This is a genomic window from Synechococcus sp. CCAP 1479/10 (genome assembly GCF_019038515.1).
Classification (GTDB): domain Bacteria; phylum Cyanobacteriota; class Cyanobacteriia; order PCC-6307; family Cyanobiaceae; genus Cyanobium.
This window is the reverse complement of the sequence record NZ_JAFKRJ010000008.1, coordinates 1-219,202: the sequence shown is the minus strand read 5'-3', so window position 1 is coordinate 219,202 and position 219,202 is coordinate 1. Positions and strand designations below refer to the sequence as shown.

226 protein-coding genes, 2 tRNA genes and 1 pseudogene (1 of these 229 cut by a window edge) are annotated in these 219,202 nt (G+C 70.6%); 109 read left to right on the top strand and 120 right to left on the bottom strand.

The genetic code is table 11. From position 1 onward, the window contains the following. From KUG39_RS04950 to ychF, 4 genes are all read right to left on the bottom strand, one after another. Positions 1-1,187: the start of an ABC transporter permease gene (locus KUG39_RS04950; protein WP_216915870.1), read on the bottom strand. The gene continues 1,450 nt to the left of window position 1, outside the view; the window shows 1,187 of its 2,637 coding nt (coding positions 1-1,187); the start codon lies at positions 1,185-1,187; its stop codon lies beyond the left edge, outside the window. Then, positions 1,184-1,903: an ABC transporter ATP-binding protein gene (locus KUG39_RS04945; RefSeq protein ID WP_216915872.1), complete on the bottom strand. Its 720-nt coding sequence runs from the start codon at positions 1,901-1,903 to the stop codon at positions 1,184-1,186. Before KUG39_RS04945 ends, KUG39_RS04950 begins: the two co-directional genes overlap by 4 nt. A gap of 62 nt (positions 1,904-1,965) precedes the next feature. Further along, a complete protein-coding gene (locus KUG39_RS04940; protein ID WP_216915874.1) occupies positions 1,966-2,856 on the bottom strand; it encodes an NAD(P)-dependent oxidoreductase in 891 nt (296 codons plus the stop codon). Between the two features lie 9 nt (positions 2,857-2,865). After that, on the bottom strand, positions 2,866-3,957 hold the full coding sequence (gene ychF / locus KUG39_RS04935; RefSeq protein WP_094584850.1) for a redox-regulated ATPase YchF: 1,092 nt from the start codon (positions 3,955-3,957) through the stop codon (positions 2,866-2,868). 172 nt (positions 3,958-4,129) lie between these two features. On the opposite strand from ychF, the gene KUG39_RS04930 reads away from it, so the two are divergent. Beyond that, positions 4,130-5,239 (top strand): efflux RND transporter periplasmic adaptor subunit, encoded by a 1,110-nt coding sequence (locus KUG39_RS04930; RefSeq protein WP_353617398.1) that lies wholly within the window; start codon positions 4,130-4,132, stop codon positions 5,237-5,239. Here the strand turns inward: KUG39_RS04930 and wecB are convergent. Continuing rightward, positions 5,236-6,354, bottom strand: coding sequence for a non-hydrolyzing UDP-N-acetylglucosamine 2-epimerase (gene wecB, locus KUG39_RS04925; RefSeq protein WP_190610591.1), 1,119 nt, complete (start codon positions 6,352-6,354; stop codon positions 5,236-5,238). The two genes, KUG39_RS04930 and wecB, sit on opposite strands and share 4 nt — an antisense overlap. Positions 6,355-6,636: 282 nt before the next feature. On the opposite strand from wecB, the gene KUG39_RS04920 reads away from it, so the two are divergent. Continuing rightward, positions 6,637-7,716, top strand: a complete 1,080-nt coding sequence (locus tag KUG39_RS04920) for a type IV pilus twitching motility protein PilT (RefSeq protein ID WP_216915876.1) — start codon at positions 6,637-6,639, stop codon at positions 7,714-7,716. Between the two features lie 56 nt (positions 7,717-7,772). Here KUG39_RS04920 and KUG39_RS04915 read toward each other — a convergent pair whose 3' ends face one another. Together KUG39_RS04915 and tsaD are read right to left on the bottom strand one after the other, a co-directional pair. Then, positions 7,773-7,970 (bottom strand): high light inducible protein, encoded by a 198-nt coding sequence (locus tag KUG39_RS04915; protein WP_216915878.1) that lies wholly within the window; start codon positions 7,968-7,970, stop codon positions 7,773-7,775. A gap of 39 nt (positions 7,971-8,009) precedes the next feature. Continuing rightward, positions 8,010-9,065 carry a tRNA (adenosine(37)-N6)-threonylcarbamoyltransferase complex transferase subunit TsaD gene (gene tsaD, locus KUG39_RS04910; protein WP_216915880.1) on the bottom strand — a complete coding sequence of 352 codons (1,056 nt, stop codon included), beginning with the start codon at positions 9,063-9,065 and terminating at the stop codon, positions 8,010-8,012. Between the two features lie 73 nt (positions 9,066-9,138). Here tsaD and KUG39_RS04905 point away from each other — a divergent pair, with 73 nt between their 5' ends. Then, entirely contained in the window at positions 9,139-9,648 is a 510-nt protein-coding gene (locus tag KUG39_RS04905; RefSeq protein WP_190610593.1) for a Photosystem I reaction center subunit III, read from the top strand. An 11-nt stretch (positions 9,649-9,659) separates the two neighbouring features. Further along, positions 9,660-9,770 (top strand): Photosystem I reaction center subunit IX, encoded by a 111-nt coding sequence (locus tag KUG39_RS04900; protein ID WP_094584856.1) that lies wholly within the window; start codon positions 9,660-9,662, stop codon positions 9,768-9,770. A 106-nt stretch (positions 9,771-9,876) separates the two neighbouring features. On the opposite strand, the gene gmk is transcribed toward KUG39_RS04900, so the two are convergent. Beyond that, a complete protein-coding gene (gmk, locus tag KUG39_RS04895; RefSeq protein WP_216915882.1) occupies positions 9,877-10,452 on the bottom strand; it encodes a guanylate kinase in 576 nt (191 codons plus the stop codon). Between the two features lie 60 nt (positions 10,453-10,512). On the opposite strand from gmk, the gene KUG39_RS04890 reads away from it, so the two are divergent. Together KUG39_RS04890 and tatC are read left to right on the top strand one after the other, a co-directional pair. Beyond that, positions 10,513-12,228, top strand: coding sequence for an Rqc2 family fibronectin-binding protein (locus KUG39_RS04890; protein ID WP_216915884.1), 1,716 nt, complete (start codon positions 10,513-10,515; stop codon positions 12,226-12,228). After that, positions 12,225-12,995: a twin-arginine translocase subunit TatC gene (gene tatC, locus KUG39_RS04885; RefSeq protein ID WP_094584858.1), complete on the top strand. Its 771-nt coding sequence runs from the start codon at positions 12,225-12,227 to the stop codon at positions 12,993-12,995. The genes KUG39_RS04890 and tatC overlap by 4 nt, the downstream gene beginning before the upstream one ends. Before the next feature lie 22 nt (positions 12,996-13,017). Here tatC and KUG39_RS04880 read toward each other — a convergent pair whose 3' ends face one another. Next, positions 13,018-13,347 (bottom strand): DUF3067 family protein, encoded by a 330-nt coding sequence (locus tag KUG39_RS04880; protein ID WP_286191037.1) that lies wholly within the window; start codon positions 13,345-13,347, stop codon positions 13,018-13,020. A gap of 126 nt (positions 13,348-13,473) precedes the next feature. Between KUG39_RS04880 and petC the strand changes: the two genes are divergently transcribed. The 8 genes from petC to KUG39_RS04840 all read left to right on the top strand — a co-directional run bounded on the left by petC (position 13,474) and on the right by KUG39_RS04840 (position 19,091). After that, a complete protein-coding gene (petC, locus tag KUG39_RS04875) occupies positions 13,474-14,034 on the top strand; it encodes a cytochrome b6-f complex iron-sulfur subunit (protein ID WP_094584860.1) in 561 nt (186 codons plus the stop codon). A gap of 56 nt (positions 14,035-14,090) precedes the next feature. Further along, on the top strand, positions 14,091-15,032 hold the full coding sequence (petA, locus tag KUG39_RS04870) for a cytochrome f (RefSeq protein WP_216915886.1): 942 nt from the start codon (positions 14,091-14,093) through the stop codon (positions 15,030-15,032). Continuing rightward, on the top strand, positions 15,029-15,889 hold the full coding sequence (gene lgt, locus KUG39_RS04865) for a prolipoprotein diacylglyceryl transferase (RefSeq protein ID WP_094584862.1): 861 nt from the start codon (positions 15,029-15,031) through the stop codon (positions 15,887-15,889). The genes petA and lgt overlap by 4 nt, the downstream gene beginning before the upstream one ends. Further along, positions 15,886-16,650, top strand: coding sequence for a precorrin-4 C(11)-methyltransferase (gene cobM, locus KUG39_RS04860; protein ID WP_094584863.1), 765 nt, complete (start codon positions 15,886-15,888; stop codon positions 16,648-16,650). Before lgt ends, cobM begins: the two co-directional genes overlap by 4 nt. After that, the gene (locus tag KUG39_RS04855; RefSeq protein WP_190610601.1) at positions 16,647-17,228 is read left to right on the top strand and encodes an alpha-ketoglutarate-dependent dioxygenase AlkB family protein; all 582 of its coding nucleotides are present in this window, start codon (positions 16,647-16,649) and stop codon (positions 17,226-17,228) included. Before cobM ends, KUG39_RS04855 begins: the two co-directional genes overlap by 4 nt. 82 nt (positions 17,229-17,310) lie before the next feature. Next, a complete protein-coding gene (locus KUG39_RS04850; protein WP_143594037.1) occupies positions 17,311-17,964 on the top strand; it encodes a hypothetical protein in 654 nt (217 codons plus the stop codon). Between the two features lie 120 nt (positions 17,965-18,084). After that, a tRNA-Val gene (locus KUG39_RS04845) sits at positions 18,085-18,156 on the top strand. Between the two features lie 134 nt (positions 18,157-18,290). Further along, positions 18,291-19,091, top strand: coding sequence for a helix-turn-helix domain-containing protein (locus KUG39_RS04840; protein ID WP_216915888.1), 801 nt, complete (start codon positions 18,291-18,293; stop codon positions 19,089-19,091). Here the strand turns inward: KUG39_RS04840 and KUG39_RS04835 are convergent. Then, positions 19,066-20,700 carry a Ppx/GppA phosphatase family protein gene (locus KUG39_RS04835; protein ID WP_094584867.1) on the bottom strand — a complete coding sequence of 545 codons (1,635 nt, stop codon included), beginning with the start codon at positions 20,698-20,700 and terminating at the stop codon, positions 19,066-19,068. The genes KUG39_RS04840 and KUG39_RS04835 overlap by 26 nt on opposite strands. Before the next feature lie 129 nt (positions 20,701-20,829). On the opposite strand from KUG39_RS04835, the gene KUG39_RS04830 reads away from it, so the two are divergent. Together KUG39_RS04830 and KUG39_RS04825 are read left to right on the top strand one after the other, a co-directional pair. Next, the gene (locus KUG39_RS04830; protein WP_190610822.1) at positions 20,830-21,723 is read left to right on the top strand and encodes a 4-hydroxybenzoate polyprenyltransferase; all 894 of its coding nucleotides are present in this window, start codon (positions 20,830-20,832) and stop codon (positions 21,721-21,723) included. A gap of 6 nt (positions 21,724-21,729) precedes the next feature. Then, on the top strand, positions 21,730-22,686 hold the full coding sequence (locus KUG39_RS04825; protein ID WP_216915890.1) for a S66 peptidase family protein: 957 nt from the start codon (positions 21,730-21,732) through the stop codon (positions 22,684-22,686). Here the strand turns inward: KUG39_RS04825 and KUG39_RS04820 are convergent. Then, positions 22,673-23,755, bottom strand: a complete 1,083-nt coding sequence (locus KUG39_RS04820; RefSeq protein ID WP_216915892.1) for a CpcT/CpeT family chromophore lyase — start codon at positions 23,753-23,755, stop codon at positions 22,673-22,675. The two genes, KUG39_RS04825 and KUG39_RS04820, sit on opposite strands and share 14 nt — an antisense overlap. Before the next feature lie 8 nt (positions 23,756-23,763). Then, complete coding sequence (gene ispD / locus KUG39_RS04815) at positions 23,764-24,471, bottom strand: 2-C-methyl-D-erythritol 4-phosphate cytidylyltransferase (RefSeq protein ID WP_094584871.1); 708 nt, start codon at positions 24,469-24,471, stop codon at positions 23,764-23,766. Between the two features lie 79 nt (positions 24,472-24,550). Between ispD and KUG39_RS04810 the strand changes: the two genes are divergently transcribed. The 3 genes from KUG39_RS04810 (at position 24,551) to fabG (ending at position 27,361) form a co-directional block, all read left to right on the top strand. Further along, a complete protein-coding gene (locus KUG39_RS04810; RefSeq protein WP_216915894.1) occupies positions 24,551-25,393 on the top strand; it encodes a glycosyltransferase family 9 protein in 843 nt (280 codons plus the stop codon). Positions 25,394-25,402: 9 nt separating this feature from the next. Then, complete coding sequence (locus KUG39_RS04805; protein WP_216915896.1) at positions 25,403-26,527, top strand: potassium channel family protein; 1,125 nt, start codon at positions 25,403-25,405, stop codon at positions 26,525-26,527. Between the two features lie 81 nt (positions 26,528-26,608). After that, complete coding sequence (gene fabG, locus KUG39_RS04800; protein ID WP_216915898.1) at positions 26,609-27,361, top strand: 3-oxoacyl-[acyl-carrier-protein] reductase; 753 nt, start codon at positions 26,609-26,611, stop codon at positions 27,359-27,361. Between the two features lie 7 nt (positions 27,362-27,368). Here fabG and KUG39_RS04795 read toward each other — a convergent pair whose 3' ends face one another. Continuing rightward, complete coding sequence (locus KUG39_RS04795; protein WP_094584875.1) at positions 27,369-27,611, bottom strand: hypothetical protein; 243 nt, start codon at positions 27,609-27,611, stop codon at positions 27,369-27,371. A 138-nt stretch (positions 27,612-27,749) separates the two neighbouring features. On the opposite strand from KUG39_RS04795, the gene groL (KUG39_RS04790) reads away from it, so the two are divergent. Continuing rightward, on the top strand, positions 27,750-29,417 hold the full coding sequence (gene groL, locus KUG39_RS04790; RefSeq protein WP_216915900.1) for a chaperonin GroEL: 1,668 nt from the start codon (positions 27,750-27,752) through the stop codon (positions 29,415-29,417). Positions 29,418-29,454: 37 nt separating this feature from the next. Here groL (KUG39_RS04790) and KUG39_RS04785 read toward each other — a convergent pair whose 3' ends face one another. The 7 genes from KUG39_RS04785 to KUG39_RS04755 form a co-directional block, all read right to left on the bottom strand. Then, complete coding sequence (locus KUG39_RS04785; RefSeq protein WP_216915902.1) at positions 29,455-30,159, bottom strand: N-acetylmannosamine-6-phosphate 2-epimerase; 705 nt, start codon at positions 30,157-30,159, stop codon at positions 29,455-29,457. Between the two features lie 22 nt (positions 30,160-30,181). Further along, a complete protein-coding gene (locus KUG39_RS04780; RefSeq protein ID WP_216915904.1) occupies positions 30,182-30,706 on the bottom strand; it encodes a hypothetical protein in 525 nt (174 codons plus the stop codon). Positions 30,707-30,717: 11 nt separating this feature from the next. Continuing rightward, positions 30,718-31,581 (bottom strand): ABC transporter permease, encoded by an 864-nt coding sequence (locus KUG39_RS04775; RefSeq protein ID WP_094584879.1) that lies wholly within the window; start codon positions 31,579-31,581, stop codon positions 30,718-30,720. A 19-nt stretch (positions 31,582-31,600) separates the two neighbouring features. Continuing rightward, positions 31,601-32,623: an ABC transporter ATP-binding protein gene (locus KUG39_RS04770; RefSeq protein ID WP_216915906.1), complete on the bottom strand. Its 1,023-nt coding sequence runs from the start codon at positions 32,621-32,623 to the stop codon at positions 31,601-31,603. A 38-nt stretch (positions 32,624-32,661) separates the two neighbouring features. Further along, positions 32,662-33,657: a heme o synthase gene (locus KUG39_RS04765; protein WP_094584881.1), complete on the bottom strand. Its 996-nt coding sequence runs from the start codon at positions 33,655-33,657 to the stop codon at positions 32,662-32,664. Beyond that, positions 33,650-34,603 carry a COX15/CtaA family protein gene (locus KUG39_RS04760; RefSeq protein ID WP_216915908.1) on the bottom strand — a complete coding sequence of 318 codons (954 nt, stop codon included), beginning with the start codon at positions 34,601-34,603 and terminating at the stop codon, positions 33,650-33,652. The genes KUG39_RS04765 and KUG39_RS04760 overlap by 8 nt, the downstream gene beginning before the upstream one ends. A 229-nt stretch (positions 34,604-34,832) precedes the next feature. Next, on the bottom strand, positions 34,833-35,606 hold the full coding sequence (locus tag KUG39_RS04755; protein WP_216915910.1) for a hypothetical protein: 774 nt from the start codon (positions 35,604-35,606) through the stop codon (positions 34,833-34,835). Between the two features lie 339 nt (positions 35,607-35,945). Between KUG39_RS04755 and KUG39_RS04750 the strand changes: the two genes are divergently transcribed. The 4 genes from KUG39_RS04750 (at position 35,946) to KUG39_RS04735 (ending at position 39,701) form a co-directional block, all read left to right on the top strand. Continuing rightward, positions 35,946-36,839, top strand: a complete 894-nt coding sequence (locus tag KUG39_RS04750) for a cytochrome c oxidase subunit II (RefSeq protein ID WP_094584884.1) — start codon at positions 35,946-35,948, stop codon at positions 36,837-36,839. A gap of 43 nt (positions 36,840-36,882) precedes the next feature. Continuing rightward, positions 36,883-38,550: a cytochrome c oxidase subunit I gene (ctaD, locus tag KUG39_RS04745; protein ID WP_094584885.1), complete on the top strand. Its 1,668-nt coding sequence runs from the start codon at positions 36,883-36,885 to the stop codon at positions 38,548-38,550. Positions 38,551-38,596: 46 nt separating this feature from the next. Then, positions 38,597-39,205 carry a cytochrome c oxidase subunit 3 gene (locus KUG39_RS04740; protein WP_094584886.1) on the top strand — a complete coding sequence of 203 codons (609 nt, stop codon included), beginning with the start codon at positions 38,597-38,599 and terminating at the stop codon, positions 39,203-39,205. A 121-nt stretch (positions 39,206-39,326) separates the two neighbouring features. Then, positions 39,327-39,701 (top strand): AbrB family transcriptional regulator, encoded by a 375-nt coding sequence (locus tag KUG39_RS04735; protein ID WP_216915928.1) that lies wholly within the window; start codon positions 39,327-39,329, stop codon positions 39,699-39,701. 9 nt (positions 39,702-39,710) lie between these two features. On the opposite strand, the gene KUG39_RS04730 is transcribed toward KUG39_RS04735, so the two are convergent. Further along, entirely contained in the window at positions 39,711-40,301 is a 591-nt protein-coding gene (locus tag KUG39_RS04730) for an HdeD family acid-resistance protein (protein ID WP_233133853.1), read from the bottom strand. 91 nt (positions 40,302-40,392) lie between these two features. Then, the gene (locus KUG39_RS04725; RefSeq protein ID WP_216915912.1) at positions 40,393-41,031 is read right to left on the bottom strand and encodes a riboflavin synthase; all 639 of its coding nucleotides are present in this window, start codon (positions 41,029-41,031) and stop codon (positions 40,393-40,395) included. 69 nt (positions 41,032-41,100) lie between these two features. Here KUG39_RS04725 and KUG39_RS04720 point away from each other — a divergent pair, with 69 nt between their 5' ends. Both KUG39_RS04720 and KUG39_RS04715 read left to right on the top strand, forming a co-directional pair. Beyond that, positions 41,101-41,652 carry a bifunctional nuclease family protein gene (locus KUG39_RS04720; RefSeq protein WP_216915913.1) on the top strand — a complete coding sequence of 184 codons (552 nt, stop codon included), beginning with the start codon at positions 41,101-41,103 and terminating at the stop codon, positions 41,650-41,652. A 16-nt stretch (positions 41,653-41,668) separates the two neighbouring features. Continuing rightward, positions 41,669-42,808, top strand: a complete 1,140-nt coding sequence (locus tag KUG39_RS04715) for an aldo/keto reductase (RefSeq protein ID WP_216915930.1) — start codon at positions 41,669-41,671, stop codon at positions 42,806-42,808. Positions 42,809-42,823: 15 nt separating this feature from the next. Here the strand turns inward: KUG39_RS04715 and KUG39_RS04710 are convergent, their stop codons facing one another. The 5 genes from KUG39_RS04710 to topA are packed head-to-tail and all read right to left on the bottom strand — an operon-like array spanning position 42,824 to position 48,981. Then, positions 42,824-43,846 carry a type 2 periplasmic-binding domain-containing protein gene (locus tag KUG39_RS04710; RefSeq protein WP_216915915.1) on the bottom strand — a complete coding sequence of 341 codons (1,023 nt, stop codon included), beginning with the start codon at positions 43,844-43,846 and terminating at the stop codon, positions 42,824-42,826. Then, positions 43,847-45,007: a nicotinate-nucleotide--dimethylbenzimidazole phosphoribosyltransferase family protein gene (locus KUG39_RS04705; RefSeq protein ID WP_216918238.1), complete on the bottom strand. Its 1,161-nt coding sequence runs from the start codon at positions 45,005-45,007 to the stop codon at positions 43,847-43,849. Continuing rightward, a complete protein-coding gene (locus tag KUG39_RS04700) occupies positions 45,004-45,660 on the bottom strand; it encodes a DUF2232 domain-containing protein (RefSeq protein WP_159818450.1) in 657 nt (218 codons plus the stop codon). Before KUG39_RS04700 ends, KUG39_RS04705 begins: the two co-directional genes overlap by 4 nt. A 4-nt stretch (positions 45,661-45,664) precedes the next feature. Beyond that, the gene (locus tag KUG39_RS04695) at positions 45,665-46,189 is read right to left on the bottom strand and encodes a hypothetical protein (protein WP_216913332.1); all 525 of its coding nucleotides are present in this window, start codon (positions 46,187-46,189) and stop codon (positions 45,665-45,667) included. Continuing rightward, positions 46,189-48,981 carry a type I DNA topoisomerase gene (gene topA, locus KUG39_RS04690; RefSeq protein WP_216913331.1) on the bottom strand — a complete coding sequence of 931 codons (2,793 nt, stop codon included), beginning with the start codon at positions 48,979-48,981 and terminating at the stop codon, positions 46,189-46,191. The genes KUG39_RS04695 and topA overlap by 1 nt, the downstream gene beginning before the upstream one ends. A 196-nt stretch (positions 48,982-49,177) precedes the next feature. Between topA and KUG39_RS04685 the strand changes: the two genes are divergently transcribed. Next, a complete protein-coding gene (locus tag KUG39_RS04685) occupies positions 49,178-50,719 on the top strand; it encodes an NAD(P)H-quinone oxidoreductase subunit N (protein WP_216913349.1) in 1,542 nt (513 codons plus the stop codon). 31 nt (positions 50,720-50,750) lie between these two features. Beyond that, positions 50,751-51,434, top strand: a complete 684-nt coding sequence (locus KUG39_RS04680) for an ABC transporter ATP-binding protein (protein ID WP_094587460.1) — start codon at positions 50,751-50,753, stop codon at positions 51,432-51,434. Positions 51,435-51,441: 7 nt separating this feature from the next. On the opposite strand, the gene KUG39_RS04675 is transcribed toward KUG39_RS04680, so the two are convergent. From KUG39_RS04675 to KUG39_RS04650, 6 genes are all read right to left on the bottom strand, one after another. Continuing rightward, positions 51,442-52,707 carry a M23 family metallopeptidase gene (locus tag KUG39_RS04675; protein WP_216913328.1) on the bottom strand — a complete coding sequence of 422 codons (1,266 nt, stop codon included), beginning with the start codon at positions 52,705-52,707 and terminating at the stop codon, positions 51,442-51,444. A 78-nt stretch (positions 52,708-52,785) separates the two neighbouring features. Next, positions 52,786-53,598 carry a biotin--[acetyl-CoA-carboxylase] ligase gene (locus KUG39_RS04670; protein ID WP_216913326.1) on the bottom strand — a complete coding sequence of 271 codons (813 nt, stop codon included), beginning with the start codon at positions 53,596-53,598 and terminating at the stop codon, positions 52,786-52,788. Next, positions 53,595-54,806, bottom strand: a complete 1,212-nt coding sequence (locus tag KUG39_RS04665) for an aminotransferase class I/II-fold pyridoxal phosphate-dependent enzyme (protein ID WP_216913323.1) — start codon at positions 54,804-54,806, stop codon at positions 53,595-53,597. The genes KUG39_RS04670 and KUG39_RS04665 overlap by 4 nt, the downstream gene beginning before the upstream one ends. After that, the gene (locus KUG39_RS04660; protein ID WP_094587306.1) at positions 54,793-55,143 is read right to left on the bottom strand and encodes a thioredoxin family protein; all 351 of its coding nucleotides are present in this window, start codon (positions 55,141-55,143) and stop codon (positions 54,793-54,795) included. Before KUG39_RS04660 ends, KUG39_RS04665 begins: the two co-directional genes overlap by 14 nt. Positions 55,144-55,178: 35 nt before the next feature. Continuing rightward, positions 55,179-55,952 (bottom strand): PspA/IM30 family protein, encoded by a 774-nt coding sequence (locus KUG39_RS04655; RefSeq protein ID WP_094587305.1) that lies wholly within the window; start codon positions 55,950-55,952, stop codon positions 55,179-55,181. A 101-nt stretch (positions 55,953-56,053) separates the two neighbouring features. Then, the gene (locus tag KUG39_RS04650; RefSeq protein WP_216913321.1) at positions 56,054-57,115 is read right to left on the bottom strand and encodes a lipase family protein; all 1,062 of its coding nucleotides are present in this window, start codon (positions 57,113-57,115) and stop codon (positions 56,054-56,056) included. Between the two features lie 114 nt (positions 57,116-57,229). Between KUG39_RS04650 and KUG39_RS04645 the strand changes: the two genes are divergently transcribed. Next, complete coding sequence (locus tag KUG39_RS04645) at positions 57,230-57,817, top strand: DciA family protein (protein ID WP_094587303.1); 588 nt, start codon at positions 57,230-57,232, stop codon at positions 57,815-57,817. A gap of 24 nt (positions 57,818-57,841) precedes the next feature. On the opposite strand, the gene KUG39_RS04640 is transcribed toward KUG39_RS04645, so the two are convergent. Then, positions 57,842-58,378, bottom strand: a complete 537-nt coding sequence (locus tag KUG39_RS04640) for a WbuC family cupin fold metalloprotein (RefSeq protein ID WP_216913319.1) — start codon at positions 58,376-58,378, stop codon at positions 57,842-57,844. 51 nt (positions 58,379-58,429) lie between these two features. Between KUG39_RS04640 and KUG39_RS04635 the strand changes: the two genes are divergently transcribed. Beyond that, positions 58,430-59,605, top strand: coding sequence for a hypothetical protein (locus KUG39_RS04635; RefSeq protein ID WP_216913316.1), 1,176 nt, complete (start codon positions 58,430-58,432; stop codon positions 59,603-59,605). Between the two features lie 5 nt (positions 59,606-59,610). Here KUG39_RS04635 and KUG39_RS04630 read toward each other — a convergent pair whose 3' ends face one another. Then, positions 59,611-59,991: a hypothetical protein gene (locus KUG39_RS04630; RefSeq protein ID WP_216913313.1), complete on the bottom strand. Its 381-nt coding sequence runs from the start codon at positions 59,989-59,991 to the stop codon at positions 59,611-59,613. A 98-nt stretch (positions 59,992-60,089) separates the two neighbouring features. Here KUG39_RS04630 and KUG39_RS04625 point away from each other — a divergent pair, with 98 nt between their 5' ends. From KUG39_RS04625 to KUG39_RS04615, 3 genes are read left to right on the top strand one after another with little or no spacing between them, the layout of a single operon-like run. After that, the gene (locus KUG39_RS04625; RefSeq protein ID WP_216913311.1) at positions 60,090-61,085 is read left to right on the top strand and encodes an SDR family NAD(P)-dependent oxidoreductase; all 996 of its coding nucleotides are present in this window, start codon (positions 60,090-60,092) and stop codon (positions 61,083-61,085) included. Continuing rightward, positions 61,082-61,714 carry an alpha/beta fold hydrolase gene (locus KUG39_RS04620; RefSeq protein ID WP_190610651.1) on the top strand — a complete coding sequence of 211 codons (633 nt, stop codon included), beginning with the start codon at positions 61,082-61,084 and terminating at the stop codon, positions 61,712-61,714. Before KUG39_RS04625 ends, KUG39_RS04620 begins: the two co-directional genes overlap by 4 nt. Further along, a complete protein-coding gene (locus KUG39_RS04615; protein ID WP_190610652.1) occupies positions 61,711-62,091 on the top strand; it encodes a cupin domain-containing protein in 381 nt (126 codons plus the stop codon). The genes KUG39_RS04620 and KUG39_RS04615 overlap by 4 nt, the downstream gene beginning before the upstream one ends. Here KUG39_RS04615 and KUG39_RS04610 read toward each other — a convergent pair. Beyond that, positions 62,086-62,691 (bottom strand): pyridoxamine 5'-phosphate oxidase family protein, encoded by a 606-nt coding sequence (locus tag KUG39_RS04610; protein WP_216913309.1) that lies wholly within the window; start codon positions 62,689-62,691, stop codon positions 62,086-62,088. The two genes, KUG39_RS04615 and KUG39_RS04610, sit on opposite strands and share 6 nt — an antisense overlap. 15 nt (positions 62,692-62,706) lie before the next feature. Continuing rightward, on the bottom strand, positions 62,707-63,312 hold the full coding sequence (locus KUG39_RS04605) for a glutathione S-transferase family protein (RefSeq protein WP_216913307.1): 606 nt from the start codon (positions 63,310-63,312) through the stop codon (positions 62,707-62,709). A gap of 120 nt (positions 63,313-63,432) precedes the next feature. Between KUG39_RS04605 and KUG39_RS04600 the strand changes: the two genes are divergently transcribed. The 11 genes from KUG39_RS04600 (at position 63,433) to KUG39_RS04550 (ending at position 73,621) form a co-directional block, all read left to right on the top strand. Then, complete coding sequence (locus tag KUG39_RS04600; protein ID WP_216913305.1) at positions 63,433-64,047, top strand: TetR/AcrR family transcriptional regulator; 615 nt, start codon at positions 63,433-63,435, stop codon at positions 64,045-64,047. Between the two features lie 180 nt (positions 64,048-64,227). Then, complete coding sequence (locus KUG39_RS04595) at positions 64,228-64,371, top strand: hypothetical protein (protein ID WP_216913303.1); 144 nt, start codon at positions 64,228-64,230, stop codon at positions 64,369-64,371. 97 nt (positions 64,372-64,468) lie between these two features. After that, positions 64,469-66,139, top strand: coding sequence for a potassium-transporting ATPase subunit KdpA (gene kdpA, locus KUG39_RS04590; RefSeq protein WP_216913301.1), 1,671 nt, complete (start codon positions 64,469-64,471; stop codon positions 66,137-66,139). 11 nt (positions 66,140-66,150) lie between these two features. Further along, complete coding sequence (gene kdpB, locus KUG39_RS04585; RefSeq protein ID WP_216913299.1) at positions 66,151-68,250, top strand: potassium-transporting ATPase subunit KdpB; 2,100 nt, start codon at positions 66,151-66,153, stop codon at positions 68,248-68,250. 68 nt (positions 68,251-68,318) lie between these two features. Then, entirely contained in the window at positions 68,319-68,507 is a 189-nt protein-coding gene (locus tag KUG39_RS04580) for a potassium-transporting ATPase subunit F (RefSeq protein ID WP_216913297.1), read from the top strand. Continuing rightward, the gene (gene kdpC, locus KUG39_RS04575) at positions 68,507-69,079 is read left to right on the top strand and encodes a K(+)-transporting ATPase subunit C (RefSeq protein WP_216913295.1); all 573 of its coding nucleotides are present in this window, start codon (positions 68,507-68,509) and stop codon (positions 69,077-69,079) included. Before KUG39_RS04580 ends, kdpC begins: the two co-directional genes overlap by 1 nt. Continuing rightward, on the top strand, positions 69,076-70,170 hold the full coding sequence (locus tag KUG39_RS04570; protein WP_216913293.1) for a sensor histidine kinase KdpD: 1,095 nt from the start codon (positions 69,076-69,078) through the stop codon (positions 70,168-70,170). The genes kdpC and KUG39_RS04570 overlap by 4 nt, the downstream gene beginning before the upstream one ends. After that, positions 70,167-71,240, top strand: a complete 1,074-nt coding sequence (locus KUG39_RS04565; protein WP_216913291.1) for a sensor histidine kinase — start codon at positions 70,167-70,169, stop codon at positions 71,238-71,240. The genes KUG39_RS04570 and KUG39_RS04565 overlap by 4 nt, the downstream gene beginning before the upstream one ends. Then, complete coding sequence (locus KUG39_RS04560; RefSeq protein WP_094587281.1) at positions 71,240-71,866, top strand: response regulator transcription factor; 627 nt, start codon at positions 71,240-71,242, stop codon at positions 71,864-71,866. The genes KUG39_RS04565 and KUG39_RS04560 overlap by 1 nt, the downstream gene beginning before the upstream one ends. A gap of 99 nt (positions 71,867-71,965) precedes the next feature. After that, the gene (locus KUG39_RS04555; protein WP_216913289.1) at positions 71,966-72,739 is read left to right on the top strand and encodes a DUF7544 domain-containing protein; all 774 of its coding nucleotides are present in this window, start codon (positions 71,966-71,968) and stop codon (positions 72,737-72,739) included. Positions 72,740-72,892: 153 nt separating this feature from the next. Then, the gene (locus KUG39_RS04550) at positions 72,893-73,621 is read left to right on the top strand and encodes a class I SAM-dependent methyltransferase (protein ID WP_216913287.1); all 729 of its coding nucleotides are present in this window, start codon (positions 72,893-72,895) and stop codon (positions 73,619-73,621) included. A gap of 6 nt (positions 73,622-73,627) precedes the next feature. Here the strand turns inward: KUG39_RS04550 and ald are convergent, their stop codons facing one another. Genes ald through KUG39_RS04525 form a run of 5 tightly spaced genes read right to left on the bottom strand, consistent with a single transcriptional unit; the run spans position 73,628 to position 79,457 of the window. Further along, a complete protein-coding gene (ald, locus tag KUG39_RS04545) occupies positions 73,628-74,776 on the bottom strand; it encodes an alanine dehydrogenase (RefSeq protein WP_286191041.1) in 1,149 nt (382 codons plus the stop codon). Positions 74,777-74,819: 43 nt separating this feature from the next. Beyond that, the gene (locus KUG39_RS04540; RefSeq protein WP_216913285.1) at positions 74,820-76,514 is read right to left on the bottom strand and encodes an NAD+ synthase; all 1,695 of its coding nucleotides are present in this window, start codon (positions 76,512-76,514) and stop codon (positions 74,820-74,822) included. Then, positions 76,514-77,083: a nicotinate-nucleotide adenylyltransferase gene (locus KUG39_RS04535; RefSeq protein ID WP_286192938.1), complete on the bottom strand. Its 570-nt coding sequence runs from the start codon at positions 77,081-77,083 to the stop codon at positions 76,514-76,516. The genes KUG39_RS04540 and KUG39_RS04535 overlap by 1 nt, the downstream gene beginning before the upstream one ends. A gap of 23 nt (positions 77,084-77,106) precedes the next feature. Continuing rightward, positions 77,107-78,447, bottom strand: a complete 1,341-nt coding sequence (locus KUG39_RS04530) for a DUF697 domain-containing protein (RefSeq protein WP_216913281.1) — start codon at positions 78,445-78,447, stop codon at positions 77,107-77,109. After that, the gene (locus tag KUG39_RS04525; protein WP_190610670.1) at positions 78,444-79,457 is read right to left on the bottom strand and encodes a CNNM domain-containing protein; all 1,014 of its coding nucleotides are present in this window, start codon (positions 79,455-79,457) and stop codon (positions 78,444-78,446) included. The genes KUG39_RS04530 and KUG39_RS04525 overlap by 4 nt, the downstream gene beginning before the upstream one ends. Before the next feature lie 103 nt (positions 79,458-79,560). Here KUG39_RS04525 and KUG39_RS04520 point away from each other — a divergent pair, with 103 nt between their 5' ends. Continuing rightward, a complete protein-coding gene (locus tag KUG39_RS04520; RefSeq protein ID WP_216913279.1) occupies positions 79,561-80,892 on the top strand; it encodes an aminopeptidase P N-terminal domain-containing protein in 1,332 nt (443 codons plus the stop codon). Here the strand turns inward: KUG39_RS04520 and KUG39_RS04515 are convergent. Then, the gene (locus KUG39_RS04515; RefSeq protein ID WP_216913346.1) at positions 80,864-81,661 is read right to left on the bottom strand and encodes a TIGR01548 family HAD-type hydrolase; all 798 of its coding nucleotides are present in this window, start codon (positions 81,659-81,661) and stop codon (positions 80,864-80,866) included. The genes KUG39_RS04520 and KUG39_RS04515 overlap by 29 nt on opposite strands. 48 nt (positions 81,662-81,709) lie before the next feature. Here KUG39_RS04515 and KUG39_RS04510 point away from each other — a divergent pair, with 48 nt between their 5' ends. Next, entirely contained in the window at positions 81,710-82,192 is a 483-nt protein-coding gene (locus KUG39_RS04510) for a 30S ribosomal protein PSRP-3 (protein ID WP_015110678.1), read from the top strand. A 10-nt stretch (positions 82,193-82,202) separates the two neighbouring features. On the opposite strand, the gene KUG39_RS04505 is transcribed toward KUG39_RS04510, so the two are convergent. The 6 genes from KUG39_RS04505 to KUG39_RS04480 are packed head-to-tail and all read right to left on the bottom strand — an operon-like array spanning position 82,203 to position 87,346. Then, a complete protein-coding gene (locus tag KUG39_RS04505) occupies positions 82,203-82,865 on the bottom strand; it encodes a transaldolase family protein (RefSeq protein WP_216913277.1) in 663 nt (220 codons plus the stop codon). 5 nt (positions 82,866-82,870) lie between these two features. Continuing rightward, positions 82,871-84,235, bottom strand: coding sequence for a protein phosphatase 2C domain-containing protein (locus KUG39_RS04500; RefSeq protein WP_216918234.1), 1,365 nt, complete (start codon positions 84,233-84,235; stop codon positions 82,871-82,873). Positions 84,236-84,243: 8 nt separating this feature from the next. Next, the gene (locus KUG39_RS04495) at positions 84,244-84,981 is read right to left on the bottom strand and encodes a vWA domain-containing protein (protein ID WP_216913273.1); all 738 of its coding nucleotides are present in this window, start codon (positions 84,979-84,981) and stop codon (positions 84,244-84,246) included. Between the two features lie 3 nt (positions 84,982-84,984). Next, on the bottom strand, positions 84,985-86,340 hold the full coding sequence (locus KUG39_RS04490) for a protein kinase domain-containing protein (RefSeq protein WP_216913271.1): 1,356 nt from the start codon (positions 86,338-86,340) through the stop codon (positions 84,985-84,987). After that, on the bottom strand, positions 86,337-87,065 hold the full coding sequence (locus KUG39_RS04485; RefSeq protein WP_216913269.1) for an FHA domain-containing protein: 729 nt from the start codon (positions 87,063-87,065) through the stop codon (positions 86,337-86,339). Before KUG39_RS04485 ends, KUG39_RS04490 begins: the two co-directional genes overlap by 4 nt. Then, a complete protein-coding gene (locus KUG39_RS04480; protein WP_094585633.1) occupies positions 87,065-87,346 on the bottom strand; it encodes a hypothetical protein in 282 nt (93 codons plus the stop codon). The genes KUG39_RS04485 and KUG39_RS04480 overlap by 1 nt, the downstream gene beginning before the upstream one ends. Positions 87,347-87,405: 59 nt before the next feature. On the opposite strand from KUG39_RS04480, the gene KUG39_RS04475 reads away from it, so the two are divergent. Beyond that, entirely contained in the window at positions 87,406-89,724 is a 2,319-nt protein-coding gene (locus KUG39_RS04475) for a transglycosylase domain-containing protein (protein WP_216913267.1), read from the top strand. A 9-nt stretch (positions 89,725-89,733) separates the two neighbouring features. On the opposite strand, the gene KUG39_RS04470 is transcribed toward KUG39_RS04475, so the two are convergent. The 3 genes from KUG39_RS04470 to atpD are packed head-to-tail and all read right to left on the bottom strand — an operon-like array spanning position 89,734 to position 92,756. After that, positions 89,734-90,837: a rhomboid family intramembrane serine protease gene (locus tag KUG39_RS04470; RefSeq protein ID WP_216913265.1), complete on the bottom strand. Its 1,104-nt coding sequence runs from the start codon at positions 90,835-90,837 to the stop codon at positions 89,734-89,736. 31 nt (positions 90,838-90,868) lie between these two features. Further along, a complete protein-coding gene (gene atpC, locus KUG39_RS04465) occupies positions 90,869-91,276 on the bottom strand; it encodes an ATP synthase F1 subunit epsilon (RefSeq protein WP_094585630.1) in 408 nt (135 codons plus the stop codon). A 13-nt stretch (positions 91,277-91,289) separates the two neighbouring features. Next, entirely contained in the window at positions 91,290-92,756 is a 1,467-nt protein-coding gene (gene atpD, locus KUG39_RS04460) for a F0F1 ATP synthase subunit beta (RefSeq protein WP_094585629.1), read from the bottom strand. A gap of 248 nt (positions 92,757-93,004) precedes the next feature. On the opposite strand from atpD, the gene groES reads away from it, so the two are divergent. The 3 genes from groES (at position 93,005) to KUG39_RS04445 (ending at position 96,950) form a co-directional block, all read left to right on the top strand. Continuing rightward, the gene (gene groES / locus KUG39_RS04455; protein ID WP_015110667.1) at positions 93,005-93,316 is read left to right on the top strand and encodes a co-chaperone GroES; all 312 of its coding nucleotides are present in this window, start codon (positions 93,005-93,007) and stop codon (positions 93,314-93,316) included. Positions 93,317-93,369: 53 nt separating this feature from the next. Next, a complete protein-coding gene (gene groL / locus KUG39_RS04450) occupies positions 93,370-95,007 on the top strand; it encodes a chaperonin GroEL (protein ID WP_094585628.1) in 1,638 nt (545 codons plus the stop codon). Positions 95,008-95,351: 344 nt separating this feature from the next. Next, positions 95,352-96,950 (top strand): B12-binding domain-containing radical SAM protein, encoded by a 1,599-nt coding sequence (locus tag KUG39_RS04445; protein WP_216913263.1) that lies wholly within the window; start codon positions 95,352-95,354, stop codon positions 96,948-96,950. Between the two features lie 21 nt (positions 96,951-96,971). Here KUG39_RS04445 and msrB read toward each other — a convergent pair whose 3' ends face one another. Genes msrB through gpmI form a run of 3 tightly spaced genes read right to left on the bottom strand, consistent with a single transcriptional unit; the run spans position 96,972 to position 99,312 of the window. Next, complete coding sequence (msrB, locus tag KUG39_RS04440; RefSeq protein ID WP_190610686.1) at positions 96,972-97,475, bottom strand: peptide-methionine (R)-S-oxide reductase MsrB; 504 nt, start codon at positions 97,473-97,475, stop codon at positions 96,972-96,974. A gap of 5 nt (positions 97,476-97,480) precedes the next feature. Continuing rightward, on the bottom strand, positions 97,481-97,711 hold the full coding sequence (gene secG / locus KUG39_RS04435) for a preprotein translocase subunit SecG (RefSeq protein WP_015110663.1): 231 nt from the start codon (positions 97,709-97,711) through the stop codon (positions 97,481-97,483). Positions 97,712-97,743: 32 nt separating this feature from the next. Then, positions 97,744-99,312 carry a 2,3-bisphosphoglycerate-independent phosphoglycerate mutase gene (gpmI, locus tag KUG39_RS04430; RefSeq protein WP_216913345.1) on the bottom strand — a complete coding sequence of 523 codons (1,569 nt, stop codon included), beginning with the start codon at positions 99,310-99,312 and terminating at the stop codon, positions 97,744-97,746. Positions 99,313-99,505: 193 nt separating this feature from the next. Between gpmI and pyrR the strand changes: the two genes are divergently transcribed. Then, complete coding sequence (pyrR, locus tag KUG39_RS04425) at positions 99,506-100,066, top strand: bifunctional pyr operon transcriptional regulator/uracil phosphoribosyltransferase PyrR (protein ID WP_216913261.1); 561 nt, start codon at positions 99,506-99,508, stop codon at positions 100,064-100,066. 6 nt (positions 100,067-100,072) lie between these two features. Here the strand turns inward: pyrR and KUG39_RS04420 are convergent, their stop codons facing one another. The 3 genes from KUG39_RS04420 to KUG39_RS04410 all read right to left on the bottom strand — a co-directional run bounded on the left by KUG39_RS04420 (position 100,073) and on the right by KUG39_RS04410 (position 102,859). Beyond that, positions 100,073-100,291 carry a ferredoxin-thioredoxin reductase variable chain gene (locus KUG39_RS04420; RefSeq protein ID WP_106220503.1) on the bottom strand — a complete coding sequence of 73 codons (219 nt, stop codon included), beginning with the start codon at positions 100,289-100,291 and terminating at the stop codon, positions 100,073-100,075. 40 nt (positions 100,292-100,331) lie between these two features. Beyond that, the gene (locus KUG39_RS04415) at positions 100,332-101,159 is read right to left on the bottom strand and encodes a hypothetical protein (protein ID WP_094585622.1); all 828 of its coding nucleotides are present in this window, start codon (positions 101,157-101,159) and stop codon (positions 100,332-100,334) included. Positions 101,160-101,305: 146 nt separating this feature from the next. Next, positions 101,306-102,859 carry an Hsp70 family protein gene (locus tag KUG39_RS04410; RefSeq protein WP_216913259.1) on the bottom strand — a complete coding sequence of 518 codons (1,554 nt, stop codon included), beginning with the start codon at positions 102,857-102,859 and terminating at the stop codon, positions 101,306-101,308. A 95-nt stretch (positions 102,860-102,954) separates the two neighbouring features. Between KUG39_RS04410 and KUG39_RS04405 the strand changes: the two genes are divergently transcribed. The 3 genes from KUG39_RS04405 to KUG39_RS04395 all read left to right on the top strand — a co-directional run bounded on the left by KUG39_RS04405 (position 102,955) and on the right by KUG39_RS04395 (position 104,179). Further along, positions 102,955-103,182 carry a DNA-directed RNA polymerase subunit omega gene (locus KUG39_RS04405; RefSeq protein ID WP_015110657.1) on the top strand — a complete coding sequence of 76 codons (228 nt, stop codon included), beginning with the start codon at positions 102,955-102,957 and terminating at the stop codon, positions 103,180-103,182. A gap of 22 nt (positions 103,183-103,204) precedes the next feature. Next, on the top strand, positions 103,205-103,630 hold the full coding sequence (locus KUG39_RS04400) for a DUF1818 family protein (protein ID WP_094585620.1): 426 nt from the start codon (positions 103,205-103,207) through the stop codon (positions 103,628-103,630). Between the two features lie 294 nt (positions 103,631-103,924). After that, positions 103,925-104,179 carry a DUF2811 domain-containing protein gene (locus KUG39_RS04395; protein ID WP_094585619.1) on the top strand — a complete coding sequence of 85 codons (255 nt, stop codon included), beginning with the start codon at positions 103,925-103,927 and terminating at the stop codon, positions 104,177-104,179. An 11-nt stretch (positions 104,180-104,190) separates the two neighbouring features. Here KUG39_RS04395 and KUG39_RS04390 read toward each other — a convergent pair whose 3' ends face one another. The 5 genes from KUG39_RS04390 to KUG39_RS04370 all read right to left on the bottom strand — a co-directional run bounded on the left by KUG39_RS04390 (position 104,191) and on the right by KUG39_RS04370 (position 107,775). Next, on the bottom strand, positions 104,191-104,658 hold the full coding sequence (locus tag KUG39_RS04390) for an EVE domain-containing protein (protein WP_190610689.1): 468 nt from the start codon (positions 104,656-104,658) through the stop codon (positions 104,191-104,193). 12 nt (positions 104,659-104,670) lie between these two features. Further along, positions 104,671-106,089, bottom strand: coding sequence for a UDP-N-acetylmuramoyl-L-alanine--D-glutamate ligase (murD, locus tag KUG39_RS04385; RefSeq protein ID WP_216913257.1), 1,419 nt, complete (start codon positions 106,087-106,089; stop codon positions 104,671-104,673). A 94-nt stretch (positions 106,090-106,183) separates the two neighbouring features. Next, positions 106,184-106,255: transfer RNA gene (locus KUG39_RS04380), tRNA-Val, on the bottom strand. Positions 106,256-106,485: 230 nt separating this feature from the next. Continuing rightward, positions 106,486-107,259 (bottom strand): photosystem II electron transport protein, Sll1252 family, encoded by a 774-nt coding sequence (locus tag KUG39_RS04375; protein WP_216913255.1) that lies wholly within the window; start codon positions 107,257-107,259, stop codon positions 106,486-106,488. 12 nt (positions 107,260-107,271) lie between these two features. Further along, a complete protein-coding gene (locus KUG39_RS04370) occupies positions 107,272-107,775 on the bottom strand; it encodes a hypothetical protein (RefSeq protein WP_094585615.1) in 504 nt (167 codons plus the stop codon). A gap of 87 nt (positions 107,776-107,862) precedes the next feature. Between KUG39_RS04370 and serA the strand changes: the two genes are divergently transcribed. The 4 genes from serA (at position 107,863) to KUG39_RS04350 (ending at position 111,331) form a co-directional block, all read left to right on the top strand. Next, positions 107,863-109,449, top strand: coding sequence for a phosphoglycerate dehydrogenase (gene serA, locus KUG39_RS04365; protein ID WP_094585614.1), 1,587 nt, complete (start codon positions 107,863-107,865; stop codon positions 109,447-109,449). Beyond that, the gene (locus tag KUG39_RS04360; protein ID WP_216913253.1) at positions 109,449-110,414 is read left to right on the top strand and encodes a 50S ribosomal protein L11 methyltransferase; all 966 of its coding nucleotides are present in this window, start codon (positions 109,449-109,451) and stop codon (positions 110,412-110,414) included. The genes serA and KUG39_RS04360 overlap by 1 nt, the downstream gene beginning before the upstream one ends. A 142-nt stretch (positions 110,415-110,556) precedes the next feature. Beyond that, positions 110,557-110,856, top strand: a complete 300-nt coding sequence (locus KUG39_RS04355) for a ferredoxin (RefSeq protein WP_094585612.1) — start codon at positions 110,557-110,559, stop codon at positions 110,854-110,856. A 79-nt stretch (positions 110,857-110,935) separates the two neighbouring features. Then, positions 110,936-111,331, top strand: coding sequence for a DUF8632 family protein (locus KUG39_RS04350; protein WP_094585652.1), 396 nt, complete (start codon positions 110,936-110,938; stop codon positions 111,329-111,331). Positions 111,332-111,398: 67 nt separating this feature from the next. Here the strand turns inward: KUG39_RS04350 and psbV are convergent, their stop codons facing one another. Then, the gene (psbV, locus tag KUG39_RS04345; protein ID WP_286191042.1) at positions 111,399-111,971 is read right to left on the bottom strand and encodes a photosystem II cytochrome c-550; all 573 of its coding nucleotides are present in this window, start codon (positions 111,969-111,971) and stop codon (positions 111,399-111,401) included. Positions 111,972-112,067: 96 nt separating this feature from the next. Beyond that, positions 112,068-113,015 (bottom strand): ribonuclease Z, encoded by a 948-nt coding sequence (rnz, locus tag KUG39_RS04340; RefSeq protein ID WP_216913251.1) that lies wholly within the window; start codon positions 113,013-113,015, stop codon positions 112,068-112,070. Between the two features lie 87 nt (positions 113,016-113,102). Between rnz and KUG39_RS04335 the strand changes: the two genes are divergently transcribed. Both KUG39_RS04335 and KUG39_RS04330 read left to right on the top strand, forming a co-directional pair. Then, on the top strand, positions 113,103-114,428 hold the full coding sequence (locus tag KUG39_RS04335; RefSeq protein WP_216913249.1) for a SpoIID/LytB domain-containing protein: 1,326 nt from the start codon (positions 113,103-113,105) through the stop codon (positions 114,426-114,428). An 8-nt stretch (positions 114,429-114,436) separates the two neighbouring features. Further along, positions 114,437-115,222 (top strand): glucosamine-6-phosphate deaminase, encoded by a 786-nt coding sequence (locus KUG39_RS04330; protein WP_286192935.1) that lies wholly within the window; start codon positions 114,437-114,439, stop codon positions 115,220-115,222. A gap of 45 nt (positions 115,223-115,267) precedes the next feature. Here KUG39_RS04330 and KUG39_RS04325 read toward each other — a convergent pair whose 3' ends face one another. After that, a complete protein-coding gene (locus tag KUG39_RS04325) occupies positions 115,268-116,044 on the bottom strand; it encodes a YebC/PmpR family DNA-binding transcriptional regulator (RefSeq protein ID WP_216913247.1) in 777 nt (258 codons plus the stop codon). A gap of 18 nt (positions 116,045-116,062) precedes the next feature. After that, entirely contained in the window at positions 116,063-116,986 is a 924-nt protein-coding gene (truB, locus tag KUG39_RS04320; protein ID WP_216913245.1) for a tRNA pseudouridine(55) synthase TruB, read from the bottom strand. Positions 116,987-116,998: 12 nt separating this feature from the next. On the opposite strand from truB, the gene KUG39_RS04315 reads away from it, so the two are divergent. Next, positions 116,999-117,760, top strand: a complete 762-nt coding sequence (locus KUG39_RS04315) for a queuosine precursor transporter (protein WP_216913243.1) — start codon at positions 116,999-117,001, stop codon at positions 117,758-117,760. Here KUG39_RS04315 and rpmA read toward each other — a convergent pair. Together rpmA and rplU are read right to left on the bottom strand one after the other, a co-directional pair. Then, the gene (gene rpmA / locus KUG39_RS04310; RefSeq protein WP_094585604.1) at positions 117,757-118,023 is read right to left on the bottom strand and encodes a 50S ribosomal protein L27; all 267 of its coding nucleotides are present in this window, start codon (positions 118,021-118,023) and stop codon (positions 117,757-117,759) included. The genes KUG39_RS04315 and rpmA overlap by 4 nt on opposite strands. Before the next feature lie 55 nt (positions 118,024-118,078). Further along, complete coding sequence (gene rplU / locus KUG39_RS04305) at positions 118,079-118,477, bottom strand: 50S ribosomal protein L21 (RefSeq protein ID WP_216913241.1); 399 nt, start codon at positions 118,475-118,477, stop codon at positions 118,079-118,081. Positions 118,478-118,626: 149 nt separating this feature from the next. On the opposite strand from rplU, the gene KUG39_RS04300 reads away from it, so the two are divergent. The 3 genes from KUG39_RS04300 (at position 118,627) to kaiC (ending at position 121,481) form a co-directional block, all read left to right on the top strand. Then, positions 118,627-119,475 carry a circadian clock protein KaiA gene (locus tag KUG39_RS04300; protein ID WP_216913230.1) on the top strand — a complete coding sequence of 283 codons (849 nt, stop codon included), beginning with the start codon at positions 118,627-118,629 and terminating at the stop codon, positions 119,473-119,475. A 9-nt stretch (positions 119,476-119,484) separates the two neighbouring features. Continuing rightward, positions 119,485-119,844, top strand: a complete 360-nt coding sequence (gene kaiB, locus KUG39_RS04295) for a circadian clock protein KaiB (protein WP_094585601.1) — start codon at positions 119,485-119,487, stop codon at positions 119,842-119,844. A gap of 92 nt (positions 119,845-119,936) precedes the next feature. Next, entirely contained in the window at positions 119,937-121,481 is a 1,545-nt protein-coding gene (gene kaiC, locus KUG39_RS04290; RefSeq protein WP_094585600.1) for a circadian clock protein KaiC, read from the top strand. A 16-nt stretch (positions 121,482-121,497) separates the two neighbouring features. Here kaiC and KUG39_RS04285 read toward each other — a convergent pair whose 3' ends face one another. Both KUG39_RS04285 and purD read right to left on the bottom strand, forming a co-directional pair. Then, a complete protein-coding gene (locus tag KUG39_RS04285; RefSeq protein ID WP_286192934.1) occupies positions 121,498-123,549 on the bottom strand; it encodes a HAMP domain-containing sensor histidine kinase in 2,052 nt (683 codons plus the stop codon). Then, positions 123,546-124,904, bottom strand: a complete 1,359-nt coding sequence (purD, locus tag KUG39_RS04280) for a phosphoribosylamine--glycine ligase (protein WP_190610706.1) — start codon at positions 124,902-124,904, stop codon at positions 123,546-123,548. The genes KUG39_RS04285 and purD overlap by 4 nt, the downstream gene beginning before the upstream one ends. Positions 124,905-125,210: 306 nt before the next feature. Between purD and KUG39_RS04275 the strand changes: the two genes are divergently transcribed. The 9 genes from KUG39_RS04275 to KUG39_RS04235 all read left to right on the top strand — a co-directional run bounded on the left by KUG39_RS04275 (position 125,211) and on the right by KUG39_RS04235 (position 133,768). Continuing rightward, entirely contained in the window at positions 125,211-126,215 is a 1,005-nt protein-coding gene (locus tag KUG39_RS04275; protein WP_216913228.1) for a hypothetical protein, read from the top strand. Then, entirely contained in the window at positions 126,212-126,970 is a 759-nt protein-coding gene (gene purC / locus KUG39_RS04270) for a phosphoribosylaminoimidazolesuccinocarboxamide synthase (RefSeq protein ID WP_094585596.1), read from the top strand. Before KUG39_RS04275 ends, purC begins: the two co-directional genes overlap by 4 nt. A gap of 43 nt (positions 126,971-127,013) precedes the next feature. Further along, a complete protein-coding gene (locus KUG39_RS04265) occupies positions 127,014-129,419 on the top strand; it encodes a BamA/TamA family outer membrane protein (protein WP_216918231.1) in 2,406 nt (801 codons plus the stop codon). Beyond that, on the top strand, positions 129,419-130,291 hold the full coding sequence (lpxC, locus tag KUG39_RS04260) for a UDP-3-O-acyl-N-acetylglucosamine deacetylase (RefSeq protein WP_216913210.1): 873 nt from the start codon (positions 129,419-129,421) through the stop codon (positions 130,289-130,291). The genes KUG39_RS04265 and lpxC overlap by 1 nt, the downstream gene beginning before the upstream one ends. 97 nt (positions 130,292-130,388) lie before the next feature. Beyond that, complete coding sequence (fabZ, locus tag KUG39_RS04255) at positions 130,389-130,817, top strand: 3-hydroxyacyl-ACP dehydratase FabZ (protein ID WP_094585651.1); 429 nt, start codon at positions 130,389-130,391, stop codon at positions 130,815-130,817. A gap of 19 nt (positions 130,818-130,836) precedes the next feature. Further along, entirely contained in the window at positions 130,837-131,643 is an 807-nt protein-coding gene (lpxA, locus tag KUG39_RS04250; RefSeq protein ID WP_190610711.1) for an acyl-ACP--UDP-N-acetylglucosamine O-acyltransferase, read from the top strand. Beyond that, positions 131,643-132,842, top strand: a complete 1,200-nt coding sequence (lpxB, locus tag KUG39_RS04245; RefSeq protein WP_216913208.1) for a lipid-A-disaccharide synthase — start codon at positions 131,643-131,645, stop codon at positions 132,840-132,842. The genes lpxA and lpxB overlap by 1 nt, the downstream gene beginning before the upstream one ends. Continuing rightward, the gene (gene msrA, locus KUG39_RS04240) at positions 132,833-133,456 is read left to right on the top strand and encodes a peptide-methionine (S)-S-oxide reductase MsrA (protein WP_216913206.1); all 624 of its coding nucleotides are present in this window, start codon (positions 132,833-132,835) and stop codon (positions 133,454-133,456) included. The genes lpxB and msrA overlap by 10 nt, the downstream gene beginning before the upstream one ends. A 108-nt stretch (positions 133,457-133,564) precedes the next feature. Continuing rightward, the gene (locus tag KUG39_RS04235; RefSeq protein WP_094585590.1) at positions 133,565-133,768 is read left to right on the top strand and encodes a hypothetical protein; all 204 of its coding nucleotides are present in this window, start codon (positions 133,565-133,567) and stop codon (positions 133,766-133,768) included. Between the two features lie 8 nt (positions 133,769-133,776). On the opposite strand, the gene KUG39_RS04230 is transcribed toward KUG39_RS04235, so the two are convergent. From KUG39_RS04230 to KUG39_RS04210, 5 genes are all read right to left on the bottom strand, one after another. Continuing rightward, positions 133,777-134,052 (bottom strand): hypothetical protein, encoded by a 276-nt coding sequence (locus tag KUG39_RS04230; RefSeq protein WP_094585589.1) that lies wholly within the window; start codon positions 134,050-134,052, stop codon positions 133,777-133,779. An 84-nt stretch (positions 134,053-134,136) separates the two neighbouring features. After that, positions 134,137-135,642, bottom strand: coding sequence for a leucyl aminopeptidase (locus KUG39_RS04225; protein ID WP_094585588.1), 1,506 nt, complete (start codon positions 135,640-135,642; stop codon positions 134,137-134,139). Between the two features lie 48 nt (positions 135,643-135,690). Continuing rightward, positions 135,691-136,305, bottom strand: coding sequence for a GIY-YIG nuclease family protein (locus tag KUG39_RS04220; RefSeq protein ID WP_216913202.1), 615 nt, complete (start codon positions 136,303-136,305; stop codon positions 135,691-135,693). Then, positions 136,302-136,994, bottom strand: a complete 693-nt coding sequence (locus tag KUG39_RS04215; protein WP_216913200.1) for a ComEA family DNA-binding protein — start codon at positions 136,992-136,994, stop codon at positions 136,302-136,304. Before KUG39_RS04215 ends, KUG39_RS04220 begins: the two co-directional genes overlap by 4 nt. A gap of 33 nt (positions 136,995-137,027) precedes the next feature. Beyond that, a complete protein-coding gene (locus KUG39_RS04210; RefSeq protein ID WP_143594110.1) occupies positions 137,028-137,774 on the bottom strand; it encodes a response regulator transcription factor in 747 nt (248 codons plus the stop codon). Between the two features lie 134 nt (positions 137,775-137,908). Here KUG39_RS04210 and KUG39_RS04205 point away from each other — a divergent pair, with 134 nt between their 5' ends. The 4 genes from KUG39_RS04205 to pyrF all read left to right on the top strand — a co-directional run bounded on the left by KUG39_RS04205 (position 137,909) and on the right by pyrF (position 141,760). Next, a complete protein-coding gene (locus KUG39_RS04205) occupies positions 137,909-138,232 on the top strand; it encodes a DUF1825 family protein (protein ID WP_094585584.1) in 324 nt (107 codons plus the stop codon). Positions 138,233-138,238: 6 nt separating this feature from the next. Beyond that, a complete protein-coding gene (locus tag KUG39_RS04200; RefSeq protein WP_216913198.1) occupies positions 138,239-139,648 on the top strand; it encodes a flavin monoamine oxidase family protein in 1,410 nt (469 codons plus the stop codon). A 130-nt stretch (positions 139,649-139,778) separates the two neighbouring features. Further along, positions 139,779-141,008, top strand: coding sequence for a tyrosine--tRNA ligase (tyrS, locus tag KUG39_RS04195; RefSeq protein ID WP_216913226.1), 1,230 nt, complete (start codon positions 139,779-139,781; stop codon positions 141,006-141,008). Next, on the top strand, positions 141,008-141,760 hold the full coding sequence (gene pyrF, locus KUG39_RS04190; RefSeq protein ID WP_286192932.1) for an orotidine-5'-phosphate decarboxylase: 753 nt from the start codon (positions 141,008-141,010) through the stop codon (positions 141,758-141,760). Before tyrS ends, pyrF begins: the two co-directional genes overlap by 1 nt. Before the next feature lie 22 nt (positions 141,761-141,782). Here the strand turns inward: pyrF and KUG39_RS04185 are convergent, their stop codons facing one another. The 3 genes from KUG39_RS04185 to KUG39_RS04175 form a co-directional block, all read right to left on the bottom strand. Next, entirely contained in the window at positions 141,783-143,480 is a 1,698-nt protein-coding gene (locus KUG39_RS04185; protein ID WP_216913196.1) for a sensor domain-containing protein, read from the bottom strand. Positions 143,481-143,823: 343 nt separating this feature from the next. After that, on the bottom strand, positions 143,824-145,056 hold the full coding sequence (locus tag KUG39_RS04180) for a hypothetical protein (protein WP_216913194.1): 1,233 nt from the start codon (positions 145,054-145,056) through the stop codon (positions 143,824-143,826). 129 nt (positions 145,057-145,185) lie between these two features. After that, positions 145,186-145,758, bottom strand: coding sequence for a peroxiredoxin (locus tag KUG39_RS04175; protein ID WP_094585579.1), 573 nt, complete (start codon positions 145,756-145,758; stop codon positions 145,186-145,188). 183 nt (positions 145,759-145,941) lie between these two features. Here KUG39_RS04175 and KUG39_RS04170 point away from each other — a divergent pair, with 183 nt between their 5' ends. Further along, on the top strand, positions 145,942-146,448 hold the full coding sequence (locus tag KUG39_RS04170; protein WP_216913192.1) for a DUF1993 domain-containing protein: 507 nt from the start codon (positions 145,942-145,944) through the stop codon (positions 146,446-146,448). 6 nt (positions 146,449-146,454) lie between these two features. Here the strand turns inward: KUG39_RS04170 and KUG39_RS04165 are convergent, their stop codons facing one another. Genes KUG39_RS04165 through KUG39_RS04150 form a run of 4 tightly spaced genes read right to left on the bottom strand, consistent with a single transcriptional unit; the run spans position 146,455 to position 148,872 of the window. Continuing rightward, positions 146,455-147,513: a DUF3326 domain-containing protein gene (locus tag KUG39_RS04165; RefSeq protein ID WP_216913190.1), complete on the bottom strand. Its 1,059-nt coding sequence runs from the start codon at positions 147,511-147,513 to the stop codon at positions 146,455-146,457. Further along, complete coding sequence (locus tag KUG39_RS04160; RefSeq protein WP_216913188.1) at positions 147,510-147,719, bottom strand: DUF8621 family protein; 210 nt, start codon at positions 147,717-147,719, stop codon at positions 147,510-147,512. Before KUG39_RS04160 ends, KUG39_RS04165 begins: the two co-directional genes overlap by 4 nt. After that, positions 147,716-148,081: a 2Fe-2S iron-sulfur cluster-binding protein gene (locus KUG39_RS04155; protein WP_353617328.1), complete on the bottom strand. Its 366-nt coding sequence runs from the start codon at positions 148,079-148,081 to the stop codon at positions 147,716-147,718. Before KUG39_RS04155 ends, KUG39_RS04160 begins: the two co-directional genes overlap by 4 nt. Positions 148,082-148,122: 41 nt before the next feature. After that, entirely contained in the window at positions 148,123-148,872 is a 750-nt protein-coding gene (locus tag KUG39_RS04150) for a TIGR02466 family protein (RefSeq protein WP_216913186.1), read from the bottom strand. 63 nt (positions 148,873-148,935) lie between these two features. Between KUG39_RS04150 and KUG39_RS04145 the strand changes: the two genes are divergently transcribed. The 6 genes from KUG39_RS04145 to KUG39_RS04120 all read left to right on the top strand — a co-directional run bounded on the left by KUG39_RS04145 (position 148,936) and on the right by KUG39_RS04120 (position 153,381). Continuing rightward, positions 148,936-149,622 carry a malonyl-ACP O-methyltransferase BioC gene (locus KUG39_RS04145; RefSeq protein ID WP_216913184.1) on the top strand — a complete coding sequence of 229 codons (687 nt, stop codon included), beginning with the start codon at positions 148,936-148,938 and terminating at the stop codon, positions 149,620-149,622. A 56-nt stretch (positions 149,623-149,678) separates the two neighbouring features. Continuing rightward, positions 149,679-150,395, top strand: coding sequence for a DUF4336 domain-containing protein (locus tag KUG39_RS04140; RefSeq protein ID WP_216913182.1), 717 nt, complete (start codon positions 149,679-149,681; stop codon positions 150,393-150,395). Continuing rightward, positions 150,392-151,372 (top strand): NAD(P)-dependent alcohol dehydrogenase, encoded by a 981-nt coding sequence (locus tag KUG39_RS04135; protein ID WP_216913180.1) that lies wholly within the window; start codon positions 150,392-150,394, stop codon positions 151,370-151,372. Before KUG39_RS04140 ends, KUG39_RS04135 begins: the two co-directional genes overlap by 4 nt. Positions 151,373-151,378: 6 nt before the next feature. Next, entirely contained in the window at positions 151,379-151,750 is a 372-nt protein-coding gene (locus KUG39_RS04130; protein ID WP_216913178.1) for an MGMT family protein, read from the top strand. Positions 151,751-151,892: 142 nt separating this feature from the next. After that, complete coding sequence (locus KUG39_RS17540) at positions 151,893-152,930, top strand: HD-GYP domain-containing protein (protein WP_199297028.1); 1,038 nt, start codon at positions 151,893-151,895, stop codon at positions 152,928-152,930. A gap of 19 nt (positions 152,931-152,949) precedes the next feature. Then, positions 152,950-153,381, top strand: coding sequence for a PPC domain-containing DNA-binding protein (locus KUG39_RS04120; RefSeq protein WP_216913174.1), 432 nt, complete (start codon positions 152,950-152,952; stop codon positions 153,379-153,381). On the opposite strand, the gene KUG39_RS04115 is transcribed toward KUG39_RS04120, so the two are convergent. The 9 genes from KUG39_RS04115 to KUG39_RS04075 form a co-directional block, all read right to left on the bottom strand. Beyond that, positions 153,332-154,282 (bottom strand): F0F1 ATP synthase subunit gamma, encoded by a 951-nt coding sequence (locus KUG39_RS04115; RefSeq protein WP_094585570.1) that lies wholly within the window; start codon positions 154,280-154,282, stop codon positions 153,332-153,334. The two genes, KUG39_RS04120 and KUG39_RS04115, sit on opposite strands and share 50 nt — an antisense overlap. A gap of 13 nt (positions 154,283-154,295) precedes the next feature. Next, a complete protein-coding gene (gene atpA, locus KUG39_RS04110) occupies positions 154,296-155,813 on the bottom strand; it encodes a F0F1 ATP synthase subunit alpha (RefSeq protein ID WP_094585569.1) in 1,518 nt (505 codons plus the stop codon). 62 nt (positions 155,814-155,875) lie between these two features. After that, positions 155,876-156,424, bottom strand: a complete 549-nt coding sequence (atpH, locus tag KUG39_RS04105; RefSeq protein WP_216913172.1) for an ATP synthase F1 subunit delta — start codon at positions 156,422-156,424, stop codon at positions 155,876-155,878. Next, positions 156,424-156,951 (bottom strand): F0F1 ATP synthase subunit B, encoded by a 528-nt coding sequence (locus KUG39_RS04100; protein WP_190610737.1) that lies wholly within the window; start codon positions 156,949-156,951, stop codon positions 156,424-156,426. The genes atpH and KUG39_RS04100 overlap by 1 nt, the downstream gene beginning before the upstream one ends. After that, on the bottom strand, positions 156,948-157,430 hold the full coding sequence (locus tag KUG39_RS04095; RefSeq protein ID WP_190610738.1) for a F0F1 ATP synthase subunit B': 483 nt from the start codon (positions 157,428-157,430) through the stop codon (positions 156,948-156,950). Before KUG39_RS04095 ends, KUG39_RS04100 begins: the two co-directional genes overlap by 4 nt. Positions 157,431-157,530: 100 nt before the next feature. Then, positions 157,531-157,776, bottom strand: a complete 246-nt coding sequence (gene atpE, locus KUG39_RS04090; RefSeq protein WP_015110594.1) for an ATP synthase F0 subunit C — start codon at positions 157,774-157,776, stop codon at positions 157,531-157,533. Between the two features lie 154 nt (positions 157,777-157,930). Next, positions 157,931-158,659, bottom strand: a complete 729-nt coding sequence (gene atpB / locus KUG39_RS04085) for a F0F1 ATP synthase subunit A (RefSeq protein ID WP_094585565.1) — start codon at positions 158,657-158,659, stop codon at positions 157,931-157,933. Between the two features lie 54 nt (positions 158,660-158,713). Next, positions 158,714-159,187 (bottom strand): ATP synthase subunit I, encoded by a 474-nt coding sequence (locus tag KUG39_RS04080; RefSeq protein WP_216913170.1) that lies wholly within the window; start codon positions 159,185-159,187, stop codon positions 158,714-158,716. A gap of 46 nt (positions 159,188-159,233) precedes the next feature. Next, positions 159,234-160,469, bottom strand: a complete 1,236-nt coding sequence (locus KUG39_RS04075) for a class I SAM-dependent methyltransferase (protein ID WP_216913168.1) — start codon at positions 160,467-160,469, stop codon at positions 159,234-159,236. Between the two features lie 149 nt (positions 160,470-160,618). Between KUG39_RS04075 and KUG39_RS04070 the strand changes: the two genes are divergently transcribed. The 7 genes from KUG39_RS04070 to KUG39_RS04040 all read left to right on the top strand — a co-directional run bounded on the left by KUG39_RS04070 (position 160,619) and on the right by KUG39_RS04040 (position 168,722). Then, a complete protein-coding gene (locus KUG39_RS04070) occupies positions 160,619-163,645 on the top strand; it encodes a phycobilisome rod-core linker polypeptide (RefSeq protein WP_216913166.1) in 3,027 nt (1,008 codons plus the stop codon). A gap of 384 nt (positions 163,646-164,029) precedes the next feature. Continuing rightward, positions 164,030-164,515 carry an allophycocyanin subunit alpha gene (apcA, locus tag KUG39_RS04065; protein ID WP_015110589.1) on the top strand — a complete coding sequence of 162 codons (486 nt, stop codon included), beginning with the start codon at positions 164,030-164,032 and terminating at the stop codon, positions 164,513-164,515. Positions 164,516-164,558: 43 nt separating this feature from the next. Continuing rightward, positions 164,559-165,047 (top strand): allophycocyanin subunit beta, encoded by a 489-nt coding sequence (gene apcB, locus KUG39_RS04060; RefSeq protein ID WP_094585562.1) that lies wholly within the window; start codon positions 164,559-164,561, stop codon positions 165,045-165,047. A gap of 46 nt (positions 165,048-165,093) precedes the next feature. Further along, positions 165,094-165,294, top strand: coding sequence for a rod-capping linker protein CpcD domain-containing protein (locus tag KUG39_RS04055; protein ID WP_015110587.1), 201 nt, complete (start codon positions 165,094-165,096; stop codon positions 165,292-165,294). A 131-nt stretch (positions 165,295-165,425) separates the two neighbouring features. Further along, entirely contained in the window at positions 165,426-166,652 is a 1,227-nt protein-coding gene (locus KUG39_RS04050) for an FtsW/RodA/SpoVE family cell cycle protein (RefSeq protein ID WP_216913164.1), read from the top strand. A 25-nt stretch (positions 166,653-166,677) separates the two neighbouring features. Continuing rightward, positions 166,678-167,406 carry a cytochrome c biogenesis CcdA family protein gene (locus KUG39_RS04045; protein ID WP_216913162.1) on the top strand — a complete coding sequence of 243 codons (729 nt, stop codon included), beginning with the start codon at positions 166,678-166,680 and terminating at the stop codon, positions 167,404-167,406. Continuing rightward, on the top strand, positions 167,403-168,722 hold the full coding sequence (locus tag KUG39_RS04040; RefSeq protein ID WP_216913159.1) for a cytochrome c biogenesis ResB family protein: 1,320 nt from the start codon (positions 167,403-167,405) through the stop codon (positions 168,720-168,722). Before KUG39_RS04045 ends, KUG39_RS04040 begins: the two co-directional genes overlap by 4 nt. Before the next feature lies 1 nt (position 168,723). Here the strand turns inward: KUG39_RS04040 and queF are convergent, their stop codons facing one another. Beyond that, a complete protein-coding gene (queF, locus tag KUG39_RS04035) occupies positions 168,724-169,140 on the bottom strand; it encodes a preQ(1) synthase (protein ID WP_216913157.1) in 417 nt (138 codons plus the stop codon). A 215-nt stretch (positions 169,141-169,355) separates the two neighbouring features. Between queF and KUG39_RS04030 the strand changes: the two genes are divergently transcribed. Continuing rightward, positions 169,356-169,694 carry a P-II family nitrogen regulator gene (locus KUG39_RS04030; protein WP_015110582.1) on the top strand — a complete coding sequence of 113 codons (339 nt, stop codon included), beginning with the start codon at positions 169,356-169,358 and terminating at the stop codon, positions 169,692-169,694. 41 nt (positions 169,695-169,735) lie between these two features. Here KUG39_RS04030 and KUG39_RS04025 read toward each other — a convergent pair whose 3' ends face one another. Next, entirely contained in the window at positions 169,736-170,566 is an 831-nt protein-coding gene (locus tag KUG39_RS04025) for a TlyA family RNA methyltransferase (protein WP_216913156.1), read from the bottom strand. Between the two features lie 141 nt (positions 170,567-170,707). Between KUG39_RS04025 and KUG39_RS04020 the strand changes: the two genes are divergently transcribed. Further along, positions 170,708-170,920: a hypothetical protein gene (locus KUG39_RS04020; protein ID WP_190610747.1), complete on the top strand. Its 213-nt coding sequence runs from the start codon at positions 170,708-170,710 to the stop codon at positions 170,918-170,920. Between the two features lie 52 nt (positions 170,921-170,972). Continuing rightward, positions 170,973-172,268 carry an adenylosuccinate lyase gene (purB, locus tag KUG39_RS04015; RefSeq protein WP_216913154.1) on the top strand — a complete coding sequence of 432 codons (1,296 nt, stop codon included), beginning with the start codon at positions 170,973-170,975 and terminating at the stop codon, positions 172,266-172,268. A 104-nt stretch (positions 172,269-172,372) separates the two neighbouring features. On the opposite strand, the gene KUG39_RS04010 is transcribed toward purB, so the two are convergent. Continuing rightward, positions 172,373-173,641 carry an ATP-binding protein gene (locus KUG39_RS04010; protein ID WP_216913145.1) on the bottom strand — a complete coding sequence of 423 codons (1,269 nt, stop codon included), beginning with the start codon at positions 173,639-173,641 and terminating at the stop codon, positions 172,373-172,375. 86 nt (positions 173,642-173,727) lie between these two features. Next, positions 173,728-176,517 (bottom strand): DEAD/DEAH box helicase, encoded by a 2,790-nt coding sequence (locus tag KUG39_RS04005; protein ID WP_286192931.1) that lies wholly within the window; start codon positions 176,515-176,517, stop codon positions 173,728-173,730. A gap of 443 nt (positions 176,518-176,960) precedes the next feature. Between KUG39_RS04005 and KUG39_RS17245 the strand changes: the two genes are divergently transcribed. Continuing rightward, on the top strand, positions 176,961-177,095 hold the full coding sequence (locus KUG39_RS17245) for a hypothetical protein (protein ID WP_286192930.1): 135 nt from the start codon (positions 176,961-176,963) through the stop codon (positions 177,093-177,095). Positions 177,096-177,567: 472 nt separating this feature from the next. Here KUG39_RS17245 and KUG39_RS04000 read toward each other — a convergent pair whose 3' ends face one another. From KUG39_RS04000 to KUG39_RS03985, 4 genes are all read right to left on the bottom strand, one after another. Next, positions 177,568-178,200 (bottom strand): hypothetical protein, encoded by a 633-nt coding sequence (locus tag KUG39_RS04000; protein WP_216918228.1) that lies wholly within the window; start codon positions 178,198-178,200, stop codon positions 177,568-177,570. 198 nt (positions 178,201-178,398) lie between these two features. After that, on the bottom strand, positions 178,399-179,946 hold the full coding sequence (locus KUG39_RS03995; protein WP_216913141.1) for an LA2681 family HEPN domain-containing protein: 1,548 nt from the start codon (positions 179,944-179,946) through the stop codon (positions 178,399-178,401). Positions 179,947-180,839: 893 nt separating this feature from the next. Then, entirely contained in the window at positions 180,840-183,272 is a 2,433-nt protein-coding gene (locus KUG39_RS03990) for a tetratricopeptide repeat protein (RefSeq protein ID WP_216918224.1), read from the bottom strand. 836 nt (positions 183,273-184,108) lie between these two features. Then, positions 184,109-185,278 (bottom strand): AlbA family DNA-binding domain-containing protein, encoded by a 1,170-nt coding sequence (locus tag KUG39_RS03985; protein WP_216913126.1) that lies wholly within the window; start codon positions 185,276-185,278, stop codon positions 184,109-184,111. A 368-nt stretch (positions 185,279-185,646) separates the two neighbouring features. On the opposite strand from KUG39_RS03985, the gene KUG39_RS03980 reads away from it, so the two are divergent. The 6 genes from KUG39_RS03980 to bioA are packed head-to-tail and all read left to right on the top strand — an operon-like array spanning position 185,647 to position 190,446. Continuing rightward, complete coding sequence (locus KUG39_RS03980) at positions 185,647-186,891, top strand: aminotransferase class I/II-fold pyridoxal phosphate-dependent enzyme (RefSeq protein ID WP_286192928.1); 1,245 nt, start codon at positions 185,647-185,649, stop codon at positions 186,889-186,891. Then, positions 186,875-187,621, top strand: coding sequence for an alpha/beta fold hydrolase (locus KUG39_RS03975; protein ID WP_216913124.1), 747 nt, complete (start codon positions 186,875-186,877; stop codon positions 187,619-187,621). The genes KUG39_RS03980 and KUG39_RS03975 overlap by 17 nt, the downstream gene beginning before the upstream one ends. After that, positions 187,618-188,391 carry a methyltransferase domain-containing protein gene (locus KUG39_RS03970; protein ID WP_216913122.1) on the top strand — a complete coding sequence of 258 codons (774 nt, stop codon included), beginning with the start codon at positions 187,618-187,620 and terminating at the stop codon, positions 188,389-188,391. Before KUG39_RS03975 ends, KUG39_RS03970 begins: the two co-directional genes overlap by 4 nt. After that, positions 188,388-189,011, top strand: coding sequence for a dethiobiotin synthase (gene bioD, locus KUG39_RS03965; protein WP_216913120.1), 624 nt, complete (start codon positions 188,388-188,390; stop codon positions 189,009-189,011). Before KUG39_RS03970 ends, bioD begins: the two co-directional genes overlap by 4 nt. Further along, complete coding sequence (locus KUG39_RS03960; protein ID WP_181280039.1) at positions 189,008-189,163, top strand: hypothetical protein; 156 nt, start codon at positions 189,008-189,010, stop codon at positions 189,161-189,163. Before bioD ends, KUG39_RS03960 begins: the two co-directional genes overlap by 4 nt. Positions 189,164-189,171: 8 nt before the next feature. Beyond that, complete coding sequence (gene bioA / locus KUG39_RS03955; protein ID WP_216913118.1) at positions 189,172-190,446, top strand: adenosylmethionine--8-amino-7-oxononanoate transaminase; 1,275 nt, start codon at positions 189,172-189,174, stop codon at positions 190,444-190,446. A gap of 15 nt (positions 190,447-190,461) precedes the next feature. On the opposite strand, the gene KUG39_RS03950 is transcribed toward bioA, so the two are convergent. Together KUG39_RS03950 and KUG39_RS03945 are read right to left on the bottom strand one after the other, a co-directional pair. Then, positions 190,462-190,731 (bottom strand): DUF3143 domain-containing protein, encoded by a 270-nt coding sequence (locus KUG39_RS03950; protein ID WP_216918221.1) that lies wholly within the window; start codon positions 190,729-190,731, stop codon positions 190,462-190,464. Positions 190,732-190,754: 23 nt separating this feature from the next. Next, positions 190,755-191,270 (bottom strand): J domain-containing protein, encoded by a 516-nt coding sequence (locus tag KUG39_RS03945; RefSeq protein ID WP_216913116.1) that lies wholly within the window; start codon positions 191,268-191,270, stop codon positions 190,755-190,757. Positions 191,271-191,341: 71 nt separating this feature from the next. Here KUG39_RS03945 and KUG39_RS03940 point away from each other — a divergent pair, with 71 nt between their 5' ends. Beyond that, the gene (locus KUG39_RS03940; protein ID WP_216913114.1) at positions 191,342-192,118 is read left to right on the top strand and encodes a 16S rRNA (guanine(527)-N(7))-methyltransferase RsmG; all 777 of its coding nucleotides are present in this window, start codon (positions 191,342-191,344) and stop codon (positions 192,116-192,118) included. Here the strand turns inward: KUG39_RS03940 and KUG39_RS03935 are convergent. The 6 genes from KUG39_RS03935 to KUG39_RS17240 form a co-directional block, all read right to left on the bottom strand. Then, positions 192,115-193,302, bottom strand: a complete 1,188-nt coding sequence (locus KUG39_RS03935; protein ID WP_216913135.1) for an aldo/keto reductase — start codon at positions 193,300-193,302, stop codon at positions 192,115-192,117. The genes KUG39_RS03940 and KUG39_RS03935 overlap by 4 nt on opposite strands. Before the next feature lie 38 nt (positions 193,303-193,340). After that, positions 193,341-193,763 carry a ferredoxin gene (locus KUG39_RS03930; RefSeq protein ID WP_094585538.1) on the bottom strand — a complete coding sequence of 141 codons (423 nt, stop codon included), beginning with the start codon at positions 193,761-193,763 and terminating at the stop codon, positions 193,341-193,343. A gap of 4 nt (positions 193,764-193,767) precedes the next feature. Continuing rightward, complete coding sequence (locus KUG39_RS03925; RefSeq protein ID WP_094585537.1) at positions 193,768-194,160, bottom strand: DUF1257 domain-containing protein; 393 nt, start codon at positions 194,158-194,160, stop codon at positions 193,768-193,770. A 28-nt stretch (positions 194,161-194,188) separates the two neighbouring features. After that, entirely contained in the window at positions 194,189-194,404 is a 216-nt protein-coding gene (locus tag KUG39_RS03920; RefSeq protein ID WP_015110555.1) for a DUF2997 domain-containing protein, read from the bottom strand. A gap of 85 nt (positions 194,405-194,489) precedes the next feature. Further along, positions 194,490-195,290: a HEAT repeat domain-containing protein gene (locus KUG39_RS03915; RefSeq protein ID WP_094585536.1), complete on the bottom strand. Its 801-nt coding sequence runs from the start codon at positions 195,288-195,290 to the stop codon at positions 194,490-194,492. Positions 195,291-195,354: 64 nt separating this feature from the next. Beyond that, the gene (locus KUG39_RS17240; protein ID WP_015110553.1) at positions 195,355-195,480 is read right to left on the bottom strand and encodes a DUF8624 family small hydrophobic protein; all 126 of its coding nucleotides are present in this window, start codon (positions 195,478-195,480) and stop codon (positions 195,355-195,357) included. A 77-nt stretch (positions 195,481-195,557) separates the two neighbouring features. Between KUG39_RS17240 and KUG39_RS03910 the strand changes: the two genes are divergently transcribed. After that, complete coding sequence (locus tag KUG39_RS03910; protein ID WP_216913112.1) at positions 195,558-196,853, top strand: AmpG family muropeptide MFS transporter; 1,296 nt, start codon at positions 195,558-195,560, stop codon at positions 196,851-196,853. On the opposite strand, the gene KUG39_RS03905 is transcribed toward KUG39_RS03910, so the two are convergent. From KUG39_RS03905 to rpsT, 8 genes are all read right to left on the bottom strand, one after another. Next, positions 196,811-197,623: an alpha/beta hydrolase gene (locus KUG39_RS03905; protein WP_286192927.1), complete on the bottom strand. Its 813-nt coding sequence runs from the start codon at positions 197,621-197,623 to the stop codon at positions 196,811-196,813. The two genes, KUG39_RS03910 and KUG39_RS03905, sit on opposite strands and share 43 nt — an antisense overlap. Before the next feature lie 11 nt (positions 197,624-197,634). Beyond that, the gene (gene rlmN, locus KUG39_RS03900; protein ID WP_216913110.1) at positions 197,635-198,693 is read right to left on the bottom strand and encodes a dual-specificity RNA methyltransferase RlmN; all 1,059 of its coding nucleotides are present in this window, start codon (positions 198,691-198,693) and stop codon (positions 197,635-197,637) included. Further along, positions 198,693-198,881 carry a CAB/ELIP/HLIP family chlorophyll-binding protein gene (locus tag KUG39_RS03895; RefSeq protein ID WP_216913102.1) on the bottom strand — a complete coding sequence of 63 codons (189 nt, stop codon included), beginning with the start codon at positions 198,879-198,881 and terminating at the stop codon, positions 198,693-198,695. Before KUG39_RS03895 ends, rlmN begins: the two co-directional genes overlap by 1 nt. Next, positions 198,874-202,989, bottom strand: a complete 4,116-nt coding sequence (locus KUG39_RS03890; RefSeq protein WP_216913100.1) for a DNA-directed RNA polymerase subunit beta' — start codon at positions 202,987-202,989, stop codon at positions 198,874-198,876. Before KUG39_RS03890 ends, KUG39_RS03895 begins: the two co-directional genes overlap by 8 nt. 73 nt (positions 202,990-203,062) lie before the next feature. Then, positions 203,063-204,967, bottom strand: coding sequence for a DNA-directed RNA polymerase subunit gamma (locus tag KUG39_RS03885; RefSeq protein ID WP_190610779.1), 1,905 nt, complete (start codon positions 204,965-204,967; stop codon positions 203,063-203,065). 58 nt (positions 204,968-205,025) lie between these two features. Beyond that, positions 205,026-208,316: a DNA-directed RNA polymerase subunit beta gene (gene rpoB / locus KUG39_RS03880; protein ID WP_015110546.1), complete on the bottom strand. Its 3,291-nt coding sequence runs from the start codon at positions 208,314-208,316 to the stop codon at positions 205,026-205,028. A gap of 216 nt (positions 208,317-208,532) precedes the next feature. After that, positions 208,533-209,348, bottom strand: coding sequence for a TatD family hydrolase (locus tag KUG39_RS03875; protein ID WP_094585528.1), 816 nt, complete (start codon positions 209,346-209,348; stop codon positions 208,533-208,535). 10 nt (positions 209,349-209,358) lie between these two features. Then, on the bottom strand, positions 209,359-209,670 hold the full coding sequence (rpsT, locus tag KUG39_RS03870) for a 30S ribosomal protein S20 (RefSeq protein WP_094585527.1): 312 nt from the start codon (positions 209,668-209,670) through the stop codon (positions 209,359-209,361). 204 nt (positions 209,671-209,874) lie between these two features. On the opposite strand from rpsT, the gene hisD reads away from it, so the two are divergent. After that, positions 209,875-211,176 carry a histidinol dehydrogenase gene (gene hisD / locus KUG39_RS03865; RefSeq protein WP_216913130.1) on the top strand — a complete coding sequence of 434 codons (1,302 nt, stop codon included), beginning with the start codon at positions 209,875-209,877 and terminating at the stop codon, positions 211,174-211,176. A gap of 12 nt (positions 211,177-211,188) precedes the next feature. Here hisD and KUG39_RS03860 read toward each other — a convergent pair whose 3' ends face one another. The 4 genes from KUG39_RS03860 to KUG39_RS03845 form a co-directional block, all read right to left on the bottom strand. After that, positions 211,189-213,036 carry a putative bifunctional diguanylate cyclase/phosphodiesterase gene (locus tag KUG39_RS03860; protein WP_216913091.1) on the bottom strand — a complete coding sequence of 616 codons (1,848 nt, stop codon included), beginning with the start codon at positions 213,034-213,036 and terminating at the stop codon, positions 211,189-211,191. 71 nt (positions 213,037-213,107) lie between these two features. Continuing rightward, the gene (gene rpiA, locus KUG39_RS03855; protein ID WP_094585525.1) at positions 213,108-213,821 is read right to left on the bottom strand and encodes a ribose-5-phosphate isomerase RpiA; all 714 of its coding nucleotides are present in this window, start codon (positions 213,819-213,821) and stop codon (positions 213,108-213,110) included. A gap of 61 nt (positions 213,822-213,882) precedes the next feature. Then, positions 213,883-215,031, bottom strand: coding sequence for a trypsin-like peptidase domain-containing protein (locus tag KUG39_RS03850; protein WP_216913089.1), 1,149 nt, complete (start codon positions 215,029-215,031; stop codon positions 213,883-213,885). Beyond that, entirely contained in the window at positions 215,031-215,828 is a 798-nt protein-coding gene (locus tag KUG39_RS03845) for a metallophosphoesterase (RefSeq protein WP_216913087.1), read from the bottom strand. Before KUG39_RS03845 ends, KUG39_RS03850 begins: the two co-directional genes overlap by 1 nt. A gap of 80 nt (positions 215,829-215,908) precedes the next feature. On the opposite strand from KUG39_RS03845, the gene nblD reads away from it, so the two are divergent. The 5 genes and pseudogenes from nblD to KUG39_RS03820 all read left to right on the top strand — a co-directional run. Beyond that, positions 215,909-216,193, top strand: a complete 285-nt coding sequence (nblD, locus tag KUG39_RS03840; RefSeq protein ID WP_094585522.1) for an NblD family protein — start codon at positions 215,909-215,911, stop codon at positions 216,191-216,193. A 141-nt stretch (positions 216,194-216,334) separates the two neighbouring features. Next, on the top strand, positions 216,335-216,808 hold the full coding sequence (locus KUG39_RS03835; protein ID WP_216913085.1) for an LSm family protein: 474 nt from the start codon (positions 216,335-216,337) through the stop codon (positions 216,806-216,808). A 51-nt stretch (positions 216,809-216,859) separates the two neighbouring features. Continuing rightward, positions 216,860-218,299: a transcription termination factor NusA gene (gene nusA, locus KUG39_RS03830; RefSeq protein ID WP_216913083.1), complete on the top strand. Its 1,440-nt coding sequence runs from the start codon at positions 216,860-216,862 to the stop codon at positions 218,297-218,299. Then, positions 218,296-218,547 (top strand): annotated as a pseudogene (locus KUG39_RS17235) (YlxR family protein); the annotation flags it as partial. The gene nusA and the pseudogene KUG39_RS17235, both read left to right, overlap by 4 nt. Before the next feature lie 101 nt (positions 218,548-218,648). Next, a partial coding sequence (locus KUG39_RS03820; RefSeq protein WP_216918219.1) for a translation initiation factor IF-2 N-terminal domain-containing protein occupies positions 218,649-219,202 on the top strand: 554 nt, incomplete at its 3' end.

Genomic DNA, 219,202 nt, shown 5'->3' with positions numbered 1-219,202 from the left:
GCCGAAGCCACCCCCACGAGCATTCCCTTCGCCAGGGTGAATCCCGAGAGGCTGATCTGCCGCACCGAGACCACGAAGTAGAAGTCGTTGATCGTCTGGGTGATCAGGCCGACGACGGTGCGCCCCAGCACCACCCCCAGCACCAGGCCCAGCAGGGAGCCCACCAGGCTGAACAGGGCCGCCTCCCCCAGGATCAGGGTGAACAGCTGGCCCCGGGTCACCCCCAGGCAGCGCAGCACCCCGAAGAGGCTGCGGCGCTGCACCACGCTGAAGGTGACCGTGTTGTAGATGAGAAAGATGCCCACCACCATGGCCAGCAGGCTCATGGCGGTGAGGTTGAGCTCGAAGGCGGCCGTCATCTGCTGCACGGCATTGCCGCGCGCCGCCGCCGTCTCCAGCTTCAGCCCGGCGGGCAACCAGGTGCGGATGGCCTGCTCCTGGGCGGGGCCCTCGAGGATCAGATCGATGTGGCCCAGGGCCGGGGCCGCAGCGGCCCCGGCGGGGGCGAGCAGGTCCTGGGCGGTGGCGATGTCGACCAGCAGCAGGGTCTCCAGCCCGCGGCGCTCCAGGGCCGAATCACTGCTGACGCTGCCCACCAGCCGCAGGGCCGTCGTCCGCCCGGCCAGATCGAGATGCAGAGTTCCGGAGGCGTCGGCGGCGCCGGGGTGGAGGCCGTAGCGCGCGGCGGTGTCGGCAGCGATCACGGCCGTGCCGGGCTCGGTGAGGAAGGGAACGAAGCCCCTGCCGCCGGGTTTCCCGCGGACCCCTTGGCCATCGCCGTCGCCGCCCAGCAGGCCGCGGAACGGACCTTCGCTGAACAGATCGACCCCCACCAGCCGCAGCAGTTCCCCGTCCAGCTCCTCGGCCCGGCCGTAGGCCTCGATCACAGGTGCGGCGGGGATCTGCGGAAAGCGGCGGCGCAGCTCCACGAAGGTGGCATCGGGGACGCCACCGGGCCCGATCGCCACCAGGCGATGGCTGGTGCGGCCCGTGATGGCGTCGGTGGAGAGGGAGAAGGCCCGCTGGGCCGAGCCGCTGGCCAGATCGATCGACACCAGCATCGCCACCCCCAGGGCGATGCCCAGGATGCAGAGCAGGTACTGGAGCGGGCGGCGACGCCAGCGCCGGGCCGCCAGGCGCCACAGGGGCCCGTTGCGGACCACGGGCGGTGCATCCCCCTGGCTCATGCCGGCACCGCAGCCGCAGGGGCGGACGCTTCGAGCAGGTGGCCGTCCTGCACCCGCAGCACCCGGTCGGCCCGATCGGCGATGGCCCCGTTGTGGGTGGCCATGATCAGGGTGCGTCCCTGCTGGCGCGTGAGATCGATCAGCAACTGCAGCACCTGCTCACCGGTGTGTTCGTCGAGGTTGCCGGTGGGCTCGTCGGCCAGGATCAGCAGGGGCTGGTGCAGCAGGGCGCGGGCGATGGCCACACGCTGCTGCTGGCCGCCGGAGAGCTTGTCGGGCCTGGTGGAGGCGCGGTCGGCCAGCCCCACCCTGGCGAGCAGGTCGCGGGCGGCCGACTCCAGGGCCGGCCGGGGCCGCCCCGCCAGCTCACCGGGCAGGGTGACGTTCTCCAGCACCGACAGGGTGGGGATGAGATTGAAGAACTGGAAGATGAAGCCGATGTGGTCGCGGCGGAACAGGGTGCGGTTGCGCTCGTCGAGGGCCGTGAGGTCCACCCCGCCGATCCCCACGCTGCCGGAGGAGGGGGTGTCGATGCCGCCGATCAGGTGCAGCAGGGTGCTCTTGCCGCTGCCGCTCTGACCGAGGAGGACCACGAACTGGCCGGGGGCGATGGTCAGGTCGACGGCCTGCAGCACCGTCCGCTCGCTCTCCCCCTCCTGGAACCGCTTGCTGAGCCCCCGCAGTTCGATCGCGGAGGCCGGGGGCGCTTCAAGCATTCAGCCAACGGCCTGGCGGCCACCACCACAGGAGCGGCACCAAGGTAGGGAGCCAGGACTGCTCACCGGGAGCCGGCGTTGAACCAGCGGGCCAGGGCCGACACGTCCTCGTCGCCATGGCCCGCCGCGATCAGGTCGTCCTCCATCGCCGCCACCAGCTCGGCCACCGGCAGCCCCAGGCCCCCGGCGGCGGCGGCCTCCAGGGCGATCGCCAGATCCTTGCGATGCAGCCGCAGGCGGAACCCGAGCGGGAACTCGCCCCGCAGCATGGCGCCGCCGCGGTGCTCCAGGGCCCAGGAGCCGGCGGCCCCGCCGAGCAGCGCCTGCCGCACCTCCTCCATCGGCAGGCCAAGCCGCTGCCCCAGGGCCAGGGCCTCGGCCACCGCCGCGTAGCTGCCTGCGACCAGCACCTGGTTGACGGCCTTCGCCGCCTGGCCCGCCCCGACTGGACCGATCGCCGTGATCGTGCGGCCCACGGCCTCCAGCAGCGGCCGGGCCCGCTCCAGGTCGGCGGCCGCTCCCCCCACCAGCACCGAGAGGGTGCCGGCTCTGGCGCCCTCGGTACCGCCGGTCACCGGCGCATCCAGATAGGCCACACCGCGCTCGGCCAGGGCGGCGGCCATGGCCCGGGAGGTCTGCGGCGCGATGGTGGAGAAATCGACCACCAGGGCCCCGGGCGCCAGACCGGCCACGGCAGCGCCGTCACCGTCGCCCCCCTCACCCAGCAGCACCGCCGCCACCGCCGCGTCGTCGCTCAGGCAGAGGGCGAGCACCGCGGCGCCCCGGGCCGCCGCCGCCGGCGTGGCCGCCCGTGTGGCCCCGGCGACGGCCAGGGGCAGCTCGCGGTCACGGTGGCGGTTGTGGACCGTGAGCGGGAAGCCCTGGGCCAGCAGGTTGGCGGCCATCGGCGCGCCCAGGGCCCCGAGGCCGATGAAACCGACAGGGATGGCCACGGGGCGTCGTCAGACGTTGAACAGGAACTCCATCACATCGCCCTCGGCCACCACATACTCCTTGCCCTCGCTGCGCAGCCAGCCCCGGTTGCGGGCCTCGGCCAGGGTGCCTGCCTCCAGCAGCTGGGCGTAGGCGATGGTCTGGGCACGGATGAAGCCGCGCTCGAAATCGGTATGGATCACACCGGCCGCCTGGGGGGCGGTCATGCCGGCGGTGATCGTCCAGGCCCGGGTCTCCTTCTCGCCGGTGGTGAAGTAGGTGCGCAGACCCAGCAGGCGATAGGTGGCGCGGATCAGGCTCTGCAGACCGCCCTCGCTCACCCCCAGCCCGGCCAGGTAGTCGGAGCGCTCCTCGGCGGCCAGATCCACCAGCTCGGCCTCCACCTGGGCGGAGATGCGCACCGCTTCGGCCCCCTCCCGGGCGGCCAGGGCCTCGACGGCGGCCACCCAGGCGTTGCCCTCCGCCAGGTCGTCCTCGCTGACGTTGGTGGCATAGATGATCGGCTTGCCGGTCAGCAGGCCCAGGTTGCGCACCAGGGCCTGCTCCTCCTCGGTCAGGGTCACCCGCCGCACGGCGCCGCCCTGCTCCAGTTCCGCCTGCAGCCGGGCCAGGGCGCCGTCCTCCGCGGCGGCCTCCTTGCTGGTGCGCATCTGTTTCTTGAGCCGCTCGCGCCGCTTCTCGATCTGGGCCAGATCCGCCAGCCCCAGTTCCAGGTTGATGATCTCGGCGTCCCGCACCGGGTCGACGCTGCCGGAGACGTGGATCACATCGTCGTCCTCGAAGCAGCGCACCACGTGGACGATTGCATCGACTTCGCGGATGTTGGCCAGGAACTTGTTGCCGAGTCCCTCCCCCTGGCTCGCCCCCTGCACCAGCCCGGCGATGTCCACGAATTCGACGCGGGTCGGCACGATCTCCTTGGAACTGGAGAGATCGGAGAGCTTCTGCAGGCGCTCATCGGGAACAGCCACCACCCCCACATTGGGCTCGATGGTGCAGAAGGGGAAGTTGGCCGCCTGGGCCTGGGCGTTGGCCACCAGGGCGTTGAAGAGGGTCGACTTGCCCACATTGGGCAGCCCGACGATTCCGGCTTTGAGCATGGGGGAAATGTAGGGGGCGCCCGGACGGGGGCCTTCGGTCTCCCGCCATTCACAACCACCGCGCGGGCGCGCGAAACTGTCCCAAGCGATCCGCCGGCCCATTCCCGCCATCACCCCCCTGCCGCCGGCCCCCGCTCCGACCCGGGAGGCTCCCTCGCCAGCCACTCCCGCGGTGAAGGGCCGGCGCCGCGGCCGCCGCCGCCGCCTCTGGATCGGCCTGGCCGTGGGCCTGGCCCTGCTCGCCACGGCCGGGCTCTGGCAGCGGCAGCGCCTGCAGGCCGGCCGCGACCTGGCCCCCTTCACCGTGGTGGCCCGCGAGGGCTCCCTGCCCGGGGTGATCACCGCCAGCGGCGAGCTCGATGCCGTCAAGCGGGTGAATGTCAGCCCCAAGCGGCAGGGGGTGCTGCTGGAGCTGATGGTCGACGAGGGCGACAGCGTGCGCCGGGGCCAGCCCCTGGCCCTGATGGATGACGGCGACCTGCGCGACCGGCTGATGGAACTGCAGGCCAACGTGCAGTCGGCGGAGTCGGAGCAGCGCCGCAGCGACAGCGAGCTGCGCCGCAACGAACCCCTGTTCCGCCAGGGGGCGATCAGCCTCGACACCATGAATCGCTTCCGTTCCGAGGCGGAGGTGCGGCGGCTGGCCACCGCCGCTGCCCGGCAACGGCTCCGCCAGCGCATGGTGGAGAAGGACGAGCTGATCGTGCGGGCCCCCTTCGACGGGGTGATCAGCCAGCGCTACGCCGAACCGGGGGCCTTCGTCACCCCGACCACCACCGCTTCGGCCACCGCCGGCGCCACCAGCTCCTCGATCGTGGAGCTCTCCGAAGGGCTGGAGGTGGTCGCCAAGGTGCCGGAAAGCGACATCGGCCGGCTGCGGGTGGGCCTGCCCGCCAGCGTGCGCGTCGATGCCTTCCCCGACCGTCGCTTCCAGGCCATCGTGCGCCAGATCGCCCCGAGGGCGGTGAAGACCAACAACGTCACCTCCTTCGAGGTGAAGCTCCAGCTCACCGATCCGGCCCCGGAACTGCGGATCGGCATGACCGCCGACATCGACTTCCAGACCGGCACCCTTCAGGCCAGGACCGTGGTGCCCACCGTCGCCATCGTCACCGAGGACGGCCGGCCGGGGGTGCTGCTGGTGGGCAAGGGCCAGGAACCCACCTTCCAGCCCGTGGAGCTGGGGGCCAGCAGCGGCAAGGACACCCAGATCCTTTCGGGCCTGGAGAGCGGCACCCGGGTGTTCATCGACCTGCCCCCCTGGGCCAAGAAGCGCCCCTAGGTGGCGAGGCCCAGGTAGCGGCGCGCCGCCTCGACGATCCGGCCACTGGCCGCCCCGTCGCCGAAGGGGTTGTGGGCGTGGGCCATGGCCCCGTAGGCCTCCGGGTCCTCCAGGAGCCGGCTGCCCTCCGCCAGGATCGCCTCGCTGTCGGTGCCGATCAGCTTCGCCGTGCCCGCCGCCACCGCCTCCGGCCGCTCGGTGGTGCGGCGCAACACCAGCACGGGCTTGCCCAGGGCTGGGGCCTCCTCCTGCAGGCCACCCGAATCGGTGAGCAGCAGCGTGCAGCCGCGCATCGCCGCCACCAGGCGGTCGTAGTCGAGCGGCTCGATGAGGAAGGCGCGGGGGTGGGAGCCGAGCAGGGCCTGCAGGGGCTCCCGCACCGTGGGATTGCGGTGCAGCGGCAGCAGCAGGGCGGTGTCGGGGAAGCGTTCGAGCAGGGCGAGGAAGCCACGGCCGATGTCCTGGAGGCGCTCGCCCCAGTTCTCGCGGCGGTGCACGGTGGCCAGCAGCACCCGCTGGTTCTGCCAGTCGAGGCCGGGCAGGTCCCAGTCGGGGGCCGTGCTGGCCATCAGCAGCAGGGCATCAATGACCGTGTTGCCCGTGGTGAGGATCTCGCCCACCACCCCCGAGGCCCTCAGGTTCGCCGCCGACTGGGCCGTGGGGGCGAAGTGGAGGCGGGCCAGCTGGGAGATCAGGCGGCGGTTGGCTTCCTCGGGGAAGGGGTCGAGCAGGTCGTCGGTGCGCAGGCCAGCCTCCACATGGCCGACGGGGATCTGTTCGTAGAAGGCGGCCAGGGCGCTGGCGAAGGCGGTGGTGGTGTCGCCCTGGACGAGCACGAGGTCGGGGCGGTGCTCCTCGAACTCCTGCTTCAGTCCCTGCAGGGCGGCGCAGGTGACGTGGGTGAGGGTCTGCTTCGGGGCCATCAGGGCCAGGTCATGGTCGGCGGTGAGGCCGAACAGATGCATCACCTGGGTGACCATCTCGCGATGCTGTCCGGTGAGGACGACGCGGGTGCGGAAGTCCTGCGACCGCTGGAAGGCCAGGATCACCGGAGCCAGCTTGATGGCCTCGGGGCGCGTGCCCAGAACGATGCTGACCAGAGGCTGTAGGGACACGGGCCGACGCGGATTGGACGATCCTAGGCAGCCTGGGTTCACCACTCCCCCGCCAGGCGGGGCGCCGGTCGTCGCCTTGGTCCACAGATGCGAATCCGCCCCTAGGATCCCCTCGGAGCGTCACATTCGTGTCGGCGAATTCGCCCGCCTCATTCGACCAACGCCATCGACCAGCGGGACCGCCCCGCGCTCCAGCCGCGTTCCTCCATGCCCCAGGCCCCACCACCACCGCCCCCCGTGAGCCTGCAGGCAGGGGCTGCCCTTTCTGTCCAGGGCACGCCGATGTCTGACGATGGTGGAGCCCCGCCGACGCTCGAGCAGATCGTTCGGGTGGCCTTCGAACGGAATTTCTCCGACATCCACCTCGGCGTCGGTGAGCAGCCCAGGTTCCGCAGCCGCGGCGACATGATCCTGGCCGGTCTGGGCATGACCGATGGCAACACCTTCCGCGACTGGCTGCGGGAGATCCTGGAGCCGGCCCAGATCGATCGTTTCTTCCAGCAGAAGGAATACGACGGCTCCTACGCCTTCGGTTTCGTGCGGGTGCGGATCAACCTGCTCGAATCCCTGCAGGGTCCGGCGATGGTCCTGCGGCTGATTCCCCAGGCCATTCCCACCATCGACGAGCTCAACCTGCCGCCGGTGCTCAAGGATCTGGCCCAGCGTCCCAAGGGCATGCTTCTGGTCACCGGCCCGACGGGCTCAGGCAAGAGCACCACCCTGGCCGCGGTGATCGACCACATCAACCGCACGATGAAGCGCCACATCCTCACCATCGAGGATCCGGTCGAATTCGTGCACCAGAGCCGCCAGTCTCTGATCCGCCAGCGGGAACTGGGCAGCCACACCCGCCACTTCAAGACGGCGCTCCGCGCCGCACTCCGGGAGGATCCGGACGTGATCCTGGTGGGGGAGATCCGCGACCAGGACACCCTCACCACGGCGATCGAAGCGTCCCAGGCCGGACACCTGCTGCTGGGCACCCTGCACACCAACTCGGCCGTGCGCTCCGTCGAGCGGATGCTGGGTATGTATCCCCCCGACGAACAGGAGATCATCCGGCGATCGGTGGCCGATTCGCTGCTGGGGGTGATCTCCCAGGGCCTGATCAAGACGGTGGATGGCAAACGGGCGTCGTACCACGACGTCTTCATCAACACTGATGCCTGCAAGGACTACATCATGCGGGCCAATCTCGATGAGATCGAATCGATCATGGCCCGCAGCGGTTTCGACGGCATGATCACCTCCAATCAGTATCTCGCCAATCTGGTGTCCGCCGGCAGGGTCCACGCGGAAGATGCTCTCGCCGCCAGCCTCAGGCCCAGCGAACTGGCCCAGACGATGCGCGGGCGGACCTGAACAGCAGGTTTTCGGAAGACTGAGGACTGTGGGAGGGCGGAGAAACGGGCCGGAGCTCAGCCGCCGGCCAGCCGCACCAGCAGCAGAACTCCGAGGCCCACGGAAAGGCCGAGCATCGCCAGACGGCCGTTCCAGATCTCGGCCTGGGGGGTGAAACCACGGCGCCAGGCGTTGAGTTCCTGCTGGGACACGGGTTCCGTGTCGATGAGGGAGGTTTCGCCCTGCTCAAGGGGCAGGGGGTTCGCGGGGGCCATGGGGCCAGACGGTAAGGCTATCCACCCACCTTAAGGGCATCAAAAGGGTGGCTGTGGCGCATAGAGGGCGCCCGCCTGCTCCAGGGGGAGCCGGGCCGCCACCCCCAGGCTGATCCCGCTGCGCCCCCCCGCCTCGAGCCGCTCGACCGCCGCCAGGCCCACCATGGCGGCGTTGTCGGTGCAGTAGGCCAGGGGCGCGACGCGCCAGGAGAGGCTGCGGGCGGCGGTCGCCTCCGCCATCAGGCGGCGCAGGCGCCGGTTGGCGGCCACGCCCCCCACCAGCACCACCGTCTCCAGGCCCGCCTCGACGGCACAGCGGCAGCTGCGCTCCACCAGCACCTCGGCCACCCCCTGCTCGAAGCTCGCCGCCAGGTCGGCCACGGGCAGGGGAACGCCCTCGCCAGCGAGCCGCTGCACCTGGCGCAGCACCGCCGTCTTGAGGCCGCTGAAGCTGAAGTCGTAGGGATGGAAGCCCCCTTCGGGAAGGGAGACCCTCCCCTTGGGGAAGCGGAAACGACCAGGGTCGCCACCGGCCGCCGCCGCCTCGATGGCGGGCCCACCCGGGTAGCCCAGCCCGAGCAGCCGGGCCACCTTGTCGAAGCATTCGCCGGCCGCATCGTCGCGGCTGCGGCCCAGGCGGGTGTAGGCCCCGGGACCATCGACGCGGATCAGCTCGGTGTGGCCGCCGCTGACCAGCAGCACGAGGTACGGACCCGCCGGGAGGGGGTCGCCCAGGTGCACCGAGCACAGATGCCCCTCCAGGTGATGCACCCCCAGGAAGGGCTTGCCATGCAGCCGCGCCAGGGTGCGCGCCGTGACCGACCCCACCAGCAGGGCCCCGGCCAGGCCGGGGGCGACCGTGGCGGCGACGGCATCGAGATCGGCCATGGCCAGACCGCTCTCCTCCAGCACCCGGGCGATCAGGGCCGGCAGCGCCTCCACGTGGCGGCGCGAGGCGATCTCCGGCACCACCCCGCCCCAGCGGGCGTGCTCCTCCATCTGGGAGGCCACGGCCCCCGCCAGCACCCGCCGCCCGGCCACGATCGCCGCCGCTGACTCGTCACAACTTGTTTCGAGGGCCAGAACCGTGCGCATGCTCCCTGGGGAGCTCCCCTACTGTCCGCACGAGCCATCCTGCCCCGCGGCAGTTCCCCCGCGGCCCCTCTCCATGCGCCGTCTTCTCTCCAGTCGTTCCTTCGCCATCCGGGCCTTCGCCCTGGTGGCGTCCGTGTTCCTGCTCTTCGGCTTCGCCCCCTCGGCCCGGGCCGACATCGGCGGACTCACCCCCTGCAGCGAGACCCCCCGCTTCCAGCAGCGCGCCGCCGCTGCGAAAACGGATCAGGCCAAGGCCCGCTTCGCGTATTACGGGGACGCCCTGTGTGGCACCGATGGCCTGCCCCACCTGATCACGGATGGCCGCTGGAGCCACGCCGGTGACTTCACGATCCCCGGCCTCCTCTTTCTGTACATCGCCGGCACGATCGGCTGGGCCGGCCGTGGCTACCTGATCGCCATCCGCGGCAGCAAGGACGCCACCATGCGTGAAATCCAGATCGATCTGCCCCTGGCCTTCAAGACCACCCTGGCCGCCGCCGTCTGGCCCCTGGCGGCCCTCAAGGAGTTCACCAGCGGAGCCCTGGTGGAATCCGACTCCAAAGTCACCGTTTCCCCCCGCTGATTCCAAGAGCCATGAAGAAATTCCTCACCACCGCTCCCGTCGTGGCCGCCGTCTGGTTCACCCTCACCGCCGGCATCACGATCGAGGTCTTCCGCTTCTTCCCGGATCTGATCATCCACTGACCCTGAAGCCAGCGACGGGGCTGCCCCCAAGCTTGCGGCAGCCCAACCAACCTTGCGGCCCCTTGAAGGGCCGCTTTTTCATGGCGGCACGTCCCTGGCGGTGCTGTCAGACGACGTCGTGAAATCCCAGCAGCCCCTCCAGTTCCTGCAGGGCCAGGTCAAGGTCGCCGTTGACCAGCACGGCATCGAACTCCGCCTCGGCCGTGAGCTCCTGGCGTGCCCGCGCCAGCCGCCGCGTGATCGCCTCGTCGCTGTCGGTGCCGCGGCCCCGGATGCGGCGCTCCAGTTCCTCGAAGCTGGGCGGCTTGATCAGCAGCTGAAAGGCCGCCGGGAAGGTGCGCCGCACCTGGCGGGCACCCTCCAGCTCGATCTCCAGCAGCACCGGCCGCCCCTGGGCGAGCTGGGCCTCCACCGGGGGCCGGGGGGTGCCGTAGAGGTGGCCCGCGAACTCGGCCCACTCCAGGAAGCCCCCGCCGGCCACCTGGGCCTCGAAGGCGGGGCGCGTCAGGAAGAAGTAGTGCTGCCCGTCGATCTCACCGGGCCGGGGCGAGCGGGTGGTGGCCGAGACGGACAGCCACAGGGCGGGGTGCCGCTGCAGCAGCCGGGCCACCAGGGTCCCCTTGCCCACCCCGCTGGGGCCGGTGATCACCGTGAGCCGGCCGCTGGAGGGGGGGGAGTCCATGGATGACTGGCGCTGGGGCGCACAGTAGGGGTGGACCGCTCTGAGGCGACAGAGGAGGCGATGGCCCCATCCCCGTCCATCCAGGCCATGGATGTGACCAGCCTGCGCGCCGTGCTGGCCGAGATGCGCCGCGGCCTGCTGCCCAGCCGTTTCGAGAAGGCCCAGCAGCCCGATGCCCACCGCCTGCAGCTGGGCCTGCGCAGCCTGCGGGGCACCCTCTGGCTGGAGCTCAGCTGGCTGGCGGAGGCCCCGCGCCTGCTGGTGGTCGAACCGCCGATGAAGCAGGGGGAGGGCAGCACCCTGGCCCAGCAGCTGCAGCACGGCCTGCGGGGCCTGGCCCTGGTGAGCCTGGAGCAGCAGGGCTGGGAGCGGGTGGTGAGCCTGGGCTTCGCCCCCAGACCCGGTGAGCCGATCCGGAGGCAGCTGGTGCTGGAGCTGATGGGGCGCCACAGCAACCTGTTCCTGCTCGACGAAGACCAGCGGGTGATCGCCCTGGCCCGCCAGGTGCGCCAGGACCGGTCGCGACTGCGGCCGATCGGCACCGGCGATCCCTACCAGCCGCCACCGCCCATGGCCGGCGAACCGCCCCGGCTGGAGGAGGAGGTCGCCTCCTGGCGGCGGCGCCTCGGCCTCCTGCCCCAGACCGTCGGCGAGGCCCTGATGGGCGCCTACCAGGGGGTCGGCCCGGCCCTGGCCCGCCAGCTGGCGCAGGACGGGCTGGCCCGGCCCGTGCAGAGCCTGGAGGAGGAAGCCTGGCAGCGGCTCTGGCACCGCTGGCGGCTCTGGCTGGAGACGGTGGCCGAGGAGCACTTCCAGCTGGGCTGGGGCGGCCCCAGCGACTACCGCTGCTGGGACCCTGAAGGGCCGCCGGCCGCCGACAACGACGACGACGACGACTGGGCGATCAACCGGGGGCTGGCGGGCTACTACGCCGATCGCCTCGGGAGCCGGGAGCTGGAGCAGCGGCGGGCGAGCCTGCGGCAGCGGCTGCTGAACGCACTGGCCAAGGAGCGCCGCAACGCCGACCAGCAGCAGAGCCTGCTGGCGGCCGTGCCCGGCAGTGACGCGATGCAGCGCCAGGCGGACGGCCTGCTCAGCCGACCGTCGCCGTCGCGGGAGGAGATCGACGAAGCCCAGCGGCTGTACCGCCGGGCCCGCAAGCTGCGCCGTTCCGTGGCCGCGATCACCCCGCGGCTAGAGCTGCACCAGCAGCGGCTGGCCGCCATCGAAGCCAGCCTCACCTTCCTCGAACAGGCGGAAAACGGGGCCCAGCTGGCCGCCGTGGAGGAGGACCTCCCCGTCCTGCTGCCCGCCCGGGAGGGCCAGGGGCCCGGGCCGTCCCGGCGGGTCCGGCGCGGGGCGGCCGGCAGCGCTCCGGCCCCGCTGGAACTGCGCAGCAGCGGTGGCCTGCGGCTGCAGGTGGGCCGCAACCATCGCCAGAACGAATGGATCAGCCTGCAGCAGGCCCGGCGCGGCGACCTCTGGTTCCATGCCCAGGAGTGTCCTGGCAGCCACGTGGTGCTCAAGGGCTCGGAGGGCACCCCCAGCGACGCGGACCTGCGGGAGGCGGCCGACCTGGCGGCCCACTTCAGCCGCGGCCGGGCCAACGGCCGGGTGCCGGTGGTGATGGTGCCGACCACGGATCTGCAGCGCATCGCCGGCGCCGGCCCCGGAACGGTGCGTCACCGGGGGGGCGAGGTGCTGTGGGCGGTGCCCGAACGGGCCGCAGGTCTGCTGGCCGCGCCCCCTAGGCTGCCGGGAACGGAACAGCCATGAGCGACCCCATCCCCGAGGACACCTTCCCCGGCGAGTTCCCCGGCGAGGTTCACATGAGCCTGGTGGAGCACCTCGAGGAGCTCCGCCGGCGGGTGCTTCGCAGCCTGCTGGCGGTGGTGGTCGGCGCCGCCGCCTGCCTGCTGGCGGTGCGGCCCCTGGTGCGGCTGCTGGAGGTGCCGGCCGAGGGGATCCGCTTCCTGCAGCTGGCCCCGGGCGAATTCCTGTTCGTGTCGCTGAAGGTGGCCGGCTATGCGGGGCTCACCCTGGCCCTGCCCTACGTGATCTTCGAGGTCCTGGCCTTCGTGCTGCCGGGGCTTACCCGGCGGGAGCGGCGGCTGGTGGCCCCCGCCGTCGCCGGCTCGACGGTGCTGTTCGCGGCCGGTCTGGCCTTCGCCTGGTGGGCCCTGGTGCCGGCCGCCCTGCGCTTCCTGGTCTCCTACGGGGCCGATGTGGTGGAGCCGATCTGGTCGATCGAGCGCTATCTCGACTTCGTGCTGCTGCTGATGGTGGCCACGGCCCTCGCCTTCCAGCTGCCGGTGCTGCAGCTGCTGCTGGGTGCCCTGGGGCTGATCGACTGGCGCACCATGTTGGGAGCCTGGCGCTGGGTGGTGCTGGTGGCGGCCCTGGCCGGGGCGGTGCTGACCCCCTCCACCGACCCGATCACGATGCTGCTGCTCACCGGGGCGATCACGGCGCTCTACCTGCTGGGGGTGGCCCTGGTGGCCCTGGCCGAGGGGCTGCGGCCCTCCCCCTCCCCCTCCACCTGATCGGCCGGCGCCCGGCCGGGCCTCAGAGCATGAACTCGCTGGCGCGCCCCGCCGGCAGCTCCAGGGGCAGGGACAGGGCCTTGCCCAGCCGGGGCCTGTCGTTGGTGGTCCGCAGCCACTGGCGCACCTGGGACGCCACCCCGAGGCCGTTGAGGGAGCCCACCAGCTCCTCGAGGTGCGCTTCGTAGGCCTCGGGGGTGAGCGGGAACGACTGCTGCTCGAGATAGCCCCACATCACATGCAGGTAGAGGCGGCCGCGACGCTGGACCAGCTGCAGGTCATAGGAGGCCTGCCACCGGCTGCGCAGCAGCTCCAGCAGTTCCTCCCGCCGCAGCGGTTCCGGTGAGGTCATGGCGGACGGCGCACTCCACAACAGCATGTTGCAGCCGGTCTCGGCCGGGTGCGGCTCGGACCCGGGGCGGGAAGGGCAAGGTTCATAATGGGCGCCACGTCAATCGGTCACACCGCGCCGTTCCCTATGACCCAGATCCCTGCGGCCTCTTCGAACGGCGGTGCCTCTGGTGATGTGCCCGGCATGGGCCGCCGCCAGTTCATGAACCTGCTGACCTTCGGCTCCGTCACGGGGGTGGCCCTGGGTGCCCTCTACCCGGTCGTGAACTACTTCATCCCGCCCAAGGCCGCGGGCAGCGGTGGCGGCGTCACCGCCAAGGACGAACTGGGCAACAGCGTCACCGCCACCGGCTGGCTGGCCACCCACAAGGAGGGTGACCGCAGCCTGGTGCAGGGTCTCAAGGGTGACCCCACCTATCTGCTGGTCGAGGGTGGCGAGGCCATCGGCGACTACGGCATCAACGCCATCTGCACCCACCTGGGCTGCGTGGTGCCCTGGAACAGCGGCGCCAACCGCTTCATCTGCCCCTGCCACGGCAGCCAGTACGACGCCACCGGCAAGGTGGTGCGCGGCCCGGCGCCCCTCTCCCTGGCCCTGGCCCACGTCAGCGTCGAGAACGACAACGTGTTCCTCAGCCAGTGGACCGAAACCGATTTCCGCACGGGCGAAAAGGCCTGGTGGGCCTGATCGGCGCCTGAATCCCCTCCCCGTTCTCCTCTCCGACGCCCGCCACCTCCACCCCCATGCGCCGCTTCCTCTCCCCCCTGTTCGGCACCCTGCTCACCGTCAGCCTCTCGCTGGGCGTGGTGCTCCTGGGGGCCAGCCCCAGCTGGGCCTACCCCTTCTGGGCCCAGCAGAACTACGCCAATCCGCGTGAGGCCACGGGCAAGATCGTCTGCGCCAACTGCCACCTGGCCAAGAAGGCCACCCGGGTGGAGGTGCCCCAGGCGGTGTTCCCCGACACGGTGTTCAAGGCGGTGGTCGAAATCCCCTACGACACCTCGGTGCAGCAGGTCTCCGGTAACGGCAGCCCGGCCGGCCTGAACGTCGGCGCGGTGGTGATGCTCCCCGACGGCTTCACCCTGGCCCCCCAGGACCGCCTCAGCGATGAGCTCAAGGAGGAGACCGCCGGCATCTACTACACCCAGTACAGCGACGACCAGCCCAACATCCTCCTGGTGGGCCCCCTCCCCGGTGACCAGCACCAGGAGATCGTCTTCCCGATCCTCTCCCCCGACCCGGCCACCGACAGCGCCATCCACTTCGGCAAGTACCAGGTCCACGTCGGAGCCAACCGCGGCCGCGGCCAGGTGACCCCCGAGGGTGAGAAGACCAACAACACCGTCTACACCGCCCCGGCGGCCGGCACGGTCAGCGCCATCAGCACCGACGCCAACGGCGCCACCGTGGTGGAGATCACCGGCGCCGCCGGCAGCGTCACCGAGACGGTGCCCGCCGGGCCCACCCTGACCGTCGCCGTCGGCGACGCCGTCGAGGCCGGCGCACCGATCACCAACGACCCCAACGTCGGTGGCTTCGGCCAGATCGACGCCGAGGTGGTCCTTCAGAACCCGGTGCGCATCTATGGCCTGCTGGCCTTCTTCGCCGCCGTGGCCCTCGCCCAGATCATGCTGGTGCTCAAGAAGCGCCAGATCGAGAAGGTCCAGGCGGCGGAGGGCTTCTGAGCCTTCCTCTCGGCCTCTTCACCTCCCCGGGACCCCTGATCTTCCAGCTGGGTCCCGTTTCCGTTCGCTGGTACGGCCTGCTCATCGCCCTGGCGGTCCTGCTGGGTCTGCTGCTGGCCACCCGGCTGGGCCGCCTCAGGGGCATCGACCCGGCCCTGATCGCCGACCTGCTGCCCCTGATGGTGCTCGGGGCCGTCGTGGGTGCCCGGATCTACTACGTGGCCCTGGAATGGCGCCAGTACCGCAGTGACTGGTCCGATGTCTTCGCCATCTGGCGCGGCGGCATCGCCATCCACGGCGCCCTGATCGGCGGCACGCTGGTGACGGTGCTCTTCTGCCGCTGGCGCCGCCAGGCCTTCTGGCCGCTGCTGGATGTGCTCGTGCCCGCCGTGGCCCTGGGCCAGGCAATCGGACGCTGGGGCAACTTCTTCAACTCCGAGGCCTTCGGCCTGCCCACCAACCTCCCCTGGGCCCTGACGATTCCCATGGCCAACCGGCCGCAGGAGTTCCTCGAGCAGGCGTCGTTCCATCCCACCTTCCTGTACGAGTCGCTCTGGAACCTGGGGGTCTGCGCCCTGCTCCTGGTCCTGTTCCGCCTCGGCGGCAGCGGCCGCCTGCGGCTGCCGGCCGGTGCCCTGAGCTGCGTCTACCTGATGGCCTACAGCAGCGGCCGCCTCTGGATCGAGGGGCTGCGGCTCGATCCCCTCTGCCTGTTCTCCCAGCCCCCCTTCTGCAGCGGCGGCCTGCGCATGGCCCAGCTGATGAGCCTGCTGCTGATCCTGCTGGGGGGGGCGGGCCTGCTCTGGCTCTACCGCTTCCGCCGTCCCCTCCCCGACCCCTCCGGCCTGACCGCATGACAGCCACCGTCCAGATCGTGGGAGCCGGTCCCGGCGCCCCGGACCTGCTCACCCTCCGGGCCGCGCGGGCCATCGAATCGGCCCAGGTGCTGGTCTGGACCGACTCCCTGGTGAATCCCCAGATCGCCGCCCTGGCGCCGCCGGGCTGCGAGAGCGTCCGCACCAGCACCCTCACCCTCGAGGAGGTGATGGCCGTGGTGCTGGAGCGGGCCCAGGCGGGGCAGCGGGTGGTGCGCCTCCATGACGGCGATCCCTGCCTCTATGGCGCCCTGCAGGAGCAGATCTGCCGCCTGGCCGACGCCGGCCTGGCCGTGGAGGTGGTGCCGGGCCTGAGCGCCTACCAGGCCACCGCCGCCGCCCTGGGGGCCGAGCTGACCATCCCCGGCCGGGTGCAGACGATCGTGCTGAGCCGGGCGGGCGGACGCACCGGCACGCCGGAGCGGGAATCCCTGGCCCGGCTCGCCGCCCTGCAGGCCTCCCTGTGCCTGTACCTGAGCGCCCGCCATGTGGAGGAGGTGCAGGGGGAACTCCTGCAGCACTACCCGGCGGACACCCCCGTGGCCATCGGCTACCGGGTCAGCTGGCCCGACCAGTGGCTCACGGTGGTGCCCCTGGAGGCGATGGCCCGGGTCAGCCGCGAGCGGAACCTGATCCGCACCACCCTCTACGTGGTGAGTCCGGCCCTGCGGGACGCCGGCGGGGCCCGTTCCCTGCTCTATTCCGCCAGCCACAACCACCTCTTCCGCGGCGGCGCCGAGTGACGGCGGCGGCCCCCCGCCTGCGCCACTGGCGGGGTTGGGTGGGGGCCGCGGAGGCCGATGGCTGGCTGCGGACCCTGCTGGAGGAGGTGCCCTGGAAGCAGGAGTCCATCACCGTCTACGGCCGCCGCCACGCCATGCCCCGCCTCACCTGCTGGATGGCCGATCCGGGCTGCGGCTACCGCTACTCGGGCCTGGACAACGCCATCGAGCCCTGGACCCCCCTCACCGGCGCCATCCGCCGGCGTGTGGGGGAGGCAGCCATGCGGGACTTCAATTCCCTGCTGCTGAATCTCTACCGCGACGGCCGCGATGCCATGGGCTGGCACGCCGATGACGAGGCCGAGCTCGACCCTGAGGCACCGATCGCCTCCCTGAGCCTGGGGGCGAGCCGCACCCTGCGCTTCCGCCCCCGCCAGCGGGGCACCGCCCCGACCCTGGCGGTGGAACTGGGCCACGGGGACCTGCTGCTGATGGACCCGCCCACCCAGCGCCACTGGCAGCACGGACTGCCACGGCGGCTGAAGGTGGGCGCCCCCCGGCTCAACCTGACCTTCCGGGTGGTGCGAGTGCCGCCGTAGGGGGCGGCTGCGTCGGGCATCGGAGCGCCGGGGCGGTGGCGACAATGGATGCGGTGTGCCTCCGAGGGGCGTTTCGAGGGCGATGGCCAGTTCCCGTGGAAGCCGAGTCCGGACGTTGCTGCCGGTGCTGCTGGGCCTGACCCTGCTGGCCGGTGGCTGCCAGGGGGCCGGGGTGAGTGAGGCCGGCCAGGAGCGCTGCCGCCGGCTCAGCGCCGCCGCCGGCGATCCGTTCAGGGCGGCCCTGAGCTACTTCCGCTGCCTGCCCGGCACGGACCGCAGCCTGGCGATGGAGCGGGCGGCGATGGAGAAGGCGGCGGCCGCCCGGCGCGAGGCCCTCGACAGCTGCCGCCGGCGTCAGGGGAGGATCGCCACCCTGATGGAGTCCCTGCGCAACGCCGAACAGGAGCTGGCGGCGGCGCGCAACAGCCCCTTCCGCCCCAGCGTGGCGCCCCCCCAGCCCCTGGACGACGGCAGGGAATCCCGGTACCGCCCGGAGGACCAGCGCCTCGACCGCGAACGCTACGAGGAGGCCCTCGGGGCCTGGGAGCAGCAGGTGGCCGGCGAGCGGGCGCGGTGGCTCCAGCGGCGGGAGGCCCGCATCACCGCCGCCCAGGACCGCCTCGACCGGGACGCCCAGGCCCTGAGGGACCTGCAGCCCGATCTGTTCACCGGGCCGGCGAGCATCGAATTCAATCCCGTGGCGGTCAGCCGGGTGCGCACTGGCTGCAGCAGCTAGCCGGCATTTGACAGTGAGTTCGGCGACCGTGTAGGAGGGTTCTGGCCCACGGGCCGGGCCGGAACCGTCAGCCGCAGAAAGAACCACTTTCAGCGTCGAAGAGGTGTCGGCCGCAATGACGGGCGATTAGCACAGCGGTAGCGCACTTCCTTCACACGGAAGGGGTCACTGGTTCGAATCCAGTATCGCCCATGTCTTTCCTCCGGTTTCTGCACCGGTAAGGTCCCCAGCGACGGGTGCTGGTCTCGATCCGGACCGCTCGTCATACTGCTGGCTACGCAGCGCTTCAGGAGACACTGCCCTTGCCCGAATCTCCTGCCGCGACCATGGCCGCAGAGGACTGGAGCGCTCCGATCCCGGAACTCGTCGAGCTGGGCGAACGGCTGGCCACGGCCCGCCGGGGCCAGGGTCTGAGCCTGGAGGACCTGGCCGACCGCCTGCGGCTGGGAAGCGAGCAGCTGATGGCCCTCGAGACCGGCGACCACCGGCACCTGCCGGAGGCCGTCTTCGTGGTGGCCCAGGCCAAGCGGGTGGCGGGCGCCCTGGGGATCGACGTCAGCCAGCAGATCAGCGATCTGCAGAACAGCCGCCTGATGCGGGTGGGGCGCAAGCCTGCCGCCCGGCCCCTGCAGCGCAAGGTCCTGACGGCGACGGCCCCCGCCCGCCGCAGCGGCCCCCCCGGCTGGTTGTGGGGGGTCCTGGTCCTCCTGGGGGGCGGTGCCGTCGCGGTGGCGGCCCTGAAGGGCCTGGTCCCCTCCCCGCCGGCGGCCGGAATTCCCTCACCGGCGGCGTCCCCCGGCCAGGCCACGGCCTCCGGCCAGCCCACCGCCTCCGGCCAGCCAGCCTCACCGGCCCTTGCACCGGCGGCACCCCGGCCGGCGCCGGATCAGCTGCTGCTGGAGAGCCGCCAGCCCAGCTGGCTGGAGGTGCGCACGGCCGCCGGGGAGACGCTCTTCCGCGGCACCTTCACCGGTGAGAAGCGCTTCCCCCTGGGCAGCGGTCTGCGGGTCCTGGCCGGCCGGCCCGACCTGGTGACGGCCAGCGCCGGCAGCCTGGCGCCCCAGACCCTCGGGAGGATCGATCAGGTGGTCTGGCGCACCTTCAGGGCGACGCCTGCGTCACCGTGAGCCGCAGGCCCGTGGCCTCCAGCACCAGATCCGCGCACGAGCGGAGGCTCCACTCCTCCAGGCTGAGATCCAGGGGGGGCTCCCCGGCCTCCGGAGGTCCGGCCTGCAGGCCGATGGTGAAGCCACGGGGCTGATGGGCCCGGTCGGTGTCCGCTGAAACGGTGATCGCGGCGATGCCGGGGGCGGGCCTGCGGTCGAGGGCAGCGGCCAGCCGCAGCAGCAGGGCCATCGTGAACACGGTGTGACGCTGCTGGCCGGCTTCGATCAGCTGCCACGACTCATGGCGCTTCTTGGGCAGGCTGCGGCGGTGATAGCGGGCGATCGCCGCCACCATCAGGTGCTCGGCTTCGGAGTACCCCAGCAGCTCCCCATGGCGGATCAGGTACCAGGTGTGCTTGTGGTAGGCGGCGATGTTGACGTGCTTGCCGCAGGCATGCAGCTGGGCCGCCGCCCATAGCAGGGCGCGGCCCTCGCCGTCGTCATCGTGGAGCAGGCCCCGGGTCTGGTCGTAGAGGCTCATGGCATGGCTGGCCACCCGGTCGGCCCGGCCCGTGTCCACCCCGTAGGTGCGGGCCAGGTGCAGCACGGTGCGGCGGCGGATCGTGCTCTGGAAGGTGAATCGGTCGACCAGCAGGCCGTTGCGCAGCATCCAGTCGACGATCAGGCCCTCCCGCAGGGCCCGCTCGCAGACCACCAGTTCCCGGACCTGGAGGATCTCCATGGTGGTCTGGAGGATCAGGGCGCCGGGGACGATGATCTCGGCCCGGCGTTCGTTGATGGCGGTGAGGGCCCGGCGCTGGTCCGGGGTCATCGCCACCAGCCGCTCGACGATCTCGTCCAGGCGGGCCCGGCCGAGGCGATAGCCGTCGAGCTTCAGGGGCGGATTGGGATCCTGGGCGGAGGCCAGGGCCGCCATCGCCATGGCGGTGCCGCTGGTGGCCACCAGGACGGGCTTCTCCCCCGGCCGCAGCTCCCGCTTCACCTCGGCGACGGCCGGATCCATCGCCCCCTGGATGTAGGCCTCGAGGAAGCCTCGGCGGGCCGGCGTCAGGGGATCCTCCCGGCAGAACTCCCGCTGCAGCCGCACCGCCCCGATGCGGGTGCTGGTCAGGGCGCGGGCATCGCGGCCGTCGGCGAGCACCAGCTCGGTGGAGCCGCCGCCGATGTCGAGGATGAAATAGGGCTGGTCGCCGAAGGACAGGCCGGAGAGCACCCCCAGGTAGATCAGCCGGGCCTCCTCCGGCCCGCTGACCAGGTCCACCACCAGCCCCAGCTGGTCCTGCAGGCCCTGCAGGAAGGCCCGGCCGTTCGGGGCCTCCCGCACGGCGCTGGTGGCGGCGGTGACGATCTGCTCCACCCCGTGGCTGGTGGCCAGGTCGCGGCAGTGGCGAAGGGTGAGGTAGGCGCGCTCGATCGCCTCGGGGGTGAGGTCCCCCGTTTCCGGATCCCTCTCCCCCAGCCGGGTGGTGGACTTCTCCGCCACCACCACCGAGAAGCTGCCCAGGACCGGGTCGATCGCCGCCACCAGCAGGTGGATGGAATTGGTGCCGATGTCGATGGCCGCCACCCGCCGTTCCGCGGAGCCGGCGGTGTCGGGGGTCGGGGGCATGGGGGTCGGCCCGGGCGGCGGCGGCGCCACTTTGCCACCGGGCGATGCTCCGGATCGGCCGCTGGAACGTCACCGACAGGAGTTGGATAGGGTGCCGACACCCGACCGTTGCCCGCGGTGAACGTCCCGATGGCCCCCGGCCGCGCTCCGGCCTGGCTTGAGCTGCTGCGCTGGCACAAGCCCAGCGGCCGGCTGATCCTGCTGATCCCCGCCGGCTGGGCCCTCTGGCTGGGGCCGGCCGTGCCGCCCCCGGCCCTGCTGGTGGGCTGGATCGTGCTGGGGGGCCTGGCGGTGAGCGGCGCCGGCTGCGTGGCCAACGACCTCTGGGACCGGCGCATCGATCCCCTGGTGGAACGCACCCGCCACCGCCCCCTGGCCGACGGCCGCCTCGGAGTGGGCACCGCGACCGTGCTGCTGCTGCTCTGCCTGGTGGTGGCGCTGGCGGCCCTGCTGGCCCTGCCGGCCGCCAACCGGGTGCTCTGCGTCGGCCTCGCCCTGGCCACCCTGCCCCTGGTGCTGCTCTATCCCTCCGCCAAACGCTGGTTCGCCTATCCCCAGCTGGTGCTGGCCCTCTGCTGGGGCTTCGCCGTGCTGATTCCCTGGGCGGCCACCCAGGGGGGCCTGCAGGGCGACCTGGGGGGCTGGCCCCTGCTGCTCACCTGGCTGGCGGCCGTGAGCTGGACCTTCGGCTTCGACACCGTCTACGCCATGAGCGACCGGGAGGACGACCGGCGCCTCGGGGTGCGCAGCAGCGCCCTGAGCCTGGGGGCCCGGGCGCCCCTGGCGGTGGCGCTCTGCTACGGCCTCACCTGCGCCGCCCTGGCCCTGGCGGTGCTGCTGCAGGGGCGGGCGGGCCTGCCGTTCTGGCTGCCCTGGGCCGTCGCCGCCCTGGCCATGCAGCAGCAGGCCGCCCAGCTGCGTCGCGCCGACCTGCCCCGCAGCGCCTATGGGCGCCACTTCGCCGTCCAGGTGTGGCTCGGTGCCCTGCTGCTGCTGGCCGTGATCCTCTCCACCAGCGCCTGATTCCCCATGGCCGCCGCAGCGCCCCAGCCGCCGCCCCACCAGCCACCGGCCCTGCGGCCGGGCGACCGGGTGCGGCTGGTGGCCGCCAGCTCCGCCCTGGCCGACCTGGAACGGCTGCAGGCGGGCCTGGCGGTGCTGGCCGGCTGGGGCCTGGAGCTGGATGACGACCCAGCCCGGCTGCTGCCGCGCCGCTGGGGCTACCTGGCGGGCCGGGACGCTGAGCGGGCCGGCGATCTGCTCGCGGACACCGGCCCGGGGCAACCGGCGGCCCTGCTGGCCTGTGTGCGGGGGGGGTGGGGATCGGCCCGGCTGCTGGAGCGGCCCCTGGAGGCGGCGGAGGGCTGGCTGCTGGGCTTCTCCGATGTCACCTCCCTGCTGTGGCACCGGCTGGCGACGGGCCAGGGGGGCGCCATCCACGGCCCCCTGCTCACCACCCTGGCCGCCGAACCGGCCTGGAGCCGGGAGCGGCTGCGGGCCCTGCTGTTCGGCGAACCCCTGGCCGACCTGGCAGGGGAGCCCTGGGTGGGCGGCCAGGTGGAGGGTCCGCTGCTGGCCGCCAACCTCACCGTGGCGACCCACCTGCTGGGCACGCCGCACCTGCCGGACCTGGACGGGGCGATCCTGATCCTCGAGGACGTGGGCGAGGCGCCCTACCGGATCGAGCGGATGCTCACCCACTGGCGCCTCTGCGGCGCCCTGCAGCGGCTGGGGGGCATCGGCTTCGGCAGCTTCGAGGGCTGCGGCGATCCCACCGACCCCGAAGGCGACGGCTCCCGCTTCAGCCTGGAGCAGGTGCTCAGGGAACGCACGGCCGATCTGGGGATCCCGGTGCTGGCGGGCCTGCCGGTGGGCCACGGCGACGTCAATGCCGCCCTGCCCCTGGGGGTGCGGGCCCGACTCGACGGCGACCGGGGCCGGCTCAGCCTCATCGAAGGGGCCGGTGGGCCCGTCAGTCGCCCGTGAGGCTCCCCTCCTCGGTGAGCCTCTCCTCGTCGATGGCGGTGCGCCCCACCAGCCTGCCCTCCTTCAGCATCTGGGCCACCCGCCAGCGGCGGCGGCCATCGGGGCTGCAGCTGATGATCTCGTGCACCTCCGGGTCGGCGGGGTCATGGGGGTGCATGACCAGCAGGCTGCCGGCGGCGGGCTGCTCCCCCGGCAGATCCATCGCCCAGCCCCGGTAGCGCTCGCTGGCGAACCACACCCGGCCGGAGTGGATCTCGCCCCGGGCCTCGATGCGCCGCAGCGGCGCGTCCTCGCTGCCCAGCAGGTTGCTCTGGTGGTAAAGCCAGTGGCCCGCCTCCTCGACCACCCGGATGGTGACCCTGCTGGGGACGGTCTCGAGCAGGTCGCCCCCGGCGTCGTAGCGGCGGAAGCTGCCGTACCAGACGCCCTGCTGCCCCACCAGGGCCGGCAGCTCGGCAGCCCCCTCCGCCCGGTCGAACAGCAGCCAGCTGAAGCCGTCGATCTCACCGCGCACCGAGCCATCGGCCAGCCGCAGGCTGCGGTCCCGGTACCAGAGCTGGTCGGGATGGAGGAGCATCTCGAACTCGGCGCAGACCTCACCGTCCTGGGGATGGCGGTAGCGGCAGGCCCCGGGATCCATGCGGGCGCGGAAGCGGTCGAGGTCCGGCTCCGCCGTGAAGAAAAGGTCGCAGCCCGGATGGCGATCAAAGGCCTCCGGTCCCAGCTCCGCCACCAGGCCGGCCGCCAGGGGCGGACGGTCGTAGGTGGGCCCGCCGCGGAAGAACAGCTGCTCGGCCCGGACGGCGCCGCGGTCCGGGTCCTGCCGCAGCACCACCACCCGCTGGCGCTGGGCCAGCTGGGGGGCACTGGCGCGGAACTCCTGGAAGTAGAGCACCACCGCCCCCAGCTGGGGCGCCTGCAGCCTCTCCACCACCATCGTCCGCACCTCCCGGGTGAGCTCGGGAGCCGCCGGACCGCCCCTGGCCACATGGGCGGCCACCTGGCGCCGGTTGTGGAAGGACCCCTGCCAGCGGGCGGCGATCGTTTCGAGCTGGGTGGCGCTGTCCATCGGCGGCCTCAGGCCCCGCGGGCCGCCAGCACGGCGCTGGCGATGGTGAGATCGAAGCGGGTGGTGAGCTTGATGTTGGAGGGGGGCGCCTCCAGCACCCGCACCGGCAGCCCCAGCCGCTCGTACAGGGCGGCGTCGTCGGTGACGCTCCAGCCCTCGCGCTCGGCCCGCCCGTGGGCCTCCCGCAACTGGGCCACCCCGAAGCCCTGGGGGGTCTGGGCCGCCCACAGTCCGCTGCGTTCGGGGGTGGCGGTGATCACACCGCAGCCATCCACCTGCTTGATGGTGTCGGTGACGGGGGTGGCGGCGATGATGCCGGCCCCCTCGGCCATGGCCTGCGTCAGGGCCGTGGCGCAGCGCTCCAGCAGGTCCGGTTCCGCCAGGCAACGGGCGCCGTCATGGATCAGCACCGCCTCGGCATCGGCCGGCAGGGCCTCCAGACCACGCCGCACCGACTCCTGGCGGGTGTCGCCGCCGACGATCCAGGCCACCGGCTGGGCCAGGGACCGGCGGGGCTCCGCCGCGGCCAGGATGGCGCCGATGGCCGCCTCGTCCTCCGGCCGGCCCATCACCCCGATCCAGCGGATCGCCCCGCAGGCCAGGGCGGCGTCCAGCGTCCAGGCCAGAACGGGGCGTCCGGCCAGGGGCAGCAGCAGCTTGTTGGTGGCGGCGCCCATGCGGCGCCCACTGCCGGCGGCGGCGATCAGCAAATGCACAAGCGATGGGCCGCCCGGGCGGAACACTGGAGTCCCCTCCATACAATCAGGCCGCGAGGCCCGCCCGACCCAACGCCCGATGCGCGCACTGTTTCTGATCCCGGGCGACGGCGCCAGCCAGCTGCAGGCGCTCCCGGCCGTGGCGGCCACCGCCGAGCAGCTCCGGTTCCAGATCCAGGTGGCCTGCCACCCCTCGCTGGCCGGTCTCTGGAAGCTGCTGCCGGCGGTGGAGAAGGTGATCCCCTTCAACTTCGGCGACGCCACCCTGGCCGACTGGGCCAACCTGCTGGGGTCGGTGCGGGAGCCGGATTTCCAGGCCTGCATCAATCTGGCGGCCGGCCGCCAGGTCGACCTGATGCTCTCGATGAGCCACATCCCCAACCGGATGGCGGCCGGGGGCTTCTCCGCCACCGAGAAGGTGCAGGTGCCCCAGAGGCTCTGGCCGGCCCAGGCCCTGGCGGCCTACCTGCGGCCCATCGGGGTGAAGCTCGAGGCCGCCGCTTTCCGCCTGGCCCTTCCCCGCACCGCCCTCGACGAGGCCATGGCCGCGCTGCCGGCCGGCGACGGGCCGATGCTGCTGCTGGCCCCCTCCGACCGTGCCGGCGACTGGCCCGAAGCGGCCTGGCAGGAGCTGCCCGGCCACATCGCCGCCACCCTCCCCGGCCTGCGCTCCCGGCAGGTGCCGCCGGCCTCGGCGGCCGACATTCCCGGCCGGGCCGCCCTGGTGGCCGCCAGTGACGTGGTGCTGGCCAGCGATCCGGTGACGATCGAACTGGCCCTGCTCAGCGGCACACCGGTGGTGGCCCTGGGTCGCAGCAGCGACAGCCTTCCGGTTCGCGCCGGAGTACAAGGACTGGGTTCGGAAGGCCACCTGCGTGAGCTCCCCAGCAACGACGTGCTCAAGGCCCTTGGCCTGGGCTGAGCCACGCCGATGAGTCGCCTGTGGTTCGCCCGCAGGAAGCGTCCCCCCACCGCCCGGTCGCGCCGGCCCTGGCTCACCCCCCTGATCGCCCTGCTCGTGGTGGTCAACGCCAGCGCCATCGGCTATCGGATCACCGAGGGCTGGGACTGGGGGGATTGCTACTGGATGGTGGCGATCACCATCGCCACGATCGGCTACGGGGAGGTGGAGCCCCTTTCCACCGCCGGCCGTCTCGTCACCGTGTTCTCCATCGCCGGAGGGCTCGTGGTGGTGCAGCTGACGATCCAGAACCTGGTTGGCCTCTCCGAAACCGGCTATTTCCGGCGCCTGCGGCAGCGCCGTTTCCGCAACTGGGTCCAAAGCATGAACAACCACGTGATTCTCTGCGGCTACGGCCGCATCGGTCAGGAGATCGCCGACCAGCTGATCCGGGAGAAGGTCCCCCTGCTGGTGGTGGAGATGGACCAGGGCTGCCGGGATGCGGCGGAGGAGCGGGGGCTGCCGGTGCTGTTCGCCGACGCCACCCTTGACGAGACCCTGCTGGAGGCGGGCATCCACCAGTGCCGCAGCCTGGTGGCGGCCCTCTCCAGCAATGCCGCCAACCTCTACGTGGTGCTGAGTGCCCGGGGACTGGCCCCCCGCTGCCGGCTGATCGCCCGCTCCGACAGCGCCGAGGCGGGCCGCAAGCTGCGCCTGGCCGGCGCTGACCAGGTGGTGAGCCCCTACGTGGCCGGGGGCCGGGTGATGGCCGCCACCGCCCTGCGGCCCCTCGCCGTCGACTTCATGGAGCTGCTGGCCGGCTCCGACTGCGAGGTGGAGGAGTTCCAGCTCACGGACGACCCCTCCCGGCTGGGGGAGCTCCAGGGCCGCAGCCTGGCGGAGATGCAGTTCGGCCGCCGCAGCGGCGCCCAGGTGCTGGCCATCCGCACGCCGCCGCCGGCGGTGGCCAATCCCTACGCCTACCGGGGCACCACCTACGGCACCCCGGAGGCGACGCTGGTCACCAACCCCGGCGGCGACATCCGGCTGGTGGCCGGCCAGCTGCTGGTGGTGATGGGCAGCAAGGAGCAGCTGCAGCGCTTCGCCGATGTGCTCGGGCCTGCTCTGGAGAGTGCCGACCAGATGGCCGACTGAGCCGATCTGGTCGGGCCGGCGCACGGCGATAGGGGCGGGCCGGCGCACGGCATACGATCGCCTGACCCTGCTCCAGCCTCCATGTCCAGCGCCGCTCCCCTCCCCGGTCAGGTCGCCCTGGTGACCGGTGCCAGCCGGGGGATCGGCCGGGCCATCGCCGAGTCCCTGGCGCTGGCGGGAGCCACGGTGGTGGTGAACTACGCCCGCTCTCCCGAGGCGGCCGAGGAGGTGGTGGCGGCGATCACCGCGGCCGGGGGCCGGGCCTGGAGCCATCAGGCGGATGTGGCCGATGAAGCGGCTGTGGAGGCGATGGTGAAAGCCGTGCTGGACACGGAGGGGCGCCTCGACGTGCTGGTCAACAACGCCGGCATCACCCGCGACGGCCTGCTGATGCGGATGAAGACCGCCGACTGGCAGAGCGTGATCGACCTCAACCTGACCGGGGTGTTCCTGTGCACCCGCGCCGTCAGCCGCAGCATGCTCAAGGCCCGCCGCGGCCGCATCATCAACATCACCTCGGTGGTGGCCCTGATGGGCAACCCCGGCCAGGCCAACTACAGCGCCGCCAAGGCCGGCGTCATCGGCCTGACCCGCAGCACCGCCGCCGAATTCGCCAGCCGCGGCATCACCGTCAATGCCGTCGCCCCCGGGTTCATCGACAGCGACATGACCAGGGACCTCGACAAGGAGCCGATCCTCGCCGCCATCCCCCTGGGCCGCATGGGCCAGCCCGAGGAGGTGGCCGGGGCGGTGCGGTTCCTGGCGGCAGATCCGGCGGCGGCCTACATCACCGGCCAGGTGCTGCAGGTGGATGGCGGCATGGTGATGCGCTGAGCGCCGCTCAGGATTCCGGAGCCAGGGGCTGGGCCAGGTCTTCCCGCAGCTTGCGGATCCGCTGCAGCAGGCGCAGGCGACGGCTGCGGGCCGTGAGGGTGAGGAACAGGCGGATCGGCACGTAGACCAGGGCCATCAGCAGGCCCAGGGCGGCGATCAGCAGAAACACCATGCCGTCGGCGTTGGTGCTGGGGACGAGGGCCGATTCGGTGGCCGCGCTGTCGAGGGTCTGCTGCAGCAGGTCTTCCATGGATCGAAGGTACCTCCTGCGGCGGGGGGCCGCAGCCGTCCCTGAACGGGACATTCGGCTTTCCCCACCGAGGGGCGGGTGCCTGCGGCGGGGTCGCTGTGGGACGCTGCGACGGATGCTCCTGATGTCACCCCGTCGATGGCCAAACTGATCCAGTTCGCCGATGCCTCCCGCGAGTCCCTCGAGCGGGGCGTCAATGCCCTGGTCGATGCGGTGAAGGTCACCATCGGACCGAAGGGTCGCAACGTGGTGCTGGAGAAGAAGTACGGCGCCCCCGACATCATCAATGACGGCGTCACCATCGCCAAGGAGATCGAACTCGAGGATCCCTTCGAGAACCTGGGCGCCAAGCTGATCCAGCAGGTGGCCTCGAAAACCAAGGACACCGCCGGCGACGGCACCACCACCGCGGCCGTCCTGGCCCAGTCCCTGGTCCATGAGGGCCTGCGCAACGTGGCCGCCGGCGCCAGCCCCGTCGCCCTGCGCCGCGGCATGGAGCAGGCCACCGCCGTGGTGGTGGCGGGCATCGCCGAGCGCTCCCGTGCCGTGGCGGGCGACGCCATCCGCCAGGTGGCCACGGTGAGCGCCGGCAACGACGAGGAGATCGGCCGGATGATCGCCGAAGCGGTCGAGAAGGTCAGCGCCGATGGCGTGATCACCGTGGAGGAATCCAAGTCCCTGGCCACCGAGCTGGAGGTGACCGAGGGCATGGCCTTCGATCGCGGCTATTCCTCCCCCTACTTCGTCACCGACCAGGACCGGCGCGAGTGCGCCTTCGACAATCCCCTGCTGCTGATCACCGATCGCAAGATCAGCACCGTCCTCGACCTGGTGCCGGTGCTCGAGGCCGTCTCCAAGAGCGGCCGGCCCCTGGTGATCCTGGCCGAAGAGGTGGAGGGCGAAGCCCTGGCCACCCTGGTGGTCAACAAGACGCGCGGCGTGCTCCAGGTGGCCGCCGTGCGGGCGCCGGGCTTCGGTGACCGCCGCAAGGCGATGCTCGAGGACATCGCCATCCTCACGGGCGCCACGGTGATCAGCGAGGAACGGGCCATGACCCTCGACAAGGCCACCCTGGCCGACCTGGGCCATGCCCACCGCATCACCATCACCAAGGACACGACCACGATCGTGGCCGCCGACGACCAGCGCGCCGCCGTCAGCGATCGGGTGGCGGCGATCAAGCGGGAGCTGGAGGCCACCGACTCCGACTACGACCGCGAGAAGCTCAACGAGCGCATCGCCAAGCTCGCCGGCGGGGTGGCCGTGATCAAGGTGGGGGCCCCCACCGAGACCGAACTGCGCAACCGCAAGCTGCGCATCGAGGACGCCCTCAACGCCACCCGGGCCGCCATCGATGAGGGCATCGTCGGCGGCGGTGGCAGCACCCTGGTGGAACTCACCGAAGAACTCGGAGCCCTGGCCAGCCGCTGCGAGGGCGACGTCCGCACCGGTGTCGAGATCGTCCAGCGGGCCCTGGCGGCCCCCGCCCGCCAGATCGCCATCAACGCCGGCGCCAACGGCGACGTGGTGGTGCAGCAGATGCTCAGCCAGGGCAAGGGTTACAACGCCCTCACCGACAGCTACGACGATCTGCTCGCCGTCGGCATCCTGGATGCGGCCAAGGTGGTGCGGCTCGCCCTGCAGGATGCGGTCTCGATCGCCTCGCTGCTGATCACCACCGAGGCCGTGATCGCCGACAAGCCGGAGCCCGCCGCTCCCCCCGCCGGCGATGGCGGCATGGGTGGAATGGGCGGCATGGGAGGAATGGGTGGCATGGGCGGCATGGGCATGCCCGGCATGATGTGAGCCCCGGGGGGCTCGCACGGGCCGGTTGGGCTGGGGCTCAGCCGGCCATGGCCTTCACGTAGGCGGCCACCTGCAGGTCCACGCCGGTGATCGCCGTCCCCACCACCACGGCATCGGCCCCACAGGCGAGGGCGCGGGTCGCCTCCTGCTTCGAGGCGATGCCCCCCTCGCAGATCAGGGCCACCGCTTCGGGCAGCTCCTGCCTCAGGGGGCCCAGCAGGTCCCAGGCGGGCGGCGGCAGCGATGCGGTGGCCTCGGTGTAGCCGTAGAGGGTGGTACCCACCCACTGGCAGCCCAGGGCCGCCGCCCGCCGCCCGTTCGCCACGCTGTCCACATCCGCCATCAGCGGAGCCCCCAGCTCCTGCCTGGCCCGCGTGATCAGCCCCTCCAGCTCCTGGCCGTCGGGCCGGGGGCGCTCGGTGGCATCGATGGCCACCACATCGGCTCCCGCCGCCCAGACGGCACGGATCTCCTCCCACCCGGGGGTGATGTACACCGGGCTGCCGGGGAAGCTGCGCTTCCAGAGACCCACGATCAGGGCCTCGGGGCAGCGGCGCCGCACCGCGCCGATGTGCTCCGGACTCTCGAGCCGCACCCCGGCGGCCCCCTGGAGCAGGCTGGCCTCCGCCATCGCCGCGATCACGGCGGGATCGCGCAGGGGCGAACCCTCGGGGGCCTGCACCGAGACGATCAGCCGACCGCCGAGTTGGGCCCGCTCAGGCAGGGGACGGGAGGACGGCATGGGCGGGGGCAGGGTTCGGGGATCAGCTGGCGCGGCGATGCTGCGGCGCCGCGGAGAGCCAGGAGCGCAGGTCGGCCAGGGTGGAGGGCGCCGGAGCCGGCGAGGCGCTCGGGCTCAGAGGATGCAAGGCGATGACGTCCGACAGGCCGGCCGCCCCTTCGGCTGCGGCGACGGGGGTGGCAAGGGGGGCGGGGCCTGGCTCCTCGGCGGTGTCCGTGACGGGGTCGGTCGGCTCGGGGACGGCCCTGATGGGAGTGACCGGGCTGGGCTGCAGGGGAGCGGAGAAGGAATCTTCGAGGGCCGCGAAGGCCTCGGCCATGGTCACGCTGGCGGGGGCCATCGCCGCGTCCATGTGCTGCAGCAGCCAGTCGCCGGCCTCCCAGCCCGCCTCGGCAACCACGCTGCCGGTGCGGAAGCTCTCCAGGGAGGTCACCCCATGGCGGTGGGCCCACTGGCCGGTGAGGCGGGCGACGGTGGCGGCATCCCTGCGGCGGATGGCTTCGAGCAGCAGATGGGAAAGCTCTGGACGGGGGGACGGCAGGGACACGGGGCGGGGCGTCAGGTGAGCTTGCGATCCAGCATCGGGCGGATCAGCAGGAACAGACCGGCGGCCAGCCCCGCCAGGATGGCCAGGCAGGTGAGGGCCGAGAGGGATCCGTAGGGGGCCACCAGCACCACATCGGTGAGGTGGAAGGATCCCGCGTAGGCGGCGCGGATCGGTTCAATCGCGAAGGTAAGGGGATTCAGGGCCGCCAGCCAGCCCAGCCAGGGGGGCATGAAGGAAATCGGCGCCAGGGCGGTGCTGGCGAACAGGAGCGGCAGGTTGGCCACGAAGATCACCGCGATCAGCTCGATGTGGCCCGGCAGGGCGAAGGCCAGCCCGAGGCTGAGGGCTGTGACGGCGAAGACGAGCAGCAGCAGGGTGACCAGCACCAGCAGCAACCCCGCCCCACCGGGCCAGCCGTAGCCCAGCAGGGCCGCGGTGCCCATGATCGCCAGGCTCTGCACCAGGCTCAGGCTGGTGATGTAAAGCACCGAGGCGAAGACGATCGAGCTGCGGGAGCGCAACGGCGCCACCAGCAGGCGGTTGAGGAAGCCGAACTCCCGGTCGAACATCACCGGCAACCCGGCGTTGAGGGCGGCACTGAACGCGGTGAACACGATCACCCCGGCCCCCAGGAAGCGGCCGTAGCTGATGCCGCCGGGCAGGAGACCCTCCGGGGCGTTGGCGAACAGGGCCCCGAAGAGCACCAGCCAGATCAGGGGCTGCAGCACACCCGCCACCAGGGTGGAGGGACGCCGGGCCAGCTGGACGAACAGGCGGCGGGTGAGGGCGAGCGTCTCCTGGGCGATCTCGGCCAGGGCCGACGGTTCACCGCTGGCGGCGGGAAGGGGGGTCAGGGAGGGGCTGGCGCTGGTCATGGGGATGGGGGGGTGCGGGTCATCGCATCGACTGCTTGCGTTCCTCCTTGAGGTCGCGGCGACCGGCCACGGAGAGTTCCGCATCGCTCAGGGTGCGGCCGGTGGCCTGAAGGTAGACGTCATCCAGGCTGGGGCGGCTCTGGGCCAGGGCGAACACCGGCAGCTGGGCCTCGGCCAGCTGCTGCCGCAGGGTCTCCACCACGCCGCTGTCCTCCACCACAAGGTTGAGGGAATAGCCCTGGGCCCGGTTGACCACCACCTGGCGGACACCGCGGCAGGCCTGGAGCAGGTCGCGTACCCGGCTCGCCTCCTGTTCGTCACTGAACTCCCGCACCCGCAGCGTCACCCGGTCGCCGCCGAGGGCGCCCTTGAGGGCGGCGGGGGTGCCTTCGGCGATCACCCGGCCGCCGTCGATGATGGCCAGGCGGTCGGCCAGGGCATCCACCTCCTCGAGGTAGTGGCTGCTGAGCAGCACCGTGGTGCCCTGGTCCCGCAGCTGACGCAGCACCTGCCAGATGGTGGCGCGGCTCTCGATGTCGAGGCCGACGGTGGGTTCATCGAGCACCAGCACCCTGGGGCGGTGCAGCAGGCCGGCGGCCAAGTCGAGGCGCCGGCGCATGCCGCCGGAATAGCTGCCGCAGCGGCGGTCGATCCAGTCGCCCATGGCGAGCAGTTCGATCAGTTCGGCGGTGCGCTCCAGACGGTCGGCGGCCCCCATGTGGTGCAGGGCGGCCTGGAGGTGGAGCAGCTCCCTACCGGTGAGGATCTTGTCGATCGCCACATCCTGGGCCACGTAGCCGAGCAGGCGCCGGACGGCCCGGGGCTCGGCCAGGGCATCGACGCCAGCCACCCGGACCTGGCCGGCATCGGGGGCCAGGAGGGTGCAGAGGATGCGCAGGGCCGTGGTCTTGCCGGCGCCGTTCGGGCCGAGCAGACCGTAAAGGGAACCCGCCGGCACGCTGAGGGAGAGGTCGTCGAGGGCCTGCACCGGCGCGACCTTGCGTCCACCGAAACGCTTGCTGAGGTGCTCGAGCTCGATCAAGCCGGGATCAATCGCGAAGGGCTGGAAGCCAGGCCAATCTAGGCAGCCGCAGCCGGGGCCAGATGGAGGGCGGCGGCCAGCAGGGCGGCCGGGTGGACGGCACTGGCCAGGGGCGTGCGCGCCAGAACCAGCAGCAGGCAGATGCCGAAGAGGTAGAAGATCGACCAGCGGAACAGGCTGCGGGCCCGCCGGGGATCGCCCGGGTCCTCCCCCAGGCTGGCGCTGAGCTGCAGCAGCCGGGCATTGAAGGGGAGCACCAGCAGGCCGTAGAGCCAGCCGCCGCTGGGGAGGGCGGCCACCCCCGCCAGGCTCAGGGCCACCGTGGCCCAGCTATAGCGGCCGATGGCCCGGGCCGTGACCGTCAGACCCTTCACCACCGGCAGCATCGGAATGCCGACGGAGCGGTAGTCCTCGTGCAGGAGGAGGGCCAGGGCCCAGAAATGGGCCGGGGTCCAGACCATCACCAGGCTGAACAGCCACCAGCTGCTCCAGCCCAGGTGGCCGGTGGCGGCCGCCGCGCCCACCAGGGGCGGAATCGCCCCGGCCATGCCACCGATGACGATGTTCTGGGTGGTGCGGGGCTTGAGCAGGGCCGTGTAGAGCAGCACGTAGCTGCAGAGGCCCAGCAGGGCCAGGGACGCGGCCAGGGCGTTGACCCCCAGGACCAGCACCAGCACCGAGGCGATGGTGAGAGCGACCGCGAGGCCGAAGGCCTGGCGCTGGGCCAGTCGGCCCGAGGGCAGGGCACGGCGGCTGGTGCGCTGCATGCGGCCGTCGAGTTCCTGCTCCCAGAGGCAGTTGAGGACCCCGGCGGCGGCCGAGGCCATCGAACCGCCGACCAGGGTGCAGAGCAGGCGCACCGGATCGAGCGGCCAGGCGGCGGTGAGAGCCATGCCGCCCACGGTGGTGGCCAGCAGCAGGGGGATCAGCCGGGGCTTGGCCACCTCCAGCCAGGCCGGGAGCTTCACCGAAGGCCGGATCGCCGCCGGCGCGGAGGGAGCGGCGATGGCCGCCACGGCGCTGACACTAACCATGGGCCACCTCAAGACGGTCAGGAACGGATGGGGAGGGGAACGTGAGTCCCCAGAGCCCACCGAGCACCCCCACCAGCAGGGCGGCGGTGAGCTGGTGGGCGATGGTGACGGCCGGGACGGCCAGCTGGAGCCGCAGGGTGAGCACCCCGAGCACCACCTGGACCACCACCAGGCCAGCGGCGGCGAAGGCCAGCCCCCTGCACCGGCCGTTGCCGGCCGGGAGGGCCACGGAGGCGGCCGCCAGCAGCAGCACCGTCACCGCCGCTGGATAGGCCCCCTGCCGGTGCAGCAGCAGCCAGTGGCAGCCCTCCCCGGCCTCAAGGCAGAGCGGGGCGGCCCAGCGGCTGGCCATGGCCGCGCCCAGCAGGCACTGGCCGCCGACGAGCAGGGCGGCCAGGACGGGGAGGGGGGACCACCAGCGCGGCAGATCGACGGCCGCGACGTCGCCGCGGCGCTCCAGCCCCTGGTGCATGGCGCTCAGCAGGAGCACCAGGCTCAGGGCCGCAGCCAGGTGCAGGGTGACGGTGGGGGCGGCCAGCTGGCTGAGCACGGTGAGGGCCCCCAGGCCGCCCTGGACAGCCACAAGGGCCAGGGCCAGGCCGGCACCCCAGGGCAGCCAGGCTGGGAAGCGGGCGCGGAACCGCAGGCTGAGGGCAAACAGGAGCAGCAGGGCCACACCCACCAGGAATGCGTCGAGGCGGTGGAACCACTCCAGGAACACCTGCAGGTTCCACTGGCGGCCCGGCCACAGCACGCCGTAGCAGAGGGGCCAGTCGGGACAGGCCAGACCGGCCTGCATCACCCGGGTGGCGCCACCGATGGCCACCAGGGCCACCAGGGCGACGACGAGGTGGGCGGTGAGCAGGGGCACCAGGCGCACGGGCCAGCTCGCCCCGGTGGCGGACCGGGGCCGGGGCAGGGGTTGCGCGGACGGCGCCACGGCCATGAACGATTGCTCTTCCGGGTGCCCAAGTTAGCGGGCATTGAAAGATGTGCGAATCAGCACATCGCCCGTAGTGAATGTGAAATTTCTCCAAAATTGCCGCTCTGGCTACAACGAAACTGAGGCGCGTGCAGGGCCCTTCGCCCCCTCAGCGGTGGCGATCACCCCGGGAAAGGAACGGCAGGCACAGGCCCCGGCCGACAGGGAAAGAGGGGCCTCTGGGCGTCCGGAGTCAGTGGTGCGAGGGCTGGTGGCCCTCCCGATGGGGACGGGACAACGGCAAGGCCCTGGCCCTGGCGGGCCTGGTGTGGAAGCGACCGAGGATCAGGGCAATCAGGATGGCGATATAGAGCTGTCCCGAAATCGTGATCACCACCGTGATCACCTGGCCGGTCACGTCGCTGCTGCGCAGCACCGCCGAGCCCACGCTGGTCAGGATCATGAACGAGGCGGCCATCAGCGCCGGCGCCATGGCCACGGCATCGGCGTGGCGATCCTGAAGCACCGGCAGGGCGGAGAGGTCGTAGGCGCCGGGGTGCAGAACCCACAGGGCCACCAGCATCACCCCGCCGGCGATCCCGACCAGGAGATAGCCGGAGGTGGCACCCATCACCACGGCCAGCGTCACGAAGGGCTCGCGCACCAGGGTCTTCACCTTGCGCATCAGCGCCACCAGAAAGAACAGCAGCCAGGCGATCACATGGGGCACCGTGACGAGGCGCCCCAGGGGTGGATCAAAGGCCAGGGCCAGATGCCACAGCACCTCCAGGGCGAGCGCCAGGCCACCGAGCCCGTACAGCAGGGGCCGGGTGCTGACCAGGGGAGAGTAGCGCGTCACGGTGGTGATCAGCACCACCGCCAGGCCGATCAGCAGCAGGGAGAGCAGCCAGGCGTGTGACTGACTGAACGGCAGCGCCAGGATCAGCAGGACCTCGGTGGCGAGGGTGAGGATGTAGCCGCGATGGCGGTGGCGGAGTCTCTGGATCTGCTCGTGGGTGAAGGGCATCGCAGCTCCGCTCAGGTGCAGCTCGGGGTGTGGGGAGCCTCGGAACCCCGGGATCCCGGCAACCGATCGCACCACTGCCGGGCATGGGTGAGCTTCATGCTCGCAGTGACCTTCCGCCGCGGCAGCAGGCCCCGGACGGCAGGACAGGCGCCTTGACGGGCCAGGAAGTGTGCAGGCCTTGAAAGATGTGCGAATCAGCACATCGTCCGAAGTGAATGTGAAATTTCTCCGAAATTGCTTCGCTGGTTACAACGAACGCGCGGCGCGCGAACGGCCGTCCATAAGCTGTTGGCCTCAGGGGCTCTCCACCCTCCCGTCAGCCGTCCCGCCGCCGTCCCCGTGCCGATTCCCTCCTCCCTGGTCACCCTGCTGGTGGGCATGGCGCTTGTCCTGTCCGGCCTCTGGGTGGGGTACAACGTCGACCTCCTGCCCCTCGATGCCAGCGCCAACGCGCCTGTCTACGACTCCCTGTTCCGGGTGCTGTTCAGCATCGGCACGATCCTGTTCCTGGGCATCGTCGGCCTGGTGGTGTTCAGCCTGGTGCGCTTCCGCCGCCGCAGCGGCGACCACACCGATGGCCTGGCGATCGAGGGAAATCTGCTGCTCGAGATCGTCTGGACCGCCATTCCTGCGGTCGTGGTGCTGTTCGTCGGCATCTACAGCTACGACATCTACGAGCGCATGGGGGGCATGAGCAGCCTCAACGACCACTCCGCCATGCACCGGATGCCGGGGATGGAAACCATGGAGGCGTCCGTCACCACGGCGGACCCCGCCCTCGAGGCCACGGCCCCTGTGAAGGCCCCCCGGGTCTGGGGCGGCATCGGCACGGCGGCCGGCGAAGCCAATGTCCTGCCGGTGGAGGTGACGGCCATGCAGTTCGCCTTCATCTTCCACTACCCGGAAGGGGACATCACCAGCGGTGAGCTGCATGTGCCCAACGGCCGGCCGGTGGAGCTGCGCATGAAGGCCAACGACGTGATCCACGCCTTCTGGGTGCCCCAGTTCCGGCTCAAGCAGGACGTGATCCCGGGCCAGCCCACCGTGCTCACCTTCACCCCCACCAAGGCGGGCAGCTACCCGATCATCTGCGCCGAGCTCTGCGGGCCCTACCACGGCGGCATGCGCTCCACCGTGGTGGTGCACGAGCCGGATGCCTATGACGCCTGGCTGCAGAAGAACAGTCCCGTGGCCGCCACGGTGGCCAGCGCCGCGGGCAACCCCACCGCCTGACGTCCCGACCCCGATTCCGACTCCGCCCGCACCCATCCGCCCGATGACCGTCGCCTCCCCCAACGACTTCCAGGAGAGCCTTCAGCCGCAGGGCTGGCTGCGCTATTTCAGTTTCAGCCTGGATCACAAGGTGATCGGGCTGCAGTACCTGGTGACCGGATTTCTCTTCTATTTCATCGGCGGGGCCCTAGCCGGCGTGATCCGCGCCGAACTGGCCAGCCCGATCTCGGATTTCGTCAGCCGCGAAACCTACAACGAAGTTCTGACCCTCCACGGGACCGTGATGATCTTCCTGTGGATCGTGCCGGTGGTGAACGGCGCCTTCGGCAACTACCTGATTCCCTTTTATGTGGGCGCCAGGGACATGGCCTTCCCCAGGCTCAACGCCGTGGCCTTCTGGATGATTCCGCCGGCAGGGATCCTGCTGATCGGCAGCTACTTCATCACCGGGGCGGCCCAGTCCGGCTGGACGGCCTACCCACCCCTGAGCATCACCACCCCGGCCCTCGGCCAGGTCGTCTGGATCGTCAGCGTGCTGCTTCTTGGGGGCAGCTCAATCTTCGGCGGCATCAACTTCATCGCCACCGTGCTCAAGCTGCGCCGGCCCGGCCTGAAGCTGATGCAGCTGCCCATGTACTGCTGGGCGATGCTCGGCACCAGCATCCTGGTGGTGCTCTCCACCCCCGTCCTGGCCGGCACCCTGCTGCTGCTGAGCTTCGACATCGTCGCCCACACGGGCTTCTTCAACCCGGCCCTGGGCGGCAACGTGGTGGTCTACCAGCATCTCTTCTGGTTCTATTCCCACCCGGCCGTCTACATCATGGTGCTGCCGGCCTTCGGGCTGGTGAGCGAGATCCTGCCCATCCACGCCCGCAAGCCCCTGTTCGGCTACACCACCATGGTGTATTCGATCCTGGCCATCGTGGTGCTGGGCCTGGTGGTCTGGGCCCACCACATGTTCACCAGCGGCACCCCGCCCTGGATGCGGCTGTTCTTCACGATCGCCACCTCCTTCATCGCGGTGCCTACGGGAATCAAGTTCTTCAACTGGCTGGCCACCCTCTGGGGCGGCAAGCTGGCCTTGAACAGCGCCATGCTGTTCTCCTGCGCCTTCATCGTCAATTTCGTCTTCGGGGGCATCACCGGCGTGGCCCTGGCCCAGGTGCCCTTCGATATCCATGTCCACGACACCTACTTCGTGGTGGGACACTTCCACTACATCGTCTATGGCGGCACGGTGTTCGTGATCTTCGCCTCGGTCTATCACTGGTATCCGAAGTTCACCGGCCGCATGCTCAACGAGGATCTCGGCCGGCTGCACTTCCTGCTCACCTTCATCGGCTTCAACCTCTGCTTCGCCCCCCAGCACTGGCTCGGCCTCAACGGCATGCCGCGCCGGGTGGCGGAGTACGACCCCAGCTTCACCACCCTCAACCAGATCAGCAGTGTGGGGGCCCTGCTGATGGCCGTCAGCAGCCTGCCCTTCCTCTACAACGTGATCGTCAGCGCCTTCCGCGGTCAGGTGGCCGGCGACAACCCCTGGAACGCCCTCACCCCGGAATGGCTCACCTCCTCACCGCCGCCGGTGGAGAACTGGGTCGGTGAGGCGCCGCTGGTGCAGCACCCCTACGGTTACGGGGTCGACGAAGACACCCTGAGCGTTCAGGCCGCCACCGGCCGGGACCTCTGGAGTGGCGCCGGCCGCCGCTGACCCTCTGCCCCCGCCCGCTTCACCCCCCCACCGCCGTCCGGCCGCCATGACCAGCCTCGCCACCAGCAGCAGCGCCACCGCCGCCGAAGCGACCGCCGCCGAGGACCACGGCGGCCATGCCGATCTCAGGCTCTTCGGCCTGGCCACCTTCCTGGTGGCCGACGGGATGACCTTCGCCGGCTTCTTCGCCGCCTATCTCACCTTCCGGGCGGTGAATCCCCTGCCGGCAGGCTCCACCTACGAGCTGGAACTGCTGCTGCCATCGATCAACACCATGCTGCTGCTGGTCAGCAGCTACACCTTCCACCGCTCCGGCCGCAATCTGCTGCTGGGTCGCATGGGGCCCTGCCGCAACTGGCTGCTGCTCACCGCGGCCCTGGGGGCGGCGTTTCTGGCCGGCCAGATGGTGGAGTACTTCACCCTGCCCTTCGGCCTCACCGACAACCTCTTCGCCAGCACGTTCTATGCCCTGACGGGCTTCCACGGCCTGCACGTCACCCTCGGGGTGATCTGCATCCTGCTGGTCTGGGTGCAGACCCGCAACGGTGGCCGCGTCACCAGCGCCGACCCCTTCGGCCTCGAGGCCGCCGAGCTCTACTGGCACTTCGTCGACGGCATCTGGGTGGTGCTTTACGGGATTCTTTACCTGCTCTGATTCGCTGACCGTTGCCCGTTCAGCACAGCAATCGGCACAATTCATTCAGATGTCTCCGTCTGACCGGCTGATGGGTGCCCAGAAAGGACCAGCCAACGAGGACAGTCCAGCCGGCACCGTGATGCTGGAGGGCCAGGCCCTGCTGGAGCGGGCTCGTTCCCTCAGCAACCGGCCGGAGGAGCAGATCGCCCGGGCCTGCGGCTACGTGGGGCCGAGCGGACGGGTGCTCAGGAAGAACTTCTATCGCGCCCTGGTGGCGGCCAAGGGCTACCCCGTGCCGTCGAGCGCCGGCGGCGGCTCAGCCGGGGTGGGCAAGGGGCGCCAGGCCGAGTTCCGCACCCGGGTCCACGGCAACGGCAACCTGCTGATCGGCCAGGCCTACACCCGGCGCATGGGGCTGGAGCCGGGCCAGGAGTTCCGGATCGAGATCCACAAGGAGACCGGTTCGATCTGGCTGCTGCCCCTCGACGGCGCCAGCAGCGACGGCCCTTCCTGATCCGCGCCCTCAGTCCTGCTCGGGATGGAAGCTGGCGCTGAAGCGCAGCAGATCGATGCCGCTGAACAGGAAGCTGATGCCCACCAGGGTGCCCACCACCCAGAGCAGGCTCCAGAACTTCATGGTGAGGATCAGCAGCCCCAGGGCGAGGGTCACCAGGCCGTTCACCAGTCCCCAGCGCCAGCCGGCGATGTGACGGTGGGAGGTCGCCACCAGGACCTCCACCATCCCCTCCACCAGGAACACCACGCCGACGGCCAGGGCCAGGCCCGCCATCGGAATCGCCGCCGCCGCCGGACCGGCCGCCATCTGCTGGATCATCCAGACCCCCAGCACCAGGAACAGGGTGGAGGTCACCAGGCGCCAGAAGGTGATCGCCCGGCTCAGGCCCGGAGAGCGCAGCAGGGAGCTGATCCAGCCCACCAGGCCCCCCACCAGGAAGGCGATGGCCACCACGGCGGTGACCCACTTGGAGGCCAGCACGGGAAAGACCAGGGCCAGCACCCCCAGCACGATCAGCATCACCCCTTCGGCCAGGGTGAAGGCACGCAGGGCCGCCCCCATGGCCTGGCGGGAGGAGGGGGCATCGGGGGTCAACATCGGCACCGCTCTGACTGAGGCCAGCGTGACGGTGGCGCCTGCCGCTGACAACGAGACGTGATCTGTCGCAGCATCGGCCGCGCCGGCGCCCCTAGCCCCAGCCGTGCTCCGCCAGCCAGGCGGAGGAGAGGGTGCCCTGGGGCGGCGCCGCCGCAGGTCGCAGCAGCCGCTCGGTGTACTTGGCCAGCAGGTCGGCCTCCAGATTGACCGGGTCCCCCACGCGGCGCTCCGCCAGGGTGGTGCCGGTCCAGGTGGTGGGAATCACGGCGATCCAGAAGCGAATGCCGTCGGGCTCGCAGCCCGCCACCGTGAGGCTGATGCCATCGAGGGCCACGCTCGCCTTCTCGCACACGTAGCGCCCGTAGGCCGGATCCTGCCAGGCCACCTCCAGCCGCCAGGACCCGGACTGCCGCTCGATGGCGGTGATCTCCCCGAGGCCATCGACGTGGCCGCTGACCAGATGGCCCCCGAGCCGGTCGGCCAGGCGCAGGGCCGGCTCCAGGTTGACCCGGCCAAGGCTGGTGGCCCGCTCCGCCAGGGTGCTGCGGCCCAGGGTCTCCTCGCTGACATCGGCCCGGAAGCCATCGGCCAGGAGCTCGGCCACCGTGAGGCAGACCCCGTCGACGGCGACGCTGTCCCCCAGGGCCAGGGGGCCGAGGTCGGTGCGCACCCGCACACCGGCCGGACTCCGCTCCAGCCTGCCGATGGCCTGCACCAGTCCGGTGAACATCCCCTGAGGCGGCGGCACTGGCCATAATCGTTTCACGGGGACCAACACGCACGAGGGACGGGCCCGACCATGGTTGAAATGCGTGTCGCCGGGATCGCCCTGGATGCGGCCAGCCGCAGCCCCATCGTTCTGCTGCGGGACCCTTCCGGCCGCCGGCAGGTACCGATCTGGATCGACCAGGCCCAGGCCCAGAACATCCTCTCGGGCCTCAACCGGGAGCGGCCGCCCCGGCCCCTCAGTCACGACCTGATGGCCAGCCTGCTGGAGGCCGGCGGCCTGCGGCTGGAGCGGGTGATCATTCACACGATCGAGGACAACACGTTCCGGGCTGTCCTCAAGCTCCAGAACGGCACCGACCAGCTGCTGGAACTGGACGCCCGGCCCAGCGATGCCATCGCCCTGGCCCTGCGCACCGACAGCGGCATCTGGATGCTCGAGGAGGTGGTCGCCGACGCCTCGATTCCCGTGGATGCGGAGGCCGATGCCGAAGACCAGGAGGATTTCCGCCGCTTCCTGGAGCGCACCACCCCGGCCGACCTGATCCGCCACATCGGCCGCACCGTCGCCGAGGCCGATCCGGGCCCGGAGGACGGCCCCGAGGCCGGCGCCCCTGGCCTCTGAGCCGCCGGTGCCGCCGCTGGCGGCGGCACGGCGGCCCTTCGGACGGGGGCGGCCGGTGTCGGCCTTCACCCTCGGCACGATGCGGGCCCTCGACGCCCCGGCGGTGATGGAGGCGGTGCTGGACGCGGCCGTGGCGGCGGGCATCAACCACATCGAGACCGCCCCCGCCTATGGCCCGGCCGAGGCGTTTCTCGGCCGGGCCCTCGCGCGGCTGGGGGAGCGGGATCCCGCCGGCCGCGCGGCCCTGGTGCTGACCAGCAAGCTGCTGCCGGGAGCGGAGCTGGACGACGGCCGGGCCCAGCTGCGGGCCTGCCTGCGGCGGCTGGGGGTGGAGCGGCTCGACAACCTGGCGGTGCATGGGCTCAACCGGCCGGAGCATCTGGCCTGGGCCCTCTCGGGGCCAGGGGCCGAGCTGCTGGCCTGGGCCACCGGGGAGGGGCTGGTGGGGCAGGTGGGCTTCAGCAGCCACGGCGACACCGGCCTGATCGACGCGGCCCTGGCAAGCGGCCGTTTCAGTTTCTGCAGCCTCCACGTGCACCTGTTCGACCAGGAGCGGCTGCCCCTGGCCCGGGCCGCCCTGGCGGCGGGGATCGGCGTGATGGCCATCTCCCCGGCCGACAAGGGCGGCCGTCTCCATGACCCACCCGCTGAGCTGGTCGCCGACTGCGCCCCGTTCGCACCGCTGGAGCTGGCCTACCGCTTCCTGCTGGCCGAGGGGATCAGCACCCTCACCCTGGGGGCCGCCGTGCCGGCGGATCTGGCCTGGGCGGTGCGGCTGGCCGACGCCGGCGCCACCAGCGACGGGCGGGAGCTGGCGGCGGCCCTGACCCGCCTGGAGGCGGCCGGCAGGGAGCGGCTCGGGGCCGACCGCTGCGGCCAGTGCCGCCAGTGCCTGCCCTGCCCCAACGCCGTGCCGATTCCGGCCCTGCTGCGGCTGCGCAACCTGGCGGTGGGCCATGGCATGGAGCCCTTCGCCACGGAGCGCTACAACCTGATCGGCCGGGCCGGCCACTGGTGGGAGGCGGTGGATGCCTCCGCCTGCGGCCGCTGCGGCGACTGCCTGCCCCGCTGTCCGCTGCAGCTGCCCATCCCCGACCTGCTGGCGGACACCCACCGCCGGCTGGCGGCCGCCCCGCGACGGCGCCTGTGGGGCTGAGCCTGCTCGGATGGATCAGGCGGCGGGAACCGGGGCGGCCCCATCCCAGAGCCGCTGCAACGCGGTCCGCTCGGCGACGGTGAGGGGGGCCAGGCTGAAGCAGCGCTCCAGCACCGGCTGGGGGGGCAGCAGCAGGGCGGCGGTGGCCGCCGGGAAGTCCGCCAGGGCCCGCTGCAGCTGCTCCCTGGGCAGGGGCGGCACCCAGCCGCCCGCCAGCAGGGCCGGCAGCAGGGGGGGCTCCAGGGCCTCCCCCAGCCACTCCAGGGGCGGCTCCGGATGCGGGCCGGCCGGCCGCAGCAGCAGGTTCCAGGTCAGGGGGGCGCCGCTCTCGGGCAGCAGCACCTGGAGCCGGGGATCCCGGCGCAGCAGGCCCACCACCCGCTGGCGGGGCAGCACGGCGGCCTCGGCCTCACCGGTGAGCAGCAGGCTGAGGCCGTCCCGCTCGTCGTAGGCCAGGGCGGCGCGCCGCAGCCGCCGCAGGCGCTCCGGGTCCTCCCCCACCAAAGCGATCGTCACCCGGGGGGAGGAGGGCAGCACCAGCCGGCCGGCCAGGCTGGGGTCGAGCAGCAGATCCCAGCCCTCGTCCCGGCGCCGGGCCAGGTCGGGGCGGCTGCGCAACACCAGGACCCAGGGGCTGTAGGACCAGGGGAAGGCCAGGGGAGCAGCGCCGGGCGGGCCCTGGAGGCGGGCCAGCGGGGCCGCCATCGGCGCCAGCCGCTCGATCAGGGCCGGGGTGCCGATGGGCTGGAGGTCGGCGGGCCTGAGCTCGGTGGCCCAGCCATCGCTGAGCTGCAGCAGACCCGTCAGGGGAGCGGCCGCCCGGGCCAGCACCTGGGCGGGATCCTCCAGGAGCTGGCTGCGCCAGGGCTTGGGCAGGCGCCGGGCCCAGGCGGCGGGCAGGTCGCCGCGGCTGGCCAGCAGCAGCGTCTCCTGGCGGTCGCAGCCGGCCAGCAGGGTGAGGGCGGAGGCGGCACCGAGACGCAGCAGGGTGCGGCGGCTGAGGGCCGGGGTCGGCGGTGGGGAGAAGGGGGCACCCATTCAGCGGACCGTAGGCGGCGGCGGCCCCAGCAGGGTGGCGCAGGCCTGGTCGCAGAGGCGGGCGAGGGCCGGGGCGGGACGGCCGCTGAGCTGCCAGAGCAGGGCCAGGCCCCCCGCCCCCACCCCCTCCTTCACATAGCCGTTCTCGTAGGCCGCCAGGGCCGGGTGGCAGGGCTCGGGGAAGCGCAGGTCGGCCGCGAAGGCCAGGGGCTCCACCCCCCAGCGCGCGCCGATGCGCTGCAGCAGCAGGGCCAGGTCGCTGCCGGCCTCCTGGGCCACCCAGGCCGTCGTGCCCACGGCCGCGGCGGCGGCGACCGCCGGGCGCAGGGAGGGGGGCGCCAGGGCCAGGGCCAGGGCCAGCACCGCCGCCATCTGGCTGCCCCCCGCCAGCAGCACGGACCGGCCGGCGGCGGCGGCGGCCAGCACCAGGGCGGCGGCCAGGGGCTGCATCGGATCCCCCACGGCGGCGGCCACCAGCACCGCATCGGCCCGATCTCCAGCTCCGGCCACGGCCAGGCCCGCCGCGCCCAGCCCCTGTGCCACCAGGGCCGCCTTGCGGCCATGGTCGGGGTGGCGCAGGCTGCCGCTCACCAGCCCATCGGCCGCCACCCCCAGGCCCGTCAGCACCGCCAGGGCGGTGCTGGTGCCCCCGGGCACGCACTCCGCCAGCAGCAGGGGGCGCCCCGGCGCCAGGCGCTCGCCCCAGCGGCGGCCCAGGGCCAGCAGGGCCTCCAGCCGCCCCGGATCGAGGGCCGCCCCCCCGCTCAGGCAGCGGGCCGGCCCGGCCCCCGCCGTCCCCGGCAGCCGCAGGTGGGGCACCGCCGGAGCCACCGGGCAGCCCAGGTCGACCACCAGGGGAACCAGGCCCAGCTCCCGGAGCACCACATGGCTGATCAGGGCGGGGGACACGCCGGCGGGCAGGGGCGGCAGGGCATGGGGGCGCTCACCGGCGGGGCCCAGCAGCAGCAGCTCGGCATCGGCGGCCGCCGTGCGGCGGCGGGAGGCGGGGGTGGCGCCGGCGGCGGAGATGCCGGGGACGGCGGCCGTGTCCGTGCCCGCCAGCAGGACCAGCACCTCCGCCTCCCGCCACCCCTGCCGCCAGGGCCGGCCCCAGACCTCGGCGGCAGCCGCGGTGCCGGCGATCCGCCCCGGCAGGCTCAAAGGGGGTCGAGGGCCACCAGGCCGCGCAGGGCCGGCGGTGGCTCGCTGATCGGCTGGTCGAGCCGGGGGAAGATCCAGTAGGCCACGGCGTGGAGGGCCAGCACCACGATCAGGTTCTGGAGCAGCACCAGCAGCAGGGCAGCGACCTGCACCTGGTCGAGGTCGAACCCGCCCGCCAGTCCCACCACCCCCGCCAGCCGGTCCAGCAGGTTGGCCGCGGCGGTGGTGATCACCACCCAGAGGTTCTCCCCCACCAGCACCGAGAGCACGGCCACCCGCACCAGGAAGCCGGCGGCGCCGATCAGGCCGCCCACCCCCAGGGTGAGCCACCAGCTGCTGCGGCGACGCCAGCCCCAGCCCAGCCAGAGGGAGAGCAGGCCGTAGGGGAACAGCACCAGGGGGCCGCGGATCGGCCCCATCAGGGCCACCAGCAGCAGGGTCGTCACCACCACGCCCTCCAGGGCGCAGCGCCAGCCATGGCGCAGCTGCAGGAGGGCCAGGGGCAGGGGCAGGGCGAGGCGGAACAGGGGGCTGCCCACCGGCAGGTAGTAGAGCGCAACCCAGAGCAGGGCGGTGGCGGCCGCCAGGTAGGCGGTGTCCATCAGCTGGCGCGCCTGGCGATGGCTCAGCTGGCGCCGAAGGGGAGGGGTCATCGGGTCAGCGCGGCGCCGGCGCCGGTCGGGAGGTGGCGGGGGCGCTGCCGTTGGCGGCGCCCGCGGGAGCCGCAGGGGTCTCGACGGCCCCGGACCCGGCCGATGGCATGCGCTCGATCGTCTCCACCTCGAAGGGCACGCCGGCGGCCCGCAGGGCCTTGGTGACCACCTCGGCGGGGGCGGAGGGATCCGCCTGGGGCAGGCGGATGGTGACGCGGTAGGGGGCCGGCCGGACCGCCGGGGCCGCGGGGGCCACCGGGAGGGCACCGGCCGCCTGGCCGGCCGGCGTGGTCGCTCCGGGCACCGCAGGTTCCTTGCCGGCCGCAGGCTTCGGGGCGGCCGGGGCGGGAGCCGGTGTGGCCGGCGCGGTGGTCCGGCTCACGGGTGCCGGGGCGGCGGGAGCCGCCGGGGCGCGCGAGAAACTGCGGGAGAGGGCGTCGCCGAAGGGGGTGCCGCCGCAGGCGGAGAGCAGCAGGGGCAGGGTCAGCAGGGGTCCCGCCAGCGAAAGGGGGGGGCGGGGCGGGGCCATCAGCTGGCCGCGGGCTTGATCACCCGCACGGCGCTGGCCCGCAGGCGACCGGACTTGGTGGTGGCGGGGGGCTTCTTGGCGGCGGCGGTGGTGGTGGTGCCGGTGGCCTTGGCGGCCGCGCTCCTGGTGGAGGGGGCCTTGGCGGCTGCCGTCTTGGTGGTTCCGGTCTTGGCGGCGGTCTTCCTGGCGGCGGGCTTGGCGGCCGCCTTAGTGCCGGCCCGGGCCCGGGATGCCCCCTTGCTGCTGGCGGCCTTGGCGGCCAGCAGTTCCACCGCCTGCTCCAGGCTGATGGTGTCGGCGGTGGTGCCCTCCGGCAGGGAGGCGTTCACCTTGCCCTGCTTGACGTAAAGGCCGTAGGGACCGTCAAAGAGCTGGATGGCCTCCTCGGAGCCCTCGGGCACGCCGAGATCCTTGAGCGCGGTGCGGCCGCCGCGGCCCTTCTTGGGCATGGCCAGCAGCTCCAGGGCCCGGCTCAGCCCCACGGCCAGCACGTCGTCCTCGGCCTTGAGGGAGCGGTAGTCCTTCTCGCCCTTGCCCTTGTCGTGGACCACGTAGGGACCGAAGCGCCCCAGCCCGGCCTGCACCTTGCCGCCGTCGGGGTGCTCTCCCAGGTGGCGGGGGAGCCGCAGCAACCCCAGGGCGTCCTCCAGGCTGAGGTCCTCGGGCTTGACGCCCTTGGGCAGGGAGGCGCGCTTGGGCTTGGGCACCTCCTCGCTCACCTGGCCGCGCTGCACATAGGGGCCGTACTGGCCGAACAGCAGATACACCTGCTCGCCGGTCTCGGGATCCTCGCCAAGGGACTCGGGGCCTTCGGCCTTCTGGCGCAGCAGCAGCTCGGCCTTCTCGGCGTCGAGATCGGCCGGGGTGATCTCCTGGGGCAGGGTGGCCTTGAGCAGCTCCTCGCTGCCGTCGTCCGCCACCCGCTTGGTCTCCAGGTAGGCGCCGAAGCGGCCGATGCGCACCACACAGGGCAGGCCCTCCAGCACCACCGTGCGGGAGATGCCGGGGTCGATGTCACCCTCGCGCTGCTGCACCTGGGTCTCCAGGCCCTTCTCCCCCTTGTAGAAGCCCTCCAGGTAGGGCAGCCAGGACACCTTGCCCGTGGAGATCTCGTCGAGGGTGTGCTCCATCTTCGAGGTGAAGGCCGTGTCCACCAGGTCGGGGAAGTGCTCCTCCAGCAGGGCCGTCACGGCGAAGGCCGTGAAGCTGGGGGTGAGGGAGTTGTTCTGCAGGGTGGCGTAACCCCGGTCGACGATGGTGCCGATGATGCTGGCGTAGGTGGAGGGGCGGCCGATGCCCTCCTTCTCCAGGGTCTTGACCAGGGCCGCCTCGCTATAGCGGGCGGGGGGCTGGGTCTGGTGGCCGAGGGCCTCGACGCCCCGGCAGAGGGGGGCGTCACCGACGGCGAGCGAGGGCAGCAGCACCTCCTGGCCCTCCAGGGCCGCATCGGGGTCGTCGCTGCCTTCCACATAGGCGCGGAAGAAGCCGGCGAAGTCGATGCGCTTGCCGCTGGCCCGGAAGGTGGCACCCGCCGCCTCGATGTCGACGGCCAGCAGGGTGAGCCGGGCATCGGCCATCTGGCTGGCCACGGTGCGCTTCCAGATGAGTTCGTAGAGCGCCAGGTCGCGGCCGTCGAGGCCGGTGTCCTTCGGCGTGCGGAAGCTCTCGCCGGCGGGCCGGATCGCCTCGTGGGCCTCCTGGGCGTTGCGGGCCTTGGTGCTGAACTGGCGCGGCGCCGGGCTGAGGAACTCCTTGCCGTACATGGCGCCGACGCAGTTGCGGGCCGCCGTCAGGGCCTGGTCGGAGAGGTGAACCGAGTCGGTGCGCATGTAGGTGATGAAGCCGCGCTCGTAGAGGGCCTGGGCCGTGCGCATGGTGTCGCGGGCCGAGAGCCGCAGCTTGCGGTTGGCCTCCTGCTGCAGGGTGCTGGTGGTGAAGGGGGGCACGGGCTTTCGCACCGTGGGCTTCTCCTCCACCGCCGCCACCCGCCAGGGGGAGGTTTCGACGGCGGCCTTGAGCGCGGCCGCCTCGGCCTCGCTGAGCAGCTTCACCTTGCTGCCGGGCTTGAGGCCGCCGGTGGTCTCGTCGAAGTCGGAGCCGCCGGCGATGCGCTCGGCCCCCACGTGGGTGAGCTTGGCCTCGAAGGGCGAGGCCGTCTGTTCCAGACGGGCCTTGAGATCCCAGTAACTGCCGCTGCGGAAGGCCCGCCGGGCCCGCTCGCGCTGCACCAGCAGCCGCACCGCCACCGACTGCACCCGGCCGGCGGAGAGGCCCCAGGCCACCTTCTTCCAGAGCAGGGGCGAGAGGGTGTAGCCCACCAGCCGATCAAGGATGCGCCGGGTCTCCTGGGCATGGACCAGCTCCATGTCCAGATCACGGGTCTGGTCGAGGGCGCGGCCGATCGCCTCCTTGGTGATCTCGTGGAACACCATCCGCTTCACCGGCACCTTCGGCCCCAGGAGCTGGAGCAGGTGCCAGCTGATGCTCTCCCCTTCCCGGTCTTCATCCGTGGCCAGCAGCAGCTGGTCGGCGTCCTTGAGGGCGTCCTTGAGCTCCTTGACCACCTTTTTCTTGTCCTTCGGCACCACGTAGAGGGGTTCGAAGCCGTTGGCGGTGTTGACGCCGAGGTTCGCCCACTTCTCGCCCTTGTGGGCGGCCGGAATCTCGCTGGCGTTGTTGGGAAGATCGCGCACGTGGCCCATCGACGCCTCCACCCGGAAGGTCTTGGGCAGGAACGCCCGGATGGTGCGGGCCTTGGTGGGGCTCTCGACGATGACCAGGGTGTGGGCCACGGGAAGGCGCGATACCGCTTCCTTCTTTATCGCATCGACGGGCCCAGCGGGTATCCGGGCACCAGACCGCCCCCCCAGATGGCAGCTACAGTCCGCCACATCGCGTGCCTACCCGAACCCTGTGGCCGACCTGTTTCTGGCAGCAGCGAGCTCCGTCATCCCTGCCGCCACCACCGCCGCTTCCGCCGCTGAGGCCATCGTCTCGGGTCTGGGGACCGGCGCCCTGGCCCTGCAGCTGAACGCCGGAGCGATCGCTCCGGAGGTGGCCGTGCTGCTCACCCTGGTGGTGTGCCTGGTCGTCGACCTGGCCGGTGAAAAGGCCGCCAGCCGCTGGGTGCCGCCCATCTGCTACGGCGGCCTGGGCGCCTCCCTGGTGCTGCTGGCCCTGCAGTGGAACAGCCCCCTGGAGCCCTCCTTCCTCGGCTCCTTCCTGGCCGACAACCTGGCCATCGCCTTCCGGGCGGTGGTGGCCGCCTCCACCCTGATCTCCCTGCTGCTGAGCTGGCGCTATGTGGAGCGCAGCGGCACACCGATGGGGGAATACGCCGCCATCCTGCTCGCGGCGACTCTGGGGGCCATGTTCCTGTGCGGCTCCACCGACCTGGTCAGCATCTTCATCTCCCTGGAGACCCTCTCGGTCGCCAGTTACCTGCTGGCGGGGTACATGAAGCGGGATGCCCGCAGTTCCGAGGCGGCCCTGAAGTATCTGCTGGTGGGATCGGCCGCCGCTGCTGTGTTCCTCTACGGCGCCTCGCTCCTCTACGGCCTCAGCGGCGGTGCCACCAGCCTGGCCACCATCGGCCTGGCCCTGCAGACGAGCGCCTCGCCGATCACGGCCCTGGCCCTGGTGTTCGTGCTGGCCACCGTGGCCTTCAAGATCGCGGCCGTGCCCTTTCACCAGTGGACACCCGACGTCTATGAGGGTTCCCCCACCCCCGTCGTCGCCTTCCTTTCGGTGGGCTCGAAGGCAGCCGGCTTCGCCCTGGCGGTGCGGCTGCTGGTGGGCTGCTTCGAGAGCTTCGATGCCCAGTGGAAGTTCCTGTTCACCGTGCTGGCGGTGCTGAGCATGGTGCTGGGCAACGTGGTCGCCCTGGCCCAGACCTCGATGAAGCGGATGCTGGCCTACAGCTCCATCGGCCAGGCCGGCTTCGTGATGATCGGCCTGGTGTGCGGCACCGAGGACGGCTTCTCGGCGATGGTGCTCTACATGGCGGCCTATCTGTTCATGAACCTGGGCGCCTTCGCCTGCATCATTCTCTTCTCACTGCGCACCGGCAGCGACCGCATCGCCGACTACGCCGGCCTCTATCAGAAGGATCCCCTGATCACCCTGGGCCTGAGTCTGTGCCTGCTCTCCCTCGGCGGCATCCCGCCGATGCTGGGCTTCTTCGGAAAGATCTACCTCTTCTTCGCCGGCTGGGCCGACCACCAGTACCTGCTCGTCGTGGTGGGTCTGGTCACCTCGGTAGTGTCGATCTACTACTACATCTCCGTGATCAAGATGATGGTGGTGAAGGAACCCCAGGAGGCCTCCGATGTGGTCAAGGCCTACCCCGCCATCACCTGGAACCTGGCCGGCATGCAACCGCTTCGGGCCGCGCTGGTGGGCTGTGTGGTGATCACCGCCGTGGGCGGGGTGCTCTCCAGCCCCCTGTTCGACTGGGCCAGCTCCACCGTGGCCGGCACCCCGATCCTGCAGCAGGCCATCGCTGCCGCCGCCATCGCCCCGCTGGGCTGAGTCGGGGGCAGATTTCCCTAGCCTGGCTGCCATGGAGTCCCTCCCCCCACCGGTGGCCGAACTGGTCCACGTCTCGAAGGTCTACGGCAGTGGCGACACCGAGGTGCGCGCCCTCGACGACCTCTCCCTGACGGTCCAGCAGGGCGACTACCTGGCGGTGATGGGGGCCAGCGGCTCCGGCAAGAGCACGGCGATGAACATCCTCGGCTGCCTGGACCGGCCCAGCTCCGGCAGCTACCGGCTCAACGGCACCGATGTGGACAGCCTCGACGACGACGAGCTGGCCGACCTGCGCAACCAGCAGCTGGGCTTCGTGTTCCAGCAGTTTCACCTGCTGCCCCAGCTGAGCGCAATCGACAACGTGATGCTGCCGATGATCTATGCCCGTGTCCCGAAGGAGGAGCGGCGGCGACGGGCCCTGGCGGCCCTCGATCGGGTGGGCCTCTCCCACCGGCTGGAGAACAAGCCCAACCAGCTCTCCGGTGGCCAGCAGCAGCGGGTGGCCCTGGCCCGGGCGATCATCAACGATCCGGCCATGCTGCTGGCCGATGAGCCCACCGGTGCCCTCGACTCCCACACCACCGAGGAGGTGCTGAGCCTGTTCGGTGATCTCAATGCCCAGGGGATCACCATCCTGCTGGTGACCCATGAAACCGAGGTCGGCGCCAGGGCCGACCGGGTGGTGCACTTCCGCGACGGCCGCATCAGCGCCTGAGGGGCCCTCAGCCCGGCGTCGGGCGGGCGGCGGGGGGGACGCCCAGCTTCTCCCCGGGCAGGGGCAGGGGGGAGCGGGGACGCTCGAGGGTGGCGATCAGCTGTCCCATCAGCAGGGCCACCGCGTCGGTGGGGCCGCTGCCGTCGGTTCCGGCCAGGCCGGCGAACAGGCCGCCGCCCGGATCGAGATCGCCCGGATCGGTGGCCACCCAGCCGCCGTCCTGGGGCAGGCGCAGCTCGAAATGCAGGTGGGGCCCGGTGCTCAGGCCCGTACTGCCGACCCGGCCGATCACCTCGCCCTGGCGCACCATCTCCCCGTCCTTGACGTAGAGCTCGGAGAGGTGGCCGTAGAGGGTGCGGCGCCGGGGCCGGTCGTGCTCCAGTTCCACCGCCAGGCCATAGCCGCCGGCCAGGCCGCTGCTGACAACGCGTCCGGACAGGGCGGCCACCACCGGCGTGCCCTCGGGCGCCGCCAGATCACGGCCGGCGTGCATCAGCCAGCTGCCCAAGACCGGGTGCAGGCGATAGCCGAAGCCGCTGGTGGTGACGGCCGAGCCGATCAGGGGGAACAGCAGCCGCTGGTTGCCGTTGCCGATGATCGGGGCGGGCCGGGGGGTGACGCGGAAGACGTCGGTGAGCCGGAAGCTGCCGCCGGCGCCGGTGAGCAGGGCGCTGACGGGCACGGTGATCGGCGGCAGGGGCGAGGCATCGAAGCCGAAGCCGCCGAAACCGGCGCCGCGACCCCCGGCCACCAGATCCCCCTCGCCCAGTCCGTCGCTGAGGCCATCCTTGCGGCCGCGGCCGATGATGATCACCCCGGTGCTGCACTCCTGGGCCGAGAGGGCGCCGGCCCTGCAGGCCCGGCTGCGGGTGGCGGCCTCCTGCGGCGACAGCAGCGAGCCGCGCACCCGCACCCGCTCCGCGGGGGTGACGACCCCCTCCCGCACCAGGGCATCGAGGGAGGCATCGAAGCGGCGGGGCGGCTCCGGCCGGCGGTCCGCCGTTCCGGGCCGCAGGGTGGCCGTGGGGGCTTCCCCGGTGACCGGGGGCGGGGGGGCCAGGGGCTGCACCGGCGCCTGGAACTCGGGGCGGGTCACCGGCGCCGCGATCCGCACCGAGGGACGCTGCACCGGCGTCGGTGCCGGTGCCGGGGTCACCTGGTCCGCCGGATCGAGGACGGGAACGGCCTGGGCGAGCACCAGCGGCATGGCCAGCCAGGAGGCCGTGGCGCCGGCGCCGAGCGCCGTCAGGACGGTGAGGGGCTGGGGAGCCATGTCAGGAAGGGGAGCCGGGGGGCGTGCAGGGGGACGACCCGGCGCCGGGATTGCCGAAGGACAGTGTACGGGGGGTGATCATCCGGCGCCGAAGCCACGGTGCAGGACCCGCTCGGCGCTGCCGGCCACCAGGCGCAGCCCGCCGTCGGTCGCCAGCCCGGCGGGCCGCCAGTCGACACCATCGAGGTGGATCGGGCCATCGGGCAGATGCAGGCGCCGCTCCGCCTGACGGCAGACCTCCTGGGGCCGCCCGGCCCAGGCCATGGCCCACTCCAGGGCCGCCAGCACCTCCCCGCACCAGAGCAGGGGATCGGCGCGGCCGGCTCCCAGCAGCTCCGCCAGGGCCACGGCACCGACCGGCGCCCGGTTGGCGACGTTGAGCCCCACCCCCATCCGGGCCCAGCGGCAGGTGCCCCCCCGCAAGCGCAGGCGGGGCAGCAGGCCCGCCAGTTTCCGGGGGCCACCCCCGCCACCCCCCACGACCCCGCCGGGCAGCAGCAGGTCGTTGGGCCACTTGAGCCGCACCGGGAGACCCCGGGCCTCCAGCCGCAGGCAGAGCCCGACCGCCACTGCCAGGCCGGGGGCCGCGGCCGTCGCCGCCGCCGCTGGCCAGGGCAGGGCCGCACTCAACCAGACCCCCCCGGCCGGGGAGCACCAGGGACGGCCCTGCTGGCCGCGGCCGAAGCGCTGCCGGCGGGCGATCACGGCCCGCGGGGCTGGCAGGGGCGCGTCGCCGACCAGCCGCGGATCCTGGGCCAGCCAGCGATCCAGTTCCGTTTCGGTGCTGGCGCACACCGGCAGGCCCCGCAGCTGCCAGGGGGCCAGCTCCAGCGGGGCCTCCCCGGGTGGCTTGGGGTGTCGCCGCCGCAGGGCCCCGATCGCGCCGATCAAAACCGCCGCAGCCAGTCGCCGATGCGGGCCGCACCGGCCTCCAGCTCGTCGGCCGGGTGCACCAGGGCCAATCGCTGCCAGCCCTCACCGCCGGGGCCGAAGCCGTTGCCGGGGGTGAGGCAGACGCCGCTGCCCTCCAGCAGGGCGGCGCAGAAGCGTTCCGAATCCAGACCCCGGGCCCGGGCCATCTCGGGGATCTGCAGCCACAGGTAGAGGGCCATCGACGGCAGGCGCACCGGCCAGCCCTGGGCCTCGAGGGCGGCGGCCATGCGGTCGCGGCGCTCGCGGTAGACGCCGCGCAGCTGCTCGGGCCAGTGGGGGGCCTGCTCCAGGGCGGCGATCGCCCCGGCCTGCAACGCCAGGGACTGGTTGAAATCCACCACCCCCTTGAGCTGGCGCAGGGCGGTGATCAGCTCCTCGGCGCCGATGGCGAAGGCGAGCCGGTAGCCGCCGAGGCACCAGCTCTTGGAGAAGGAGAAGAACTCGATGCCGCAGCGGCGCCAGTCGGGATGGCGCAGCAGGGCGGGGGCCTCCCCCTCCAGGGCCAGATCCACGTAAGGGTTGTCGTGGGCCAGCACCACGTCGTGGCGCAGGGCCCGCTCCACCGCCCCATCCAGCCAGGCCTGGGTGCCGGTGGTGGCCGTGGGGTTGTGGGGAAACCCCAGCACCATCAGCGAGAGGTCCTGCCACTGGCTGGGGGAAAGGCGGTCGAAATCGGGCCGCCAGCCGGCGTCGGCATCGAGGGGCAGCAGCACCGGTTCGGCGCTGGCCAGGTGCAGGCCCCCCATGTGGGAGGGGTAGTAGGGGTCGAGCAGCAGGGCCCGATCGCCGGGGTTGAGCACCGCCAGCGGCAGATGGGCCGTGCCCTCCTGGGAGCCCACCAGCAGCAGCACCTCCGTCTCGGGATCCACCGCCACGTCGAAACGGCGCCGCGCCCAGGCCGCCACCGCCTCCCGGAAGGGGAGGGTGGCGGCATGGAGGCAGTAGGAGGCGCTCTCGGGCCGGTTCAGGCCGGCGGCGATGGCCTCGAGGGCGACGACCGGCGGCTGCAGGTCGGTGGAGCCGAGGGAGAGATCCAGCAGCGGCGGCAGGGGCGTGCCGTCCGGGCCGTGGCCGGCGGCGGCCCGGGCGCTGTAGGCGGCCTTGCGCTGGTCGTTGCGGGCGAAGACCCCGTTGCCGAGCCGCGACAGGCGCTCAGAGATGGGCATCCAGGAAAGCCTTCAGCTGGGACTGGGCCATGGCCCCTTCATGGCGGGCCAGTTCCTGGCCGCCGCGGAACAGGACCAGGGTGGGCAGACCCTGCACCTTGAGGCTGTCGCGGCTGATGGGGTTGGGGTCGGCCTCCAGCTTGCCGACGGTGAGGGCTCCGCCGGGGGCCTCGGCATAGGCCGTGGCGGCCCAGGTCATCAGGGGGGCCATCAGGCGGCAGGGGCCGCACCAGGGCGCCCAGACATCGACCAGAACCGGGCCCGGCACCTCCAGGACCGAGGCCTGGAAGTTGGCATCGGTGAGGTCAAGGACGGGGGAGTCGACGTCGGCGGGCACGGCGTTAGGGGTAGCGGTGGCCCGATTGTATGAATTCAGAGCTTGTCGATGGACTGGCGCAGTTCCTCGAGCTCGGCGTTCACCTCGGCCACCTTCACCGGCTCCAGCTGGGGGGCCGGCCCCCCCTCCATGGGAAGGGAGATGGGGGTCTTGCCGCCTTCGAGGCGGGTCTTGAGGGCCGCCAGCTCGTCGTCGACGTCGCTGCCCTCGAGGGCGGCGAACTGGCTTTCCAGGTCGGCACCGGCCAGCTCGGCGGCCGCCTGGCTGCGGGCCTCCATGTTGAGCACCTTCTCCTCCATCTGGTCGAAGGCGGCCATCGAACTGTTGGTGTTCAGGCTGCCGACGGCGTTCTGGAGCTGCTCCTGGGCCTGGGCCGCCTGGGCGCGGGCCTTGAGCATGTCCTTCTTGGTCTTGGCCTCGGCGATCTTGCCTTCCAGGGCGGTGAGGCTGCGCTTGAGGGTGTCGACCTGGCCGGCCTGGCCGCTGAGCTGGGCGTTGAGGGCGGTGGCGGTGTCCTGGTAGGTCTTGCGGCGGGAGAGGGACTCCCGAGCCAGATCCTCCTCCCCCTTCTTCAGGGCCAGCTCGGCGCGCTCATACCAGGTGCGGGCCTGGGCCTCAGCCTGCTCGGCCTGGTTCTGCAGCCGCTTCTGGCTGGCGATGGCGGTGGCCACGGCCTGGCGCAGCTTGACCAGGTCGGCCTGCATGTCGGCGACGGACTGGTCGAGGATCTTGGCCGGATCCTCCGCCTTGCTCACCAGATCGTTGAGGTTGGCGCGCAGAAGACGGCTCAGCCGATCGAAGAAACCCATGGAGGCGGGGCCAGTGCAGAAATCGAGAGTAGCCAGAACCTGCCGCCCGGTCTTGCCCGCCCCTCAGCGGATTGCCGCACCCACACCCGGCGGAGCGGCGCTCAGGTGTTGCGACGCCGGGCGTGGGCCTGCAGCTTGAGGGCGTAATCGCCCATGGAATGGTCGGCGACCACCGCCTTGCCCCTGGTCAGGAGAAAGCGACGCACCACGACGCAGAAGCGCCAGAACGCCTCCGGACTCATCACCACCTTCAGATCCCGGAAGGGGATCTGCTGCCCATCGGGGATGTTGTCGGCATCGGAGAGGAACACGACGCTGCCTGCATGGGTGTAGCCGAAGAAGTTCCGCCGCAGGAACTCGGCGATCTGGAAGGTGCCGTTGATGGGAATCAGCCGGATCAGACTCAGCAGGATCACCAGGCTGTAGCCGAAGGGGATGCGCGTCACCCCGTCGGCGGCGTTGACGATCCGGTAGATGGGTGTCCGGATCGGGGCGAAGAAGGTGTCGTCGCCGGCCCTGGGGCAGCCGAAGGTGTAGGTGGCACCGGTGCTGTCGGAGCCGAGGTAGCGGGTGGCCACCAGGGCCAGGGCGCCGCCGAGGGAATGGCCGGTGATGTACAGGGGGATACCCGGATGGCGCGCCAGGGCAGCCTCCAGGGGGGCGCGCACCTTGTCGAAGGCCGCCAGGAAACCGGCGTGGGCCCGGCCGCCGCCGGGGGCCGCCACCAGGTGGGCCCGCAGATCGGCACTGATGTCGTGGATGCTGGTGACCTGGGTGCCCCGGAAGGCCAGCACGAGCATGGCGTCGGGTCCCCGGCCGGAGGGGAGGTTGAGGCGGACCAGGATCGCTTCGCTGCCCTGCACGGCGATGCCTTCGAGCAGTTCGAAGCCGGCCGTCTCCAGCGCCGAGACCACCACCCCGTCCACCGTCTGGCCGTTCTCGATGGCGGCCGCCACCAAGGCCCGCACCACCGCCTCCCCCCGCTGGCTGCGGGCCGATTCGAGGATGCGGAGCACCAGCTCGTCGACCCTGATCTCGGCGGGCAGCTTCTCGTAGACCAGCCGGGCGATCTCCGCCAGCAGCCAGGCGGTGCGGTCGGAATAGGCGGCGCGCAGGACCGGGACCTGGCGGATCAGGGTGGGATCGTCGAAGTAGCCGGCCATGGCGCTGCCCCGGGGATGGAGGTTCTCCGGGCCCCAGCCTTGCCCAGACGCTCGTCCCGTCAAGCCGGGAACCGGTTTCGATCACGGGCCGAAGCACGGCCTTAGCGTGGGTCGATGGAGCCCTCCCGGTCCCGCCAGCGCCGCGCGTCCGAGCCCAGTGGCTCCCGCAGCGGCTCCCGTCGCCAGAGAGTCGAGGCGGTGCAGACGCGGCAGGTGGGCAACGTCGCCCTGCTGATGCCGCCCGCCCGGCCGCCGGCCAGTGCCCTGGCCAGCTGCCTGGACAACCTCCAGCAGGAGTGGCGTCGCGACGGCCATCTGGCCGCCCTCTGGCGGGACTGGCCGCGGATCGCCGGGCCCCAGCTGGCCCCCCACTGCCGTCCCCTGCAGCTGCAGGGGGGGCTGCTGACGGTGGGCGCTGCGCCGGGGCCCTGGCTGCAGGCCCTGCAGTACAACCGCCACCAGTTGCTGGGATCGCTGCGCGGCGCCGGCTTCAGTGTGCGGGACGTGCGGGTGCAGCAACACCACCCCGGCGCCCCCACCACGCCGGGCAGCCTCAGCGAGGCGGAGGTGTGGGCCGTCCATCCCAGCCGCTGCGACGTGCACGGTCTGGCCGACTGCCCCGCCTGCGGCCGCCCGGCCCCGGCCGGGGAGATGGCCCGCTGGGGCCACTGCAGCTTCTGCCGCCGAGCCGATCTGGCCTGAACCGCCTGGCCCGGGGCCGGGCGCTCAGGGGAGGGGCTGGTCAGGGGAGGAGTGGTCGTCCCCGGTCCCGAACAGGGCCCGCCAGGCCGACTCCTGCGCTGCTGCGGCCTCACTTCCCTCGAGGGGAAATCCGGCCAGGAAGTCCTTGTCGGCGGCGGGCTCGTAGGGCCCCTGCTTGATCTCCATCATCACGGCATCGGGCGATAGGGCCACCAGGGTGTGGATGACCCCCTCGGCCAGCTCGATGCCGCGCAGGGGTCCTTCGGCGCTGATCCGCTCGCGCTGCAGCACCCGCCCGCCGGCATCGAGCAGCAGCAGCCCCATCGCCCCCTGCAGCACGAGGAAGCACTCGAAACCGTCGCCGGGCTGGGCGCGCCGGTGGCGGTGGGGCCGCACGTAGGTGCCGGGCTGCAGCACGTTCAGGAAGCGCTGCACCCGGTCGGTGGGGGCGTGGAAGTTGTGGTTGCGGCGCCGGCGAGGGGAGTCGGCGGCGGCGGCGGCCACCGCATCGAAGAGGTCCTGGTCGATGCGCTGGAGCGGGGACGGGGCGGCGGAGTCCATCGCAGGGTCGGCGGCCCATAGATTGTGCGTCCCTCCAACGGCATGGACGTCATGGGTGCTGGTCCGCGGGTGTCCTGGCAGGCGGCCGCACCGCTCGTTCTTCTGCTCGGCGCCGGCCAGGCCCTGCCGGCCCTGGCGGCGGCGGCCAAACCGGGCGCCAAGCCGCCGGCGCCGGTCGCCACCTACAGGATCGAGGCCACCACCACGGCGGGGATGGGGGCGATGGGCGGCGCCGGGATGCTGCAGATGATGATGGGGGGCCGGCCGGCGATGGGCGCCACCAGCCGCCAGCTGGAGCTGCGGCTGCAGTCCCCGCAGACCACCGCCAACCCCACGGCCGAGCACCGCATCCCGGCGGCCATGGCGATGGGGACGGCCCTGCCGCTGAAGAGCGGCAGCGACAGCCCTGGGGAGCGGGGCCGGGAGTGGAAGGAGGAGGACATTCCCGAGGCGAAGGGCCGGCTGCTGATCTTCCGCGGCTGCGCCGAGAGCGCCGGCGCCGGCCAGCCCGAGATCATCACCCTGCAGGGACTGACCAAGGACCAGCGACGCCAGGCGCTCTCGGGCCTGAAGCGGCTGGCGGCGGCCACCGGCCCCGCGGGCACCTCGGGCCGTTGGCCATCGGGCGATGAGGCGCCGGCGGTGCCGCAGCAGGCCTCCCTGGTGGGGAACCATGTGGTGGCCAGTAACTACGCCCCGGAGATCCACTTCCCGGTGGGCAGCGGCCACGACTTCCTGGCGCCGGTGAAGCTGACGAGCACCCCGGCCGGCGGCGCCCAGCGACTGAGCTGGCCGGCCATCCCCACCGCCCTCGGCTACCAGGCGACGGCCACGGGCATGGGCCGCCAGGAGGGCGACATCGTGATGTGGACCTCCAGCGAGCTGCCGATGGCCGACAGCGCTGTGCCGGATGACCTGAGAGCCCCGGAAGCGGCCCGGCTGGTGCAGCGCGGCGTGCTGCTGGCTCCGGAGCGCACCACCTGCGCGGTGAGCGCCCAGGCCATGGCGGCGATGGAGGCGGCGATGGTGACCTTCACCGCCTACGGCGGCACGCTGCTGCTGAGCAGCCCCCAGGGCAGCCCCGCCTGGCGGCTCAGCCTGGAGCGGCGCTCCACCGCCACCCGTTTTCTGGGAGAGGGCATGGAGCGCCTCGATCCGGGCTCCGGCGAAGGCCAGGAGGCTCCGGCCCCCAAAGGTGGCGGTCTGAATCTGTTCCGGCTGTTCTGATCGCGTCAGCGCCGCTGCTGGCGGAGCTGGATCGCACCGCCGGGACCGACCTCGATCCGCACCTCTTCCCCGTACTGGCCGTTGGTGACGTAGCCCTCGGCCGCCTGCAGACGGGTGCCGTCCGCCAGCTCGCCCTCGATCAAGAAACTCGCATCGGAGACGATGCGGAAGGAGCGGCTGACCGATTCCCCAGCGGCGATCGGCTCGAACCGCAGCGTCTCCCAGGGCAGGGACACTTCCAGGGACGTGATCGTGCGGCCGCTCCGGTTGGTGACCGTGAGCGCGTTTCGGGTGTGCTCCCGGAACGCCACGCCGGCGCCGGTGGCCGCCGCAAGGCCCGCGGCCGTCGCCAGCGCCAGGAAGGAGCGTCGGGGGAGTCGGGGCACAGGCAGCACTCTGGCAGGACCGGCATCGGCAGCTCGGAGCCCGGGGTCCGTAGCCTTGGCCCGCTCGGCACCCTTCCGGCACCCCCAGGAGTCCGCCCTTGGCTGCAGCGCGCCACATCCTCCTGACCGGCGGCAATTCCGGCATCGGCTTCGAGGCGGCGGTGATCCTCTGCCGGGCCGGCCACCGGCTCACCCTGCCCTGCCGGGACCGGGCCAGCGCCGAGGCGGCCGCACGCCGGGTGCTGGAGCGGGCCGGCACCGGCACAACCCCCGCCACCGCCGTCTGTGACCTGGCGGATCTGGAGAGCGTGCGGGCCTGTGCCGCCGCCCTGCTCGCCCAGGGGACCCCCATCGACACCCTGGTGCTCAATGCCGGCCTCCAGTACGCCGGCGCCAGCGAACCGCGCCGCACCGCCCAGGGCCATGAGCTCAGCTTCGGGGTGAACCATCTGGGCCACGTCCTGCTGGCCCACCAGCTCTGGCCCCTGGTGGCGGCCGCCCAATCCCCGCGGCTGGTGGTCACCGCCAGCGAGGTGCACGACCCCACCACCGCGGGGGGCAAGGTGGGGGCCCCGGCGGGCCTGGGCGAGCTGGCGGGCCTGCGGCCGGGCCAGGGCACCACGATGGTGGAAGGCTCGGCTCCATTCAGTGCCGACAAGGCCTACAAGGACAGCAAGCTCTGCAACGTGCTGTTCGCCCGGGAGTTCGCCCGGCGCCTGGAAGCGCGGGGCACGCCCGCTCCGGTGATCGCCTGGAGCCCGGGGCTGGTGATCCCGCCCACGAGCACAGGCGGCTTCTGGCGCTACAGCCGCCAGTCGAATGAGCTGGGGCAGCGGCTGTTCGCCCTGGCGGCCCGCTCGCTGCTGCGCCTCACCGAGAGTGTCGAGAACGCCGGGGCGCTGCTGGCAGCCCTGGCCGTCGATGACGCCTACGCCGCCAGCGGCTTCACCTACCTCCGCAACCGCGTCACAGCCCCGGGACGGCACCTGTTCGAGGCCACCGCCACCAGCGCCGAAGGCCAGGACCCTGACCTGGCCCGGCGGCTCTGGGAGGCGAGTGCGGCCCTGGTGGGCGTGGGGGCGGATGGGCCGTGAGCGGCCGGCCCGAGCGGCTGCTGTTCCTTCCCGGCGCCTCGGGCGACACGTCCTTCTGGCGTCCCCTGGAGCAGCGGCTGGCCTGCCGCGCCGAGCGGCTGCACCTGGGCTGGCCCGGCTTCGGCGACACCCCGCCCCGGCCGGGGGTGGAGGGCTTCGACGACCTGCTGGCCCTGGTGCTGGAACCGCTGGATCGCCCCTGCGCCCTGATCGCCCAGTCGATGGGTGGGGTGCTGGCCCTGCAGGCCGCCCTGGCCCGGCCCGGCTGGGTGACGCACCTGGTGCTGGCCGCCACCTCCGGCGGCCTGCCGATGGTGGAGCTGGGGGCCACCGACTGGCGGGCCGGCTTCCGCACCAGCCTGTCCCACCTCCCCGACTGGTTTGCCACGGAAACGACCGACCTCTCCGAGCACCTGGCGGAGGTCGCCGCGCCCACCCTGCTGCTGTGGGGCGATGCCGACCCGTTCAGCCCGGTGGCCGCCGGGGAGCGCCTGGCCCTGTTGTTGCCCGATGCCCGTCTGCACGTGATCAACGGCGGCGACCATGATCTCGGCCTGGATCACGCCGGGCGGCTGGCGCCGCTCATCGATGCCCACCTGGCCGCCGCCGCTCACCTCACCCCACCATGAGCAAAACCACCAGCACGTACTGGAATCCGCTGGCGCTGGAGCAGGCCCATCGCTGGCGCTGGCTGGAGGGGCTGGAGGGCCAGGTGCAGGAGCTGGTGCTCAGTGAGGATCCGGCCACCGGGGAGATCACCCGCCTCACCCGCTTCCTGAGCGGGGCCGACACCACCGCCTTCGGGGGCAAGGCCCACCCCTTCCCCGAGGAGATCTTCATCGTCAGCGGGCGCCTGTTCGACGCGGCCGTCGGCCTGTGGCTGGAGAGCGGGCACTACGCCAGCCGGCCGCCGGGGGAGGTGCATGGCCCGTTTCGCACGGACGCCGAGGGCTGCCTGGTGCTGGACATCTCCTTCCCCCATCGAGGAGGGGAAGGATTGTCATGAGCGCAGCCGGCGCAGACCCTGGAGCTCATCCTCCAGCGCAGTGATCCGCGCCTGCAACGGCCGCAGCTGGGCTTCCAGCTCCACTGCCGTGAACCGGGGGGTGATGAACTGGGGGCAGTTCCAGTCGAAGGCCTCCACCCGGATGCGGAAGAGCCGCTCCACCTCCCCGGCAGCCTCCGGTGCCAGCTGCTCCGCCAGCTGGGGATCATCAGCGAGCGGCACCACCTGCGCTTCCCCGTCGATCTTGAGCCGGCGACGGGCCGCGTAATCCATCAGGAACAACGCCACCCGCGGATCGCGGCGCAGATGGCCGGCGGTGAGCAGCTGGCGATTGCCGCCGTAATCGGCGAACCCCAGGGTGCGCTCGTCGAGCACCCGCAGGAAGCCCACCGGCCCGCCCCGGTGCTGCAGGTAGGGGGCACCCGCTTCGGTGAGGCTGGCCAGGTAGAAGCTGTCGCGGGCGCTGATGAAGGCGATCTCCCTGGCACTGAGGCGATCGGACGCCGGGGCCGGGGGCACGCCCTGGCTCTGGCCATAGGCCTGGAGCTGGGCCTCACCCACGGCGGGGGTCAGATGGCGATGCAGGTAGTGCTGGCTCATGGGGGATGGCTCCGTTCAGGCCTCCAGGCCCTTCATGGGCACGTAGCCCGGCAGCGCCTTGATCCGCCCGATCCAGGCGCAAACGTTGGGATAGGGGGCCAGATCGATGCCGCCGTCCGGGGCCAAGGCCACGTAGGGGAACACGGCGATGTCGGCGATGGTGGGGCGCTCCAGCTCCAGCCACTGCCGGTGGGCCAGGTGCCGCTCCAGCTGGTCGAGGAGGAAGGCGGCCTTCTCGGTGGCCCGCTCGATGGGGATCGCCTTGACGCCGAACAGATGGTGCAGCCGGGCACTTTCCGGGCCCTGGCGCACCTCACCGGCGGCGGTGGAGAGCCAGCGCACCACCCGGGCCTGGCCGAGGGGATCGGCGGGCAGCCAGAGGCCATCCTCCTGGCGGGCCGCCAGGTAGAAGAGGATCGCCTGGGCGTCGGAGAGGGTGGTGCCGTCCTCCTGGAGCACGGGCACCTGGCCGAAGGGATTGAGGGAGAGGAACGCCTCCCCCTTGTGTTCGCCGGCCATCAGATCGACGCGGACCCAGTCGTAGTCGAGCCCGAGCAGTTCCAGGAGCAGGCGCACCTTGTAGCTGTTGCCGGAGAGTTCGTGGCCGTGGAGCTTGAGCATCGGGGCGAGGGATGGGGGGCCGGGGATGCGGACAGCCTGAGTAGACAGACCGGTCTGCGCATCCAAAGGTAGCAGACCTTTCTGTCTACTCACTAGATTGGGCCTACTGCAGCGGAATCCATGCCAGCGAGCGGCGCCACCACCAGGACCTCCGCCAAGCGGGGCGCGCTGCTGGACACGGCCGAAGGGCTCTTCGCCCGCCACGGCTACCGGGCCGTCGGCATCGACACGGTCCTGGCCGCGGCCGGGGTGGCCAAGATGACCCTCTACAAGCACTTCCGATCCAAGGAGGAGCTGATCGCCGCCGTGCTGGAGCGCCGCGGCAACGCCATCGCCGCAGGGCTGGCCAAGCGGATCGCCGCGGCGCCGGAGGACCCCGGGACGCGCCTGCTGGCGGTGTTCGACTGGCTCGAGCAGGCGGTGCGCTCGCCGGCGTTCCACGGCTGCCTGTTCATCAAGGCCGCCAGCGAGTACCCCTCTGCGGAGGATCTGCCCCGGCAGGCGGCCGAGGCCTTCAAGCAGGGTTGCCGCGACCTCCTGGAGGGTCTCTGCCGTGATCTCGCCGTCGCCGACCCGGAGGGTCTGGCCCGCCAGCTGCAGCTGCTGTTCGAAGGCGCCCTGGTGGTGGCCTTCCTGCAGCGGACTCCCCTGGCCGGCGCCGATGCCCGGCGGGCCGCCGAAGCTCTGGTGGCCTCGGCACCGCGAGCGGGCGAGGCCACCGGGGAGCCACGGTGACAAGCCCTGGCGGGCGCCCTGCAACCGGGGGACCGCCGCTTCGGCGCGTGCAGCCCAACGTTCATCCGGGAGATCCACTACCGGCTGAGTGCCGCTGACGCCAACGGCGTCCAGATCCCCATCGCCGGCTCCGGCTCCGCCGTCAGCTACACCAATGGGGGCTACCAGGTCTCCTACGACATGGTGCCGGCGATCCACAGCAGCCGGGAAGGGGATGCGGTGGAGCTCTGCCTGAGCTTGCTGCCGGATTGCAGCGGGGCTCCCCGCGGCGACGGGCGCGGTCGCATCAACCGGGCCCGCCATCTGCGCACCGGCGGCGCCTGAGGCGGCCGCAGCCGTGCTGGCCCCACCCCTGCCTTTCGTCAGTTGCGGCGGCCGCCCCGCCGGCGGGAGGGTGGGCGCGACCGCAGGACAGCCCCCGATGCTCCCCTGGTTTCTGGCCGCCGTCACCCTGGCGGTGGCGGTGCTGACGGCCTTTCCCCTGGGCCGCCACCTCTGGCAGGTCTTCGACGACCGCCCCCAGCCCGCCTGGGACCCCTGGCTGCTGCCGCTGGAGACGGGGCTGCTGCGCTGGATCGGCGACCGGGGCCAGCCGGCGGCCACGGCCTGGGCCTACCTGCAGCCCTTCCTGGTGGCCAACGCCTGCTTCGGCGGCCTGGCCTTCCTGCTGCTGGCCTTCCAGCCCGCCTGGCTGAACCCCCTGGGCTGGCCCGGCCTGCGCTGGGACCTGGCCCTGCACACCACCCTCTCCTTCCTCACCAACACCGACCAGCAGCACTACGTGCCTGAGCAGACCCTGGGCACCTTCGCCCAGCTGGGGGTGATCCAGTTCCTGATGTTCGTCTCGGCGGCCAGCGGCCTGGCGGTGGGCTTCGCGGTGATCCGCGGCCTCTGCGGCCTGCCCCTGGGCAACTTCCATCGCCAGCTGGTGCGCGCCCTCACCCGGGTGCTGATCCCCGGCAGCCTGCTGCTTGCCGTGCCACTGCTGTTCTGCGGTGTGCCGATGACCCTGGCCGATCCCCTGCGGATCACCACGCTGGAGGGGGGCAACCAGCTGCTGATCCGCGGCCCGGTGGCCCTGTTCGAGGCGATCAAGCAGCTGGGTGAGAACGGCGGCGGCTTCTACGGCGCCAACTCGGCCCACCCCTTCGAGAACCCCGACGGCTTCACCAACCTGCTCAGCTGCTGGGCGATGGTGGCCATCCCGGCCGCCAGCATCGACGCCTTCGGGCGCTTTCTCGGTAACCGGCGCCAGAGCACCCTGTTGCTGCTGCTGGTCACGGCGCTGATCGCCGCTGGTTCCGCCCTGGCGATGGCGGCCGAACAGGGGGGCAACCCGGCCCTGTCGGCCTGGATCAGCGGCCCGAACCTGGAGGGCAAGGAGCTGCGCTTCGGGGCCGGACTGACGGCGTTCTGGGCCGTTCTCACCACCGGCTCGATGACGGGAGCGGTCAACGGCGCCATGGATTCGCTGCTGCCGCTCTCCAACCTGGTGGCCCTGTTCAACCTGTTCCTGCAGGTGGTCTGCGGCGGTCAGGGCACCGGCATCGCCTACCTGCTGGTGTTCATGGTGCTGGCGGTGTTCCTCACCGGACTGATGGTGGGCCGCACCCCGGAATTCCTGGGCCGCAAGGTGGAGAAGGCGGAGGTGGTGTGGAGCAGCCTGATCCTGCTGATCCACCCGGTGTTCGTGCTGCTGCCCGCGGCGTTCACCATGGCCGGAGCCACGGACCTGGCGGGGATCAGCAACCCCGGGCCCCACGGCATCAGCCAGGTGGTCTACGAGTACGCCTCGGCGGCGGCCAACAACGGCAGCGGCATGGAGGGCCTGGGGGACGGCAGCCTCTGGTGGAACCTCAGCACCAGCGTCAGCCTGGTGGGGGGCCGCTACCTACCGATCGCCGCCCTGGTGGTGCTGGCCGACGGCTATGCCCGCAAGCCAGCGCTGCCGCCGGGCCCCGGCACCCTCGCCACCGACACCAGCCTGTTCACGGTGGTGCTGGCGGTGGTGCTGGTGATCCTCGGCGCCCTCACCTTCTTCCCCGTGCTCGCCCTCGGGCCGATCGCCGACGGCCTGCTCCTCGCCACCTGATTCGAACCGCCATGACCTCCCTGCCGGCCCGCACCCTCTTTCCCCGCATGCCGCGGGGCCGCCGCGACCAGCGGCGCTACACGCCCCGACCCCGCCAGAAGGGCCTGGTGCGCCGCGCCGCCCTGCAGGCGTTCGTGAAGCTCGATCCCCGCACCGCCGCCGCCAATCCGGTGATGTTCGTGGTCTGGTGCGGCACGGTCGTCTGCCTGCTGGCCACCGTGGGCCCGGGTCTGTTCGGCGACGGGAAGGAGGCCTCCGGCCGGCTGTTCAACGCCCTGGTGAGCCTCACCCTGCTGGCCACCCTGCTGTTCGCCAACTTCGCCGAGGCCCTGGCGGAAGGCCGGGGCAAGGCCCAGGCCGATGCCCTGCGCCGCACCCAGGCCCGCACCCAGGCCCGGCTGCTCGATCCCGCCGGCGGCGAACGGCTGGTGGATTCCTCCAGCCTGCGCAAGGGGGACGTGGTGCTGGTGGCCGCCGGCGACACGATCCCCGCCGATGGCGAGGTGATCGAGGGGGTGGCCTCGGTGGATGAGTCGGCGATCACCGGCGAATCGGCGGCGGTGCTCAAGGAGGCCGGCTCCGACGTGGCCAGCTCGGTGACGGGCGGCACCCGGATCCTCTCCGACCAGCTCACCATCCGCATCAGCGCCGATCCGGGCAAGGGCTTCATCGACCGGATGATCGCCCTGGTGGAGGGGGCCGAGCGCACCAAGACCCCCAACGAGATCGCCCTGACGGTGCTGCTGGCGGTGCTCACCCAGGTGTTCCTGATCGCCGTGGCCACCCTGCCGCCCCTGGCCGGCTACCTCAAGGAACCCACCCCGGTGGTGACCCTGGTGGCGCTGCTGGTGGCCCTGATCCCCACCACCATCGGCGGACTGCTGTCGGCCATCGGCATCGCCGGCATGGACCGGGTGGCCCAGTTCAACGTGATCGCCACCTCAGGCAGGGCCGTGGAGGCCTGCGGCGACATCAACACCCTGGTGCTCGACAAGACAGGCACCATCACCCTCGGCAACCGGCTGGCGGAGGAGTTCCTGCCGGTGGGCGGCCACCGCGAGGCGGAGCTGGCGGAGGTGGCCCTGGCGGCCAGCTGCTTCGACCAGACCCCCGAAGGCCGCTCGATCGTGCGGCTGGCGGAGCAGCGCGGCGCCGTGCTGCCCTTCGCCGCGGAGCAGGCCACGGGCCTCGACTTCTCGGCCCGCACCCGCATGAGCGGCAGCGACGACCCCGCCGGGATCGAATTCCGCAAGGGGGCCGTCGACGCCATCAAGGGGTTCGTGCGCTCCCGCGGCGGCACCGTGCCCGACGACCTCGACGGGGCCTACGAGCAGGTGTCACGGCTCGGCGGCACCCCCCTGGCGGCCTGCCGCGGCAACGCCATCCTCGGCGTCATCTACCTCAAGGACATCATCAAGCCGGGCATCCGGGAGCGGTTCGACCAGCTGCGCCGCATGGGGATCCGCACCGTGATGCTCACCGGCGACAACCCGATCACCGCCGGGGTGATCGCCCGGGAGGCCGGTGTCGACGACTTCATCGCCGAGGCCACCCCCGAGGACAAGATCGCCGTGATCGACCGGGAGCAGAAACTGGGCAAGCTCGTGGCCATGACCGGCGACGGCTCCAACGATGCCCCGGCCCTGGCCCAGGCGAACGTGGGCGTGGCCATGAACTCCGGCACCCAGGCCGCCAAGGAGGCGGCGAACATGGTGGATCTCGACAGCGATCCCACCAAGCTCATCGACATCGTGACGATCGGCAAGCAGCTGCTGATCACCCGCGGCGCCCTGACCACCTTCTCCCTGGCCAACGACGTGGCCAAGTACTTCGCGATCCTGCCGGCCCTGTTCGCCGGGGTGGGGCTGGGACCGCTCAACCTGATGGGGCTGGCCAGTCCCCAGTCGGCGATCCTCTCGGCGATGGTGTTCAACGCCCTGATCATCCCGGCCCTGGTGCCCCTGGCCCTGAAGGGGGTGGAGTTCCGGCCCCTCAGCGCCGACCAGCTGCTGCGGCGCAACCTGCTGCTCTTCGGCCTGGGCGGCGTGATCACCCCCTTCGTGGGCATCAAGGCGATCGATCTGGCGATCGGCGCCCTGGGGCTCCTCTGAGCCGGCCGGGCCCGCGCCCTCCCACCATCCGCTCCGCACCCCCCGTCCACCGCTCCGCCCCCTTCCCGATGGATCTGATCAAGCGACCGCTGTTCTGGCTGCCCCTGCTGCTCGCCGCCGGCACCGTGCTGCTCGCCCCCCTGCAGCGGGGCCGCCTGGACAGCCTGCAGAGCCATGCCCTGGCCCTGCTGATCAGCGTCACCCTGGCCCTCTCGGCCTATCTGTTCACCGCCATGGTCCGCCCGGAGAAATTCTGATGAACGCCCTTTCCCGACTCGGCCAGGGCCTGCGCCTCACCCTGGTGCTCTGGCTGCTCACCGTCGTGGTGATCACCGTGCCGATGCTGGGCCTGGCCCGCATCGCCGCCCCCCGGCAGGCCGAAGGGAGCCTGGTGCGCGTCGATGGGCGCGTGGTGGGCTCGGCCCTGATCGGGCAGGCCTTCGCGGGCGATCGCTACCTGCAGGGGCGGCCCAGCGCCGTGGCCTACGGCAGCGGCGATCCCCCCAGCTCGGGCCCCAGCAACCTGGCCCCCGGCAACCCCGCCCTGGCCCAGCGGGTCGCGGCGGAGGTCGTCGTCTGGTCCGAGCGCGGCGTGGGCAGTGTGGCCGCCGATCTGCTCACCAGCTCCGGGTCGGGCCTCGACCCCGACATCAGCCTGGCGGCGGCCCGGCAGCAGCTGCCGCGGATCGCCGCCGCCCGCCGGCTGCCGCCCGACCGGCTGGAGGCCCTGCTGGAGGGCCACAGCCACCGGCCGCTGCTCGGTCTGGCGCGGCCGCCGCTGGTGAACGTGCTGGCCTTCAACCTCGCCCTGGACGAGCTGGTGCCTTGATCCGCTCCAGCCGCGGCCTGGGCCGCCACAAGGTGTTCATCGGCATGGCCCCGGGCGTGGGCAAGACCTGCCGCATGCTCCAGGAGGGCCGTGAGCTGCTCAAGGAGGGCACCGACGTGGTGATCGGCCTGCTCGAGACCCACGGCCGCCAGGAAACGATCCGCCAGGCCGAAGGGATGGAGCAGGTGCCGCGCAAGCACCTGCTCTACCAGGGGGTGACCCTGGAGGAACTGGACGTGGCCGCCGTGCTGGAGCGCCGCCCCCAGCTGGTGCTGGTCGACGAGCTGGCCCACACCAACATCCCGGGCAGCGAACGCCGCAAGCGCTGGCAGGACGTGGAGGCCCTGCTGCTCTCCGGTCTGGATGTGTACTCCACCCTCAACATCCAGCACCTGGAGAGCCTCAACGATCTGGTGGCCGAGCTCACCGGGGTGGTGGTGCGGGAGCGGATCCCCAACCGGGTGCTGGAGCAGGCCGACGAGGTGGTCCTGGTGGACGTCACCCCCGAGACCCTCCAGGAGCGCCTGCGGGAGGGCAAGGTCTATGCCCCGGAGAAGGTCCCCCAGGCCCTGGCCAACTTCTTCCAGCGACGCCACCTGGTGGCCCTGCGGGAGCTGTCGCTGCGGGAGGTGGCCGACCGGGTGGAGGAGGAGGAGCCCACGGCGGCGGGCCTGCGGGAGCGGGTGATGGTCTGCTTGTCGGCCTATCCGAGCGCGACCCGGCTGCTGCGGCGCGCCGCCCGCCTGGCCAGCACCATGGACGCGCCGCTGCTGGCCCTCACCATCCAGGATCCCGGCCGCTTCCTCAGCCGGGAGGAGACCCTGCGGCTCGAAACCTGCGCCACCCTGTGCGAGGACGTGGGCGGCACCTTCCTGCGCATCGACAGCAGCGACGTGCTGGGCACCATCGCCCGGGTGGCCCGCGAGCGGCGCATCAGCCAGATCGTGCTGGGGCAGACGCTGCGCTCCCGTTGGCAGGTGCTGCTGCGCCGGCCGATCTCGGAACGGCTGCAGCAGAAGCTGCGGGGGCTGAGCATCGATCTGCACCTGATCTCCGACACCACGGCGCCGGGCCCCGACGGGGAGCCATGAGCAGTCCCGGCCCGGCCGGCGAGACGGGCCGCCTGCGCCGGCTGGCCCGATCCCCGGGGCCGCCCTGGGCGCTCACCGGCCTGATCCTGCTGCTGGAGCTGGCCACGCCGCCCCACATCGTCTTCGGCTACCTCTACGTGATCCCGCTGGTGATCGGGGCCCCCCAGCGCAACCGCCGCGATGCCCTCGCCTTCCTGGCGCTCTGCTGCGGGCTGACCCTGGTGAACCTGGTGGTGCCGGTGCCGGATCCCGACTGGAGGGCGGTGCTGGTGGATCGCCTGCTGGTCTGTCTGGCCCTGACCGTGACCACCTTCCTGTGCCTGCACAACCGCCACCTGCTGCGGCAGCAGGTGGACCTGGAGGTGCGGCTGGCCCAGGCGGACCTGCGCCGGGACATGATCGCCACCCTCGCCCACGACCTCAAGACCCCCGTGCTGGGCACGATCGCCACGGCCCGGATGATGGAGCTCGAGGCGAGTCCGAGTCCGGGGGGCCTGCTGGAGCGGGGCCTCGTCGCCATCCTCGCCAGCCAGGAGCGGAGCCTGCGGCTGATCGAGGACCTGCTGCGGCTGTTCCGCGCCGACCAGGAGGGCCTCAGGCTGCAACCGGAGAGCTGCGACCTGGGGCGCCTTGCCGCCGAGGCGATCGAGGCCGTGGGTCCCATCGCCCGCGAGCGGGAGGTGACCCTGATCCAGCGCCAACCCACCGGCCCAGGCCGCCTCACCCTGGCGGGGGATGCCGGCGGCCTGCGGCGGCTGCTGGAGAACCTGCTGCTCAATGCCATCAACCACAGCCTTCGGGGCGAGCGCGTCTGGGTCGACCTGCAGCGCCAGCAGGGCCAGGCGGTGGTCACCGTCAGCGACCGGGGCCAGGGCTTCCCCGAAGCGAGCCTGCCCCACCTGTTCGAGCGCTTCTACCAGAGTGATCCGGAGCAGCGGGGCAGCGGACTGGGTCTCTACCTCTCCCGACAGATCACCGAAGCCCATGGGGGCCGCATCCGGGCCAGCAACCTGCCCGCCGGAGGGGCCAGCATCGAGGTGCGCCTGCCGATTGAGGAGCCGCCGGGCTGATGCGGGTGCTGCTGATCGAGGACGACGAGGCGTTCCGGGTGGGGATCGAGGCGTTCCTGCTGCGCCTGGCATCGGTCACCGCCGTCCGTTCGGTGAGCGACGGCGAGCAGGGCCTGGAGGCCCTGGCGGAGGCCCCGGCCGATGTGGTGGTGCTCGACATCGGCCTGCCCGGGCTGGGGGGCCTGGAGACCTGCCGGCGGATCAGCGACGGCTTCGACCTGCCTGTGCTTGTTCTCACCAGCCAGGATGACAGTCGCTGGGTGCAGCGGCTGTGGGACGCCGGCGCCAGCGGCTATCTCCACAAGGCGGAGGCCTTCGCGCACCTGGAAACGGCCCTGACCAGCGTCGAACAGGGGGCCAGCTGGTGGGACCGCTCCGCCACCCGGGCCCTGCGCACCCGGGACACCCCTGCCGCCGCCGGCCCGCCGGAGGCCTCCCTGGCGCTGCTGACGCCACGGGAGCGGGAGGTGCTGGCGGCCATGGCCGGCGGTCTCACCAACCGCCAGATCGCCACCAGCCTCGGCCTGGGCACCGGGACGGTGAGGGTGTATCTGCACACGATCTTTCAGAAGCTGCAGGTGAGCAACCGCACCCAGGCGGCGCTGAAGTTCCTGGATCCGGGCTGATCGCCGATCCACCCCGTGGCGCCGGATGCAACGCTTCGCACCGATGGGGTGGCCGCCCGTCGGACGCTGCCTAACCTCCCGGCAACTCCCCCCCGAGCGATGGCCGAGTCTCTGATGCAGGATCCCAGCGGCGGATCCTCCCTGAAGGTGATCGAGGCCGTGAAGCAGGGCTGGCAGGCCTTCACCCGGGCCCCCTTGGTGTTCATCGGCTTCACCCTGCTGGCGGGTGTGCTGAGCAGCATCTGCTCCCTGATCCAGGGCCAGGTGGACCCCGACGAGGCCGCCGTGGTGACGGCGGTGGACGTGGTCCGGCTGGTGGTGGGCTCGATCCTGAGCGTGCTGGTGAGCCTGTGGAGCACCACGGGCCTGGTCCGCGGTGCCTGGAGCGCCCTTTCGGGCGGAAAGCCGGCCATGGGCACCTTCACCCGCTGGGATGGGCCGGCCAGCTGGCGGCTGTTCCGCAACGGCCTGGCCCTGGGGATCCTGATGATCGCGATCCTGATGGTGGGGGCCCTGGTGGGGGTCGCCGCCGCCCAGCTCAACCAGATCCTGGCCGTGCTTCCGTTCCTGGCGGCCTTCACGCTGCTGATCTACCTGGCGGTCAACCAGAAGTTCATGGCCCAGATCGCCCTGCTGGAGGGCCGCGGACCGATCGACTCCATCAACCGGGGCCGCGCCCTGCTCGATCCCCAGTGGGGCTCGGTGCTGCTGCTGGCCCTGGTGGAATTCGCCATCGTGCTGGTGGGCCTGCTGGCCTGCTTCGTGGGGCTGCTGGTGGCGGTGCCGGTGGTTCTGTGCACCAGCACGGCCGCCTATCGCCAGGTGTTCGGCAGCGAGGATCTCACCGGCCTGCTGGCGGAGCCGGCGGCCTGAGCCAGGCGGCGCAGGGTGCCGATGGTGGCAGCCAGTTCGGAGTCTGCAGGCCAAGCCGGCAGGTCGAAGGCGGACTGATTACGCTTCTCAGGGTGATGGAGCGCTCCAGGCACTCTGCAACCCACCCACTCCGCGTCGTTTCCGACCGCGCCCATGCTCCTTCCCCTTGACGCCGGCGATGACGCCGCATCCGCGACGGAACCGGCGCTCGCGTTCATGGAGGAGCACATCCAGGCCTCCTGGGTCGTCAACGCCGCCACCTGGACCCGGGCAGTGCGCCGCGGCGAGATCCTCAGTCGCGTCAGGGTGACCAACGGGGCGATCCTGGAGGCGATCAATGACTGCGCGCCCGCCACCCTGCTGGATCTGGGCTGCGGCGAGGGCTGGCTGACCCACCACTGCGCCCGCCAGGGCATCGCGGTGCTCGGGACCGACGCGGTGGCCGAACTCACCACCATCGCTGCCGAAGATGCACCGGATGGCGCCCGCTTCCGGACGCTTTCCCACCAGCAGATCGGCGCCGGCAGCCTGAACGAGCGCTTCGACGTGGTGGTGGCCAACTTCTCCCTGCTCGGGGATCGCAGCCTCGACGAGTTGTTCGCGGCGCTGCCGGCCCTGCTGGCGCCCGACGGCAGCGTCCTCGTCCAGACGCTGCACCCGATGCTGATCTGCACCGACCATCCCTACGAGGACGGCTGGCGGGAGGGCTCCTGGGCCGGGTTCTCCCCGGCCTTCCGCACGCCGGCGCCCTGGTTCTTCCGGACCCTGGAATCCTGGGTTCGGCTGTTCCAGCGCCATGGCCTGGTGGTCCGGGAGCTGCGCGAACCGCTCGATCCCCTCAGCGGCCAGCCCGCCTCGGTGATCTTCCGCGCCACCCTCTGAACCGGCTCAGCGCAGGCAGGCCATCGGATGGCGCGGCGCCACCCCCAGGGCCTTGGCCACCCCGGGATGGCACACGGCCCCGTCCACGGTGTTCAGGCCGCTGAGAAGCTCGGGCCGGTCGGTGACCGCTTCCAGCAGGCCCCTTCCCGCCATCACCAGGATGTAGGGGAGCGTGACACTCACCAGCGCCTCGGTGGAGGTGAAGGGCACGGCGCCGGGCATGTTGCCCACCGCGTAATGCTGCACCCCGTGGATGGTGACCACCGGATCGGTGTGGGTGGTCTCGCGGCTGGTGGCGATGCAGCCGCCCTGGTCGATGGCCACATCCACGATCACCGACCCGGGCCGCATCCGCTGCACCAGCTCCTCGCTCACCAGGGTGGGGGCCCGGCCGCCGGGCAGGAGCACGGCGCCGATCAGCAGGTCGGTCCCCGGCACCAGCCGCTCGATCAGGCTGCGGCTGCTCACCAGGCTGGTCATGCGGCCGCGTCGGTCGGATTCCAGGCCCCGCAGGCGGTGGGGGGAGCGATCCAGCAGGAACACCTCCGCATCCATGGCCGCGGCGATGCGGGCCGCGTTCCAGCCCACGGTGCCGGCCCCCAGCACCACCACCCGCGCCGGCCGCACGCCGGTGCAGCCCCCCATGAGCACGCCCCGCCCGCCGTGGGGCTTCTCCAGCAGGTGGGCCCCCACCTGGGCCGCCAGCCGGCCGGCCACCTCACTCATCGGGGCCAGCAGCGGCAGGCTGCCGTCCTCGAGCTGCACGGTTTCGTAGGCCACCGCCGTGGTGCCCGCCTCCAGCAGGGCCTTGCCCACCTCGGGGTAGGCCGCCAGGTGCAGGTAGGTGAACAGCACCAGATCGCTGCGCAGAAAAGCGAACTCCTGCGGCTGCGGTTCCTTGACCTTCACCACCAGGTGGGCGGCCCAGGCCTCCTCGCAGCTGACGATGCGGGCCCCGGAAGCGCGGTAGTCGTCGTCGCTGATGCCGGCCCCCAGGCCCGCCCCCTCCTGGACGCGCACCTCCATGCCCTGGGACACCAGCTCATGGACGCCGTCGGGGGTGAGGGCCACCCGCTGTTCGTCGCGCTTGATCTCCGTGGGCACACCGATGCTCGCCATCGGAGAGGCCAGGGGTGCCGGGCCGGGAGCTGGCATGGGGCAGGAAGGATTGCCGCCCGGAGGCGATCGTGGCCAAACCCTAGGCCGAGGCGATGGGCATCCGCCAGCCGGTGCCGAAGGCCCGGTCGCTCACCTTGAGCACCGGAGCCGCCTGGCGCCGCTTGAACTCCGCCCGCCGCAGCAGGCCGGCCACCCGGGCCACCAGCGCCGGATCGGCCCCCTCGGCCACCAGTTCCTCCGGGGTGCGCAGCTCCTCGATCGAGGCCTTCAGCAGGGGGTCGAGCACCCCGTAGTCGGGCAGGGAATCGCTGTCGCGCTGGTCGGGACGCAGTTCGGCGCTGGGGGGCTTGGTGCGGATCGCCGCGCCGATCAGCTCGCCGTCGGCCGGCAGGCCCAGGGCGGCCCGGCAGGGACCGGAGGCTTCGCCATCCAGCCACTCGCAGAGGCCGAAGACGGTGGTCTTGTAGAGATCGCCGATCACCGACAGTCCGCCGTTCATGTCGCCGTAGAGGGTGCAGTAGCCCACCGCCAGCTCCGACTTGTTGCCGGTGGAGAGCAGCAGGCCCCCCTTCTGGTTGGCCACCGCCATCAGCAGCGTGCCGCGGATCCGGGACTGCAGGTTCTCCTCGGTGACCCCGGCCGGAGGCGCCCCCAGGGCGGGGGGAAGGGCGGCGGCGAAGGCCTCCATCAACGGCGCGATCGGCAGGGTGGCGGTGGCCAGCCCGAGCCGCCGGGCCAGGTCGTCGGCATCGTCGAGGGAACCGGCCGAGCTGAAGGGGGAGGGCATGCGCAGCACCTCCACCTGGGCGGGGCCGAGGGCCGCGGCGGCGATCACCGCCACCAGGGCCGAATCGATGCCGCCGCTCAGCCCCAGCAGGGCCCGCTGGAAGCCGCACTTGGCCGCGTAGTCCCGCACCCCCAGCACCAGCACCCGCAGCAGCTGCTCCCAGGGGTCCGGCGGCGCTGCGGCGGTGGTCGTGGCGGGCGTCGTGGTTGGCGTGGCGTCCCAGACCGCCAGGTCCTCGGCGGCGCAGGCCAGCCGCAGCAGGGGCCGGCCTGCGCGGTCCACCACGAAGCTGGCGCCGTCAAAGACCAGTTCGTCGTTGCCGCCCACCTGGTTGAGGTAGACCACCGGCGCCCCCAGCCGGTCCGCCGCCCGGGCCGCCAGCCCCTGGCGCACCTCCCCCTTGCCGCGGCCGAAGGGGGAGGCCGAGAGGTTGAGCAGCAGGTCGATCCGGCCGGGCGCCAGATCGGCGATCGGATCCACCGCGTCCGGCCAGCGGCTGCGCAGGTTCTCCTCCACCCAGAGGTCCTCGCAGATGGTCAGGCCCAGGCGCCAGGGGCGGCCACCCGCCTCCAGTTCCAGCACCGCCGGGGCGTCGCCGGGCAGGAAGTAGCGGCGTTCGTCGAAGACGTCGTAACTGGGCAGCAGGCGCTTGCGGCAGACGATCCGCCAGCCGCCCCGCTCCACCAGGGCCAGGGCGTTGTGCAGCCCCGGCTGGCGCCGGCCGGCCACCGGCTCGGCCACCCCCACCAGGAGCGCCAGTCCGTCTGGGCAGGCCGCCGCCAGGGACGCCAGGACCCCCTCCTGGCGCTGGATCAGGGCGGGCCGCAGCAGCAGGTCCCGCGGCGGGTAGCCCCACAGCGACAGCTCGGGGGTGAGCAGCAGGTCGGCGCCGCCGGCGCGGGCCCGCTCGGCGGCCACCAGGATCCTGCGGCCATTGCCCTCCAGGTCGCCCACCAGGGGATTGAGCTGGGCCAGGGCGAGGCGCATCAGGGCTCGGAGAGGCCATAGAGATTGTGCTGCAGCAGCACCGGCCAGAGTTCGGACGGTACCTGGGCCGGATCGGGCTGCGCCCGGATCCGGGAACTGGCGCTGGGGGGGATCGCCAGGGGCAGCAGGTCGACCGTCGCCCCCAGCCCCCGCAGCCGCTCCAGATCCGCCGCCTGCAGCGGCCAGCCCTGGCGGCGGGCGATGCCGAGCCGGCAGCTCCGCAGCAGCTCCTCGGCCCGCCTCCAGCGGTGGATCTGGCCCGCCAGGTCGCTGCCCACCACGAAGACCAGCTCCCGGTCAGGCCAGCGGGCCCTGGCCCGCTCCAGGGTCTCCACCGCCCAGGGGCTGCTGAGCTCCTGCTCCAGGCTGAGCCGCGGGTCGTCGATGGCGGCCACCAGGGCGCCCAGCAGGGCCGTACGCACCTCCAGGGGGGCGCCATGCTGCTTGAGGGGGTTGTCGCTGGCCCAGGTGAGCACCTGGGGGAACAGGCCCAGCAGCCCCTCCAGCAGGGCTCGGTGGCCGCGGGTGGGGGGGTCGGCGCTGGTGCCGAACAGGGCGAGACGGGTCAACGGGGCATCCGTGCCGGCGGTCGTCACGGCTGCAGGCCGCCGCCGGCGGTCCCCTCCGCCCCCTGCTGCTGCCATTCGCTCAGCCAGCGCCGGGTCTCCGGGTCCTGCCGCACCAGCCGGCGCAGCAGGGCCCCCGGCTGGCCCGCGGCGGTGGTGGCGCGCAGCAGCTCGGCGGCGGCCAGACGGCCCGTGCGCCGGGTGGTGTGGACCGCCAGGGCCGCCTGGGCCAGGGCCACCGGCGCCGCCGGCGCCAGGCTCAGCCCGCCGCTCAGGGGGGCTGCCAGCAGCAGCAGCTGGCGCAGACCGCCGAGCAGCAGCTGCAGGCCCAGCTGGGCGCCCCCCAGCAGGGCGTTGTGGCCGCCCAGACGGGCCAGCAGGGTGCGGGCACCGCTGCGGGTCATCGGCAGGCCGTAGAGCTGGCAGAGCTGCACCACCAGGGCGCTGTCGCAGGCCAGACCGCCGGCCAGATCGAGCAGCAGCAGCGGGTTGGCCGCCACCCCCGTGGCCTTGAGGGCCGCGAAGCGGCCGATCAGACCCTGGGCCTGGCGGCGGCCGTGGCGCAGCCGGCAGCGGTGCAGGGCCTGGCTGAAGCGGTCGGCGGCCCGCAGGGCGTTGAGGGCCAGCAGCAGCTCCCCGTGGCGCTCCAGCAGGCCGGTGAGCTCCCGGCGCAGGGGCTCCACCCGGGGCGGGGCCGCCTCGCTGCGCACGCGGCCGTCAGGGCGCAGACGGGCCTCCCGGGGGGCGGCCGCCACCGGCAGGGGCCGCAGCTGGCGGGCCCCCGGCGGCAGGCGCCGGCCGATGCTGGCGATCAGGGCGTCCCGCTCGGCCTCCGGCCAGCAGTCGCTGCGGTTGAGCACCAGCAGCAGGGGCTTGCCGGAGGCCAGCAGGTCGTCCAGGGCCTGGGCGTCCATCACCGTGAGATCGCTGTCGATCACCAGCAGCACCAGGTCGGCGCCCACCGCCACCCGGGCCGCCAGGCGGGAGCGGGCGGCGGCGGCGATCTCGTCGATGCCGGGGGTGTCCACCAGGTCGACCCCCTCCAGGCCGGCCACGGGCTGGTCCCAGGCCCGCTGCTGCTGACGGCGGGTGCAGCCATGGGCCACGTCGGTGGCGAAGTGGTCCTCGCCGAGCAGGGCATTGAGCAGGCTGGACTTGCCCACCCCCACCCGGCCGAACACCGCCACCCGCGGCCGGCGGCGCCGCAGGCGCTCCAGCTGGCGGTCGAGGCTGGCCAGCTCCGGCGCCAGGGCCGCCTGCTCCCGGCCGCTGAGCACCAGTTCCGCACGCCAGCGGGCCAGGAGCTGGCGGCAGCGCTCGGCGGCGGGGGGGGCGGCGATCGCCCCTGCCGGTGCCGCCGACGTCATGGGGCGGTCTCCGCGGCGGAGGCGGGCCGGCGCCACCAGCCGGCCAGCACCGCCAGCACGGCCTCGGGCCCGATCACCCCCACGAAGCCGCCGAATTCATCGACCACCACGCGAACCCCGGAGCCGTTGCGGCGGAAGCTGGTGAGCAGCCGGTCGGCCCGGATCATCTCCGGCACGAACTCCACCGGTTCGCAGAGATCGGCGGCCTGGCTGGCCCCCCGTCCCTCCACCAGGGCGGTGAGCAGCTGCTCGCGGCTGGCCACCCCCAGCACCTCGTCCACCTCCTCCCCCAGCACCACCCACCAGGCGGTGGTGTGGCGCAGCAGGGTGGAGCGCTGCTCATCGAGGCTCTGGTGGCCCGCCAGGGTGGGGGCCGACACCCGGGGCAGCATCAGGTCCCGGGCGGTGAGGTCGTTGAGCTGGAACACCTTGGCGATCATGGCGGCCTCGTCGGCCTCGATCTGGCCCTTCTGGGAACCCAGCCGGGCCAGCAGGCGGATCTCCTCCTCGTCGGTGCTGATCTCGTTCTCGGCCGTGATCGCCGGCAGGATCCGCTCCAGCAGCAGCACCAGGGGCAGCATCAGCTTGGTGAACAGCCCAAGCCCGGGGGCGACCGCCAGGGACACGGGCAGGGCCAGCTTGCTGCCGATCGCCTTGGGCAGGATCTCCCCCAGCAGGATCACCAGCACGGTGAGGGCCACCGAGAACAGGGGCAGGGCCGGGCCGCTGACGCCGTAGCGGGCAAAGACGACGCTGGCGAAGCCGCCCACCATCAGGCTGCCGAAGATGTTGAACATGTTGTTGGCGATCACCAGCACCGCCAGGGTGCGGCCGAGGCGCTGACGCAGGGCCTCCAGCCGGCGGGCGCCCGCCACCGGCCGGGGGCGGCTCGCCAGTTCATGCACCTTCACCGGATTGACGGTGAGCAGGGCCGCCTCCACCCCCGAACACAGAAAGGACCCCATCAGCATCCCGACCACCGCCAGCACCAGGAGCAGGAGATCGTTCATCCGCGGCTGATCGAAACAGACAGGATCGGCACGGGCAGGTTCGGGGGGATCACGTGTATTTAATCGGCTGTGCCATCTTCTCGCTGTCCGTCCCTTCGCTTCGATGCCCCACACCGCCCCGATCGACCCCGCCCTGCTGGCCCGCCGTCGCCAGCGGTTTCTGCAGCAGCTGGGCGGCGCGGCCGCGGTGATCCCGGGGGCGGCGCTGGTGACCCACCACGCCGACGTGGAGCACAGCTTCCGCCAGAACAGCGACTTCTGGTATCTCACCGGCTTCGACGAGCCCGGGGCCGTGGCCCTGTTCCTGCCCCACCGGCCCGAGACCCCCTTCGTGCTGTTCGTCGAGGCGAAGGATCCGGGGGCCGAGGTGTGGAACGGCTTCCGCTGGGGCTGTGACGGGGCCGTCAGCCAGTTCGGCGCCGATGTGGCCCATCCCCGCGGCGAGCTGGCCGAACGGCTGGCGGAGTATCTCGAAGGTGCCGAGGGGATCGCCTTCCGGGTAGGGCGCCACCCCCAGGTGGAGCCCCTGGTGCTGGCCGCCTGGGGACGCCAGCTGGATCGGGCCCCCCGCAGCGGCAAGGCCGCCCTGGGGCTGGTGGCCCCCTGCCCGCTGCTGCACGAGCTGCGGCTGCGCAAGGAGCCGGAGGAGCTGGCCCGACTGCGGGAGGCCGCCCGCATCTCCGCCGAGGCCCATGAACTGGCCCGGCAGGTGGCCCGGCCCGGCCTCAGCGAACGGCAGGTGCAGGCCGTGATCGAGCAGCACTTTCTTGAGCAGGGAGCGCGCGGGCCTGCCTATGGATCCATCGTGGCCGGGGGCGACAACGCCTGCGTCCTGCACTACACCGCCAACGACGACCGGCTGCGGGACGGTGACCTGCTGCTGATCGATGCCGGCTGCAGCCTCAGCGATTACTACAACGGCGACATCACCCGCACCTTCCCCGTCAACGGGCGCTTCAGCGGCGAGCAGCGGGCCCTCTACGAACTGGTGCTGGCCGCCCAGGAGGCGGCGGTGGCGGCGGTGGCCCCGGGCCAGACCGCCGAAGGGGTCCACGACACGGCCGTGCGGGTGCTGGTGGAAGGGCTGGTGGAGCTGGGCCTGCTGAATGGGGCGGTGGACGGGCTGATCGAGCAGGGGGCCTACCGCCATCTCTACATGCACCGCACCGGCCACTGGCTGGGCCTCGACGTCCACGACGTGGGCGCCTACCGGCTCGGCGAGCACCACGTGGCCCTCGAGGCGGGCATGGTGCTCACGGTGGAACCCGGCCTCTACGTCAGCGACCGGCTGGCGGTGCCCGAGGGCCAGCCCGCCATCGAAGAGCGCTGGAAGGGGATCGGCATCCGCATCGAGGATGACGTGGCGGTGACCGACCACGGCCACGAGGTGCTCACCGCCGCCGCCCTCAAGGCGCCGGCGGCGATGGAACGCTGAACAGCTCCAGCACCTGGGTGGTGGAACCCAGGAGGCGGTCGGCCCCCGCCTGGCGCAGCTGGTGCTCGTAGCGCTGCCGCTCGGCCTCCCGGCCGGCCTGCTGCAGGTGGGGTGGCGCCACGGCCAGGGCCTCGAAGCGCTGGCCGGGCACCCGGGCGCGGGCCCGGCGCACCGTCTCCACGTCGGCCACGGTGTCGCCCAGGTAGGCCACGGGCGGGGCCCCGGCCCCCAGGGGCCCACGGGCCAGGGTGGCCGCCAGGGCCAGCAGGCCGGTGGGGTCGGGCTTGTCGGGGGCCTGGCCCATGGCGACCAGGGGCGGCGCCACCAGCTCCAGCCGCTGCTCCAGCACGAAGCGGGCGGAGGGGGGCTCGGCACCGCTGACGAAGCCCCAGGCGATCCCCCGGTCGCTGAGGGCAGCGAAGAAGGCGGCGTCCACCAGCAGGGGCTCGCCGCCGATGAAGCCGCGCCAGAGGGCGGGGTCCCCCTCCGGATCGCCGCCGAAGTAGTGGTCGCTGAACACCGCCACCAACTCCTCCCAGGCGGGCAGGGGGTCGGTGCCGTGGCGACGCAGCAGCTCCATCGAGGCCTGCCAGTCGTTGTTCCAGCGACCCTCCCCCTTGAGGGCGTCGATCACGGCGCTCTCCGGGGCCCAGCCGCTGAAATGGCGGACGGTCTCGACGATGGCGCGCCGGTAGCTGCCCGCCACATCCCTGATCACGCCGTCGATGTCGAAGAGGAGGACGGCGCGGGGGGCGGCGGAGGCGGTCAGTGGGGTTGCTGCGAATCGGCTGGTAGGTTAGGCAATTGCCGTTTCTCCTTGAGCGCCGAAACCGTGACAGCCCCTGAGAGTGCCGAGGCCGCTGCCCTGAGCGCCATCCCGGCGGCCATCGCAGCCGACACGACCGAAGGGCGTCCGGTGCTGCGCGGCGGCAGTGCCGCCCTGGCCACCGCCACCATCGACGAGGACGGGGTTCCTTCGGGCTACACCCCCAAGGCCGATGAGGGCCGCTTCCTGGTGAAGATCCTCTGGCTCCCCGACAACGTCGCCCTGGCGGTGGATCAGATCGTCGGCGGCGGGCCCAGCCCCCTCACCGCCTACTTCTTCTGGCCCCGGGAAGACGCCTGGGAAACCCTCAAGGGCGAGCTCGAGGCCAAGAGCTGGATCACCGACAACGAACGGGTCGAGATCCTGAACAAGGCCACCGAGGTGATCAACTACTGGCAGGAGGAAGGGCGCGGCAAATCCCTCGATGAAGCCAAGCTCAAGTTCCCCGACGTCACCTTCTGCGGGACCGCCTGATCCCCGGGCCTCAGGTCCCGGCGGCGTCACGTTCGAAGCCCTCGGCGGCCGCGGCCGTCTCCGGGCTGCCGAACAGGCCGGCGGCGATCGCCGGGCTGATCGTGTGGTGCGCCAGACCGGCGGCGGCCAGCCGGGCCAGATCCTGCGGCTGGCGCAGGCTGGCCACCAGCAGCCGCGTGCCGGATCCCACCCCCTCCAGGGCCCGCTGCATGGCGATCAGTTCGCCGTGGCCATCCCGGCCCAGATCGCTGATCCGCCCCAGGTAGGCGGCGATGCCATCGGCGCCCAGGGCGGCGGCCACCAGCACCTGGGCCATCTCATAACAGGCCGTGAAGGTGACCGGCACGCCCTCGGCGATCAGGTCGCGCGCCACCGCCGCCCCCTGGCGGGTGATCGGCACCTTCACGAACACCCGCTGGGGATCGAGGGCGGCCAGGGCCCGGCCGTTCGCCAGCTGCTGGTCGACATCGCCACCCCAGGTCTGCAGATGGATCTCCCGGCAGCCGAGGGCCGCGGCGCGTGCGCTCAGCTGCGCCAGGTGGTCGAGGCGGCAGGGCTGACCGGCCCGCCGCAGCAGGGTCGGGTTGGTGGTGATGCCCTGGAACAGGCCGCTGGGCAGCCAGCGCTCCCACTCCAGGGGGTCGGCGCAGTCGAGCAGCAGACGCAGGGCCATGGGGTTCAGGGGGTAGGGGCGGCCGGGGTGACGGCCCATTGCCGGTCGAGGGCCTCCAGCAGGGCGGGGCAGGCCCCCAGCGCCCGCAGGGGGCGGTGGGGTCTGGAGGCAGCAGGTTGGGCCGCCGGGAGTGTCCCGTCGCGGTGATCCTCCGTCGGGAGATCGGCGGCGATCAGGGCGGCGAGGGGATCGGCGGCGGCCGCGGCCTTCAGCGGGGCGGGATCCTGCCGGCCCTGGCGCAGGGCGACGAACAGCTCGCGGCGGCGGCGTAGCGCCAGGGGAATGGCGGCTGGCTGGCCGCAGAGCCGCTCCACCTGCAGGCGGGCGGCCCGCAGCCCCGGGGAGCTGGGCACCGCCGGCAGAGCTGTCGGGCTGCGGGGCCAGTGCCAGGCCAGCCAGCTCCCCCCGGCGCCGGCCAGTGCCAGGCCGATGGCCACCGCCCGGCCGATCGCCGGACGTCCTCGCCGGGGAGGGAGTGCCTGGGCGGGCTCCGTTGCAGGGGGCTCCGGGGTCGCCAAAGGAGCCGGTGCGACGGGCGGCGGGGGCTGGGGTGGTGGCGGCCCGCCGCCTGGGCTGCAGACACGACCAACCGCCACGGTCACGTCGTCGCCGCTTCCCTCGCGGCTGATCCGGTCCAGCGCCGCCGACAGGCTGCCGGCCGCCTCGGGGTCCGCCTCGCCGTCGCCGCGGGCCAGCCAGGCCGCCAGGGTGAGGAAGTCGCCGTCGGTGGCACAGGACTTGCGGATGCCGTCGGTGCAGAGCACAAGGGCGAAGTCGCCGGCCCCGCCATCGAGCCGATGCAGGCCCGCCCGGCGGGCGAACAGGGACGCCGCCCGGGGCTGGCAGAGGCTGCAGGTGGCCTCCCCGAGGGCGGTGGGCTCATCCTCCTCCTCCAGCAGCCGGGCCTGGCCGTCCGCCTCCACCCGCACCAGATCCCAGTCGCCCAGGCCGGTGTGGCCCCACCAGCGGGGGGTCATCACCACCAGGCCCAGGGTGCTGCCGTAGAGCAGGGCCTCGAAGCCGCCCTCCCCCGGATCGCCCTGCCAGTGGGCCGCCACCGCCTCCAGCCAGCCGCCCTGAATCGCCTCGGGCAGGTCCCGCTCCAGCCAGCGGCGCCAGCCCTCCTCCCCCCCGTCCAGGGGCCTGGCGGCCAGGGCGCCCTGCACCGCGGCCAGGGCCGTTTCGCAGGCCAGGCGGCTGCCCACCTCGCTGCGCCGGTAGCGGCGCCCGCCATGGCCGTCGGCCACCGCCATCACCATCACCGGCTGGCCCTCGAGGTCCCGCAGCTCACGGCAGAGCACGGCGTCCTGGCAGGGCCGGCCGGCGCGGCGGTGGGCGGCCCCGGTCCGGCTGGCACCGATCGGCGCCACCCAGCGGTTCACCACACCACGGGACCGACGTCGTCGGTGGGATCGAGCACGGTGGGGGGCAGATCCGGCAGGGGGATGTTGCCCGCCACGGGCTCCAGGGGCGTCTCGCTGACCCGGCTGGCGGGCATCGAGGCGGCCCCCACCACCGCCGTGGAAGCCCACTGGATGTACTGGGCCAGGGAGGTGGCGTTACCCGCCTGGAGCGGTCGGCGGGGGGAACGGCCCGCCGTCGCCGGCTCGCTGCCGATGAAGCGCTGCAGCACCTCCAGGTCGGCGTCGTGGCCGAGGGCGATGGCCAGGCGCACCGCCTTCTGGGCCCAGGGCACCCGCCGCAGGGCCTCGAGACCGCCGGCGAAGTCATCGGTGGGCTGGCCGTCGGAGATCAGCACCAGCACCGGCGGCAGGGCGCGCACCTCCATCGGCGGGGTCTGGAGCGCCGCCGCCACCAGCTGCAGGGCGGCCCCCATCGCCGTGATGCCGCCCGCCTGGAGATCGCGCCACTCCAGCTGATCCACCGGCGTGGGGGTCTCGATGTGCCAGGCGGCACGGTCGGCGAAACTCACGGCCCGCACCAGCACCCGGGCCTCCGGGTTGTCCCGGGCGACCGCCGCCATGCCCGGCAGCGACTGGCGGATGGCCTGGTTGAGGGCCTGCATCTTGCCCGAGGCGGCCATGGAGCCGGAGCAGTCGCAGAGGTAGAGGAAATGGAGCGGCCGATTGGCCAGCTTGACGTCGGGAAACGGCATCTCTCAGGCGGCGGGGGCTGGCGGGATGGGGCGCTGCACGGCGATCGGACCCGCCGGGGTGAGGATCCGGGTGAGTGCCGCGAGGCTACAGCTCTCGCCAGGCCCCACCGGCCAGCTGCGGCCATCGGCGGCCTCGGCGCTCCAGGCGGCGGCCGAGAGATTGCACAGCCCCAGGCGACGGGGCTCCTGGGGGTGGGCCACCACCCGGGCGAGCGGCCGGCGCAGATCCTCCCCGACCAGGGCATCGAAGTGGTGGGGGTGCAGCTCGTTGTCCGGGGCGGCCAGCACCGAACCCCGGGGCAGGACCAGGGTGATCGGCTGCGGCAGGGGGCTGCCGCAGCTCCAGCACAGCGCCGGTGCGCCGGCGGCCTGGAAGTTCTCCTGGCCGCAGGCGGGGCAGAGGCTGCGTTGATCGAGGGTGCGGGCCAGCTCCTGTTTCCACTGGCCGGTGAGGGCCCGGCGCGAGGGCTGCTTCATACCGCGGCAGAAGGTCTGCTCGAACAGGGCCTGGAGGGGGCGGGGGTAGATGGGCCAGGTGATCAGGGCGGCCGCATGCTCGATCGGGTCGGGCCTGTTGCGGGCATCCACCGGGTCGAAGATGAACACCGGGTCCTCGCCGCAGAGGCGCCGGCGGGCCGGCTCGTCGAGGCAGCGGATCGCCAGCTCCATCTGACCTTTGAGGGGGTCGTGGCGGGTGAGCAGCCGGAACAGCAGCACCGCCAGGGAGAAGAGATCGCTGTCGGCCCCGGGCCGGGCCTGCCCCAGCAGCACCTCCGGGGCCATGAAACCCGGGGTGCCCAGCACGGCGCCGTGGTCGGCCCCGTCCACCGCGACGTTGTCGTTGTCGCAGATGAGGATGCCGCCGCCGCCGGGCTCCAGGAAGAGGTTGCCCAGGGAGACGTCCTTGTAGCAGAGGCCCGCCAGGTGCAGGGCGTGGAAGGCGTCGGCCAGGCCGAAGCAGGCCCGCAGCACCTGGCGCAGGCCGATCGCCAGCCGGCCGGCGGCGTGCTCGCTGGCACCCACGTAGGCGGCGGGACGCAGGGGCATCAGATAGCCGAAGCTCTCCTCGCGGATGCGGATCAGGGGCCGGCTGGCGGGGCTGGCCCGCAGCAGGGCGATCGGCCAGAGGAAGGCGTCGTTCGGTGCGGTGGCCCGGATGCTGGCCGCCAGGCGCCGCTCCAGGCCGGCGTCGCGGGCGATGCAGGCCGGCAGGTACCACTTCAGGGCCAGCCGCTCCCCCTCCAGTTCCACCTCGTACACCTGGCCCTGGGTGCCGCCCCCGAGGCCGCGGACGATCCGCAGCGGGGCGGCCAGCCCCTCGAACCCGAGGCTGGCGCCCTCCGGCAGGATCCAGTTCATGGCCGCCTCCCGGCCGGCGCGGCCGCCGCCATCGCCCGGCGGATGCCGTTGCGGTGGGCCAGGGCCGTCGCCAGGCTGTCGAAGCGGTGCCGGTAGGCCAGGCCGTCCTGGAGCGTCACCTCCAGCAGATGCTCCCAGCGGGAGCCCAGCACGATCCAGCCCGCCAGCGCCCCCGCCTGCAGCGGCCAGAACAGCCAGGGGAAGGGGAGCAGCAGCAGCCCGCCCAGGCAGAGCAGCAGCCACCAGCTGAAGGCCTGGGGATGGCGCCGGCGGCTGCGCACGTAGGCCGAGCGGATCCGATCAAGGGGCAGGGAACGGCCGGCGAAATCCAGCTGTCCGGCCACCGCCGTCGGCACCGGCGCCGGCCGCCCGCGGGTGGCAGCGGCAGGGGCCGCGGGGGGGGCGCTGGGGGAGCCGGCGCGGAACTGGAGCACCGGCCCGTTCAGGCCCAGGCGGATCTCGTCGCCGTCGGAGAGGGGTCGGCAGTCCTTCAGCCGGGCCCCCTCGAGATAAGTGCCGTTGGCGCTGCCCAGGTCGCAGAGCAGCCACTGGCCCGGCCTGGTGCGCGACACCCGCACCAGGGCATGGTGGCGGGAGACGCCCCGGGCCTCGGCCAGGCAGAGGCCGCTGGCGGGGTCCCGGCCGATGGAGAGGGGCGTGCGGGGATCCAGCGGCACGCTCCGGCCGGGGTCGTCACGCAGCAACAGGCGGGGAACGGCGCCCATCAGGGGTCGTCCACCGCACCGCCGCGGCGGCCGAGACGGCGATCGGCCAGGAACCGGCCCCACCAGCCCACCGGTTCCCCCTCCCGCCAGGGGACGACCCGCCCGGGGAACAGCAGCGCCCAGCTGGCCAGCAGCAGGGCCACCAGCAGCAGCAGCAGCAGCACCCAGCCAGGGATCGCCCCCACCCAGGTGGCGGCGAAGCTGGCCCGCACCGCATACACCCCGATGGTCAGGGCGATCCAGATGCGGAAGGGTGCCCATGGATCCCGGCGTTGCTCCACCTGGCCGGCCGCTCCGATCGCTGCGGGTAGCGTATGGGAGCAAGGCGGACGGGCCGGCGATGGTGGGGACGACGGAGCAGGCGTCGCCGGGCGACAGCACTTCACCCAGCGCCGCACCTGCCTCCTCTGTTGACGCCGCACCAGCCACCGACTCCCCCAGCGCTCCGGCCGGAGCCGCCGGCTGGGCCGGCCTCTGGCGGGCCCTGACCGCCCCAACGGCGGGCGGGCGACGCCGGGACATGACGGCGGCCCTCGGGGGGCTGAGGCACCACGGCGCCTGGCTGGAACTCTGGATCGGCGGCCAGTGCCGCCGGCGGCTGGCGCTGGAGGGAGGCCGCTACCGCATCGGCCGGGATCCCCTCTGCGAGCTGCAGGCCGACGCCACGGGCGTCAGCCGGGTGCACGCGATCGTGGAGCAGGAACGGCCCGGTGATCGGGACTATGGGGCCGAGGACTTCGGCTCGGCCAACGGCCTGTTCCACCGCGATCGCCGCATCCGCGCCCTCCGCCTGCGGGACGGGGACCGGCTCCAACTTGGTTCCCCGCTCAAGGGGGAGGCGCCGACCCTGGTGTACCGCCATCCCCGCAGCCCCCTGGGGCAACTGGTGCACTGGGGCGCCATCGGTGCCCTGGTGGGCTCGGGCGTGGCCCTGGGGGGCCTGCTGCTGGCCACCACCGTCGCCGGCGGCTCCTCGATCCGCTCGGTGAGCGGACCGGTGAAGGTGTTCTCCACCGACGGCCGCCAGATCGATGCGGCCGAGGGCTCCTCGACGGCCCTGCCGACCCTGGCCGACTACCCCCTGCACCTGCGCCAGGCCCTGATCGCCTCCGAGGATTCGCGCTTCGGCTGGAACAGCGGCATCGACCTGTTCGGCACCCTGCGCTCCCTGGTGCAGGGCACCGGCGGCGGCAGCGGCCTCACCCAGCAGGTGGCCCGCATGGTCTACCCGGCGGTGGGCACCGACGTGTCGGTGGCCCGCAAGCTGCGGGAGCTGTGGGTGGCCTGGCAGCTGGAGGCGGGCTTCAGCAAGAACCGCATCCTCAAGATGTACCTCGACCGGGCCTACCTGGGCCTGGGGGCGGAAGGCTTCGAGCAGGCGGCCCAGCTCTACTTCCGCAAGTCGGCCAGCGCCCTGGACGTGGCGGAGTCGGCGTTCCTGGTGGGCCTGCTGCCGAGCCCCAACAGCTACAGCCCCTGCAACCGGGAGAACCCCACCTGGGGCCGGGAGCGCCGCGACCTGGTGCTGGGGCGGATGCACGCCGAGGGCTACCTCTCCGACCAGGCGCTGATCGACGCCCGCCGCCGGCCGCTGAACATCGACCCCTCCGCCTGCCGCGAATCCACCTATTCCAGCTACCCCTTCTTCAGCGACTACGTGATCGGTGAGCTGGAGGGACGCCGCTTCGCCCTCGACCTCAGCAGTGCGGAGGCCCGGGGCAACTACGCCGTGATCAGCAGCATCGATCCGCGCCTGCAGGCCATCGCCCAGAAAGAGCTGAAGGCGTTCCTCGAGGGGCCGGGGGGCCGGGCGGGGCTCACCCAGGGCGCCATGATCTCGATCGACTACGCCACCGGCGCGATCCTGGCCTACGTCGGCGGCGGCGATTACAGCCGCTCGAGCTTCGATCGGGTGCAGGCCCTGCGTCAGCCCGGATCCACCTTCAAGCTGTTCGCCTTCCTGGCGGCCCTGGAGGCCGGGGCCAAGCCCGGCGATGCCGTCTCCTGCGCCCCGCTCTCCTATGTGGCCGGTTGTCGGGGCGGCGGTGGCAGCACCAGCGTGGCGGCGGGCTTCGCCAGCTCGGAGAACGTGGTGGCCCTGCGGCTGGCCCAGCAGGCCGGCCTGAACAAGGTGGTGGCCAAGGCCCGCCAGCTCGGCATCAGCACGCCGATGGAGGAGAGCTTCTCGATGGTGCTGGGCGGCAAGGAGACCTTCCTCTACGAGCTGGCCCGGGCCTATGCCGTGGTGGCCAACGGCGGCCGCTCGGTGCCCCTGCACGGCGTGACGCGCATCTACGACCTGGGCATCTGCGGCTCGGTGCGCTCCCTGGCCACCTGTCCGGCCGCCGGCGTCACCACACCGATCGGCGAGCGACCCCAGCAGCTGATCGAACCGGCGGTGGCCGCCGAGATGGATGCCCTGCTGCGGGGGGTGGTGAGCGGCGGCACCGGCCGCGCCGCCGGGGTGGTGGCCGATGCCCGCGGCAAGACCGGCACCACCGACAACGGCGTCGATGTGCTGTTCGTGGGCTACTCCCCCTCCAGCCGCATCCTCACCGGCATCTGGATGGGCAACGATGACAACCGCCCCGCCGAGGCCGCCTCCGGCGCCCTGGTGGCCGAGCTCTGGGGGCGGTACATGCGCGCCCTGGCGGGCTGAACGAGCCCCTCAGCCCAGCCAGCCCAAGCTCCTGCCCAGTTCCTGGGCGCGGGTCACCAGGGCCCAGGCGACGCCGGCCACGGTGCCCCAGCACCAGGGGCTGCTGAGGAGCCGGGCCAGGGGGGTGCTGATGTCCTGGGGATCCCGGCGGGGCAGTTGCCAGCCCAGCTGCAGTGTCCCGTACACCACCAGCAGCACCCAGGCCGGGAAGTCGACCTCACCGACCGGGAAGGGGTGGACCTTCCAGTGCAGGAGGCTGAGGGTGCAGGCCAGGGCGATCAGGCCGGCGATGGGCCCGGAGGCGCCGTCCCACTGCCGCAGCACCCGGGCCCGGCGGGCCACCAGCACCGCCGGCGCCGTGGTGGCCAGGGCGACAAGCGCGTAGCGCAGCAGCAGGGAGGAGAGGGGCAGCGGTGAACGGCCCAGCACGATCACCAGGATCCCCAGGTTGAGCAGGGCCTCGCCGTTGGCGGCATGGATCCAGGGGGCGGTGATCCAGCACCAGGCGCGGTGGGGGTCAGCGCTGGCCTCGAGGGTCAGGGGCCAGCGGCGGCGCAGGGGCCTCAGGGGGCCGAGGGCCAGGGCCTGGAGCAGGGCCAGGGCCAGCACCAGCACGAGGCCGCTGCTCCAGCCCCAGGGATCGAAGAACCACGTCTCCAGCTCCCCGCCGGCCCAGAACAGCACCGGGGCCGAGGCGGCGGCCAGGGCCAGTCCCGGGCCGAGGGGCCGCAGGATCTCCAGCCAGCCCAGCGGTGTGGTCGGGGCAGCGACAGGGGAACCGGAAGCCAGCGAATCGGAGCCCGGCCTGCTCGAGGCCACACCGGAGCTGGCCTCGAGCAGGTCCAGCAGTTCGGCCAGCACAGCCGGGGCATAGATCCCGGCCAGATGGCTGCTGAGGGCCGCGATGGCGCTGCGCTGGGGCCCACCCTGGAGCTGCAGCACCCGCTGCAGCAGGGGTTGGGTGGCCAGGTCCCGGACGGGACCGCGCAGAGACTCCTCCGCCCCGAGGGCGTCGATCAGGCGGTTGGCGAGGGCCTGGGGATTGTCCAGGCTGACGGAACCGGTGGCGATCCACTCCCGCAGCTGCAGGCCCAGCTCCCGACCCTTGCCCATGGCCGCGGCGTCCCGGTCCGCTGGGGCGCGATCAGGCGCCCGTGCTGGCCTGGAGACGGGCGCGGGCGCGGGCGAGGGCCTGCTGGGCCTTCACCTTCTCGGGGCTGGGGTCGGAGCCTTCCAGCGCCGCCGCGGCCTGCTGGGCCGCCTCGAAATCGCTCTGGGCGGCAGCTGCGTTGATGCTGCTGCCCAGCTCGGCACCGTTGACGAGCACGGTGACCTCATTGGCGACCACCTCGGCGAAGCCGCCCATCAGGGCGATCGACTGCCAGTTGGCGCCTTCCCGCACCCGCAGCACGCCGCTGTCGAGGGCGGTGAGCATGGAGACGTGGCCGGTGAGGATGCCGAGCTGGCCGGTGGTGCCGGGCAGGATCACTTCGTCGGCGGTGCCGTCGAAGACGCTCTGATCGGGGGCGAGGACGCGCAGGGTGAGGGTCATGAGGTTTCCCGGATCAGGACTTGGCTGCGGCGAGGATCTTGGCGGCCTTCGCCCTCACCTGGTCGATGTTGCCCACCAGGTAGAAGGCGGCTTCCGGCAGATCGTCGAGTTCACCGGCGAGGATCATGTTGAAGCCCTTGATGGTGTCCTCGAGCTTCACGTACTCACCGGACTGGCCGGTGAAGATCTCGGCCACGAAGAACGGCTGGGAGAGGAACTTCTCGATCTTGCGGGCCCGATCCACCGTGCGGCGGTCGTCCTCGGAGAGTTCGTCCAGACCCAGGATCGCGATGATGTCCTGCAGTTCCTTGTAGCGCTGCAGGGTGGACTGGACGGCCCGGGCGGTGCGGTAGTGCTCGTCGCCCACGACGGCGGGCTGGAGCATGGTGCTGGTGGAATCGAGGGGATCCACCGCCGGGTAGATGCCCTTGGAGGCCAGACCGCGGCTCAGCACGGTGGTGGCGTCGAGGTGGGCGAAGGTGGTGGCGGGCGCCGGGTCGGTCAGGTCGTCGGCGGGGACGTAGACGGCCTGGATCGAGGTGATCGAACCCTCCAGGGTGGAGGTGATGCGCTCCTGCAGCTCACCCACGTCGGTGCCGAGGGTGGGCTGGTAGCCCACGGCCGAGGGCATGCGGCCCAGCAAGGCGCTCACTTCGGAGCCGGCCTGCACGAAGCGGAAGATGTTGTCGATGAACAGCAGCACGTCCTGCTTGTTCACGTCACGGAAGTGCTCGGCCATGGTGAGGGCCGACAGACCCACGCGCATGCGGGCGCCGGGGGGCTCGTTCATCTGGCCGTAGCAGAGCGCCACCTTCGACTTGGAGAGGTCGCCGGCGTTGATCACGCCCGACTCCTTGAACTCTTCGTAGAGGTCGTTGCCCTCGCGGGTGCGCTCACCCACGCCGCCAAACACGGACACGCCGCCGTGCTCCTTGGCGATGTTGTTGATCAGCTCCTGGATCAGCACGGTCTTGCCGACGCCGGCGCCACCGAACAGACCCACCTTGCCGCCCTGGCGGTAGGGGGCCAGAAGGTCGATCACCTTGATGCCGGTCTCGAAGACGCGGGGCTTGGTCTCGAGCTCGGTGAGCTTGGGAGCCTGGCGGTGGATCGGGGCGGTCATGGTCGTGGAGACCGGACCCTGCTCGTCAACGGGCTCACCCAGAACGTTGAAGATGCGGCCCAGGGTGGCCTCACCAACGGGCACGGAGATGGGGGCGCCGGTGTCGAGGGCGCTCATGCCGCGCACCAGGCCGTCGGTGCTGCTCATGGCCACGGCGCGGACCCGGTGGTCGCCCAGCAGCTGCTGCACTTCGGCGGTGAGGGCCACCTGCTGGCCGGCCGAATTCTTGCCTTCGATCCGAAGGGCGTTGAAGATCTTGGGCAGCTTGCCCGCAGGGAATTCAACGTCGAGGACCGGGCCGATCACCTGGCGCACGGTGCCTTTGGTACCAGGGACGGCGGGAGCGGCAGCAGCCATAGGTAAGGAGGGAAGGAGGGGTGCCAGCGGGATCCAACCACCCGTCTGAAGCCGCGCAACCTTACCACTGCAGGGTGCCTGGCGGCCTGGGGTTCGGTCACCCGCACAGCCCGGGGATGGCGTCGCAGCGAAGGCGCCACCTAGGTTGGCAGTCGAAGGGCGCGAGTGCTAACTCGCCCCGTCACAGCGACGCGCCGGCCCCGGTCGTCTTCCGTCGCTGCCTTCGCGTCCATCCATCGCGTCAATTCATGGCTGCCGTTTCTCTCAGCGTCTCCACGGTCAAACCCCTCGGAGATCGCGTCTTCATCAAGGTGTCCGAATCGGAGGAGAAAACCGCCGGTGGCATCCTTCTGCCCGACACCGCCAAGGAAAAGCCCCAGGTGGGCGAAGTGGTCCAGATCGGTCCCGGCAAGCGCAACGACGACGGCTCCCGCCAGGCCCCTGAAGTGGGCGTCGGCGACAAGGTGCTCTACAGCAAGTACGCCGGCACCGACATCAAGCTCGGCACCGACGAGTACGTGCTCCTGTCCGAGAAGGACATTCTGGCCGTCGTCAACTGATCTGACGGCGTTCCCGTCGGCATCACCTTCAACCAAGCAATCTTTTTTCTTCCATGGCCAAACGCATTATCTATAACGAGCAAGCCCGCCGGGCGCTCGAACGGGGCATCGACATCCTCGCCGAAGCCGTTGCCGTCACCCTCGGCCCCAAGGGCCGCAACGTGGTGCTGGAGAAGAAATTCGGCGCTCCCCAGATCATCAACGACGGCGTGACGATCGCCAAGGAGATCGAGCTGGAGGATCACATCGAGAACACCGGTGTGGCCCTGATCCGTCAGGCCGCCAGCAAAACCAACGACGCCGCCGGTGACGGCACCACCACCGCCACCGTCCTGGCCCACGCCATGGTCAAGGCGGGCCTGCGCAACGTGGCCGCCGGCGCCAACGCCATCACCCTCAAGAAGGGCATCGACAAGGCCACCGAGTTCCTCGTCGGCAAGATCGAGGAGCACGCCAAGCCGATCTCCGACTCCAACGCCATCGCCCAGGTGGGCACCATCTCCGCCGGCAACGACGAAGAGGTGGGCCGCATGATCGCGGACGCCATGGACAAGGTGGGCAAGGAGGGGGTCATCTCCCTCGAGGAAGGCAAGTCGATGACCACCGAACTGGAGGTCACCGAAGGCATGCGCTTCGACAAGGGCTACATCTCGCCCTACTTCGCCACCGACACCGAGCGGATGGAAGCAGTGCTCGACGAGCCCTACATCCTGCTCACCGACAAGAAGATCGGCCTGGTGCAGGACCTGGTGCCCGTGCTCGAGCAGATCGCCCGCACCGGCAAGCCCTTGCTGATCATCGCCGAGGACATCGAGAAGGAAGCCCTCGCCACCCTGGTGGTGAACCGTCTGCGTGGCGTGCTGAACGTCGCCGCCGTCAAGGCTCCCGGCTTCGGTGACCGCCGCAAGGCCATGCTCGAGGACATCGCCGTCCTCACCAACGGTCAGCTGATCACCGAGGACGCCGGCCTCAAGCTGGAGAACACCAAGCTGGAGATGCTGGGCACCGCCCGCCGCATCACCATCAACAAGGACACCACCACCATCGTCGCCGAAGGCAACGAGGCGGCGGTCAAGGCCCGCTGCGAGCAGATCCGCAAGCAGATGGACGAAACCGACTCCTCCTATGACAAGGAGAAGCTGCAGGAGCGTCTGGCCAAGCTGAGCGGCGGTGTGGCCGTGGTCAAGGTGGGCGCCGCCACCGAAACCGAGATGAAGGACAAGAAGCTGCGCCTGGAAGATGCCATCAACGCCACCAAGGCGGCCGTTGAAGAAGGCATCGTCCCCGGCGGTGGCACCACCCTGGCCCACCTGGCCCCGGCCCTCGAGGAGTGGGCGGCCGCCAATCTCTCCGGCGAGGAGCTGATCGGCGCCACCATCGTGGCCTCGTCCCTCACCGCCCCGCTCAAGCGGATCGCTGAGAACGCCGGCGTCAACGGCGCCGTCGTCGCCGAGCACGTGCGCAACAAGCCCTTCAACGAGGGCTACAACGCCGCCACCGGCGAGTACGTCGACATGCTGGCCGCCGGCATCGTCGATCCCGCCAAGGTGACCCGCTCCGGCCTGCAGAACGCCGCCTCGATCGCCGGCATGGTGCTCACCACCGAGTGCATCGTGGCCGACATGCCCGAGAAGAAGGAAGCTGCTCCCGCCGGTGGCGGTGGCGGCATGGGCGGCGACTTCGACTACTGATCGCCTCTGCGATTAGCGTCGGATCTCCGATCCTTCGCCTTCAGCACCAAGCGCCCCTGCGGGGGCGCTTTTTTTCTGGCGTCGTGTTTTGGCGTCGTGTCCGTCCCAACGATGATGAGCGCGACCGGAGTGCTGGGAATCCGCCGCAGAACAGCTGCAATCACGGCGCAGATTTGAATCAGCCAGGACGGCCAGAAATCGCCGCTTCCGCTCCAGCGACCGGCCGGTGAGCGGACGCAAGAAATGTGTGGCGGCAGCGTGAATCTGCTCCGGCTGCCTACGTTCGATAGGAAGGATCGGACCGGCACCCGCGGCCGGGCCATTGCCATCGTGCTGCAGATGTGATGAACGCCCTCCTGCTCTATCCCCACTTCCCGAAAACCTTCTGGTCGTTCGACCGGTTCCTGGAGATGGCCGGGGTGAAGGCCTTCATCCCGCCGCTGGGGATCCTCACGGTGGCCGCCCTGCTGCCGCCGGATTGGAACCTCCGCTTCCACGACAGGAACGTGGCCGAGGAACCGGAGGCCGACTGGCACTGGTGCGACCTCGTGATCGTCTCGGCGATGATGGTGCAACGCGAGGACTTTCACCATCTGATCCGCAAGGCGGTGGGGATGGGGAAGAAGGTGGCGGTCGGTGGCCCCTATCCCACCTCCCTGCCGGAGCATGCGCTCCAATCAGGTGCCGACTATCTGATCCTGGATGAGGGCGAGATCACCGTTCCCGCCTTCCTGGCGGCCTTGGAACGAGGGGAGCCGGATGGTGTATTCCGGGCCGCAGAGAAGCCCGATGTGAGCCTCAGCCCCGTACCCCGCTACGACCTTCTGCAGCGTGAGGCCTACCTGATGATGGCGGTGCAGTTCTCACGCGGTTGCCCCTTCAACTGCGAGTTCTGCGACATCATCAACCTCTACGGGCGCAAGCCCCGGACCAAGGAGAACCACCAGCTCCTGGCGGAACTGCAGACCCTCTGCGACCTGGGCTGGCGGGGCTCCATCTTCATGGTGGACGACAACTTCATCGGCAATCAGCACAACGTCAAACGTCTGCTCCGCAGCCTTATTCCCTGGATGCGGGAGCATCGCTACCCCTTCAACTTCTTTACCGAAGCCTCAGTGAATCTGGCCGAGCAGCCCGAGCTTCTCGAGCTCATGGCCCAGGCCGGCTTTTTCGGGGTCTTCCTGGGCATCGAGACACCCGATCAGGACAGTCTCGCAGTCACCCGCAAGCAGCAGAACACCCGCCATCCACTCGTGGAGGCCTGCCGGACGATCAACGCGGCGGGACTGGTCATCTACGCCGGTTTCATCCTCGGCTTCGATGGGGAACGATCGGGGGCAGGCGAGCGCATCGAGGCGTTCGTCGCCGAAACGGCCATCCCCCAGCCGATGCTTGGGATTCTTCAGGCGCTTCCGAACACGGCCCTGTGGACACGGCTGGAGCAGGAGGGGAGGTTGCTGACGAATGCCGATGGCTGGTGTGGCGACCAGAACACCCTGATGAACTTCGTGCCCACCCGGCCGTCGGAGGAGATCGGCCGCGAGTATGTGCAGGCCCTCTGGCGGATGTACGAGCCCGCCACCTATCTGGAGCGCTGCCTGCGCCACTGCCTCGCCATCACCCCCAATCCCCACTGCTCCCAGCAGATCAACTACCCCCTCGCCAAAGCCATCCGGCTGATGGTGCGGCTGGTCTGGAGCCAGGGGGTGCGTCGGGCAGACATCCGCAACCAGTTCTGGCGTCAGCTGCTGGACATGGGGCGGCAAAAACCCAGGCTGCTGGCGCTTTACCTCAGCCTGTGCGCCGCCGGAGAGCACTTCTGGGAGTACCGCCTCCTGGCCCGCGAGCGCATCGGAGCCCAGCTGGGTCACGATCCCCTGCTGCCGCCGCCGACCGTAGCCGCAGTCAGCCTCAGGGAGGCCGCCCTGGTGGGGGCGGAGTGACCGACCCGTTTCGCCTGAGCCTCAGCCCCCCGGCACGAAGGCCAGGGCCACGCCGTTGTTGCAGTAGCGCTTGCCGGTGGGTTTGGGGCCGTCGTCGAAGACATGGCCCTGGTGGCCGCCGCAGCGGCGGCAGTGGTATTCGGTGCGCGGCAGGATCAGCTTGAAGTCGGTTTTGGTCGCCACCGCGTTGGGCAGGGGTTGCCAGAAGCTGGGCCAGCCCGTGCCCGAGTCGAACTTGGCCTTGGAACTGAAGAGGGGCAGGCGGCAGCCGGCACACACGTACGTACCGCTGCGCTTCTCCTTGTTGAGCGGGCTGCTGAAGGGACGCTCGGTGCCCTCATCGCGCAGCACGGCATAGGCCGCCGGAGTGAGGCGCTTCTTCCACTCGGCCGGGCTCAGCTGCCAGGCCGGGTCGGTGGCCTTGGCGGCCGCCAGGGCCCGGCCGGCCGGCAGGAAGGGCAGCAGCCCCGCCAGGGGCGCCCCCAGCCGGGCCAGCAGGCTGGAGAGGAAGTTGCGGCGGTCCATCGGGTTCAGCCCAGCCAGCCGGCGCTCAGCACCACGGCCAGCCCCAGGAACAGGGAGAGCAGGGTCCAGGTGATGCGGTTGAGGGTGTTCTCGGCGCTACGGGCGCTGCTGAACATCGAGCCGCCGCTGGAGGCCAGGCCCCCCATGCCATCCCCCTTGGGGCTGTGGAGCAGCACGCTCACGATCAGCAGCGCACCGCTGAGCATCCAGAGCGAGGAGACGATGTTCTTGACCATCGTGCCAGCCTAGCCGCCGCAGGCCCGGAGCCTCAGGCGCCGAGGGTCTGGGGGATGCGGGCGGCGGGCACCGAGGCGGGCACCACCAGGGAGGTGCCGGTCATGCGGGCGGGCTTGGGCAGACCCAGGATCTCCAGCAGGGTCGGGGCGATGTCGGCCAGGCCGCCGTGTTCCCGCAGGGTGACGTCGTTGCCATGGCCCGGCAGCTTGCGTTTCTCGCCCTCCACCAGGATCACCGGCACCGGGTTGGTGGTGTGGGCGGTCCAGGGGAGGCCATCGGGGCCCTGCATCACCTCGGCATTGCCGTGGTCGGCAGTGATCAGCAGGCTGCCGCCCATGCGGGTGGTGGCCTCCACCAGCCGGCCCACGCAGCGGTCGACCATGGCGATGGCTTCGGTGGCGGCCTCCATCTGGCCGGTGTGGCCCACCATGTCGGGGTTGGCGTAGTTGATCACCACCAGGGAGTAGATCCCCTTGCCGATGGCGGCGATGCAGCTGTCGGTGAGCTTCTCCGCCGACATCGCCGGCGCCTGGTCGTAGGTGGCGACACGGGGGGAGGGCACCAGATGGCGGTCTTCGCCTGGGAACGCCTGCTCGATGCCGCCGTTCATGAAGTACGTGACGTGCGGGTACTTCTCGGTTTCGGCGGTGCGGAACTGGCGCAGGCCGTGCTCGGAGACCACCTGGCCGAGAAGGCCATCGAGGGATTCGGGCGGGAAGGCCACCCGCACGGGCAGTCCCTGCTCGTACTGGGTGAAGGTGACCACATGGAGGGGGCCCAGCCACTCCCGCGGGAAGCCATCGAACTCCGGCAGAACCAGGGCGCGGATGATCTGGCGCACCCGGTCGGGTCGGAAATTGAAGCAGACCAGCCCATCGCCGCTCTCCAGCAGCCCCTCGCTGAGGCGCACCGGCTCGAGGAATTCATCGGTGATGCCGGCGGCATAGGAGCCCTGCAGCACCTCCTCCGGCGTGAAGGGGCAGATCTCGGACGGCTCGGTCAGCAGGCGGTAGGCCTTCTGGGTGCGCTCCCAGCGCTGGTCGCGGTCCATGGCCCAGTAGCGGCCGCAGAGGGTGGCGATGCGGCCGACGCCGGCCTCGTCGACCATCTCCTGGATGCGGGCCAGGTAACCCGGGCCCCCATGGGGAGCCGAGTCGCGGCCATCGGTGACGACGTGGATCAGGACGTCGGTGAGGCCGCGGCCGGCCGCCCAGCGCAGCAGGCCGCCGAGGTGCTCGACATGGCTGTGGACGCCGCCGTCGGAGCAGAGTCCGATCAGGTGAAGGGGGCGGCCGCTGGCCAGCAGGGTGTCACCCAGGTCGTTGAGGGCCTGGTTGCCGGCGATCGAGCCGCTGCGCACCGCCTGGCCGATCCGCACCAGCTCCTGGCGGATGATCCGGCCGGAGCCGATGGTGAGGTGCCCCACCTCGGAATTGCCCATCTGGTGATCGGGCAGGCCCACGGCGGCGCCGCTGGCTTCGATCAGGGTGTGGGGATAGGCGTGCCACAGGGCGTCCATCACCGGTGTGTCGGCCTTCCGCACGGCGTTGTGGTCGGTCTCCGGGCTGTATCCCCAGCCATCGAGGATCGCCAGAACCATGGGGGCGACGGGAGCAGCCGTCTCGCAGGAGACGCGTTCGCCGGTGCCGCTGGCGGACTGCTTCTGGGAGGGAGCTGCTTTCACCAGCGAGAAAATCTGCACGTTTCAACGCCACGCCAACCTACAGCCCTCCCCAGACATCACCTTCTTCCGGCACGGATGCGTCAGGCTTTGGTTACACGCCATACGCTTTGTGGCCAGAACTCAGGCCGGAACGGGACCCTCGGACCGGCTGGAACTGCTCTCCGCCCAGGATCTGGGACGCACCCTCGATCGGCTCGCCTCCCAGGTGCTGGAGGCCGTGGCCGACAGCCGGGACCTGGTGCTGCTGGGCATCCCCACCCGTGGTGTGGCCCTGGCGCGGGTGCTGGCCGGTCGGCTGGAGGGGATCTGCGGCCATCCGATCGCCCACGGCAGCATCGACCCCACCTTCCATCGCGACGACCTTGAACGGGTGGGCACCCGCCTGGTGGAGGCCACCCAGCTGCCGGTGCCGGTGGACGGGCGCCAGGTGGTGCTCGTCGATGACGTCATCTTCACCGGCCGCACGGTGCGGGCCGCCCTGGAGGCCCTGCAGGGCTGGGGGCGCCCCCGTCGGGTGGGGCTGCTGGCGATGGTGGACCGGGGCCACCGGGAACTGCCGATCCAGCCGGACTTCTGCGGCCGGGTGGTGCCCACCGCGCGCCACGAGACGATCCAGCTCTGCCTCCAGGCCATCGATGGCGAGGAGGGGGTCTACCTGCTGCGCGACTGACTCGGCCTAGACGGTGGCGAGCTCGTCCTCGCGGAAATGGGCCCGGAACTTGCCGAAGGCGACCACCACGGGCAGGGTCGGGCTGATCGGGCGTCCCTTCCAGTCGTTCAGCACGTTGAACACCTCGCCCTGCTGACCTTCCATATCAAAGGCCTCACCCCGATGCTGGGGGTGGTTGTAGACGACCACACTGCGACACACCCTGACCTGATCACCTGGCTGCATGTCCACCGGGACGCTCTGCGCGGCCATCCTGTCATGGGGCTCAGCGCTGGCAGGCGCTCTCCGGCCCGGCCTCCACCACCCGTCCGCCCAGCTCCTTGCAGGCCTCCTGGAAGGCCTGCCATTCGTCCATGCCGGCGCTGATGCGGCGCTGCACCAGGGCATCCAGCTTCTCCCCGGACACCGTGTGGGGCAGGGAACCGTGGCTATCGTGCTCCCGGTCCTTGCCCTGGAGCTGGTCGAGGCCCTTTTTGACCTCCTGCCGCAGGGGCTCGCTCTGCTGGCGCCACCAGGGGTGGTCGATGCGGTTGAGGCTGTCGAGGGCCTCCCACCAGCGCTTCTGCTTCACCAGGAGCGTCGCCCGCTCCAGCTGGGAGCGGTTGCGGTTCCAGATCGCCTGCAGGTCGTCGCCCATGGCGCTGCCGTCGTCGTTGCGCTCCTCCCCCAGGGGGGCGAGCGCCGCCAGGGCACCCTGCAGATCGCCGTCCTGGAAGCGGGTTTTGGCCAGGTGGCGCAGCTGGCGTTGCCAGCGCGCCAGCCGTTCGCGGTCGGAGGGGGTGCCGGCCCGGGAGTTGATCACCTGGCGCTGCAGCCGCAGGGCCTCGCTCCAGTCCTCCTGGCCCCAGAGCTGGTCGGCCTTGGCCCGCAGGCACCTGCCCCGGTCGAAGGGGGTGCGGCCGGGCAGCCAGCTGAGGGCCGCCAGCTGCTCGCTGTAGCGGAGGCAGTCGTCGAGGCGGCCGGTGGCGGAGGCCTGCTCCAGGCGCACGGGCAGCTGGCGCTCCCACCAGTAACCCAGGCCGACGGCGGCGGCGACCGAACCCAGGGTGATGGCCAGCCAGAAGCGCGGGAGTCTGTGCCGGCGGAGGGCCAAGGGGGGAGAGAGAGCACGGTTCTCCACCGTTGTATGCAACGGCGGCCACCGGCGCCTGGTCGCGGGGGCAGCCTGGTCGGCGTCCACCGCCGACGGCGGCGATCGGCCAGGCCCGGTGGCGCCCAGCGCAGCGGTTCCCCTGGCGCTCAGCGCACCGGGCCCAGGGGCAGCGGCTCCCTGCGGCCGCCCTCGGCGAGGGCCTCCAGGTCGTCCCATGCCACCAGGAGCCGGGCCTGGGCGTCGATGGAAAAACGCAGCCGCAGCCGGTCGACGCCGCGCTGACCGGGGGAGGCCAGGGGGATGGTCAGCGGCGACGGGGACCAAGGCCGCACCGGAGCCGCCCCCGCCGGCCGCTCGCGCAGCACCGGCAGCCCCGCCTCGAAGACCACCTCGGCCCGCTCCTCCGGCAGGGGCTCCCCCAGCACCAGTTCCAGCTCCTCCTGGCCGTCCTGGCTGCAGGCCAGCACCAGCTCCAGGGGCTGCTCCGTCGGCCAGCTCTGGCCGGCCACGAACAGGGGATGCCAGCGGTGGGCGGCGCTGCGCCGGTCCCAGCAGCGCAGGGAGACGCCACGGGCCAGCACGTCCCGGACCTGGACGCCGGGGGTCAGGGCCAGGGCCCCCAGGGCCACGGCCTCCACTGGCCGCTCGCCGCGCAGGGGCACGCCGGGGCAGCGGCTCTCCAGCCAGCGCCGGATCAGGGGGATCCGGCTGCTGCCACCCACCGGCAGCACGGCGTCGATGTCGCCCAGCCCCAGCCCCTCCCGGCGGGCGGCCGCCAGGACCGCCTCCAGCAGGCCGTCGAGCAGCTGGGGCAGGCCGCGTTCCTCCAGGAGCCGCTCGAAGGCCGGCCGGCTCAGGGTCAGCTCCCGGAAGGACCCGGCCGTCGCCTGGATCTGCCGGGCTTCGGGGGCCTCGCTGAGCTGGCACTTGATACGTTCGGCGAGCTGCAGCAGGGCGCCGTCAGCGGGCCCATCGGGGCAGAGGTGGGCCGCGATCCAGCGATCGATGTCCCGCCCGCCCAGGGCCACCCCCGCCTTGCCGATCACCCGGGCGCAGCGCAGGCTCTGGCCGCTGCGGGTCAGGTCCCGGCCGGCGAAGCGCAGCAGCTGGGCGATCGGCGCCGCCCGCCCCTCGCCGCCCTCCAGGGCCACCAGGGAGAGATCGATCGTGCCGCCGCCCATGTCCACCACCAGCACCCGGCTGCCGGGGGGCAGGCCGGCGCCGATGGCGGCGGCGGTGGGCTCGTCCACCAAGGCAAGCTCGGGCACCGCCAGGGCGCGGCTGGCCCGCTCCAGCCAGGCCCGGTAGCCCCGGTAGGTCTCGATCGGGGCGGTGAGCACCAGCCGCTCCGGCACCAGCTCCGCCGGCAGGGCCCGCCACAGCCCCTCCAGCAGCAGGGCACCGGCCCGCTCGGCACTGAGCCAGCCCGGCGAGGGGCCCGTCGCCGGGGCTCCGATGTGGCGCTTGAAGTCCCGGCAGAGGCCGGGGTGGTCGCCATCGGCCAGGGCCGCCTCGAGCACCTGCCGGCCGATCAGGGGCCGTTCGGCGTCGGGGGCCTCCAGCCACAGCAGGCTGGGCACCACGCAGGGGTCGCCGCAGCTGTAGGGCGGCAGGGGCAGCAGGCCGGGGGGGCCCTGGCGGTCCTGCCAGGCCACCACGGTGGTGCTGCTGCCCAGGTCGATGGCGAGGGTTCCGGGCATGGGTCGACGGATGGCTCCCCTTCTAGGCCGGTGGCGGCCGGAAAGGGCGGGCCGATGGGCTGATCTAGGGTGTTGAGACTGATGATCAGGCCCGCATGCCGAGCAGCGAACTCAACGCCAAGGAACTGGCCCAGCGCGGGGAGAGCCTGATCCGTCACTCCAGCAACCGCTACCTGACCACCGTTCGCATCGCTTTCCGGGCCAAGCAGCGCCGCTTCGATGATTTCGACGGCCTGCTCGACGACTCGATGATCAAGCCGGTCCAGCGGGCCATCATCGAGCTCAGCGACGAGCAGGACCAGCCCGACCTGCTGCCCGGCTGAGGCTCCCCACCACCACCCCGCCGTGGAGATCTGCGAGGGCCCGGGCTGGCGGCTGGTGGTGGATCCCGCCCGGGCCCCTTTCATCGCCCTCATCGGCGGGGACGGCTGGGCCAGTGAACTGACGGCGGCAGAGCTGGGCGCCCTGCAGCTGGCCGCCGGTCGCCTCACCGCCCAGCACCGGGCCATGGCCGACGTCCTGATGGCGGAAGAGGCCGTGGCCATGGAGGTGGAGCTGCCGATCGGAGAGCCCGAAGGGGGCGACGCCGGATCCCTGTGGCTGGGCCTGGAGGGTGACCGGCAGCACTGGACGCTGCAGCTGGTGCTCACCCCCGCCCCGGGACTGCGGGGCATCGAGGGGGGCTGGAGCGCCGCCGCCAGTGAGGCGTTCAGCGCCGCGCTGGAGCGCCTGAGACCCGCTGAGCAAGGCGGCGGGGATCAGGATTGGTGATCGTTGGCGGATTCCGCAGCCGGCCCCCCGGTTTTGCACCGTTTCTCCCCAGGCCGGTGGCGATCGCCGCTGGCCACCGGCCCCGGATGGGGAGAAGCGGCCCGTGTCGCCGCCGCCGCTTGACAGGGAAAGGCGAGCGTTCCTGAGAAGCGGGAGTGGCCCCGGGGACATTCGCAAGCCCCTGCTGTGGCTGGTGTCTCAGGCTGGGACGGGGGACGGATGGCCGCCGGCGTCGGCGTTTGACGCGGCCCCCTGGGTGTGGAGAACTGGCTCACGCCCAGCCAGGAATCCGCGATGTCCCGCCCGAGAACACTGCCGCTGGACGGGGCCGAGTCTCTGGTGAGCCTGCGGGCGGATGTGCCCGCGCCCCTGCTGGCGGCCATGCGCGAGTTCATCGAGGAGCACCCCAACTGGGACCAGTACCGGCTGTTCCAGGCCGCCCTGGCGGGCTTTCTGGTGCAGAACGGGATCCGCAACCGCGGGGTGACCCGCTGCTACCTGGCCAACCTGTTTCCCGGCCACCAGGCGTTCTCGGCGCCGGCGGCCTGACGGGCCCGGCCTCAGGCGTCCGGCTCCACCCCCAGCAGGCGGAACAGCCGGGCGGCGCTGGCGTCGCTCACCGGCAGGATCGAGAGGCGATTGCCCCGGCGCACCACCGCCAGGTCTTCGACGCTGAACTGTTCCCGCAGGGCCTCCAGGCTCAGCATCGCCGGAAAGGTGGCGCGATAGGCGAGGCGCACGCAGTCCCAGCGCGGGGCCTCCGGCTTGGAGGCCGGATCGAAGTACTTCGAGGCGGCGTCGAACTGGCTGGGATCCACCAGCCCCGTCTCGGTCACCTCCATCAGGCCGACGATGCCCGGGGGACTGGCATTGGAGTGGTAGAAGAACGCCCGGTCGCCGATCTGCATGGCACGCATGAAGTTGCGGGCCTGGTAGTTGCGGATGCCGTCCCAGAGGGTGGTGCCCTCCGCCTGCAGGTGGTGGATGCCGTAGACGTCCGGCTCGCTCTTCATCAACCACCAGGCCATGGTGCGTCCGCCTCAGCTGTCGGTGTCGAGGGCCAGCACCAGGCCGCGGAAGTGGTCGCCGCGGGCCTCGAAACTGGTGTACTGGTCGAAGCTGGCACAGGCCGGGGAGAGCAGCACCCCCCGGCAGCCGAGAGAGGGGGCCAGCGTCGCGGCCAGGGCCACCGCTCCCTCCAGGCCCTCCTCCTGCTTGACCACGCCGCCGTAGCCGCTGGACTCGAGCAGGCCGGCGAACTCCTGCCGCGCCGCGCCATAGAGCACCACCGCCGCAGCCCGCTGCCGGAGCTGCTCCAGCCAGGCCGCGGCCTCCCCCTGCTTCGACTGGCCGCCGGCCAGCACCACCAGGGGACCCTCCAGGGCCCGCAGGGCCACCTCGGCGGCGTCGTAGTTGGTGGCCTTGCTGTCGTTGAACCAGGTCACGCCGTTGAGGCTGCGGAGGCGCTCAAGCCGGTGGGGGACACCGGGGAAGGAACGGCAGGCCGCCTCCATCACCGCCGGCTCCAGCCCGGCATGGAGCCCCACCGCCACGGCCAGCAGCAGGTTCTGACGGTTGTGGGCCCCGGGCATGGCCAGGGCGGAGGCCGGGAACAGGGGGCCCTGGCGGCCCCGCACCTGATCGTCGCCTTCGATCCAGAGCATCGGATCGAGGGCCGGCGGCAGGGCCTCCCTGGGGCCGGCGGTGATCCAGTCGGCCTGGTCCCAGCTGTCGGCGTGCTGGCGCAGGTCGGGGTCGTCGGCGTTGAGGATGCGGACGCGGGAGTTCTCCAGCAGGCTCCGTTTGATGGCCCGGTAGGCGGCCAGGGTGCCGTGGCGCTCCAGGTGGTCGGGGGTGAGGGTGGTCCAGACGCCGATCGCCGGTGCGACTGCGGGGGCGGCCTCGATCTGGTAACTGCTCAGTTCCACCACCAGCCAGTCCGGGCGGGGCCCCTGCTCGAGACGCCGCTGCAACACCACCTCAGCGGCGGAGATGCCGACGTTGCCGCAGAGGGGCGCATCCCGGCCGGCCTGCTGCAGCAGGTGGTGCACCAGGCAGGTGACGGTGGTCTTGCCGTTGGTGCCGGTGATGGCGATCCAGGGCACGTCGCGGCTGGCCTGCCAAGCGGGCACAATCTCCCCCTGAACCTGCACTCCCCGGGAGCGCAGCTCCTCCAGCACCGGGTGGTTCCAGGGGATGCCCGGGCTGACCACCACCACCGACGGCGGCAGTGGCAGCTCCCGGAACGCCTCGAGGCTCAGGGGCACCCCCAGCCGCACCGCGATGGCCTCGCACTCCAGCTGGGCCGCCAGGGCCCGGTGCTCCGGCGTGTCACCGCTCTCGATGACCACCACCGTCTCGCCGCGGGCCTGCAGCAGGCGGGCCGCCCCCAGACCCGACCGGCCCAGACCCACCACCACCGTGCAGGAGAGAGGTGCAACGGCCTCGGCGGGACTCACGCTGGCTGGCTCACATTCATGATCGGCCGAGGGTAGCAGCGAAGGGATCGCTGAACCGAATCGGGATCCAATCGGAAGACTTTAATTCAATCAATGGGCGATACTGGAATCGAACCAGTGACTCCTACCGTGTCAAGGTAGTGCTCTACCTCTGAGCTAATCGCCCGAGTTCGGAAAAACCGAAGCGGCTCCATTTCAGACAACAATCATGGGTAGCCCGATGAGGGCCGAGCTGGATTGCCGTTGAAATGGCTGGCCCTCGAGATGGATGGTTCTCGGGGAAAAGAAAGCATCACCGACAGTTGACCTTTCACAGTCGATCCGTCGGATCCGTCTCCAACCAGGACTTTTCCTACTCGCCGGCCTTCCCTCCTGTCAACTTGCGCCGCCGGGCCCTCAATGGCGCTCCAGCCGGATCCGGAAACGCTCCCGCTTGGTGGCTTCGATGGCCAGCACCTCCAGCTCCCCCCGCCCCTCCAGCTGGACCCGCGCCCCCACCGCCAGGGGCTGGCTGGGACTGCTGACCACCTTCCAGTCGAGGCGGACGGCACCCTGCCGGATCAGGGTGGCCATGCGATTGCGGGACAGCCCGAAGCCGGCCGACGCCAGGGCATCCAGCCGCAGGGAGGCCTCCACCGTGGTGAGCTGGCGGGGCAGACGGCGGGCCGGCAGCTGCAGCGCCTCGATGGGCCGGGCCTCGAACCGCACCGGCACCGTGCGCACCAGGCCCTCGGTCCCGTCCAGCCGCCGGGCCAGGGCCTCGCTGACGATCGCCTGGCCACCCCGATCGCCTCGCAGCCACAGGTCACCCAGCTCTGCGGCACCGGCACCGGAAGCGGCCAGTCCCGCGGCCATGTCGGCCGCCGAGGCGGGATCGAACAGGAAGTTGCCGCTGATCTCCAGCCCCAGCAGGGCGGGGGCCGTCGGCTCCTGTCCCGACCGTGCCAGCAGTAGGCAGCGGCGCTCGGCGCCCGGGTGGCCGCCGTCACTGGCGAGGCTCAGCTCGCTGAGGCCACCGAGCCGGTCCTCCGCCTCCTCCCGCACCGCGGCCTCGAGAAAGCCGCTGACCTGGGGCTCCCAGGTGCGCAGGGCCGTCTCCGCCAGGCTGAACAGGGCCCCGAGCTCCTCCGGGTGGCGACTCCCCTCCAGCAGGTCCCGTCGTGGAAGCATGGGCCCCGCGCCTCAGGTGTCGTCCAGGCGCACGACCGCCGTCGGTCGCGCCAGCTGGATGGTGGTCCAGGGGATCTCGCGGCCGACGGGGGCCTCCAGCAGCAGCAGCCAGCAGCCCTCGTCGAGCCGGTTGCGCAGGATGCGGATGCGGTCGTCCTCCTCCGAGCTGACGCTGGCGGCGGCGGCAAAACTGCCCATCCAGCCGGAGCCCATGCCCAGCAGGCCGCCGATCAGGGGCTCCCCGTAGGCCCCGGCGAAGCTGAACGTGTGCAGATCGGTGATCTGGGTGAAGGTGAGCCCGGCCAGGAACCCGAAGGGCAGCAGCCAGCGCACCATCGACTGTTGCCGCCGCCGCCGGGCCGTGGCCGGATCCAGCCGCTCCACGTCCGACATGGTCGCCTCACCGCTGCCGATCGCCAGCACCCGGGTCGGGGCCGGCTGAAGTGCCTGCAAGCGATCCCGCAGGGCATACAGGCGTTCCCGGTCGTCCAGCACGACCACCACACTCAGGGACATGGGCTCGTCTCCGCACCGCTCTCTACACTGCACCTCCGGCCTGCCCCCCTGGGGGCGCACCCCCCGCCCTCCCCACCGCTGCCGGACATGACGAAGGTTCTGGTCTCCGATCCCATCGACCAGGCGGGGATCGACATCCTCTCCCAGGTCGCCCAGGTGGACGTGCGCACGGGCCTGAGCCCGGAGCAGCTGGTGGCGTGCATCGGTGAGTACGAGGGTCTGATGATCCGCTCCGGCACCCAGGTGACCGCCGAGGTGATCGAGGCCGCGAGCCACCTGCGCATCATCGGCCGGGCCGGCGTGGGCGTCGACAACGTCGATGTGCCCGCCGCCACCCGCCGCGGCGTGATCGTCGTCAATTCGCCGGAGGGCAACACGATCGCCGCCGCCGAGCACGCCCTGGCGCTGATGCTCTCCCTGTCGCGGCACGTGCCCCACGCCCACGCCAGCACCATGGCCGGCGGCTGGGACCGCAAGACCTACGTCGGCAACGAGCTCTACAAGAAGACCCTCGGCGTGGTGGGCCTCGGCAAGATCGGCTCCCACGTGGCCCGTGTCGCCCGGGCCCTGGGCATGGACGTGGCCGCCTACGACCCGTTCATCTCCGCCGAGCGCGCCCAGCTGCTGCAGGTGCGGCTGCTGCCCCTGCCCCAGCTGTTCGCCGAAGCCGACTACGTCAGCCTGCACCTGCCCCGCACGCCGGACACCGAGAACCTGGTCAACGCGGCGCTGCTGGCCACGATGAAGCCCACCGCCCGGCTGGTGAACTGCGCCCGCGGCGGCATCATCGACGAGCAGGCCCTGGCCGATGCGGTCGAGAACCGCGTCATCGCCGGTGCGGCCCTCGACGTCTACGCCAAGGAGCCGCTGGCGGCCGATTCCCCCCTGCGCCTGGTCAAGGAGCGGCTGATCCTCACCCCGCACCTGGGCGCGTCCACCGAGGAAGCCCAGGAGAACGTGGCCATCGACGTGGCCGAGCAGATCCGGGACGTGCTCCTCGGCCTGCCGGCCCGCAGCGCCGTCAACATCCCCGGCCTGACCCCCGAGGTGATGGAGCTGCTCAAGCCCCATCTGCAGCTGGCGGAAACCCTGGGCCTGCTGCTCAGTCAACTGGCCGGCGGCCAGATCAGCGAGCTGGAGGTGCGCCTGCAGGGCGAATTCGCCTCCCACCCGGCCCAGCCCCTGGTTGTGGCCGCCCTCAAGGGCATCCTCTCGGCCGCCCTCGGCGACAGCATCAACTACGTCAACGCCACCCTGGAGGCCAAGGAGCGCGGCATCCACGTGCTTGAGGTGAAGGACGACGCCAGCCGCGACTTCGCCGGCGGTTCGCTGCAGCTCAGCTCCCGCAGCCCCCGGGGCAACCACAGCGTCACCGGCGCAGTGTTCACCGACGGGGAACTGCGCATCACCACCATCGACGAGTTCCCGGTGAACGTGACGCCCAGCCGTCACATGCTCTTCACCCGTCACCGGGACATGCCCGGCATCATCGGCCAGCTGGGCTCCCTGCTGGGCGAGCACAACGTCAACATCGCCTCGATGCAGGTGGGCCGCCGCATCGTGCGCGGCGACGCGGTGATGGTGCTGAGCCTCGACGACCCGATCCCCCCCAGCCTGCTGGCGGTGATCCACAGCATCAACGGCATCCAGGCCGCCCACCCGGTCACCCTCTGATGGGCCTGGTCTGGTGGCGGCTGGAGATGGCCGCCCCGGCCGAACTGGAGGAGTCCCTGCTCTGGAAGCTGCCGCTCCTGGGGGTGGCGCGGGTGGCGCTCCAGCACCCCCCTGAGGCGCCGGAGCAGCGGCAGCTGCTGGCCTGGCTGCCGGAGAGCGACTGGCCCGCCGACCAGCGCCAGGAGCTGGAGCGGGCCCTGGCCCCGCTGGGGGAGCCCTTCGACCTGGCGCTGCCACAGGTCCACTGGCAGCGGCAGGCCGATGAGGACTGGAGCCTGAGCTGGAAGAGCCACTGGCGGCCCGATCCGGTGGGGGAGCGGCTGCTGGTGCTGCCGGCCTGGCTGGAGGTGCCGCCTGAGCAGGCCGGGCGGCTGGTGATCCGCATCGATCCGGGCAGCGCCTTCGGCACCGGCAGCCATCCCACCACCCGCCTCTGCCTGGAGGCCCTGGAGGCCCTCGCCGGGGAGCGGGAACGGGCGGGCCTGGGTGAGGGCCTGGAGGGGCTGCGGGTGGCCGATCTGGGCTGCGGCAGCGGCATCCTGGGCCTGGCCGCCCTGCGGCTGGGGGCGGCCAGCGTGGCCGCCGCCGACACCGACCCCCTGGCGGAGCGGGCCACCCGGGAGAACGCCGCCCTGAATGGCCTGGGGCCCTCCCCCACGGCGCCGGACGCCCCCTCAGCGCTGGCGGTCACCACGGGCTCGGCCGAGGCCCTGGTGGCGCTGCTGGAGGGGCGTCCGGCGGATCTGCTGCTGTGCAACATCCTGGCGCCGGTGATCGAGGCCCTGATTCCCTGGTTCGGGCAGCTGCTGAGCCCCGGCGGCGTGGGCCTGCTGAGCGGCCTGCTGGTGGATCAGGCCCCAGGCCTGGAGCGGGATCTGGCGGCAGCCGGCTGGCGGGTGGAAGGGCGGGTCGAGCAGGACCGCTGGGGCCTGCTGCGGATCCGTTCGGCATCGGATGTTGCATAAGGCACGCTGATCTGTGTCCTGGCTTTGATTGGGCTTCCCGGCCTGCGAGCCCAAGATCGCCGGGAATGCCCCCTGTCGGATGTAGGAAGGGCGGGTCCTACAGGCCCTGGCTGCCGGGTGTCTGTGAGCTCCAATCTCTTCCATGGCTTCCTACAAGGTCACCCTCGTCAATGAGAGCGAGGGGCTGAACAAGACCATCGAGGTTCCCGACGACCAGTACATCCTCGACGCCGCCGAAGAGCAGGGCATTGACCTGCCCTACTCCTGCCGCGCCGGCGCCTGCTCCACCTGCGCTGGCAAGCTCACCGCCGGCACCGTCGACCAGTCGGACCAGAGCTTCCTCGACGACGACCAGATCGAGGCCGGCTTCGTCCTCACCTGCGTCGCCTACCCCACCTCCGACTGCACCATCAAGACCCACACCGAAGAAGAGCTCTACTGAGCTCCTCGCCGGGCGGTCCGGTTGGATCGCCCACTTGAACCCCGCGTTCTTCTCCGCCACCCTCAGGGGTGGCTTTTTCATGGCACTTCAGGTGGACACCGTGCTGGCCTCCGGCAGCGAGCATCCCAGCCCCGGCGGCCAGTACAGCTACCGGGTCCTGGGCCCCTGCTGCCGGCTGTTCGATCGGGAGGAGCTCCCCTGGCCCTGCTGCCGGCTGGCCTGGCGCAGCAAGGAACCCAGCTGGCGCCGCGTCGGCCGCCGCTTCGTGCCCGACCTGGCCGCCCGCCGCTGCCCCTCCTACGCCGTGGAGCTGCTGCAGCCGGGGGCCAGGCCCACCCGCACCGTGATCACCCTGTTCCCCCAGCGCCTGGCCCCAGGCCTGCAGGAGTGGTGGTACAGCAAGCTGCCGGGGTCGCTGGAGGCCGGCAACCTGGCCCCGCCACCACCGCTGCCGCTGCCGGCCCCGGCCCCCTGAGGCGGGGGTGTCCAGGCACAAAAAAACCGGCCGACGCAGGGCCGGCCGGCGGAGGTGGGCCGTGGGATCAGAAGTAGATCTTGCCGCCGCCCCACTGGATGCCCTGGACCTTGGGGGCCACCAGGATGTAGCCGGCGATCAGGCGCAGGTCCTCGTCGTCCAGATCGCGCATCTTCACGAACACGTCGCTGCTGCGCAGGCTGGGGTGCACGTCCGCGATGCTGTACTCACCGTCGTAGGAGGTGGGGTCCTTCATGTAGTCGACCAGGGCGTCCACCGAATCCCGGGCCGGGGTGGCCAGGGCGAGGGTTTCGGGGTCCAGGCCCACGTTCTGGTTGGTCTTGGTGATGCCACCGGCATGGCAGGTGCCGCAGCTTTCGTTGAAGAGCTTGCGGCCGGTCTTGACCTCCTTCTCGCTGAAGGTCACCAGGGTGCCGTCAGGGGAGACCGGCACGGTGAGATCCTCGGCGCTCCACTGGGCCGCGGCCGCGGGGCCCGCGAAACAGACCAGCAGGGCCAGGGGAAGGATCAGCAGCGTCCGGACCACGGCACGGAGGGCGCTGCGAAGGGGAGCGGTGCTGAGGCGGGCGGTGCGACGGGCGGCTGACAGCGGGGCGGCTGAGCGAAGGAGGGGGGCCATGGGAGAAGCCGGCGGAATGGCGGTCGGACCGCAACTGAGACCTTGTATCACGGGCGACGGGTCCCCCGGAACGGAATCACGCGAACTGTTGCAGGCTCAGCCCCCGGTCCCCACCGAGAGGCTGAGGAAGTCCTTCGCCACCACGGTCTCGGGGAAGATGGCCCGGGCCTCGGCCACCAGGTCGTCGGGGGTCATGGGATTCCCCGCCACGTAGCGGGGGCTCAGGTGGGTGAGCACCAGCTGCTTCACCCCCGCCTCCAGGGCGGTCTGGGCGGCCATCGTGCTGGTGGAGTGCTGGCGGGCGATGGCCAGCTCCGCCTCGCCATGGGAGAAGGTGGATTCGTGGATCAGCAGGTCGGCGCCGCGGGCCAGGGCCACCGCCGCCTCGCTGAACACGGTGTCGGTGCAGTAGACGACGCTGCAGCCGGGCCGGGGCGGCCCGCAGAGGGCCTCGCCACGGATCACCCGGCCGTCGTTGAGGGTGACGCTGCGACCGGCCTTGAGCTCGGCGTAGACCGGCCCAGGGGGAATGCCCAGGGCCCTGGCCCGCTCCACGTCGAAGCGGCCGGCCCGCGGCTTCTGATCCACCCGGTAGGCGTAGGCCGGCACCCGGTGGGTGAGGGCCGTGCAGCGCACCGTGATGTCGTCGTCGTCGAGCACCAGGGTGCCGCGGGCAGCGGCCTCCTTCACCCGGTGGGTGCGCAGGGGATAGCCGATGCGGGTCGAGGAGGTGCGCATCACCCCCTCCAGGTAGTCCCGCAGGGGATCCGGTCCGTAAAGGTCGATGCCGGCGCAGCTGCCCGCCAGCCCCAGGCTGGCCAGCAGCCCCGGCAGACCGAAGACGTGGTCACCGTGCATGTGGGTGACGAAGATCCGGCGCAGCTGGGACACCCGCAGGTCGCTGCGCAGGAACTGGTGCTGGGTTCCCTCGCCGCAGTCGAACAGCCACAGCTCGGCCCGCTGCGGCAACCGCAGGGCCACGGCGGAGACGTTGCGGGCGCGGGTGGGAACGCCGGAGCTGGTTCCCAGGAAGGTGACCTGCACACCCTGGCTGCCTCAGAGCGCATGCTGCCACGGCGCCGGCCGGTGTGCTGGCTGGCGCCGTGGCGCCCGCAGGATGACCCGTCCAGAATGAGCCGTTGTCGCTCGCGCACCCTCGTGCCCCTCCTCCGTTTCGGATGGCGCGCCGGCCTCTCGCTGGCCCTGCTTCCCGCCGCCGTCGCGGCGCCGGTCCCCACGGAGGCGAGGGCGCCTGCTCCCGTGGTGCGGGTGCTGCTGCGGGAGGCCCCCACCCTGGAGCTGGAAGCCGGCAGCACCGTGCTGCGCCTCGGCGACGCCACGGGGCGCACCCTGGCGGAGCTGGCGCCGGGGGCGCGGCTGCAGCTGGTGGGCAGCGGGCCGGCCCTGGAGGCCAGGCTGGAGGGACCGACCGGGCCGCCCCGCCGGGTGGCGCTGCCGTCGGGCCAGGCCTGGATCGATCCCGCCCCGGGACGGGGTGCGGGCAGCGAGGCCGTGTTGACCCTGCAGCAGCGCCGCTACCGCGGCCGGCTGCTGGTGCGCAGCGAGGGCGATCGGCTACAGGCGATCAACCTGATCGATGTCGAGAGCTATCTGCCCAGCGTGGTGGGCAGCGAGATGCCGGCCAGCTGGCCGCTGGCGGCCCTGCGGGCCCAGGCGGTGGCGGCCCGCACCTACGCCCTGCGCCAGCGCCGGCCGGCGGAGCCCTTCGACCTCAAGGCCACCGTCTCCAGCCAGGTCTACAAGGGGGTGGAGGCCGAAACCGACTCCACCCGCGAAGCGGTGCGCAGCACCCGCTCCCAGGTGCTGATGCACGGCTCCGCCCTGATCAACGCGGTGTTCCACAGCAGCAGTGGCGGCCTCACGGAGAACAGCGGCGACATCTGGCGCCAGCAACTGCCTTACCTGGTGAGCGTGCCCGATTACGACCAGGCCAGCCCGGTGCATGTCTGGCAGCTGCGCGTCGAGCCTGACAAGCTGGCCCGGGCCTTCCGGGAGATCGACGGGGCCTTCCGCATCGAGGTGCTCTCCACCACCAGCTCCGGCCGCATCCGCCAGGCCCGGGTGACGGGCCCCGGTGGCTCGCTGCTGCTCTCCGGCGCCGAGCTGCGCCAGCGGCTGGGCCTGCGCAGCACCCTGGCCCGGTTCGACTTCGAGGCGCCCCGGGCCGCCCCCTTCCCGCCTCCGCTGCCGTCCCTGCAAGGGGTCTTCACCCCCGAGGGGATCCGCTCCCTGGCCTCCGGCCTGGTGCAGGCCCCCTGGCGGGCCCCCCGGCCACCGGCGGCGCCGACCCTGCTGGTGAGCGGCCGGGGCTACGGCCACGGGGTGGGCATGAGCCAGTGGGGCGCCTACGCCCTGGCCCTGCGCGGCGAGGACTACCGGCAGATCCTCCAGCACTACTACCAGGGGGCCAGGATCCAGCCCTACTCCGCCCTTTGAGGCACCCGTTGAGCCGCCACGCCCCCAGCACCGCGGCCAGCGCCCCGGTCGCAGCCTCCATCACCCCGATCGTTCTGGCCGATGCGGCGGCGGTGGCGGAGCGGGTGGCGGCCCTGCTGCTGGCTGATCGGCTGCGGCCGGGCCGGCCCCTGGGTCTGGCCACCGGACGCACCATGGAGCCCGTCTATGCCGCCCTGGCGCGACGGCTGGGGCGCCTGGAGCCAGCCCTGGCGGCGCAGGTGCGTCAGGGCTGGTGCAGCTTCAACCTGGACGAGTACGTGGGGCTGGGGCCCCAGGATCCCGCCTCCTTCGCCGCCACCATGGCCCGCCAGCTGGTGGAGCCCCTCGGCCTGGACCCCGGGAAGGTATGGCTCCCCGATGGGCGGGCCTGCGATCCCGATGGCGAAGCGCGGCGCTACGGCGCCGCCGTGGCGGCCGCCGGCGGCATCGGCCTGCAGCTGCTGGGCCTGGGCCTCAACGGCCACGTGGGCTTCAACGAACCCCCCGCGGGGGCGGCCGTGACCTGCCGCTGCCTGGCCCTCAGCGACCACACCCGCCGCCAGAACGCCGGCGCCTTCGGGGGCGACCCCGGCGCCGTCCCCCGGCGGGCCATCACCCTGGGGATGGCCGAGATCCTCGCGGCCCGCCGGGTGCTCCTTGTGGTGACCGGCGGGGCCAAGGCGACGATCCTGCGCCGTGCCCTGGGGGAGCCCCCCACGCCGGAGCTGCCCGCCAGCTGGCTGCAGCACCACCCTGCCCTCACCGTGATCGCCGACGCCGAGGCCATGGGCTGAACCTCTGGCGCGGCGGAGGGCGCGGCGGAGGGCGGGGAGGTGGCCTCAGCCGGGCAGGGCGGCCTCCATCAGGGCCTCATCCGCCTCGAGATTGCTGGTGACGCTGCGCACGTCATCGAGATCCTCGAGCACATCCAGCATGCGCATGCAGGCGGCCAGCACCGCAGCGTCCTCGAGGCGGCAGGGCAGGGAGGAAATCCAGCGATGCTCCCAGCCGGCCAGGGGCAGCCGCAGGTCCCGGAGCCCATCCTGGAGGGCTTCGAGGTCGGCATAGGCGCCGAACACATCGACGCCCTCGGCATCGATCTCGTAGCCCGCCGCCGCCGGGCCACCCCGCTCCTCCAGGGCCAGCAGGTCCTCCAGCAGGCGCTCCTCGTCGGCGCCGGGCAGGGCCAGCCGCACCACGGACCGCTGCTCGAACAGATAGCTGACACAGCCGGTCTCACCGAGGTTGCCGCCGTGCTTGCCGAAGGCCAGTCGCAGGTCGGCCGCGGTGCGGTTGCGGTTGTCGGTCAGGGCCTCGACCAGCACGGCCACGCCCCCCGGGCCGTAACCCTCGTAGCGCACCGCCTCGAACAGGTCGGCCCCGCCACCCCCCTGGCCGCTGCCCTTGGCCACGGCCCGGTCGATGTTGGCGTTGGGGAGCCCCGCCACCTTGGCCTTCTCGATCGCGGTGCGGAGCTGGAAGTTGCCGGCCGGATCAGCACCGCCGCGGGCCGCCACGGTGATCTCCCGCCCCAGACGGGTGAACAGCGCTCCGCGCCGGGCGTCCACCACCGCCTTGGTGCGCTTGATCTGGGCCCATTTGCTGTGGCCGGCCATCGCGATGTCGCAGGGGGTTCAACCGGCGGCGTCGAACACCAGCCGGGGCAGGAGCAGGCCCTTGCCATCGGCACGGGCGATGCCGGCCAGGTTGCCATCCGGGGTGAGCACGGCAACCGCCCCCTCTGGCAACTGCTCCACCGTACGGGGCAGGGACCGGCCGCAGCGCCAGGGGGACAGCTGGGCCGGATCAAGGCGTTGGCGCGGCAGATCCACCAGCACGTCGAGGGGATCCAGCAGCGGCGGGAGGGGGCCGCTCGCCAGACGCTCCATGGAAATGGCCTGGTGCAGTCCGAAGCCGAGGGCGGCGGTGCGGCGCAGGCTGGCCAGGGCGCCGCCGCAACCGAGGGCTTCCCCCAGATCCCGCGCCAGGGCACGCACGTAGGTGCCGGCGGAACAGCGCACCTCCAGCTCCAGGCGGCCGCGCTCGGCGTCCCAGCCCAGCAGGTCGAGGCCATGGATCCGCACCGGCCGCGCCGCCAGCGCCAGCTGCTCCCCCGCCCGGACCCGGGCGTAGGCCCGCTGGCCATCCACATGCACAGCCGAGACCTGGGGGGGGACCTGGAGGATCTCGCCCCGGAACCGGGCCAGGGCCAGCTCGAGGGCCTCGGGATCGAGGGGCGGAACGGCCGAGCGCTCCAGCACCTCGCCCTCGAGGTCGTCGGTGCCGGTGCGCACGCCCAGCTGGACGGTGCCGCGGTAGGTCTTGTCGCCGGGCAGGTAGGGCAACAACCGGGTGGCCGGGCCGAGGGCGATCGGCAGCACCCCGGTGACGGCTGGATCCAGGGTGCCGCCGTGGCCCACCCGCCGCAGGCCGTAGGCCCGCCGCACCCTGGCGACGCCGTCGTGGGAGGTCAGGCCGGCGGGTTTGTCGAGCACCAGGAACCCGCAGCCGTGGCGCGACGGAGGCGATGGCGGCAGCCTGGAGGGACCTTCTCCCATGCTCAGGCGCCGATGACGCTGCAGGACCGGCGCGAGGTCACCTTTCTGGTGCTAGCCGGCATCTTCCTGGGGACCATGGGCATGCTCAACATCCTGGGGCTGACCCGGTTCCTCCACCTGGGCAGCATCGGGTCCTTCCCGATCATCGTGGCGGTGGGGGCCCTGCCATACCCCGTCACCTTCCTGTGCACGGACCTGATCAGCGAGATCTGGGGCGAACGGCGCGCCTCCCAGGTGGTGTGGGTGGGTCTGATGCTCAACGGCTGGATCGTCCTGGTGCTCTGGCTCGGTGGCATCCTGCCGGGCCTGGACGGATTCGGTGGGGTGGCGGGCCTGCCGGCCGACACCCACGGCGACGGGGTGCCGGTGTTCTTCGAGGTGCGCCGGCTGGCCTTCGGCGCCGTGGGGGCCTCCATGGCCGCCTACATGGCCGCCCAGTTCACCGACGTGCGCCTGTTCCATTTCTGGAAGCGCTTCAGCAACGGCAAGGCCCTGTGGCTGCGCAACAACGGCTCCACCCTGATCAGCCAGGTCGTCGACACGTCGGCGGTGGTGCTGATCAGCCACTACGCCGCCCATGTGCTGCCGATCAGGCCGGAGGAGCCGGTGCTGCCCCAGCTGGGCGTGTTCATCGCCAGCGGCTACGTGTTCAAGCTGGTGGCGGCCCTGGCCGACACCCTGCCCTTCTACCTGCTGGTGGGCTGGCTCAGGCGCTATCTGGAAGTGCCGGGGGACGGCACCGAGCTGGCGGACGCCCCCCTGCCGGGGGCCTAGGCAGCGACGGCGATGTTGATGCGCTTGCGGTTGCGCAGGCCGCGCTTGATGGATTCGAAGCTGACGACGCCATCCACCAGGGCGAACAGGGTGTCGTCGGAGCCGCGGCCCACGTTGACGCCCGGGATCACGGAGGTGCCGCGCTGGCGGATCAGGATCGAGCCGGCGCTGACGGTTTCACCGCCGTAACGCTTGACGCCGAGACGCTTGGAGTTGGAGTCGCGGCCGTTGCGGGTGGAGCCTGTGCCTTTCTTGTGGGCCATGGGAGAGCAGAGAAGGGAGAACGGGGGGGAACTGGAGAAGAGGCCGGGGGCCCGATCAGGCGATCGACTTGCCGCCCACCTTGATCGACTGGACCATCACCCGGGTGAGCTCCTGGCGGTGGCCGTTCTTGCGGCGGGTCTTCTTCTTGGGGCGCATTTTGTAAACGATGATCTTCTGGCCGCGGCGATGGGCCAGCACCTTGAGCTCCACCGTGGCGCCCGTCACGTAGGGCTGGCCCAGGGTGGTGCCGGAGGCGTCCTTCACCAGGAGCACGTTCTCCAGGGTCACGGTGCTGTCGACCTCGGCATTGAGGCGGTCGAGATCGACGTAACGATCGGGCTGGAGCCAGAACTGCTGGCCGGAGGCCTCGACGATGGCGTAGGCGCCGGTGGCATCGCCCTGGGCACCGGTGGCGGGTGCGCTCAGGGTCTCCTTCTGGGGGGCTTGGGTCATCGCTCAGGGGGCGTGGCCAGGCTGGCGGCAGGAAGCCACCATTGGGCCTGGACGCACGGAATCGAAAGACAGAACTAAGATCCTCCCGTCCGGGCCTCCCTTCCGTCAAGAATCAGCCCGGTCAGGGGAGCTCCCCGCCGCAGCGGTCGATGCCCCAACCGGTTCTCAACATCCTCTCTCTCATCCAGACCCCGGCCCTGGCCGAGGCCTGCGGCCAGTGGCTCAGGGGCGGTCGCTACCAGCTGGTGCCGGTGGATCCCGCCGCCGGGCCCCTGGAGCAGCTGGAGCAGCGCCGCGAGGACTTCGACGGGATCCTGCTGGAGGAGGGCGCCGTCGACGGGACCTTCTTCGGCAGCCTCCACGACCAGGGCCTGGAGCTGCCGGCCGTGCTGATCGGCCCGGTGGACGGCGAGGTGAAGTTCCACGATGCGGAGGTCCGCCTCCCGCCCGACCAGCTGGAGCAGCTCAGCTACAGCCTGGATGCGGCCGTCTCCCGTTTCCTGCGCAGCAACACGCTGCCGGCCGGCAGCGAAGCCAAGGCGACCACCCCCGACGGCTGGAAACTGCCGAACCGGCTCAATGGACGGCTCGGTTACCTGGGCGTCTACTACAAGCGGGATCCCTCCCGCTTCCTGCGCAACCTGGAAGCCGAGGAACGCAACGAGCTGCTGGACTCCCTGCGACGCACCTACCGGGACCTGCTGATCAGCTACTTCAAGAACCCCGCCGCGGCCAACCAGGCGATCGAAAGCTTCGTGAACACGGCCTTCTTCGCCGATCTGCCGATCACCAAGATGGTCGAGATCCACGTGAATCTGATCGAGGAGTTTCGAAAGATGCTGATGCTCAAAGGACAGAAGAACGATTTTCTCCAGGACTACCGGCTGGCCCTCCTCGATGTCATGGCTCACCTCTGCGAAATGTATCGACGCTCCATCCCGCCCGACCTGCCCATCGTGCCCGCCGTCGTGGCCGAATCCACCAGCCCCTCCGCCTGAGTCCCAGCCATGACCTTCCGCAAGACCTACATCCTCAAGCTCTACGTGGCGGGCAATACCCCCAACTCGATGCGGGCCCTCAAGACGCTGCGCGACATCCTCGAGTCCGAGTTCCGCGGCGTCTACGCCCTGAAGGTGATCGATGTGCTCAAGAATCCCCAGCTGGCGGAGGAGGACAAGATCCTGGCCACCCCCACCCTGGCGAAGATCCTGCCCCCACCGGTGCGGCGAATCATCGGCGATCTCTCCGACCGTGACCGGGTGCTGATCGGCCTCGATCTCCTTTACGAAGAGCTCACCGAGGATTTCAAGCTCGACATCGATGATCTGGAAGCCGACGATGTTCCCTCTCCCCCGGAAACCTCCTGAGCCCTGATCAAGGCCTGCCGCCGCCTTCCGGACCAGGCCATCCCAGCGTCAACCCCGTTCCCCTTCAGACCCCTCGCGCTTCCATCTCTTCGATGCAGGATCCCAACGACCACGACGCCGCTGCCAATCGAATGCAGATGCAGAAACTTCCCACGGGGATCGAAGGTTTCGATGACATCTGCCATGGCGGGCTGCCGATCGGCCGATCGACCCTGATCAGCGGAACTTCGGGAACCGGCAAGACGGTCTTTTCCCTGAATTTTCTCTGCAACGGCATCCGGCAGTTCAACGAACACGGCATTTTCGTCACCTTCGAGGAGTCGCCCCTCGACATCCTGCGCAATGCCTCCAGCTTCGGCTGGAACCTGCAGGAAATGGTCGAACAGAACAAGTTATTTGTCCTCGATGCCTCCCCGGACCCCGATGGTCAGGAGGTGTCGGGCAGCTTCGACCTCTCCGGGCTGATTGAGCGGATCCACTACGCGATTCGCAAATACAAAGCCAAGCGGGTGGCGATTGACTCCATCACCGCCGTCTTCCAGCAGTACGACGCCATCTCCGTGGTACGCCGGGAGATCTTCCGGCTGATCGCCCGGCTCAAGGAGATCGGCGTCACCACGGTGATGACCACCGAACGGGTCGATGAATACGGCGCCATCGCCCGCTACGGCGTCGAGGAGTTCGTCTCCGACAACGTCGTGATCCTGCGCAACGTGCTGGAGGGCGAACGGCGGCGGCGCACGGTGGAAGTGCTCAAGCTCCGGGGCACCACCCACATGAAGGGGGAGTTCCCCTTCACCATGGGCGCCCACGGGATCAGCGTGTTCCCTCTGGGGGCGATGCGCCTCACCCAGCGGTCCTCCAACGTGCGCCTGAGCTCCGGCGTTCCCCGGCTCGATGAGATGTGCGGCGGGGGCTTCTTCAAGGACTCCATCATCCTGGCCACCGGCGCCACCGGCACCGGCAAGACCCTGCTGGTCAGCAAGTTCGTGGAGGACGCCTGCCGCAGCAAGGAGCGGGCGATCCTGTTCGCCTACGAGGAATCCCGCTCCCAGCTGCTGCGCAACGCCACCAGCTGGGGCATCGATTTCGAGCAGATGGAGCAGGACGGCCTGCTCAAGATCATCTGCGCCTATCCGGAATCCACCGGCCTTGAGGATCACCTGCAGATCATCAAGACGGAGATCAGCCAGTTCAAGCCGTCCCGGATGGCGATCGATTCCCTCTCCGCCCTGGCTCGGGGTGTCAGCCACAACGCCTTCCGGCAGTTCGTGATCGGGGTGACGGGCTATGCCAAACAGGAGGAAATCGCTGGCTTCTTCACCAACACCTCCGAGGAGTTCATGGGAAGCCATTCGATCACCGACTCCCACATCTCCACCATCACCGACACCATTCTGCTGCTGCAGTATGTGGAGATCCGCGGTGAAATGGCCCGGGCCCTGAACGTGTTCAAGATGCGCGGCTCCTGGCACGACAAGGGCATCCGGGAATTCGTGATCACCGGCAACGGGCCGGAGATCAAGGATTCCTTCGCCAATTTCGAGCGCATCATCAGCGGCGTTCCCCATCGGATCACCACCGACGAACGTGCCGACCTGGGCCGGATCATGCGCAGCGTCGACGGCGAGAGCTGAACCCGACCAGGGGCACCTAGGCGGGGATTCTTCGCTCCGCTTCGATCTCGGCCAGGGAGGCGGAGCGCTCCGCCTGGACTCTCAGTTCATCACCGTCGGCCTCCTCCAGGGGCAGGTCGAACCAGAAGGTGGTGCCCACCCCGGGCTCGCTGGCCATCCGGGCCTGGCTGCCGTGCTTCTCGAGGATGCCCCGCACGATCGAGAGCCCCAGCCCGGTGCCTGCTTCGGTGTGCACGGCGTTCTCGACCCGGAAGAAGCGCTCGAAGATCCGCGCCTGGTCGGCCTCGGAGATGCCGCAGCCGGTGTCGGCGATCTCGACCCGCAGCCGCGGCAGGCGCGAGGTGAGGGTGCAGGAGGGATGGTGTTCGGCTCCGCCGTCGGGATCCAGCGGGCAGTGGTCGGGCCAGGGGTAGGCGCGCAGCAGCAGCTGGCCGCCGCTGCGGGTGAACTTGAGGGCGTTGCCCACCAGGTTGTCGAACACCTGCAGCAGCAGATCCCAGTTGCCCCGCACCCGGGGCAGGTTCTGATCGCCGGCGAACAGCAGCATCACCCCCTTCTCCTCGGCGTTGAGCCGGTAGGTGCGCAGGGTCTGCTCGATCGCCGGAGCCAGGTCCATGGGCTCCAGCTGCCAGACCCGGTCGGACTCCAGCCGTGACAGGTCGAGCACGTCGGTCACCAGGCGCGAGAGGCGGTCGGTCTCGGCGTTGGCGATGCTCAGGAACTCCTTCTGCTCCTCAGCGCTGAGCAGGTCGCCCATGTCATGGAGCGTCTCCACGTAGCTCTTGATGTTGCACAGGGGCGTGCGCAGCTCGTGGGACACGTTGCTGATGAAGCGGCTCTGGGCGGCGTTCAGCTCCACCTCCCGGGTGAGGTCCTGGATCGTCATGGCGATGCCCTTGAGGCTCTCGCCGCTGGCATCCCGCACCGACTGGAGCACGATGCGCAGGGTGCGGGGGGGATCCCCGAAGCTGCAACGCACCTCGGTGGTGTCCCGCTCGCTGATGATCAGGCTCTCCAGGGGATCGTGCAGTTCCATCGCCAGCCGGTCCGGCAGTTCGGCGGCCAGCTCGCTGCCCTCCAGGTTGCGGCCCTCCCAGCGGAACAGGCGGCGGGCGGTGGGGTTGGCCAGCACGATCCGCCCCTCGGCATCGAGCAGCACGGCCCCATCGGCCATGGTGGCGATCAGCGACTGCTGCTTCACCTGGGCGGCGGTGAGTTCCTCGATGTTGGCCGCCTTGTAGACCTCCAGCTGGGAGGCCATGGTGTTGAAGCCGTTGAGCAGTTCCCCCAGCTCGCCCCCCACCGGCAGGGCGATGCGGGTCTCGAAGTTGCCCCCGGCGATCGATCGCACCCCCCGCAACAGCTCCTTCACCGGCTGGGTGATGGTGAGGGCGTTGAACACGGAGCCCAGGATCACGAGCACCCAGATCGAGATGAACACCGCCACCGTCACCTCCCGGGTGAGGGCGGCGCTGGCCAGGAGCGTCTCGTTGGGGTTGATGCCCAGGGCCACCACGCCCAGATAGCGGCCGTCGCTCACCATCGGCACGAACACGTCGGTGACCTGGCCGTCCGGGGTGAGGTGCTGGCGGATCAGGGGGTTGTCGGGGCGGCGCTGGATGTCGGCCGGCAGCTCCAGGCGCCGGCTGAGCACACGCTCGCCCATGCCGGTGCTGCCGCCCATCGGGATGCCGAGGTAGATCACCCCGTCGGAATCGGCGAAGAAGATGTAGCGAAGGCTGCGGCTCGACTGCCAGAAGCGTTCGGCCACCGAGGCCAGTTCCCGGTCGTTGCCCTCCGCCACCAGGGGGGTGACGTTGGCCGACAGCAGCAGCCCGAGATCCCGGGCGAAGCGGGTGTCGCTCATGCGGGCATCGCGCTGGATGCCGTTGAGGGCCAGGAAGGTGATGCCCGTCATCAGCAGGCTCACCACGAGGGTGGCGACCGCCAGCAGCTTGGTCTGGAGGCTGAACTCCGCCCACCAGCGCTGCAGCCGCGCCCGCCAGAGGCTGAAGGCTCCGGCGTCCTCGCTGCCGCCCAGGGTGGGACCGGAAACGGAGCGGGTCATGGCAGGGCCGGGCGTTGCGACCGCACCTGGTGGCCGATGTCGCGGCGGTAGACCATGCCCTCGAAACCCACCCGTTCCAGGCCGTCATAGGCCCGCTCGAAGGCCGTGTCGAAGTCGTCGGCCTGGGCCACCACCGCCAGCACCCGGCCACCCGCCGTGACCACGGGGCCCGCCTCGGTGCGGCGGCTGCCTGCATGGAAGAGCTGCCGATCGGGGGCGTCCCCCAGATCGCCGTGGATCGCATCGCCGCGACGCACCTCGCCGGGATAGCCCTCGGCGGCCGCGATCACGCAGGCGCTGCAACGCGGCGCGATCGTCAGCGGGGGGGCCTCCTCCAGGCGGCCGGTGGCGCAGGCCAGGAGCACCCGGGCCAGTTCCGGGCCGAGCAGGGGCATCAGGGTCTCGCACTCCGGATCGCCGAAGCGGCAGTTGAACTCGATCACCCGCAGGCCGGCCTCGGTGAGCATCAGGCCGGCGAAAATCACGCCGCGGTAGTCGATGCCCCGGGCCCGCAGGGCCGCCAGGATCGGCTCCAGCACCAGCTGGCGCACCTGCTCCAGTCCCGCCGCGTCCAGCAGCCGGGCCGGGGCGTAGGCCCCCATGCCGCCGGTGTTGGGGCCCGTGTCCCCCTCGCCGATGCGCTTGTGGTCCTGGGCCGGAGGCAGCAGCACCATGGAGCGACCATCGGTGAGGGCGAACACCGACACCTCCGGGCCGTGCAGGCGCTCCTCCAGCACCAGGGAGGGGGCGGCGGCAGCTTCCCCGGGGGCAGCGCTCTGGAAGCGGCCCGCGAACACCTCCTCGATGGCGTCGCGGCACTGCTCGAGGCTGTCGGCCACCGTCACGCCCTTGCCGGCGGCCAGGCCATCGGCCTTCACCACCAGGGGGCGGCCATGGCGTTCGAGGGCCTCCAGGGCCTGCTGGCGATCCGTCGCCGCCCAGTAGCCCGCCGTGGGCACGCCCGCCTCCTGCATCAGGTCCTTGGCCCAGCGCTTGCTGGCCTCCAGCAGGGCCCCGTCGGCCCCGGGACCGAAGACCGCCAGCCCCTCCGCCCGCAGCCGGTCCGCCAGGCCGGCCGCCAGGGGCGCCTCCGGTCCCACCACCACCAGGTCGATGGCGTGCGCGTGGCAGGCCGCCGCCAGGGCGCCATGGTCAGTTTCGGCGATGGCCAGCTGGCCGCAGCCCGCCAGGGCGGCGGTGCCGCCGTTGCCGGGCGCCACCAGCACCTGCTCCACCCCCGGGCAGCGCGCCAGGGCCCAGCCCAGGGCGTTCTCGCGGCCACCGCCGCCCACCACCAGGATCCGGGCCGGCACCGGGGACGGGAGGGAAGCGTCGGAAGCGGTCAACGGGGCCATCGCGCGGGGGGAAGCGGAACGGGGGTGGATCGGGGAGGAGAGCTCCCCTAGGTTGTGCGCCGGCACGGGTGCTGCACCGGTCGCCCTCACCAGCCTTGCTGCCACTCCCCTTTGCCATTCTCCCCGACCGCCGCCTCGACTGCCGTGCCGCCCAGCGGATCCGGGCCGACCCCCGTCCCGCCGGCGCCCCGGCGGAGCCGCGGCCGGTCCGTTCTTGGCGGCCTCGGAGCCCTGGCCTTGATTGGTCTGCTCCCGGGGATCGGGCCGGCGGCAGCCCGTGCCGCGGCCCCTGGGCCGGAGGCGGCGGTGACAAAACCCGCCCCAGCGGGAGCGGCGACCACCGCCACTGAAGCCAGCCCCAGCGGGCCGGCGGAACCCACGGGGGAGGCCGTCGAGGAGCGGCCGCCCCTCCTCACCGACAAGGAGTTCGCCGACCTGCTCCGCGACGGGGATCTGGAGCAGATCGACGTGGCCTGCCGGCAGAGCGCCGAGGCCGATCAGCTCGAGCGGCTTCGGCAGCTGCAGCAGCGGCTGCTGACGCTGCATCCGGCCCCCCAGCCCCTGGAGGTGGTGCTGGCCAACGCCGACGTGTTGCTCAGCTGCCGGGCGCCCAGCGAGGCCATGGACGTGCTCAACCGCTACGGCCCGGCTGCCGGAGCCGAGCGGGTCCAGTGGCTGCAGCTGCAGTGGCGGGCCGCCGCCGCCGGACTGGACCACCGCCGGGCGGCCCTGGCCCTGGAACGGCTGCGGAAGGAGAGCGGCACGTCCCTCGATGGCATCGCCCTGCCGCTGCAGCGCCGGGAGGATGGCACCGTGATCAGCCGCTCGGCCCTGGAGCTGCTGGCCCTGCACCTGGAATCGAGGGGCTTCGCCCGGGTCGGCGGCGAACTGCTGGTCCGGGCCCGCCAGGGCGGCCTGGGCGGGGCTCTGCGGCTGCAGCAGGCGGTGGGTCTGCTGGCGGAGCTGCCGGCGTCCCAGCGGGAGGCCCTGCTGGAGGCGGCCCTGGAGCAGGCGGCGGCGGCGAAGGCCTGGGGGCTGGTGGCCGAGCTGCTGGACACCCAGGCCGCCCTGCCCTCCGAGCGGGCCGTGGCCAGGCGCCTGCGGCTCAGCGGGCGCATCGACGACGCCTACGGCGAATGGCGCTGGCGGCGCGAGGATCCGGCGGCGGCGCCGCGCACCCGCCAGCTGGAGATCCGGCTGCGCTCCCCCCGGGATCCGGGCGGCCACGCCGCCGACCTTGCGGTGCCGGACCCGACTCCGACCCCGGCCCCGACCCCTACTCCGGCCCCGACCCCTTCCCCTGCCCCATGACCCTCTCCCCTGCCACCGGCCCCCTCCTCTACGAAGGCAAGGCGAAGCGGGTGTACGCCACGGACCAGGACGACCTGGTGGCGGTGGAGTACAAGGACGACGCCACGGCCTTCAATGCCCTCAAGAAGGCCCAGCTCCTGGGCAAGGGGGCCCTGAACTGCCGCATCTCCGCCCTGCTGTTCGAGCACCTCGAGCGGCTTGGGGTGCCCACCCACTACCTGGGTCTGCAGGGGGACCACTGGATGATGGTGCGGCCGGTGCGGGTGGTGCCGGTGGAGGTGGTGGTGCGCAACGTGGCTGCCGGTTCCCTCTGCCGCCAGATGCCGATTCCGGCGGGCACCCCCCTGGATCCGCCCCTGCTCGACCTGTACTACAAGGACGACGCCCTGGGGGATCCGCTGCTCAGCGAAGCGCGGCTGGAGCGCCTGCAGCTGCTCACGCCCGACCAGCTGGGGGCGATCCGGGAACTGGCCTTCCGGGTCAACGACGCCCTGCGCGATCTGTTCGCCCGGGTGGAGCTCGAACTGGTGGATTTCAAGATCGAACTGGGGTTCACCGCCGACGGCGCACTGGTGGTGGCGGACGAGATCAGCCCCGACACCTGCCGGCTCTGGAACCGGGCCGTGAGCGATGCCCAGGAGCGGATCCTGGACAAGGACCGATTCCGCCAGGACCTGGGCGGCGTTGTCGAGGCCTACGGGGAGGTCCTCAAACGGGTCCAAGGGGTCTGTCCCGAAGCGCGGGTCTACGGGTAAGGTCAGCGGAATTTGCGGCCTGGCCGCTCTGCAGACGACATCCATGATTGGCGTTCGCCTCGGCAGGCCCCACATCCTTCGAAGCGTCACGCCCCGGGCGGCGACCGCCTCCCTGCCCCTGCTCGTGGCCCTGCTGCTGGCCGGCGGCCAGGCCCGGGCTGCCGAAAGTCCCCCCGGCAAGGGCCAGGCCCCCGCAGGCCCCGTGGCCCAGGCCGGTGCCGATCCCTTCGCCGGCCCGGCGGACGCCACCCCGCCGGCCGGGGCGACCCCGGTGACGCCCGCCCCCGCAGCCACACCGGCCCCCGCGGCCGCCCCGGCACCGGCCGCCACCCCCGGCGCCACGCCCAGCCCCCCCGCCGCCCGCGACGACCGGCCCGGCAAGCCCTCCCTGGGCCCGGCCCCCACCCCTTCGGCCTCCACCGAACCCCGGGTGCTGATCAGCGAGGTGGTGATCGAAGGCCTGGCCGACCATCCCGAGCGTGAGCGTCTCGAGCTGGCGGCCTATGCCGCCATGGCGGTGACCCCTGGCAACGCCATCACCCGCAGCGAGCTGGAAACGGACCTGCAGGCCATCTATGCCACGGGCTGGTTCTCCGACGTGCGGATCCAGCCCCAGGACGGCCCCCTGGGGGTGCGGCTGGTGGTCTCGGTGGTGCCCAACCCCGTGCTCACCAAGGTGAGCCTGGATCCGGCCGACGCCAAGGTGCCGGAAACGGTGGTGCAGGACACCTTCGCCAGCGATTACGGCAAGACCCTCAACCTGGTGACCCTGCAGGGCCGCATGCAGGAGCTGCAGAAGTGGTACGCCGACCAGGGCTTCTCCCTGGCCCGCGTCACCGGCCCCTCCCGGATCGGACCCGACGGCGACGTGCAGCTGCTGGTGCGCCAGGGCACGGTGAAGGGTGTGGAAGTCCAGTTCCTCAACAAGGAGGGATCGGCCACCAACGACAAGGGCCAGCCGATCAAGGGCAAGACGAAGGAGTGGGTGATCACCCGGGAGATCTCCATCAAGACCGGCGAGATCTTCAACCGCCGCAACCTGGAGGACGACCTCAAGCGCCTGTACGGCACCGGCCTGTTCAGCGACGTCAAGGTGACCCTGCGCCCTGAACCGGAGGATCCCGGCTCGGTGGTGATCGTGCTGGGGGTCGTCGAGCAGTCGACCGGCTCCCTCTCCGGCGGTCTGGGCTACAGCCAGAGCCAGGGCGTCTTCGGCCAGATCCAGGTGCAGGACAGCAACCTGTTCGGCCGGGCCTGGGACCTCTCCACCAGCTTCACCTACGGCCAGTTCGGCGGCCTGGCCGACATCTCCTTCAGCGACCCCTGGATCAAGGGGGACAAGTACCGGACCGCCTTCCGCTTCAAGGCCTTCGTCAGCCGGGACGCCCCCCAGGTGTTCCAGAGCCAGAACAACGGCAACTTCTTCACCGTCTCCGACTTCTACCAGGCCCCGGGCACCCAGGTCGCCTACAACATCTTCTCGCCGTTCAACCCCCTCCTCGACGTCTTCCCGTCGGTGACGGCGGCCCGCATCGCCGCCGAGACCAGCGGCCAGAACCTCAGCTGGTTCCAGTTCGACGGCAACAGCGTGCTGATCCAGCGCGTCGGGGCCAACGTCCAGTTCGTGCGTCCCCTCAACGGTGGCAACCCCTTCAAGCGGGCGCCCTGGACGGTGCTGCTGGGGCTGACCGGCCAGGTGGCCACGCCGATGGACTTCTCCGGCACCTCCCGCCGCTTCGCTCTGGCCACCCCGAACGAAGCCACCTCGCTGCTGGCCGCCCCCACCAGTTCGTTCATCTGTCTCGCCTACAACTGCGCCGCCCGCAACCAGCTGGTGGGCCTGCGGCTGGCGGCGACGATGAGCACCCTCAACGATCCCCGCAACCCCACCCAGGGCAACTTCCTCAGCATCGGCACCGAGCAGTTCTTCTCGGTGGGCCCCGATTCCCCCACCTTCAACCGGATCCGGGGCAGCTTCACCCACTACATCCCGGTGCGCTGGCTGAAGTTCTACAAGGGCTGCCGGCCGAAGGCCGGCGAGACGGAGGACTGCAAGCAGGCCCTGGCCTTCCAGGTGTCCGCCGGCACGGTGATCGGCGACCTGCCGCCCTACGAGGCCTTCTGCCTGGGCGGCGGCAACTCGGTGCGGGGCTACTTCGACTGCGATCTCGGCGTCGGCCGCAGCTTCGGCGAGGCCACGATCGAATACCGCTTCCCCCTGTTCAGCATCGTCAGCGGCGAGCTGTTCATCGACGGCGGCACCACCTTCGGCAGCCAGACGAAGGTGCCGGGCAACCTCGGCGGCCTGCTCAACAAGCCCGGTTCCGGCTTCTCGATCGGCACCGGCCTGATCGTCACCACCCCCGTCGGCCCGCTGCGCCTGGAGGTGGCCAGCCAGGACTTCACCGGCGAGTGGCGCTTCAACCTCGGCGTGGGCTGGAAGTTCTAGTGACCAGCTGGCCCAGCGACTATCGCCAGGCCTGGACCCTGCGCTCCAGCGTGGAGCGCTCCGGGGTCGGGCTGCACAGCGGCGCCATCTCCCGGGTCCGCCTCGGCCCCTCGGAGCGGCCCGGCTACTGGCTGGGCTGGCTGGATGAGCCTGAACGCCCCCTGCAGCGTCTCGGCCCCACCCAGGTCAGCGACACCCGCCTCTGCACCTGCCTGCAGCTCGGCGATCGCCGCCTGGCGACGGTGGAGCATCTGCTGGCGGCCCTGGCCGGCACCGGGGTGAGCCAGGCGGAACTGTGGGTGGACGGGGAGGAGATCCCCCTGCTCGACGGCTCCGGCCTGCCCTGGGTGGAAGCGATCGCCGAGGCGGGCCTCAGCGAACGGGGCGAGCGCATCGAGCCCCCGCTGCCCCCGCTGCCCCTCACCCTCGGCCAGGGGCTGGGGTTCGTGGCCGCCCTGCCCAACGAGCGGCTGCGGCTGGCGGCGGCGATCGAGTTTCCCCAGGCGGCCATCGGCCGCCAGCTCTATGCCCTTGATCTCACCCCCGAGAGCTTCGTGTCCGAGATCGCGCCGGCCCGCACCTTCGGCTTCCGGGAGCAGGTGGAGCAGCTGCTGGCGGCGGGCCTGATCCGCGGCGGCGCCCTCGACAATGCCCTGGTCTGTGACGGGGACCACTGGGTGAATCCACCCCTGCGCTTCGCCGACGAACCGGTGCGCCATAAGCTGCTGGACCTGCTGGGAGATCTGGCGCTGGTGGGCCTGCCGACGGCCCACGTCTTTGCCTACCGCGGTTCCCATGGCCTGCACACCGCCATGGCCGCGGCCCTTGCGGCCCAGGCGCCCCGCCTGCCCGTACCCGTACCGACCCACTGAATCCTTGACCGTTCTTCCCTCCGCCGCTCCCGAGGCCGCCACGGCCGCTGCCCCCGCCACGCCCGCGGGCCCCGCTGCGGACACGGCCCGGTCCGTGGTGCTCAGCAGCGAACAGATCCTCAACCTGCTGCCCCATCGCTATCCCTTCGCCCTGGTGGATCGGGTCATCGAGTACGTCCCCGGCCAGCGGGCGGTGGCCCTGAAGAACGTCACCTTCAACGAACCGCAGTTCCAGGGCCATTTCCCCGGCCGGCCCCTGATGCCGGGCGTGCTGATCGTCGAGGCCATGGCCCAGGTGGGCGGCCTGATCGTCACCCAGATGCCGGATCTGCCCAAGGGGCTGTTCGTCTTCGCCGGCATCGACGGGGTCCGCTTCCGGCGGCCCGTCGTTCCCGGCGACCAGCTGCTGATCACCTGCGAACTGCTCAGCCTCAAGCGCAAGCGCTTCGGCAAGGTGCAGGCCACCGCCACCGTCGATGGCGAGCGGGTCTGCTCCGGCGAGCTGATGTTCTCGCTCGTGGACTGACGCGATGTCGAGTGCAGCCATGACGACATCGGTGCATCCCACCGCCCTGGTCGATCCGAGGGCCCGGCTGGCCTCCGGTGTGGAGATCGGCCCCTATGCGGTGATCGGTCCGGAGGTGGAGATCGGCGAGGGCAGCCGCATCGGTCCCCACGTGGTGATCGACGGGCGGGTGCGGATGGGGAAGGGCAACCGGATCTTCCCGGGGGCCTGCATCGGCCTCGAGCCCCAGGACCTCAAGTACGGCGGCGCCCCCACCGAAGTGGTGATGGGCGATGAGAACACGATCCGGGAGTGCGTCACCATCAACCGCGCCACCGCCGAGGGCGAGCGGACCGTGCTGGGCAACGGCAACCTGCTGATGGCCTACAGCCACATCGGCCACAACTGCCAGCTCTCCGACCGCATCGTCATCGCCAACGGGGTGGCCGTGGCGGGCCACGTGGTGATCGGTGAGCGGGCCGTGATCGGCGGCGTGCTCGGCATCCACCAGTTCGTCCACATCGGCAGCCTGGCGATGGTGGGCGGCATGAGCCGCATCGACCGGGACGTGCCCCCGTTCATGACGGTGGAGGGCCACCCCGGCCGCATCCGGGGACTGAACCGCGTCGGGCTGCGCCGCAGCGGCATGGCCCAGCTCGACGACGGCGCCCAGTTCCGCCAGCTGCAGGATCTCTGGACCCTCATCTACCGCAGCGACCTGGTGCTGGCCGCCGCCCTGCGCCAGGCCCGGGAGCGGCCCCTGCTGGCCGCGGCCGATGAGCTGTGCGCCTTTCTGGAGGCCTCGGTGGGGCCGGGCCGGCGCGGACCGCTGCCGGCCCAGCGCTGATGGTGCGACTGCTGGTCAGCACCGGGGAGGTTTCCGGTGATCTGCAGGGCTCCCTGCTGGTCAAGGCCCTGCACGAGGAGGCGGCCCGCCGTTCCCTGCCCCTCGATGTGGTGGCCCTCGGGGGGAGTCGGATGGAGCGGGCCGGGGCCCAGCTCCTCGCGGACACCACCAAGCTCGGGGCCATCGGCCTGTGGGAACCGATCCCGCTGGTCATTCCCACCCTCAAGCTGCAGGCCAGGGTGCGGCGCTGGCTGAAGCAGCACCCCCCCGATGCGGTGGTGCTGATCGACTACATGGGGGCGAACGTGAACCTGGGCCTGCGCCTGCGGCGGCTGTACCCCGATGTGCCCATCACCTATTACATCGCTCCCCAGGAGTGGGCCTTCCGCCTCGGCGACGGCGGCACCACCAGGCTGATCGGTTTCACCGACCGCATTCTGGCGATCTTCCCGGAGGAGGCCAGCTTCTACGCCGCACGCGGCGCCCAGGTCACCTGGGTGGGCCATCCCCTGATCGACACCCTGCAGCAGCGCCCATCCCGGCAGGACGCCCGCCAGCGGCTGGGCCTGCCGGCGGAGGCGCCGGTGCTGCTGATGCTGCCGGCCTCGCGGCGACAGGAGCTGCGCTATGTGCTGCCGCCGATGGCCGCTGCGGTGGCCCTGCTGCAGCGGCAGCATCCCGACCTGCAGGTGCTGCTTCCCGCCGGCCTGCCGGGGTTCGAGGCGGTCCTGGCCGAGACCATGCGGGCGGCCGGAGCCACGGCGGTGCGGGTGATCCCGGCCGGTGAGGCCGATGCCCTGCGGCCCCTGCTCTGTGCCGCGGCCGACGCCGCCCTGACCAAATCCGGCACGGCCAACCTGGAACTGGCCCTGCGGGGGGTGCCCCAGGTGACCGGCTACCGGGTGAGCCGGCCGACGGCGTTCCTGGCGAAACATGTGATCCACTTCAACGTGGCCCACATCTCCCCGGTGAACCTGGTGCTGGAGGAACGGCTCGTGCCGGAACTGCTCCAGGACGATTTCACCCCGGACGCCATCCTGGCGGCCCTTCTGCCCCTGTTCGATCCCGCCTCCGGGGCACGGGAGCGGGTGCAGGAGGGCTACGTTCGGCTGCGGCAGAAGCTGGGGGAGCCGGGCGTCACCCGCCGGGCGGCGACGGCCATCCTCGAACCGTTCTCGGGACACACGCCATGCGACTGATCGCGCTGCTGCTGGGGCTGCTGCTCGCCCTCGGCGGGCCGGTGGCACCGGCCCTGGCGGCCACCGAGGAGGCCGTGCTGGCCGGCGGCTGCTTCTGGTGCCTGGAGCACGATCTGGAGGTGCTCCCCGGGGTCCTCGACGTGGAGAGCGGCTACAGCGGCGGCAAGGGGGCCAACCCCACCTACCGACAGGTCTCGGCCGGCGGAAGCGGCCACCAGGAGGTGGTCCGGGTGCGCTTCGACAACACCGAGATCCGCTACGACACCCTGCTGCGGGCCTACTGGCGCAACATCGACCCCCTCGACGGCGGCGGCCAGTTCTGCGACCGCGGCGATTCCTACAGGCCCGTGATCTTCACCACCAGCGCCAACCAGGCCGTGGAGGCCCGCAACAGCCTGGTGGCGGCCGCCCGGGAGCTGGGCAAGCCGGCGGCGGCGATCAAAGTGACGATCCGGCCCCTGGCGAAGTTCTGGCCGGCGGAGGGCTACCACCAGAATTACGCCAAGCGCAATGGCGTCCGGTACAACTACTACCGCTGGTCCTGCGGCCGCGACCGGCGCCTGGACACGGTCTGGGGCCGGCGGGCCCGCAGCAGCCAGCGCTGGCAGGGCTGACATCGGCGGTGATGCCGATCAGCCGCAGGGGAATCCGAACAGCCCTTCCCCCCCTGTCGCGACCGGGAAAATGCCTTAGCGTTTGTTCCATCACCGGAGGGCTTCTGTATGTATCTGCTGACCATCCGGGACGGTCTGCAGACGCGCCACATCGGGCCCTACGCGAGCCCGAGGCAGGCGTCCGACGATCTCGACAAGCTCCAGGCCCGTTTCGGTGACAAGGCCACCTGGCAGATCCACCGCCTGGAATCCCCCGCCGAACTGCACGCCCACATCCCCGGCAGGGGTGACACCGAGCCGGTGGCGGTCTGAGGGGTGGCTCAGGCCCGGGGCGGGGTGCGGGGATAGCCACGCAGCAGGCCGCTCTCGATCATCAGTCCGACCCCGGCGTTGATCAGGATCAGGCCCAGGGCCCCGTACCAGACCCAGGGGCCGGCCTCCGGCAGCGACTGCCCCTGGTCGGCCGCCGCCGCCAGGGCCGACCAGGTCTGGATGCCCTTGCGGATCACCCCCTCCCCGAAGAGGCAGAGCCCGGCGGGGAGCAGGAGCACACCGAGCTGGGCCTTCACGTACCAGCGGATCTTGTGAACGGCCATGGGGCGATGCGTTGTCTGGTCTGGAAGCAAACCTAGGCCGCAAGCTCCGGCCGCCAAAGCCGCCGGGGACGGCGGCGCTGCCGTTCAGACCGCGGCGCCCGCCACCAGCCAGGCCACCAGGGTGCGCACCCCGAAGCCGGTGGCCCCCGCCGGATCCAGCCCCCTCGCCTTGTCGCTCCAGACGGTGCCGGCGATGTCGAGGTGGGCCCAGGGCAGCCCCCGGGTCACGAAGTCCTGCAGGAAGAGGGCGGCGGTGATCGAGCCCCCGGGCCGCGGGCCGGTGTTCTTCATGTCGGCGACGTGGCTCTTGAGCCCTTTCTTGTAGGAGCCGCGCAGGGGCATTCGCCAGAGGGCCTCGCCACCGGCCGTGCCGGCGGCGATCAGGGCCTCGGCCAGGCCGTCACTGGGGGACCAGAGTCCGGCGATCTCCTCGCCCAGGGCGATCACGCAGGCGCCGGTGAGGGTGGCGAGATCGACGATGGCATCGGGCTCCAGGCCGCAGGCGTAGACGAGGGCATCGGCCAGGGTGAGGCGCCCCTCCGCGTCGGTGTTGTTGATCTCGATGGTCTTGCCGTTGGAGGCGGTGAGCACATCACCCGGGTGGATGGCGCCGCCGCTGATCATGTTTTCGCAGCTGGCCACGATCACGTGCACCTCCAGGCCGGCGGGACGGATCTCGGCGATGGCGCGGGCCGCCCCCAACACCGCGGCGCTGCCGCCCATGTCGTACTTCATCATCTCGATCTGGGAGCCGGCCGTCTTGAGGTTGTAGCCGCCGGAATCGAAGGTGAGCCCCTTGCCCACCAGCACCACCCGCCGGGTCACCTCTCCGGTGGGCCTGATGGTGAGGTGGATGAACTTGGGGGGCAGGTCGGAGCCCTGGGCCACCCCCAGGTAGGCCCCCATGCCGAGGGCCTCACAGTCGGCCCGCTCCAGCACCTTGAGCTCGAGCCCGAAGGCGTCGGCGATGGCGGCGGCCTCGTCGGCCAGCGACTGGGGGGTCGCCTTGTTGGGCGGAGCCGCCACCAGCCGCCGGGCCAGTTCCACGCCGCTGCAGGTGGCTGCCACATGGGCCAGGCCCGCCGCCGCGGCCTCCCCCAGCCCGAGCACGGTCACCCGGGCCGGCAGGGGGCGGGGCTCGGCCTCGCTCTTGAAACGCTGGTCGTCATAGAGGCCGAGCCGCACCGCCTCCGCCATCGCCGCCGCCGCCGCCGCCGGCTCGAGCCCCTCCAGCGGGAACCACAGGCCGAGCTCCTCGGCACCGGCGCTGGCGGCCGTGCGGGCCGCACCGGCACCGGCCTGGCGCAGGGCGTCGAGCCCGAACTCGGCGGGGTCCCCCAGGCCCACCAGGATCAGCGTCGCCGGGGTGCCGCCGGGCCGCTCCAGGGTGATCGTCTGGCCACTCTTGGCCTCGAAGCGGCGGCGCTGCAGCCAGCCCTCGAGGGCTTCCCCCACCAGCTCCTCGACCAGGTCCCGCCCGTCGCCGCTGCCGCCGCCGGCGAACAGACCCACCACCAGGGTGTCCCCCGTCCAGCTCTCGGTGAGGGGACGTTGGCCGTCCCGGTCGACGGCAAGACAGCGAAACTCCATGGACCCAGCGCAGGCGACCCGTGATCGTAGCCAGCCCAGCCCTGGAATTCAGGCGGGATCGGCCGTGAACGGGGTGGCCCAGCGGTCCCGCGTCTCCTTGTTGAAGGGGGGCAGCCAGCGCCGGATCAGGGCCTGCTCCAGGGCCCGGCGGGGGGCGACCGCCGCCGGCACGTCCGACCAGAAGCGGATGCTCGGCCGCGCCTCCAGGCCCGCCCGCGCCAGGGCCTCGCCGTAGGCCGCCAGATAGTCCTTGCAGTCGTGGTCGCCCTTCCAGCGCTGGTCGGCCCGGCCCGTCTCGCCGACGTAGAGCAACAAGGGCAGCGGCAGCTGGGGCGGGCGATCCATCACCAGATAGAGGGCCGCCCCCTGCTGGGGCAGCCGGGGCCAGCGCCAGAAGGAGAGGCTCTGGGGGCTGAGGCTGAGGGGATCGAGGCGTCGCGCCTGCTCGAGGGGATCGCCGGGGTCGGCGGGGACGGGGAACAGCTGCCCCTGCTGGAGGGGGGCGGCAGCGGCGTCGGCACCGGTGGCGGCGAAGAGCGGTGCCTGATGGTCGGCGAGACGGGCCTGCCAGGCGAGCAGCTGCTCCTGCCACAGGGGCAGCGAGGGAGGCAGCGGGGCGCCGGCCACCGCCGCCGCAGGAAACAGTTCCCCCTGCCGGCTCATCGGGCCCGCCCCGGGGCCGGCGGCAGCACCGGCCCCGGGGCGGCGTCGTAGCGGAACCGGCCGATCCAGCGCTCCACCTGCTCGGGGGAGATCTCCAGGCGGTGCTGGAGATCGGCCAGGTCCCGGAAGGGCTGGCGGGCCCGCTCCTGCAGCAGCCAGCGGCAGCGCTCCGGCCCCAGGCCGAGCCGCTCCTGCAGCAGCCGTTCAGAGGCCTGGTTGATCGCCAGTGGCGGCGGCAGGGGCGCAGGCCTGGGCTGGCCCCGGCGCCGGAAGCGCAGCACCGGCAGCCAGATCCCCACCTGGGCGGAGGACACCTGGAGCCCGGCGGCCAGCTCCCCGGGGCCCGACCACTGCTGACCCTCGCCCTGAAGCCGGATCAGCCGGTCCACCAGCTCAGGGGGGCAGCCGGGCAGCCGCAGCCAGTCGCCGGCCTCGGCGAGGTTGACCTCGAGGCTCCAGCCCAGGGCAGCCGCCTGGCGCACCTCGGCCCCATCCCGGAACCGCAGCGCCGGGTTCAGGGCCAGCTTGAGGGCGAGCAGTTCCCGCTCGACCGCTTCTTCAGCGCCCATCCCGGCGGCCCCAGTCCCGGCGGCCCCTGGCTGCGGCGGTGATGGCGGCAGCGGCGGCAGCTGGCCGGTGGCCTCCAGCAGGCGGCGGGCCAGGGGATCCAGCCAGTGGCGTCCTGCCATGGAGGCCCAAGCGCGCGCACGTCGGGCCTGAAACTAGCGGGTGCCTCCCGGTCGGGGCCAGTCGACCAGGCCCAGCTGCAGGCCGATGACCACCGCCTGGATCCGGCCCCGGACCCGCAGCTTGAGCAGCACATTGCGGACGTGGGTCTTGATGGTGTCGACGGAAACCATCAGCTCCCCGGCGATCTCGTGGTTCGTCAGGCCGTGCACCACCCGCTCGAGCACCTGCCGCTCCCGGGCACTGAGCGGCTCGGCGGCGTCGCCGCCGGGCTCCTGGTCCGCCAGGACCGCCCCGACCAGCGCACGGTCGAGGTACAGGTCGCCGCTGAGCACGGCATGCAGGGCCTGGAGACCGGAGCCGAGCAGCCGCGACTCCGACACGATGCCGTCGCAGCCCGCCTGCAGGGCCTGGCGGATCCGGGCGAAGCGGTGCTCCTGGGTCACCAGCAGCAGGGTGCGGACCTCGGGGTGGCGGGCCTTGACCTGCACCACCAGGTCGACGCCGCAGCCCTCCTCCAGCCGGTCGCTGACCAGCAGCAGGGCGGGTCGATGGCGGCGCACCTGGGCGAGCCCCTCGGCGGCGGTGGTGGCGGCCCCCAGGATCCGGGCGGGCGTGCCCATCAGCAGGGTGATCTGGGCCCGGCTGCCCAGGCACAGCACCAGCCGGACACCGTTGAGCAGCGCCAGTCCCCGGCTGAGGTCGTCACGCACCTGGGGCAGCAGGGGGGTGAGGTCCACGGGCGCAGCGGCGGGGACACCCCAGCGATGGGGGCCAGCCATCCTCACAAGGGAATCGGCTCCATTTCGGTATCGGCCATGGCGGGCCGGGCACCGCGATACGTGGATCCGCACTCCCCAGGGGTGCCCGGTCTCTGCAGAATCGATCTCTCCCGCAGTCTGGAGCAGACGTCCCCATGGCTTTCTTCGACTCCGAGATCGTCCAGGACGAAGCGAAGCGGCTGTTCAGCGATTACCAGCAGCTGATGCAGCTGGGCAGTGAATACGGCAAGTTCGACCGCGAGGGCAAGAAGCTGTACATCGAGCGGATGGAGGAGATGATGGAGCGCTATCAGGTGTTCATGAAGCGCTTCGAACTCTCCGAGGACTTCCAGGCCAAGCTCACCGTCGAGCAGCTGCGCACCCAACTGGGCCAGTTCGGCCTCACCCCCGAGAAGATGTTCGAACAGATGACCCTCACCCTCGAGCGGATGAAGGGCCAGCTCGATGCGGCGGGCTGATCCGGAGTGAAGGACGTCATCGTCGTCGGGGCAGGGCTGGCCGGGCTGGTGGCCGCCAGGGACCTGCGCAGGGCCGGCCTGACGGTGCAGGTGATCGAGGCGGCGCCGGCCGTGGGCGGCCGCATGGTGCGGGCGCCCCTGAACGTGGCGGGGGCCGGGCAAGCCGGGGGCCAGCCCGCCGCCTGGATCGACCTGGGCGGTCAGTGGGTGGGCGCCACCCACTCCCGTTTCCGCTCCCTGCTCGAGGAGCACGGCCTGCGCCGCTTCCCCTCCCCCCACGACGGCGAGACGGTCCTCTGTTTCGGCTCCCATCGCTGCACCTTCAGCGGCTTCTTCCAGGGGTTCCCGGAGGGGCAGCCACCCTCGGTGCCCAGAGCGGACTGGGAGGACGCGATGCAGGCCCTGGAGCGCTTCCAGGAGCTGGTGGTGTCCCTGCCGGAGGGCCATCCCCATCACCATCCCGACGCCGACGCCCTTGACCGGCTGAGCTTCCAGGACTGGATCGAGGCCAACACCCACACCCCCTTCGCCGCCTGGTACTTCGCCTACTTCTGCCGGGCCGTCGGTTTTCTCGGGCCGGCGGAGCCGGAGCAGGTGTCGCTGCTGCACGTGGCCTGGGGGCAGCGCACGGCCTCCCAGGGCGACCACCCCGAGGAGGAGCTGATCCACGGCGGTGCCGGCCAGCTGCCGGCCTTGCTGGCCGAAGGCCTGGGGGACGCCCTGGTGCTGGGGGAGCCCGTGCGGGCCATCCACCAGAGCAAGGGTCCCTCCGGCCCCGATCCGGAGGGCGCCATCACGGTGACCACCGACAACGCCAGCCACCGCTGCCGGGCGGTGATCGTGGCCATGCCGCCGGCGATGGCGGGCGCGATCCGCTTCACGCCCGAGCTGCCGGCCGATCGGCTCGCCCTCCAGGAAGGCATGGCCATGGGCCGCTGCACCAAGGTGCTGGTCGCCTACCGCAGCCCCTGGTGGCGGCACGCCGGACTGGCCGGCATCGGCATCGGCGATCGCCCCTGGGTGGAACTCTGCGCCGACAGCTCCGATCCCGAGACCGGTCTGGGGGTGATCGCCGCCTTCGTGGCGGGCCGCCGCCACGGGCGCTGGTCGGCCCTGGACGCCGAGCAGCGCCGGGCGGCGGTCCTGGGGGATCTGGCCGCCTACTTCGGCCCGATGGCGCTGGAGCCGCTCGACTACGTCGAGAAGGACTGGCCGCGGGAGCCCTTCGTCGGCGGCGCCTTTGCCGGCTGGATGCCCCCCGGGCTGTGGACCGGCAGCGGCGACGCCCTGCTGCGGCCCCACGGCCGGGTGTTCTGGGCCGGCACGGAGGTGGCCGAGCGCTGGCCGGGCTTCTTCGAGGGGGCGGTGGCCAGCGGCGAGCGGGCCGCGGCCGATGTGGTGACCCTGCTGGGCTGAGCGAGCGGGGCACCCCGGCTGCCTACCATCCCCCCCAGGCAGGCGGCTGGTGTCGATGGGGGAAGCGGAGCACGCGAAACAGGCAGCGCCGCTGCCGGTGCCACCGCTGGCCGACGCCCTGGCCCGGGGCATGGCCGACCTGTTCCCCGCCGGCCGGGAGCCCGACCCGGATCAGCGGCTCGAGGCCCGGCTGGCGGAGGCGGAACGCCAGGGCCGGCCCCTGCGGGTGAAGCTGGGCATCGACCCCACCGGCAGCGACATCCACCTCGGCCACAGCATTCTGTTCCGCAAGCTGCGGGCCTTCCAGAACGCCGGCCACACGGCGGTCCTGATCATCGGCGACTTCACGGCCCGCATCGGTGATCCCACCGGCAAGAGCAGCACCCGCGTGCAGCTGGACGCGGCGGCGGTGGAGGCCAATGCCGCCACCTACCTGGCCCAGCTGGGCCAGGGCCAGCCCCCCGAGCGCTCCCTGCTCGACTTCGAGACCCCCGGCCGGCTGGAGGTGCGACGCAACTCCGAGTGGCTCGCCGGCCTGGCGCTGCCCCAGGTGATCGAGCTGCTGGGCATCAGCACCGTGGGCCAGATGCTGGCCAAGGAGGACTTCGCCAACCGCTACGGCTCGGGCACCCCCATCAGCCTGCACGAGTTCCTCTATCCCCTGCTGCAGGGCTACGACTCGGTGGCCGTCGCCGCCGACCTGGAACTGGGCGGCACCGACCAGAAGTTCAACGTGGCCATGGGGCGCGACATGCAGCGGCATTTCGGCCAGCGGCCCCAGTTCGGGCTGCTGCTGCCGATCCTGCCCGGCCTCGACGGGGTGCAGAAGATGAGCAAGAGCCTGGGCAACACGGTGGGGCTGATGGAGGACCCCCTCTCCATGTATTCCAAGCTCGAGAAGGTGCCGGACGCGGTGGTGGAGGACTACCTCACCCTGCTCACCGATCTGGACACGGCGGCCCTGCCCACCAACCCCCGGGAGCGGCAGAAGGCCATGGCCCTGGAGGTCACCGCCAGCCGCCATGGGCGCGACGCGGCCCTACAGGCACAGGGGGATGCGGCCGGGCTGGTGGGCGCCGGCCTCGCCGGAACGGGCAAGATTTCGGGGGAGATAAGCGCGGACAGCGTCCCCGAAGCCTCCCTGGCCGGGCTGACCTTCCCGCTGAAGGCCTTCTACCTGCTCAGCGCCCTGCAGGTCTGCGCCAGCAGCAGCGAGGGGCGGCGCCAGATCCAGGGGGGCGGCGTCAAGCTCGACGGCGAAAAGCTCAGCGACCCCAACCAGGAGTTCGCCAGCGCCGAGGACCTGGAAGGCAAGGTGCTGCAGCTGGGCCGGAAAACCTTCCGGCGGCTGGTGGCCTGATGGCGGACGCCGCACGCCCCGCCATGGCCATGGAGCCCACCCTTGACCCGGCCGAGCGGATCATCCTGGCCCTCGACCGCGGTGACGCCGACGCGGCGCTGGCCCTGGCGGGGGCGATCCCGGAACTGCGCTGGGTGAAGGTGGGACTGGAGCTGTTCACGGCCGCCGGACCCGCAGTGGTGCGGGAGCTGCGGCGGCGGGGCCTGCGGGTGTTCCTGGATCTGAAGTTCCACGACATCCCCGCCACCATGGCCGGCGCCTGCCGCAGCGCCGCCCGGCTGGGGGCGGAGCTGATCACCGTGCACGCCTGCGCCGGCAGCGAGGCCCTCGCCGCCGGCCAGGCCGCGGCCGTGGAGGGCGCCGCCGAGGAGGGACTGGGCGCCCCCACCCTGCTGGCGGTGACCGTGCTGACCAGCTGGGATCCCGACCGCTTCCGCTGCGAGCTGGCCATCGAAGCACCGCTGGAGACCTACGCGGGCCAGCTGGCGGCGCTGGCGGCGGCCGCCGGCCTCACCGGAGCGGTCTGCTCCCCCCTGGAGGTGGCCCGGCTGCGGGCCGCCCATCCCCGGCCCTTCGCCCTGGTGACCCCCGGGATCCGCCCCGCCGGCAGTGACACGGCCGATCAACGGCGGGTGATGACACCGGCACAGGCCGTGGCGGCCGGCGCCAGTCAGCTGGTGATCGGTCGCCCGATCAGCGGCGCCGCCGACCCGGCGGCGGCCTTCGCGGCCTGCTGCGCCGAACTGGGCTGAATCAGCTCCGGCCGGCAGAGCCCTACGGCGCCAGGGGAGCCGCCTTGCCGTAGAGCCAGCCCTGGCCCCGCAGCCAGCCCTGGGAGGTGAGCAGACGGGCCTCCTCGATGGTTTCCACCCCCTCGGCCACGGTGTCGAGCTCCAGGCCTTCGGCCACCCCCACCAGCGCCTGGGACAGCCGCAGGCTCTTGGTGTCCTTCGCCCGCATTGAACAGGTGAAGGACCGGTCCAGCTTCAGCCCGGCGATGGGCAGATCCCGGAGATGGCTGACCGAGGAGTAACCGGTGCCGAAGTCATCCACGTACCAGCGGACCCCACGGCCGGCGAGCTGCTCCATCTGCTGCCGGATCCGGTCGGTGACGCTGAGCAGGGCCGTCTCGGTGACCTCCAGATGCAGCCGATCCGGGCTCACCCGGGCGGCCTCGAGGGCTTCGGCCACCAGCTCGGGGTGATCGGGCTGGGCGAGGGTGGCCGCCGAGACGTTCACCGCCATGGTGAGGCCTTCGGGCAGCCGGGAGAGGGCCGCCAGGGCCTGGCGCAGCACCAGCTGGTCGATCCGGACGATCAGGCCGCGGCGCTCGGCGCAGGGGAGGAAGTCCGCGGGAGTGACGTCGATGCCATCGGGGCGCACCCAGCGGGCCAGGGCCTCGTAGCCCGTGACCTCACCGCTCGCGAAGCAGACGATCGGCATGAACCAGGCGGCGAACTCCTCCATCACCAGTCCGCGCTGGATCTCGGCCGCGAACAGCAGGCGCGTGTGGGCCTCGGTGGCCAGGGCGTCGTCGAGCAGGGCGAAGCAGTTGCGGCCCCGGGCCTTGGCCTGACGCATGGCGAGGCTGGCATCCCGCAGCAGCTCGTCGGGGAGGAAGCCGCCGGCGGTGGTGGCGATGCCGATGCTCACCGTGGGATCGATGGGCTGCCCGCCGATGGTGATCGGCGCCCGGCAGGCCGTGAGGATCCTCTCGGCCGTATGGGCGGCCTCGCCCGCGGAGGCCAGATCACTGAGCAGGACGATGAATTCATCGCCGGTGCCGCGGCCCACCCGGTCAGGCTCGCCGATCTCCCGGACGATCCTCCCCGCCAGGAAGGCGATCAGCTGGTCGCCGCCGGCATGGGTGAGGGCATCGTTCACCGAGGTGAGCCCGTCCACGCCGATGCTGAGCACCGCCAGGATCGAGCCGGAGCCCGCCTGGCGATCGAGGGCCTGGCGGATCCGGGCCAGGGCGACGCTGCGGACGGCCAGGCCGGAGACGGCGTCGTGGCGCTGGCTGTGGTCGAGCTCCGAAAGCCGTCGGCGCAGGTCGGCCGGTTCGCTCGCCCCGCTCCATAGGCAGCAGAGCCACCCGCCGGCGGGGAACAGCCGCAGGGTCCGTGGCGCCACCGGGACATCGCCCGGCCGGCCGGGGGCTGAAACCTCCACGGTCTGGCCAGCCTCGTAGGCCCGGACACCTTGCTCAAACAGGCCGCTTGGGCACCGGGACGGATGGAGATCCAGCAGCCGGGCCCCCACGATCCGGTCGAGCTGGTGGCCATGGAGACGGCAGGCCGCCCCGTTGGCATAGGTGCAGATGAAATCGTGGATGGCGCCGCCGGCGACCCGCTCGGGCCGCAGCAGCAGGAACGGGTCCGGCAGGGCGTCGAGGATCGGCTGGAGGCCGGCCGCCGCACCCGCAGCCGCCAAGGAGGCGTCGGGAAGGGGAGAAGTCCGGGGCTCAGCCATCGCCGTCAACCTCTCAAGAAGAGGTTCACAGTTAACGGCAGTATCGCTGATCACCTTTTTGCGTTTTCTCTGCCGGGAAACCGGATGCAGGAAAGGAAACGTGTCGGAAAAGCCCATCGAAACCGTTCACCATCTCCATGGGGCGTGATGCAGATCCGGGGCAGAAGCACTGGGGTGAAGCAGCCCTTCTGCGGCAAATCTGTAGAGATCACAAAAAAAATGCTAGTCGACTTTCCTGGTTCAGCCACCGTGACGGCGCCACCGTTGGCACCGGGAGAAGCAATGGATCCCCGGCAGATGTTTGCTGCCAGCGGATGGTTGATCCCCGCAGGATCCGGGCCCATCAGGTGTCCGGCCGCCGCGCGGCCGCTTCGGCCCCGGCCGCCTCGGCCCGCTCCAGCTGCCGGGCCGCCCAGCGCCCCAGCCGCCCGGAGCCGGCCAGCTGCTGGCGGAGTCTCTCCATCTCCGCGCGCCGCTGCCGGCGCCGCTGCTCCTCGCTGGGCACCCGGTCGTCGAAGGGCACGTGGGAGCGCATCGCCAGCCAGGCCCCCAGGTGGCGCAGGGGGGTCGGATCGGTGGCGTGGTCGTCGACCCGCAGGGGCGGATCGGGGGGGCGGAGGGCCTGGAGGCGGTAGGAGCGGTCCCCTTCGGAATCGACCAGCTCGACCAGCTCCAGGGCCCGGGCTTCCCCCAGGGTGCGCAGGCGCTGGCCGAAACGGCGCTGCAGCACCAGCACCCGAGGCTCCAGCCGCCACTCCAGGCGCCCGAAGGCCAGCCACAGCTGGCCCCAGCCGCCGGCCAGGGCCAGCAGCGCCAGCGGAATCCCCAGGGCCCAGAAGACCGGCCCGGCGGGGCCGCCCCGCAGCAGCAGGGCCAGCAGCCCCCAGAGCACCAGATTGACCAGGCCCATCGCGCGGCGCTGCTGCCGCCGCAGGGCCTGCTCGGGCACCAGCAGCGGACTGCCGAAGGAGGGGGTGAGCTCCTGCCAGCCCTCCGGCAGGACCGGCACCGCCGGGATCCGTCTCTGGGCCTGGCCCGGGCCATCGGCCGGGTCTTCGGCGAGGGGGCGCAGGCCCAGCCGCCGGTTGAGCTGATCGGCCGCCTCCTGCCGCTCCCGCAGGCTGCCGAGCCGGGTGATCTCGAGAGGGCGGCCGCCCAGCTCAGCCATCAGGGGACCACCCCAGGCGCCGATCTGGCCCACATGGAAGCGCCGGATCTCCTGGCGGGGCAGGGCCCGACGGCGGCGGAAGGGCCCGCGATGGGCCTCGCGCACGAGACTGCCATCCGCCCCGAGCACCAGTCGATCCTCCGACCAGAGAGCGCCCAGCACCTGCCGCAGGGCGACAGCACCGCCGACACTCCAGAGGCTGAGCCACACCAGCAGAAACAGAACCGCCGGCAGGGCCCACTGGCCGGTGGCCAGCCCGCCTCCCAGCATTCGCCACAGGACCCAGAGGGCGAAGATCTCCCCCGCCAGCCAGCCACACAGCCAGAACGACAGGAACGCCGCCACGAAAAAGCGGCCGGGACCCTGGGGGCGGAAACGGAAGCTGGTGGTGCCGATCCCGTCACTCACCGTCTCGTCCGCCCCCGGCTGATGGGCCCATGCTGGCGACGCTTCGCCGTTGGGGCATCCTCCCGAAAACGGGAAGCCCCCGGCTCCTTTGCAGGAGTCGGGGGCGATCTGATCAGCGGTGGCGAGGCCTCAGCCGACGAATTCGCGGCTGGGGGCGGAGACGCCGGCGGGGGCGGTGCCCTTCAGGTAGGCCAGCATCGTGTCGGCGTCAGAGCACTCGAAGGGGTCGGTGGGGCAGTTGTCCTCGAGACCGGGCTCCACGAACATCTTCTCGACGGTGCCGTCGTTGACGAGCATCGAGTAGCGCCAGGAGCGGGCACCGAAGCCCAGGTTGTCCTTCTCGACGAGCATGCCCATCTTGCGGCTGAACTCACCGTTGCCGTCGGGCAGCAGGAACACCTTGTCGGCGCCCACCTGCTTGCCCCACTGGAACATCACAAAGGCGTCGTTGACGGACACGCAGACGATGCTGTCCACACCCAGGCCCTTGAACTCCTCGTACAGGGCCTCGTAGCGGGGCAGGTGGTTGGAGGAGCAGGTGGGGGTGAAGGCGCCGGGGAGGGAGAAGACCACCACCTTCTTGCCCTTGAAGATGTCGTCGGTGGTCAGGTCCTGCCAGCGGAAGGGGTTGGGGCCGGGCACGGATTCATCGCGCACACGGGTCTTGAAGACGACGCTGGGGACCTTTTCGATGACAGCCATGTGAATGTGTGAAGAACGACTTGACGACGCGCCGCCCGGAGCAGCGATCGCAGAGAGCTTAACTCGCAATCGGTCCGCCTTAGGGGGGAAACCGGCTGAGTGTTTCTGCTCATCGCCGCTGCCGGGCCACCCGCTCGACCGGCCTACAGTCCGCTTCGCCTGCCCCCGGCCCCCGCCCCAGCCATGACCCTCTCGATGTTCGAGGCGGCCGTTTCGCCCATGGCCCGCAGCCTGCGCAACCTGGCGGCGATCCTGGCCAAGGCGGCTGCCCACGCCGAAGCCAAGGGGATCGATCCCGCCGTGCTGCTGCAGGCCCGCCTCTACCCCGACATGTTCCCCCTGGTGCGCCAGGTGCAGATCGCCACCGACATCGCCCGCCGCGGCCTGGCCCGGCTGGCCGGGGTGGAAAGCGCCTCCATGGAAGACAACGAAGCCGGCTTCGGCGACCTCATCGGCCGCATCGAGACGACCCTCGCCAGCCTGGAGGCCTTCACCCCCGAGCAGATCGACGGCACCGAAACCAAGGCGATCGAACTGCCGATCCGGGGCGAGACCCTCCGCTTCAGCGGCCAGAGCTTCCTGCTGTTCTTCGTGCTGCCCAACGTCTATTTCCACGTCACCACCGCCTACGACATCCTGCGCCACAACGGCGTGGAGCTGGGCAAGCGGGACTTCCTCGGCGAGCCCTAGCCCCCCTCAGCCCGCTCCCCTTGCGTCCGGAAGGGGGCGCCGCAGGGCCGCAGGATCGAGGCCCTCCCGCAGGGCCAGCACGATTCCGGCCGCCTCGGCGTAGCTGGCAGCCGGGATCACCGGCAGCCCCAGGGCCTCGCCACCCACCTGGAGCAGGCAGGGGTTCCCCTCCACGGCGATCACGGGCACGCCCCGCTCGGCGCAGGCCAGCACCGCCTCCCCCCCCAGGGCTCCCGCCGGCGCCACCACCGCCCCCACATCGGCGCCGTGCAGCAGCCCGTTGCCGCTGGCTGGCTCGGGCCGCAGCGAGGGGGCCCGGCTGAGGCCCACCAGCACGCAGGGCAGGAAGGTGTGGCCCAGCTCCTCGGCCGCCGCCCGCGGATCCAGCCCGGGGTCGGGCGGCAGGGGCGCCAGGGCGGGGGCATGGGCACAGGGCACCCCCAGGTGGCGCACCAGCAGGTGGCTGATCACCGCCTCCGCCCCGGCCAGGGCATCCACCCCCGTGCCGTGGCGGTAGGCCGCCAGGGCGTCACTGCCGGGCTCGTCGGGGAAGCGGGCCACCACGGCGATGGCCGTGGCCCCGGCCGCCAGCAGAGCTTCTCCGGCCCGCAGCAGGGCGTCGGGGCGGCCGATGGTGCCCCAGCTGCTGCCGCTGGGCCCGATCGAGAGGCTCACCTCCAGGGGAACGTCGCTGCTGTGCACCGGGCCGATGGTCAGCCCCAGGCTGGCGCGGCAGGCGTCGATCACCTGGCGGTGGCGCAGCAGCAGCTCCGCTTCGATGCCCGCATCCAGCAGCACGCCCACCCGCTGGCTGGGCACCGGAGCGAGGGCCAGCTCGCCGGCGGCGAAACGGTCAAGGCTCCAGCCCTCCACGTAGTGCAGGCGCCGGTCGCTCCAGTAAAGGGAGGCGGCGTTCATCACGTTGGGGTGGGTGATCAGGCAGCCGCTGGCCGCCGCCAGCAGCCGGGCCGCCGGCAGGCCGTCGCCGGCGAAGCCGCCCACGGCGCAGCCCACCCCGGTGGGGATCACCAGCAGGGTGGGCAGGGGCGGGGCCGCCGCGCTCAAGGGCCGGGGGCGGGGGCCGGCGCCACCACGATCCCCTCCAGCCGCAGGCCGCGGCCGGGATCCACCGCCGTGATCGCCCAGCGCAGGGGCTCGGCGCCCTCACCGGCCAGGCGGCGGGCCTCCCGGGCCAGTGCCTGCCGCAGCTGGGGCAGCAGCGGACCGGGGGAGGCCTGCAGCCACAGCTCCAGGGGCACCAGGGCGCTCACTTCTGGAACTGACCGAACTGGGCCTCGTAGAGGGCGTCCTCCTGGCCGGCCAGCAGGTCGAGGTCGGCGAGGGGATAGGAGACGCACAGCAGGGCATAGCCCTTGGCCTGAAGCTCGGCCTTGACGCCCATGGCATCGGGCTGGTGCACGGTGCCGCTGCGCAGCAGGGCGGCGCAGGTGGTGCAGACACCCGAGCAGCAGGAGCTGGGCAGGGGCACCCCGGCGGCCTCGGCGGCGCTCAGCACCGTCTGGTCGCTGCGGCAGGGAAAGCTGTAGGCGGTGCCATCCAGGCTGGCGCTGACCTGGAAGACGGGGAGCTCCGACGCGGTGGCTGGGCTCGTCGCAGGGGTGATCTCGGACACGGGGGATGGGGGTCGGGGAGGGGCGGCGTCGGCAGGGCGGCTCAGGCTCCCGGCTCGGACCCATCTTCCCCGATCGCCAGCCAGCGACCGGGGTGGGGGGCGAGGTACTCGCCCGGATCGGGCGCGTTCGCCGGGGCCGTGAGGACGAAGTCGATGCTGAGCGAGAAGCGGGTGTCCTCGGGATCTTCGTTGGGCAGCACCGCATGGTCGACCGACGCGGGGAACAGCAGCAGCAGCCCCGCCCGGGGGGCCACGTCGTGCCAGGGGCGGTTGAGGGCGGCATCGGCCCCGATCGGGCCGTCCTGGCCCACCGCCAGCCCCGGCACCAGCTCATTGACTTGGCGGGGGGCGAACAGGCGCAGGCAGCCGCTACGGCCGCTGCCGTCACCATTGAGGTAGTAGATGGCGCTGAGGTGGGCGTTGGGGTGGTGGTGGCGCCCCACCTGCTCGCCGGCCTCGCTGATCACCGGCCAGCTGCGCTGCACATGCAGGGCCAGGCGCCGGCGATCAAACCCCAGCGCCGCCAGATACGCCCAGGCATGGCCCGCCAGCCGGCCGATCAGGGGGGCGAACAAGGGGTCGCGGTGCAGTTCCCCGGCGCCGCGCACATCGCCGGTCCAGGCCACCCCCTCCTCACTGGGGGCCCGCTCCCGCAGCTCCAGGGCCCGCTGCAAAAGCAGAGCGGTGTCGAGGGGATCGGGGGCCAGCTGCACCCGGCCCAGGGCCATCGGGAACAGGGACTCGATCGCCAGCGCGGCGGGGGTGGCGGCGGGGACGGCGGCATCGGCCATGGACGAACCGGGCGGGAACGGGACAATCATTCCCTGGCTTGAGCTCACCCCCCCAGTTCCACCATGTTCACCCTGGATCAGGTCGTCCCCTGGGGCCGCTCCTTCGAGGAGTACGGGGCCATGTTCGCCCTCACGTCGGACGACCTGGCGGGCCGGATCCTGGGCTGCGGGGATGGACCGGCCAGCTTCAATGCCCAAGCCAGCCGCAGGGGCACGGCGGTGATCTCCTGCGATCCGATCTATCGCTTCAGCCGGGAGGAGATCGCCTCCCGCATCGCCGCCACCTACGACCAGGTGATCGAACAGATCCGCCAGAACCGCAGCGACTTCGTCTGGGAGGCCATCCCCACGCCCGAGGAACTCGGCCGGCGGCGCATGCAGGCCATGGGCACCTTCCTGGACGACTATCCGACCGGTGTGGCCCAGGGGCGCTATATGGAGGCCGCGCTGCCTTCCCTGCCCTTCGCCGACGCCAGCTTCGAGCTGGCCCTCTGCTCCCATCTGCTGTTTCTGTACAGCCTGCAGCTGGATGCCGCTTTCCATCGGGCCTCGCTGCTCGAGCTGCTCCGCGTGGCGCGGGAGGTGCGGGTGTTTCCCCTGCTCACCCTGGGCGGTGAAGTGTCGCCCCACCTGGAGGAGAGTGCGGCAGCCCTGCGCGCGGAGGGTTTCACGGTGGCGATCGAAGCGGTGCCCTACGAATTTCAGCGCGGCGGCAACGCGATGCTGCGGATTCTTCGCCCGGCGGGCTGAGGCAGACCTCCTGTTGGCCCAGGCCCTTAGGTTGGGCCCAGCCTTCCGCCACACCCATGCTGCGGCGCCTCGCCGATGATCTCTGGGTGGCCGAACAACCGCAGACCTACTTCGGCCTGAGCATCGGCACCCGGATGACCGTCATCCGCCTGGAGAACAGCAACCGGCTGGTGATCCTTTCGCCGATTCAGCCAACCCCTGAGCTTGAAATCGAACTGGCCGCCATCGGAGTCGTCACCGACATCGTGGCGCCCAATGCCTTCCACCATCTCTATCTCCAGGCCTTCCAGCAGCGCTTTCCCCAGGCCATCAGCTGGGGTCCGCCCTTCCTGAGGCAGAAGTGTCCCCATCTGCAGCTGGACCGACTGCTCAACGCGCAAGAGCCTTCCCCATGGCCGGGATTGCTGCTGTGTGGCCTCAGCGGGCTCCACACCCTGGGGCCCACCGGCCCAGCGCCGCTGCATGAGGTGGCCTTCTGCCACACCGCCAGCCGGACCCTCGTCCTGACGGACAGCGCCTTCCACTTCGATGCCTCCGCCCCCTGGCTCACCCGCTGCCTCACCCGGATCGGCGGTGGTTACGCTCGCCTGGAGCCCACCATTCTCGAGCGCCTGGCCACCGCCGACAGAGCTTCGCTGCTCAAGGCCATGAAAGCTCTCCTGCGGTGGGACTTCGACCGGGTGATCGTGGCCCACGGCGCCGTGGTGGAAACGGGCGGCAAGCAAGCCCTCTCCAGGGCCTATTCCTCCTTTCTCGGATCCCCCCTGCCATGAAGGCCGTCCTCGCCGAACGCTACGGGCCGCCGGAGGTGCTGCAGATCCGCGAGATCGCCACACCCACCCCGAAGGCCAAGGAGATCCTGATCCGGATCCATGCCACCACGGTCACCTCGGCCGACTGGCGGATTCGGAGCCAGACGGTGCCGACGGGATTCGGCCTGATCATGCGGCTGGTGTTCGGCCTGCGAAAGCCCAGGCAGCCGATCCTCGGATCGGAGCTGGCCGGGGTTGTCGCTGCGATCGGCAGGGATGTCACCCGATTCCAGGTGGGGGAGCGGGTCTTCGCCTTCAGCGACATGGCCATGGGCTGCCATGCCGAGTACCTCTGCCTGCCCGAGGACGGCATGGTGGTGGCCACACCGCCCGGCCTCACGGACGCCACGGCCGCCGCGCTGTGCTTCGGCGGCACGACGGCCCTGGATTTCCTCCGCCGGGCCAGGGTGCGACCCGGCGAGAAGGTGCTGGTGAATGGGGCCTCCGGGGCGGTGGGCAGCGCCGTTATCCAGCTGGCCCGGAACGCCGGGGCCGAGGTCACCGGGGTGTGCAGCTCCGCGAACCTCGAACTGGTGCGCTCCCTGGGGGCGACCCAGGTCATCGACTACACCCGGGAGGATTTCACCCGCAACGGCGAAACCTATGACGTGATTGTCGACACGGTCGGCACCGCGCCCTTTTCTCGCTGCCGGCGCTCACTCCGGAAGGGGGGGCGGCTGCTGCTGGTGCTGGCCGGACTGCCCGACATGCTGACGGGGCTGTGGGTCTCGCTGACATCCGGCCGCAGCGTGATCGCCGGCCCCGCGACCGTGAAACGCGACGATCTGCTCACGCTTGCCGCCCTGGCGGAGGCGGGAGCGTTCCAACCCGTGATCGATCGGATCTATCCGTTCGATCAGATCGCGGAAGCCCACCGCTATGTCGACACGGGACGAAAGAAGGGTAACGTCATCATCTCCGTGCGCGACCAGAACTAGTCCACCATGGCGAAGTCCGAGGCTTTCGCCCGCATCAAGGATCAGGTGCTCCGGATCGTCGCGACGATTCCCGAATCGAAGATCACCACCTACCAATCCATCGGCGAGCATCTGGCGGTGATGCCCAGGCACGTGGCCTACATCCTCAGCCAGCTGGACGACAGCACGAAGCTGGACGTTCCCTGGTTTCGCGTCGTGTCAGCAGACGGAAGCCTGGGCGTGCCCAAGCGCGATCCCAACGGCGACACCCAGGCCCAGCTGCTGCAACGGGAAGGGATCGACGTGGTCGGTCATGCGGTCGCTACCCCGCTGGAGGCCGTTTTCCTCCCCGCAGCCGCGTTGTCCCACGGAATCCCCAGACAGGTGCGTGGTCGCTGACACAGGTGTAGCGTGAAGACAACAGAAAAGCACCGACCGCCGTTGCAGGTGCTTCGTGCTTGTCTGCTCCTCTGGGAGTGAAGGCGCAATGGACGCTGGGATAAGGAAGCGATACGGGCCCCATGGCGGGAGGAAAACGAGGGTGGCGGCCAGCTCCCTCGAGGGATTGGCGCTGCCGTTGGAGCAGGCCCTCATCGAGCGGATGAAGGAGCTCCACTGCCTCCACCAGATCGAGCGCATCATCAGCACCAGCCAGGGCACGATCGACGACATGCTGGCGGAGATCGTCACCACGATCCCGGCGGCCTGGCTGCATCCAGCCAACGCCATCGCCAGAATCCGCCACGGCGACCGCCGCTACCAGACGGGTGATCTGGAGCGTTGCCAGTCGGTGCAGTCTTCGGAGATCAGGGTCAACGACAGGGTCTACGGCTCGGTGGACGTGGGTTACACCGACCATTTCGATGACGCCAGCGAAGGCCCCTTCCTGGCGGAGGAGCGCTTGCTGCTGGACACGATCGCCACCCGACTCGGCAGCCTCGTTGCCAGGGAGCTGGCGGAGGCGGGCTGGATCGACACCCTCCGGGAACAGGAGCTGCTCTACCGGCAGCTCGTCTCGGTGCTGGGGGCGATGGCGGAGATGCGGGACCCTTACACCGCCGGACACCAAAAGCGAGTGGCCAACCTGGCGGTCGCCATCGGGGAGGAGCTGGGGCTGGCACCGAAGGAGTTGGAGGGCCTGCGGCTGGCGGCGTCCGTGCACGACATCGGCAAGATCATGGTGCCGGCGGAAATTCTCTCCAAACCCACCAAGCTGACCTGCCTTGAGTACGACCTGATCAAGGAACATGCCGAGGCCGGCTTCCAGATCCTCAAGGACGTGGCCTTCCCCTGGCCGATCGCGCGCATCGTCCATGAGCACCACGAGCGGATGGACGGCAGTGGCTACCCCAACGGCCTGACGGGCGATCAGTTGCTGCCGGAATCCCTGATCGTGGCCGTCGCCGACGTGGTGGAATCCATGTGCGCCCACCGCCCCTACCGGGCCGGCCTGGGCACCGAGGCCGCCCTCCGGGAAATCGAGAAAAACCGCGGCGTGCTCTACGACTCCCTCGTGGTGGACGCCTGTCTGCGGGTCTTCCGCGAGAAGGGTTACCGCTGCGCCTGTTCCAACGCCTGAAGAAGGGCGCCGCCACGCCATGCCGTACCGACCCCTCCGTCTACCGCCGGGCATGGATCTGCGCGGCGAACTCGAACGGCTCGCTCAGGCGGACCCGGAGTTCTGCGGCTTCATCGTCTCTGGGATCGGCAGCCTGGAGAGTCCGGTGCTGCGCTTCGCCGATCAGGCCCTGGGGGTCATGCTGGCCGGGCCGCAGGAGGTGATCACGCTGGCGGGCAGCGTCAGCAGGGATGGGGCCCACCTGCACCTGGTGGTGGCCGACGCCGAGGGGCACACCCTGGGGGGCCACCTCTGCCACGGTAGCCGGGTCCGGACGACCATGGAAATCTTGCTGCTCTGCCCGGAAGGCTGGCAGTTGGGCCGGGAGCGGGATGCCGCCACCGGCCACCTGGAGCTGACGATCAGCCCATCGCGGCCGCGCCACCCACCACTTCCAGGATCTCCTGGGTGATGGCCGCCTGGCGGGCCTTGTTGTAGTCGAGGGTGAGGGTCTTGGCGAGCGCCTTGGCGTTGTCGCTGGCGTTGTTCATGGCCGTCATCCGGCTGGCCAGTTCGCTGGCCGCCGCTTCCTGGAGGGAGCGCAGCAGCTGGTTGGCCAGGTAGAGGGGCAGCAGGGCATTAAGCAGCTGCTCCGGGCTCTGCTCGAACACGAAGTCGGGCTGCAGGGCCGGCTCGGCGTTCTCCACCTTGCCGATCTCCACCCCGAGTCGGCCGTCCCGGGTGATGAGACGGAAGATCTCATCGTCGGAGCTGGCGATGCCCTGGGGATCGAGGGGCAGCAGGGTCTGGACGACCGGCTGGGAGCTCACCAGGTTGATGAAGCGGGTGAAGACGATCTCCACGCGGTCGGTGCTGGCGGAGAGGAACTCTGCGAGCACTTCGTTGGCGATGTCGTTCGCCTCCTGGGAGGTGGGCACCTGCTCCAGACCGGTGAAGGTGGCCCGGATCGGGTAGGAGCGGTTGGTGAAGTAGGTGATGGCCTTGCGGCCCATCAGCACCATGTCCACGGTGAAGCCCTGGCCCTTGAGCTCGGCGAAGCGCTGCTCGGCCCGGCGGATCACGTTGGCGTTGTAGCCGCCACAGAGGCCCCGGTCGCCGGTGACCACCAGCAGGGTGATGGTGCCCACCGGCCGGCGCTCGGCCAGCAGCGGTGAATCGGCGCCCTCGAAGCCCATGCGGGATTCGAGGTTCTGGAGCACCCGGGCCAGGCGGTCGGCGAAGGGGCGGGTGCGCAGCACCTGCTCCTGGGCGCGACGCACCTTGGCGGCGGCCACCAGCCTCATGGCTTCGGTGATCTTGCGTGTGTTTTTGACCGAACTGATCCGGTCACGGATTGCCTTGAGATTGGCCATGGGTGGAGATTCCTCAGGCGGCGGCCAGCATCGTGGAGGTGACCTCGCGGATGGCCTCCTTGAGCATGGCTTCGGATTCGTCGCTCAGCACCTTGTCGGTCTGAACCTTGCTGATGTACTCGGGCTTGCTGCTCTTGAGGTACTCACGCAGTTCGCGGGCGAACTGGGGAACCAGCTCCACGGGCACGTCGTCGATCAGACCCTTGACGCCCGCGTACACCACGGCCACCTGCTCGGCCAGGATCAGGGGGCTGAACTGGGGCTGCTTGAGCAGTTCACGCAGACGCTTGCCCCGGGCCAGCTGGGCCTGGGTGGCGGCATCGAGGTCGGAGGCGAACTGGGAGAAGGCGGCCAGTTCGTCGAACTGGGCCAGCTCCAGCTTCAGGGTGCCGGCGATCTTCTTGATGGCCTTGGTCTGGGCGGCGCCACCCACCCGGCTGACTGAGATGCCCACGTTGATGGCGGGCCGCAGGCCGGAGTTGAACAGGTCGGAGCTGAGGAACACCTGGCCGTCGGTGATCGAGATCACGTTGGTGGGGATGTAGGCCGAGACGTCACCGGCCTGGGTCTCGATGATCGGCAGGGCGGTCATGCTGCCCTTGCCCATGGCGTCGGACAGCTTGGCGGCCCGCTCGAGCAGGCGGCTGTGGCAGTAGAAGACGTCGCCGGGGTAGGCCTCACGGCCGGGGGGACGGCGCAGCAGCAGGGACATCTGGCGATAAGCCTGGGCCTGCTTGGTGAGGTCGTCGTACACCACCAGGGTGGCCTTGCCCTTGTACATGAAGGACTCGGCGATGGCCGCGCCGGTGTAGGGGGCCAGGTACTGGAGGGCGGCCGCTTCCGAGGCGCTGGCCGCCACCACCACGGTGTAATCAAGGGCGCCGCGCTCGCGCAGCACTTCCACCACGTTGGCCACCGAGGCGTTCTTCTGGCCGATGGCCACGTAGACACAGACGACGTCCTCACCCTTCTGGTTGAGGATGGTGTCGATGCAGATGGCGGTCTTGCCGGTCTGGCGGTCGCCGATGATCAGCTCGCGCTGGCCGCGGCCGATGGGAATCATGGCGTCGATGGCCGTGATGCCGGTCTGCATGGGCTCATGCACCGACTTGCGCTGGATGATGCCAGGCGCCATCGACTCGATCAGGCGGGTCTCGGTGGTGGCGATCTCACCCTTGCCGTCGATCGGCTGACCCAGGGCGTTCACCACCCGGCCCAGCATGGCGTCGCCCACGGGCACCGCCGCGATGCGGCCGGTGGCTTTGACGGTGCTGCCCTCCTGGATGCCCAGGCCCTCGCCCATCAGCACGACGCCGACGTTGTCGTCCTCCAGGTTCAGCGCCAGGCCCTCGGTGCCGTCTTCGAACAGCACCAGCTCGCCGGCCATCACCTGCTCGAGGCCGTAGACCCGGGCGATGCCATCACCGATCTGCAGGACGGTGCCGACGTTGCTGACAGAGACCGACTTGTCGTAGTCGGCGATCTGCTTCTTGAGGATGGCGCTGATCTCGTCGGGGCGGATGGAAACCATGGGTGGGAGTCCCCGGAGGGGAGGCGATGAAGTGGGGAGGAGTGGGGGGAGGGAAGGAAGCGTCAGCTCACGTTGGCGAGCGTCAGGCCCAGGCGCCGCACCTGGCCGGCGAGGCTGGCGTCGATCACCCGGGATCCGACGCTGAGGACGAAGCCGCCGATCAGGGCAGGATCCACCGCGAGGCTGATCTCCACCTTGTCGGTGCCGGCCACGGCCTTGGCCTTCTCGGCGAGCAGCGCCTGCTGGTCCTCGCTCAGGGGACTCGCCGAGGTCACGGTGGCCAGGGCGATCTGGTTCTGCTCGCGGTAGAGATCCAGGAGCCGCTCCAGGACGGCATCGAGGAAACCGATGCGCTGGCGGTCGGCCAGCAGCTTGAGCAGATTCAGGAAGGAGGGGGAGATGTCCTTGCCGAAGAGTTTCTCGAGCGCCGCCTTCTTGCCTTCGACCTCGAGGACCGGGGAGGCCATCGCCTCACGCAGGTCGCTGGAGTCGTGCCAGAGGGCGAGGATCGCCCGGGCCTGATCGATCACCGCCTCGGTGTCGCCGTTGGCGTCGCACACCTGAAGGAAGGCGTCGGCGTAGGGGGTGGTGATGGTGTTGAGCAGAGGCATCAGGCGTTCCCCATCGATTGAATGGACTGATCGATCAGCTGGGCCTGGGTGCTGGCATCGAGGCGACCGGGCAGGCTGACCAGGGCCTTGGCGATGGCCATCTCGGCGGCCTCGCGCTGCAGCAGCCGGCTGACGCGGGAGACCTCCGAATCCAGGTCGGACTGGGAGTCCTGCTTCAGGCGCGCCATCTCCTCGACGGTGCGCTTCTCGCTCTCGAAGCGGATGGCCTCGGCGCGGACCTTGCCGTCGGCGCGGATCTTCTCGGCGCGGGTGCGGGCCTCACCCAGGCTCTTCTGGGCCTCGGCGAGGGAGGCGGTGGCCGCGTTCAGGCGCTCCTCGGCGTCCTTGAGTTCCCCCAGGATCCGCTCGCGGCGGCGCTCCAGGATGCCCCCGAGGAAACCCCTCAGGAACCACGTCAGGCCGGCGATGACGATCGCCAGGTTGATGATGTTGGTCTCGAAGATGTCGAGGTTGAGGCCGAAGCTGCCGTGGCTCGCGAGGAGCGACGGGATGGTGGAGGTGATCATGAGGCGGTCAGGAGACGGTCGACGATGAGGTCGGCGAGCCTGTCGGCATCGGCCTCGAGAGCGCTCAGAGCTTCGGCGCGCTGAGCATCGATCTTGCTGCGGGCGCTTTCGCGGCTGGCGATGGCATCCGCCTGGGCCACCGCCAGGGCCTCACGGTAGAGACGGTCGGAATCCTGCTCGGCCTCCAGAATCACCTTCTGGGCCTCGAGACGGGCCCCCTTCAGCTGTTCCTTGAGATCAGCCTCGAGGCGCTCGGCCTGGGCGAGCTTCTCCTTCGCCTGGGTCCGGCTGGTGGCGATGTAGCCCTCACGGTCCTCGACGGCCTTGCCGACCGGTCGGAAGAACAGGCTGTTGAGAATGAAGGTGAGGATCACCACCTGCAGCGCCATGAGCGGCAGGGTGGCGTCGAGGTCGAACAGACCTCCCTCGGGCGACCCTGCGGTCGCACCTGCCTCGGCAAGCAGAAGCCAGCTGGTCATGGGGCAATAAGGCGGGCGGTGGTGGAGGCGTGGATGGAGCCGGGGGTGGAGAAGGGCCGCAACGAACGGGCGGCCCTGTCATCCCCGCGATGGCCTCCGATCAGGAGAAGGGGTTGGCGAACAGCAGCACCAGGGCGACCACCAGGCCGTAGATGGTCAGCGATTCCATGAAGGCCAGGGAGAGCAGCAGGGTGCCGCGGATCTTGCCTTCAGCTTCGGGCTGACGGGCGATGCCTTCGACGGCGCCGCCGGAAGCGGTGCCCTGGCCGATGCCAGGACCGATGGAGCCGAGACCGACGGCAAGACCAGCAGCCACGACGGACGCAGCGGAAGTAAGGGAATCCATGGTGGGGTTAGAAATGTGGGGCGCCGGGGAAGCGCGGAAGGAACCTTGTCGAGAACCCTGCGCCGGGGACACCTGGGAAGGCGGGCCCGGATCGAGCCGGACCTGCGCGCAGAGAGTTTGCCAGACCGGGGGGACGGGCCGGCGAGGGGCAGACCTAGTGGTGCTCCTCGTGGACGGCCTCACCGATGTAGTAGGCCGCCAGGGTGGCGAAGATCAGGGCCTGGATGGCGCTGGTGAACAGGCCGAGGAACATCACCGGCAGGGGCACCACCAGGGGCACCAGGAACGCCAGGACCGCCACCACCAGTTCGTCGGCAAGGATGTTGCCGAACAGACGGAAGGAGAGCGAGAGCGGCTTGGTGAAGTCCTCAACGATCTTGAAGGGGAGCATGATCGGCGTGGGTTCCACGTAGTACTCGAAGTACCGGAAACCCTTGCGGCTCAGGCCCGCATAGAAGTAGGCCAGCGACACCAGCAGCGCCAGGGCGATGGTGGTGTTGATGTCGGCGGTGGGGGCGCCCAGTTCACCGCTGGGCAGGTGGACCAGCTTCCAGGGGATCAGGGCCCCGCCCCAGTTGCTCACGAAGATGAACAGGAACAGGGTGCCGATGAAGGGAAGCCAGTCGCGGTAGGCCTTCTCACCGATGTATTCGCGGGCGATGTCGCGCAGGTAATCCCAGAGGAACTCCAGCAGGTTCTGCACACCCCTGGGATCGCGCTCCAGGCGGCGCGTGCCGACCACGACCACGGCGAGCAGGGCGCCGATCACGACCCAGGAACTCAGGAAGACCTGGCCGTGGATCTTGTAATTGCCGAGCTGCCAGTAGAGGTGCTGGCCGACCTCGAGGGCGGCGAAGGGAAGGGCTAGGGGCAACGGAGCCATCGGGGGTAGGGCCTGGCGGAACGTCTGGGCCGCCGGAGCGGCTGAAACAGGGATTCAGGTGTCGAGGACGGCCTGAACGATCAGAGCGGGCTTGTAGAGGAGAAATCCCAGCACGGCGGGCAGGATCTCGAGGACGGGGAGCCTGGCGGCCGCGACCACCAGCACCACCGGCACCAGCAGCTGGGCCTTGCCCACCCCCTTGGTTTCGACGCCGAAGCGGGTCACGCTGCGGGCCAGGAGGCGGAGGTACAGGAGCCCCGCCAGGGATCCCACCAGCAGACTGAAAGCGGTGGGAAGGTCGAACCACAGGGCCGTGAGGGGCACCGCCAGGGCGGTGACACAGACCGTGGAAAGAAGCATCCGGCGCTGCAGCCGCAGGTAACCGTCCATGCCGTTGTTCACCGTCGCCGGAGCGGCGGCGAGTTCAGGCTGGGGGGGAGGCTCGATGGTCGGATGGACTGCGACCTCTTCGGTCGACGTCTCCGCGGGGGGGACGGCATCCGGGGAGGGGGTCAGGGCAGCCTGCAACCGACGAGGCTCCGTCTTGGCGTGCGGACTTTATCACTCGGCCCGTTCAGGCTCTAAGCAACAGAAGTACCCGCTCCTCCAGGAGCCGCCGCGTCGCCGCCAGCCGCTCGGCGGGGCCCTGGGCCAGGGGAAGCGCCCCGATCGGTGTGCCGGCTGGGGCCGCCTCCAGGGCCTCCATCAGGGCCAGCTCCTCCTCCGAGATGGTCAGGGGACGCAGGTCGGGACCCAGCAGTGCCGTGGAGGGCCAGCCCCACAGGCAGCGGTTGCACTCGCCCCCGGCTGCCAGCAGGGCCGCGTCGCTCCACTCCTGCGGGGCCGTGCTGCTTGAGGTGTCCGGAGCCCCGTCGCCGTCCTGGCGCCGCAGGAAGAACTCGAAGTGGCTGATGTCGGGATCGAGGCTCTCCACCAGGGCCCACTGCTGCCGTGGCGACAGCGCCCGGGCCCGCTCCAGCAGTTCCCCCTGCAGCAGCCGGGCCGGATCCCAGACCTCGGGATTGGAGAAGCCGGCGAAGCGGATGCCGGGCTGGTCGACGAAGCGGAACAGGCGCTCCAGGTCGTAGCTGGTCTCCTGGGGATGGAGGTACATATCCGCGAAATTGGCATCGGCGGCGGTGTCGAGCGCCCAGCGCTGCTCGTGGTGCCGCCGCAGGCGGTTGGTCTCGGGCAGGGTGGCGAACAGCTCCCGGCCCAGCCGCAGACCCGCCGGTCCGGTGCCCACCCCCATCAGGGCCAGGGCCCGCTGGGTGCGGTGGATCTCCCAGCGGCCGCCGTCGGCATAGAGAAAGAGGTGCAGCAGCCCCCCCGGCCGCAGCAGGGGCACCAGGGCCCGCAGGCCCTCCTCGGGCCGGTCGAGGTGATGCAGCACTCCCACCGAGTTGATGTAGTCGAAGGGGCCTTCCCCCGCCAGGTCGAGCAGGCTGCGCTGCTCGATGCGCAGCTCCGCCACCCGGGCTGCGGCCCCGGAGCGGGCGGTGCGCTCGCGGGCCACCGCCAGGGCACCGGCGCTGATGTCCACCGCCAGCACGCTGGCGCCGGGATTGAGATGGCAGAGGTAGTCGGTGCTCACCCCGGTGCCGCAGCCGGCGTCGAGGATCCGCCAGGGCCGCGGCGCCGGCGGCAGGGCCCCGTCCACGGCCGCCACCACGCTGTCCACGCACCAGCGCCAGTTGTATCCAGGGGGCGGGCCGTCCTGGAGGGGGTCCCCCGGGTAGGGGAAGCGGTCGTAGAAGGCGCTGACCACCGGCGTGGCGGCATCCAGCGGGGCCTCCGGGGGGTGATCCATCAATGCCTTGGTGCGGGTTCCGGCAGCATTCCACGGCGCCGGCCGCCGTTCAGCGTGAGCGCATCGGAAGGCTGCAAACATTTGTTCATCCCGCCCCGGAGGGCCAGGGGGCCAGCCGTAACGTGACCCAGCCCGGCTCGCTCTCGTTCATGACCGTGACCGCCAGCAGCGGCAGCACCAGGGTCGCCCCCCAGCGCTACGACACCCTGCCGCTCTCCAGCGTCCGGAAGGCGGAGCAGCAGGACCGTTTCCCCGACGGCGGCGAACTGGACGCCCTGACCACCTTCTTCCGCAGCGGCCAGATCCGCGTCGAAGCCGCCCGACGGATCTCCGCCAACGCCGACGCGATCGTGGCCAAGGCCGCCAACCGGATCTTCACCGGCGGCACGCCCCTCTCCTATCTCGACGCCCCCCTCAGCACGCCGAGCGTGGGCGCCGCTGACGGGGTCGCCCTCGCCGCCGACCAGGCCGCATTCCAGCGCTCGGTGCGCACCTTCGCCCAGGGATCGGGGGGCAGTGGTCTGCTCGGCCGCATCCTTGAGGGTGTCCAGGCCGACGCCGACGTGCGGGTCGTGCTGCCCAGCGGCTTCAACCCCATCTCGGTGGCGATCTACGGCAACGCCCGCATGCGCAAGTCGCTGCGGGACCTGGCCTGGTTCCTCCGCTATGTGGGCTATGCCGTGATCGCCGGTGATCCCAGCATCCTGGCGGTGAACACCCGCGGACTCCGCGACGTGCTCGAGAAGGCCTGCTCCCTGGCGGCCACCAACGTGGCCCTGCAGGAGATGCGTGCCGCCGCCGCCGGACTGTTCAAAGGGGAGCCGGACTCCCGCCAGCTGGTGATCGACTGCTTCAACGTGCTCCTCAAGGAGCTCGAGATCCCCACCCCCTCCACCCGAGCGCGCCTGGGCAGCCCCGTCAACCAGGGCCTGCAGCTGCCGGCGATCTATGCCCTTGCCGCCGAAGGTTCCCAGCGCTTCGTGATGAAGCCGGGCCTCTCCGGAGCCGAGAAGGCCGAGATCATCCGGGCCGCCTACCGCCAGGTGTTCGAGCGGGACATCGTCAAGGGCTACTCCCAGGTGGTCTGCCCGGTGGAGGCCACCCAGGTGCGCCAGGGCCAGCTCTCGATGCGGGAGTTCATCCGCGCCCTCGGCCGCAGCAAGGTCTACCGGCGCCAGTTCTACGGCCGCTTCTCCAACAGCCGGGTGGTGGAGCTCGCCTTCCGCCACTTCCTGGGCCGCGGCGTGAGCTCGATCGAGGAGTTCCGCCAGTACTTCGCCATCGTCAGCGCCAAGGGCCTGGGCGGCCTCGTCGATGCGCTGGTCAACAGCATGGAGTACGCCCGGGTCTTCGGTGAGGAAACGGTGCCCTACCTCCGCGACATCGGCGAGGAGGCCCAGGAGAGCGCCGGCTGGGGATCCAACCGCAACCTCTTCCGCTTCAGTGCGCCGTTCGAGGGGGCGCCCCAGTACATCACCCTCTACGCCTCCTACCGCCAGCCCCTCGCCGACCAGCACCCCTACGGCGGCGGCAACGATCCCCTGGCCCTCACCTACGGGGCGATCTTCCCGTCCAGCACGGCGTCGGTGGCCACCCGCCCGGCCCCCTTCAGCTACGACACCCGCCGGATCCTGATCGGCAACGGCATGGCCCAGCCCGGGCCCATGGACAGCGCCCAGTTCCGCAAGGCCACCCCGCGCCGGGTGGGGCCGAAGGTGGTGCGCCTGAGCCAGATCGCCACCGGCGGCAGCTCCACCCCCCGCCGGGGCGGCCAGCCCAGCATCCGCGGCACCGAATCCAGCACCCAGGCCGTCATCAATGCGGTCTACGTGCAGGTTCTCGGCACCGCCGGCTACGCCGGCGAGCGCAACAAGGTCGAGGAGATCAAGCTCGAGAACGGCGACATCAGCCTGCGGGAGTTCGTCCGCCAGGTGGCCCGCTCCAACGCCTTCCGCCGTCGTTACTGGAGCGGCCTCTACATCACCAAAGCCATCGAGGTGATGCACCGCCGCATCCTCGGCCGTCCCACCTTCGGTCGCTGGGAGATCAACGCATACTTCGACACCGCCGCCCGCAAGGGCTTCTACGGCGTCGTCGACGCCATGATCGAAGGCCGCGAATACAACGACTGCTTCGGCGAGGACACCGTCCCCTACGAGCGCTTCATCACCCCTGCCGATCGCAACGCCCGCCGCGTCCCGGGCCTGGTGCGCACCCTCGAGACGGTTGCCGACATCACCCCCCTGCAACGGCCGACCGTGCCGGTGTCCCAGGAGATCCGCACCGTCGGCGATCTGGTCCCCCGCAACCTGACGGCCAGGCCCAAGGTGCGCGGCCAGTGGAAGGCGGAGGTGGCCGGCGGCCAGAGTGCGTCGACCTCCATGGGCGTACCCAGCGGTCCCGGAACCCTCCGGGAGCCCCCTGCCCCCACCCGCAGCTGGAGCCAGTCCCCCTGGCAGCCCGGGGGCGGCGCCGCCCCCGTCTGGCGCAGCGGCGTCTCCACCGCCGGCAGCGTCAATGGCTACGCGGCCCCCGCCAGCATCGGCCTTGCCAGTGGCTGGAAGGCTCTGGTGGGCACCAACCTGCTGAGCGGTGTCGCCACCGCCCCCGACAGCGCCATGGCCAAGGCCCTGCGACCGGGCGCTCCCCAGGGATTCGGTCGCCGTCAGAGCCTCTCCAGGCCCGTGCAGCTGCTCCGCGATCCCAGCGAGACCCAGGTGCAGGAAGTGGTGCAGGCGGTCTACCGCCAGCTCCTCAACCGCGTGCCCTTCGCGGCCGAGCGCCAGATGGATCCCGAGTCCCAGCTGCGTGACGGCCAGCTCTCGGTGGCCGAGTTCGTGGCCCAGATCGCCGGCAGCGAGCTGTTCCAGCAGCGGCTCCAGCGGATGGCCCCCCTGCGGGCCGCCTCCGCCGCCTACCTGGCCCTGCTCGGACGCGCCGCCATGCCGGGTGAGGTCAGCCGGTTCCTCGCCACCCGCGCCACCGCCGGCCAGCAGGCCGCTGTCGCCGAACTGCTCAGCGCCCGGGAGTACGCCACCGCCTTCGGCCAGGACACAGTCCCGTACCTGCGCGGCCTCGGCACCGAGGACGGTGTGCCCCTGACGACCGTGAACCGCACCGCCGCCCTCTACGGCGGCAACGCCGGGCTCACCCCCTCGCTGCGGGGCGCGATCTGATCCGCCCCCGAGCCATCCCAGGTCGCCCCTGAAGGAGTCCCTGCGGCTCATCCGATGATCCCCCGGGTCAGTCCCGGGGGGTTTCTTTTGCTCCGTCTCTACAACGAGACGGAGAGATTGGGCTGTCGATGCACTTGCGACGTCGTGGACGGCAAGCTCAAAAGATGAACAATTGCTGCGCTTGAACGGTGATAACAACTCCGGCCAAAGCCGTTGCAAGCCAAGGGATCTCGCGGGGCGATCCGCCGTGAAGAACTGTTACCGGCTGCCATGGGAGCGACGGCCCTTGCCACAGAATGATGCGACGGTCGGCCAAGCCGATCACCCTTACCCACCGGATACCGGTCTCCTTCACGGTGACCGCTTGTTTCGAGGCAGAACTGCATGAGCATCGTCTCCAACTCGATCATCAACGCGGACGCCGAAGCCCGCTACCTCAGCCCTGGCGAACTTGACCAGATCAAGTCGTTCGTGGCAGGAGGTCAGCGTCGTCTGCGCGTCGCCCAGGTCCTGGCTGAAAGCCGGGAGCGCATCGTGAAGCAGGCCGGAGGCCAGCTTTTCCAGAAGCGCCCCGATCTCGTTTCCCCCGGCGGCAACGCCTACGGGGAAGAGATGACGGCTTCCTGCCTGCGCGACATGGACTACTACCTCCGCCTGGTCACCTACGGCGTGGTCGCCGGGGATGTGACCCCGATCGAAGAGATCGGCGTCATCGGGGCCCGCGAGATGTATCGCGCCCTCGGCACCCCCCTCGAAGCCATGGCGGAAGCCGTGCGCGAGATGAAGACCGCAGCCACGGGCCTCCTCACCGGCTCCGATGCCGAAGAGGCCGGCTTCTACTTCGACTACGTGGTCGGCGCCCTCTCCTGAGGTTTCACCTCCCTCCCGTCCATCGCCATCAAACCCAGGATCCATGCAAGACGCCATCACCAACGTCATCAACCAGGCCGACGTCCAGGGGCTCTATCTCGACGGAGGCTCCATGGGCCGCCTCGAGCAGTACTTCGCCAGCGGTGAGCTGCGGGTGCGTGCCGCCGCCACCATCAGCGCCAACGCTTCGGCCATCATCAAAGAAGCCGTCGCCAAGGCCCTGCTGTACTCGGACATCACCCGTCCGGGCGGCAACATGTACACCACCCGTCGTTACGCGGCCTGCATCCGCGACCTCGACTACTACCTGCGCTATGCCACCTACGCCATGCTGGCCGGTGACACGTCGATCCTCGACGAGCGTGTGCTGAACGGCCTCAAGGAGACCTACAACTCCCTGGGTGTGCCCATCGGCGCCACGGTGCAGTCGATCCAGGCCATGAAGGAAGCCACCGCCTCCCTCGTCGGCCCCGATGCCGGTCGTGAGATGGGCGTCTACTTCGACTACATCAGCTCCGGCCTGGGCAACTGATCCCCAGCAACGACCTACCCACGGCACGTTTTCCGAGGATCACCCCATGCGCCTGTTCAAGATCACGGCCTGCATCCCCTGCCCCGAGAAGGTGCGCAGTCAGAGGGAGCTGCAGAACACCTACTTCACCAAGTGGGTGCCCTATCACAGCTGGTTCGCCGAACAGCAGCGGATCATGAAGCAGGGCGGCAGGATCCTGAAGGTGGAACTGGCCACCGGCCGTCGTCAGCAGAACTGCGGCAACTGAGAACGCCCACGGCGCTCCCACCCAATCGCCCGGCCCATGGCCGGGCTTTTTTGTTGGCCTCGAGCGAAGCCAGCAGCGCAGGCGGCGAATTGTTCACCGCGGCTCGACAAACCCACCTCGGTCACGGCTGAATGGGCCATTCCCGGAACCCTCCCGCGGCCTTGTCCACCCCTGCACCCCGCCTGCTCCACGGCCGTCCCGGCGCCGGCTTCCTGCCGCTGCCCTGGCAGCAGTGGCCCGCGGAAGCCCGCCTGCTGCTCGGCCTGGTGGCCCTCTGGAGCCTGGTGGGCCTGCTGGTGCTCACCTCCGCCAGCTGGTGGGTGGCCGAGCGGGAGATGGGGGACGGGGCCTATTACGTCAAGCGCCAGGCCATCTGGCTGGTGGCCAGCTGGGGTCTGCTGTGGCTGGCCATGCGCACCTCCATGCGCCGCTGGCTGCACCTGGCGGCGCCCGCCCTGCTGGTGGGGGCCCTGATGGTGGCCGCCACCCTGGTGGTGGGCACCACCGTCAACGGGGCCAGCCGCTGGCTGGTGCTCGGCCCGGTGCAGTTGCAGCCCTCGGAGCTGATCAAGCCCTTCATCGTGCTGCAGGGGGCCGTGATCTTCTCCCACTGGCGCCGCATCGCCCTCGACCAGAAGCTCCTCTGGCTCGGCATCTTCGGGGTGGTGATCCTGCTGATCCTCAAGCAGCCCAACCTCAGCACCGCCGCCCTGCTGGGCCTGCTGCTGTGGCTGATGGCCCTGTCCGGCGGCCTGCCCCTGACGCTGCTGCTGGGGGCCGCCGGCGGCGGCCTCGTGGCGGGGACCATCAGCATCATGATCAACCCCTACCAGTTCGCCCGGGTCAGCTCCTTCCTGAACCCCTGGCGCGTCGCCCAGGGGGACGGCTACCAGCTGGTGCAGAGCCTGCTGGCCATCGGTTCGGGGGGCGTGCTTGGCTCGGGCTTCGGGCTCTCCACCCAGAAGCTCCAGTACCTGCCGATCCAGACCACCGATTTCATCTTCGCGGTCTTCGCCGAGGAGTTCGGCTACGTCGGCTCGGTGATGCTGCTGCTGTTCCTGATGATCTTCGGCTTCGTGGGCCTGCGGGTGGCCATGGCCTGCCGCAGCAACCAGCACCGCCTGGTGGCCATCGGCTGCACCACCCTGCTGGTGGGCCAGTCGATCCTCAACATCGCCGTGGCCAGCGGCTCGATGCCCACCACCGGCCTGCCCCTGCCGATGATCAGCTACGGGGGCAACTCCCTGCTCAGCAGCCTGTTCCTGGCGGGCCTGCTGCTGCGCTGCTCCCTGGAGTCCTCCGGACTCGAGCCGGTCCGGCCCCGGCGTCGGGCCCCACGGCCTGCCCCGATAGGCTGAGCCCTGCTGCCAACCTCGATCGGCCATGCTCAGCCCCGGGCTGCCCTTCGCCGACTGGGCCCGCAGCAGCGAACTGCTGCTCCAGGGTTCCCTGGCCCACCCCGGCCCCCTGACCCTGGCGGTGGTGTTCAGCGGCGGCCTGCTCACCAGCCTCGGTCCCTGCTCCCTGTCGCTGCTGCCCGTCACCCTGGCCTACCTGGCCGGCTTCGGCGCTGAAGACCAGGGGCGTGCCCCCTGGCAGCGCAGCGCCAGCTTCGCGGCCGGCATCGTGGCGGCCCTGGTGCTGCTTGGCCTGGCCAGCGGCCTGATGGGCCGCCTCTATGGCCGCATCCCCGGCCAGCTGCCGCTGCTGGTGGCCGTCGTGGCCGTGGTCATGGGCCTCAACCTGCTGGGTGTGCTCCGGGTGCCGTTGCCGGCCGGCCCCGACCCCGAACGCTGGCGAAGGCGCGTGCCGGCGCCGCTGGCCCCGCTGGCGGCCGGCCTGGCCTTCGGCCTGGCCGCCACCCCCTGCACCACCCCGGTGCTGGCCGTGCTGCTGGCCTGGATGGCCCAGACAGGCCAGCCCCTGGTGGGCATGCTGTTGCTCACCAGCTTCGGTGCCGGCCAGGTGATGCCCCTGCTGCTGGCCGGCACGGTGGCCGCCTCCCTGCCCGGGCTGCTGCAGCTGCGCCGCCTGGGCCAGTGGGTGCCGCCGATCAGCGGCGTGGTGCTGCTCGCCAGCGGCGGCCTCACCCTGCTGTCGGTGCTGCCATGAGCGGCACGGCAGCCTCACCCTGGCGCCCCCTGCAGCGCCTGGCCGCCTGGATCTCAGACCTGCGCCTGGCGATCGGCCTGCTGTTGGTCATCGCCATCGCCAGCGGCATCGGGACGGCCATTCCCCAGAAGGAGGAGGCCGCCTTCTACCAACAGCTCTACGACCCCCACCCCTGGCTGGGCCTGCTCGACGGCGACGGGGTGCTGCGCCTGCAGCTGGATCACGTCTATTCCAGTGGCTGGTTCCTGGCCCTGCTCGCCTGGCTGGGCCTGTCGCTGATCCTGTGCAGCTGGCGCCGCCAGTGGCCCGCCCTGCAGTCCTCCCTGCGCTGGATCGACTACCGCAGCCCCCGCCAGCTCAGCAAGCTGAGCGTGGCCGAAACCCTCGTCACCGCCGAGCCCGTCGCCGGCCTCGGGCGGCTGGAGGCCGAACTGCGCGGTTCGGGCTGGCAGATCCATCGCCAGGACGACCGCCTGGCGGCCCGCCGGGGGGTGCTCGGCCGGGTGGGTCCCCTGCTGGTCCATGCCGGCATGGTGGTGCTGATGGTGGGGGCGGCCTGGGGCGCCCTGGGGGGCCAGCGGCTGGAGCGCTTCCTGGCCCCGGGTCGGGAGCTGGAGCTGCTCGACAGCCGCGGCAGCACCCAGGTGACCCTGGCCCTCGACGACTTCCGCATCCAGCGGGATCCCGCCGGCCGCCCGGAGCAGTTCTCCTCCAACCTGCGGCTGATCACCCCCGGCGATACGGCCACCACCACCGAAGCCGCCATCAGCGTCAACCACCCCCTGCGCTACCGGGGCATGACGCTTTATCAGGCCGACTGGTCCCTGGCGACGATCAGCCTGCAGCTGGGCCGCAGTCCGGTGCTGGAGCTGCCGCTGCAGACCTTCCCCCAGCTGGGCGACCAGCTCTGGGGGCTGGTGCTGCCCACCCGCCCCGATGGCACCGAGCCGGTGCTGCTGAGCCTCACCAGCGAACAGGGGCCGGTGCAGGTGTTCGGCCCCGATGGCGTGGCCCTGGCCCAGCTGGTGCCCGGCGGCGAAGCCCAGGAGGTGAAGGGGCTGCCGATCCGGGTGGCGAGCGTGCTGCCCGCCAGCGGCATCCTGTTCAAACGGGACCCCGGCGTTCCCCTGGTGTACACCGGCTTCGCCATCGCCCTGGCGGGCGGTGCCCTGAGCCTGGTGGCCACCCGTCAGCTCTGGGCCATTGCCGATGGACCCGGTGGCCGGCTGCACGTGGCGGGCCTCTGCAACCGCAACCTCACCGCCTTCGCCGCCGAGCTGCCGGCGCTGCTGCAGCGGCTGGAACCCCAGCCCTGACTCAGCAGGGCCGGCGCTCGCCGTGGCTGACCCGCACCACGGTGTGGACGTTGCCCCGGGGGTTGAAATCGGCCTCCAGCTGCATCCAGACGGGATCACAGGCGCTCACCAGGTCGTCGAGGATCCGGTTGGCCGCCTCCTCGTGGGAGATGGAGCGGTTGCGGTAGCTGTTGACGTAGAGCTTGAGGGCCTTGAGTTCCAGCACCCGGGGGCCGGGCTGATACAGCAGCCGCAGGACGGCGAAATCGGGATAGCCGGAGAAGGGGCAGGTGCAGGTGAACTCCGGCAGTTCGATGGACACCTCGTAGGCGCGACCCTCGCGGGGATTGGCGAAGCAGACCAGCTGGGCCTCGGCGATGGCCCGCTCCCCGTACAGGGGGGTCACGGTCTGGGGCTGGTCGGCGACACCGGAAGCCATGGTCAGCAGGACTGGGAGACGGTTTTTGACCGTACAGGAGCTGGCCCATGGCGCGGAGCCCACGTCAAGGGCCCCGGCCGCCCGTCAGCGCCCCGGAGCTCGCGTAGCAACCGTTACGACGACCCCGGCAAGGCTCGGCGGTAATGGAGCCGTCCCCCCCTCAGGCGGGGACTCTGAGAGACTCCAACCGTCGCCTTCCTGACCGCAGCACAGCCATGAAGAAAATCGAGGCCATCATCCGCCCCTTCAAGCTCGAGGACGTGAAGATCGCCCTTGTCAATGCGGGCATCGTCGGCATGACCGTGAGCGAGGTGCGCGGATTCGGCCGGCAGAAGGGGCAGGTGGAGCGCTATCGCGGATCCGAATTCACGGTGGAATTCCTGCAGAAACTCAAGCTCGAGATCGTCGTCGACGACGACCGGGTGGCCACTGTGGTCCAGGCGGTGCAGGACGCGGCCCGCACCGGCGAGATCGGTGACGGCAAGATCTTCATCAGCACCGTGGATTCGGTGATCCGGATCCGCACCGGCGACCTCGACAGCGGCGCCATCTGAGCCCCCGCCCCTGACCCCCTGACCCTGGCCGTGGGCCCCCTTCAGGCCCCGGCCAGGGTGTCCTTCACCAGGGCTGCGATCCTGCCGGACCAGTCCGTGCCCTCCGAGGGAGGCTCGGCACCCGCTCCGGGCGGCACCAGCCACAGCAGGTATTCGTGGTTGCCGGCGGGCCCGGTCAGGGGTGAAGCCACCAGCCCTGCCGGGTGCCAGTCCACTTCCCTTGCCGCCGTGATCACGGTGGCGATGGCATCGGCGTGGGCCGCCGGATCCCGCACCACGCCCCCCTTGCCCACCCGCTGGCGGCCCACCTCGAACTGGGGCTTGACCAGCAGCAGCGCCTCACCCGCCCCCGTCAGCAGGGCCCGCAGGGCCGGCAGCACCCGGGTGAGGGAAATGAACGACACATCGGCCACGGCCAGGTCGGGCCAGGGATCGCCTTCCCCGTAGAGAAGCTCCGGGGTGAGGTGGCGCAGGTTGGTGCGCTCCCGCAGCACCACCCGTTCATCCGTGCGCAGGCTCCAGGCCGTCTGGCCGTAGCCCACATCGATCCCGTACACCCGCACGGCCCCGTGCTGCAGCAGGCAATCAGTGAAGCCGCCGGTGGAGATGCCGCCGTCGAGGCATACCCGGCCTTCCACCTGGATCGGCAGGGCCGCCAGGGCCCCCTCCAGCTTCTCGCCCCCCCGGGAGACGAACCGGGGCGGCTGCTCCACCTCCAGGGGCAGGCTCTCGGCCACCTCGGTGCCGGGCTTGTCGAGCACCTCGCCGCCCCCGCGCACCCGGCCGGCCCGGATCAGCTGCTGGGCCTGCTGGCGGCTGGTCACCAGGCCCAGATCCACCAGGCGGCGATCGAGCCGCTGCTTACGGGCCATGCTGCTTTTCGGCCATGGGTCCTGCCGCTCCACCGGCATGTTGTCACCGAACAGCGATCCAAACCGAACAAAAACCGATGGGCAGACGGTTCGGCGCGGAACAGTCGCAGGATGGCTCCAGTCTTTTCCCGGTTCCCTCCCATGGCTGGCCCTCGATCCACGGCGGCCCCCGGGTCCAACGTGGTGGAGCTGCTCCACCCGGGAAGCTTCGTGCGGCTGCGGGACCATCCCGAGGATCTGCCCCCGTTCCAGCTGATCCGCCGCCGCGGCACCCGTTGCTGGGTGCGCCAGCAGGCCTGGGGGTCGATGGTGCACCTGGAGCTGCCCTACCGCCGCCTCACCGCCGCCGCCTGAGCCGGTGGGGGCGGCTCGATAGGTTGGGGGATCGTTCACCACCGCCCGGCCCTTGATCGAGCGTTACACCCTGCCCGAAATGGGCCGCCTCTGGAGCGAGGAAGCGAAGTTCCAGAGCTGGCTCGAGGTGGAGATCGCCGCCACCGCCGCCAACGTGGAGCTGGGCCGGGTGCCCGCCGAGGCGCTGGCCACGATCCGCGAGAAGGCGGCCTTCGAGGTGCCCCGGATCCTGGAGATCGAGGCGGAGGTGCGCCACGACGTCATCGCCTTCCTGACCAACGTCAACGAGCACGTCGGTGATGCGGGCCGCTACATCCACGTGGGCATGACCAGCTCCGACGTGCTGGACACCGGCCTGGCCCTGCAGCTGAAGGCCTCGGTGGCCCTGCTGCGCACCGAGCTCGATGGCCTCTCAGGCGCCCTGCGCCGGCTGGCCCGGGCCCACAAGGACACGGTGATGATCGGCCGTTCCCACGCCATCCACGGCGAGCCGATCACCTTCGGCTTCAAGGTGGCCGGCTGGCTGGCCGAAACCGAGCGCAACCGGGAGCGGCTGGAGCGGCTCGCCACGGTGGTGGCCGTGGGCCAGATCAGCGGTGCCATGGGCACCTACGCCAACACCGATCCGCAGGTGGAGGCGATCACCTGCCGGCTGCTGGGCCTGGAGCCCGACACCGCCAGCACCCAGGTGATCGGCCGCGACCGCCACGCGGAATACGTCCAGACCCTGGCCCTGGTGGGCACCTCCCTGGAGCGCTTCTCCACCGAGATCCGCAACCTGCAGCGCTCCGACGTGCTGGAGGTGGAGGAGAACTTCGCCAAGGGGCAGAAGGGCAGCTCGGCCATGCCCCACAAGCGCAACCCGATCCGCAGCGAACGCATCAGCGGCCTGGCCCGGGTGCTGCGCAGCTACACCGTGGCCGCCCTGGAGAACGTGGCCCTCTGGCACGAGCGGGACATCAGCCACAGCTCGGTGGAGCGGATGATGCTGCCCGACTGCTCGGTCACCCTGCACTTCATGCTGCGGGAGATGACCGCCGTGGTGGAAGGGCTGGGGGTGTACCCCGAGAACATGGCCCGCAACATGAACGTCTACGGCGGCGTCGTGTTCAGCCAGCGGGTGCTGCTGGCGCTGGTGGAGGCGGGGCTGAGCCGGGAGGAGGCCTATCGGATCGTGCAGCGCCACGCCCACGCCGCCTGGAACACCGAGGGCGGCGACTTCCGCGCCAATCTGGCGGGCGATCCCACCGTCACCAGCCACCTGGGCCCCGAGCAGCTGGAGGCCTGCTTCGCCACCGACCTGCACCGGGCGAACCTGGACGTGATCTGGGAGCGGCTGGGGATCTGAAACGCGCGGGCGGCCGCCCTTTACCCCGCAGGCGGGGTATTGGCTGGTGTTTGCCAACGGCCAATACGTAGCTGGTATTGGCCGATCAGCCAATACGTAGCCCTTCAGCTGAGGGCCAGCCGGGTCGCGCCTGTCAGCAGGTACTGAAGCGGTTCCCCTCCCCGGCGTGGCAGCACGTCCGCGGCACCCGAATGCACCAGTTGCTGCAACGTCTGGGACACCGAGGGCTGCTTGATTCCCCAGAGCCTCACCAGGTCGGCCTGGGTCAGCACCGCCTGCACGTCCCGCTCGCCCCAGGCTTCCAACCGTTGCCAGAGGGTGGTGCCGAGCTGGTCCAGCAACTCCAATTTGTAGCGACGGCTCAGCACGAGGGTGAGGTCGGCCAGGTCAATCGGCTGGGGACCCTCCCCGTCGCCTGTCAGACCCAGCAGGGCAGAGATGCCGTCCTCCAAGGCCTTGAGCAGTCCGCGGAGATCGCCTCGGAACAGCTCATGCAACGCATCGATCACCGCACCCTGCACGGGCGCCTGCACCGGCAGGCCCGGTTCCAGTCGCAGGGATCGGTAGCGCGCCTCCAGCAACTGGTGAACCTCCTGCGGCTCAAGAGGTTCGAGCACCACCGGATCGCTGAACACCGAGCGCACCTGAGTGTGGCTCTGCACCACGATGCGGACGGCATCGGTGGTGCCCACCACGATCAAGTGAAGGCCATCGAGCAACAGGGCCTGGTCGCGGATGCTGCGCAGCAGATCGGCAGCACGGGTGGCATCGGCCTCACTGAGGTTCTCGAGATTGTTGAGGTGCAGCACCACGCCGGAGGCGCCCTGCTCCAGCGCAAAGGCCAGAAGATCGCGCAGAACCCTGGGTCCATCCAGCAGCAGGGCCCCGGGGGGCGAGGAGACCGCCTGGGTGCTGGTGCCGCCCGCCCCAAAGCCGGCGGCCGAAACCGTGAAGCCACCACCGCGCAGACGGATGGTGCGCACCAACTGCTGCGCAGCCTCCACGGCGGGGCCGCTCGCCTGCGTGCAGGAGGCGAGCACGGCATCAAAGGCGCCGGCGAGCAGTTGGCCGATCAGATCCTCACCGGTCAGATCGGCCGTGATCGGGATGATCTCGGCTGAGGTCCAGTAGCCGGCAGCCAGGGCGTCGGCCTTTACGGCCTGCACCAAGGTGGTCTTGCCGATGCCAGGCCTCCCCGCCACCGCCTGACGGGAACTGCGGGAGCCACCGATTGCATTGAGCAGCCTTTGCCGCTCGTTCTGGCGCCCCACGAACAGGCTGAGCGGTGTGGCCTCCGAGTCCTGGCGCAGGGTGGCCTGGAAAAAGGGCGAGGAGCGGAGGTTGTAGAGCCTCCAGAGGTTCGGAAGTGCCATGGAGAGGGTATTGGCAGCGTCCGGACGCAAGCCAATAGTGGCACCGTATTGGCCATTCTGCCAATAAAGACCCCGATGGTCACCCCCTAACCGGCCGGCGGCCTCTCCGTCGCCGGATCCAGCTTGCCGTTGCCGCCCGCCAGCAGATCCTCGATCTCACAGACCGGGAAGCGGTTGATGCTCTTGAGGGCCAGCCGTGAGTTGCGGCGCAGCTGCTCGCTGATCGCCTCGCAGTAGGGGATCTGGGCCAGGAGATCGACGGTGCGGCGCAGGATCCGCACCACGTCGCCTTCATCGAGGGAGGTGTTGGCGATCACGTCGTTCCAGCTGGCGCCCCGGGCCCAGGCGTGGACCAGCCCGGTGAGTTCCGGCTCCCACCACACCGGCACCACCACCGAGGCCCGCTCCTGCTGGCGCTGCAGCTCGCGCCGCAGGCTGCGCAGGTCGTGGAGGGCCTCCTCGGAGGCCGGTGGCGGCGGGTAGCCGCACCAGAGGTCGGGCCGGTTCACCTCGGTGGAGATGGCCTCCAGCACCGCCGCCAGCTCGGCCGGATCGAGGGCATCGAGGTGGCCGCTCATCAGGGCCAGCCCCAGCCAGAGCTCGTTGTCGCCCCGCAGGGCCGCCACGGTGCGGCCCACCTCGGTGGGCTCCAGCCCCTCCTCGCCATCGAGGGCGCCGAAGAAGCGCAGGATGTCGATCAGGGACAGGAAGGTGTCCCAGTGGCGGTTGGCGCGGTGGTGCAGCAGCCGCTGCCGCTCGCCGATCTCCTCCTGGAGTTCCTCCATGCGGCGGCGGTGCTTCTTGAGGTGCTTGCGGTCGCCCCAGCGGTGGGCGGGGTGGGCCTCCAGCTCCTGCTCCAGCCGCTGCACCAGCTCACCCTGCTGCTGCACCTCGCCCGCCAGGTCGTACCGGGGGGTGTGCATGTCGTGGCGGCGGGCCATCGAGGACACCGCCAGGGCCAGGCCGCCGCTGGCGTTGTCGCCATGGCGCAGCTCGTTGGCGTGGTGCAGCTCCGGCGGCTCCAGCTGGTCGACCTGCAGGCAGCTGAGCTCGGCGTGCAGGGTCACCACCGCGTGGCAGGGCAGCAGGATCCAGACGTTCTCGTCGGTGAGGCAGAGCAGCAGCGGGAACTGGCCGGATCCCGGCACCTTGGCCACGATCACCGCCGGCGTGACCCGGCTGCGCAGGGCCGGCGCCTTGACGCTCACCAGGGTGCCCTCGCTGGCGAACTGCAGCGCCAGGGTGAGCTCATGGGCCAGGGTCTCCTCGGCCTGCTGCTGCAGGATCCGGTGCAGGCGCCGCTCCTCCCGCAGGCGGCCGCGGACCTTCTCGTAGTCCTCGAAATCGTCCCAGGGCACCTCGCCGCCGCTGGATTCCAGGCTGGCCAGCTGGGCCATCAGCTCGGCGATGCGGGATTCGTCCTCGGCCAGATCCAGCCCCGCCAGGTAGCGGCCGAAGCTGCGCTCCACCAGCTCCCGGGCCTTGGCCAGGTCGTAGCGCTGCAGCAGGTTGAGCACCATGCCGTAGCTGGGGGTGAACTGGCTCACCAGCGGATCGGCCGGGCTGGTAGCAAGCGCCCCGGCCTCCCGCACCCCTTCGAAACGGCTCTGGACCGTCACGACGTAGCCCTGGGTGTCGAGGCCGCGGCGGCCGGCGCGCCCGGCCATCTGCAGGAATTCGCTGCCCATCAGGGGCCGGTGGCCCCGCTCGGTCCGCTTGGAGAGGGCCGAGATCACGGTGGTGCGGGCCGGCATGTTGATGCCCGCGGCCAGGGTCTCGGTGGCGAACACCACCTTGATCAGCCCCTGCTGGAACAGCTCCTCGATCAGTTCCTTCCAGGCCGGCAGCACGCCGGCGTGGTGGGCGGCGATGCCCCGCAGCAGGGCGTCGGCATGGCCGCCCTCCCGCACCGCCTCCGGGGTCACCGCCATGAAGGCGTCCAGCCGCTGGCGAATGCGCGCCTGCTCCTGAGGATCGACCAGGCACACCTTGGCCAGGTCGCGGACGGAGCGGTCGCAGTTGCGGCGACTGAAGATGAAGTAGATGGCCGGCAGCATCTCCCGCTCCGCCATCTGGGCCACCACGAAGCCGATCGGCGGCGCCTCCGGCTGGGGCGGCCGCGGTTCCTTCGGTCCCTTGCGGCGGGTGGATTTGGGAGGGCGCCAGACCTTGCAGTTGGGGTGCAGGCCGGTGCCCTCGTCGTTGAGCAGGGGGTGCAGACCCTTGGCGCTGCAGAAGCTGAAGGCCAACGGGACCGGGCGGAAGTCGCTGTGGATCAGCCGGGTGGGGCCATGCACCCGCTCGATCCAGTCCGTCAGTTGCCCGGCATTGGCCACCGTGGCCGAGAGCGCCACCAGCTGCACCCGCGACGGGCAGTGGATGATCGATTCCTCCCAGACCGTGCCCCGCTGGGTGTCGTTCATGTAGTGGCACTCGTCGAGCACCACGGCCTCCACATCGGCCAGGGGGTCGTCGTCGAGGTGGTCGATCTCCGCGTAGAGCATGTTGCGGAAGATCTCGGTGGTCATCACCACCACCTGGGCCTCCCGGTTCAGGCTCAGGTCGCCAGTGAGCAGGCCCACCCGCTCGTGACCGAACTGCTCGCGGAAATCCCGCAGCTTCTGGTTGGAGAGAGCCTTGAGGGGCGTGGTGTAGAAGACCTTCTGGCCATGGGCCAGGGCCCGGTGGATGGCGTACTCGCCCACCAGGGTCTTGCCGGAGCCGGTGGGGGCGCTCACCACCACCGAATGGCCCTGGTTCAGGGCGTCGATCGCCTCGAGCTGGAAGCCATCGAGAGGAAAGGGGAACAGCTGCTCCAGCGGCGGCACGCCACCGGTGGTGGTGTCAGCGGAGCCGACGGTGGGGCTGGAGGGCATCGGGGGATCCTATGGCGCGGCCGCCCCGGACGGCGCGGCTCAGGCGCCGTGGGAGCCGGTGCGCGAGAAGGGGTTGAGCACCAGCACGCCGGCCCGTGAGCTTGGCCAGCGGCCCTGATGGTGGCGATCACGCTGGAAGGCCCCGAGGCGGTGGCCTGGGTGCGGAGCCGCGACGCCGAAAGCGCCGCGGGCGGCGTCGATCGCCGGACGAGGACCCCATGGGGCAGCGTCCCGATCTGGCCGTCGGCCTTCGTGCCGGGGGTCGCGCCCGGTCCTGGTCGTCCCCCATGACCTGACCGATGACCCCGAGCGCGGACTCTGGTTATGTGACATCGAGATCAACACTGGTGCGGCCTCCTGGACTTTCGGGCGGGTAGCACTGGCGCGCCTGCAGCCCTATTCCACCGAAGGGACGCACCTTTCCGAGGTGGTACTGGCGCAGCGTGACGCTGTTCGGCAGCGGGGATGGGGCTTCGGGCGGCTCGCGCGTGGTGCGGCCGCGTTCCGAAATCGACCCGCTGAGCCGGCAGGTGAATCAGGTGACGCCGGTGTCGCCGAAACCGGTGGTGGAGGTGTGACCGCTTCGCCGAAGCGCTGGCGCTTGGGGGCGGGGCGGAAAACCTCTGGCTGCGCCCGCCACTTTGGGACGGGCGGATCGGCCTGCCCGAGCAAGACAGCGCAGAGCTACGGCTGGTGATCGTGGAGTGCGAGGAGTTCGCCATCGAAGGTCCAGCTCCGCGCCAGAGCATGACCAGCACCAAGACCAGCCGCCGGCTTGTATTTGTGGAGCATATGTCAATTGTGTACAGGCGCAGCTGCGCTATATTGATCAAGAGAAAGCCAAAAAGATACTGGGCTCCAAAAAGTCGAACCGCTCAAGATCACCAACGGGAAGATGCCATGCGATTCCGCCGTCTATTCATAGACTCGCCTATTGAATCTTGATGTCGGATGGCTATTCACTCAGTACTGAATTATTATGTATTTACCAGGTCCTCCAATGAAACTCCTTTCTCCCGTAAGCCAAAGGGAAAGAGGCAGCTAATATGCCTACTCCCGGTCGGGGAGATGGTATCTCATGTCAAGAGACAAGGTATCTAGAAGATCCATTTCTGCTCGGACTAGCAGATCCTGCCTGGATCTTCTGTGCTCATCACCAACCACTGGCTCTCCCTCCACCTTCTCAGCATCAAGGTCCAGTTCATCCCGAAATAACAGCACTTCTTCTTGATAACGGCAAAGAAGTTCTTGGACTTTCTTGGCACGTGCCCGGGCACTCTCCGACAACTTTGGATCATGTATGCCATAGACAACCAAACCAAGAAGCTTCGTGTTATTATACTCACGAAAAGCCAGCCGATATTCAAGTTTTGCGGCCGCAACAGACGCATTTCGCTTAGACAGGGCACTGTCATCGTGGACAAGATTATGTCGAACAAAGGCCTGCAGGTCTTTAAGACTGTCTTTCAGCTCTTGAAGTTTGCTGAATAGGCTCGAAGCTGACTCGTAGACTTGCAACAGAATTTTTGTTGCCTCTCTGTTTTGATTCTCCCTGGCGATTCTTCTTTGCTCGATTGAATTCCAGGCCAGAGCCCCAGAAAAGATAAGTGGAACCATGGGAGCAACAAAACTTCGCCATATATCCGTCCATGGATCATGCGGGCAGCATACTGCTTCAATCATGGTTCAGTCGAATTGCAAAGAGTTCATGAAAGATATTAGGCTTGACCATCATACTCAAGCCTACGACTTGCTACACATTGCGCCGTGGGTTCCTGGCTTTCCGAGGGTCAATATCAGCGGAGGGCAAGTGAGGCCTGCGATAAACAAATGGAAACTGCCACCGTCCGCTGAATCTTGACGTTAGGCAGGGAAAAGCATTCATTTTGCATTCCTGCCTCTGATCCGGTCATGGTCAGGTAATAACACTTGAGCAGCCGACAAGAGATCACAATGGAGCATGTGCTCGTGGTTCATGACCATTTGGACGAAATAAATGATCATCGCACGAGTGAGGCGAAGGGTTCCCAGAAGATGATCTACAAATGAGTCTAACTCGCAGTGCTCTACGAACGTGCTATCGCGTGATGATGTACAGCTTCTATCATGAAGTACAGTGAAGCGATGGGTTGATGAGTTCCGCAGCTCTTTCTTGATTCTCAGGAATCCGCCAGACTCAATGTCACCAGCGACTTCAGTAATCGCTATCAGGGCACTGTTGCCTGCCGAAATCTCCTCCTGTATCTTGGGTTGTAGGCGAACCGAACCTGTACCCCCTTGCTGCTCAAACCAGCGGTTCGCAAATGAAATCCGTTGTGGATTACCTGGGAGGCCAAGGTACTCGCTTGCTGCTACTGCAACTTTATCAAGGAGATCTAAGCACGCTCTTTGCGACAACAGCAGAGTGGCATTCGTTATCCCATATCGAGCGAAGTCTAGTGTATCGATATAACCACCACTCTCTGGAAATACTTCCTTGAGTCCGCAGTAAGCCAAATACCGTGCTGCCAAGAAGTCAGCCTTTAGAGTATTGAATATCGCAAAGATGGAGGGTGGCCTGGGCGTTGAGCCGATGGTCTCGATGATACTGTGAATCTGCAATGAGTCCCATCGCCAAAGTGACAGATCAAGACCTTCGATAGCTGGTGACAATGAAAGCCTATTCTCTGCAACGAAGCGTTGATATTCAGTAGCGGTCGACAAGTCCCGTGACTTTCCGACAGGGAGATCCAATTCAAGCATTGCAGAAATCTGCTCAAATGCCTTGTCTCCAGCTAGCTGTCGAATGCGTTCTGGATTCTTCTTAGCACGCTGAAGGTATGACGAAACAATTGGGAGGAGGGCTTGCTGATCGCCAACCCCGCTGTCAACGAGATGTAGAAGTGCCTTTGCAGCGCCAGTGAGCGCAACACCATTGGTGGGATCAAGTTCAAGGGCTGCGAAATATGAATCATAGGCCTCTACGAAACGAAAAGCGGTAAGCAATGAGTTTCCAAGGTTAGTGAGCGCTTGCGCGGAAATGCTGGGAGTGGATCGTTCTAAGCCAATAAAACTGTAAAGATTCCGAGCACGACGTCGGTTGTCACGAGTGACCAGAAACCACAATGGTTGAGGGGCGTCAACTAGATCTGCTTGAGAAGAGAGACCGTTCGCTAAGCAATACTTCAAGTCTCCGCGGTCAGGCATGAGTACAACCAGCTCTTCAAGAAGCCTGACGCCCTCAGTAACCGCATCCCGGTCGCGGGCGATTGCCCCAGCATCAATCAGCGTTCCGGCTGCGATCATGTCGATAGCAGATTGATTGAGAACATCGTCAGCCCGCAGGCCACGAGCCGCATTGATGGCCGCCCATGGATCCTGATCAGTTAGAGTCTTCAGCCGCAGGTCAGTTTCAGCAAACCTAGCTGCAAACCTGTCTGAATCAAGCAATTCGGCACCTCATTCAGTTCAACTTAGAAACTCACGCCTGGGCTAAGTAATCAGATCAATCTCTTCGCAGCTGGCTTGGCCACTTGAGTGAATAACTAGGATCATAAGGCACGAAAACCTGCTTTGAGAACACAGTAGCCAAGAATCTCAGGCTGATTACTCTCATCATAAAGATAGACATCCGAGGGGTTGTCCTGAACTCCACTCATTGTGTGAAATGCAACAGCAAAAACGACGTAGTCCTCGTCTACGCGACAGCCTAAATGCGCCAAGCAAGCCGAGCTTTTCTTGGCAAACGAAACTGACCTTAGCTGACCCGTACCAAGCGTATGGGCCGAACGAAAGCCCTCCTTTAGAATTGGTTCCTTCAAGCGAAGTGGTGTCGCATGAAAAAACACTCTGGAGTCGCCCTCAACCGAGTGTGGGAAAAGGCAATACTCGTTCTGCTCTGTAGGATCTTCCGCTTCCCAGATCTGCAAGGATGGCACGTTGAAACTGCGACGCTCAATGACCGAGCCTAACGCTGCCGCTGAGTGGCAGGCAAGGAGCCTGGGGTGGCGAAGCTAAGATCTGATAGCGGCCTGTCCACTCGAAGGGCTTGTTCGGCAAGCCATACATTTGACTCTGATTTGTACTTTGCTCTCCTCTCAGGGGGTCTCTTGATGTTTTGCTTCACGCCTTTCTGGAGCTTCAGTGGTGACTGATTGTATCAAGGGATGAGCCTTTTGTTTTCCAATCACTCTTAGATGAAGTCGGAGCGAAAGCACGACCCCCCCCCCAAAAAAAAACAACACTCTTCGTAAAGCCAGTCGGCTGATTCGAGCGGGGGCGGAAAAGAATGACTTGGTTAACCATGCCGGGCCGGTCTGCTGCGGCTTGATTGTGCAAGCCCTTCAGGCTGATTGTGGCAAGAGGCTCTGAAGCCTGGCCTCAATCTCGGATTCGGGAAAGTCCATGTCCTGGAGCAGTGAGCAGTAGTTGCCGAAGGCAGCCTCAAGGTATGGATGTTGATAGCCCTGCTGGGAAAAGGCGATGAGGATCGCCACTACCTGTCGCATCAGCGGCTCTGCCTCCGCCAGGCGGCTGGTGGCCTGCAGCAGTACCGCCAGGTTGTTGAGAGCCCTGGCCACTTTGGGATGATCGGTGCCATAGCTGGCCTCATTGATCGCCAGCGCTCGCCGCATCAGTGGCTCGGCCTCCGCCAAGCGGCTGGTGGCCACCAGCAGTAGCGCCAGGTTGTTGAGATCACTCGCCACGTCGGGATGATCGGTGCCGTAGCTGGCCTCATCGATCGTCAACGCTCGCCGCATCAGCGGCTCCGCCTCCGCCAGGCGGCTGGTGGCCTGCAGCAGTACCGCCAGGTTGTTGAGATCCCTGGCCACATCGGGATGATCGGTGCCGTAGCTGGCCTCATCGATCGCCAGTGCTCGCCGCAACAGCGGCTCCGCCTCCGTCAGGCGGTTGGTGGTCTGCAGCAGCCCCGCCAGGTTGTTGAGACGAATGGCGACATTGGGATGATCGGTGCCGTAGCTAGCCTCATCGATCGCCAACGCCCGCCGCATCAGCGGCTCCGCCTCCGCCAGGCGGTTGGTGGCCCGCAGTAGCCCCGCCAGGTTGCTGAGATCCCTGGCGAAATTGGGATGATCGGTGCCGTAGCTGGCCTCATCGATCGCCAACGCCCGCCGCATCAGCGGCTCTGCCTCTGCCAGGCGGCTGGTGGCCCGCAGTAGCCCCGCCAGGTTGTTGAGATCCCTGGCCACATCGGGATGATCGGTGCCGTAGCTGGCCTCATCGATCGCCAGCGCTAGCCGCATCAGCGGCTCCGCCTCCGCCAGGCGGTTGGTGGTCTGCAGCAGCCCCGCCAGGTTGTTGAGAGCTACGGCCACATTGGGATGATCGCTGCCGTAGCTGGTCTGAAAGATCTCCACCACCCGCCGCATCAGCGGCTCCGCCTCCGCCAGGCGGTTGGTAGCATGCAGCAGCTGCGCCAGGTTGCTGAGAGCTGAGGCGGTGGCGGGATGGTTTGGCCCCAGCCGGTCTTCGCACTCCTTTAAGGCTTGCTCATACCAGTCCAGGGCCTCCCCAAAGGCGCCACGATGCTCAGCCACCCAAGCCAGGCCCGTGAAAGGCCAGAACAAGTCCTCCTCGCTCAACGTTGCGGAGTTGTGCTCCGCCACCTGGCAAATGTGCGGCAGTACAGGCTCCAGGGCCACCACCTGCGCCAGGGTGAGCGTCTGCGGAATCCGCTCCCGGCACACCTGCGAGACTGCCGCCGCCAGTTGCCTGCGCCAGCGGCCCGCCTCCTCCAGCTCCCGGCACTGCAGCCGAATGAACTGCCATACCAACGGATGAAGCTTGTAGAGCCCATCGCCGAGTCGCTCCAGCAATTGCGCTCGCCGCAACGCCACCTGTTGGGCACCAAAGGCGCTGCCCTCCTCCACAGCCTGCCCCGGCAGCCGGCAGGCTTCCACCAGCTCCCAGGGGATCGTCGCCGGGGCCATCACCCCCAGCAACACCCCCAGGCTCTTGGCGGCCTCTGAGAGGGGCTCCCAGCTGATCAGCAGCGCTTCCATCACCCCCCGCTGGGCACCAAGTTCAGGATGGGCCTGCAGCAGCGCCTTTGCTTCCGCACCCTTGGAACGAAGATCCTCCAGCAGTTGGCTCAGCCGCAGCTCGGGCCGTTCCGCCAGGCGGGCACCAAGGAGCACCAAGGCCAGCGGCAGGTCGCCCACCTCCGCGCAGAGCGCATCAGCAGCCTGCGGTTCCTGCTGGAATCGGGCCTGGCCGCTTTCTCCTGCCTGCAGGGCCAACAGCTCCAGGGAGGCCTCCCGCTGCAACAGCAGCACTTCGATCTCCTTCGCTCCGGTGGGGGCGGGTTCCCGCTGGCTGATAAGCCGCCGAAAGCGTGGCGGCAGGCCCGCAGTCAACTGCCGCTCGGCGGCATAGCCCTCCTGATCTCCATGAGCCTCCGGCAGGTTTTCGCCGCGCTGGTCGTCCAGGATCAGGAGCACCGGCTCTGGTGGCGATGTGCCTGCGGGCCATTGGCTCCAACACATCGGGAGCAGCTCTGTGGGGCTTTTGTCCTCTGGCAAGACCACCTTGGGGAAGGCCCCCCGGAAGCAGGTGACCAGCTGGGAGGCCATCGCCGCCAGGCTCTGGCGGGCATCGAGGCGCACGATGCCGCCTCGGTAGTGATCCAGGTGGTCGTAGGCGTGTTGGGTAGCTAGCTCGCTTTTTCCCACTCCGCCCATGCCGGTGAGGTAGACGCGGCTTCCTTCTGGCGTCAGCAATTGCGCCAGGCGCTGGAGTTCAGCCTCCCGCCCCACGAAGCGCTCGGCGCTGGTGGTGCGCTCCGGCAGGTTATGGGGGGTGTGGGTGTCTGGGAGTTTGGGAGCAGGGGGTGGCGGTAGGTGGGTTTGGTGTACGTGCTCTCCCCCGATGAACTGATCTCCACCAGGTTGGAAAGTGCCGCCTGTGATCAACGGGCTGTTCGGTCCATGAGTGGAGTTGGAGGACGGAGGGGGCTCCCCTTTCTTCCGTTCCAGGCCGAGCAGCCGCCTGGCCGATTCAATGTTCTGGGCCTGACTGAGCACATAACCGACCAGGGCAAACCCCCCAACCACAGTGAAACCCAGCCACCCGTATTGCTGGAGCCATGGGCTGACCAAGGCCCAGAGGTCAAATGGTGGAGGTGGTTGCTGCTGTGAAGCCGGAATGATGGCTCTAGCGTGGAGCTGGGTAAGCAACAACGCCAGGGTCAACGGAAGCATCAACGTCCTTGAGCATCGGCCCATGCGGCGGGGGCGATGGCTGGAGAGGAACAGCAGAACCCTTGCCATCACACCCCAGATCAGTTTTTAGATTCTAACAGCTGTACAAACGCGTGGCATTGATCGTACTGGGGGCACTTTTTCGCAGCTTGCTTGGGCGAACGTGTTTATCTGATGGGGCCAAAAAACGGATCACGAACTTCTTGGTAGCCATAAAGACTATTGAAGCATTCTGCATTTGCGAATGGCACTTTAGACTCAAATAGATTCAGTGCCAAGCATCTCCTGCCGGTCTGCCGAACGCTCCAAATCAGAAGCGGGAAGTGATGATTGCAATAAAGAACAACTCCTGCTCCCGCCTTCTGCATCTGGATGTTCGGCGGCTGGGTTAGTCATGATTCGCGATAGAAATAGGAACCGTTGCCAATATGAAGAAGGTCCGGCAGTGAGTAGCTAGCATACTTAAGATCCGCGGAGATATGGAGCTGTCCTCTGATGGGCCTTGGAAGGTCGTCGGAGTAAATGATATAAGTCACCGAATTCCTTTCTTCCGTCCTCTTCCCTAAGTAGAATTTGTCGCTGTAGATACGACGGCCAGGCTGTACGTCACCACACAGAACCTCTACCTTGATCACGCCGGATAGTCGGTTGATAGCAAGGTCTCCGGGACTTTCAGTTCTCCTGAACTTAAATCCAGTTAAATCTGGCCCAAATGCCTGCTTCTTAGGCCTGGAGGGTATCTCGAATTCCTCAAGAGCGTCAATATTGGTGCTTTCTTCAATTACTATCTCGACCCTGACATTGCGAGCTACGTAACGGCCTGAATTAATCAGCACAAGTGCTACTGGTCGATATAATTCACTTATGTATATATGCTTGGCCAATTGGCGATAGTATTCACGATTAGTCCTATCGGTAAATGGTTTGATCTCAATTTGGCCTCTAGGTGGATCCGTTAGCTGCGGAATCTGATACTCTTGCGGCATTTCGCACAGCCTCGATTTAATAACTAGGATTTGTCCTAGAGAATCTTGGGTCGCAATATCAGCAAACTCAGTGACAAGCGTTGGAGCCCTGTCTTCAGACCTCAAACCCATTCTGAATATTTCGTCAGGATCAGCTGGCGTTGTTGGATCTGTCGAGCTACCTCTTCGTACGTAGACTTTGCCTTTCTCTAGCTTTCCGTAATCACGTTTTAGAAATATCGGACGATCCTGTTCTTCAATGTGAATGACTCCTATCTGCTTATGCTCTAAGACGGCTGTTCTGTAGTGAAACTGAATGGGACGATTCGTCAGGGAGTTAACAAATTGTTGAAGGGCATGGTCGTCAAGCTGGCTATCAACCCCATGGACAATGCTCTTTCCTCCTCGGACTTCTTCTACTCCTACAAGAACATATGCATCCGCCCTTCTCCAAGCATTGGCAAATCCAAGAATATCTTTTAGCAGTTCAGACTTATCTTCCTTCGTCGCATTTACAAACTTATACTGCTCCTTCTTGAAGTCAAGAGTGGCTCCCTCTTCCTCGTAAAGGAGGCCAGCTAGAAATTCGTCATCCATTGGCATTTAACCGAATCAGTTGACGAGGGCACGAAATGGGTGAGCTGAGCTAAGGATCATGATAGTGACCGCCGAACTAGTCATTAGACGGTTCCGAGAACCAACCCCCAGTCGCCTGTCCTTTCCGTGAACCACAGGTGCACCCCGAACATCAGCACGGCCAGAACACAGTCAGCCAACAGAGTATCCACCCCACTCACAAAGAGCTTGCCCCTGGTTCTCGGACCCGAGAACCACCGGTATCCCGGGCTACACCTATGAGGTGCACGTTTGCAGTGACGCGGCCCACGCGTTAACCCCATCAACGTCCAAACCGAGCCTTCACCCCCCCATTCCAGACTGCCCCCTGTCCTTGGTCTCGGGCCGCCATGATCCCCCCTCCCCCCACCACGGAGAGCGGCGACCCCACCGCTCCCCAGCCCCCCTGGCGCCGGCAGCTGTGCGACGCCCTCGCGGCCTTGCCCGCCGCCCGCAGCCGCGCCCTGCGCACGCTTGAGCCCGCCGGCACCGCCAGCCTCCAGCCCGCACCCCCCGCCGACGCGCTCCCTCTGCTGGATCTGGCCAGCAACGACTACCTCGGCCTCAGCCGCCACCCCGCCGTGCTCGCGGCAGCCGCCGCCGAACTGGCCGCCAGCGGCCTGGGGGCCGGCGCCTCCCGCCTGGTCACCGGCAGCCGGCCCATCCACCAGCAGCTGGAGACCGCCCTGGCCGGCTGGCTCGGCCGCGAGCGGGTGCTGCTCTTTCCCAGCGGCTTCCAGGCCAACCTCGCCGCCGTGGCGGCCCTGGCGGATCGCCACACCCTGGTGCTGGCCGATCGGCTCATCCACCATTCCCTGCTGGTGGGGGTGCGCGCCAGCGGCGCCCGCCTGCAGCGCTTCGTCCACAACGACCCGGCGGATCTGGAACGCCGCCTGCTCGCCGCCCGGCGCGAACGGCCCGGTGGCCGGTTGCTGGTGCTCTGCGAAAGCCTCTACAGCATGGAAGGCACCAGCGCGCCCGTCGCCGCCCTGGCGGCCCTCTGCCTCCGTCACGACGCGCCCCTGCTGGTGGATGAGGCCCATGCCCTCGGCGTGCTCGGCCCCGGCGGCCGCGGACTTGCCCATGGCGTCAGCTCCGTGGCAATCGTGAGCGGCACCTTCGGCAAGACGTTCGGCAGCGGCGGCGCCTTTCTCGCCGCCGACGCCCTGGTGGGCGACTGGCTGCTGCAGAGCAGCGGCGCCTTCCGCTACACCACCGCCCTCGCCCCGCCGCTGGCGGCCGGCGCCCTGGCGGCCCTCGTTCACCTGGAGGCCGCACCGTCCACGGGGCTGGGCCTGGCGGAGCGGGCGGCTCGCTGGCGCGACGCCATTGAAGCCGCGGGCTGGCCCCGGCCCCCCGGCGTCGGGCCGATCCTGGCGCTGCTGCTCGGCGCCGACGCCGAGGCCCTCGCGGCCCAGCGTCGGCTGGAGGCGGCCGGCCTGCTCAGCGTGGCGATACGGCCCCCCACCGTGCCGGAAGGCACCGCCAGGCTGCGGCTGGTGCTGCGCCAGGATCTCCCCACCGGCTCCCTCGATCGGCTGCTGGCCGCGCTCGGGCCCGGCCCCCTCGCCCCCCGCCATGCCCTCGCCCCCTGAGGCCGCCCCGGCTTCGTCCCTGCAGGTGATCGCCATGCACGGCTGGGCCGGCGACGCCCTGGGCTGGGACCTGCTGCGCCAGGCCCTGGCCGCGCCGGACTGGCACTGGCAGTGCGGCGAAAGGGGTTACGGCGGCCGCACCCCCGAGCGTCCCCAGTGGGCCCCCGGCGGCCGGCGGCTGCTGATCGGCCATTCGATGGGGCCCCACCTGCTGCCCCCCTCGCTGCTGGCCCAGGCCGAAGCCGTGGTGCTGCTGGCCAGCTTCGCCCGCTTCCTGCCCCCGGGCCGCGAGGGCCGCCGGCTGCAGACCGCCCTCGCCGGCATGGCGGCCCAGCTCGCCGAAGGGCCAGACGAGTCCGACACGGCCCGCCGCGCCCAGCGCATGCTGCAGGCCTTCCTGGAGAAGGCGGCCTCCCCTGATCCGCCCGAGCTCCTGCCCCACGGCCCCGCCAGCCAGCCGGTGGGGCCCGAGGGCCGGCAGCGGCTGCGCGACGATTTGGAGCGTCTGGCGGCCTGTGCGGATCTGCCGCCCGGCTTTCCCGAGGACGTGCCGGTGCTGATCGTGGAGGGCAGCGCCGATCGGATCGTGGGGCCCGAGGCGCGGGCCCTGCTGCGCGAACGCCTGCCCCACGCCGAGGTGCTCCGCTTCGAGGGGGCGGGCCACTGCCTGCTGCAGGCGCCCCTGCCGACGGAGCTGCGTCGCTGGATCACGGACACCCTCGGCCCATGACCGCCTTCCCCCTGCAGGTGTGCGGGGCCTTCGGCCGCCATGCCGCCGATTACGAGGGCCAGGCCGGCCTGCAGAGGGGCATCGCCTGGCGGCTCGCCCGCCTCTGCCGCGACCTGCCTCCCCCACCGCCCGAGGCCCCCCGGGCCGATCTGGGCGCCGGCAGCGGCCTGCTCAGCCGCGCCCTCCTGCACCACTGCCCCGGCCTCGCCAGCCGTCCCCTGGTGCAGCTCGATCTCTGCCCCGAGCTGCTCGCCCGCAATCCCCTGGCCACCGCGGGCCCGCCGCCGCTGGTGTGGGACCTCAACGGCGGCCTGCCCGCCGCCCTGGAGCCGGCGGGGCTGCTGGTGTCGAGCTTCGCGCTGCAGTGGCTGGAGGCGCCGGCCCGGGAACTGGAGCGCTGGGGGCGCGCCCTGGCCCCGGGCGGCTGGCTGGCGCTGGCGGTTCCCGTGCGTGGCAGCTTTCCCCAGTGGCGCCAGGCCGCCGCCGCCGCCGGGGTGCCCTGCACCGCCCTGGAGATGCCCGAGGCCGACGATCTGATCGGCGCCCTGGGCCGCGCCGGCCTGGCCACCGCCCTCCAGCAACGCCTGCGCTTCAGCCGCCCGGCCGGCAACGGCCTGGCCACCCTGCGGCGCCTGCGCGATCTGGGCGCGGGCAGCAGCCGCGCCGCGCCACTGAGCCCCGCCCAGCTGCGCCGCCTGCTGCGCCACTGGCCCTCCGGTGCGGCAATGTCGTGGGACGTGCTGCTGCTGGTGGGCCGGAGGATCGCATGAGGCTGGTGGTCTGCGGCACAGACACCGACGTCGGCAAGACGGTGGTGAGCGCCCTGCTGGTGCAGGGGCTGGGGGCGACCTATTGGAAGCCGGTGCAGAGCGGCACCGACGGCGGCGGCGACACGGGCCGGGTCCAGCAGTTGCTGAGGCTGCCCCCGGAACGGGTGTGGCCGGAGGCCTACCGGCTCACGGCTCCGGTCTCCCCCCACTGGTCGGCCGAGCGGGACGGGATCACGATCGATCCGGCCCGGCTGGCCCTGCCGGCCGGGGACGGCCCCCTGGTGGTGGAGACGGCCGGCGGCCTGCTGGTGCCCCTGCGGCGCAACTGGCTGCAGATCGAGCAGATCGCCGTCTGGGGGCTGCCGGTGCTGCTGGTGGCCCGCAGCGGCCTGGGCACCCTCAACCACACCCTGCTCTCCCTCGAAGCGCTGGAGCGGCGCTCGATCCCTGTCTTGGGGCTGGTGCTCAACGGCGACCCCCACCCCGACAATCCCCGCACCCTGGAGGCCCTCGGCGGCGTGCCGGTGCTGGCGGAGCTGCCGCCGCTGGATCCCCTCGACCGGGAGGGTCTGGCACGGCAATGGCAGCGCAGTGGCCTGGCCCGTAGCCTGCAGCCATGAGCCGCAAGCACCTGCTCGTGACAGCTGCCGTGGCCGCGCTCTGTGCGGGCATCCTGGTGCTGTTCACCGACATCGAGACCAGCGTCACCCGCTGGGTGAACTGCGGGCCGATCGCCACCGAGGGCGAACGCCGTTCGGAGGTCTGCCGCTGAGCCCCACCGTGACCGGACCCGGCTGGCATCCCCACCTCTGGCACCCCTTCACCCAGGTGGCCACCGCCGATCCGCCCCTGCGGGTGGTGCGCGGCGAGGGCGCCCTGCTCGAACTGGAGGACGGCCGCCGGCTGATCGATGCCATCAGCAGCTGGTGGGTGACCCTGCACGGCCACGCCGAGCCCGCCATCGCCGACGCCGTCGCCCGCCAGGCCCGCAGCCTCGAGCAGGTGGGCTTCTCCGATTTCCGCCACCCGGCCGCCGAGCAGCTGGCCGAGCGCCTGGCCGCCTGCAGCGGGCTGGAGCGGCTGTTCTTCTCCGACAACGGCTCCACGGCGGTGGAGGTGGCCCTGAAGATCGCCTGGCAGTGGTGGCGCAACCGGGGCGAACCGCGCCGGCAGCTGATCGCCTTCGATGGGGCCTATCACGGCGACACCTTCGGCGCCATGGCGGTGGGGGAGCGCTCCCTGTTCTCGGAGGCGTTCGAGCCGCTGCTGTTCGCCGTGGCCCGGGCCCCCTGGCCCGCCACCTGGTGGGACGACGAGGGGGTGGAGGCGCGGGAGGCGGCGGCCCTGGAGCGGCTGGAGCAACTCCTGGAGACGCCCACCGCGGCGGTGATCCTCGAACCCTTGCTTCAGGGGGCCGGCGGCATGGCCCTGGTGCGGGAGGAGTTCCTGCGCAAGGTGAAGGCGCTGGTGCGTGCCAGCGGTGCCCTGCTGATCGCCGATGAGGTGATGACCGGCTTCGGCCGCAGCGGCCAGCTGTTCGCCTGCCAGCGGGCCGGCATCCGCCCCGACCTGATGGCCCTCTCCAAGGGGCTCACGGGCGGCTTCCTGCCCATGGGCGTGACCCTGGCCCGGGAGGCCATCTTTGAGGGCTTCATCGGCACCACCCCCGGCCTGACCCTCTTCCACGGCCACAGCTTCACCGCCAACCCCCTCGGCTGCGCCGCGGCCCTGGCCAGCCTGACGCTGCTCCAGGAGCGGCCGGAGCGCCACCAGGGGTTCGAGGCGCGCCACCGTCCCCACCTGGAGGCCCTGGCGCGCCACCCCCTGGTGCGGCGGCCGCGGCTGATGGGCAGCGTGGCCGCCTTCGAGGTGGCCACCGACGCCCCCGGCTACCTCAATCCCGTCGGCCAGCGGCTGCAGCGGCTGGCCCTGGAGCGGGGGGTGTTCCTGCGGCCCCTGGGGCAGGTGGTCTACCTGCTGCCGCCGCTGTGCATCGACGACGACCAGCTGGCCCACTGCTACGCGGTGATCGGGGAAGCCCTCTCGAGCCTCTGAGCCGGCGCCCAGCGCTCAGGGTCCCGCCAGGATCGCCGCCTCCACATCGGCCCGTAACAGCCCATAGGGGAACTGGCGTGCTGTGGTGCGGCCCTCCTGGTGCCAGCTCACCCGCAGTTCCTCCACGTCCATCTCGATCCGGGCGCTCCACTCGGGGCGGTGCAGGTCCCAGTGGGCCACATTGCTGCGCGACTGGCTGGCGCCCAGCTGCCGCAGCCAGTCCTCCAGGGCGGGCAGGGGGTGGTTGTAGAGGGGGGTGGTGGGCTCGGGGGGCAGGGTCGCCATCGGATCGACAGGGGGAGGGATGGTCAGGCGGCGGGCGGCTCGGGGAGCGGGGGCGTCTCGGGCGCTGGAGCCAGGGGGGCCGGGGGCGCCGATGCCCCCTCCAGCTCCGACCACCAGCTGGGCCAGGCCATCAGTTCGGCGCCCCGCGCCCAGGCCACCCCGAGTCCCAGCACCAGGCTGAGCACCAGGGCCACCGCCAGCAGCAGCAGGGCGAACCACTCGCCGCCGGACAGGGCCCGGCGCACCGGCACGGGCCGGACGACGGCCACCGGGGGAGTCCGCAGCGGCGCCGGGGGGGCCGGCTGGGCCAGGGCGGCGTCGTAGAGCCGTCGGGCGGCCGGGTCGCTCAGCACGGCATAGGCCTGACGCAACTGCCGGAAGGCCACCTCGGCCTCGCTCGCCGGCAGGGCGGTGGTGTCGGGGTGGTAGCGCTTGCTGAGGCCCCGGAACGCCTGGCGCAGCTCCTGATCGGTGGCGGTGGGCTGCAGCTGCAGCACCTGGTAGTGGGTGGGGGTGGAGGGCTTGGCTGTGGAGGACATGGTCCCTGAGGCGGCGGTGGCAGCCTGCCCGGCGTGAGGGATCCTAGGGAGAAGCACCACTGCCGTAGCGGATGGCCGCCAGCCCCGACCCCAGCGCCCCTCCCGATGCCGGCCTCTGGCAGGCCCTCGGCTGGACCCCCACCGATGAGCAGCTGGCGGCGCTGGTGGCCCTGCAGGAGCAGCTGCGCCTGTGGAACGGCCGGGTCAACCTCACCCGGCTGGTGGAGGGGGATGATTTCTGGATCGCCCAGGTGTTCGACAGCCTCTGGCCCTGGGTACCGCTGCTCACGGCCCCGGGGGGCGTTCCGGACGGCCTGGAGCTGATCGACGTGGGCACCGGCGGCGGTTTCCCCGGGCTGGCCCTGGCGATCGCCCTGCCCACGGCCCGCATCACCCTGGTGGATTCGGTGGGCCGCAAGCTGGAGGCGGTGCGGGCCATGGCCCGCAGCCTGGGGCTGGAGGGGCGGCTGCGGTTGCGCTGCGAGCGGGTGGAGCGCACCGGCCGCGCCCGCGACTGCCGGGGACGCTTCGATCGCGCCATGGCCCGCGCCGTGGCCAGCGCACCGGTGGTGGCCGAATACCTGGTGCCCCTGCTGAAGCCCGACGGCCTGGCCCTGCTCTACCGGGGCCAGTGGGGGGCCGACGACCAGCGGGATCTGGAGGCGGCCGTGGGGGTGCTGCGGGCATCGGTGGATCCCGTGCAGCGCTGCGACCTGCCGGCGGGCAGGGGCGTGCGCCACGGCCTCTGGCTGCGGCCGGCCGGGCCCTGTCCGGCCGCCTACCCCCGGGCCGTGGGGGTGCCCCAGAAAACACCGATCGCGCCGGGGGCCATCACGCCAGGGGCCTAGGCCACCTGCAGCCGCTTGACGGCCTCACCGCCCAGCCGCTGCCGCAGGCGCCGCAGCAGGCCTGGGATCTCGGCGGCCCAGGGGCTGGCCTGCAGCACCGCCAGCAGCTCGGCCTCGCTGACGCTGCCATCGAGGGCCTCGGCGTTCTCCCCCGGAAACCAGTGACTGCCCTGGCCCAGCAGGCCGTAGCGGGCGCGGCCGTAGGCCTCCAGATCCCAGGCCTCCAGAAGGTTGTGCAGCCACAGCAGCACCGGCAGGTTGATCCGGCCGGGGGTGTCCTCCCAGGCGGGCAGGCCCCGGTCCCAGCTGGCCAGCCAGTCGTCCCCGAGGGCCTCCCGGCGAGCCTCCTGGAGGCGGGCCAGGATCGGCGGCAGCAGCTCCCCGGCCCTGGGCAGCAGCGCCACCGCCTCCAGGTGCAGGTCCAGGTCCTGGGGGGAGGCGGCGCCGACGCTGATGGTGTGGATGCCGGGGGCCGACAGGCAGAACAGGTCGTTGAAGACGATCGGATGCAGCGGCGCACACAGCTCGCAGAGGCGCCGGGAGGGGCTGTGCAGGTGGCCGCCCTTGTCGGTGGGGCTGATCACGAACACCCCCATGTCGTGGGCGGTGGCGGCCTCGATCGCCGCCAGGTTGTCCTGGCGAATGAAGTACCAGTGCAGGTTGATGTAGTCGAACTGGTCGCTGGCGATCGCCTCCAGGATCAGGGGCAGCGGCGCATGGGTGGAGAAGCCCACGTGGCCGATCCGGCCCGCCTCCTGCCAGCGGCGGGCCACCGCCAGGCAGCCGCCGGGCCGCAGGGTCTGGTCGAGCAGCTCCGGGGTGTTGAGGCCGTGGATGGCCAGCAGGTCGACCCTGCCCGCTTTGCCATCCAGCCCCCCCTCGCCATCCAGGCCCAGCCGCTCGAAGCTGGTCCGCAGGTCGGCCTCGAAGGCGGCCGGGTCCGCGGCCGGGGGCACCTTGGTCTGGAGGATGCGCCGGGGATCCGGCAGCCGGGGCAGCAACCATCCCAGCTGCCGTTCCGAGGTGCCGTAGTGGCGGGCGGTCTCGATGTGGTGCAACCCCGCCCCCATGGCGGCTCGCAGCGTGGCCTCAAGATTGGCCTGGCTGCCGGCCTCCACCGCCTCGGCCGGCAGGTCGCTCCAGCTCTGCTGGAAGCGCATCCCCCCCAGGGAGAGCACCGGCATGGCCAGTCCCGTGCGGCCGAAACGCCGGCTGGGGATCGTCACGGCGATGGCGCGACGGAGCGGGGCAGGGTGCGGCGGCGGCGACCATGGGAGGGGAGCCCCAGGGGCTGGATCTCCTGGTCGTCGAGCTGGGCCCTCAGGACCGGCAGCTGCTCGTAGGGAACCCAGTGGATGCAGTCCACGGGGCAGGTGTCGATCGCCTCCTGGATCCGCTCGGTGCTGTCGCCGTCCTGGCGCAGGGCCCGGGAGCGGCCCCAGTCGGGTTCCACCACGAAGGTGTTGCCGGCCACATGGGCGCAGTAGCGGCAGCCGATGCAGACAGCCTCATCGACCCAGACGGCCTGTTGGCGCAGGGCCCCACCCAGCACGGGCTCCCGGCCGGTAGCTGCCGACTCGGGGGCTACCGCGGTGCGGAAGGCGAGGGCGGGGTCGAGACCGGCGGAGGGGCCCGTCGCGCTCACGGGATCAGGCGTCCCAGCGGGTCACCACCAGTTCGATGCTGCCGTCCTGGTGGTTGGTCTGCTCGCTCACCTGAAAGCCCTCCTCGACGGTGCTGGCCAGGATGGTGCGCAGGGCATAGCGCTGGGTGAGCTTGGCCAGGAAGCGCTCCACCGGGATGGGCTGCTTCCAGAGCTCCAGGTCGGTGACCAGCTCGTAGCTGCCGCTGTCGGGGTTGAAGCGGAAGCCGATGTCGACACCGTCGGCCTGGGGGATGGCGAGATCGGCGGTCACCGTCTGGCCGCGGTAGCCGCGCACCTGGCAGGAGCCCTCGGCCGGAGGGTGGCCCAGGTCGCGGAGGGCTTCCACCAGGGCCTGGCGATCGCGCAGCTCGGTCTTGACGGTGCTGAAGTGCGACATGGGACGAAAGGGAAGGGGGAGCGGGGGCTCAGGGGCCGTGGTGCTGAACGACCACCTGGGGGTCCTGGAGAACGAGGGGGGGCGTCTGGAACGCTTCCGAGGTGCTGCGTCGTTGCTGCACGCTGCCCAGCCGGGCCTCGATCCGCTCCGTCAGCTGGGAGCACCCCTCGCCCTGCACGCCCTCCACGAGTTCCTCCACGCGCCCGTCGGGGCGAATTCGGAAGCGGATGGTGCGTTGGGCCATCCCGGATGGGCTGCACAGGTGAGACCGGGATCTTAACCGCGATTTCCGGAGCTCGCGGCCGCCGGACAGCCCTGGCCGGCGGCCATCAGCTGATCAGTCCCTCGTCCACCAGGGTCTGCAGCCGTTCGAGCACCTCGGGCTGTTCCAGCTGCTCGAGGGCCATGCGGGCTTCGTCCCGCACGGTGGGGTCGCCGTCGTGCAGCATCGTGTGCAGCAGGGCTTCCACCACGTCCAGCTGGCGCGGCTCCACCAGATCGGTGTAGAGGCGGCCCAGGGACCAGGCGCAGTTGCTGCGCACCGCCGGCTCGCTGTCGATGCGCAGGCTCAGCAGCAGCTGGGCGGCGGCGGGGTCGGCCTTGGCCACGCCGGTGGCGCCGGCATCGGCCAGGGAGCTGGCCGCCCAGAGCCGCACGGCGGCGATGTCCAGCTCCAGGGCCCGGATCAGCGGGTTGAGCACCGGAGCCTCGGGGTAGTTGCCGAGGCTCCAGGCCACCGCCTTGCGGACGTAGCCGTTGTCGTCGGCCGCCAGCAGGCCCAGCAGGGGCTCCACCGCCAAGGGGTGGGGGTTGCGGCCGAGGGCGTAGACGGCACTCATCCGCACGATCGGGCAGCCGGCCTTCAGCAGCGGCAGCAGCAGGGGAATGGCCCGGGGATCGCGGTGCTCGCAGAAGATGCGCAGGCCCTGCAGTCGCTCCTCCCGTCCCCCCTTCAGCAGCTCGATGCCGAGGTCGCACTCGGCGGCCACGTCGGAGCTGGAGGGGGCGACGCTGTCGATCTCATCAAGGGGATCACCCAGGAGCTCCTGCGCCAGTTCCCGGGCCAGCACCTCCGGATCGAGGGCCAGCGCGTGGGTGGTTTCGGGAAAGGGCAGGCCGTCGTCCGGCATGGAGCCATCCAGGTGAAGGCATCGTAAAAGCCGGGCGGCGCCGGATCAGCCCAGGGGGGCGGGATCAGCCCAGCGGGGCTGGGGCGGCCATGTCGCCGGGCAGCCAGATGCGGGCGCTGACGGCGAACAGGGCCAGGGCGAACAGCAGCACGATCGCGACCGGCAGCAACGTGGAGCGCAGGAAGGACATGGGGGATAGGGACGGGGGTGCTGGCTGCATTGTGGTCCGACCGGTCGCCCCTAGGGTTCGGCGATCCGCGAGCGGCCATGGCCAGCCCTGCCTCCAGCAGTGTCCGCCCCTGGCGTCGCCTCCTGGCGGTGGCCGCCGAGGGGGTGGCCAGCGGCACCCCCTACATGGTGGGCACCAAGCTGCTGCAGGGCTGGCTCACCGCCAGCCAGATCCCTTTGGGCCTGATCGGTCTGCTGGGGCTGGCGGAGCTGCCCTACACCCTGAAGATGTTCTGGGCGCCGGCCCTCGACCGCTGGCCCCTGCCCTGGCCGGACCGCCGACGCGGCTGGCTGCTGGTGCTGCAGCTCACCCTGGTGGCGGTGATCGGCGCCATGGCCCTGCTGCGGCCGTCGAGCGATCCGGCCAGCCTCACGGCGATCGGGGTGATGGCGGTGCTGCTGGCGGTGGTCAGCGCCACCCAGGACATCGCCGTGGATGCCTACCGCACCGACCTGTTGCCCGACCTGGAGCGGGGTGCCGGGGCCGCCGCCTCCAACCTGGGCTACCGCACGGCAATGCTGGCGGTGGGGGCCGGCGGCTTCATCCTGGCCGGCCGCTTCGACTGGCCCCTGGCCTTCCTGTTCTCGGCCCTGCTGATGCTGGTGGTGGTGCCGTTCACCCTCACGGCGCCGCGGCTGGAACCCCTGGCGGTGCCGGTGACCAGCCTGCGCCAGGCGGTGCTGGGTCCGGCGCGGGAGTTCCTGCACCGCAGCGGCGGCCCCCGGGCCGTGGCCCTGCTCACCCTGGTGCTGCTCTACCGCTGGCCCGACGGCTTGCTCGGCCTGATGGCGGTGCCGTTCCTGATCCAGAAGGGCTTCAGCCCTGAGGTGGTGGGGTCGGTGCTGGCCGGCTGGGGCATCGGCGCCACCATCGTGGGCACGGTGCTGGGGGGCGTGCTGTTCGGCCGGCTGGGCATGAACCGCTCCCTTTGGCTGTTCGCCCTGGTGGGGGCGGCGGGCAACCTGGCCTATTGGGGCCTGGCCCGCTTCGACGGCGGCATGCCGGCCCTGCTGACGGCCGTGGCCCTGGAGAACATCGGCGGCGGCATGGTGGGCGCCGCCTTCGTGGCGCTGCTGATGAGCCTCTGCAACCCCCGCTTCTCCGCCACCCAGTACGCCCTGCTCTCGGGCGTCTATGCCCTGAGCCGCTCCCTGCTGGCCGCCCCGGCCGGCCTGGTGGCCGAGCGGCTGGGCTGGCCTGGATTCTTTCTGGCCACCGCCGCCGCGGCCCTGCCGGCCTTCCTGCTGATGCTGCGGCTCACCCCCTGGAACGGCCAGGGCGCCCGCGGGGCCTACAGCGCCGAGCGGGACGGGCCGGGTTCGAGGAACGCCTGAAGCAGCGGCAGGTAGCGCGGGGAGTCCTCCAAGGCGTTGTGGCCCTCGACCGGCAGCACCACCAGGGACGCCACCCCGGGCCTGAAGCTGGACAGAAGGGCGTCGGTGTTGGCGCGGGGGATCACCTCGTCCCGTTCGGCGGCGATCAGCAGGGTGGGCGCCACGACCCGGGGAGCCGCCTGGTCGGAGCGGTACCGGTCCTGGAGCAGCAGCCCCACCGGCACCAGGGGGAAGCGCTGGGCCGCAACCGCCTCGATGCTGTCGAACGGCGTGACCAGCACCAGCCGGGCGACGGGGCGCCGGGACGCTAGGTGCACCGCCACGCCGCTGCCGAGGCTGCGGCCGATCACGGCGATCTGGTCGTGGTCAGGCCGGACCCGGTCGAAGAGGGCGAGGGCATCGGCGAACAGGGCCCGCTCCGAGGGCTGGCCGCTGCTGCCGCCGTAGCCCCGGTAGTGCAGCAGATAGAGGGCGTGCTCCGGAAAGGCGGCCGCCAGCAGGGGCAGCTGGCCCGCCACAGCCTCGGCATTGCCGCCGAAGTAGAGGAGCGCCTTCGGGCCGGGGCGGTGGCGGACCGTCACCAACACCCGGGCCCCCGGCGGGCCGCCTGTGATCGGCAGGGCCAGCAGCTCGCCGGGCGCATCGGCGGAGCGGGGCTGGGGGAAATAGAGCAGGGAGCGCTGGCGCAGGAACAGAAGGCCGCACAGGGCCCCGTAGGCCAGTCCGCCGGCCAGGAGGACCGCCAGGGCCGTGGCAGCGCGTGGCGGCATCGAAATGGCGCTCACCCCGCCGGGGCGTCCATCAGCCGGCGGCGCAGCTGGCCGCAGGCGGCGTCCTGGTCGAGGCCGCGGCTGGCCCGCACGCTGACGGCGATGTGGCGCCGCTCCAGCTGGGCGCGGAAGGCCTCCACCGCCTCCGGAGCGGGGCGCCGGAAGTCCTCCTCAGCGATCGGGTTGTAGGCGATCAGGTTGACGTGGCTCTGGAAGCCCCGCAGCAGACGGGCCAGAGCATCGGCCTGGCGGGGATGGTCGTTGACGCCCCCCAGGAGGATGTATTCGAAGCTGACCCGCCGGCCGGTGATGGCCACGTAGTGGCGGCAGTCGTCCAGCAGCGCCTCGAGGGGATAGGCGTGGGCGGTGGGGATCAGCTCCTCCCGCAGGCGCTGGTCGGGGGCATGGAGGCTCACGGCCAGGGTGAACTGGGCCCGCCCCAGGCGCTCCAGGGCCCGCTCCGCCAGGGTGGGCAGGCTGCGTGGCACCCCCACCGTGCTGACGGTGATCTGGCGCTGGGCCATGCCCAGGTCGGTGCAGAGGCAGGCGATGGCCTCCAGCACCGCTTCGGTGTTCAGCAGGGGTTCGCCCATGCCCATGAACACCACGTGGGAGGGGCGCCGGTCCATGGCCTCGCGGATGCTGAGCACCTGGTCGACGATCTCGTGCACCGCCAGGGAGCGCTGCAGGCCCCCCTTGCCGGTGGCGCAGAAGCGGCAGGCCATGGGGCAGCCCACCTGACTGCTGACGCAGACCGTGAGCCTGTCGCCGCTGGGGATGCCGACGGTCTCGAGGCTGAGGCCATCGGCGGTGGCCAGCAGCAGCTTGGTGGTGCCGTCGCTGGCGTCGCTGCGGTGCAGCAGGGCCGAGCGGCCGATGCCGGTGCCGGCCGCCGCCAGGCCCTCGCGCCAGGCCTTGGGCAGCACCGTGATCGCGTCGAGGCTGCGGGCCCCCCTGGCGTAGATCCAGTCGTGCAGCTGCCGGCCCCGGAAGGCCGGCTGGCCCTGGTCACCGGCCCAGGCCTCCAGGGCCGCCTGGCCCATCCCCAGCAGGGGGGCAGGCCCGGCCATCAGGGCCAGATCAGCAGGCCGTGGCCCAGCTTCCACTCCACCGCCAGCAGGGCGATGAAGCCCAGCATGGCCACCCGGCCGTTGAGGCGCTCGGTGTGGGTGTGGAAGCCGAAGCGCGGCAGCCGGCGCACCGGCACGGGGGTGGTCCGGGCGGGGGCCGCAGGGGTGGCGACGGCGGGATCAGTCATCGCTGAGCAGACCCTCCTCCTGCAGACCCTCGAGGGCCGCCGGATCGGCGATCAGCTCCTCCTCCAGTCCCTCCTCGGCGGTGGGGCGGGCGAAGGCGGCGAAGCCGCTGGCGGCCGCTTCGATGCCGTGGCGGCTGCGGGTGGCCTCCAGATCCTCCTCGGAGGGGTCATCCAGCACGGCGGCGGTGACCGCCGGGGCCGGCATTTCGACCGTGTAGTCGGGACGCAGGTTCTGGTTGCGGCGATAGCCGGCGGCCTCCTCCTCGAGGATGTCGGGGTGGGGCCCGGCCTCGGCGCGCAGCTCCTCCTCGAAGCCACCGAAACCGGTGCCGGCGGGGATCAGGCGGCCGATGATCACGTTCTCCTTGAGGCCCCGCAGCCAGTCGCTCTTGCCCTCGATGGCCGCTTCGGTCAGCACCCGGGTGGTCTCCTGGAAGGAGGCCGCCGAGATGAACGAATCGGTGTTCAGGGAGGCCTTGGTGATGCCCAGCAGCACGGGGGTGAACTCGGCGGGGGCGCCGCCGGTGATGCCCATGGCGGAGTTCACCTGCTCCACCTGACGCAGCTCGATCAGCTCGCCGGGAAGCAGGGTGGTGTCACCGGCATCCTCGATCCGGACCTTGCTGGTCATCTGGCGCACGATCACCTCGATGTGCTTGTCGCTGATCGAGACCCCCTGCGATTTGTAGACGTTCTGCACCTCCGTCACCATGCGGAACTGCAGCTTGGAGATCGCCTCCTGGGCCGCCTCCATGGTGGGCTTGCGGCTGCGCAGGTCCTCGAAGAAGCAGTCGAGCAGTTCGTGGGGGTTGATCGGACCGTCGGTGAGCATCTCGCCGGCGCTCACCTGCTGGCCATCGGAGACCATCACGTTGCGGCCGAGCAGGATCGGGTACTCGGTGATGACGTCGTCGGTCTCGATCACCGACACGGTGATCGAATCGTCGTCCTCACCCTGCTTGATCTGCACGGTGCCGCTCTTGCGGCAGAGCACCGCCGATTCCCGCGGGCGGCGGGCTTCGAGCAGTTCCTCGATCCGGGGAAGACCCTGAACGATGTCGCCGGTCTTCTGACGCTCGAACACGAGCAGAGCCAGGGGATCGCCACGCTGCACGAGTTCGCCGTCCCGGACGTGCAGCACCGAATCGGGCGACACCATGTAGGGCCGGCCCAGACGGATGGTGAGGGTCTTGCCGTTGATGGCCTCCACCTGGCCACAGCAGGGGGAGAGCACCCCGTCGGCGAGCACTTTGCCGTCGACGATGCGGTCGCCCACCGCCACCGCCGGGGCGGCCGTGCCGAGATCCAGGCTGAGGGTGTCGTTGGCCCGCTCCACGATCAGGCGGCGGATCGGTTCACCGACGACGGGCTCGGGCAGTTGCACCACCCCGTCCCCGTTCTCCTTGCAGAGGATCTGGGTGGTGGCCACCACATCGCCCCGTTTGACGGTCATGCCGTCCTCCACCTGAAGTTCGGTGTGGGTGGAGCCGTGGCTGGCGTCGGAGAGGGTGTCGCGCCGCACCAGCAGGGTTTCCAGGATCACCAACTGCAGGCGCTCGATGGTCTTGGCCCGCTTGTCGGCCACCGCCTCCACATCCACCGTCATCTGGGGGGTGGTGTCGAAGGTTTCCAGGATCAGCTGGGTGCGCAGCAGTTCCACCCCTTCCACCGACTTGATCAGCTCGCCGTCCTTGAAGGTGAGGCGCTGGGTGGCCTTCAGCCCCAGGGAGGGACCTCCGGTCTGCTTGACGGTGGACAGCTCGGGCAGGTGGGCGGCGTCGGGAATGGCGTATTCCTCGACGGGGCGCAGCAGCAGGGCGCCGCCCTCGGGGGTGTCGACCTTCTCGACGAATTTCATCGCCTCGGCCTTGAGGCCGGGGGCGATCTCCTCGCCGGGGTTGACCATCTTGCCGTCCTCGCCGTAGCGGCCGAGCACCTTGGCATCGGAGACCAGGTGCAGCTCACCGGAGCGCACGATGATCTCCCGCAGGATGTCGTTCTTCTGGGTGACGGTGACGATGCCCGCGGTCTGGCTGAAGATGTCCTTCACCACCTCGGTGCCGGCCTCGATCCACTGGCCGTCCTCGATCATCAGCAGGGAGATGTCCTTGTTGATCTCGTGGGTCTCCTGGGGAATCCACAGCAGGGTGCCGCCCTTGCTCACCTCGAAACCGTGCTTGGCGGAGCGGGCCTTCTTGATCGAGAGGCCGGGGGCGAACTTCACCATGCCACCGGTCTGGGTGCGGAAGCGGTCGTCGGTGAGTTCGGCGATCACCTCACCGGCGCCGATCTTGGTGCCGGGCTGGGTCTTGACCAGGTAGCGGGTGTTGTCCTTGCCCTCAAGGTGCCAGCTCTCGCCGGTGTGGCTGGATTCACCCACCAGCTTGCAGTCCTTGAGGGTGAGGCTGGCGGTGACGATCTGCACCTCGCGGGAATCGCCGGTGGACTCCCGCAGCCGCACGGCGCCGCCGTATTCGCTCTGCAGCCGGCTCTCGGCCAGCACATCGCCGGCGGTCACCGGCTTGTCGGTCTCGACGACGGGGAGGGCGTTGGGCGGCAGGTTGTAGACGTCGCCGCTGAACACCCAGAGGCGCCCGAGACGCTGGGCCTTGTGGGTGATGTTGCCCTGGCGGTCGGTGACCTCCCGGGGCTGGATCACATCCTCGAAGCGCACCTGGCCGGGCAGGTCGCAGATGACATCCTTGGTGGCCTTCTCCACGCTCTTCTTCACCGCCGAGCCCGAGGAGATCTGGGCCAGGATGATGTCGTTGGCGACGGGATCGCCATCGGCCACGAACAGGATCGAGCCGTTGGTGATGTCGATCTTCTGCACCTTGCCCTTGCCCGAGGGCTTGAGGGTGAGGGTGAAATCGGTTTCGGCCAGCTTGGCCTCGACGCCGTGGGGGGTGCGGTGGTCGCGGACCCGGGCCTTGGGCCCGAATTCCACTACGCCATCCACCAGGGAGCGCACCACGCCGGTCTCGGCCGTGGACACACCACCGGTGTGGAAGGTGCGCATGGTGAGCTGGGTGCCCGGTTCACCGATCGACTGGGCGGCGATGATGCCGACGGCTTCACCCAGGTCGACCAGTTCGTTGTGGGCCAGGGCCCAGCCGTAGCACTTGCGGCAGACCGAACGGGAGGCCTCGCAGGTGAGGGGCGAGCGCACCATCACGGTGGCGATCGCCGCCTTCTCGATGGCGGCCGAAATCGCCGGGTCGATCTCACCGTTGCGGTCGACGATGACGACGCCGTCGCTGTCGACGACGGGCTGGGCGGCCAGACGGCCCACCAGCTTGGTGCCGAAGCGGCCCCGTTCGTCGGCGTTGATGGGGATGAAGCGGTGGGTGCCGCAGTCCTCCTCCCGCACGATCACGTCCTGGGCCACGTCCACCAGACGGCGGGTGAGGTAGCCGGAGTCGGCGGTGCGCAGGGCGGTGTCCACCAGGCCCTTGCGGGCGCCGTAGGAGGAGATCACGTACTCGGTGACCGTGAGGCCCTCACGGAAGTTGGTGCGGATCGGCAGGTCGATGATCTCCCCCTGGGGGTTGGCCATCAGGCCGCGCATGCCCACCAGCTGACGCACCTGGGACATGTTCCCCCGGGCGCCGGAGTTGGCCATCATCCACACCGAGTTGAGTGGATCGTTGTCGTTGAAGTTGCGGCGCACGGCCGCCACCAGGCGCTCGTTGGTCTCGGTCCAGGTGTCGATCACCTTGGTGTGGCGCTCCACCTCGGTGATCTCACCGAGCCGGTAGCGCTCCTCGGTGGCCGTGATCTGCTCCTCGGCCTCCTCCAGCAGGACGGCCTTGTCGCCGGGGATGCGCAGGTCGTCGACCGAGATCGACACCGCCGCCTGGGTGGCGTAGTGGAAGCCCAGATCCTTCAGCTCGTCGGCCATCGCCGCGGTGGCCGCGGTGCCGTGGTGCTTGTAGGCCCAGGAGACCAGGTTGCGCAGCGCCTTCTTGTCGATGATCCGGTTGCGGAACGGCGGCGCCTGCTTGCTGAGGGCCGAGGCGGCGAGTTCGGCGGCGGCGGTGGCGGCCGCCAGTTCGGCGGCGGCCTTGGCGCTCTTCTTGCTGATCTTCTTGGCGGGGGTGGCGGTCATGGCGGCGCGCGATGGAGAAGGCTGGAGGGAATCGGAAGACACGGGGCGCGGGTCTCGGCCCGGCCGGTGGAACTCAGGACGCGGCCACGGCGTCGATGATCGTGTGGTTGATGACGACCCGACCCACGGTGGTCAGCAGGTAGCGGCTGATCAGGGCGCCGTCCTCATCGAAGCGGTCGCGGCGGAACTTCCACTGCTCGACGCGGGTGCCATCGGTGAGGGTGTCGGTGGAGACGGGCTCGTTGTCCTCGTCGTCACTTTCCACCTCGCCGTTGAAGCGCACCCAGACCCAGTCGTGCAGGGTGAGGTGCTTCTCCTCGAAGGCGGCGATCACGTCCTCGAGGTCGGCGAAGGTGCGGGAACGGTCGCCGAAGGCGGGCTGCGCCTTCTCCCGGTCGACGGCGGTGAGGTAATAGGCACCGAGCACCATGTCCTGGGACGGGGTGATGATCGGCTCGCCGGTGGCGGGGGAGAGCACGTTGTTGCTCGCCAGCATCAGCATCCGGGCCTCGGTCTGGGCCTCGATCGCCAGGGGCACGTGCACGGCCATCTGGTCACCGTCGAAGTCGGCGTTGAAGGCGGGGCAGACCAGGGGATGGAGCTGGATGGCACGGCCGTCGACCAGCTTGGGCTCGAAGGCCTGGATGCCGAGCCGGTGCAGGGTCGGGGCCCGGTTGAGCAGGATCGGGTGTCCTTCGATCACTTCCTGCAGCACCTGCATCACCTCGTCGTCGGCCCGCTGGATCAGCTTTTTGGCCGCCTTGATGTTGTTGACGATGTTCTGGCGGATCAGGCGATGGATCACGAACGGCTGGAACAGCTCGATCGCCATCTCCTTGGGCAGGCCGCACTGGTGCATCTTCAGCTTGGGGCCCACCACGATCACGGAACGGCCGGAGTAGTCGACCCGTTTGCCGAGCAGGTTCTGGCGGAAGCGACCCTGCTTGCCCTCGATGATGTCGCTGAGCGACTTGAGAGCCCGGTTGTTGGCCCCCACCACGGTGCGGCCGCGGCGGCCGTTGTCGATCAGGGCATCGACGGCCTCCTGCAGCATCCGCTTCTCGTTGCGGACGATGATCTCGGGGGCAAGGATCTCCTGCAGGCGCGCCAGGCGGTTGTTGCGGTTGATCACCCGCCGGTAGAGGTCGTTGAGATCGCTGGTGGCGAAACGGCCGCCGTCGAGCTGCACCATGGGGCGCAGATCGGGGGGGATCACCGGGATCACATCCAGCACCATCCACTCGGGACGGGCGTTGGTGGCGATGAAGTTATCGATCACCCGCAGGCGCTTGATCAGCTTGGCCCGCTTCTGGCCCTTGGAGTTGTTGATGTCCTCCCGGAGCTGCTCGGCCTCCTTCTCGAGGTCGAGGTCCTCAAGCAGCTGCTTGAGGGCCTCGGCGCCGATGCCCACCATGGGCTCGTTCTCGATCTCGGAATCCTCGGCGAAGATCTGGTCCTCGATCTCCAGCCACTCGTCTTCGGTGAGCAGCTGCTTGTAGGTGAGGTCCTTGTGGTCACCCTTGTCGAGCACCACGTAGCAGTTGAAGTAGACGATCTGCTCCACGTCCCGCAGGGGCATGTCGAGCAGGATCGCCACATAGCTGGGGATGCCCTTGAGGTACCAGACGTGGGAGACCGGAGCCGCCAGCTTGATGAAGCCCATGCGGTGGCGCCGCACCCGGCTCTCGGTGACTTCGACGCCGCAGCGCTCACAGACGATGCCGCGGTGCCGCACCCGCTTGTACTTGCCGCAGTGGCATTCCCAGTCCTTGGAGGGGCCGAAGATCTTCTCGCAGAAGAGCCCGTCCATCTCGGGCTTGAGGGTGCGGTAGTTGATCGTTTCCGGCTTGGTGACCTCACCCACCACCTGTCCGTTGGGCAGCGTGCGCTGCCCCCACTGCATGATCCGCTCGGGGGAAGCGAGCGTGATCTTCACGTAGTCGAAGTGGTTTTCGGTGCGGAGGTTGCTGTTGGACATGGCGGGGACGCAGGGTGATCGAGAGAGACGGTGAAATCAGAGCCGGTGAATCAAGCGATCAGTCATCGTCGTAATCCGCGACACCGAGGGATTCGTAGGTGGGACGGCTGGGGGTGCTGCGGCGCGGGTTGACGTCCTGCATCAGGTCGACTTCCTCGCCGGCATCGGTGTAGACGGCGATGTCGAGGCCGAGGGACTGCAGCTCCCGCATCAGCACCTTGAACGACTCCGGCGTGCCCGGCCGGGGGATGGGCTTGCCCTTGACGATGGCGTTGAGGGCCTCGTTGCGGCCCTGCATGTCGTCGGACTTGACGGTGAGCAGTTCCTGCAGGGTGTAGGCGGCGCCGTAGGCCTCCAGGGCCCACACCTCCATCTCCCCGAGTCGCTGGCCGCCCTGCTGGGCCTTGCCGCCCAGGGGCTGCTGGGTCACCAGGGAGTAGGGGCCGGTGGAGCGGGCGTGGATCTTGTCGTCCACGAGGTGCACCAGCTTGAGGATGTGGGCGTAGCCCACGGTCACCGGCTGGTCGAAGGGTTCGCCGCTGCGGCCGTCGATCAGCTGGATCTTGCCGGGGTTGGCGGGGTTGTAGACCCAGTCCTTGCCGGGCAGCTTGGCGGCTTCCTCGAGGTAGGCCTGCACCGTCTGCTTCGACTTCTCGGGGCCGTACATCTCATCGAACGGCACCACCTTGACGCGGCAGTCGAGGTGGGAGGAGGCCCAGCCCATCAGGCACTCGAACACCTGGCCCACGTTCATGCGGCTCGGCACCCCCAGGGGGTTGAGCACGATGTCGATGGGGGTGCCGTCGGGCAGGTAGGGCATGTCCTCCCGGGGAAGGATGCGGCTGATGATGCCCTTGTTGCCGTGGCGACCAGCCATCTTGTCGCCCACCTGGATCTTGCGGCGCTGGGCCACGTAGACCCGCACGACCATGTTCGCGCCCGGCGGCAGTTCGTCGCCCTGCTCGCGGGTGTAGATGCGCACGTCGACCACCCGGCCCCGTTCGGTGCTGGGCACCCGCAGGGAGTTGTCGCGCACGTCGCGGGCCTTCTCACCGAAGATGGCGCGCAGCAGCTTCTCCTCGGGCGGCTGGTCCGACTCGCCCTTGGGGGTCACCTTGCCCACCAGAATGTCGCCGGATTCGACATAGGCGCCGATACGGATGATGCCCATCTCGTCGAGGTGGCCCAGGCTTTCCTCGGCCACGTTCGGGATCTCCCGGGTGATCTCCTCGGGTCCGAGCTTGGTCTGGCGGGCTTCGATCTCGTACTTCTCGATGTGCACCGAGGTGTAGAGGTCGTCCTGGACCAGACGGTCGCTCACCAGGATGGCGTCCTCGTAGTTGTAGCCCTCCCAGGGCATGTAGGCGATCAGCACGTTCTGGCCGAGGGCGATCTCACCGCCTTCGCAGGCGGAGCCGTTGGCCAGCACCTGGCCGGCGATCACCGGATCGCCCTGGCGGACGATCGGCCGCTGGTTGAGGCAGGTGTCCTGGTTGGAGCGCTGGTACTTCTGCAGGAAGTGGGTGTGGTCGCGGCCCTGCTCGTCACGGATGACGATGGCGGTGGCATCGACGAAGGAGACGGTGCCGTTCACCTTGGTGATGGGCACCATGCCGGAGTCGCGCGCCACCTGGGTTTCCAGGCCCGTGCCCACCAGGGGCCGCTCGGGGCGCAGCAGCGGCACCGCCTGGCGCTGCATGTTCGAGCCCATCAGGGCCCGGTTGGCGTCGTCGTGCTCGAGGAAGGGGATCAGGGAGGTGGCCACCGAGATCACCTGCACCGGCGACAGCTGGACGTAGTCCACCTGCTCGGGGGGCACCTTCTCGAAGTCCTGGCGGTAGCGGACCGGCACCAGATCGACGGTGATGCGTCCGGTGGCGTCGGTCGGCACGTCACCCGGGGCCACCCTGCACTCGTCTTCGAGGTCGGCAGAGAGGTAGAGGGGATCGCCCTGCTTGAGGACGATGCCGTTCTCGACGCGCCAGAAGGGGGTTTCGATGAAGCCGTACTCGTTCACCCGGGCGTGGGTGGCGAGCGAACCGATCAGGCCGGCGTTGGGGCCTTCGGGGGTCTCGATCGGGCAGATGCGGCCGTAGTGGGAGGGGTGGATGTCGCGCACGGCGAAGCCGGCCCGCTCCCGGGTGAGGCCGCCTGGGCCGAGGGCGCTGATGCGGCGCTTGTGGGTCAGCTCGGCCAGGGGGTTGGTCTGGTCCATGAACTGGCTCAGCTGGCTGGAGCCGAAGAACTCCTTGACCGCCGCCACCAGGGGTTTGGGGTTGACCAGCTGGGCGGGGGTGAGGGATTCGGTCTCGCCGACGGTCATCCGTTCCTTGATGATCCGCTCCAGGCGATTGAGGCCCACACGCACCTGGTTCTGCAGCAGCTCACCCACCGAGCGCACCCGGCGGTTGCCCAGGTGGTCGATGTCATCGAGGCAGGCGCCGCCCACATCAAGCTCCAGGTTGATCAGGTAGTCGATCGTGGAGAGAACGTCCTCGGCGGTGAGGGTGCGCACCGCATCGGGGATGGTGAGACGCAGCTTCTTGTTGATCTTGTAGCGGCCCACCCGGCCCAGGTCGTAGCGCTTGGGATCGAAGAAGCGGCTGTGGAGCAGTTGCTGGCCGCCGCTCACCGAGGGGGGTTCACCGGGACGCAGCTTCTTGTAGAGCTCCAGCAGGGCCTGGTCTTCCGAGGAGATGCCCTCCTCGTTGGAGGCCTCGATCGACTTCTGGTAGTACTCCGGGTGCCGCAGCTTGTCGAGGACGTCGTTGTCGGACAGGCCGATGGCCCGCATCAGCACGTGGGCGTTGATCTTGCGGGTCTTGTCGACGCGCACGTGCAGCAGGTCGTTCTTGTCGGTCTCGAACTTGAGCCAGGCGCCCCGGTTGGGGATCAGGCTGGCGTTGAAGGTCTTGCGGCCGTTCTTGTCCTGCTCGTCCTTGAAGTAGACACCGGGGCTGCGGACGATCTGGTTGACGATCACCCGCTCGGCGCCGTTGATGATGAAGGTGCCGCGCTCGGTCATCAGGGGAAGCTCCCCGATGAAGACCTCCTGCTCCTTGATCTCACCGGTCTCCTTGTTGACCAGGCGGCAGGTGACGTACATCTGGGAGGCGAAGGTCGCATCGCGACGCTTGGCCTCTTCCACGTCGTGGCGAGGGCGTTTCAGGCGATACTGATCGCCGATGAAATGCAGCTCCAGCTTGCCGGTGTAGTCGGTGATCGGGGAGAAGCTGTCCAGCTCCTCGATCAGGCCCTTCTCCAGGAACCATTTGAAGCTCGCCCTCTGTACCTCCACGAGATCGGGGAGGTAAGTGACGGTCTTGGCGACCTGGATCGCGCTGCTCATGCGGTGAACCTGCAGGAACGAGGTGGTGGGGCGGACCTGGACGGGGACGGATCGGCGGGACGGGCCATGCCAACAGGCGCTCAGCCGAAACGTCCGCCCCTGGAACAGGGACGAACGATCCGGCGGGGGCGCTTACAGGGCTCGCTGCTGGTTTGCCGACTCAATTGATGCCGTCGTGGACAAAAGGAGCGCTTCCGCTTCCAGGCCAATAAGACATCATACAACCTGGAGGGGCAGCCTAAAAAGACGGGCGGCATTGGCGGTGGTCGTCGTCGCCACCTCGTGGAGCGTCTCGCCCCGGAGTTCGGCCACCCGGGCCGCCACCGAGGCCACGTAGGCGGGCTCGTTGCGCTTGCCGCGGCGGGGAACCGGCGCCAGGAAGGGACAGTCGGTCTCGACGAGGTAGCGGTCGGCCGGCACCAGCCGGGCGCATTCATGGATGGGCTCGGCCCTGGGGAAGGTGACCGTGCCGCTGAAGCTGATGAACATCCCGAGTTCGAGGAAGCCGGCCATCTCCTCGGGGGTGCCCCCCCAGCAGTGCATAACCCCACGGGGGCAGCGGCCCTCAGACTCGCGCCGGCGCAGCTCGGCGAGCATCGGTTCGGCCGCATCCCGGCAGTGGATGATCACCGGCAGATCCAGGGCCACCGCCAGGTCCAGCTGGGGCCCCAGGGCCGCCAGCTGCTCGTCGAGGTTCGTGGCCTTGAACAGGTCGAGGCCCAGTTCGCCGATCGCCACCACCCGGTCGTCGGAACGGGCCGCCGCCTCGAGGGTGGCGGCGGTGTCGCCATGCCAGTGCTGGGTGTCGAGGGGGTGGACCCCGACGGCATAGCGCAGTTCGGGGAAGCGATCGGCCAGGGCCCGGATCGCCGGAATCTCCGCCGGCTCCACGCAGGCATGGACCAGCGCCTTCACCCCCGCCTCACGCCAGCGGCCGGCCACCTCGTCGAGATCCGCCTCGAAGTTGCGGAACACGATGTGGCAGTGGCTGTCGACCAAGGATGGGGCGGCCTGCTGGGAGCTCACGGCCATGGGGAGGGCTTCAGGCGCCGGTGCTGCCGGCGGCGGGCTCGAGCACCTTCTTCACCGCCACGCTCAGACGCGACTTCTGGTTGGCGCCGGTGTTGCGGTGCACCACACCCACCTTGACCGCCTTGTCGATCTTGCTGAAGGCGGCGCTCATGCTGGACTGGACAGCGGCCTTGGCCTCCTCGCCGGGCTGCTGGCCATAGGCGCTGCAGGCGGTGAGGCAGCGCTTCATCAGGGTGCGCAGGGCGGACTTGTAGGTGCGGTTGCGCAGGCGATTGCGTTCGGCGATCTCGATGCGCTTCTTCGAAGACTTGTTATTGGCCACAGGCGTAGGGGCGCTGACTCGGCAAACGCGATCCTACCGTGTGGGCCCCGGCCGTTTCCAGGCCCTAGTTTCAAGGCAGCCCTCCGCCTCCGGCACCGCCCCGTGGTCGCTTCCACCCCAACCGGCAGCAGCCCTGCCGGCACCACCCCCGCCCGTGCCGTCGCCCCTGCCGCCACCGGTGACGCCGATGGAGTCCGGCCGGCGCTGCGGATCACCTGCCTGCGGGACCGCCAGCGGGCCGGCGAACGGCTCGAAGCGATCGCCGCCCGCACCGAGGGTGGCCGGATGCGCGAGGAGGAGGCCCGGGTCGCGGCGATCCTGGCCGAGGTGCGGGAGCGCGGCGACGCGGCCCTGCTCGACTTCAGCGAGCGCTTCGACGGCCTGCGGCCCGATCCCCTGCGGGTGCCCCCCGAGCGGCTGGCCCAGGCCTGGCACGACTGTCCCGAACCCCTGCGCCGGGCCCTCGACCTGGCCCACGACCGGATCCTGGAGTTCCACCGCCGCCAGATGCCGGCGGATCTGGCCGTGACCGGCCCCCATGGCGAGCGGCTGGGGCGCCGTTGGCGCCCGGTACAGCGGGCGGGGATCTACGTCCCCGGCGGCCGGGCCTCCTACCCCAGCACGGTGCTGATGAATGCGATTCCCGCCCGGGTGGCGGGCGTGGAACGGCTGGTGATGGTCACCCCGCCCGGCGCCGGCGGCGAGCCGAACGCCACCGTTCTGGCCGCCGCCCACCGCGCCGGGGTGGAGGAGGTCTACCGGGTGGGCGGCGCCCAGGCGGTCGGGGCCCTGGCCTACGGCACCGAAACGATCCCTGCGGTCGATGTGATCAGCGGCCCCGGCAACCTCTACGTGACCCTGGCCAAGAAGGCGGTCTACGGAACGGTGGGCATCGATTCCCTGGCCGGCCCCAGCGAGGTGCTGGTGATCGCCGACCACACCGCCCGGCCCGCCCAGGTGGCCGCCGACCTGATGGCCCAGGCCGAGCACGATCCCCTGGCGGCGGCGATCCTGATCACCACCAGCGAGGCGCTGGCCGCCGCCGTGCCGGCCGCCATCGAAGCCCAGCTGGAGCGGCACCCCCGGGCCGCCATCACCCTGCAGGCCCTCAACGACTGGGGCCTGATCGTGGTCTGCGACGATCTCGCCGAGGCGGCGGCCCTCAGCGACCGGTTCGCCCCGGAGCACCTCGAGCTGCTGGTGGACGATCCCGAATCCCTGGCGGATCGGATCACCCATGCCGGCGCCATCTTCCTCGGCCCCTGGTCGCCCGAGGCGGTGGGCGACTACCTGGCCGGCCCCAACCACACCCTGCCCACCTCGGGCACCGCCCGCTTCGCCGGCGCCCTCAGCGTCGAGACCTTCCTGCGCCACACCAGCCTGATCCACTTCAACCGGGCGGCCCTGGAGGCCACCGGTCCGGCGGTGGTCACCCTGGCCGAGAGCGAGGGGCTGCACAGCCACGCCGAATCGGTGCGCCAGCGGCTCGGGGCCCCGGACAGCTGAGCGAACCGCTGCTCATCCGCCTGCGGAGGGCGGGAGGTTCCAGCCGGGCAGGTCCTCCGCCGGCATCGGCCGGGCGATGGCGAATCCCTGGGCCAGTTCACAGCCCATCGCCCGCAACGCCTGCAGGTGCTCAGGCGTCTCCACGCCTTCGGCCACGCAGGTGCGGCCGAAGGCGTGGGCCAGATCCACCACGGCCTTGACGATGGCCTGATCGGCGGGATCCACCAACATCCTGGCCACGAACGAGCGGTCGATCTTGATCGTGGAGATCGGCAGCCTGCGCAGGTAGGTGAGCGAGGAGTAGCCGGTGCCGAAGTCGTCGAGGGCAAAGCTCACACCCAGGTCGCGGCAGCGGGCGATGTTCTGGGCCACCTGCTCCAGATCCTCCAGGGCGGCTGTTTCCAGCACCTCCAGCCTCAACGCCGAGGCGGGCAGATCGGGATGGCGGGCCAGGGCCGCGCCGATCCGCTCCGCGAAGCCTGGATCACGCAGCTCCCGGGCCGACATGTTCACGCTCACCGCCACAGCCAGCCCTGCCCGCATCCAGGCGGAGCAGTGGCGCAGGGCCTGCTCCAGCACCCAGTCTCCGAGGCGGCTGATCTCCGGTTGATCCTCGATCCAGCCCAGCCAGGCCTCCGGCAACAGCAGCCCCTGCTGGGGGTGCTGCCAGCGCACAAGGGCTTCGGCAAAGCACATCTGCCCGGTGGCCAGATCGATCACCGGCTGCACGAACAGGCGCAGCTGCTGCTCTTCGATCGCCTGGCGCACCCGCTCCAGACGGAAGCGCTGCAGCGACTGGCGCCGTTCCAGCTCCACGTCGAAGTGGTGCATCCGCCCCGGACCATCTCGCTTGGCGGCATACATGGCCTGGTCAGCCTGGCGCAGCAAGGTATCCGGATCGGCATCGTCGGGAGGCACCAGCCGGAAGCCGATGCTGGTGCTCAAGGCCACGCAGAGCGTCTCGCCGATGAGCGTGGGCTCGGCCACCGCGCTGAGCAGCTGTTCCCCCAGCGACTCCAGCTCGGCCAGGCTGCTGAGGCCGGGAAGGATCACCACAAATTCGTCCCCCCCCAGCCTGCCCACCGTGTCGCCGGGTCGCAGGCAACGGCAGAGGCGCTCGGCGACGGCCACCAGCAACTGGTCTCCGACGGCATGGCCGTGGCTGTCATTGATGGGCTTGAAGTTGTCCAGATCGAGGTAGCCCACCGCCAGGTGGGTGCCGTTGCGCCTGGCCCGCTCCAGCTCCTCGCCGAGACGCTGACTCAGCAGGGAGCGATTGGGCAGGCGAGTGAGCGGATCCTCGTAGGCCAGCTGACGCAGTTGCTGGTCGATCAAGCGACGTTCGAATCCCTGGGCGAAGCCGCTCACCACGATCGAGAGCACGGCCACCTCCTGCTCGCTCCAGCGGCGGCAGCCGCGGATGTGGTCAAAACCCGCGAACCCCTCCAGCTGGCCTCGCCGCACCAGGGGAAGAACCAGCAGCGACTGAATGCCCTGGGAGCTGAGATGGGCACGCTCGGCATCGGCCCCGACGGGGAGATCGACCAGCGACTCGAGATTGATCGCCCGCCCCGCCCGCATTTCCCCCATCAACCAGGCGATGGACACCTCCGACACGTGCTGGAGATGTTGGACCTGCGGTTCCACCCCGGGCGCGCACCATTCGTGGGTGTTGCTGGCGAAACCCGGATAGCGCGTCAGGGAGAACACATAGGCCCGATCCACATCGAACAGGCCGCCGATGGACGCCAGGGTGCGATCAATCGTGGCGTCCAGTTCACTCGTGGGCTCGACGATGAACGCCTCTGCCGTCTCCGCCAGCAGCTGGAGCAGCGGCTTGCTGAGGTCGCCGTGGGGCACCGCTCGCCCAGCCCACAGAGGATCGCCCCATTCTGGGGGCCAACCGCCAGGTAGCCCAGCAGAAGAGCCGCTCAGCGCCTCGCCAAGTCGCGCACCCCGGCCTCGCCGTCCACGACCTCACCCACCAGCACCTGATCGGCGAGGTTCACGAACAGCCCGTTCTCGAGCACCCCGGGGATGTTGTTGATCGTTGCCTCCAGGGCGGCGGGATCGTCGATGCCCCCGTCGAAGGCCACATCCAGCACCAGATTGCCCTGGTCGGTGACCACCGGACCGGCCTTGCGCACGGCCATGCGCAGCTCGACGCGGCTGCCCATGGCGGTGAGTTCATCCCGCACCTGGCGCCAGGCCCCGGGCAGCACTTCCACCGGCAGCAGGAAGCCCAGGTTGAGGCGCTCCACCAGTTTGGTGGCATCCACCACCACCACGAAGCGGTCGGCCCGGCGGGCCACCAGCTTCTCCTGCACGTGGCAGGCCCCACCCCCCTTGATCAGCTGGAAGGAGGGATCCACCTCATCGGCGCCGTCGATGGCCAGATCGATGCGCTGCACGGCGTTCAGCGTCTGCAGGGGGATGCCCAGCTCGGCGGCCAGCACCTCCCCCTGGAAGGAGGTGGTGACCCCGACGATGCCGCTGAGTTCGCCTTGCTGCAGCTTGCGGCCGAGGGCCCGGATCATCAGGGCCGCCGTCGAGCCCGAGCCCAGCCCCACCACCATGCCGTCACGGATCTGATCCACCGCCGCCGTGGCCACGGCCTCCTTCATGCGGTCCTGAAGATCGGACATCGGGGTCTGCCGGAAATGGCGCAGACCGTAGCAAGGGGGACTGTCCTGCCCCCCGCAGCGCCTAGCCCGCCTGGGGGAGGGCCGCCGGCCGGATCGAGAGCTGCAGCTCCCGCTGGCCGCGCACCACCTTCAGCGGCAGGGGCTGGCCCACCTGGGCCTGCTCCACCTGCTGGAGCAGGGCCGAGGGGGTATTGACCGGCTGGTCGGCGATGGCCACCACCAGGTCGCCGCGGTGCAGCCCGGCCGCCTCCGCCGGGCTTTCCGGCAGCACCCGCTGCACCAGGGCGCCATCCCGCTCTGGGAGCTGCAGCAGGGCATCCGGATCTTTGTTGTTGTCGCGGGCCATCCGGGCCGTGAGCGGCACCAGCTGGAGGCCGAGGTAGGGGTGAACGACGCTGCCACCCTCGCCGAGCTGGTCGGCCACCTTCTTGGCCAGATTGATGGGGATGGCGAAGCCCAGCCCGGCCCCCGGTCCGGAGCGCACCAGGGTGTTGATGCCGATCACTTCGCCGGCGGCGTTGATCAGGGGGCCACCGGAGTTGCCCGGATTGATGGCTGCATCCGTCTGGATCAGGTCGAGGCGCTTGTCGGCGAAGCCCAGGCTGTTGATGTCCCGATGCAGGCTGCTGACGATGCCCAGGGTGACGGTGCGCTCGAGGCCGTAGGGACTGCCCAGGGCGATGGCCCAGTCACCCACCTCCAGGGCCTCGGAATCCCCCAGGGGGGCGGCGCTCAGGCTTCCCTGGCCGGTGATGCGCACCACTGCCAGATCGGTCACCGGGTCGGTGCCCACCACGGTCCCGTCCAGCTGGCGGCCATCGGCCAGGGTGACGGTGACGCTGTCCACGCTCTCGACCACGTGGGCGTTGGTGAGCACCAGGGAGCGGCGGCTGTCGATCACTACCCCCGAGCCCTGCCCGCGTTCGCGGGTGCTGCCGGAGGGATCGCCGAACAGATCCCGCAGCAGGGGATCCAGCAGGGCCGGATCGAACGGGGGCCGGGCCACGTTGCGCTCGGTGTCGATCCGCACCACCGCCGGCCCCACCCGCCGGGCCGCGTCGGCCACGAAGCTGTGGGGGGTCAGGACCGGGGGGGCCTCCTCGAGGGCCGCCGCCGGCAGGGGCAGGGCGGCGAACACCAGCAGCAGGGCCACCGCCATCAGGCCCCGCAGCCGCCGGAGCAGGGAAGACAGGGGGAAGGGACGTTGCATCAGGGGAGGCTAGGGCCGTCGCATGGCGCCCAGCGCAGCAACCGCTGCCCCAGGACGCCGTCCTCCCCCAGCGCCAGCCAGCGCCCGCCGGGATCGGCCGGCCGCCCGAGGGGACAGGGCTGCACGGGCCCGAAGCTGCGCAGGGTGGAGGGACAGCCCAGCAGGGGCACCGCCGGGCGCCCGGGCAACCCCGCCTGCCAGTGCTGGTGGACGTGGCCGAAGACCAGCCCCCGCAGGGCGGCCACCGGCCGCAGCAGATCCAGCAGGGCCTCACCGTCCCGCAGGCGGATCGCATCCATCTCGGCATCGCCGATCGGCACCGGGGGATGGTGCACCGCCACCACCAGGGGCCGCTCCCGATCGGCCGATCCGGCGGCCAGGCGGCGCCGCGCCCAGTCCAGCTGGAACGGGCCCAGCTCGCCGGCTGTGTCGCCACTGCGGTGGCTGTCGAGCAGCAGCAACTGCCCGCTGCCGCAGCGGATCAGGGCCGGAGCCACCACGGCGCGGCGCCCCAGGGCGGCCCGCAGCAGGGCGGGGTGGTCGTGGTTGCCCGCCAGCAGGGCCACCGGCAGCGGGATCTCCTGCAGCAGCTCCCCGAGGCGGGCGTACCCGCCCCAGCTCTCGTCATCGCAGAGATCGCCGCTGATCAGCAGCAGATCAGGGGCCTCGCCGGCGCTGCGGAGCTGGCCGAGGGCCTCGCGGAGCCCGTGGCGGAGCAGGGCCAGCGCCGGCCGGCCGTGGCAGCGACCAGCGGGATCGGCGAGCAGATGGGGATCGCTGAGTTGAAGAATTCGCATCGGAGACGGCTCCGGCCGGCCCGGGGCGGGACCACGCGACCTGAATCGGCTTAACTTTGCCCCCACTCCTCCCCGAGGCCATGGCCCCGATCCCCCCCGGTACGCGGCAGCGCTGCACCCTCTGCAAGGTGGAGATCCAGGGGATGGCCGGAGGCAACGACCTGGTCCACTTCAGCCAGGGGGCCCCGGGCAGCCGCGCCAAGCTCTGGGCCCGGGTGTGTCAGTACCTGCGCACGCCCGAGCAGTGCGGCCAGTGCCTCAACCAGGACCTCAGCCTGCGGGGCGAAGTCACCGCCAACGACTACTACGCCGAGGCTCCCATCCTGGAGATTCCGAGGCCACCGGAGGCCAATCCTCTAGGGTGAATTGGTGCCCGCCGGGCCTCACCCTTGTTCCGCACGGCCTTCCCCCTGACGGGAGGCAGCCTGGCGGTTGGGGGCAGTGAACACTGCATCGCGCGGCGGACCATCCCGCCAGCGGGAGACCTCTCCCTACGCCGCCCGTCCTTGCCCCATCCCCTCACTGACGACCTGGAGACGCTGGCTCGGCCGGTGGTCGCGGCGGCGCATCTCCAGGTGCAGTCGGTCGAGGTGCTGGCCCACCGCATCCCCCTGACGGTCGTCGTGCGGGTGCAGCGGGCCGACGGGACCGATGTCAATCTCGATGAGTGTGCCGCCGTGAGCGGTCCCCTCGCCGAGGCCATCGAGGCCTCCGGGCTGCTGACGATGGCCTACGTCCTGGAGGTGAGCAGCCCCGGCATCGGGGAGGATCTCCACTCCGACCGGGATTTCGTCAGCTTCCGGGGCTTTCCGGTGGAGGTGATCCGCCGGGACGCTGACGGTGCAGAAGCGCGGCGAATGGGCCTCCTGCTCGGCCGCGATGCCGAGGTGGTGCAGCTCAACGAACGCGGCCGCATCCTGCGCATCCCCCGCGACGACGTGCTGCGGGTGCGGCTCACCCAGGCGCCTCCCGATTCCTGAACCGCTCGGTTCACCCCCCGTTCCCTTTCCTGCCCCCACGCCCCCGAGTTCATGGCCCTGGTTCTGCTCCCCGGTCTCAACAACCTGATCGAGGACATCAGCGACGAGAAGAAGCTGGCTCCCCAGGTGGTGGAGGCGGCCCTGCGGGAGGCGCTGCTGAAGGGCTACGAGCGTTACCGCCGCACCCTTTATCTGGGCATCAGCGAAGACCCCTTCGAAGAGGACTACTTCAGCAACTTCGACGTCGCCCTCGATCTGGAGGAGGAGGGCTACCGGGTGCTGGCCAGCAAGATCATCGTCGAGGAGGTGGAGAGCGACGACCACCAGATCGCCATCGAGGAAGTGCGCCAGGTGGCGGAGGACGCCCAGATCGGCGACACGGTGGTGCTGGATGTGACCCCGGAGAAGGACGACTTCGGCCGCATGGCCGCATCCACCACCAAGCAGGTGCTGGCCCAGAAGCTGCGGGACCAGCAGCGCCGCATGATCCAGGAGGAATTCGCCGACCTGGAGGATCCGGTGCTCACCGCCCGGGTGATCCGGTTCGAGCGCCAGAGCGTGATCATGGCCGTCAGCAGCGGCCTGGGCCGGCCGGAGGTGGAGGCGGAACTGCCCCGCCGCGACCAGCTGCCCAACGACAACTACCGCGCCAACGCCACCTTCAAGGTGTTCCTCAAGGAGGTCAGCGAGGTGCCCCGCCGCGGTCCCCAGCTGTTCGTCTCCCGGGCCAATGCGGGCCTGGTGGTCTATCTGTTCGAGAACGAAGTGCCCGAGATCCAGGAGGGTTCGGTGCGGATCGTCGCCGTGGCCCGTGAGGCCAATCCCCCCTCCCGCGCCGTCGGCCCCCGCACCAAGGTGGCCGTCGACAGCGTCGAACGGGAAGTGGATCCGGTGGGGGCCTGCATCGGTGCCCGCGGCTCCCGCATCCAGCAGGTGGTGAACGAACTGCGGGGCGAGAAGATCGACGTGATCCGCTGGTCCCCGGACCCGGCCCAGTATCTGGCCAATTCCCTCAGCCCGGCGCGGGTGGAGATGGTGCGCCTGGTGGATCCCGAAGGGCACCACGCCCATGTGCTCGTGCCCCACGATCAGCTGAGCCTGGCCATCGGCCGGGAGGGCCAGAACGTGCGCCTGGCGGCCCGCCTCACCGGCTGGAAGATCGACATCAAGGATGCCCAGGAGTACGACCAGGTCAGCGAAGACGAGAGGGTGGCGACCCTGATCGCCCAGCGCCAGGAGGAGGAGGCCCTGCAGGCCGAGGCCGAGGCCCGTCTGGAGGCCGAACAGGCCACCCGCGCCGAGGAGGACGCCCGCCTGCGGGAGCTCTACCCCCTGCCGGAAGACGATGAGTCCTACGGCGAGGGTGATGGCGAGGAGGGCGGCGAGGACGTCGCCCCATCCGAAGCCGAGGCGGACGACCAGGCGGAGCCCCCCATCGACGAGGCCGTCGACGAGGCCACCGAGGCGACCCCTGGCGAGGACGTCCGGTGACGGCGCCGACCGGGCGGCCGGTGCTGCGGCGCTGCGTCTCCTGCCGCCGCCTGTGCGACCGCACCCAGCTCTGGCGTGTGGTGCGCCAGGCGGACGGGACGGTGAGCCTGGATGGGGGGATGGGCCGATCGGCCTATCTCTGCCCGCAACCGAGCTGCCTCGAGGAAGCCCGCCGCCGTCGCCGTCTCCAGCGCGGCCTGCGCTGCGCCGTCAGCGAGGCCATCCTCGCCAGCCTCGAGGCACGTCTCGAGCGATCGGCCCCGCGACCTCTGAGGCAAGATGAACCATGGTCGCCACGTGCGTGCGGCCCCGGGGTCCTTTCGGCCCCACCGTACGGAGACCTTTCTGAATGACCAGCAGCGGCAAAGTGAGAATCTACGAGCTGTCGAAGGACCTGGGCCTGGACAACAAGGACGTGCTCGATGCCGCCGAGAAGCTCTCCATTGCGGCCAAGAGCCACAGCAGCTCCATCAGTGATGACGAGGCCTCCCGGATCCGTTCCCTGATCGCTGTGACCGTCACCACCCCGTCACCGGCGCGGCCCGAACCGCCGGCGCCCACCCCCCCGGCCAAGGCGATCCTGGCGGTGAAGAAGGCCGCTCCGGCTCCGGTGAGCGCCCCCAGGGCCAGCGCTGCGTCCCCAGCTCCGGCCAACGCCGCTTCAGCCGCCGCACCCCCGGCTCCCCCCGCCAGCCGGCCCCCCGCGCCCCGCCCGGTCGCGGCGACTTCGCCACCGGCCCCGGCCCCGTCCCGCCCCGAGCCCCCGGCGGCGCGGCCCAGACCCGCTGGGGCACCGGCCCCCGTCCCGACGCGCCCGCGGCCTGTCGAGGCCGGCAAACCCGCCGGCCGGCCGCCTACGATCATGGGCAAGCCCGCCGCCGCCCCCCCGGCCACCCGCCCGGC

Bases quoted from the DNA above. Each gene is read 5' to 3' on its own strand.
- KUG39_RS04945 (WP_216915872.1), bottom strand. From the start codon at position 1,903: ATGCTTGAAGCGCCCCCGGCCTCCGCGATCGAACTGCGGGGGCTCAGC.
- ychF (WP_094584850.1), bottom strand. From the start codon at position 3,957: ATGCTCAAAGCCGGAATCGTCGGGCTGCCCAATGTGGGCAAGTCGACC.
- KUG39_RS04920 (WP_216915876.1), top strand. From the start codon at position 6,637: ATGTCTGACGATGGTGGAGCCCCGCCGACGCTCGAGCAGATCGTTCGG.
- KUG39_RS04915 (WP_216915878.1), bottom strand. From the start codon at position 7,970: ATGGCCCCCGCGAACCCCCTGCCCCTTGAGCAGGGCGAAACCTCCCTC.
- tsaD (WP_216915880.1), bottom strand. From the start codon at position 9,065: ATGCGCACGGTTCTGGCCCTCGAAACAAGTTGTGACGAGTCAGCGGCG.
- KUG39_RS04905 (WP_190610593.1), top strand. From the start codon at position 9,139: ATGCGCCGTCTTCTCTCCAGTCGTTCCTTCGCCATCCGGGCCTTCGCC.
- KUG39_RS04900 (WP_094584856.1), top strand. From the start codon at position 9,660: ATGAAGAAATTCCTCACCACCGCTCCCGTCGTGGCCGCCGTCTGGTTC.
- gmk (WP_216915882.1), bottom strand. From the start codon at position 10,452: ATGGACTCCCCCCCCTCCAGCGGCCGGCTCACGGTGATCACCGGCCCC.
- KUG39_RS04890 (WP_216915884.1), top strand. From the start codon at position 10,513: ATGGCCCCATCCCCGTCCATCCAGGCCATGGATGTGACCAGCCTGCGC.
- tatC (WP_094584858.1), top strand. From the start codon at position 12,225: ATGAGCGACCCCATCCCCGAGGACACCTTCCCCGGCGAGTTCCCCGGC.
- KUG39_RS04880 (WP_286191037.1), bottom strand. From the start codon at position 13,347: ATGACCTCACCGGAACCGCTGCGGCGGGAGGAACTGCTGGAGCTGCTG.
- petC (WP_094584860.1), top strand. From the start codon at position 13,474: ATGACCCAGATCCCTGCGGCCTCTTCGAACGGCGGTGCCTCTGGTGAT.
- petA (WP_216915886.1), top strand. From the start codon at position 14,091: ATGCGCCGCTTCCTCTCCCCCCTGTTCGGCACCCTGCTCACCGTCAGC.
- cobM (WP_094584863.1), top strand. From the start codon at position 15,886: ATGACAGCCACCGTCCAGATCGTGGGAGCCGGTCCCGGCGCCCCGGAC.
- KUG39_RS04850 (WP_143594037.1), top strand. From the start codon at position 17,311: ATGGCCAGTTCCCGTGGAAGCCGAGTCCGGACGTTGCTGCCGGTGCTG.
- KUG39_RS04840 (WP_216915888.1), top strand. From the start codon at position 18,291: ATGGCCGCAGAGGACTGGAGCGCTCCGATCCCGGAACTCGTCGAGCTG.
- KUG39_RS04835 (WP_094584867.1), bottom strand. From the start codon at position 20,700: ATGCCCCCGACCCCCGACACCGCCGGCTCCGCGGAACGGCGGGTGGCG.
- KUG39_RS04830 (WP_190610822.1), top strand. From the start codon at position 20,830: ATGGCCCCCGGCCGCGCTCCGGCCTGGCTTGAGCTGCTGCGCTGGCAC.
- KUG39_RS04825 (WP_216915890.1), top strand. From the start codon at position 21,730: ATGGCCGCCGCAGCGCCCCAGCCGCCGCCCCACCAGCCACCGGCCCTG.
- KUG39_RS04820 (WP_216915892.1), bottom strand. From the start codon at position 23,755: ATGGACAGCGCCACCCAGCTCGAAACGATCGCCGCCCGCTGGCAGGGG.
- KUG39_RS04810 (WP_216915894.1), top strand. From the start codon at position 24,551: ATGCGCGCACTGTTTCTGATCCCGGGCGACGGCGCCAGCCAGCTGCAG.
- KUG39_RS04805 (WP_216915896.1), top strand. From the start codon at position 25,403: ATGAGTCGCCTGTGGTTCGCCCGCAGGAAGCGTCCCCCCACCGCCCGG.
- fabG (WP_216915898.1), top strand. From the start codon at position 26,609: ATGTCCAGCGCCGCTCCCCTCCCCGGTCAGGTCGCCCTGGTGACCGGT.
- KUG39_RS04795 (WP_094584875.1), bottom strand. From the start codon at position 27,611: ATGGAAGACCTGCTGCAGCAGACCCTCGACAGCGCGGCCACCGAATCG.
- groL (WP_216915900.1), top strand. From the start codon at position 27,750: ATGGCCAAACTGATCCAGTTCGCCGATGCCTCCCGCGAGTCCCTCGAG.
- KUG39_RS04785 (WP_216915902.1), bottom strand. From the start codon at position 30,159: ATGCCGTCCTCCCGTCCCCTGCCTGAGCGGGCCCAACTCGGCGGTCGG.
- KUG39_RS04775 (WP_094584879.1), bottom strand. From the start codon at position 31,581: ATGACCAGCGCCAGCCCCTCCCTGACCCCCCTTCCCGCCGCCAGCGGT.
- KUG39_RS04765 (WP_094584881.1), bottom strand. From the start codon at position 33,657: ATGGTTAGTGTCAGCGCCGTGGCGGCCATCGCCGCTCCCTCCGCGCCG.
- KUG39_RS04760 (WP_216915908.1), bottom strand. From the start codon at position 34,603: ATGGCCGTGGCGCCGTCCGCGCAACCCCTGCCCCGGCCCCGGTCCGCC.
- KUG39_RS04755 (WP_216915910.1), bottom strand. From the start codon at position 35,606: ATGCCCTTCACCCACGAGCAGATCCAGAGACTCCGCCACCGCCATCGC.
- ctaD (WP_094584885.1), top strand. From the start codon at position 36,883: ATGACCGTCGCCTCCCCCAACGACTTCCAGGAGAGCCTTCAGCCGCAG.
- KUG39_RS04740 (WP_094584886.1), top strand. From the start codon at position 38,597: ATGACCAGCCTCGCCACCAGCAGCAGCGCCACCGCCGCCGAAGCGACC.
- KUG39_RS04735 (WP_216915928.1), top strand. From the start codon at position 39,327: ATGCTGGAGGGCCAGGCCCTGCTGGAGCGGGCTCGTTCCCTCAGCAAC.
- KUG39_RS04730 (WP_233133853.1), bottom strand. From the start codon at position 40,301: ATGTTGACCCCCGATGCCCCCTCCTCCCGCCAGGCCATGGGGGCGGCC.
- KUG39_RS04725 (WP_216915912.1), bottom strand. From the start codon at position 41,031: ATGTTCACCGGACTGGTGCAGGCCATCGGCAGGCTGGAGCGGAGTCCG.
- KUG39_RS04720 (WP_216915913.1), top strand. From the start codon at position 41,101: ATGGTTGAAATGCGTGTCGCCGGGATCGCCCTGGATGCGGCCAGCCGC.
- KUG39_RS04710 (WP_216915915.1), bottom strand. From the start codon at position 43,846: ATGGGTGCCCCCTTCTCCCCACCGCCGACCCCGGCCCTCAGCCGCCGC.
- KUG39_RS04700 (WP_159818450.1), bottom strand. From the start codon at position 45,660: ATGACCCCTCCCCTTCGGCGCCAGCTGAGCCATCGCCAGGCGCGCCAG.
- KUG39_RS04695 (WP_216913332.1), bottom strand. From the start codon at position 46,189: ATGGCCCCGCCCCGCCCCCCCCTTTCGCTGGCGGGACCCCTGCTGACC.
- KUG39_RS04680 (WP_094587460.1), top strand. From the start codon at position 50,751: ATGGAGTCCCTCCCCCCACCGGTGGCCGAACTGGTCCACGTCTCGAAG.
- KUG39_RS04675 (WP_216913328.1), bottom strand. From the start codon at position 52,707: ATGGCTCCCCAGCCCCTCACCGTCCTGACGGCGCTCGGCGCCGGCGCC.
- KUG39_RS04665 (WP_216913323.1), bottom strand. From the start codon at position 54,806: ATGCCCATCTCTGAGCGCCTGTCGCGGCTCGGCAACGGGGTCTTCGCC.
- KUG39_RS04655 (WP_094587305.1), bottom strand. From the start codon at position 55,952: ATGGGTTTCTTCGATCGGCTGAGCCGTCTTCTGCGCGCCAACCTCAAC.
- KUG39_RS04650 (WP_216913321.1), bottom strand. From the start codon at position 57,115: ATGGCCGGCTACTTCGACGATCCCACCCTGATCCGCCAGGTCCCGGTC.
- KUG39_RS04645 (WP_094587303.1), top strand. From the start codon at position 57,230: ATGGAGCCCTCCCGGTCCCGCCAGCGCCGCGCGTCCGAGCCCAGTGGC.
- KUG39_RS04640 (WP_216913319.1), bottom strand. From the start codon at position 58,378: ATGGACTCCGCCGCCCCGTCCCCGCTCCAGCGCATCGACCAGGACCTC.
- KUG39_RS04635 (WP_216913316.1), top strand. From the start codon at position 58,430: ATGGGTGCTGGTCCGCGGGTGTCCTGGCAGGCGGCCGCACCGCTCGTT.
- KUG39_RS04615 (WP_190610652.1), top strand. From the start codon at position 61,711: ATGAGCAAAACCACCAGCACGTACTGGAATCCGCTGGCGCTGGAGCAG.
- KUG39_RS04610 (WP_216913309.1), bottom strand. From the start codon at position 62,691: ATGAGCCAGCACTACCTGCATCGCCATCTGACCCCCGCCGTGGGTGAG.
- KUG39_RS04605 (WP_216913307.1), bottom strand. From the start codon at position 63,312: ATGCTCAAGCTCCACGGCCACGAACTCTCCGGCAACAGCTACAAGGTG.
- KUG39_RS04600 (WP_216913305.1), top strand. From the start codon at position 63,433: ATGCCAGCGAGCGGCGCCACCACCAGGACCTCCGCCAAGCGGGGCGCG.
- KUG39_RS04595 (WP_216913303.1), top strand. From the start codon at position 64,228: ATGGTGCCGGCGATCCACAGCAGCCGGGAAGGGGATGCGGTGGAGCTC.
- kdpA (WP_216913301.1), top strand. From the start codon at position 64,469: ATGCTCCCCTGGTTTCTGGCCGCCGTCACCCTGGCGGTGGCGGTGCTG.
- kdpB (WP_216913299.1), top strand. From the start codon at position 66,151: ATGACCTCCCTGCCGGCCCGCACCCTCTTTCCCCGCATGCCGCGGGGC.
- KUG39_RS04580 (WP_216913297.1), top strand. From the start codon at position 68,319: ATGGATCTGATCAAGCGACCGCTGTTCTGGCTGCCCCTGCTGCTCGCC.
- kdpC (WP_216913295.1), top strand. From the start codon at position 68,507: ATGAACGCCCTTTCCCGACTCGGCCAGGGCCTGCGCCTCACCCTGGTG.
- KUG39_RS04565 (WP_216913291.1), top strand. From the start codon at position 70,167: ATGAGCAGTCCCGGCCCGGCCGGCGAGACGGGCCGCCTGCGCCGGCTG.
- KUG39_RS04560 (WP_094587281.1), top strand. From the start codon at position 71,240: ATGCGGGTGCTGCTGATCGAGGACGACGAGGCGTTCCGGGTGGGGATC.
- KUG39_RS04555 (WP_216913289.1), top strand. From the start codon at position 71,966: ATGGCCGAGTCTCTGATGCAGGATCCCAGCGGCGGATCCTCCCTGAAG.
- KUG39_RS04550 (WP_216913287.1), top strand. From the start codon at position 72,893: ATGCTCCTTCCCCTTGACGCCGGCGATGACGCCGCATCCGCGACGGAA.
- ald (WP_286191041.1), bottom strand. From the start codon at position 74,776: ATGCCAGCTCCCGGCCCGGCACCCCTGGCCTCTCCGATGGCGAGCATC.
- KUG39_RS04540 (WP_216913285.1), bottom strand. From the start codon at position 76,514: ATGCGCCTCGCCCTGGCCCAGCTCAATCCCCTGGTGGGCGACCTGGAG.
- KUG39_RS04530 (WP_216913281.1), bottom strand. From the start codon at position 78,447: ATGACGTCGGCGGCACCGGCAGGGGCGATCGCCGCCCCCCCCGCCGCC.
- KUG39_RS04525 (WP_190610670.1), bottom strand. From the start codon at position 79,457: ATGAACGATCTCCTGCTCCTGGTGCTGGCGGTGGTCGGGATGCTGATG.
- KUG39_RS04520 (WP_216913279.1), top strand. From the start codon at position 79,561: ATGCCCCACACCGCCCCGATCGACCCCGCCCTGCTGGCCCGCCGTCGC.
- KUG39_RS04505 (WP_216913277.1), bottom strand. From the start codon at position 82,865: ATGGCCCTGCGTCTGCTGCTCGACTGCGCCGACCCCCTGGAGTGGGAG.
- KUG39_RS04495 (WP_216913273.1), bottom strand. From the start codon at position 84,981: ATGCCGTTTCCCGACGTCAAGCTGGCCAATCGGCCGCTCCATTTCCTC.
- KUG39_RS04490 (WP_216913271.1), bottom strand. From the start codon at position 86,340: ATGAACTGGATCCTGCCGGAGGGCGCCAGCCTCGGGTTCGAGGGGCTG.
- KUG39_RS04485 (WP_216913269.1), bottom strand. From the start codon at position 87,065: ATGGGCGCCGTTCCCCGCCTGTTGCTGCGTGACGACCCCGGCCGGAGC.
- KUG39_RS04475 (WP_216913267.1), top strand. From the start codon at position 87,406: ATGGTGGGGACGACGGAGCAGGCGTCGCCGGGCGACAGCACTTCACCC.
- KUG39_RS04470 (WP_216913265.1), bottom strand. From the start codon at position 90,837: ATGGGCAAGGGTCGGGAGCTGGGCCTGCAGCTGCGGGAGTGGATCGCC.
- atpC (WP_094585630.1), bottom strand. From the start codon at position 91,276: ATGACCCTCACCCTGCGCGTCCTCGCCCCCGATCAGAGCGTCTTCGAC.
- atpD (WP_094585629.1), bottom strand. From the start codon at position 92,756: ATGGCTGCTGCCGCTCCCGCCGTCCCTGGTACCAAAGGCACCGTGCGC.
- groES (WP_015110667.1), top strand. From the start codon at position 93,005: ATGGCTGCCGTTTCTCTCAGCGTCTCCACGGTCAAACCCCTCGGAGAT.
- groL (WP_094585628.1), top strand. From the start codon at position 93,370: ATGGCCAAACGCATTATCTATAACGAGCAAGCCCGCCGGGCGCTCGAA.
- KUG39_RS04445 (WP_216913263.1), top strand. From the start codon at position 95,352: ATGAACGCCCTCCTGCTCTATCCCCACTTCCCGAAAACCTTCTGGTCG.
- msrB (WP_190610686.1), bottom strand. From the start codon at position 97,475: ATGGACCGCCGCAACTTCCTCTCCAGCCTGCTGGCCCGGCTGGGGGCG.
- secG (WP_015110663.1), bottom strand. From the start codon at position 97,711: ATGGTCAAGAACATCGTCTCCTCGCTCTGGATGCTCAGCGGTGCGCTG.
- gpmI (WP_216913345.1), bottom strand. From the start codon at position 99,312: ATGGTTCTGGCGATCCTCGATGGCTGGGGATACAGCCCGGAGACCGAC.
- KUG39_RS04420 (WP_106220503.1), bottom strand. From the start codon at position 100,291: ATGCAGCCAGGTGATCAGGTCAGGGTGTGTCGCAGTGTGGTCGTCTAC.
- KUG39_RS04410 (WP_216913259.1), bottom strand. From the start codon at position 102,859: ATGCCCGGAACCCTCGCCATCGACCTGGGCAGCAGCACCACCGTGGTG.
- KUG39_RS04405 (WP_015110657.1), top strand. From the start codon at position 102,955: ATGCCGAGCAGCGAACTCAACGCCAAGGAACTGGCCCAGCGCGGGGAG.
- KUG39_RS04395 (WP_094585619.1), top strand. From the start codon at position 103,925: ATGTCCCGCCCGAGAACACTGCCGCTGGACGGGGCCGAGTCTCTGGTG.
- KUG39_RS04390 (WP_190610689.1), bottom strand. From the start codon at position 104,658: ATGGCCTGGTGGTTGATGAAGAGCGAGCCGGACGTCTACGGCATCCAC.
- KUG39_RS04375 (WP_216913255.1), bottom strand. From the start codon at position 107,259: ATGCTTCCACGACGGGACCTGCTGGAGGGGAGTCGCCACCCGGAGGAG.
- KUG39_RS04370 (WP_094585615.1), bottom strand. From the start codon at position 107,775: ATGTCCCTGAGTGTGGTGGTCGTGCTGGACGACCGGGAACGCCTGTAT.
- serA (WP_094585614.1), top strand. From the start codon at position 107,863: ATGACGAAGGTTCTGGTCTCCGATCCCATCGACCAGGCGGGGATCGAC.
- KUG39_RS04360 (WP_216913253.1), top strand. From the start codon at position 109,449: ATGGGCCTGGTCTGGTGGCGGCTGGAGATGGCCGCCCCGGCCGAACTG.
- KUG39_RS04355 (WP_094585612.1), top strand. From the start codon at position 110,557: ATGGCTTCCTACAAGGTCACCCTCGTCAATGAGAGCGAGGGGCTGAAC.
- KUG39_RS04350 (WP_094585652.1), top strand. From the start codon at position 110,936: ATGGCACTTCAGGTGGACACCGTGCTGGCCTCCGGCAGCGAGCATCCC.
- psbV (WP_286191042.1), bottom strand. From the start codon at position 111,971: ATGGCCCCCCTCCTTCGCTCAGCCGCCCCGCTGTCAGCCGCCCGTCGC.
- KUG39_RS04335 (WP_216913249.1), top strand. From the start codon at position 113,103: ATGAGCCGTTGTCGCTCGCGCACCCTCGTGCCCCTCCTCCGTTTCGGA.
- KUG39_RS04325 (WP_216913247.1), bottom strand. From the start codon at position 116,044: ATGGCCGGCCACAGCAAATGGGCCCAGATCAAGCGCACCAAGGCGGTG.
- truB (WP_216913245.1), bottom strand. From the start codon at position 116,986: ATGGGAGAAGGTCCCTCCAGGCTGCCGCCATCGCCTCCGTCGCGCCAC.
- KUG39_RS04315 (WP_216913243.1), top strand. From the start codon at position 116,999: ATGACGCTGCAGGACCGGCGCGAGGTCACCTTTCTGGTGCTAGCCGGC.
- rpmA (WP_094585604.1), bottom strand. From the start codon at position 118,023: ATGGCCCACAAGAAAGGCACAGGCTCCACCCGCAACGGCCGCGACTCC.
- rplU (WP_216913241.1), bottom strand. From the start codon at position 118,477: ATGACCCAAGCCCCCCAGAAGGAGACCCTGAGCGCACCCGCCACCGGT.
- KUG39_RS04300 (WP_216913230.1), top strand. From the start codon at position 118,627: ATGCCCCAACCGGTTCTCAACATCCTCTCTCTCATCCAGACCCCGGCC.
- kaiB (WP_094585601.1), top strand. From the start codon at position 119,485: ATGACCTTCCGCAAGACCTACATCCTCAAGCTCTACGTGGCGGGCAAT.
- kaiC (WP_094585600.1), top strand. From the start codon at position 119,937: ATGCAGGATCCCAACGACCACGACGCCGCTGCCAATCGAATGCAGATG.
- KUG39_RS04285 (WP_286192934.1), bottom strand. From the start codon at position 123,549: ATGACCCGCTCCGTTTCCGGTCCCACCCTGGGCGGCAGCGAGGACGCC.
- purD (WP_190610706.1), bottom strand. From the start codon at position 124,904: ATGGCCCCGTTGACCGCTTCCGACGCTTCCCTCCCGTCCCCGGTGCCG.
- purC (WP_094585596.1), top strand. From the start codon at position 126,212: ATGACCCTCTCCCCTGCCACCGGCCCCCTCCTCTACGAAGGCAAGGCG.
- KUG39_RS04265 (WP_216918231.1), top strand. From the start codon at position 127,014: ATGATTGGCGTTCGCCTCGGCAGGCCCCACATCCTTCGAAGCGTCACG.
- lpxA (WP_190610711.1), top strand. From the start codon at position 130,837: ATGACGACATCGGTGCATCCCACCGCCCTGGTCGATCCGAGGGCCCGG.
- lpxB (WP_216913208.1), top strand. From the start codon at position 131,643: ATGGTGCGACTGCTGGTCAGCACCGGGGAGGTTTCCGGTGATCTGCAG.
- msrA (WP_216913206.1), top strand. From the start codon at position 132,833: ATGCGACTGATCGCGCTGCTGCTGGGGCTGCTGCTCGCCCTCGGCGGG.
- KUG39_RS04235 (WP_094585590.1), top strand. From the start codon at position 133,565: ATGTATCTGCTGACCATCCGGGACGGTCTGCAGACGCGCCACATCGGG.
- KUG39_RS04230 (WP_094585589.1), bottom strand. From the start codon at position 134,052: ATGGCCGTTCACAAGATCCGCTGGTACGTGAAGGCCCAGCTCGGTGTG.
- KUG39_RS04225 (WP_094585588.1), bottom strand. From the start codon at position 135,642: ATGGAGTTTCGCTGTCTTGCCGTCGACCGGGACGGCCAACGTCCCCTC.
- KUG39_RS04220 (WP_216913202.1), bottom strand. From the start codon at position 136,305: ATGAGCCGGCAGGGGGAACTGTTTCCTGCGGCGGCGGTGGCCGGCGCC.
- KUG39_RS04215 (WP_216913200.1), bottom strand. From the start codon at position 136,994: ATGGCAGGACGCCACTGGCTGGATCCCCTGGCCCGCCGCCTGCTGGAG.
- KUG39_RS04210 (WP_143594110.1), bottom strand. From the start codon at position 137,774: ATGGCTGGCCCCCATCGCTGGGGTGTCCCCGCCGCTGCGCCCGTGGAC.
- KUG39_RS04205 (WP_094585584.1), top strand. From the start codon at position 137,909: ATGGCTTTCTTCGACTCCGAGATCGTCCAGGACGAAGCGAAGCGGCTG.
- tyrS (WP_216913226.1), top strand. From the start codon at position 139,779: ATGGCCGACCTGTTCCCCGCCGGCCGGGAGCCCGACCCGGATCAGCGG.
- pyrF (WP_286192932.1), top strand. From the start codon at position 141,008: ATGGCGGACGCCGCACGCCCCGCCATGGCCATGGAGCCCACCCTTGAC.
- KUG39_RS04185 (WP_216913196.1), bottom strand. From the start codon at position 143,480: ATGGCTGAGCCCCGGACTTCTCCCCTTCCCGACGCCTCCTTGGCGGCT.
- KUG39_RS04175 (WP_094585579.1), bottom strand. From the start codon at position 145,758: ATGGCTGTCATCGAAAAGGTCCCCAGCGTCGTCTTCAAGACCCGTGTG.
- KUG39_RS04170 (WP_216913192.1), top strand. From the start codon at position 145,942: ATGACCCTCTCGATGTTCGAGGCGGCCGTTTCGCCCATGGCCCGCAGC.
- KUG39_RS04150 (WP_216913186.1), bottom strand. From the start codon at position 148,872: ATGGCCGATGCCGCCGTCCCCGCCGCCACCCCCGCCGCGCTGGCGATC.
- KUG39_RS04145 (WP_216913184.1), top strand. From the start codon at position 148,936: ATGTTCACCCTGGATCAGGTCGTCCCCTGGGGCCGCTCCTTCGAGGAG.
- KUG39_RS04140 (WP_216913182.1), top strand. From the start codon at position 149,679: ATGCTGCGGCGCCTCGCCGATGATCTCTGGGTGGCCGAACAACCGCAG.
- KUG39_RS04135 (WP_216913180.1), top strand. From the start codon at position 150,392: ATGAAGGCCGTCCTCGCCGAACGCTACGGGCCGCCGGAGGTGCTGCAG.
- KUG39_RS04130 (WP_216913178.1), top strand. From the start codon at position 151,379: ATGGCGAAGTCCGAGGCTTTCGCCCGCATCAAGGATCAGGTGCTCCGG.
- KUG39_RS04120 (WP_216913174.1), top strand. From the start codon at position 152,950: ATGCCGTACCGACCCCTCCGTCTACCGCCGGGCATGGATCTGCGCGGC.
- KUG39_RS04115 (WP_094585570.1), bottom strand. From the start codon at position 154,282: ATGGCCAATCTCAAGGCAATCCGTGACCGGATCAGTTCGGTCAAAAAC.
- atpA (WP_094585569.1), bottom strand. From the start codon at position 155,813: ATGGTTTCCATCCGCCCCGACGAGATCAGCGCCATCCTCAAGAAGCAG.
- atpH (WP_216913172.1), bottom strand. From the start codon at position 156,424: ATGCCTCTGCTCAACACCATCACCACCCCCTACGCCGACGCCTTCCTT.
- KUG39_RS04100 (WP_190610737.1), bottom strand. From the start codon at position 156,951: ATGATCACCTCCACCATCCCGTCGCTCCTCGCGAGCCACGGCAGCTTC.
- KUG39_RS04095 (WP_190610738.1), bottom strand. From the start codon at position 157,430: ATGACCAGCTGGCTTCTGCTTGCCGAGGCAGGTGCGACCGCAGGGTCG.
- atpE (WP_015110594.1), bottom strand. From the start codon at position 157,776: ATGGATTCCCTTACTTCCGCTGCGTCCGTCGTGGCTGCTGGTCTTGCC.
- atpB (WP_094585565.1), bottom strand. From the start codon at position 158,659: ATGGCTCCGTTGCCCCTAGCCCTTCCCTTCGCCGCCCTCGAGGTCGGC.
- KUG39_RS04075 (WP_216913168.1), bottom strand. From the start codon at position 160,469: ATGGATCACCCCCCGGAGGCCCCGCTGGATGCCGCCACGCCGGTGGTC.
- KUG39_RS04070 (WP_216913166.1), top strand. From the start codon at position 160,619: ATGACCGTGACCGCCAGCAGCGGCAGCACCAGGGTCGCCCCCCAGCGC.
- apcA (WP_015110589.1), top strand. From the start codon at position 164,030: ATGAGCATCGTCTCCAACTCGATCATCAACGCGGACGCCGAAGCCCGC.
- apcB (WP_094585562.1), top strand. From the start codon at position 164,559: ATGCAAGACGCCATCACCAACGTCATCAACCAGGCCGACGTCCAGGGG.
- KUG39_RS04055 (WP_015110587.1), top strand. From the start codon at position 165,094: ATGCGCCTGTTCAAGATCACGGCCTGCATCCCCTGCCCCGAGAAGGTG.
- KUG39_RS04050 (WP_216913164.1), top strand. From the start codon at position 165,426: ATGGGCCATTCCCGGAACCCTCCCGCGGCCTTGTCCACCCCTGCACCC.
- KUG39_RS04045 (WP_216913162.1), top strand. From the start codon at position 166,678: ATGCTCAGCCCCGGGCTGCCCTTCGCCGACTGGGCCCGCAGCAGCGAA.
- KUG39_RS04040 (WP_216913159.1), top strand. From the start codon at position 167,403: ATGAGCGGCACGGCAGCCTCACCCTGGCGCCCCCTGCAGCGCCTGGCC.
- queF (WP_216913157.1), bottom strand. From the start codon at position 169,140: ATGGCTTCCGGTGTCGCCGACCAGCCCCAGACCGTGACCCCCCTGTAC.
- KUG39_RS04030 (WP_015110582.1), top strand. From the start codon at position 169,356: ATGAAGAAAATCGAGGCCATCATCCGCCCCTTCAAGCTCGAGGACGTG.
- KUG39_RS04025 (WP_216913156.1), bottom strand. From the start codon at position 170,566: ATGGCCCGTAAGCAGCGGCTCGATCGCCGCCTGGTGGATCTGGGCCTG.
- KUG39_RS04020 (WP_190610747.1), top strand. From the start codon at position 170,708: ATGGCTGGCCCTCGATCCACGGCGGCCCCCGGGTCCAACGTGGTGGAG.
- KUG39_RS04010 (WP_216913145.1), bottom strand. From the start codon at position 173,641: ATGGCACTTCCGAACCTCTGGAGGCTCTACAACCTCCGCTCCTCGCCC.
- KUG39_RS04005 (WP_286192931.1), bottom strand. From the start codon at position 176,517: ATGCCCTCCAGCCCCACCGTCGGCTCCGCTGACACCACCACCGGTGGC.
- KUG39_RS04000 (WP_216918228.1), bottom strand. From the start codon at position 178,200: ATGATTGAAGCAGTATGCTGCCCGCATGATCCATGGACGGATATATGG.
- KUG39_RS03985 (WP_216913126.1), bottom strand. From the start codon at position 185,278: ATGGATGACGAATTTCTAGCTGGCCTCCTTTACGAGGAAGAGGGAGCC.
- KUG39_RS03980 (WP_286192928.1), top strand. From the start codon at position 185,647: ATGATCCCCCCTCCCCCCACCACGGAGAGCGGCGACCCCACCGCTCCC.
- KUG39_RS03975 (WP_216913124.1), top strand. From the start codon at position 186,875: ATGCCCTCGCCCCCTGAGGCCGCCCCGGCTTCGTCCCTGCAGGTGATC.
- KUG39_RS03970 (WP_216913122.1), top strand. From the start codon at position 187,618: ATGACCGCCTTCCCCCTGCAGGTGTGCGGGGCCTTCGGCCGCCATGCC.
- bioD (WP_216913120.1), top strand. From the start codon at position 188,388: ATGAGGCTGGTGGTCTGCGGCACAGACACCGACGTCGGCAAGACGGTG.
- KUG39_RS03960 (WP_181280039.1), top strand. From the start codon at position 189,008: ATGAGCCGCAAGCACCTGCTCGTGACAGCTGCCGTGGCCGCGCTCTGT.
- KUG39_RS03950 (WP_216918221.1), bottom strand. From the start codon at position 190,731: ATGGCGACCCTGCCCCCCGAGCCCACCACCCCCCTCTACAACCACCCC.
- KUG39_RS03945 (WP_216913116.1), bottom strand. From the start codon at position 191,270: ATGTCCTCCACAGCCAAGCCCTCCACCCCCACCCACTACCAGGTGCTG.
- KUG39_RS03940 (WP_216913114.1), top strand. From the start codon at position 191,342: ATGGCCGCCAGCCCCGACCCCAGCGCCCCTCCCGATGCCGGCCTCTGG.
- KUG39_RS03935 (WP_216913135.1), bottom strand. From the start codon at position 193,302: ATGCCGGTGCTCTCCCTGGGGGGGATGCGCTTCCAGCAGAGCTGGAGC.
- KUG39_RS03925 (WP_094585537.1), bottom strand. From the start codon at position 194,160: ATGTCGCACTTCAGCACCGTCAAGACCGAGCTGCGCGATCGCCAGGCC.
- KUG39_RS03920 (WP_015110555.1), bottom strand. From the start codon at position 194,404: ATGGCCCAACGCACCATCCGCTTCCGAATTCGCCCCGACGGGCGCGTG.
- KUG39_RS03915 (WP_094585536.1), bottom strand. From the start codon at position 195,290: ATGCCGGACGACGGCCTGCCCTTTCCCGAAACCACCCACGCGCTGGCC.
- KUG39_RS17240 (WP_015110553.1), bottom strand. From the start codon at position 195,480: ATGTCCTTCCTGCGCTCCACGTTGCTGCCGGTCGCGATCGTGCTGCTG.
- KUG39_RS03910 (WP_216913112.1), top strand. From the start codon at position 195,558: ATGGCCAGCCCTGCCTCCAGCAGTGTCCGCCCCTGGCGTCGCCTCCTG.
- KUG39_RS03905 (WP_286192927.1), bottom strand. From the start codon at position 197,623: ATGCCGCCACGCGCTGCCACGGCCCTGGCGGTCCTCCTGGCCGGCGGA.
- rlmN (WP_216913110.1), bottom strand. From the start codon at position 198,693: ATGGCCGGGCCTGCCCCCCTGCTGGGGATGGGCCAGGCGGCCCTGGAG.
- KUG39_RS03895 (WP_216913102.1), bottom strand. From the start codon at position 198,881: ATGACTGATCCCGCCGTCGCCACCCCTGCGGCCCCCGCCCGGACCACC.
- KUG39_RS03890 (WP_216913100.1), bottom strand. From the start codon at position 202,989: ATGACCGCCACCCCCGCCAAGAAGATCAGCAAGAAGAGCGCCAAGGCC.
- KUG39_RS03885 (WP_190610779.1), bottom strand. From the start codon at position 204,967: ATGTCCAACAGCAACCTCCGCACCGAAAACCACTTCGACTACGTGAAG.
- rpoB (WP_015110546.1), bottom strand. From the start codon at position 208,316: ATGAGCAGCGCGATCCAGGTCGCCAAGACCGTCACTTACCTCCCCGAT.
- KUG39_RS03875 (WP_094585528.1), bottom strand. From the start codon at position 209,348: ATGGCCGTGAGCTCCCAGCAGGCCGCCCCATCCTTGGTCGACAGCCAC.
- rpiA (WP_094585525.1), bottom strand. From the start codon at position 213,821: ATGTCCGATCTTCAGGACCGCATGAAGGAGGCCGTGGCCACGGCGGCG.
- KUG39_RS03850 (WP_216913089.1), bottom strand. From the start codon at position 215,031: ATGCAACGTCCCTTCCCCCTGTCTTCCCTGCTCCGGCGGCTGCGGGGC.
- KUG39_RS03845 (WP_216913087.1), bottom strand. From the start codon at position 215,828: ATGCGAATTCTTCAACTCAGCGATCCCCATCTGCTCGCCGATCCCGCT.
- nblD (WP_094585522.1), top strand. From the start codon at position 215,909: ATGGCCCCGATCCCCCCCGGTACGCGGCAGCGCTGCACCCTCTGCAAG.
- nusA (WP_216913083.1), top strand. From the start codon at position 216,860: ATGGCCCTGGTTCTGCTCCCCGGTCTCAACAACCTGATCGAGGACATC.